General features: G+C 63.2%; 160 protein-coding genes, 1 tRNA gene and 3 pseudogenes (1 of these 164 running past the window's edge). 87 read left to right on the forward strand and 77 right to left on the reverse strand.

The window, feature by feature from the left end; genetic code table 11:
* The 4 genes in view from JKL45_RS00990 to JKL45_RS01005 are tightly spaced (each overlapping or abutting the next) and all read right to left on the reverse strand, a layout consistent with a single transcriptional unit that may run on beyond the window.
* On the reverse strand, nucleotides 1-300 hold the start of the coding sequence (locus tag JKL45_RS00990) for an ABC transporter ATP-binding protein (protein WP_201859244.1). 408 nt of this gene lie to the left of the window's left edge; 300 of the gene's 708 nt are visible here — the first part of the coding sequence; it begins with the start codon at nucleotides 298-300; its stop codon lies off the left edge, out of view.
* Nucleotides 287-1,051 (reverse strand): ABC transporter ATP-binding protein, encoded by a 765-nt coding sequence (locus JKL45_RS00995; protein WP_201859245.1) that lies wholly within the window; start codon nucleotides 1,049-1,051, stop codon nucleotides 287-289. Before JKL45_RS00995 ends, JKL45_RS00990 begins: the two co-directional genes overlap by 14 nt.
* Nucleotides 1,044-2,060: a branched-chain amino acid ABC transporter permease gene (locus JKL45_RS01000; protein WP_201859246.1), complete on the reverse strand. Its 1,017-nt coding sequence runs from the start codon at nucleotides 2,058-2,060 to the stop codon at nucleotides 1,044-1,046. The genes JKL45_RS00995 and JKL45_RS01000 overlap by 8 nt, the downstream gene beginning before the upstream one ends.
* On the reverse strand, nucleotides 2,057-2,923 hold the full coding sequence (locus JKL45_RS01005) for a branched-chain amino acid ABC transporter permease (protein WP_201859247.1): 867 nt from the start codon (nucleotides 2,921-2,923) through the stop codon (nucleotides 2,057-2,059). Before JKL45_RS01005 ends, JKL45_RS01000 begins: the two co-directional genes overlap by 4 nt.
* 431 nt (nucleotides 2,924-3,354) lie before the next feature.
* Between JKL45_RS01005 and JKL45_RS01010 the strand changes: the two genes are divergently transcribed.
* Entirely contained in the window at nucleotides 3,355-4,647 is a 1,293-nt protein-coding gene (locus tag JKL45_RS01010; protein ID WP_201859248.1) for a TetR/AcrR family transcriptional regulator, read from the forward strand.
* Here JKL45_RS01010 and JKL45_RS01015 read toward each other — a convergent pair.
* The 3 genes from JKL45_RS01015 to JKL45_RS01025 all read right to left on the reverse strand — a co-directional run bounded on the left by JKL45_RS01015 (nucleotide 4,545) and on the right by JKL45_RS01025 (nucleotide 8,913).
* Complete coding sequence (locus JKL45_RS01015) at nucleotides 4,545-5,543, reverse strand: alpha/beta fold hydrolase (RefSeq protein WP_201859249.1); 999 nt, start codon at nucleotides 5,541-5,543, stop codon at nucleotides 4,545-4,547. The genes JKL45_RS01010 and JKL45_RS01015 overlap by 103 nt on opposite strands.
* Nucleotides 5,544-5,561: 18 nt before the next feature.
* The gene (locus JKL45_RS01020; RefSeq protein WP_201859398.1) at nucleotides 5,562-7,631 is read right to left on the reverse strand and encodes a 3-hydroxyacyl-CoA dehydrogenase NAD-binding domain-containing protein; all 2,070 of its coding nucleotides are present in this window, start codon (nucleotides 7,629-7,631) and stop codon (nucleotides 5,562-5,564) included.
* A 79-nt stretch (nucleotides 7,632-7,710) separates the two neighbouring features.
* Nucleotides 7,711-8,913, reverse strand: a complete 1,203-nt coding sequence (locus JKL45_RS01025; protein ID WP_201859250.1) for an acetyl-CoA C-acyltransferase — start codon at nucleotides 8,911-8,913, stop codon at nucleotides 7,711-7,713.
* Between the two features lie 262 nt (nucleotides 8,914-9,175).
* Here JKL45_RS01025 and JKL45_RS01030 point away from each other — a divergent pair, with 262 nt between their 5' ends.
* From JKL45_RS01030 to JKL45_RS01065, 8 genes are all read left to right on the forward strand, one after another.
* On the forward strand, nucleotides 9,176-10,189 hold the full coding sequence (locus JKL45_RS01030; RefSeq protein WP_201859251.1) for an NADPH:quinone oxidoreductase family protein: 1,014 nt from the start codon (nucleotides 9,176-9,178) through the stop codon (nucleotides 10,187-10,189).
* Nucleotides 10,186-11,859 carry a dicarboxylate--CoA ligase PimA gene (gene pimA / locus JKL45_RS01035; RefSeq protein WP_201859252.1) on the forward strand — a complete coding sequence of 558 codons (1,674 nt, stop codon included), beginning with the start codon at nucleotides 10,186-10,188 and terminating at the stop codon, nucleotides 11,857-11,859. Before JKL45_RS01030 ends, pimA begins: the two co-directional genes overlap by 4 nt.
* A gap of 44 nt (nucleotides 11,860-11,903) precedes the next feature.
* Nucleotides 11,904-13,100: a pimeloyl-CoA dehydrogenase large subunit gene (gene pimC / locus JKL45_RS01040; RefSeq protein ID WP_201859253.1), complete on the forward strand. Its 1,197-nt coding sequence runs from the start codon at nucleotides 11,904-11,906 to the stop codon at nucleotides 13,098-13,100.
* A 117-nt stretch (nucleotides 13,101-13,217) separates the two neighbouring features.
* On the forward strand, nucleotides 13,218-14,366 hold the full coding sequence (locus JKL45_RS01045) for an acyl-CoA dehydrogenase family protein (protein WP_201859254.1): 1,149 nt from the start codon (nucleotides 13,218-13,220) through the stop codon (nucleotides 14,364-14,366).
* A 12-nt stretch (nucleotides 14,367-14,378) separates the two neighbouring features.
* Nucleotides 14,379-15,620 carry an acyl-CoA dehydrogenase family protein gene (locus JKL45_RS01050; protein ID WP_201859255.1) on the forward strand — a complete coding sequence of 414 codons (1,242 nt, stop codon included), beginning with the start codon at nucleotides 14,379-14,381 and terminating at the stop codon, nucleotides 15,618-15,620.
* Nucleotides 15,617-16,381 carry an SDR family NAD(P)-dependent oxidoreductase gene (locus tag JKL45_RS01055; RefSeq protein ID WP_201859256.1) on the forward strand — a complete coding sequence of 255 codons (765 nt, stop codon included), beginning with the start codon at nucleotides 15,617-15,619 and terminating at the stop codon, nucleotides 16,379-16,381. The genes JKL45_RS01050 and JKL45_RS01055 overlap by 4 nt, the downstream gene beginning before the upstream one ends.
* Before the next feature lie 63 nt (nucleotides 16,382-16,444).
* Nucleotides 16,445-16,624, forward strand: coding sequence for a YqaE/Pmp3 family membrane protein (locus JKL45_RS01060; protein WP_201859257.1), 180 nt, complete (start codon nucleotides 16,445-16,447; stop codon nucleotides 16,622-16,624).
* 452 nt (nucleotides 16,625-17,076) lie between these two features.
* The gene (locus JKL45_RS01065; protein WP_201859259.1) at nucleotides 17,077-17,406 is read left to right on the forward strand and encodes a hypothetical protein; all 330 of its coding nucleotides are present in this window, start codon (nucleotides 17,077-17,079) and stop codon (nucleotides 17,404-17,406) included.
* Nucleotides 17,407-17,809: 403 nt separating this feature from the next.
* Here the strand turns inward: JKL45_RS01065 and JKL45_RS01070 are convergent.
* The 4 genes from JKL45_RS01070 to JKL45_RS01085 form a co-directional block, all read right to left on the reverse strand.
* A tRNA-Arg gene (locus JKL45_RS01070) sits at nucleotides 17,810-17,886 on the reverse strand.
* 60 nt (nucleotides 17,887-17,946) lie between these two features.
* Nucleotides 17,947-18,690: a pseudouridine synthase gene (locus JKL45_RS01075; RefSeq protein ID WP_201859260.1), complete on the reverse strand. Its 744-nt coding sequence runs from the start codon at nucleotides 18,688-18,690 to the stop codon at nucleotides 17,947-17,949.
* Entirely contained in the window at nucleotides 18,687-19,601 is a 915-nt protein-coding gene (locus tag JKL45_RS01080; RefSeq protein ID WP_210345628.1) for a class I SAM-dependent methyltransferase, read from the reverse strand. The genes JKL45_RS01075 and JKL45_RS01080 overlap by 4 nt, the downstream gene beginning before the upstream one ends.
* Nucleotides 19,602-19,670: 69 nt before the next feature.
* A complete protein-coding gene (locus JKL45_RS01085; RefSeq protein WP_201859261.1) occupies nucleotides 19,671-20,009 on the reverse strand; it encodes a hypothetical protein in 339 nt (112 codons plus the stop codon).
* Between the two features lie 215 nt (nucleotides 20,010-20,224).
* Here JKL45_RS01085 and JKL45_RS01090 point away from each other — a divergent pair, with 215 nt between their 5' ends.
* Nucleotides 20,225-20,509, forward strand: coding sequence for a hypothetical protein (locus JKL45_RS01090; RefSeq protein ID WP_201859262.1), 285 nt, complete (start codon nucleotides 20,225-20,227; stop codon nucleotides 20,507-20,509).
* 9 nt (nucleotides 20,510-20,518) lie between these two features.
* Here JKL45_RS01090 and JKL45_RS01095 read toward each other — a convergent pair whose 3' ends face one another.
* Nucleotides 20,519-21,472 carry a DMT family transporter gene (locus JKL45_RS01095; protein ID WP_201859263.1) on the reverse strand — a complete coding sequence of 318 codons (954 nt, stop codon included), beginning with the start codon at nucleotides 21,470-21,472 and terminating at the stop codon, nucleotides 20,519-20,521.
* Between the two features lie 242 nt (nucleotides 21,473-21,714).
* Between JKL45_RS01095 and JKL45_RS01100 the strand changes: the two genes are divergently transcribed.
* The 4 genes from JKL45_RS01100 to JKL45_RS01115 all read left to right on the forward strand — a co-directional run bounded on the left by JKL45_RS01100 (nucleotide 21,715) and on the right by JKL45_RS01115 (nucleotide 25,674).
* Nucleotides 21,715-22,950, forward strand: coding sequence for an MFS transporter (locus JKL45_RS01100; protein ID WP_201859264.1), 1,236 nt, complete (start codon nucleotides 21,715-21,717; stop codon nucleotides 22,948-22,950).
* A gap of 208 nt (nucleotides 22,951-23,158) precedes the next feature.
* Complete coding sequence (locus JKL45_RS01105) at nucleotides 23,159-23,548, forward strand: septal ring lytic transglycosylase RlpA family protein (protein WP_201859265.1); 390 nt, start codon at nucleotides 23,159-23,161, stop codon at nucleotides 23,546-23,548.
* A 151-nt stretch (nucleotides 23,549-23,699) separates the two neighbouring features.
* On the forward strand, nucleotides 23,700-24,527 hold the full coding sequence (locus tag JKL45_RS01110; protein WP_201859266.1) for a hypothetical protein: 828 nt from the start codon (nucleotides 23,700-23,702) through the stop codon (nucleotides 24,525-24,527).
* On the forward strand, nucleotides 24,520-25,674 hold the full coding sequence (locus JKL45_RS01115) for a hypothetical protein (protein WP_201859267.1): 1,155 nt from the start codon (nucleotides 24,520-24,522) through the stop codon (nucleotides 25,672-25,674). Before JKL45_RS01110 ends, JKL45_RS01115 begins: the two co-directional genes overlap by 8 nt.
* A 50-nt stretch (nucleotides 25,675-25,724) precedes the next feature.
* Here JKL45_RS01115 and minE read toward each other — a convergent pair whose 3' ends face one another.
* Genes minE through minC form a run of 3 tightly spaced genes read right to left on the reverse strand, consistent with a single transcriptional unit; the run spans nucleotide 25,725 to nucleotide 27,486 of the window.
* Entirely contained in the window at nucleotides 25,725-25,988 is a 264-nt protein-coding gene (minE, locus tag JKL45_RS01120) for a cell division topological specificity factor MinE (protein ID WP_036354060.1), read from the reverse strand.
* Nucleotides 25,985-26,800, reverse strand: coding sequence for a septum site-determining protein MinD (gene minD, locus JKL45_RS01125; protein WP_201859268.1), 816 nt, complete (start codon nucleotides 26,798-26,800; stop codon nucleotides 25,985-25,987). Before minD ends, minE begins: the two co-directional genes overlap by 4 nt.
* A gap of 17 nt (nucleotides 26,801-26,817) precedes the next feature.
* The gene (gene minC, locus JKL45_RS01130) at nucleotides 26,818-27,486 is read right to left on the reverse strand and encodes a septum site-determining protein MinC (RefSeq protein WP_210345629.1); all 669 of its coding nucleotides are present in this window, start codon (nucleotides 27,484-27,486) and stop codon (nucleotides 26,818-26,820) included.
* Between the two features lie 435 nt (nucleotides 27,487-27,921).
* Between minC and JKL45_RS01135 the strand changes: the two genes are divergently transcribed.
* Nucleotides 27,922-29,085, forward strand: a complete 1,164-nt coding sequence (locus JKL45_RS01135; protein ID WP_201859270.1) for a TAXI family TRAP transporter solute-binding subunit — start codon at nucleotides 27,922-27,924, stop codon at nucleotides 29,083-29,085.
* Between the two features lie 69 nt (nucleotides 29,086-29,154).
* Entirely contained in the window at nucleotides 29,155-30,690 is a 1,536-nt protein-coding gene (locus tag JKL45_RS01140) for a coiled-coil domain-containing protein (protein WP_201859271.1), read from the forward strand.
* A 28-nt stretch (nucleotides 30,691-30,718) separates the two neighbouring features.
* On the opposite strand, the gene JKL45_RS01145 is transcribed toward JKL45_RS01140, so the two are convergent.
* Nucleotides 30,719-30,976, reverse strand: a complete 258-nt coding sequence (locus tag JKL45_RS01145) for a hypothetical protein (RefSeq protein ID WP_201859272.1) — start codon at nucleotides 30,974-30,976, stop codon at nucleotides 30,719-30,721.
* A 181-nt stretch (nucleotides 30,977-31,157) separates the two neighbouring features.
* Between JKL45_RS01145 and JKL45_RS01150 the strand changes: the two genes are divergently transcribed.
* The 4 genes from JKL45_RS01150 (at nucleotide 31,158) to JKL45_RS01165 (ending at nucleotide 33,760) form a co-directional block, all read left to right on the forward strand.
* Nucleotides 31,158-31,757 carry a helix-turn-helix domain-containing protein gene (locus tag JKL45_RS01150; protein WP_201859273.1) on the forward strand — a complete coding sequence of 200 codons (600 nt, stop codon included), beginning with the start codon at nucleotides 31,158-31,160 and terminating at the stop codon, nucleotides 31,755-31,757.
* A gap of 10 nt (nucleotides 31,758-31,767) precedes the next feature.
* The gene (locus JKL45_RS01155; RefSeq protein ID WP_201859274.1) at nucleotides 31,768-32,307 is read left to right on the forward strand and encodes a GNAT family N-acetyltransferase; all 540 of its coding nucleotides are present in this window, start codon (nucleotides 31,768-31,770) and stop codon (nucleotides 32,305-32,307) included.
* Nucleotides 32,308-32,412: 105 nt separating this feature from the next.
* Nucleotides 32,413-33,180 carry a sulfite exporter TauE/SafE family protein gene (locus JKL45_RS01160; RefSeq protein ID WP_201859275.1) on the forward strand — a complete coding sequence of 256 codons (768 nt, stop codon included), beginning with the start codon at nucleotides 32,413-32,415 and terminating at the stop codon, nucleotides 33,178-33,180.
* Nucleotides 33,181-33,223: 43 nt separating this feature from the next.
* Nucleotides 33,224-33,760, forward strand: a complete 537-nt coding sequence (locus JKL45_RS01165; RefSeq protein ID WP_201859276.1) for a hypothetical protein — start codon at nucleotides 33,224-33,226, stop codon at nucleotides 33,758-33,760.
* A 67-nt stretch (nucleotides 33,761-33,827) separates the two neighbouring features.
* Here the strand turns inward: JKL45_RS01165 and JKL45_RS01170 are convergent, their stop codons facing one another.
* Nucleotides 33,828-34,859: a cysteine synthase A gene (locus JKL45_RS01170; protein WP_201859277.1), complete on the reverse strand. Its 1,032-nt coding sequence runs from the start codon at nucleotides 34,857-34,859 to the stop codon at nucleotides 33,828-33,830.
* A 201-nt stretch (nucleotides 34,860-35,060) separates the two neighbouring features.
* Here JKL45_RS01170 and JKL45_RS01175 point away from each other — a divergent pair, with 201 nt between their 5' ends.
* A complete protein-coding gene (locus JKL45_RS01175) occupies nucleotides 35,061-36,296 on the forward strand; it encodes a YeeE/YedE family protein (protein ID WP_201859278.1) in 1,236 nt (411 codons plus the stop codon).
* A 132-nt stretch (nucleotides 36,297-36,428) separates the two neighbouring features.
* Here JKL45_RS01175 and JKL45_RS01180 read toward each other — a convergent pair whose 3' ends face one another.
* Together JKL45_RS01180 and JKL45_RS01185 are read right to left on the reverse strand one after the other, a co-directional pair.
* On the reverse strand, nucleotides 36,429-37,313 hold the full coding sequence (locus tag JKL45_RS01180; protein ID WP_201859279.1) for a hydrogen peroxide-inducible genes activator: 885 nt from the start codon (nucleotides 37,311-37,313) through the stop codon (nucleotides 36,429-36,431).
* Nucleotides 37,314-37,503: 190 nt separating this feature from the next.
* A complete protein-coding gene (locus tag JKL45_RS01185) occupies nucleotides 37,504-38,154 on the reverse strand; it encodes an MBL fold metallo-hydrolase (protein ID WP_201859280.1) in 651 nt (216 codons plus the stop codon).
* Between the two features lie 141 nt (nucleotides 38,155-38,295).
* Here JKL45_RS01185 and JKL45_RS01190 point away from each other — a divergent pair, with 141 nt between their 5' ends.
* Both JKL45_RS01190 and fghA read left to right on the forward strand, forming a co-directional pair.
* Nucleotides 38,296-39,408: an S-(hydroxymethyl)glutathione dehydrogenase/class III alcohol dehydrogenase gene (locus JKL45_RS01190; RefSeq protein WP_201859281.1), complete on the forward strand. Its 1,113-nt coding sequence runs from the start codon at nucleotides 38,296-38,298 to the stop codon at nucleotides 39,406-39,408.
* A gap of 14 nt (nucleotides 39,409-39,422) precedes the next feature.
* Nucleotides 39,423-40,268 (forward strand): S-formylglutathione hydrolase, encoded by an 846-nt coding sequence (gene fghA / locus JKL45_RS01195; RefSeq protein WP_281401657.1) that lies wholly within the window; start codon nucleotides 39,423-39,425, stop codon nucleotides 40,266-40,268.
* A 26-nt stretch (nucleotides 40,269-40,294) separates the two neighbouring features.
* Here the strand turns inward: fghA and JKL45_RS01200 are convergent, their stop codons facing one another.
* Nucleotides 40,295-40,870, reverse strand: a complete 576-nt coding sequence (locus JKL45_RS01200) for an NUDIX domain-containing protein (protein WP_312896895.1) — start codon at nucleotides 40,868-40,870, stop codon at nucleotides 40,295-40,297.
* A 130-nt stretch (nucleotides 40,871-41,000) separates the two neighbouring features.
* On the opposite strand from JKL45_RS01200, the gene JKL45_RS01205 reads away from it, so the two are divergent.
* Together JKL45_RS01205 and JKL45_RS01210 are read left to right on the forward strand one after the other, a co-directional pair.
* A complete protein-coding gene (locus JKL45_RS01205) occupies nucleotides 41,001-41,825 on the forward strand; it encodes an SIR2 family NAD-dependent protein deacylase (RefSeq protein WP_201859283.1) in 825 nt (274 codons plus the stop codon).
* Between the two features lie 59 nt (nucleotides 41,826-41,884).
* The gene (locus tag JKL45_RS01210) at nucleotides 41,885-43,210 is read left to right on the forward strand and encodes an AmpG family muropeptide MFS transporter (protein ID WP_246498206.1); all 1,326 of its coding nucleotides are present in this window, start codon (nucleotides 41,885-41,887) and stop codon (nucleotides 43,208-43,210) included.
* Nucleotides 43,211-43,333: 123 nt separating this feature from the next.
* Here the strand turns inward: JKL45_RS01210 and JKL45_RS01215 are convergent, their stop codons facing one another.
* The 4 genes from JKL45_RS01215 to xylF all read right to left on the reverse strand — a co-directional run bounded on the left by JKL45_RS01215 (nucleotide 43,334) and on the right by xylF (nucleotide 47,536).
* Entirely contained in the window at nucleotides 43,334-44,086 is a 753-nt protein-coding gene (locus JKL45_RS01215) for an SDR family NAD(P)-dependent oxidoreductase (protein ID WP_201859284.1), read from the reverse strand.
* A 140-nt stretch (nucleotides 44,087-44,226) separates the two neighbouring features.
* Entirely contained in the window at nucleotides 44,227-45,006 is a 780-nt protein-coding gene (locus tag JKL45_RS01220) for an ATP-binding cassette domain-containing protein (protein ID WP_201859285.1), read from the reverse strand.
* Nucleotides 45,007-45,017: 11 nt separating this feature from the next.
* Nucleotides 45,018-46,316 (reverse strand): sugar ABC transporter permease, encoded by a 1,299-nt coding sequence (locus JKL45_RS01225; protein WP_201859286.1) that lies wholly within the window; start codon nucleotides 46,314-46,316, stop codon nucleotides 45,018-45,020.
* Between the two features lie 173 nt (nucleotides 46,317-46,489).
* Nucleotides 46,490-47,536 (reverse strand): D-xylose ABC transporter substrate-binding protein, encoded by a 1,047-nt coding sequence (gene xylF / locus JKL45_RS01230; protein ID WP_201859287.1) that lies wholly within the window; start codon nucleotides 47,534-47,536, stop codon nucleotides 46,490-46,492.
* 224 nt (nucleotides 47,537-47,760) lie between these two features.
* Here xylF and JKL45_RS01235 point away from each other — a divergent pair, with 224 nt between their 5' ends.
* Nucleotides 47,761-48,969, forward strand: coding sequence for an ROK family protein (locus tag JKL45_RS01235; RefSeq protein ID WP_201859288.1), 1,209 nt, complete (start codon nucleotides 47,761-47,763; stop codon nucleotides 48,967-48,969).
* Nucleotides 48,970-49,057: 88 nt separating this feature from the next.
* Here JKL45_RS01235 and JKL45_RS01240 read toward each other — a convergent pair whose 3' ends face one another.
* Complete coding sequence (locus JKL45_RS01240; RefSeq protein ID WP_201859289.1) at nucleotides 49,058-52,552, reverse strand: calcium-binding protein; 3,495 nt, start codon at nucleotides 52,550-52,552, stop codon at nucleotides 49,058-49,060.
* A 423-nt stretch (nucleotides 52,553-52,975) separates the two neighbouring features.
* On the opposite strand from JKL45_RS01240, the gene polA reads away from it, so the two are divergent.
* The 7 genes and pseudogenes from polA (at nucleotide 52,976) to JKL45_RS01275 (ending at nucleotide 60,257) form a co-directional block, all read left to right on the forward strand.
* Nucleotides 52,976-56,032 (forward strand): DNA polymerase I, encoded by a 3,057-nt coding sequence (gene polA / locus JKL45_RS01245; RefSeq protein ID WP_201859290.1) that lies wholly within the window; start codon nucleotides 52,976-52,978, stop codon nucleotides 56,030-56,032.
* A gap of 3 nt (nucleotides 56,033-56,035) precedes the next feature.
* Nucleotides 56,036-56,545, forward strand: coding sequence for a GNAT family N-acetyltransferase (locus tag JKL45_RS01250; protein WP_201859291.1), 510 nt, complete (start codon nucleotides 56,036-56,038; stop codon nucleotides 56,543-56,545).
* 71 nt (nucleotides 56,546-56,616) lie between these two features.
* Nucleotides 56,617-57,609, forward strand: a complete 993-nt coding sequence (locus tag JKL45_RS01255) for a 2-hydroxyacid dehydrogenase (protein ID WP_201859292.1) — start codon at nucleotides 56,617-56,619, stop codon at nucleotides 57,607-57,609.
* Between the two features lie 65 nt (nucleotides 57,610-57,674).
* Nucleotides 57,675-58,385 (forward strand): annotated as a pseudogene (locus JKL45_RS01260) (glutathione S-transferase).
* A 170-nt stretch (nucleotides 58,386-58,555) separates the two neighbouring features.
* Entirely contained in the window at nucleotides 58,556-59,152 is a 597-nt protein-coding gene (locus JKL45_RS01265; protein ID WP_201859293.1) for an adenylate/guanylate cyclase domain-containing protein, read from the forward strand.
* A 53-nt stretch (nucleotides 59,153-59,205) separates the two neighbouring features.
* On the forward strand, nucleotides 59,206-59,886 hold the full coding sequence (locus JKL45_RS01270; RefSeq protein WP_201859294.1) for a hypothetical protein: 681 nt from the start codon (nucleotides 59,206-59,208) through the stop codon (nucleotides 59,884-59,886).
* An 86-nt stretch (nucleotides 59,887-59,972) separates the two neighbouring features.
* Nucleotides 59,973-60,257: a hypothetical protein gene (locus JKL45_RS01275; protein ID WP_201859295.1), complete on the forward strand. Its 285-nt coding sequence runs from the start codon at nucleotides 59,973-59,975 to the stop codon at nucleotides 60,255-60,257.
* 5 nt (nucleotides 60,258-60,262) lie between these two features.
* Here JKL45_RS01275 and JKL45_RS01280 read toward each other — a convergent pair whose 3' ends face one another.
* Nucleotides 60,263-61,051 (reverse strand): class II glutamine amidotransferase, encoded by a 789-nt coding sequence (locus tag JKL45_RS01280; protein WP_201859296.1) that lies wholly within the window; start codon nucleotides 61,049-61,051, stop codon nucleotides 60,263-60,265.
* A gap of 176 nt (nucleotides 61,052-61,227) precedes the next feature.
* Between JKL45_RS01280 and JKL45_RS01285 the strand changes: the two genes are divergently transcribed.
* Nucleotides 61,228-62,634 (forward strand): sodium:proton antiporter, encoded by a 1,407-nt coding sequence (locus JKL45_RS01285; protein WP_201859297.1) that lies wholly within the window; start codon nucleotides 61,228-61,230, stop codon nucleotides 62,632-62,634.
* A gap of 254 nt (nucleotides 62,635-62,888) precedes the next feature.
* Here JKL45_RS01285 and JKL45_RS01290 read toward each other — a convergent pair whose 3' ends face one another.
* The 4 genes from JKL45_RS01290 to JKL45_RS01305 form a co-directional block, all read right to left on the reverse strand.
* Complete coding sequence (locus JKL45_RS01290; RefSeq protein ID WP_201859402.1) at nucleotides 62,889-63,983, reverse strand: NAD(P)/FAD-dependent oxidoreductase; 1,095 nt, start codon at nucleotides 63,981-63,983, stop codon at nucleotides 62,889-62,891.
* A gap of 19 nt (nucleotides 63,984-64,002) precedes the next feature.
* Nucleotides 64,003-65,058: an ABC transporter ATP-binding protein gene (locus tag JKL45_RS01295; RefSeq protein WP_201859298.1), complete on the reverse strand. Its 1,056-nt coding sequence runs from the start codon at nucleotides 65,056-65,058 to the stop codon at nucleotides 64,003-64,005.
* Between the two features lie 110 nt (nucleotides 65,059-65,168).
* The gene (locus JKL45_RS01300) at nucleotides 65,169-66,626 is read right to left on the reverse strand and encodes an FAD-binding oxidoreductase (RefSeq protein ID WP_201859299.1); all 1,458 of its coding nucleotides are present in this window, start codon (nucleotides 66,624-66,626) and stop codon (nucleotides 65,169-65,171) included.
* Nucleotides 66,627-66,696: 70 nt separating this feature from the next.
* Nucleotides 66,697-68,307 carry a phosphoenolpyruvate carboxykinase gene (locus tag JKL45_RS01305; protein WP_201859403.1) on the reverse strand — a complete coding sequence of 537 codons (1,611 nt, stop codon included), beginning with the start codon at nucleotides 68,305-68,307 and terminating at the stop codon, nucleotides 66,697-66,699.
* A 527-nt stretch (nucleotides 68,308-68,834) separates the two neighbouring features.
* Here JKL45_RS01305 and JKL45_RS01310 point away from each other — a divergent pair.
* The 12 genes from JKL45_RS01310 (at nucleotide 68,835) to trxA (ending at nucleotide 86,592) form a co-directional block, all read left to right on the forward strand.
* Nucleotides 68,835-69,533: a response regulator transcription factor gene (locus JKL45_RS01310; protein WP_190845168.1), complete on the forward strand. Its 699-nt coding sequence runs from the start codon at nucleotides 68,835-68,837 to the stop codon at nucleotides 69,531-69,533.
* 72 nt (nucleotides 69,534-69,605) lie between these two features.
* Nucleotides 69,606-71,459 carry a sensor histidine kinase gene (locus JKL45_RS01315; protein WP_201859300.1) on the forward strand — a complete coding sequence of 618 codons (1,854 nt, stop codon included), beginning with the start codon at nucleotides 69,606-69,608 and terminating at the stop codon, nucleotides 71,457-71,459.
* Nucleotides 71,456-71,911, forward strand: coding sequence for an HPr kinase/phosphorylase (locus tag JKL45_RS01320; protein WP_201859301.1), 456 nt, complete (start codon nucleotides 71,456-71,458; stop codon nucleotides 71,909-71,911). Before JKL45_RS01315 ends, JKL45_RS01320 begins: the two co-directional genes overlap by 4 nt.
* A gap of 88 nt (nucleotides 71,912-71,999) precedes the next feature.
* Nucleotides 72,000-72,401 carry a PTS sugar transporter subunit IIA gene (locus JKL45_RS01325; protein ID WP_183451906.1) on the forward strand — a complete coding sequence of 134 codons (402 nt, stop codon included), beginning with the start codon at nucleotides 72,000-72,002 and terminating at the stop codon, nucleotides 72,399-72,401.
* A gap of 5 nt (nucleotides 72,402-72,406) precedes the next feature.
* Nucleotides 72,407-72,727: an HPr family phosphocarrier protein gene (locus JKL45_RS01330; RefSeq protein ID WP_201859302.1), complete on the forward strand. Its 321-nt coding sequence runs from the start codon at nucleotides 72,407-72,409 to the stop codon at nucleotides 72,725-72,727.
* A 107-nt stretch (nucleotides 72,728-72,834) separates the two neighbouring features.
* On the forward strand, nucleotides 72,835-74,235 hold the full coding sequence (ahcY, locus tag JKL45_RS01335; RefSeq protein ID WP_201859303.1) for an adenosylhomocysteinase: 1,401 nt from the start codon (nucleotides 72,835-72,837) through the stop codon (nucleotides 74,233-74,235).
* A gap of 418 nt (nucleotides 74,236-74,653) precedes the next feature.
* Nucleotides 74,654-77,221 (forward strand): sensor histidine kinase, encoded by a 2,568-nt coding sequence (locus tag JKL45_RS01340; RefSeq protein WP_246498209.1) that lies wholly within the window; start codon nucleotides 74,654-74,656, stop codon nucleotides 77,219-77,221.
* A 29-nt stretch (nucleotides 77,222-77,250) separates the two neighbouring features.
* Nucleotides 77,251-78,816, forward strand: a complete 1,566-nt coding sequence (gene tsaE / locus JKL45_RS01345; protein ID WP_246498210.1) for a tRNA (adenosine(37)-N6)-threonylcarbamoyltransferase complex ATPase subunit type 1 TsaE — start codon at nucleotides 77,251-77,253, stop codon at nucleotides 78,814-78,816.
* A gap of 8 nt (nucleotides 78,817-78,824) precedes the next feature.
* Nucleotides 78,825-79,559, forward strand: coding sequence for a nucleotidyltransferase family protein (locus tag JKL45_RS01350; RefSeq protein WP_201859305.1), 735 nt, complete (start codon nucleotides 78,825-78,827; stop codon nucleotides 79,557-79,559).
* 9 nt (nucleotides 79,560-79,568) lie between these two features.
* A complete protein-coding gene (gene addB / locus JKL45_RS01355) occupies nucleotides 79,569-82,736 on the forward strand; it encodes a double-strand break repair protein AddB (protein ID WP_201859306.1) in 3,168 nt (1,055 codons plus the stop codon).
* Nucleotides 82,733-86,170 (forward strand): double-strand break repair helicase AddA, encoded by a 3,438-nt coding sequence (gene addA / locus JKL45_RS01360; RefSeq protein WP_201859307.1) that lies wholly within the window; start codon nucleotides 82,733-82,735, stop codon nucleotides 86,168-86,170. The genes addB and addA overlap by 4 nt, the downstream gene beginning before the upstream one ends.
* A 101-nt stretch (nucleotides 86,171-86,271) precedes the next feature.
* Entirely contained in the window at nucleotides 86,272-86,592 is a 321-nt protein-coding gene (gene trxA, locus JKL45_RS01365; RefSeq protein WP_173946795.1) for a thioredoxin, read from the forward strand.
* Nucleotides 86,593-86,910: 318 nt separating this feature from the next.
* Here trxA and JKL45_RS01370 read toward each other — a convergent pair whose 3' ends face one another.
* The 12 genes from JKL45_RS01370 to JKL45_RS01425 all read right to left on the reverse strand — a co-directional run bounded on the left by JKL45_RS01370 (nucleotide 86,911) and on the right by JKL45_RS01425 (nucleotide 98,074).
* Nucleotides 86,911-88,236 (reverse strand): bifunctional folylpolyglutamate synthase/dihydrofolate synthase, encoded by a 1,326-nt coding sequence (locus tag JKL45_RS01370; protein ID WP_201859308.1) that lies wholly within the window; start codon nucleotides 88,234-88,236, stop codon nucleotides 86,911-86,913.
* Between the two features lie 14 nt (nucleotides 88,237-88,250).
* The gene (gene accD / locus JKL45_RS01375) at nucleotides 88,251-89,141 is read right to left on the reverse strand and encodes an acetyl-CoA carboxylase, carboxyltransferase subunit beta (protein WP_201859309.1); all 891 of its coding nucleotides are present in this window, start codon (nucleotides 89,139-89,141) and stop codon (nucleotides 88,251-88,253) included.
* Between the two features lie 55 nt (nucleotides 89,142-89,196).
* Entirely contained in the window at nucleotides 89,197-90,036 is an 840-nt protein-coding gene (gene trpA / locus JKL45_RS01380; RefSeq protein WP_201859310.1) for a tryptophan synthase subunit alpha, read from the reverse strand.
* A gap of 148 nt (nucleotides 90,037-90,184) precedes the next feature.
* Nucleotides 90,185-91,405, reverse strand: a complete 1,221-nt coding sequence (trpB, locus tag JKL45_RS01385; RefSeq protein ID WP_201859311.1) for a tryptophan synthase subunit beta — start codon at nucleotides 91,403-91,405, stop codon at nucleotides 90,185-90,187.
* A 50-nt stretch (nucleotides 91,406-91,455) separates the two neighbouring features.
* On the reverse strand, nucleotides 91,456-92,115 hold the full coding sequence (locus tag JKL45_RS01390) for a phosphoribosylanthranilate isomerase (protein WP_201859312.1): 660 nt from the start codon (nucleotides 92,113-92,115) through the stop codon (nucleotides 91,456-91,458).
* Between the two features lie 9 nt (nucleotides 92,116-92,124).
* Nucleotides 92,125-93,072: a bifunctional Delta(1)-pyrroline-2-carboxylate/Delta(1)-piperideine-2-carboxylate reductase gene (gene lhpI / locus JKL45_RS01395; RefSeq protein ID WP_201859313.1), complete on the reverse strand. Its 948-nt coding sequence runs from the start codon at nucleotides 93,070-93,072 to the stop codon at nucleotides 92,125-92,127.
* A 9-nt stretch (nucleotides 93,073-93,081) separates the two neighbouring features.
* Entirely contained in the window at nucleotides 93,082-93,432 is a 351-nt protein-coding gene (locus JKL45_RS01400) for a LapA family protein (RefSeq protein ID WP_201859314.1), read from the reverse strand.
* Nucleotides 93,433-93,460: 28 nt separating this feature from the next.
* A complete protein-coding gene (gene ihfB, locus JKL45_RS01405; protein WP_036354203.1) occupies nucleotides 93,461-93,775 on the reverse strand; it encodes an integration host factor subunit beta in 315 nt (104 codons plus the stop codon).
* Nucleotides 93,776-93,801: 26 nt separating this feature from the next.
* The gene (gene sppA / locus JKL45_RS01410) at nucleotides 93,802-94,767 is read right to left on the reverse strand and encodes a signal peptide peptidase SppA (protein ID WP_201859315.1); all 966 of its coding nucleotides are present in this window, start codon (nucleotides 94,765-94,767) and stop codon (nucleotides 93,802-93,804) included.
* Nucleotides 94,768-94,909: 142 nt separating this feature from the next.
* On the reverse strand, nucleotides 94,910-95,314 hold the full coding sequence (locus JKL45_RS01415; RefSeq protein ID WP_246498211.1) for a YkvA family protein: 405 nt from the start codon (nucleotides 95,312-95,314) through the stop codon (nucleotides 94,910-94,912).
* Between the two features lie 167 nt (nucleotides 95,315-95,481).
* The gene (gene rpsA, locus JKL45_RS01420; RefSeq protein ID WP_201859316.1) at nucleotides 95,482-97,179 is read right to left on the reverse strand and encodes a 30S ribosomal protein S1; all 1,698 of its coding nucleotides are present in this window, start codon (nucleotides 97,177-97,179) and stop codon (nucleotides 95,482-95,484) included.
* Between the two features lie 283 nt (nucleotides 97,180-97,462).
* Entirely contained in the window at nucleotides 97,463-98,074 is a 612-nt protein-coding gene (locus JKL45_RS01425) for a 2-hydroxychromene-2-carboxylate isomerase (protein WP_201859317.1), read from the reverse strand.
* Between the two features lie 160 nt (nucleotides 98,075-98,234).
* On the opposite strand from JKL45_RS01425, the gene JKL45_RS01430 reads away from it, so the two are divergent.
* A complete protein-coding gene (locus tag JKL45_RS01430; protein WP_201859318.1) occupies nucleotides 98,235-99,467 on the forward strand; it encodes an argininosuccinate synthase in 1,233 nt (410 codons plus the stop codon).
* A gap of 351 nt (nucleotides 99,468-99,818) precedes the next feature.
* A complete protein-coding gene (locus JKL45_RS01435; RefSeq protein WP_201859319.1) occupies nucleotides 99,819-100,151 on the forward strand; it encodes a hypothetical protein in 333 nt (110 codons plus the stop codon).
* A 55-nt stretch (nucleotides 100,152-100,206) separates the two neighbouring features.
* On the opposite strand, the gene JKL45_RS01440 is transcribed toward JKL45_RS01435, so the two are convergent.
* Entirely contained in the window at nucleotides 100,207-102,096 is a 1,890-nt protein-coding gene (locus JKL45_RS01440) for a PAS domain-containing HWE histidine kinase family protein (RefSeq protein ID WP_201859320.1), read from the reverse strand.
* 825 nt (nucleotides 102,097-102,921) lie between these two features.
* On the opposite strand from JKL45_RS01440, the gene typA reads away from it, so the two are divergent.
* Nucleotides 102,922-104,748, forward strand: a complete 1,827-nt coding sequence (gene typA, locus JKL45_RS01445; RefSeq protein WP_190845212.1) for a translational GTPase TypA — start codon at nucleotides 102,922-102,924, stop codon at nucleotides 104,746-104,748.
* Nucleotides 104,749-104,824: 76 nt separating this feature from the next.
* Entirely contained in the window at nucleotides 104,825-105,448 is a 624-nt protein-coding gene (locus tag JKL45_RS01450) for a glutathione S-transferase family protein (protein WP_201859321.1), read from the forward strand.
* A gap of 47 nt (nucleotides 105,449-105,495) precedes the next feature.
* On the opposite strand, the gene JKL45_RS01455 is transcribed toward JKL45_RS01450, so the two are convergent.
* The 9 genes from JKL45_RS01455 to ubiE all read right to left on the reverse strand — a co-directional run bounded on the left by JKL45_RS01455 (nucleotide 105,496) and on the right by ubiE (nucleotide 111,926).
* Entirely contained in the window at nucleotides 105,496-105,660 is a 165-nt protein-coding gene (locus JKL45_RS01455) for a hypothetical protein (RefSeq protein ID WP_190845214.1), read from the reverse strand.
* A gap of 12 nt (nucleotides 105,661-105,672) precedes the next feature.
* Nucleotides 105,673-105,906: a hypothetical protein gene (locus JKL45_RS01460; protein ID WP_201859408.1), complete on the reverse strand. Its 234-nt coding sequence runs from the start codon at nucleotides 105,904-105,906 to the stop codon at nucleotides 105,673-105,675.
* An 18-nt stretch (nucleotides 105,907-105,924) separates the two neighbouring features.
* Nucleotides 105,925-106,275 carry a hypothetical protein gene (locus JKL45_RS01465; RefSeq protein WP_201859322.1) on the reverse strand — a complete coding sequence of 117 codons (351 nt, stop codon included), beginning with the start codon at nucleotides 106,273-106,275 and terminating at the stop codon, nucleotides 105,925-105,927.
* A 144-nt stretch (nucleotides 106,276-106,419) separates the two neighbouring features.
* Complete coding sequence (gene cysK / locus JKL45_RS01470; RefSeq protein WP_201859323.1) at nucleotides 106,420-107,400, reverse strand: cysteine synthase A; 981 nt, start codon at nucleotides 107,398-107,400, stop codon at nucleotides 106,420-106,422.
* A 73-nt stretch (nucleotides 107,401-107,473) separates the two neighbouring features.
* A complete protein-coding gene (locus JKL45_RS01475) occupies nucleotides 107,474-107,923 on the reverse strand; it encodes an RrF2 family transcriptional regulator (RefSeq protein ID WP_201859324.1) in 450 nt (149 codons plus the stop codon).
* 12 nt (nucleotides 107,924-107,935) lie between these two features.
* Nucleotides 107,936-108,391, reverse strand: coding sequence for a dUTP diphosphatase (gene dut, locus JKL45_RS01480; protein WP_201859325.1), 456 nt, complete (start codon nucleotides 108,389-108,391; stop codon nucleotides 107,936-107,938).
* Nucleotides 108,388-109,602: a bifunctional phosphopantothenoylcysteine decarboxylase/phosphopantothenate--cysteine ligase CoaBC gene (gene coaBC / locus JKL45_RS01485; protein WP_201859326.1), complete on the reverse strand. Its 1,215-nt coding sequence runs from the start codon at nucleotides 109,600-109,602 to the stop codon at nucleotides 108,388-108,390. Before coaBC ends, dut begins: the two co-directional genes overlap by 4 nt.
* Nucleotides 109,599-111,173 carry a 2-polyprenylphenol 6-hydroxylase gene (gene ubiB / locus JKL45_RS01490; RefSeq protein ID WP_201859327.1) on the reverse strand — a complete coding sequence of 525 codons (1,575 nt, stop codon included), beginning with the start codon at nucleotides 111,171-111,173 and terminating at the stop codon, nucleotides 109,599-109,601. Before ubiB ends, coaBC begins: the two co-directional genes overlap by 4 nt.
* A 3-nt stretch (nucleotides 111,174-111,176) precedes the next feature.
* Nucleotides 111,177-111,926 carry a bifunctional demethylmenaquinone methyltransferase/2-methoxy-6-polyprenyl-1,4-benzoquinol methylase UbiE gene (gene ubiE / locus JKL45_RS01495; RefSeq protein WP_201859328.1) on the reverse strand — a complete coding sequence of 250 codons (750 nt, stop codon included), beginning with the start codon at nucleotides 111,924-111,926 and terminating at the stop codon, nucleotides 111,177-111,179.
* A 94-nt stretch (nucleotides 111,927-112,020) separates the two neighbouring features.
* Between ubiE and mutM the strand changes: the two genes are divergently transcribed.
* From mutM to gyrB, 12 genes are all read left to right on the forward strand, one after another.
* Nucleotides 112,021-112,908 (forward strand): bifunctional DNA-formamidopyrimidine glycosylase/DNA-(apurinic or apyrimidinic site) lyase, encoded by an 888-nt coding sequence (mutM, locus tag JKL45_RS01500; protein WP_201859329.1) that lies wholly within the window; start codon nucleotides 112,021-112,023, stop codon nucleotides 112,906-112,908.
* A 104-nt stretch (nucleotides 112,909-113,012) separates the two neighbouring features.
* Entirely contained in the window at nucleotides 113,013-113,786 is a 774-nt protein-coding gene (locus JKL45_RS01505) for an enoyl-CoA hydratase (protein ID WP_201859330.1), read from the forward strand.
* A 3-nt stretch (nucleotides 113,787-113,789) separates the two neighbouring features.
* A complete protein-coding gene (locus tag JKL45_RS01510; RefSeq protein WP_201859331.1) occupies nucleotides 113,790-114,581 on the forward strand; it encodes a TSUP family transporter in 792 nt (263 codons plus the stop codon).
* A 175-nt stretch (nucleotides 114,582-114,756) separates the two neighbouring features.
* Complete coding sequence (gene rpsT, locus JKL45_RS01515; RefSeq protein ID WP_036354247.1) at nucleotides 114,757-115,023, forward strand: 30S ribosomal protein S20; 267 nt, start codon at nucleotides 114,757-114,759, stop codon at nucleotides 115,021-115,023.
* 829 nt (nucleotides 115,024-115,852) lie between these two features.
* Nucleotides 115,853-117,304: a chromosomal replication initiator protein DnaA gene (dnaA, locus tag JKL45_RS01520; RefSeq protein WP_246498230.1), complete on the forward strand. Its 1,452-nt coding sequence runs from the start codon at nucleotides 115,853-115,855 to the stop codon at nucleotides 117,302-117,304.
* 156 nt (nucleotides 117,305-117,460) lie between these two features.
* Nucleotides 117,461-118,579 (forward strand): DNA polymerase III subunit beta, encoded by a 1,119-nt coding sequence (gene dnaN, locus JKL45_RS01525; RefSeq protein ID WP_201859333.1) that lies wholly within the window; start codon nucleotides 117,461-117,463, stop codon nucleotides 118,577-118,579.
* A 204-nt stretch (nucleotides 118,580-118,783) separates the two neighbouring features.
* A complete protein-coding gene (locus tag JKL45_RS01530; RefSeq protein ID WP_246498212.1) occupies nucleotides 118,784-119,875 on the forward strand; it encodes a glycosyltransferase family 2 protein in 1,092 nt (363 codons plus the stop codon).
* Entirely contained in the window at nucleotides 119,872-120,240 is a 369-nt protein-coding gene (locus JKL45_RS01535) for a DMT family transporter (RefSeq protein ID WP_201859334.1), read from the forward strand. Before JKL45_RS01530 ends, JKL45_RS01535 begins: the two co-directional genes overlap by 4 nt.
* Nucleotides 120,241-120,284: 44 nt before the next feature.
* Nucleotides 120,285-121,697 carry a DUF2142 domain-containing protein gene (locus JKL45_RS01540; protein ID WP_246498213.1) on the forward strand — a complete coding sequence of 471 codons (1,413 nt, stop codon included), beginning with the start codon at nucleotides 120,285-120,287 and terminating at the stop codon, nucleotides 121,695-121,697.
* Nucleotides 121,698-121,772: 75 nt separating this feature from the next.
* On the forward strand, nucleotides 121,773-122,936 hold the full coding sequence (recF, locus tag JKL45_RS01545; RefSeq protein ID WP_201859336.1) for a DNA replication/repair protein RecF: 1,164 nt from the start codon (nucleotides 121,773-121,775) through the stop codon (nucleotides 122,934-122,936).
* 62 nt (nucleotides 122,937-122,998) lie between these two features.
* Nucleotides 122,999-123,613: a LysE family translocator gene (locus JKL45_RS01550; protein ID WP_201859337.1), complete on the forward strand. Its 615-nt coding sequence runs from the start codon at nucleotides 122,999-123,001 to the stop codon at nucleotides 123,611-123,613.
* A gap of 202 nt (nucleotides 123,614-123,815) precedes the next feature.
* Entirely contained in the window at nucleotides 123,816-126,242 is a 2,427-nt protein-coding gene (gene gyrB, locus JKL45_RS01555) for a DNA topoisomerase (ATP-hydrolyzing) subunit B (protein ID WP_201859338.1), read from the forward strand.
* 372 nt (nucleotides 126,243-126,614) lie between these two features.
* On the opposite strand, the gene JKL45_RS01560 is transcribed toward gyrB, so the two are convergent.
* From JKL45_RS01560 to JKL45_RS01575, 4 genes are read right to left on the reverse strand one after another with little or no spacing between them, the layout of a single operon-like run.
* Nucleotides 126,615-129,287, reverse strand: coding sequence for an AIPR family protein (locus JKL45_RS01560; RefSeq protein WP_201859339.1), 2,673 nt, complete (start codon nucleotides 129,285-129,287; stop codon nucleotides 126,615-126,617).
* 13 nt (nucleotides 129,288-129,300) lie between these two features.
* Nucleotides 129,301-130,293 carry a PD-(D/E)XK motif protein gene (locus JKL45_RS01565; RefSeq protein ID WP_201859340.1) on the reverse strand — a complete coding sequence of 331 codons (993 nt, stop codon included), beginning with the start codon at nucleotides 130,291-130,293 and terminating at the stop codon, nucleotides 129,301-129,303.
* A complete protein-coding gene (locus JKL45_RS01570) occupies nucleotides 130,290-133,040 on the reverse strand; it encodes a Z1 domain-containing protein (RefSeq protein ID WP_201859341.1) in 2,751 nt (916 codons plus the stop codon). The genes JKL45_RS01565 and JKL45_RS01570 overlap by 4 nt, the downstream gene beginning before the upstream one ends.
* The gene (locus JKL45_RS01575; protein WP_281401654.1) at nucleotides 133,037-134,500 is read right to left on the reverse strand and encodes an ATP-binding protein; all 1,464 of its coding nucleotides are present in this window, start codon (nucleotides 134,498-134,500) and stop codon (nucleotides 133,037-133,039) included. The genes JKL45_RS01570 and JKL45_RS01575 overlap by 4 nt, the downstream gene beginning before the upstream one ends.
* A 2-nt stretch (nucleotides 134,501-134,502) precedes the next feature.
* Between JKL45_RS01575 and JKL45_RS01580 the strand changes: the two genes are divergently transcribed.
* The 3 genes from JKL45_RS01580 to JKL45_RS01590 all read left to right on the forward strand — a co-directional run bounded on the left by JKL45_RS01580 (nucleotide 134,503) and on the right by JKL45_RS01590 (nucleotide 136,670).
* A complete protein-coding gene (locus tag JKL45_RS01580) occupies nucleotides 134,503-135,036 on the forward strand; it encodes a very short patch repair endonuclease (protein WP_201859343.1) in 534 nt (177 codons plus the stop codon).
* A gap of 71 nt (nucleotides 135,037-135,107) precedes the next feature.
* Nucleotides 135,108-136,088: a DNA cytosine methyltransferase gene (locus JKL45_RS01585; RefSeq protein WP_201859344.1), complete on the forward strand. Its 981-nt coding sequence runs from the start codon at nucleotides 135,108-135,110 to the stop codon at nucleotides 136,086-136,088.
* Nucleotides 136,089-136,265: 177 nt separating this feature from the next.
* A complete protein-coding gene (locus JKL45_RS01590) occupies nucleotides 136,266-136,670 on the forward strand; it encodes a hypothetical protein (protein WP_201859345.1) in 405 nt (134 codons plus the stop codon).
* Nucleotides 136,671-136,766: 96 nt separating this feature from the next.
* On the opposite strand, the gene JKL45_RS01595 is transcribed toward JKL45_RS01590, so the two are convergent.
* The 6 genes from JKL45_RS01595 to JKL45_RS01620 all read right to left on the reverse strand — a co-directional run bounded on the left by JKL45_RS01595 (nucleotide 136,767) and on the right by JKL45_RS01620 (nucleotide 143,618).
* Nucleotides 136,767-137,555 (reverse strand): hypothetical protein, encoded by a 789-nt coding sequence (locus tag JKL45_RS01595; RefSeq protein WP_201859346.1) that lies wholly within the window; start codon nucleotides 137,553-137,555, stop codon nucleotides 136,767-136,769.
* A 1,230-nt stretch (nucleotides 137,556-138,785) separates the two neighbouring features.
* A complete protein-coding gene (locus tag JKL45_RS01600; protein WP_201859347.1) occupies nucleotides 138,786-139,805 on the reverse strand; it encodes a hypothetical protein in 1,020 nt (339 codons plus the stop codon).
* Nucleotides 139,802-140,890, reverse strand: coding sequence for a hypothetical protein (locus JKL45_RS01605; protein ID WP_201859348.1), 1,089 nt, complete (start codon nucleotides 140,888-140,890; stop codon nucleotides 139,802-139,804). The genes JKL45_RS01600 and JKL45_RS01605 overlap by 4 nt, the downstream gene beginning before the upstream one ends.
* A 268-nt stretch (nucleotides 140,891-141,158) precedes the next feature.
* Entirely contained in the window at nucleotides 141,159-142,634 is a 1,476-nt protein-coding gene (locus JKL45_RS01610; protein ID WP_201859349.1) for an AAA family ATPase, read from the reverse strand.
* Between the two features lie 144 nt (nucleotides 142,635-142,778).
* Nucleotides 142,779-143,126, reverse strand: a complete 348-nt coding sequence (locus JKL45_RS01615) for a DUF6634 family protein (protein ID WP_201859350.1) — start codon at nucleotides 143,124-143,126, stop codon at nucleotides 142,779-142,781.
* A 162-nt stretch (nucleotides 143,127-143,288) separates the two neighbouring features.
* Nucleotides 143,289-143,618 (reverse strand): DUF6634 family protein, encoded by a 330-nt coding sequence (locus JKL45_RS01620; RefSeq protein ID WP_201859351.1) that lies wholly within the window; start codon nucleotides 143,616-143,618, stop codon nucleotides 143,289-143,291.
* 643 nt (nucleotides 143,619-144,261) lie between these two features.
* On the opposite strand from JKL45_RS01620, the gene JKL45_RS01625 reads away from it, so the two are divergent.
* The 3 genes from JKL45_RS01625 (at nucleotide 144,262) to JKL45_RS01635 (ending at nucleotide 145,867) form a co-directional block, all read left to right on the forward strand.
* On the forward strand, nucleotides 144,262-144,540 hold the full coding sequence (locus JKL45_RS01625; protein ID WP_201859352.1) for a helix-turn-helix domain-containing protein: 279 nt from the start codon (nucleotides 144,262-144,264) through the stop codon (nucleotides 144,538-144,540).
* 337 nt (nucleotides 144,541-144,877) lie between these two features.
* Entirely contained in the window at nucleotides 144,878-145,366 is a 489-nt protein-coding gene (locus JKL45_RS01630; protein ID WP_201859353.1) for a GNAT family N-acetyltransferase, read from the forward strand.
* A 30-nt stretch (nucleotides 145,367-145,396) separates the two neighbouring features.
* Complete coding sequence (locus JKL45_RS01635) at nucleotides 145,397-145,867, forward strand: GNAT family N-acetyltransferase (protein ID WP_201859354.1); 471 nt, start codon at nucleotides 145,397-145,399, stop codon at nucleotides 145,865-145,867.
* Here the strand turns inward: JKL45_RS01635 and JKL45_RS01640 are convergent.
* The 4 genes from JKL45_RS01640 to JKL45_RS01655 form a co-directional block, all read right to left on the reverse strand.
* A complete protein-coding gene (locus JKL45_RS01640) occupies nucleotides 145,864-147,657 on the reverse strand; it encodes an adenylate/guanylate cyclase domain-containing protein (protein ID WP_201859355.1) in 1,794 nt (597 codons plus the stop codon). The two genes, JKL45_RS01635 and JKL45_RS01640, sit on opposite strands and share 4 nt — an antisense overlap.
* A 524-nt stretch (nucleotides 147,658-148,181) precedes the next feature.
* Complete coding sequence (locus tag JKL45_RS01645) at nucleotides 148,182-148,856, reverse strand: nitroreductase family protein (RefSeq protein ID WP_201859356.1); 675 nt, start codon at nucleotides 148,854-148,856, stop codon at nucleotides 148,182-148,184.
* Nucleotides 148,857-148,875: 19 nt separating this feature from the next.
* A complete protein-coding gene (locus JKL45_RS01650) occupies nucleotides 148,876-150,120 on the reverse strand; it encodes a cation:proton antiporter (protein WP_201859357.1) in 1,245 nt (414 codons plus the stop codon).
* A 12-nt stretch (nucleotides 150,121-150,132) separates the two neighbouring features.
* Nucleotides 150,133-150,948: an ion transporter gene (locus tag JKL45_RS01655; RefSeq protein WP_201859358.1), complete on the reverse strand. Its 816-nt coding sequence runs from the start codon at nucleotides 150,946-150,948 to the stop codon at nucleotides 150,133-150,135.
* A gap of 189 nt (nucleotides 150,949-151,137) precedes the next feature.
* On the opposite strand from JKL45_RS01655, the gene JKL45_RS01660 reads away from it, so the two are divergent.
* The 5 genes from JKL45_RS01660 (at nucleotide 151,138) to JKL45_RS01680 (ending at nucleotide 156,327) form a co-directional block, all read left to right on the forward strand.
* Nucleotides 151,138-152,469, forward strand: coding sequence for a DUF2254 domain-containing protein (locus JKL45_RS01660; protein WP_201859359.1), 1,332 nt, complete (start codon nucleotides 151,138-151,140; stop codon nucleotides 152,467-152,469).
* Nucleotides 152,459-152,971 (forward strand): DUF421 domain-containing protein, encoded by a 513-nt coding sequence (locus JKL45_RS01665; protein WP_201859360.1) that lies wholly within the window; start codon nucleotides 152,459-152,461, stop codon nucleotides 152,969-152,971. The genes JKL45_RS01660 and JKL45_RS01665 overlap by 11 nt, the downstream gene beginning before the upstream one ends.
* Nucleotides 152,972-153,145: 174 nt before the next feature.
* Nucleotides 153,146-154,141, forward strand: coding sequence for a mechanosensitive ion channel family protein (locus JKL45_RS01670; RefSeq protein WP_201859361.1), 996 nt, complete (start codon nucleotides 153,146-153,148; stop codon nucleotides 154,139-154,141).
* 299 nt (nucleotides 154,142-154,440) lie between these two features.
* Nucleotides 154,441-155,247, forward strand: a complete 807-nt coding sequence (locus JKL45_RS01675) for an alpha/beta fold hydrolase (protein WP_246498214.1) — start codon at nucleotides 154,441-154,443, stop codon at nucleotides 155,245-155,247.
* Nucleotides 155,248-155,619: 372 nt separating this feature from the next.
* Nucleotides 155,620-156,327 carry a LysM peptidoglycan-binding domain-containing protein gene (locus JKL45_RS01680; RefSeq protein ID WP_201859362.1) on the forward strand — a complete coding sequence of 236 codons (708 nt, stop codon included), beginning with the start codon at nucleotides 155,620-155,622 and terminating at the stop codon, nucleotides 156,325-156,327.
* Nucleotides 156,328-156,453: 126 nt separating this feature from the next.
* Here the strand turns inward: JKL45_RS01680 and JKL45_RS01685 are convergent, their stop codons facing one another.
* Nucleotides 156,454-156,900, reverse strand: a complete 447-nt coding sequence (locus tag JKL45_RS01685; RefSeq protein ID WP_201859363.1) for a hypothetical protein — start codon at nucleotides 156,898-156,900, stop codon at nucleotides 156,454-156,456.
* Nucleotides 156,901-157,155: 255 nt separating this feature from the next.
* Here JKL45_RS01685 and JKL45_RS01690 point away from each other — a divergent pair, with 255 nt between their 5' ends.
* Nucleotides 157,156-157,329 carry a hypothetical protein gene (locus tag JKL45_RS01690; RefSeq protein WP_201859364.1) on the forward strand — a complete coding sequence of 58 codons (174 nt, stop codon included), beginning with the start codon at nucleotides 157,156-157,158 and terminating at the stop codon, nucleotides 157,327-157,329.
* 40 nt (nucleotides 157,330-157,369) lie between these two features.
* Here the strand turns inward: JKL45_RS01690 and nhaA are convergent, their stop codons facing one another.
* Complete coding sequence (gene nhaA, locus JKL45_RS01695) at nucleotides 157,370-158,560, reverse strand: Na+/H+ antiporter NhaA (RefSeq protein ID WP_201859365.1); 1,191 nt, start codon at nucleotides 158,558-158,560, stop codon at nucleotides 157,370-157,372.
* A gap of 716 nt (nucleotides 158,561-159,276) precedes the next feature.
* A complete protein-coding gene (locus JKL45_RS01700; protein ID WP_201859366.1) occupies nucleotides 159,277-160,848 on the reverse strand; it encodes an ATP-binding protein in 1,572 nt (523 codons plus the stop codon).
* Between the two features lie 173 nt (nucleotides 160,849-161,021).
* Between JKL45_RS01700 and JKL45_RS01705 the strand changes: the two genes are divergently transcribed.
* From JKL45_RS01705 to JKL45_RS31090, 10 genes and pseudogenes are all read left to right on the forward strand, one after another.
* The gene (locus tag JKL45_RS01705; RefSeq protein ID WP_201859367.1) at nucleotides 161,022-163,220 is read left to right on the forward strand and encodes an AAA family ATPase; all 2,199 of its coding nucleotides are present in this window, start codon (nucleotides 161,022-161,024) and stop codon (nucleotides 163,218-163,220) included.
* A 94-nt stretch (nucleotides 163,221-163,314) separates the two neighbouring features.
* Entirely contained in the window at nucleotides 163,315-164,229 is a 915-nt protein-coding gene (locus JKL45_RS01710) for an HNH endonuclease family protein (protein WP_201859368.1), read from the forward strand.
* 504 nt (nucleotides 164,230-164,733) lie between these two features.
* Nucleotides 164,734-165,150, forward strand: coding sequence for a transposase (locus tag JKL45_RS01715; RefSeq protein WP_246498233.1), 417 nt, complete (start codon nucleotides 164,734-164,736; stop codon nucleotides 165,148-165,150).
* Nucleotides 165,093-165,503: pseudogene (locus JKL45_RS01720) on the forward strand (transposase); the annotation flags it as partial. The gene JKL45_RS01715 and the pseudogene JKL45_RS01720, both read left to right, overlap by 58 nt.
* Nucleotides 165,500-166,485: pseudogene (locus tag JKL45_RS01725) on the forward strand (IS110 family RNA-guided transposase); the annotation flags it as partial. The pseudogenes JKL45_RS01720 and JKL45_RS01725, both read left to right, overlap by 4 nt.
* Nucleotides 166,486-167,880: 1,395 nt before the next feature.
* Nucleotides 167,881-168,540, forward strand: coding sequence for a hypothetical protein (locus tag JKL45_RS01730; RefSeq protein ID WP_201859370.1), 660 nt, complete (start codon nucleotides 167,881-167,883; stop codon nucleotides 168,538-168,540).
* 6 nt (nucleotides 168,541-168,546) lie between these two features.
* Entirely contained in the window at nucleotides 168,547-170,751 is a 2,205-nt protein-coding gene (locus tag JKL45_RS01735; RefSeq protein ID WP_201859371.1) for a TnsB C-terminal domain-containing protein, read from the forward strand.
* A gap of 19 nt (nucleotides 170,752-170,770) precedes the next feature.
* Nucleotides 170,771-171,859: a TniB family NTP-binding protein gene (locus JKL45_RS01740; RefSeq protein WP_201859372.1), complete on the forward strand. Its 1,089-nt coding sequence runs from the start codon at nucleotides 170,771-170,773 to the stop codon at nucleotides 171,857-171,859.
* 13 nt (nucleotides 171,860-171,872) lie between these two features.
* Nucleotides 171,873-173,720, forward strand: coding sequence for a TniQ family protein (locus JKL45_RS01745; RefSeq protein ID WP_201859373.1), 1,848 nt, complete (start codon nucleotides 171,873-171,875; stop codon nucleotides 173,718-173,720).
* A 203-nt stretch (nucleotides 173,721-173,923) separates the two neighbouring features.
* Nucleotides 173,924-175,807 (forward strand): TniQ family protein, encoded by a 1,884-nt coding sequence (locus tag JKL45_RS31090; RefSeq protein WP_512699568.1) that lies wholly within the window; start codon nucleotides 173,924-173,926, stop codon nucleotides 175,805-175,807.
* Between the two features lie 622 nt (nucleotides 175,808-176,429).
* On the opposite strand, the gene JKL45_RS01755 is transcribed toward JKL45_RS31090, so the two are convergent.
* The 4 genes from JKL45_RS01755 to JKL45_RS01770 form a co-directional block, all read right to left on the reverse strand.
* Nucleotides 176,430-176,804: a hypothetical protein gene (locus JKL45_RS01755; protein ID WP_201859375.1), complete on the reverse strand. Its 375-nt coding sequence runs from the start codon at nucleotides 176,802-176,804 to the stop codon at nucleotides 176,430-176,432.
* A gap of 98 nt (nucleotides 176,805-176,902) precedes the next feature.
* On the reverse strand, nucleotides 176,903-177,244 hold the full coding sequence (locus tag JKL45_RS01760) for a ubiquitination-like system serine protease family protein (RefSeq protein WP_201859376.1): 342 nt from the start codon (nucleotides 177,242-177,244) through the stop codon (nucleotides 176,903-176,905).
* Nucleotides 177,241-178,638: a ThiF family adenylyltransferase gene (locus JKL45_RS01765; protein ID WP_201859377.1), complete on the reverse strand. Its 1,398-nt coding sequence runs from the start codon at nucleotides 178,636-178,638 to the stop codon at nucleotides 177,241-177,243. Before JKL45_RS01765 ends, JKL45_RS01760 begins: the two co-directional genes overlap by 4 nt.
* Nucleotides 178,639-178,641: 3 nt before the next feature.
* Nucleotides 178,642-179,334, reverse strand: coding sequence for a multiubiquitin domain-containing protein (locus JKL45_RS01770; RefSeq protein WP_201859378.1), 693 nt, complete (start codon nucleotides 179,332-179,334; stop codon nucleotides 178,642-178,644).
* 192 nt (nucleotides 179,335-179,526) lie between these two features.
* Here JKL45_RS01770 and JKL45_RS01775 point away from each other — a divergent pair, with 192 nt between their 5' ends.
* The gene (locus JKL45_RS01775) at nucleotides 179,527-179,817 is read left to right on the forward strand and encodes a type II toxin-antitoxin system Phd/YefM family antitoxin (protein ID WP_201859379.1); all 291 of its coding nucleotides are present in this window, start codon (nucleotides 179,527-179,529) and stop codon (nucleotides 179,815-179,817) included.
* Nucleotides 179,818-179,826: 9 nt separating this feature from the next.
* The gene (locus JKL45_RS01780; protein WP_201859380.1) at nucleotides 179,827-180,279 is read left to right on the forward strand and encodes a magnesium and cobalt transport protein CorA; all 453 of its coding nucleotides are present in this window, start codon (nucleotides 179,827-179,829) and stop codon (nucleotides 180,277-180,279) included.
* 48 nt (nucleotides 180,280-180,327) lie between these two features.
* Here the strand turns inward: JKL45_RS01780 and JKL45_RS01785 are convergent, their stop codons facing one another.
* From JKL45_RS01785 to JKL45_RS01800, 4 genes are all read right to left on the reverse strand, one after another.
* On the reverse strand, nucleotides 180,328-183,735 hold the full coding sequence (locus tag JKL45_RS01785) for an ATP-dependent helicase (protein ID WP_201859381.1): 3,408 nt from the start codon (nucleotides 183,733-183,735) through the stop codon (nucleotides 180,328-180,330).
* Nucleotides 183,736-183,748: 13 nt separating this feature from the next.
* Nucleotides 183,749-184,357, reverse strand: a complete 609-nt coding sequence (locus tag JKL45_RS01790; protein WP_201859382.1) for a hypothetical protein — start codon at nucleotides 184,355-184,357, stop codon at nucleotides 183,749-183,751.
* On the reverse strand, nucleotides 184,354-185,145 hold the full coding sequence (locus JKL45_RS01795; protein ID WP_201859383.1) for an RNA polymerase sigma factor: 792 nt from the start codon (nucleotides 185,143-185,145) through the stop codon (nucleotides 184,354-184,356). The genes JKL45_RS01790 and JKL45_RS01795 overlap by 4 nt, the downstream gene beginning before the upstream one ends.
* Before the next feature lie 215 nt (nucleotides 185,146-185,360).
* Entirely contained in the window at nucleotides 185,361-186,572 is a 1,212-nt protein-coding gene (locus JKL45_RS01800) for an SIR2 family protein (protein WP_201859384.1), read from the reverse strand.
* A 348-nt stretch (nucleotides 186,573-186,920) separates the two neighbouring features.
* Here JKL45_RS01800 and JKL45_RS01805 point away from each other — a divergent pair.
* On the forward strand, nucleotides 186,921-187,900 hold a 980-nt coding region (locus JKL45_RS01805), incomplete at its 3' end, for a hypothetical protein (RefSeq protein WP_201859385.1).

Consider the following 187,900-nt stretch of genomic DNA (forward strand, 5'->3'; position numbering starts at 1 on the left):
GCCGAGAAGCAGGTTCTTGCGCACCGACATTTCGGGGAAAAGCTTGCGCCCCTCGGGGCAGTGCACCACCCCTGATTGGACGATCTGGGAGGGTTTCCGCCCGGCGATGTTCTGGTCCTTGAACCAGATATTGCCGCGGCTGAGCTTGCGCAGTCCGCTGATGGCAAGGAAGAGGGAGCTCTTACCAGCACCATTGGCACCGAGCATCACCACAAGTTCGCCGGGCTCTGCATGGATCGAGATTTCGTCGAGCGCCCGGAAGCTGCCGTAGTTGAGCTGTGCTCCCTCAAGCCGCAGCATAATCAGCTCCCAGGTAGGCCTCAATGACGCGCTGGTCGGAGCGGATCTGCGCCGGCGTCCCTTCGGCGATCATCTCGCCGTGGTCGAGCACCACGATCTTGTCGGCAAGGCTCATGATCATGTCCATCTTGTGCTCGATCAGGCACACGGTCAGGCCTTTGCGGATCATCTTCCGGATAAGTTCGGCCAAGCCTAGCGTTTCCTCCGGGTTGACGCCGCCGGCGGGCTCGTCGAGCAGAACGATCTTCGGATCGGTGGCGAGCGCCAGAGCAAACGCAACGCGCTTGCGCTCCTCCTGCGAGATATCCGCCGCCAGATGGTGGGCTACCGAGGAGAGGCCGACAAAGTCGAGCACTTCCTCGGCCTTGGCGCGGCAGCGGTGCTCGTCCTCTTTCAGGCGGCCCGTGTTGAACACCACGTCCCAGAAGGTGGATGTGGTGCGCAACCGATGCCCGACGATCAGATTGTCGAGCACCGTCGCCTTGTCGAACAGGGTGGTCGACTGGAAGGTGCGCGCGACGCCGAGCCTCGCCACCTGATCGGGCCTGAGGTTCGTCACGTCCTGCCCGTCGAAGATGATGCGCCCGGAGGTCGGCTTGTGGTAGCCGCTCACCAGATTGAAGAAGGTGGTCTTGCCAGCGCCGTTGGGGCCGATGATCGCGTTGATACGGTTCCTCTCGAAGGTGGTGGTCACGTCACGCACGGCGGTCAGGCCGCCGAAGCGCTTGGTCAGGCCCTGGATCTCAAGCATTGGTGCCGACCTCCTGCTGCTGGCCGATCACGGATCGCTGAAGGCGTCGGTCCTGCATCGAGGCTGCGGCCCGCCGCGCCTGCCGTTCGCGCCAATACCCGATAAGGCCCTGCGGGAAGAACATGACCAGCAGGATCAGGAGCGGGCCGAACACGATCATCCGGAAATCCTGCAGGAACTGCAGCGACTGCGTGAGCCAGGTGAGCAGGATCGCCCCGAGCAGCGGCCCGAACAGGGTGCCGATGCCGCCCACGAGGATGAAGGCGATCATGTCGAAGGTGTGGCTCTCCAGCGCCATGGCCGGGCCGATGAAGCGCACGAAGCCGGCATAAAGCGCACCGGCCATTCCGGCGTAGAAGGTGGAAAGCACGAAGGCGAGAACCTTGGTACGCATCAGGTTGATGCCCAGTGTCTCGGCAAGGTCCTCACCGTTGCGGATGGCGATGAAGGCGCGGCCGAGCAGCGAATGCACGATCCGGCTCATCAGCCACAGGCTCACCACGAGGAAGAACAGCACGAGGTAGTACTGCGACCACGTGTTGTCGAACCGGATCGGGCCGATGCCGGTGGGCGCCGGAATGTCGATGATGCCCACCGTTCCATGAGTCAGCACATCCCATTTTTCGATGATCAGATAGATCATGAAGCCGACGCAGAGGGTGAAGATCGAGAAGAAGTGCCCTTTCAGGCGCAGCGAAAGAAGACCGGCGAAGAAGCCGACGATCGCGCTCAAGATTCCAGCGATCACGAAGGCGATCCAATAGGGCACGCCGTAATCGACGGTGAGGATGCCGACCGTGTAGGCGCCGATGGCCATGAAGCCCGCATGCGCGAGGTTGAGCTGGCCCGTATAGCCCAGGATGAGGTTCAGGCCCACTGCGGCGATCGCCATGATGTAAGCGAGCGACATCACGTAGATGTAATAGTCGTTGGCCGCGATCATCGGGAAGGCGATGGCCAGAAGCAGCAGGACGGCGAGAAGAGGCTTTTGCCAAGTCTTCGACATCATGCCCGGGCTCCGCTGGGAAACAGGCCCTGGGGCCGGAACGACAGGATCAGGACGAGGAGCGCAAAGGCGATGATGTCCTTGTAGTTCGTGGAGACGTAAAAAGCCCCGAAGCTCTCGGCGAACCCGATCACGAGACCGCCGACGATGGCCCCCGGGATGCTGCCCATGCCGCCCAGGATGATGATCACGAAGGCCTTCATGATCACGAGATGCCCCATGGAGGGATAGATCAGGTTGATGGGAGCAAAGAGCGTCGCGGCCACCGCGGCTAGAGCGCCGGAAATCGCGAAGGTGAGAACGGAAACCTTCGTGGCGTCGATGCCGACCAGGGAAGCGCCTTCCCGGTTCTGCGCCATGGCAATGATCGTGGAGCCGGTGAGCGTGCGGGTGAGGAAAAGGTGGAGCACGAACATCAGGCCGAACGCCGCCGCGATGATGATCAGGCGCTGCGCGGGCGCGACGAGATCGAAGAGGCGCACGATCTGCGGATAGGGAGGAGCGAGACGGTGGAACTCCGCACCCCAGATTGCCTGAATGCCCGCTTCCAGAAACAGGAGAAGGCCGATGGCGGCGATCATGTCATGCAGGGGCGGCGCATTTCTGAGGCGATGGAAGATGAGCCGGTCCGACAGAACCGCGAGAAGGGCCACGATGAGCGCCGCTCCGGCCATGGCAACCCAATAATTCGCGCCGAGCGAGCCCACGAGATAGAAGGCCATGTAGGCGCCAACCATATACAAGGCGCCATGGGCGAAGTTGGGGATGTGGAGAATCCCGTAGACGAGCGTGAGACCAAGGGCCACGAGCGCATAGACGCTTCCGAGCGTCAGCCCGTTCAGAACCTGCTGAAAAAAGATATTCAAGGAGCCGCGTCCTCCTCCTGGGCTCCGGGCTCCCGTGCTCGACCGCGATTTCCCGCCTGGCTAGGGCAGGAACTGAGGACCTGTGACTTGCGGCACCGGACCCTCAAACCGGACAAACCAGGCTCCTCGGATCGTTTCCTCTCGAATGAACGGTACGGTCCTTTTCAGACTCACACCGCCGGCAGGGCTTCATTGGCCCTGTCCTGTGTCTGAAGGGAGACTGACACGAGACCATGGCCTCGTCAACGGATCATGGAAGCCGAATTGCACCGATTTCCGGCAGCCTCGGATTCACCCTCGACACTCTCTTAGAATAACGGGTACAGTCGAAGAGTTGCATGCGCGGCATCGCTCCCGGGACCAATTCGTGCTAGGAGCTCAACCATGGGCGGCCCTGAGCCTGCCCTCGGGCCAGGAGCCACGAAACTACCATGACGCCGACCTCCAACGCTCTTCCGCGCCAGACCAAGCGGTTCGAGCAGAAGCGACAGGCCATCCTCGATGGGGCCGTCCAGCTCTTCAATCAAAAGGGATTGAAGGGGACGACCCTGGCCGATGTGGCCCGGAGCGTCGGGCTGATCACCAACAGCGTCACCTATTATTACCGCAAGAAGGAGGAGCTGGCGACGGCCTGCCTCCTGCGCTCCATCGAAGCGCTCGATGCGCTCATCGCCGCTGCCCTGCAACGGGAGACGCCGGAGGAGCGCCTGCGGACCATCCTGCGGCTGTATTGCGAGCGGCTCGCGGAGAGCGCCTCGGGAGACCGGCCGCCGCTCATGAGCTTCAGCGACATGCGGTCACTGACCTCTCCCCACGTGGAGCTGGTGTTCGATACCTACAACCAGATGTTCCGGCACCTGCGCAGCCTGTACGATCTCGATGGTGCGCCGCCCCTGAGCCGGGCCCAGAAGAATGCGCGGGCCCATCTGCTGATCTCGGTCATGCACGGCGTCCGGCACTGGATCGACCATTACGAGCCCCAGGATTACCGGCGCGTTGCCGACAGGATCGGCGATATCCTGATCCACGGGCTCGCAACCCCGCAATCGGCATGGCGCCCCGCAGTGCTGCCGCAGATGATGTGGCCCTCGGTTGAGGAGGTTTCGCCCGAGGCGTTCCTGCGCTCGGCCACCATCCTGATCAACGAGCAAGGCTACCGGGGCGCCTCCGTGGAGAAGATCTCAGCCCGGCTGAACGTCACCAAGGGGTCATTCTATCATCACAACGACAACAAGGACGATCTCGTAACCGCCTGCTTCGAGCGCACCTTCGCGGTGGTGCGGCAGGTCCAGCAGGCCGCAGAAGCGGATGGGGCGACGGGCTGGGATCGTCTTTGCGCCGCAACGAACGAGCTGATCCGCTACCAGCTGTCCGATCAGGGTCCGCTGCTGCGCATCTCCGCCTTCAGCGCCCTCCCGGAAGCCCTGAGAGGCCCAACGAAGCGCACCATGGACCGCTTGGCCCAGCGCTTCAGCAGCTTCGTGGTCGACGGCATGGTGGATGGCTCGATCCGCCCGCTCGATCCGTTCGTAGCCGCTCATGTGGTAGACAGCGCCATCAACGCGGCAGTGGAGCTCGAACGCTGGATTTCAGGCGTCACACGCGAGACGGCGGCGGATATCTACGCCAGGCCGCTGTTCATTGGCGTATTCTCGCCGGAGGCGGAAGTCGAAGCCCAGCCGGCGAGCACGGCGCGCAGCGCCGCGACCAGCGCGAGAGGCTGATCGATCGGCACATGGTGGTAGGCCTCGGGGATGTCGATCACCGGGGTACCCGGCGGCAGAATGTTCCGCATGCGCGCGATGTCGCCCGCCTGCATCAGGGTGGAACGGGCGCCCAGCAGGACCGCGAGAGGACATTTCGGAGCTGACAGGGCTGGAGCCGGGTCTTCCCATTCATAGTCTCGCCACAGAAACGGATCGAAGCGCCAGGTCCAGCCGGATTCCTCTGCGGTCTCGACCTGCGTCAGCGAGGTTCGGGCGATGAAGTCCGCGATGAAGAGGTTCTCGCACGGCTGCGCAGGCACGAGCCGGAAGCGCTGCAGGGCCTCCTCCAGCGTCGGATAGATCTTGTGGGGGCGCATCTCCCAGGCGGCTCCCTTCTCCTTGCGCTCCTTGCGACGCTCGGGGGAGAAGATCGGCGTGTCGATGATGATCCCGCCGCCCAGGCGCTCCCCGTGCTTTGCGGCGGCTTGGATGATGGGAAAGCCCCCGAAGGAATGGCCGATGAAGACGGGCTTGGTGTCGCTGTCGAACAACCCTGTCGCCTCGGCAACCGTCATCGCCTCCTCGACGAAGATGTCGAAGGAATAGCGCTCGCGCCGGTCCGACCCGCCCATGCCCGACCAGGAGAGGGCCGTGCAGCGATACGCGTTTGAGAAGAACGGCGCGATGAAGCTCCACCAATCCGCATGGGCCCCGTTGCCGTGCAGGAACAGGAGACCCGGCCTGCCGCGCTCACCCCAGGTGAGCGTCTCGATCCGGACGCCCGCCGCCTCGGTGAAGCCCCGCTCCGGCGCATCCGCGAGTGCCTGATCGAACCAAGCCGGCGCGCCTGGTCGCGCACCGGCCAGGGGTGCAAGCAGCGTTTGACGCCGCGGGCCAGGAGCCGTGTCGTTCATGACGGGCGCGCTCCTTGTTCAGATATCGCGAAAGCCCTTGCCATCGGCAACGAGGCGTTCCAGCAGGGCAGCAGGTTTGAAGTCTGCCCCGTACTGTGCCTCGTAGGCGCGCAGCCTCTCGAGCACTTTGCCCAAGCCCACCTGCTCGCCATAGAACATCGGCCCGCCGCGATAGACCGGCCAGCCATAGCCGTTGATCCACACGATATCGATGTCGGAGGAGCGGATGGCGATGCCCTCCTCCAGGATCTTCGCGCCCTCGTTGATCATCGTGTAGACGCAGCGCTCCAGGATTTCCTGATCGGAGATCGTGCGCCGCTCGATGCCCTTCTTGGCCGAGAGATCGAGAATAATCTGCTCCACGAGCTTGGACGGCTTGGCGTTACGGTTCTCGTCGTAATCGTAGAAGCCGGCACCCGTCTTTTGGCCGCGTCGGTCCTGCTCGCAGAGGATCTCGCGCGCAGTCTCGCCCTTCGAGGTCTCACGCGACCAGCCGATGTCGAGGCCGGCGAGATCGGCCATGGCGAAGGGGCCCATGGGGAAACCGAACTCGTAGAGGACGCGGTCCACATCCCACGGCATGGCGCCCTCAAGAATCAGGCGGTTGGCCTCGCGCTGGCGCGGCTCGAGCATGCGGTTGCCGACGAAGCCGTGGCAGACGCCCACCAGCACGGCGATCTTGCCGATCTGGCGGCCGAGCTGCATGGCGGTGGCGATGACCCGCTTGTCGGTCTTCTCGCCGCGTACGACCTCCAAAAGCCGCATGATGTTGGCTGGCGAGAAGAAGTGCATGCCGAGCACGTGTTCCGGCCGCTTCGTCATCGCGGCAATCTCGTTCACGTTGAGATAAGACGTGTTGCTGGCGAGAATCGCGCCGGGCTTGGCGATGACATCGAGCTTGGAGAAGATCTCCTTCTTGATCGCCATGTTCTCGAATACGGCCTCGATGATGAGGTCGCAATCGGCCAGATCCTCCATGTTGAGGCTGCCGGCGAGAAGCCCCATGCGGCGCTCCACGTCCTCCATGCTCATGCGGCCCTTCTTGGCCGTGCTCTCGTAGTTGCGGCGGATCACACCCAGGCCCCGCTCTAGGGCCTCGGGCTTCGCCTCGACAATGGTGACGGGCAGCCCCGCATTGGCGAAGTTCATCGAGATGCCGCCGCCCATGGTGCCGGCGCCGATGACGCCAACCTTCTTGACGGCCAAGGTCGGTGTGTCGTCGGAGATGTCCGGGATCTTCCAGACCCGGCGCTCGGCAAAGAACACGTGGCGTTGGGCCGCCGATTGCTCGCCGTTCACGAGCTCCTGGAACAGCTGGCGTTCCAGCTTGATGCCCTCATCGAACGGCAGGTTCACGGCCGCCTCGACGCAGCGGATGTTGTATTCCGGCGCCTGGAAGCCACGGAACTTGCGGGCATTCGCCTTGCGGAATGCGTCAAAGACCTCCGGCTTGCCCCGGGCTGCCGCAATCTTGTCGTCGAGATCGCGCACTTTCTTCAGCGGCCGGTTCTCGGCAACCACCTTGCGCGCGAAGGCGATGGCGCTCGCCAGAAGATTACCCTCGTCCACGAGTTCGTCAACGATGCCCATCTCCTTCGCGGCTTTTGCCGAGACCGGGCTGCCGGAAGTGATCATGTCCATGGCGCGTTCCGGCCCGACTAGGCGCGGCAGGCGCTGCGTTCCGCCGGCGCCCGGCAGCAGCCCGAGCTTCACTTCCGGAAAGCCGCATTTCGCGGAAGGCACCGCCACGCGATAATGGCAGGCGAGCGCCGTCTCCAGCCCGCCGCCGAGCGCCGTGCCGTGGAGGGCGGCGACCACCGGCTTTGATGAGGCCTCGATGAAGTCCACCACTTCCGGCAGCATCGGCTGCTTCGGCGGCTTGCCGAACTCGCTGATGTCGGCGCCGGCAAAGAAGGTGCGGCCTTCGCAATGCAGCACCACGGCCTTGACGCTCGCGTCAGTGCCGGCCTGTCGAATGCCTTCCACAATGCCCTCACGCACCTGTGCGGAAAGCGCGTTCACGGGAGGCGAGTTGACAGTGAGCACGGCGATCTCGCCGTCGCGTCTCAGGTCGACGACGGGATTGATGCGGGTTGCGGAACTCGTCTCGGCCGCGATGCTCATGATGCTCTCCCCTGATTCGGTGCGCTTGTCTTGAAGACGTGTCTTAGTAGATCTCGAAAAGACCGGCAGCCCCCATGCCGCCGCCCACGCACATGGTGACGACGCCGTATTTCGCGCCGCGGCGCTTGCCCTCGATCAGGATATGCCCGGTCATTCGCGCACCCGACATGCCATAGGGGTGGCCGATGGAGATGGCGCCGCCGCTCACATTGAGCTTCTCGTTGGGAATGCCGAGTCGGTCGCGGCAATAGAGCACCTGGCAGGCGAAGGCCTCGTTCAGTTCCCAGATGTCGATGTTGCCCACCGTCAGGCCATGCTGCTTGAGCAGCTTCGGCACGGCGAAGACCGGTCCGATGCCCATCTCGTCCGGATCGCACCCGGCCACCGCCATGCCGCGATAGGCGCCGAGCGGCTGCAGGCCGCGACGCTCCGCCTCCTTCGCTTCCATCAGAACGGCCGCCGAGGCGCCGTCCGACAACTGCGAGGCGTTGCCGGCCGTGATGAAGCGTCCTTCCTTCACGCGCAGCCCATCCTTGAACACGGGGTTCAACGCCTGCAGATCCTCGAGCCGCGTCTGCGGGCGGTTGCCCTCGTCCTGCGAAAGCGTGATCTCCCGCTGGGAAGTGGCGCCGCTCGCCTTGTCGACCACGACCATACGCGTCGTCATGGGCACGATCTCGGCGGCAAAGCGCCCTTCGGCCTGGGCCTGGGCGGTGCGCTGCTGCGACTGCAGGGCGTATTCGTCCTGGGCCTCGCGGGAGATCCCGTAGCGGTCGGCCACGGTCTCGGCAGTCTCCAACATGCTCATGTAGAGCGCCGGAACCGTCTCCACGAGCACGGGATCCTTGGCGCGGTAGCGATTCGCATGCTCGTTCTGGACGAGCGAAATCGATTCGAGGCCGCCGCCCACCGCGATGCCGATTCCGTCGACGACAATCTCCTTGGCGGCCGTCGCAATGGCCATGAGGCCGGAGGCGCATTGCCGGTCCATGCTCATGCCGGCGACGCCGGTCGGCAGGCCCGCGCGCAGGGCGGCCTGACGGGCGATGTTCGATCCGGTTGAGCCCTGCTGCAGCGCCGCGCCCATGACGACATCGCCGATCTCGCCCGGATCGATCCCGGCACGCTTGACCGCCTCGGCAATGGCATGGCCGCCCAGCGCCTGGGCCTGGGTGTCGTTGAAGGCGCCGCGATAGGCCTTTCCGATGGGGGTGCGGGCCGTGGAAACGATGACAGCTTCACGCATCTTGGGATCCTCCCTGGATCGCTGGGGCGGTTGCCACCCCTTCATTCCAAGCCACCCGGCGCCGGCGGCGGCGAGCGCTCCTGACCTTGTCTGGTGCTATTAATGACAAAAGCGGTATGTTTTTGTCTAGCCCAAATCCTTTTGAAAATATGATGAAATTTCACGTCGCTATAGTTTTTCGAAAAATCGGCTTGCATCTGGAACCGACGCGGATACCCTACCTTCAACAAATAGGACACGCTTTCTGGGGAGGAAGCGAAGGATGCTGGCCCTACTCAGCAAACAGCCGGGCGGACCTGAGTCGCTCGTGCTGGAATCCGTAGCCGAGCCCAGCCCGAAGCCGGGCGAAGTCCTGCTGGCCGTCAAGGCCTGCGGGGTGAACTACCCCGACGCGCTGATCATCGAGGATCGCTATCAGTTCAAGCCCGAACGCCCCTTCGCGCCGGGCAGCGAGGTCTCCGGCATCGTCGAGGCGGTGGGAGAAGGCGTATCGTTCCTGAAAGCCGGCGACCGGGTGATCGGCTCCTGCGGCTGGGGCGGCATGGCCGAAAAGCTCGCCCTCTCGGCCGACCGCTGCATTCCAATGCCGGATGCCATGCCCTTCGACGAGGCAGCCGCCTTCGTCATGACCTATGGCACCTCCTATCATGCCCTCAAGGACCGGGCGCAGTTGAAGGCGGACGAGACCCTGCTGGTGCTGGGCGCGGCCGGAGGCGTCGGGCTTGCAGCCGTAGAACTCGGCAAGGCCCTGGGCGCGAAGGTGATCGCCGCTGTCTCCTCGGACGAGAAGGCGGCACTTGCGAGAAAGCACGGCGCCGACGAGAGCATCGTCTACGCGTCTGGCCCCTTCGATAAGAACGGCCTCAAGGCTCTGTCTGAACAGTTCAAGACCGTATGCGGCCCAAACGGCGCCGATGTGATCTATGACCCTGTGGGCGGCGACTACTCGGAAGCCTCCTTACGCGCCATCGCCTGGGAAGGGCGCTTCCTCGTGGTCGGATTCCCGGCCGGGATTCCGAAGCTTCCTCTCAACCTGCCGCTCCTGAAATCCTGCCAGATCGTCGGCGTGTTCTGGGGCGCCTTCGCCAAGCGCGACCCGAGGGCCAATGCGGCTAATTTGAGAGAGCTTCTCGATCTCTATGCAGGTGGAAAAATCAAACCAGTGATTTCCGAGCGGGTGCCCCTGGCCCGGGCCGGTGAGGCCATCGCGGCCTTGAGCGCACGCAAGGCTCTTGGCAAGATCGTCGTCACCATGAATCGGGCGGACGCACCATGAGCCGGACGGCCTTTCCCTGGGAGCGCTCCTATCCGCCGGGCGTCCGGTGGGATGCTCCCATCGTGCCGTCGACGCTGCCCAAGCTGCTGGATGAAGCGGTGACGGCCTATGGCGACAGGCCTGCCATCGAATACCGGGACAGGCACATCAGCTACACCGAGATCGGCCGCCAAGCCGATGCCTTCGCTGCCGCCCTCCTCAGCTTACCCACCAATGCTACTGGAGCGGTTGCGCTCTATCTGCCGAACACGCCCTATCATCCGTATGCCTTCTTCGGCGCAACGAAGGCCGGGATCCGTCTCGCTCACTTGAGCCCGCTCGATGCCGAACGGGAGCTGGCGCACAAGCTGCACGACAGCGGCGCGCGTATTCTCGTGACGACCAATCTCGCCAGCATGCTGTCCATGGCGCTCAAGCTCCTGGACGGCGGCCATGTGGATCGGTTGATCGTCGGCGAGGACGCCATCTGGGGACCGTGCCCGGCGCCCACGATGCCGATTCCCGAGCGGTCCGATGTCATCACCTTCGAAGCCTTCACGCGCGATGCGGCGGTGCCGCCGCAATGGCCTGGGATCACGCCGGACGACATCGCTCTGCTGCAATATACCGGCGGCACCACGGGGACGCCGAAGGGCGCCATTCTCACCCATGGCAATCTGACAGCAGCAGTCGCCATGTATGAGGCATGGTTCGGCCCGCAGCTGAACACGCGCCCTGGCGAGCAGAAGGTGATCTGCGCCCTGCCGCTGTTTCACATCTATGCGCTGACCACGATCCTGCTGCGGCAGATCAGGAACGGCAATGAGATCCTGCTGCGCCTGCGCTTCGATGCAGAGACGACGTTGCGCGACATCGAGGTGAAGCGGGCAACCGCCTTTCCGGGCGTTCCCACCATGTGGATTGCGCTGGCGCACTATCCAGGGATCGAGAACCGCGATTTCTCCTCCATGATCCATTGCAGCTCCGGAGGAGCGCCCCTGCCGGTCGAGATCGGGGAGCGTTTCCATCGCCTGACCGGTCAGCGTCTCCTTGGCGGCTGGGGCATGACGGAGACGTCTCCCGCCGGCACGAACCTGCCGCTGAAAGGACCGCCGAAGCCGGGCTCCATCGGCATTCCGATGCCGGGGGTCGAGCTCGACATTGTGTCGCTCGAAGAACCCCGCCGGGTGCTCGGGGTGCGCGAGACCGGCGAGCTTCGCATCCGGGGCCTCAACGTCAGCCGCGGCTACTGGAACAAGCCGAAGGAGACGGCCGAGGCCTTCACTCCGGACGGCTTTCTCACCGGCGATATCGGCTACAGAGACGAGGACGGCTACTTCTTCATCGTCGATCGTCGCAAGGACATGATCATATCCGGCGGCTTCAATGTTTACCCGCAGATGATCGAGCAGGCGGTCTACGAGCATCCACAGGTCGAGGAAGCTCTCGTGATCGGCATCCCGGACCCCTATCGGGGCGAGGCCGCCAAGGTGTTCGTGAAGCTGAAGAACGGCGCGCCCGGTTTCTCCCTGGAAGACCTGCAGGCGTTTCTCGCCGACAAGATCGGCAAGCACGAAATGCCCGCGGCTCTGGAAATCCGCGACGCGCTTCCACGCACCTCCGTCGGCAAGCTGTCGAAGGTGGAGCTGCGCGATGCTGAGCGACGCAAGGCGGAGAACGCCGCGCCATGACCCGTCCCCACTTCCTTCGTTTCTCTGCTTAGAGGATATCACCCATGGATCTGCGCTTCACCGATGAGGAGCTCGCCTTCCGCGACGAGGTTCGCGAATTCTTCCGCACCGCCCTGCCGGGCTCGATCCGCCGCAAGATGATCGAGGGTCATCACCCGAGCAAGGACGACCTCGTCACCTGGAGCCGCATCCTCAACGCCAAGGGCTGGGCTGTGCCACATTGGCCGGTGAAATGGGGCGGCACCGGATGGAGCCCGGTGAAGCAATACATCTTCCGCGACGAGCTGCAGCAGGCACCGGCCCCTGAGCCGCTGGCCTTCGGAGTCAGCATGGTCGGGCCCGTGATCTACACCTTCGGCAACGAGGATCAGAAGCGCCGCTTCCTGCCGCGCATCGCCAATCTGGACGATTGGTGGTGCCAGGGCTTCTCGGAACCGGGCGCCGGCTCCGACCTCGCGTCGCTCAAGACCACGGCTAAGCGCGAGGGCGACCACTACATCGTCAACGGCCAGAAGACCTGGACCACGCTGGCCCAGCATGCGGATTGGATCTTCTGCCTCGTGCGCACCGATTCTGCCGTGAAGAAGCAGGAGGGTATCTCGTTCCTGCTCATCGATATGAAGGCGCCGGGCATCACCGTGCGGCCAATCCAGACCATCGACGGCGGGCACGAAGTCAATGAGGTGTTCCTCGATGACGTGCGCGTGCCGGTCGAAAACCTCGTCGGCCAGGAGAACAAGGGCTGGGACTATGCCAAGTTTCTGCTCGGCAACGAGCGCGTGGGAATCGCCCGTATCGGCATCTCGAAGGCGCGCCTGAAGCGCGTGCGGGAGCTCGCAAGCCTGGAGCGCATCGGGGACATTCCGCTGATCGAGATCCCGCGCTTCCGCGAGAAGCTCGCCGCCGTCGAGGTGGAGCTGAAGGCGCTGGAGATGACGCAGCTGCGCGTGGTGGCAGCCGAGAGCCGGCGCGAGAAGGGCAAGCCCGATCCGGCTTCCTCGATTCTCAAGATCAAAGGCTCGGAAATCCAGCAGGCCACGACCGAACTGCTGATGGAGGTCGTCGGCCCCTTCGCCATGCCGTACCATCCGGAGGAGGAAGGCCGCAACGAGCCCACGGACGGACCGGATTGGGCGAGCACCGCGGCGCCAACCTATTTCAACTGGCGCAAGATCTCGATCTACGGCGGCTCGAACGAAATCCAGAAGAACATCATCGCCAAGGCGATCCTGGGGTTCTGAAGACGAATGTCATCCCCGGCGCACGCAGTGCGGGAAGGGGATCCACCCGCACACTCGAATTGATGGATTCCCTTCCCCTCCGCTGCGCTCCGGCCGGGAATGACAAGGAGACAAGACATGGACTTTGATCTCAGCGAAGAACAGCGCCTTCTGAAGGACAGTGTTGATCGCCTCATGGCGGATCGCTACGACTTCGAGAGCCGCCAACGTTATGCCAAAGAGCCGGAGGGCTGGAGCCGGGCATTGTGGAGCGCCTATGCGGAACTCGGCCTCCTCGCGCTCCCCTTCGACGAGGCCCATGGCGGCTTCGGCGGCGGGCCGGTGGAAACCATGACGATCATGGAAGCCTTCGGACGCTCGCTGGCGCTCGAGCCCTATCTCGCCACGGTTATCCTCGGCGGCGGTCTGCTGCAGCACGGCGGCAGCGAGGAGCAGAAATCCACCTATCTGCCCCAGATCGCATTGGGTGATCTTCGCCTCGCCTTCGCCCATACGGAGCGGCAATCGCGCTACGACCTCTTCGACGTCGGCACGACGGCACAACGTGACGGAGGCAGCTTCGTTCTCAACGGGCAGAAGAGTGTCGTGCTGCACGGCGACAGCGCCGACAAGATCCTCGTGACGGCGCGCGTCGCCGGCTCGCGCCGCGATCGCGATGGCATCGGGCTCTTCCTCGTCGATGCGAATGCGCCTGGCGTTTCTCGTCGAGGCTATCCGACGCAGGATAGACAGCGTGCCGCCGAGGTGACGCTGGAATCCGTGCGTGTCGATGCCGAGAGCGTCATCGGAAACCCTGAAGGCGCCCTGCCCGTCGTGGAGAAGGTGACCGACATTGCCATTGCGGCCCTTGCGGCCGAAGCCATTGGCGCCATGGACGAGATGCTCAAGCTCACGGTCGATTACCTCAAGACCCGCAAGCAGTTCAACGCCACCATCGGGTCGTTCCAGGTGCTGCAGCACCGCTCCTCCGAGATGTTCATTGCGCTTGAGCAGGGGCGCAGCATGGCGATGTTTGCCGCCATGATGGCGCAGGAGCAGAATCCCGAAGAGCGCCGCAAGGCGATCTCGGCCGCGAAGGTGCAGATCGGCCGCTCAGGCCGCTTCGTCGGGCAGCAGGCGGTCCAGCTGCATGGCGGCGTCGGCATGACCATGGAATACAAGGTCGGCCATCTCTTCAAACGCGTGACGATGATCGACACCCTGTTCGGCGATGCCGATCATCATCTCTCCAAGCTGGCAGAAACCGGCGGCCTCATCGCAGCCTGACAGGAGATCTCGATGCTGTTTCCCATAAGCCCAAGGGCCGAGGACCTGCGCCACCGCGTCACGGAATTCATGGAAGCCCATGTCTATCCGGCGGAAGAGATCTTCGAGCAGCAGCTCAACGCCATGGCCAACCGCTGGGGCGTGGCGCCGGTCATGGAGGATCTTAAAGCGCGCGCCAAAGCTCAAGGGCTGTGGAACCTGTTCCTGCCCAAGCGCCACTATCCTGATTCCCTGACGAATCTCGAATACGCCATGGTGTGCGAGATCATGGGGCGCTCACCCATCGGGGCCGAGCCGTTCAACTGCTCCGCGCCCGATACGGGCAACATGGAAACGCTCATCCTCTACGGCACGCAGGAGCACAAGGAGCGCTGGCTCAAGCCCCTGATGGACGGCGAGATCCGCTCGTGCTTTGCCATGACCGAGCCGGAGGTGGCCTCGTCGGATGCCACCAACATCCGCACCGAGATCCGCCGCGAGGGCGACGAATACGTGATCAACGGGCGCAAATGGTGGACCTCCGGCGCCATGGATCCGCGCTGCAAGATTGCCATCGTCATGGGCAAGACGAACCCGGATGCGCCCAAGCACCAGCAGCAATCGATGATCCTAGTGCCGATGGACACGCCCGGCGTGACGGTGGTTCGTCCGCTCACGGTGTTCGGCTACGACGATGCACCGCACGGCCATGCGGAGGTTCTGTTCGAGAACGTGCGCGTGCCCGCCTCCAACATCCTGCTCGGTGAGGGACGCGGCTTCGAGATCGCGCAGGGACGCTTGGGTCCTGGGCGCATCCATCACTGCATGCGCTCCATCGGCTTGGCCGAGCGAGCCTTGGAGACGATGTGCAAGCGGGCCCTGTCGCGCAGCACCTTCGGCAGACAGGTGGCCGACCATGGCGTGTCGCGCCACTGGATTGCCGAGTCGCGCATGGAGATCGATCAGGCGCGCCTGTTGACGCTTCAGGCCGCGCGCATGATGGACGAGGTCGGCAACAAGGCGGCGCGTGCCGAGATCGCCATGATCAAGGTGGTGGCGCCGAACGTGGCGCAGAAGGTCGTGGATCGAGCCATACAAGTCTGCGGCGGCGGTGGCGTATCCCAAGACTTCCACCTCGCCTATGCCTATGCCCGCGCCCGCGTGCTGAGACTCGCGGATGGTCCCGACGAGGTGCATCGCGAGACTGTGGCCAAGATCGAGCTCGCGAAATACAAGTTGGCCGACCGGCCGCACAATGCAGGGCCTGCCGCATGACGAATCCCTTCGATCTCACCGGAAAGGTCGCCATCGTCACCGGCTCGAGCCGAGGCATCGGCCGCTCCATCGCAGAGACCATGGCGTCGCTCGGCGCGAGGGTCGTGGTGTCGAGCCGCAAGATCGAGGCTTGCGAGCCTGTGGTCGAGGACATCCGTGCAAAAGGCGGCGAGGCGATTGCCATCCCTTGCAACATTTCGCGCAAGTCCGAGGTCGAAGCGCTCGTGGCCGGTACGCGGGAACGCCTGGGGCCAGTCGACATCCTAGTCTGCAACGCCGCCGTCAATCCAGTCTACGGCCCCATGAGCAGTCTCAGCGACGAGGCCTTCGACAAGATCATGGGCGCGAACGTGAAGAGCAATCTCTGGCTCTGCAATCTCGTCATCCCGGAGATGGCAGAGCGTGGTGGCGGGGCTGTCGTGATCGTCTCGTCGATCGCGGGCCTGCGCGGCACGGGCGTGATCGGCGGCTACGGCATCTCGAAGGCGGCGGACTTCGCGCTTGCCCGCAATCTCGCGGTGGAATGGGGCCCGCAGAACGTGCGCATCAACTGCATTGCGCCAGGCCTGGTCAAGACGGATTTCGCCCGCGCCTTGTGGGAGGACCCGCAGGCCCTGGAGCAGCGCAACAGCCAGACGCCCTTGCGCCGGATCGGCACGCCCGACGAAATCGGCCCCGTGGCGGCCTTCCTGGCCTCGTCGGCATCGAGCTTCATGACGGGACAGATTGTGGTCGTGGACGGCGGCGTCACGATTGCATGACAAAGGTGGAACAGGAGGGGCGCGATCCCGTTCCACTCCTGATTTCATCAGCGACGTGAGCCCATGGGAAACCTGCTTCGCATCATCCTCGCCATCCTCCTGCCCCCGGTCGGCGTGTTCTTCACCGTGGGCCTCGGTGGCCAGTTCTGGCTCAACATCCTGCTGACCATCCTGGGCTACATCCCCGGCATCGTCCACGCGGTCTGGATCATCGCGCGGCGAAGCCCACCGCAATATCGCTGAGGCCCTTAGCCTTCCCTGGTGCTGGAGCGCACACCGTAGCATGGGTCATCCGAACAGAGTTCATGTTCGGCCGTTTCTCTCATGCAGGCAGCGAGACGCTCGCGCCTCGGTGAGAGCAGAGCTTGATGACGATTTTCGATCCCATCTCCGGCCGTCAGGTCACGGTTGATCTTTCAGAAAAACCATGCCGGCCCATAGTTCGACAGGAATGCTTCACCGCAGAAGAGCAGCAGGTTCGTGCAGGCCAGAGATTGCGCCCAGGAGGAGAATCAAAATCTCCTGACCTGCCTCCTCGTAAGCACTCCAAAGCATGAGACGGTGAAACTGATCACTCAAGATCAGACCGTAAGAACTCTGCTTGATGTGTGAGGCAAGGTGCCGCGACGCGGCTGTGGGTTGGAACCGCCTTAGGTATCGGACGTTACGTCGCGATCACCTAAGGAATTGAACCCATGAGAAAATTTGCCCTTTTGGCTGCCGCCATCGGTTCTGGTCTGTTCGTTGGTACGCCTTTGATGGCGCAACCGGCCATTCAGTTCGGCATCGGTCCCGATGGCCGCCCGCAGATCGGCGTTCGTGATCCTCAGCAGGAGGAGCGCGAGCGGCGCGAACGGTGGCGCGAGCGTCGAGAGGCCGAGCGTGCCTACGAGCAGGGTCGGCGTGATGCGCGCCGCGATGAGCGGCGCTATGGCGCTTACGAGGAAACGTGCCGCAATGTCACGATCGTGGAAGAGGATCGTTGGGGACGCTCCGTCAGCCGGCGCGTTCGCCGCTGCGACTGATAGCTTCCGAGCCCTTGCATAAAAAGCAGGCCTTCCGGCACGTGCAAGGGTTCTTTCCCGGCCACGAATTTGTCTGCCAGGGTTAGCCTGAGGTTAACACCTCAACTCGTAGGGTCGAGGCTTCAAGGTAAAGGAGCCTCACGATGCGTACCCTCAAGAACTCGTTTGTCCTGCTTGTGTCGGCTTCCGTGCTTGGCCCGTTCTTCGTGATCTCGGCCTATGCCACGACGATCCTGGCATCCGCCTTCATCGGAAAGTAGTCCCTTCGGGAGACACGAACTGCTCGGATGATGACGGGCTTGAAACTCTCTCGGTTGCCGATCACGGCGCCCGAAGGGGCCACTTGAGGGTTTGAGAAGATTGCCCCTTGCGCCTGATCTCTTGCTCCAAACGAGCTGAGAAGTGGCGCACCCGACACGATTCGAACGTGTGACCTTTGCCTTCGGAGGGCAACGCTCTATCCAGCTGAGCTACGGGTGCTTGCGGCGATGGGCCTGAGGTTTTCCTACCTGATTACGGGCCTGAGGGCAACCTCTCCGCTCACGAGGTTGGCGGCAGGACCAGGGCGAGGGCTGCCTCGCTCATGATCCGGAACTGGCCCGGGGCCAGGTCCTCCGGCAGGTCGAGGGCGCCGATCCGATTGCGGTGCAGGACGGCGACGTGGTTGCCCACGGCCGCGAACATGCGTCGGACCTGATGGTAGCGCCCTTCCGTCACCGTCACATGGGCACTTGTCGGGGAGAGCACCTCCAGCTGCGCCGGCAGGAGCGGCTTGTCCTCGCCTTCCAGCATCAGGGTCCCAGCGGCGAAAATCTCGGCTTCATCTCCCTTCAGCGGCCGGTCGAGGGTCACGTGATAGCGCTTGGAGACATTGGCGCGGGGCGAGATGATCCGATGGAGGAGATTGCCGTCGTCGGTCATCAGCAGCAGCCCCGACGTTTCCTTGTCGAGGCGCCCCACCGTCGAGAGCGCCGGGTCGCGCCGGCGCCAGCGGTCGGGCAGCAGGCTGTAGACCAGAGGTCCTGCCTCCTTATGCGAGCAGGTGACACCCAAGGGCTTGTGCAGCATCAGAATGATGCCGGGCGGCGGATCGAGGGGCTTGCTCTGGACCTGCATCCGCTCCGAGAGATCGCGGGTGACAGTGATGCGCTGATCGGAATCCTCAATCTCTTCCCCGTCCAGGGTCACAAGCCCAGCCCGGACGAGCTGCTGCACCTCCCGGCGGGAGCCATAGCCGAGATTGGCGAGCAGCCGGTCGAGGCGCAGGGTCGGTGTCTTGCTCATTTCATCGCCTCATAGATCTTATACCCGCCGGCCTCCACCTTCAGGGTCACGCGCCGGAACATCGGTTTCAGCACTCCCTCGTAGGGCAGATGCCGGTTGGCCACGAGCCAGAGCACCCCGCCGGGCCGCAGCGACTCGGCCGCGCGGCGAATGAAGCTCTGGCCCAAGCTCTGGTCCTCGGCGCCGCCATCGTGGAATGGCGGGTTCATGACGACGAAGTTGAGACCGGTGAGGCCGGAGCCGCTCCGAATGTCGGCCCAGCGCGTCTCGGCGCGCGGATCGACGATATTGCGGGCGGCCATTTCGAGGGCGCGGCGGTCGATGTCTAGCATCGCAAGATGCTCCACCGTCGACGAGGCCAGGATCGTGCGGGCGAGAACCCCGATGCCGCAGCCGAAATCCGCGCCCCGGCCCTTGAGTGGGGGCAGATTCTGCTCCAGCAGCACGCTGCCGGGATCGAGACGGTTCCAACTGAACACGCCGGGCCAAGTCCAGAGACCCAGCCCGTCGTCAAAGCGTGGACCGCCTTCAGCGAGCGCCTCATCGACACCGGTCAGAAGCGATGGTCGTTCGCAGGTGCAGATGCGGTAGTGCCGCCGGGAGGTCTCGGAAACCGTACAGCCGAAGGTCTTGAGCTCTTTGGCGATCCGGGAGCCGCCCTTGTCCTTGGGCGCGAGAATGGTCAGGGCCCCACCGGGAGCGAGCGCCCGCAGCGCCAGCGCGATGGTGTAGCGCCGTTCGACGGTGCCGGGCGGCGCCAGCACCAGCAGATCACTGAACGAGCCTTCCGGTTGCTCTTCCAGCTTCGCGGCGCCTGGGATCAGAGGCGAGAACTGGGTTGCGCCGCCAGGCGCCTCGGCCAGTTCGGCCGGTGGCGTGCCGTAGACGCCGCTTCGTGTCGTGGTGTGCAAACTAATGGCCTAATGGTGAACGAGGGCGTTCTAGTCCACCACAGCCCGCACGGCAAACCTCAAGGCCGTTCAGTATTTCAGGCGCAGCGCCCGAACCTCCTGCACGCCGCCCGCGCAGGTGATGCGGGCCCTGGGGCAGGCGGAGACATAGACCGGCGTCGGGCAATAGGTCTGCATGAAGCTCTCGTCGATGGCGCAGGTGACATGCACGCGGTAGGCCTGCTGCGGAACGCCCGGCACGTCATGCAGCACCGAATAGCCGAGCCCCTGATCGGCGAGTCTCGCGATGGGGCGCGTCATCTGGACCTGGCTGGACCGGACGCCGACAACCGTCCCGACATCCGCCGCCAGAGCCGCCGACCCCATTAGACCTGTGGCGAATGCCATTCCGACCAAAAGCTGCTTCATGCTGCGCCTCATTGCATTGTCTCGCCACCCCCTGCTCATCCTCGCAGAGGAAGGATCATGCAGGACTAATGCAAAGCTCAGCTTCGGGATCCACGCTGCACGAAGGATTAACCAAGCCTTGAACGCCCTGGAGCCATCCGGCCTGTTTTAAGCAACCGGTAGGATCTTTGGCCCGATAAACACCGCCCGACAGAACGTGAACTGACCAGGATCCCATGCACCACATCCATCTCGCTGAGGGTATGCGGCTTCGTTTTCCGGCACGCAGCGCCGATTTCGACCAGGGGGTCGAGATCGGGATCGTGGCGGCGTTGATGAGCCAGGATCTGACGGAATTTTCCCGCAGGATCTCCCGTGAGAATCTGGGCCAGGTGCGCGCCCTGGTGGAGCAGTTCGGCTACCGGCTCGTCGAAGGCTCGGAGGATGGAGACTTCATCGAGATCAACTTCCTCAGCCGAACGGCGCGCCCGCGCCTTCGCGTCGTCCATTCGGGAGCGTGAGGCCAGCCTTCAGCCCTCAGGGCGAAACTTCCGCTCCATGGCGCGCACGCGCTCACGATAGGCCGTGTAGAGGCCGCTGAGCGCGATGATCCCGGCCCCAGTAATCGTCCAGGCATCGGGAACCGAGCCGAACACCATGTAACCGAGGCTGCCGGCCCAGATGAGCTGAACGTAGGAGAAGGGCGCAATCGTCGACGCATTGCCGTGCCGGTAGGCGAGGACGATGAACCAGTGTCCGATGGCGAACAGCACTCCCATGCTCAAGCCCAGGCCGATCTCCATCGCATTCGGCGTCTCCCAGTTGAACGGCATGAGCGCGCTCAGCACCACGGTGCCAACCAGGGCGGAATAAGCGAGCGTCGTAAACGCATGATCGCCCACGATCTTGCGGGTGACGACGGCGCCCACGGCCCAGCTTGAAGCAGCGATCATCGGCAGAAGGGCGGCGAGCTGGAACGCTCCCGTTCCAGGTCGAACGACGATCATGACTCCAAGAAAGCCAACCGCTGCCGCACTCCAGCGACGCCAGCCGACCGTCTCGCCGAGGACGAGCACCGACAGGGCCATGATCAGGATCGGCGAGACGAAGAAGATCGCCGTGGCATCGGCCACCGGCAGATAGGGCAGGCTCGCGATGAACAGGAGCGAGGAGCCCACCATGCCGAGTCCCCTGAGCACCTGAAGCTTCGGATTCCGGGAGCGCAGGAGCGCCGGCCCGCCCTTCAGCAGCACGACCGGGATGATCACGAGCGCGAAGGTGACGTAGCGCATCCACGCCACCTCGGGCGGCGGCAGCGTGGTGGCCAGTTGCTTGGTGATCACGTCCGCCACCGAGAACACGATGGTGGAGGCGATCAGGAACAGGACACCCCGCAGCGGCGATGAAACCGGCGGGCTTGAGGGCTCCAAGGGAGGAGCGCTCACCCGAGAGGCGCTCACCCGAGCGGCGGGAGAGGAGGTCATGACGCGCTCAAAAAAGAGGCTCGCGCGGTGGCCGCGACGAGCCTGAGGGTCTCAAGTCTGGAGGATATAGCGGCTTATTCAATACTGTTTTCGCCAGCAGAGAAGTGCAAACTCAGCACACATCACATGCTTTGAGCGAATGGACGATGCGGTAAGCAGGCCTACACTTGCGCCAAGGGCATAGGATAGCGGAAGCTCAGGACGCTTATGCTGAGCCGGTCGGGCAGGCGCGGGAAGACCAGATGACGGATGATTCGCTGGAGAAGCCGAGCCGCTTGTTGAGCGGAACACCGGCCTTTCGCCGCCTGAACCTGGCGCTGTTCGCCGCCGGTTTTTCCACATTCGCCATCCTCTACTGCGTTCAGCCCCTGCTGCCGGAATTCTCCCGCGAGTTCCATGTGAGCGCCGCCGTGAGCAGCCTGTCTCTCTCGCTCTCCACCGGCCTTCTCGCCGTGGCCATGCTGGTGGCCGGCTCCCTGTCGGAGGTCATCGGCCGCAAACCCATCATGGTGGCCTCGCTCCTGCTCTCGGCTCTGCTCACCCTTCTGTCCGCCCTGGCGCCCAACTGGACCAGCCTGCTCATGGCCCGGATGCTGATCGGGATCACCTTGAGCGGGCTCCCGGCCGTTGCCATGGCTTATGTGAGCGAGGAGGTCGATCCGAAGTCCATCGGACTTGCCATGGGATTGTTCATCGGCGGCAATGCGGTTGGTGGCATGTCCGGGCGGATCATCGGCGGCGTGCTGACGGATCTGGGCTCCTGGCGGCTTGCCATCGGCCTCATCGGCTGCATCGGTCTGGGTTCGGCTTTCGCCGCCTGGCGAAGCCTGCCGGCCTCCGCCCATTTTCAGCCGCGTCGGGCCCGTCCGGTGGATCTGGTGCGTTCCATGGGCGAGCACCTGCGGGATCCGGGCCTGCGCGCGCTCTTCGCCGAGGCGTTCCTCCTCATGGGCGGCTTCGTGACGCTCTACAACTATCTCGGCTACCGCCTGACGGAACCACCCTATTCCTTGAGCCAGAGCGCCATCGGGGCCGTCTTCGCGGCCTATCTGATCGGCACCTGGAGTTCAGCCTGGATCGGGGGCTTGGCCGATCGGCTCGGCCGCAAGCGGGTGCTCTGGGTCGTGATCGTCATCATGCTGGCTGGCGTGGCCCTGACCCTCTTCGACCATCTCCTGCTCATCATCGCGGGAATCGTCGCCGTGACGTTCGGTTTCTTCGGCGGTCATTCCATCGCCAGCAGTTGGGTTGGCAGCCGAGCCGCGAGCGCAAAGGCGCAGGCCTCGGCACTGTACCTGTTTTGCTACTATCTCGGGTCCAGCGCGATCGGCACCCTGGGCGGCGTGTTCTGGGCCCGTGCAGCTTGGCCTGGGGTCGCCGGCCTCGTGACCGCTCTGCTCGTCGCGGCCTTGGCTCTTGCCCTATGGCTGGCAACTCTCCCATCCAGCCATGGCAAAGCGAACGCCACCGACTCTTAGTCCATCAGCGGTCGCTATGGTTTCTTTGGAATTTGGCAGATCTTTCAGGCTATTTCTACAAACTGTTACAATATAATTATAACGTATAAATAGGCTATATGCTCAAGCCTAGGCTACAATAATCGGTGTTCAACCATGTTGAACGTCTTATTGTTGCCCCATTAGCCTCCATTTTGCACACCCAACACAACGAACAAGGGAATGCATCGTGGATCAACGCAAGGTAACGCTCACACTCGCAAGTTTGTTCATCGCCGGATCGGCTCTCTTCTCTGCCTCTGTCGCGCAGGCTGAGCCGGCCAAGACCTCCGGCAAGGTCCTTCAGAGCGGTCCTGCCTCCTGGTACGGACCAGGATTTCACGGACGCAAGACGGCGAGTGGCGAAACCTTCAACACCAACGATATGACCGCCGCCCACCGCACTCTGCCCTTCGGCACGAAGGTGAAGGTGGTGAACAAGAAGACCGGCAAGTCCGTGGTGGTTCGTATCAATGATCGTGGTCCTTACGCCCATGGCCGCGTCATCGATCTCTCGAAAGCCTCCGCGCAGGCGCTCGGGATCTCGGGCGTCGGTTCCGTCACCCTCGCCCAGCTTTAAGCCAGGCAATTTTCAGACAAGTTCATTTCATCACCTAGTTATTGCGACCCATCCTGGCCGGAGCTTCCGGCCAGGATATTCATGGAACCGGGATGCCTTTCACCCGCTTTTCCCCAGTCACCTTTTCTCGAGAAGAGGCCTTAGGAAACGCATGAAGATCGGCTCGCCGCTCGCAACGAAATCCGCTCTCCTGACCCTGCTGATGGCTATCGGTCCCATGGCTGCGGCGCAGACGGGGCGTCCGTGGGTCGACCCTCCCGGAGCGGGCTCAACGGTGCCATCCCAGGCCCCGGAACCTCAAGCTCCTGAACCGGGCAGGTCGGCTCCTGCCGCCCCACCCCAAGCCACCTCAGCGCCGCCCCCGGCACCCGCAGCACCGCCGGCACAGACAGCTCAGCCACAAACACCGATCATGCGGCCTGATGCGCCTGCGACCCGCCAAGCGCAGCAGCCCGAAGTGGCTCCCGCTCCAGCGGCTCCAGCCGCCCCGGCGCCCGTAACGACCGCGCGGCCCAAGCAGGATCCCATCGACGACAAGCGCGAGGCACGGGCTGCCACGGCAAAGCGATTCGCCATCGATTACCTCGACTCATGGTCGGCCCCCAACGACACCGCTCTCGAATCGACGGCAGCCTTCTATGCGCCCCGCGTGCTCTTTCACGGGCGTGAGGTGACCATGAAGCGCCTGTTCGATGAAAAGCGCCGCTTCGTTAAGCGCTGGCCGGAGCGGGACTATCGTCCGCGCGAGGATGGAATTGGCACGACATGCAATCCGGCAGGCGAGATCTGCACGGTGCATGCGGTGTTCGACTACACGGCGACCCATCCCCGGCGCCGCCGAGTGTCGCATGGCACGGGCGCCCTGCAGCTCGTCGTGCATTTCATCGGCGACAGACCCGTCATTGTTGCAGAACACAGCACGCTGCTCGGTCAGGAGCGCAAGCGAAACCTTGCCCTGGAGGGTGCCTCGAATGATTGACGAAACCAACACTCACGATTCCTCCACGGATCCGCGCCGCAATTGGACCCAAATGCGGGAAAGAATGCGCGAGACGATCCATGCGGAGCTCGACAAGATCAACCCGACCGATGACTCCCGCCGCGCTCTGGAACTCATCATTGAGTCTTCGCTGCGCCCGTCGGAGGTGGATGGCGCGCTGAAACTCACCGTCATCGACCAGGACGGCAAGCCCCGGACGATCGAGAAGGACGGGCAGCAGAGAGAGTTCACCCTTCAGGATCTGCTGGAGGAGCTGCGCGGCCGATATGGCGTGCTGTTCAGGTCGGCAAAGCCCGAGTCGACCGCCCCTATGCAAGCCGAGCAACGTCCGGAAAAGCGTGAGAAGCCGCAGCGGGACTGGCTCAAGCTGGACGATGGAGGGCAGAAGCCCGAGGTCGAAGCGTCGCCATTACGAGCAGAACCTGCTCCACTTCAGAACCCTCCCCTTGGAAAGCCACGCATTCACGACTGGTCTCGCAACGCACTCAGCAGCTTCAAAATCTCTCTGGCACCAAAGCGAGGCTCGAAAGACGAGCCCGGAGACAAGGTCGCTCCGGCAGCAGCCGAGCATGAGCAGGTCGTCTTCGGTGGAATGCGCACGCGCTCCTGGGCACGTCCCGGCATCGCGTTGGGGGCGGTTGCGCTCGTTGCCCTTCTGGGCGTCGGCGCCTTCCTGTTCCAGGATGAGGAGACACCCGCTCCTCAGGCCAGCGCGGCAGAGTCCACGGTGGCCAGCAATGAAACGGCAAGCCCCCTCCAGGATCCCGAGCCCTCGACCACCGGCTCGACAACATCCTCCGCCTCATTGCGCGGGGTGCCGGACGTGATCGACACGGCCACCCTGTCCCTGAAAGGCGAAGTGGTGCGCCTGTTCGGCGTCGAGTGGGCACCGGGCGGCGGCAAGCCGGAGGAGCTGACCCGCTATCTCAACGGCCGCGAGGTGGCCTGCGAGCCGGCCGGCTCAAACGATGTCTATCGCTGCCAGGTCGGCAATCAGGATCTGTCGCGGGTCGTGCTGTTCAATGGCGGCGGACGGCCGACGAACGATGCGACGCCGGATCTGCAGGCCGCAGCCGACAAGGCCCGCGAGGCCAAGATCGGCGTATGGGGCAAGCAGCAGCCATGAAAAAGCGGCCCCGCGTGAACGGGGCCGCTTATCTCTCGCTGCACTGCATCTCAGGCGCGCGCTGCGACCGGGGCAGGGATTTCGATCTCGATCTCAAGGGTCGAGATGTCCGAATCGCGGTTCATCTTCACCTGGACGTTGTCCTGCTCCACCATCACGTGGCGGCGGACGACGGCCAGGATCTCCTCCCGCAATTGAGCGACAAGATCGGGCTTGCCCCCGACGATGCCGCGTTCGTGCGCCAGCAGGATCTGCAGGCGCTCGCGCGCTACGGGCGCGGAGGTGCGCCGGTTGAAGAAACTCAGGAGATTCATGCAGCCCTCCGTCCGAACAATTTGCCGAACAGGCCCTTCTTGTCGGTCGGGATGGTGAGTTCGACGGTTTCGCCCTTGAGACGGCGCACGGCATCGAAATAGGCCCGGCCCGGCGCGCTGGCAGGATTGTTGAGCGTCACCGGCGAACCGACGTTCGATGCCCGCAGAACCTCTTCGCTCTCGGGGATGATGCCGATGAGCGGGATGGAGAGGATCTCCAGCACGTCGTCGACTTTCAGCATCTCGCCGCGCTCGGCACGAACGGGATCGTAGCGGGTGAGCAGCAGGTGCTTCTCGATGCGCCCGCCCTTCTCGGCCAGTTCCGTCTTGGAATCGAGGAGTCCGATGATGCGGTCGGAGTCACGGACCGAGGAGACTTCCGGGTTGGTCACCACGACGGCCACGTCCGCATGGCGCATGGCCATGGTCGCGCCGCGCTCGATGCCGGCCGGGCTGTCGCAGATGATCCAGTCGAACTTCTCGCGCAGTTCGTCGAGCACGCGGGCCACGCCCTCTTCGGTCAGCGCGTCCTTGTCGCGGGTCTGTGAGGCGGGGAGCAGCGACAGGTTCTCCAGCCGCTTGTCGCGGATGAGCGCCTGGTTGAGCTTCGCGTCGCCCTGCACCACGTTGATGAGATCGAACACCACGCGGCGCTCGGCTCCCATCACGAGATCCAGGTTGCGCAGGCCGACGTCGAAGTCGATGACCACGACCTTCTCGCCGCCATGCGCCAGCGCCGCGCCCAGAGCTGCCGAAGACGTTGTCTTGCCAACGCCGCCCTTGCCTGAAGTTACGACCAAGACTTTGGCCATTGTCGTCTCTCTTTCTCTCAATCCATTGTTTTCAGGATGATGGAATCGCCATCCAGGTTCACTTGCACGGGCTGACCGAGGAACTTGCCACCCAGATCGTCAGCGGTCTTGTAGAGACCATCGATCGCAATCAATTCGGCCTCGAACTTGCGGCAGAAGATGCGAGCCTTGCCGTTGCCCGTGCATCCGGCAATCGCCCGGCCGCGCAGGGAGCCGTAGACATGAATCGAGCCGCCCGCGACGATCTCCGAGCCCGAGGCGACGGAGCCCAGGACCGTCACATCGCCTTCCGGGTGCAGGATCGACTGGCCTGAGCGCACGGAGCCCTCGATGAGCAGCGACTTCTCCGGCACCGGCGCATCGCCGAAGGGCGAGCCCGCGGCCGCCATCGCGGCATTGGCTGCATCCGGCACGTCGATATCGCCCGTGGGCTTTCCGCCGCTGATCTGCGGCGGCATGTCGGCATCGACGTTCTCGGGCGCGGCGCCCTCGAGTCCGATGACGCGGATGTTGCGCATCTTGAAGGCCGCGAGCAGGAACTTCAGCTCGGATTTCGACGGCTTCAGGGAGGATACATCGGCAATGATGGGACGCCCGGTGAAAAATCCGGGAGAGCGCTCGGAGACGGCATCGAGATCCTCGAGCCAGTCCCTCAGCGGCACTTCGGGCGCGAGAACCAGGGCCATGAAGGACCTGCCGCGGAAGCGAAGAGACGGACGATTTCGAACGGCAATGGTCACGGGAGTTCAGATTCCTTTAATGCCGTATGATTTCGACCGCTTATGGTTAACGGACGGTTAAAGGAGGCACCGAGGGCTCATAAATTTCTTAATGCCGCAGCCGAGCCGCAGGACAGCCCGTTCAGGATCCGAAAAGGAAGATAAGAAATTCAGCTCCTGCAAGGAATATAAAGATAAAACCTATCTCTTTTTGATTATTCTCTATCCCTTCATGAGTACTAATCCGGACGCAAAGTACAATTGACCATAGGTTTCACAAGAATACGATGACCGTTCTTTCGTTTCGTTTTTCATTCCCTCACTTTTACTCAATTCATAATCCGTGAAAACGAAGCGATCGAATCGACGAACAGCCATAAGGCTCCTCCGGGGAGGACAAGAATGTCGGGTCGGTTTTCGGTTTTCTCTTTCATGCGCAGTCGTTTCGGTCACCCCTTTGCTCGGGCTGCCACTGTTGCAGCCTTCCTGATTTCCGGCGCGATCGCCGCATCGGCTCAGACGGCGCCGTCCTTCAACCCGTCCCGCGCCAATTCGGGCACGCTCGGGGTGATCTCGGGGGGTGCGGACGGCACCTACATCCGCATCGCGGCAGATCTCGCCAATGTGCTCGACGGCGAGGATCTGCGCGTGCTGCCGATGATCGGCCGCGGCTCCCTGCAGAACCTTCGCGACATCATGTTCCTGCGCGGCGTCGATATCGGCATCGTGCAGATGGATGCTCGCGAGCAGTTGAAGGCTGAAAAGCTGCAGGATAGCGCGGTCCGGCGCCTGCGCTTCATCACCCGCCTCTACAACGAGGAGGTGCACATCATCGCCAACCGGCAGATCACCGATATCCGGCAGCTCGACGGCCAGAAGGTCAACATCGACAAGGCCGGCAGCGGCACCAATCTCACCTCGCGCCTCATCTTCGAAAAGCTCGGCATCAAGCCAGAGGTCACAACCTTCGATCAGGCCTCGTCCTATGCGAAGCTCAAGTCCGGTGAGATCCAGGCCGCCGTCTATGTGGCCGGGCGTCCAGTGCGCGCCATCGCGGAATTCCAAACCGACGGGCGCTTCCATCTTCTGCCGATTCCATTCGAGGGCGAGATTGCCGAGAGCTACTTCCCGGCGCGCTTTGCCAATGCCGACTACCCGCAGCTCGTCGACGCTGCCAAACCCGTCGAGACCCTGGCCGTCGGGAGCCTGCTGGCCGTGTTCAACTGGCCGGAAAACTCCGACCGCTATAACCGCGTGAAGCGCTTCGTGGATGCGTTCTTCTCCCGGTTCGACGAGTTCCTGCAGCCCGGTCGGCACCCGAAATGGAAGGAGGTCAATCTCGCGGCCGACGTCCCTGGCTGGGAGCGCGTGAAACCCGCGCAGGATTGGCTGGATCGCGCCGTCGCGACCCGCAATTCCTCCCCGCAGGTTCAGAGCTTTGAGTTCTTCATGAACAACCGGGGGATCAACGTCTCCGCGCAGGAGCGCGAAGTTCTGTTCCGTGAGTTCCTGGCTTGGCAGGGCGACCGGGAGAAGGCGCTCCGGAAAGTGAACCGGCAGGACTGACGCATCACGCAGGACCCAAAGCCGAAGGCTGCCCCTCAAGCCTTCGGCGATAACAACAGGAGGTCCGACATGATTGGGTACACATCATCTGGATCACGCCGTTTCATCACTGAATTGCTGACCACCACATTCCTCAGCCTCGCGCTTCTCGGCTCTGCGGCTGCACAGGATCCTCCCCGCATCGCTTCTGGCGCAGAGGCAGAGAGCAGCCCTCTCGACAGCGTCCCTGCGGCGAGGGACCTGCAGAATCTGCTCCCGCTTCTGCTGACCTCCTCGGATCGGCGTCAGCTTGCAGCCGACCTCGAGGGCTCGATCCGCAAGGGTGACCTGAAGGCGGCAGAAACCAGTCTCAACACAGCCATCGAGGTCGGCACGCTTGCGATCGTACTCTCCGACCATCTGAGCAATCCGAACCTGCTCAAGGCGCTGCAGGACCTCAACGTTCAAGCATCTGCTCATGCGCCACCGATGCAGGCTTCTGCAGCGGCTTCTGCAGAGACTTCACCGGGGGCTTGCACGACAACTGCCGATATCAGCAATGCCAACTTGGCCGAACTCCAAGACGCTCTCGAGCAGGAACGATCTTATAGCGGCATGGTCTCTCAGACCCTGACGGCCCTGATGCAGGAGCACAACGCTCTTGCTGCTCGGCTCGAGGCGGACACAACTTCTCAAGATGTTAAATCGGCAGAGATGCAGCAGGCCTTGCAGCGGGAGCAGGATCGCAGCGGAACCCTTGAGCAGGAAGTGGAGAGGCTGAAGGAGGAGTACCGAACCCTGCAGGCTGCCAAGGAGCAGGCCTCCGTTCCGGCGGCTGTTACCACGTCGGACGATCAACTGCGGCAGGAGCGCGAACAAAAAGACCTGGCGGAGCGTCAGCTCGCCGGTGCTCTCAAGGATCTGAAGGAGCTGCAGGGTCTCAAGGACGAGATCGTGGCTTCGACAACAACCCGGATGGCCGAGTTGGAGAAGGCCCTGGCACGCGCCCAGATGCGGGACGATATGCTGACGCAGGAGCTGACCGCGACCGGTGACGAGCTGCGTACCCTCAAGGAGCCTCGTCAGCCGGGTCCCGCTCCTGTGGTGTTCCGGCTTGCATCAACGGGCGCGGAGCCGCCCTTGAGCGCACCGCAGCCGGAGGCCGTTCCTGCGCCGGCAGCTCAAGCGAACCTGCTGCCACCTGAGAGCCTGCCGGCTGCTCAGGACGCCACATCGTCATTGCCCGTCAAGGTTCCTGCCCCCGTGGTCGTCGCGGCCTTGCCGAACAGCATGTCACCTTTGCCCATGACGAGCGTGCCGCCGATCAGCGGCGAAACTTCGGTTAAGGCCGAGCCCGCCAAGACGGACGACCGGCTCGTCTCCCGTGCCGAGGAGCTCTTGCATAAAGGCGACGTGAGCGGCGCACGCCTCGTTCTCGAACGCGCGCTTGCGAACGGCCATGCTCGTGCGGCATTCCTGCTGGCCGAAACCTTCGATCCCAATGTGCTCTCGAAGCTCGGCACGATGGGGCTCAAGGGCGATGCGGCGAAGGCGCGGGAGTTCTACACGCAGGCGCAGGCCTTAGGGATGGTTCAGGCCCGGGAGCGGCTGGAGGCTTTGCGATAGAGGCGTAAAGGTGAGAGGTGCCCGGATCTTAGAACGGCACCCACTCGCCGCCCTCGGTGAGCGAGTCTACGGCGCGCTCCAGGGCTGTGCCGGCATCGAGCAGCTGCTGGGCGGTCTGCTGGATCTGCAAGGGAGGGCCCGGTAGGCCGGCCACGTGCTCCGTCAGCTCCCGCACCCGCTCGATCAGCTCGATGAGATCGGCCGCGAGCGTCGCCCGCTCCTCTGCCTCAGTGGCAATGGACCGGCCCGGCTTCAGGCGGGGGGCGAGAGGGATCACGTTCGACATGGGTTGAAAGTCTTCTTTTGTTCTGCCGAGGGCAATGGAGTGCCCCTGCGTGATCCACAGCAAACCGCAGCCATAAGGCCAGCCAAGCTGTCTGGCGACTCCTTTTTACAGAGGCGCCGCTCCCTGGACAGCTTCAGCTCAATGGCTTGACTCCATTATCTTGGAATTACATTCTAGTTTAATGGATGAAATCCCGGACATCAGCACCCATCTGGCCCTTCGCCTCCGCGACCTCCGCACGGGAGCGGGCATGACGCTCGATGGCTTGGCCGAACGCACAGGCGTCAGCCGCTCCATGATCTCCCTCATTGAGCGTGGCGAGAGCAGCCCGACGGCGGCCGTTCTCGACAAACTGGCCGCAGGGCTTGGCGTGACGCTTGCGTCCCTGTTCGCCGAGCAGGAGAGCACAGCCGCCTCTCCCCTGTCGCGGCATGACGATCAGCGGATCTGGCGCGACCCGGAGAGCGGCTACATGCGGCGCAACCTGTCCGCGGCGGGCTTCCCCTCCCCCATCGAACTGGTGGAGGTGGTCCTTCCGGCCGGTGCGCGGGTGGCCTATGATACCGGGCAGCGGGCTACGACTGTTCATCAGCAGATCTGGATCATCGAGGGCGCCATCACGCTCACTCTCGGGGATGAGACCTATCGTCTTGGCACCGGCGACTGCCTTTCCATGCGCCTCGACCAACCGATCGTTTTTCGCAACCTGACCGATGACCCTGCCCGCTATGTGGTGGCGCTTGCCACCGACCCACGCGCCAGCACCAGTCTTCACCGATGAGACACAGCCTATGAGAGAGCCCGTCACCATCCGTCCGCTCACCCCGCAGGACGCTCACGAGCACATCGCCGCCCTATCGGCCGTGTTGATCGACTGCGTCGAAGGCGGCGCCTCGGTCAGCTTCATGCTGCCCCTCACCCAAGAGCGAGCCGATGCCTTCTGGCAGGGGGTTGCCGAGGGTGTCGCCGCCGGAGAGCGGATCCTGCTCGTCGCTCAAGACCCCTCCAGCGGCATGATTGTCGGCACGGTCCAAGTCATCCTCAAGCAGCCGGAGAACCAGCCCCACCGGGCCGATATCGCCAAGATGCTCGTTCACAGCCAGGCCCGAAGGCAGGGGGTCGGGGCCGCCCTGATGCGGGCGGCCGAAGAGGCGGCGGCAGAAGCCGGCAAGACCGTGCTCGTGCTCGATACGGTGACCGGCAGTGACGGGGAGCGTCTGTATGAGCGGGCCGGCTGGGTGAAGTCGGGCATCATCCCGAACTATGCCCTTTGGCCCAAGGGCGGGTTCTGCGACACGACCGTGTTCTACAAGCAGATTTCCGCCGCCTGACCGCCACCTTCGGTGGGGCCCATGATTGCACTCGGCGGGCGTCCGTCCTATGCCTGACATCCTGAACCATCCTGCCCTGCCGTCATCACCACCAGACTGATCATCATGGAATTGTCCACTGCGGCGCTGCTGGCCGCCTCGGGCCTTGCGGCCGGCCTCGTCAACGCCATTGCGGGCGGCGGCACCTTCTTCACCTTCTCGGCCCTCGTCGCCGCCGGTCTTCCGCCGGTTGTGGCCAATGCCACCAGCGCGGTGGCCGTCACGCCGGCGAATCTCTCCAGCGCCTGGGCCTACCGACGGGAACTCGCGGCGAATGCCCGGCGCTTTGCGGCGCTGGGCATCGTCAGCCTCATCGGCGGCCTGGGCGGCGCCTACATCCTCACCGTCACCAACAACGATGCCTTCCGGCAGCTCGTGCCGTGGCTGCTGCTCTTTGCCACCGTGCTCTTTGCCGCAAGCCCGAAGATCGTCGCGCTGGCGCGGGCCATCGGCAAACAAGAAGGCGATCATCCGTCCACGAAAGCGTGGGCTGCCGGTCTCGCATTCCAGACGGGTGTTGCCGTCTATGGCGGCTTCTTCGGCGCCGGCATGGGCATCGTCATGCTGGCGGCGCTCGCCATCACCGAGGGCGACGACTTCCATCTGATCAACTCCGCCAAGCATCTCTGCTCGACGCTGATCCAGTTGGTTGCTGTTGTATTGTTCGTGGTAGCAGGTCTCGTGAGCTGGCCTGAGACGATCATCGTCGGCGCAGCCTCGGTGATCGGTGGTTATCTCGGCGTGGTGTTCGGTCGCCGTCTGCCGGCGAGCATGATCCGCTGGCTCGTGATTGCAGTCGGCGCCGCACTGACACTGTATTTCTTTATTCGCTGAATTCGATAACCATATTCGAAATAGCGCGACCCCGAGCGGCTTTTTGCCGGCCGCTGCCCGATTCACGCCACAACCATGCTCCTTCCTGCACGTCTCGATTCTGAGTTGTCGCAAAAAGGAAATGACCGTGGCTGAATCCCAAAACATGTCAGGACTCGATGGAACGCAATCGGTGAGCGCCCTCGGCCTGCGGTGGGCTGCCTTGCGCGGCATGCTGAACTCGCCGCTGATCATGGTCGAGGAACAGCGGCCGCTGCGGGATGAATTGTTGCGCGAATTGTCCACGATCGAGCAGGATTTCAGCGATCTGCCGTCGCGCAACACGATGGAAGTCTCGGCGAAACTCGACATCGCGAAATCGGCTTTGCGCGAGCGCGTTCAGAACGGAGAAACCTGGCTCATCGATCTGATCGACAGCATCCAGGCCGATCTGCATTCGCTTCACGCAAAGGCACCGACTGCGGCAACCCATTCGACTGGTCGCTCGCCCGCCAATCTCAGCCGCCCGCAGCAGCAGCGCGCTGAGGAAACGGCCAATACACCTTCAACTGCGGAGACGAGCACGTCGTCCGCCGCCTGATGAAAATAGGCCGCGTCTGATCCTTTTCAGGCGCGGCCCATGACTGCAGGCGCGCAACGTTGCTGCGCTACACGAGCCCGGGATCGATTGTGCTCTTCCTCTCGAGCCATGCGGGAACGGGCAGGTTCTTGCCGCGCAGGAACTCCGGATTGAACAGCTTCGACTGGTAGCGCGTGCCGTAGTCGCACAGCACGGTAACGATGGTATGCCCGGGCCCAAGCTGCCTCGCGAGCCGGATCGCACCCGCAACATTGATGCCGGACGATCCTCCGAGGCAGAGCCCCTCATGCTCGAGCAGATCGAAGATGATCGGCAGCGCCTCCTCGTCCGGAATCTGGAACGCCACATCGATGGGCGCGCCTTCCAGGTTCTGCGTCACCCGTCCCTGACCGATCCCTTCGGTGATCGACGTGCCGGTCGCCTTGAGCTCGCCCGTCTGAACCCAGTTTGCGATAGCGGAGCCCATGGGATCGGAAAGCGCAATCGTGATCTTCGCGTTGCGCTCCTTCAACGCCATGCCGACGCCGGCGAGCGTCCCGCCCGTGCCGACCGCACTGACGAAGCCGTCGACCTTGCCGCCCGTCTGCTCCCAGATTTCCGGTCCCGTGGTTTCGATATGCGCCTGCCGGTTGGCCACATTGTCGAACTGGTTGGCCCAGATGGCGCCGTTCGGCTCTTCTTTTGCCAAGCGCTCCGCCAGGCGCCCTGAGACCTTCACATAGTTGTTGGGATTGGCATAAGGCACCGCCGGCACTTCGATCAGCTCGGCGCCGGCCAGGCGCAGCATGTCCTTCTTCTCCTGGCTTTGGGTTTCCGGGATCACGATCACGGTCCTGAAGCCCATGGCATTGGCGACGAGAGCCAGGCCGATCCCGGTATTGCCCGCCGTGCCCTCAACGATGACTCCGCCCGGGCGCAAAGCTCCACGCCTGACCGCGTCCTGGATGATGAAGAGAGCCGCGCGGTCCTTCACCGACTGTCCGGGGTTCATGAACTCGGCCTTGCCGAGAATCGTGCAGCCGGTGAGTTCCGATGCCTGGCGGAGCTTGATGAGCGGCGTGTTGCCGATGGCGTGGGGAACGTCAGGCTGGATCGTCATCAGGTCATACCTCGTTGCGGGAAAGCGCTTCGTCCTCGGTGTAGGAACGCATAGCGAAGGCTATTTCCATAATCACATCGATTATATGTAATTACCAAGCTAATTACACATCTTGACGTTCTTTATAACGAACGTCATGTTGGTTGTGCAAGGTGCACGAGGCACTTGGCATCTCCTTTCCACGCAGCTTTAGGAATCACCATGTCCAGCTCTGCAGTGGCATCGCCTCTTTCTCTAGGAAACCGCGCGAGCCTGACCATCAACGCTCCGGCCACCTTTGCGGCTGCAGCCGGGATCATCGGTGGCGCAGCCCTGCTGGGCGCCATCATCAATCCGCGACAGGCGGCGCTGTACGTGCTCGGGGCGGCGCTCGGCCTCGTGCTCTATCATGCAGCCTTCGGCTTCACCTCGGCCTGGCGCGTCTTCATCGCGGACCGCCGCGGCGAGGGTCTGCGCGCCCAGATGGTGATGCTCGCCATCGCGTCCGTGCTGTTCTTCCCCGTTCTCGCTGCAGGCACCCTGTTCGGCCAGCCTGTCGCCGGCAACGTGTCGCCGGCAGGCATCGGCGTGGTGTTCGGCGCCTTCATCTTCGGCATCGGCATGCAGCTCGGCGGCGGCTGCGCCTCCGGCACGCTCTATACAGTGGGCGGCGGCTCCACCCGCATGCTGATCACGTTGGCTGCCTTCATCGCCGGCTCTGCCATCGGCGCCGCGCACCTGCACTGGTGGGTGGCGTTGCCGAGCCTGCCGGCCATCTCGATCATCAAGGCCTGGGGTCCCTGGACGGCACTCGCCTTCCAGCTCGCCCTCTTCGGTCTCATTGCGGCCGTCACGGTGGTGTTCGAGAAGCGCCGGCACGGTCGTCTGATCACGGCCGACCCGTCGCCGCGCCAGGGACTTGCCCGCTTCCTGCGCGGCCCCTGGCCCATCGTGGCAGGCGCGGTGGCGCTGGCGCTCCTGAACTTCGTGACGCTCTATCTCGCCGGTCGTCCCTGGGGTGTAACCTCGGCCTTCGCCCTGTGGGGCTCGAAGATCGCGGCCACCATCGGCTTCGACGTGGCGAGCTGGCCCTACTGGTCGTCGCCGGCCCGTCAGGCGGAGCTCACCGGCAGCATCTTCAACGACATCACGACGTTGATGGATTTCGGCATCATCCTGGGTGCGCTGCTCGCCGCCTCTCTCGCCGGGCGCTTCGCGCCGACGTGGAAGGTTCCTCTGCGCTCGGCCGTCGCTGCCATCGCGGGTGGCCTGCTCCTCGGCTACGGCGCCCGCCTTGCCTATGGCTGCAACATCGGGGCCTATTTCTCCGGCATTGCGTCTGGCAGCCTGCACGGCTGGGTCTGGCTCGTCGCGGCCTTTGCCGGCAACGTCCTCGGCACCCGCGTGCGTCCGCTCTTCGGCCTCAAAGTGGAGCGCGTGAAGCTCACCGGCTGCTGAACCCTGCACCGGGTTTAAAAAAAGGCCTTCCGGTATGCGCCGGAAGGCCTTTTTTGTTTCTGCAAGAAATCCGAATCGCGGCCTGTAGGATGAAGGGTCGAAGCGTCGCGGCTTATGCCGCAGCCATCCCTCTCACCTGACGGATTTGATCAACTCGCCCAAGGCCATGAAGTCACTCGTCCGGGACGAGCTGCGTCGCCAGGCTAGACCGACGACACGCATGGGAGCTTCCTCGGGAAACGCGATGAGTGCCACCCGCTGCCGATCGACCTCCGTTTTGGCGCAGAGCTCGGGCAGCAGCGTGATCCCGTGCCCTGCCGCCACCATCTGCATGATCGTCGTGAGCGAGGCGGCACCGAGCGCCTTGCGTGCCTGCATGTTGGCGATCTGGCAGAACTGAAGCGCCTGATCGCGCAGGCAATGCCCTTCCTCCAGCAGCAGCAGGCGCTCCTGCCCGATGCGGCTGCGCAGGTCGCTCTTGCTCCAGTCCGGAGCCGCTTGGCGCTGAACGGCGATGAGGAAGCGGTCTTCGAAGAGCGGCATGGTTGCAAGCTGCGGTGAATCGACCGGCAGGGCGACCAACACCGCATCCAGTTCCCCTCGGATCAGTTCCTCCACCAGGGCATTCGTCTGCGTCTCGCGGATCTGAAGGTCGAGGGTCGGATAATGCGTCGTGACCTGAGTCAGAATGTCCGGCAGCAGGTAAGGGGCGATCGAGGGAATGATCCCAAGCCGAAGAGGCCCTGTGAGAACGCCCTGATGCTGGCGTGCATAATCGGACAGCTCCCGCACCTGGCTGAGGATGGCCTCGGACCGTGCCGCGATCTCCTGCCCGGCTGCGGTCATGGCAATGGTGCCGCCACGGCGTTCGACCAGTTCCACACCGAGTTCCCGCTCCAGTTCCTTGATCTGCATGGAGAGGGCCGGCTGCGTGACAGCGCATTGTTCGGCCGCCATGCCGAAATGCTTTGTGCGGGACAATGTTTCGAAGTAGCGCAGCTGTCGGAGGGTGACCATACGATCAGAATATCTGATCGCTCTGCTCAATCAACACAGCCGGCTCTAATGGCTCAAAACAAACAGGCATCCCCTTATGGCCCGCTATCGCAGCGGCTTCCGGAGTGCGTATCAGCTGAATGTCATGTGATCGATTCCCGCCTCGTTTCCTGCGGGCCGACCTCGAATGACAGAAGGTCAGTGCTTCACCTCACAACATCCCCTCGCCCTGCAGAAACGGATTGCTCTGACGCTCCTGTCCGATGGTGCTCATGGGGCCGTGGCCGCAGATGAAGGTGATGTCGTCGCCCAGCGGCAGGAGCTTGTCCTTGATCGAGCGGATCAGCGCCTTGCCGTCGCCGCCGGGAAGATCCACGCGTCCGACGGAGCCCTGGAACAGCACGTCGCCCACGAGCGCGAAGCGCTGATCTTTCGACACCAGCACGACGCTTCCGGGCGAATGGCCGGGACAGTGCAGCACGTCCAAGGTGAGATCGCCGACAGTGACCGTGTCGCCCTCATTGAGCCAGCGGTCCGGTGTGACGGCGCGCGCCGGAAAGCCATAAGCCTGCCCCTGTTCCGCGAGCCGGTCGAGCAGAAAGCGGTCTGCCTCGTGCGGGCCTTCGATGGGGACGCCGAGATCCTCCCGCAATTCGGCCGCGCCCCCCGCGTGATCGATATGGCCGTGGGTGAGGATGATCTTCTCGACGGTGACGCCGCTCTGCGCGATCGCCTCACGAATGTTGTCGAGATCGCCGCCGGGATCGACCACGGCCGCCTTCTTGGTCTTCTCGCACCACAACAGGGTGCAGTTCTGCTGGAACGGCGTTACGGGGATGATGGCGGCGCGAACGTCTGGCAAGGTCTGATCCTTTGCTTGTCGAAGAGACACATATGACCAGCAGGCGCATCTGGGAAGTCTCTGACATCGACGCCGCGTCGCTTGACCTTGTGCTGCCACGGTTCACATAGTCCCTCACCGAATCAAAACGAGGACACGAGCATGGAAACCAGGGCCGCCGTGGCGTGGGAGGCTGGCAAGCCGCTCACCATCGAGACCATCCGCATCGAAGGACCCAAGGCCGGCGAGGTGCTCGTGGAGGTGATGGCAACCGGCGTGTGCCACACGGACGCCTATACGCTCTCGGGCCTCGATTCCGAGGGCAAGTTCCCGGCGATTCTCGGCCATGAGGGCGCCGGTATAGTGCGCGAGGTCGGCGCTGGCGTGACGACGCTGAAAGTCGGCGATCACGTGATCCCGCTCTACACGCCCGAGTGCCGCAACTGCAAATCCTGCCTGTCGCGCCGCACCAATCTCTGCACGGCGATCCGCTCGACTCAAGGCCAGGGCCTCATGCCCGACGGCACGAGCCGCTTCCGCTGCGATGGCGAGACGGTGTTCCACTACATGGGCTGCTCGACCTTTGCGAACTTCACCGTGCTGCCGGAGATCGCGCTCGCCAAGGTGCGCGAGGACGCCCCCTTCGACAAGATCTGCTACATCGGCTGCGGCGTCACCACGGGCATCGGCGCGGTGCTCTATACGGCGAAGGTCTGGCCCGGTGCGAACGTGGTGGTGTTCGGCCTCGGCGGCATCGGTCTCAACGTGATCCAGGGCGCCCGCATGGTGGGCGCCGACAAGATCATCGGCGTCGACATCAACCCGGCCAAGGTCGAGATGGCCAGGAAGTTCGGCATGACCGACTTCATCAACCCGAAGGAGATCGGCAACGACAAGGTCGTGCAGGCCATCGTCGATCTCACAGGCGGCGGCGCGGATTTCTCGTTCGACGCCACCGGCAACACGGACGTGATGCGCCAGGCGCTCGAATGCTGCCACCGCGGCTGGGGCGAGAGCATCATCATCGGCGTGGCGGAAGCCGGCAAGGAGATCGCCACCCGGCCGTTCCAGCTCGTCACCGGCCGCGTCTGGAAGGGCACGGCCTTCGGCGGCGCGCGCGGGCGCACGGACGTGCCGAAGATCGTGGATTGGTACATGGAGGGCAAGATCAACATAGACGATCTGATCACCCACACCATGCCGCTCGACGAGATCAACACCGCCTTCGACCTCATGCACGAGGGCAAGTCGATCCGCTCCGTCGTCGTCTACTGATCGGGAGAGGCATGTTGAGTTTCGAGACCGTATCGCAATCGCGCTGCTTCAACGGCACGCAGTTTGTCTATCGCCATACGTCGCGGGAGACCGGCACGCCCATGCGGCTGGCGGTCTTCGTGCCGCCGCAGGCGAAAGACCGCAAGGTGCCGGTGGTGTGGTTCCTCTCGGGGCTGACCTGCACGGAGGAGAATTTCACCGTGAAGTCGGGTGCGCAGCGGGTCGCCTCGGAACTCGGCCTGATGCTGATCGCGCCCGACACCAGCCCACGTGGCGAGGGTGTGCCGGACGATCCGGAGGGCGCTTACGATTTCGGCCTGGGTGCCGGCTTCTACGTGGATGCGCTTCAAGAGCCATGGGCGAAGCACTACCGCATGCGCTCCTATATCGAGCGCGAGCTGCCGGATCTCATCGCCGAGAGCCTGCCGGCAGATATGAGCCGCCAGGGCATCACCGGCCACTCCATGGGCGGACACGGAGCGCTCACCATCGCGCTCCGCAACCCGGATCGCTTCAAGGCCGTCTCGGCCTTCGCGCCCATCGCGTCGCCGATGAACTGCCCCTGGGGCGAGAAGGCCCTGTCGGGCTACATCGGCGCCGACCGCTCGGCCTGGCGCGAGTACGATGCCTGTGTGCTGATCGAAGGCGGTGCGCGCCTGCCCGACCTCCTGGTCGACCAGGGCAGCGGCGACAGCTTTCTCGAAAGCCAGCTCAAGCCGCAGCTGCTGGAGGAGGCCTGCGCCAGGGCAGGTCAGCCCCTGACCCTGCGTCGCCAGGAAGGCTACGACCATTCCTACTTCTTCATCGCCACCTTCATCGAGGATCACCTGCGCTGGCATGCACAACGGCTTGGCATGTAACGCTCGTCAAAGCCTGGGGCAGACCCTCAACCTATGCCGAACAGCTCAGGGTGTCTGAGCTGCAAGGCCTGGATCAGCACCAGTGTCTTCATGTCCGTGACTGTGCCCTGCTGCAGCATTCCCATAAGCTTATCGAGGCCGATCTCCAGCACCTCGATGTCCTCATGCTCCTCGGCCAGGCCTCCACCCTCCTCCACCCGGTCGGCGCCCGTGTAGGGGGCTAGGAACAGGTGCAGGCGTTCCGTGGTGATGCCGGGGGTGGACCATGCGGTGACCACCCGTTCCAGGGTCTGAAGGCGAAGGCCTGCCTCTTCCATGGCTTCGCGCTTGGCGCAGGCCTCCGGCTCGTCCTCGTCGAGCAGCCCGGCCACGGCTTCCAGGAGACTGGGCTGCCCCTCCACATGCATGACAGGCGCACGGAACTGCCGAACCAGGATGACTTTGCGGGCCTGCGGATCGTAGGGCAGCACGGCCGCCGCATCGGCACTGTTGAGGACCTCCCGGGCCATGGTGCGGCCGTCCGGCATCCGGACCATCAGCTTGAGAAGCTTGCGCCAGCCCTCATGGAGGGTTTCGACCTGCTCGATCTTATAGCCTGACACGTCCTGCTCTCTCCTGTTCACTGTGTTCAACCTATGACAACACCCGAAACGCTCAAGTTGTCCCTGATCTCATAATGAAGCTTAAGAGCAGCTTCGTGCGTTAAGGCAGGATACCGCTAAGGAGAGTGGCGTGCTCGAGGATCTGGTTTCCGCCGTCAGGACAAAGCAGGCGATCCTGTTCGCCGGCGCCGGCGTCTCCATGACGGTCGGCCTGCCCTCCTGGAGCACCCTGATCGAGCACATCGCGGACGAACTCAAGATCGACCTCTCCGACTTCAAGGGCACGGACCTCAACTACCTGACGCTCGCGGAATATTACCGGCTCAAGCAGGGCAGCATCGGCCCCCTGCGCAGCTGGATGGACCGGAACTGGACCATTCCGGACGACACGCTCAGGAAGTCCCGCGTCCACGAGCTGATCTGCAAGCTCGACTTTCCGATCGTCTACACCACGAACTTCGACCGAAACCTCGAGACCGCCTACGACCTGCACGGCAAGGAATACGTGAAGATCGTCAACGCGAAGGACATCGCCCGTGTCCGCGAGGGCGTGCCGCAGATCGTGAAGTACCACGGCGATTTCGATGACGATGGCTCCATCGTCATCGCGGAGACCGATTATCTGGAGCGCCTCTCCTTCGAATCGCCTCTCGACATCAAGTTCCGCTCCGATTCTCTGGGCAAGACCATCCTGTTCATCGGCTACAGCATGACGGATCTCAACATCCGCTTCCTGATGCACCGGCTCTGGAAAACGTGGGCCGGGTCGGGCTACGAGCGCGACCGGCCGCAATCCTACGTGTTCATGCTGCGCGCCAACCCGGTGGAGCAGGCTGTTCTCGAGCAATGGGGCCTGCAGGTGCTGATGGAGAAGGAGTGCCCGCCGGAGAAGGCGCTCGAGAAGTTCCTGACCAACCTCAGCAAGGCCGTCGAGAGGGACGAGGATAGCGTCTGATTGGCACCGGCACCGCCTTGTGCCAATCTGCCCGCCCTTCAAGTTCACAAGCTGATTTCATGGCCGCCGCAGAAAAACGCCGTCTTTCCTTCCGTGATGTTCTGACCGACGGGCGCATTGCCCTCATGCTGCCCTTGGGCTTCTCGTCGGGCCTGCCCTTCCTGCTGGTCTTCAGCACTCTGTCGGCCTGGCTGCGGGAGGCAGGAATTTCGCGGACCGAAATCGGGATGCTGAGCTGGGTGGCGCTGGCCTATTCCTTCAAGTTCCTCTGGGCTCCCATCGTCGATCGCTATGATGTGCCGGGTCTGGCAAATCTCCTCGGGCGGCGACGTGGCTGGATGGCGTTTGCCCAGATCGTCACGGCCCTCGGCATCGTCGGCATCGCCATCAGCGATCCGCAGACGAGGCTTCCCCTCACCATCGCATCGGCGCTCCTCGTCGCCTTCGCATCGGCGACGCAGGATGTGGTGGTCGACGGCTGGCGCATCGACGTGGCCTCCACTGAGCGGCAGGGCATGATGGCTGCTTCCTATCAGCTCGGCTATCGGCTCGCCCTGATCTGCGCGGGCGCGGGTGCACTTTACATTGCGGAGTTCGTGAACTGGCGCAGCGCCTATCTGGCCATGGCGGTGCTCATGGGTGTCGGGCTCATCGGCACGCTCCTGGCTCCGCGCGGCAACGAGAGCGCCGTGCGCGAACGTCTTCCGTTCACTGCAGCCATCACCGAGCCGCTTACCGATCTCTTCCGGCGCAAGGGGCTGATCCTCATCCCAATCCTCGCGCTCATCGCCTGCTTCCGCCTGCCCGACTTCGTCGCCGGCGTCATGGCGAACCCGCTCTATATCGATCTCGGTTTCTCCAAGACCGATATCGCCGACGTGTCGAAGCTCTACGGCATCTGGGTCGGGATCGCCGGCGCCTTTGCGGGTGGCCTGGCGCTGACACGACTCGGTCTGTGGTGGACGCTGCTGATCGGCGCCGTCATCGCCGCCTCGTCGAACCTGATGTTCGCCTGGCTTGCTTTCGAGGGAGCCGACAAGCTCCTGTTCATCCTCTCGATCAGCATCGACAATTTCGCCTCCGGCTTCGCCGGCTCAGCTCTCATCGCCTACATGTCGGGCCTGACGTCGCCAGGCTTTGCCGCCACGCAATACGCCCTTCTCAGCTCGCTCTACGCCCTGCCGGGCAAGCTCATCGGCGGTGCGTCCGGCGCGGTGGTGGACGCCTACGGCTATCCCCTCCTCTTCACCGCTACCGCCAGCATCGGTATCCCGCTGGTGATCCTGTGTTTTGTCGTGCGGCGGGACACGATGAGTACAGTGGCCGAGAGGGACAAGAAATTGGATGAAACCGCGCCTGTCGTCGGGGCCGGGTCGAGGGCATAAGTTCAAGGGTCATCCCGGGGCTGCGCAGCAGAACCCGGGATCGTACGACGAGAAGTACGCCTTATCCTGATTGCGATCCCGGATCGGCTTACGCCGTCCGGGATGACGCGTTAAGGCTTGAGACTAAACCCAGCCGCCATCCACGAGATAAGTCTGCGCCGACATGGCGCTGGAATCGTCGGACCCTAGGAAGAGCGTGAAGTTGGCGATGTCCTGCGGTACGAGCTTGCGCTTCACGCATTGACGCTTAAGCAGCTCCGTCTCGCCTTCCGGCGTCAGCCAGAGATCGATTTGTCGCTGCGTCATGATCCAGCCCGGGACGAGGCAGTTGACGCGAATGTTCTTCGGCCCGAGTTCGCGCGCCAGTGCGCGGGTCAGTCCGACTGCAGCGGATTTCGCGGTCTTATAGGCTGCAAAGGAATCGTCGCTCACCATGTAGCTCGTCGAGCCCATGTTGATGATCGAGCCTCCGCCGGCCTTTTCCATGTCAGGCAGCACGGCTTGCGCGGCAAAGAACTGGTGGTCGAGGTTGGTGGCGAAGCGCTCCCGCCAGTATTCCGGTGTCACCTGATCGATGGTGTGGCGGTCGTCGCGCGCTGCGTTGTTGACGAGGATCGTGATCGGGCCGACCGCCTCGCTCGCACGCCGGATCGCTGCCTGAAAGGCCGGAATGTCGCGCACGTCGCTGTGCTCGAAATGCACGCCCTCGCCGAGTTCCTTGGCCAGCGCCTGACCGGCCTCGGCATTGTAATCAAGGACGGCAACCTTGCTTCCTTGCGCGTGGAATGAACGCGCGATGCTCTCGCCGATGCCACTGGCGCCGCCGGTGATGAGCACGGTCTTGCCCTTCAGGGAGCCGTAAATGGTTTGGGTCATGAATCCTCACATCTTTCAAAAGGGTAAGTTGTCATCCCGGGGCTGCGGAGCAGAACCCGGGATCGCATGACGAGAAGTGCGCCTCATTCTGCTCGCGATCCCGGATCTTTGCTGCGCTCCGTCCGGGATGACGCCGACTATCAGCTCGCGCCCGGCCCCGGTGTCGCGCCTGCCGGGCACTTGCCGAGGATGATCATGCCGAGCACCTCGTCCTGCGTCACATCCTGCACATTGGCGGAGCCCACGAGCTTTCCGTTCTTCATCACGCTGACCCGGTCGGCAAGGCCGAACACATCGTGGATGTCATGGCTGATGAGGAAGATGCCGATACCCTCCTTCTTCAGCTGCAGCACGAGATCGGCCACCTGCTGGGTCTCGGCCGGTCCGAGCGCCGCCGTCGGCTCGTCCATGATGAGCACGCGGGCGTTGAAATAGATCGCGCGTGCGATCGCCACCGATTGCCGCTGACCGCCGGAAAGCGCCTTCACGGGTTCCTTGAAGCGGCGGAAATGCGGGTTGAGCCGCGCCATCACCTTGCGGGTCTCAGCCTCCATGGTGGCATCGTCGAGGGTGCCGTAGGGGGTGAGAACCTCGCGGCCGAGGAAGATGTTGCCCGCCGCATCGATGTTATCGGCGAGCGCCAGGGTCTGGTAGATCGTTTCGATGCCGTAGCGCTTGGCATCGCGCGGCGTCGAGATATCGGCATGTTCGCCATTCACGTAGATCTCGCCCGCATCCGGCTTGTAGGCGCCGGACAGGATCTTGATCAGCGTCGACTTGCCGGCCCCGTTGTGGCCGAGCAGGCCCACCACCTCGCCGGGACGGAGGTCCACCGATACGCCATCCACGGCCTTGATGCCGCCGAAGGCGATGGAGATGTTGCGCATTTCGACGAGAGGCGTCGTTCCATTCGTTGGCATGTTGCCTCTCCTTACTTGATGCGTCGGCGATAGAGGCTGTCGACCCACACGGCCAGGACGAGCACCGCGCCGACGACGATGTTCTGCAGCGGGGTGTCGACGCCGAGCAGCACCATGCCCGATTGCAGCGACTGCATGACGAGGGCGCCCAGCATCGCGCCCGCGATGGTGCCGACGCCGCCCGCCAGCGATGTGCCGCCGATCACCGCAGAGGCAATCACGTAGAGTTCGTCGAGGGTGCCGGCCGCGTTCGTTGCGGCGTTCAGGCGCGCGGTCGAGATGCAGGCGGAGATGCCGCAGAGCAGGCCCATGAGGCCGAACACCTTCATGAGCGTCCAGCGGGTGTTTATGCCCGACAGTTCCGCGGCCTCCGGATTGCCGCCGATGGCAAAGACGTAGCGGCCGAAGCGCCGACGCGTGGCGATGAAGGTCATCACCAGTCCGACCACGATGGCGATCAGCACCGGCAGCGCGACGCCATGCGGGATGAACAACCCGCCCTCCGGCCATGCGATGCCATTCGCCTCGGCCCAGCGGCGCGCCGTGCCGGCGGGCAGCGGGTAGGCATTGGCAAGGGCAGCCGCCGTGAGAACGATGCCGCAGGCAAGCGCCGCAATCACCGCATCCGCCCAACCCGGCCGAACGGGAAAACCGAAGCGCAGGCGCCGGCGACGCGAGAAGCCGAGCGCGATGATGATCAACCCGCAGGCGACAGCCGCGATGACCCAGGTGGTGGTGGCGCCGAGCGCACCCTCAACGCCGCCGCCGAAGGCCTTGAAGCGCGTGTCCATGGGCGCGACGGTCTGACCCGTCGTGACCCACCAGGCCGCGCCGCGCCAGACCAGCAGGCCACCGAGCGTCACGATGAAGGACGGGATGCTCAAGTAAGCGATGAGCCAACCCTGGAAGAGCCCGATGGATCCGCCGACCGCCATGGCCAGCACCACAACGAGCGGCGCCGTCAGCGGGTGTTCGAGCCCGAGATAGGCCGGCAGCCACTGCACCTGCGCTACGCCGATGATCATGCCGACCACGCCGAGAATCGCCCCCACCGACAGGTCGATGTTGCGCGTGACGATCACGAGCACCATGCCGGTGGCCATGATCGCCACGGAGGCGGTCTGCACAGACAGGTTCCAGAGGTTGCGCGGGGTCAGAAAAACGCCGCCGGAGAGAAGATCGAAGCCGATCCAGATGACGGCGAGCGCCGCCAGCATCCCGAGCATGCGGGCATCGATCTCAAGCTTCGACAGGAATGAGCCGGACGCGGCACTCGGCGGCGGGGCGGTACTGGCAACAGGTGCGGTCATTGGAATGGCTCGTCATGTAAAAATGTCATTCCGGGGCCGCGCAGCGGAGCCCGGAATCCATAGCCGCCAACAATGCAGGATGAAGCACAGAGGCCTGTGCAAAGTCCTGAAACGCTAGTGTTTATGGATTCCGGGCTCGCGCCAGAGGCGCGCCCCGGAATGACAGCGTTAGATCAGTTGCAGGCCTTCACCGTGCCGGCCTTCACGCCCTGGCACACCACGTCCTTCGAGGCCCAGCCGGCGTCGATGACCACGTTGAGGTTGTCTTTCGTGACCGCGACCGGCGTGAGGAAGAGAGCCGTCATGTTCTGCTTCTTCGGCCCGAGGTTCCAGGACTTCGCACCCTGGATTTCGGTGAGCTTCTTGCCGCCTGCCAGCTGCAGGGCGATCTCCGCTGCATTGCGGCCGAGTTCACGGGCATCCTTGAACACCGTCACGGTCTGGGTGCCGAGCGCCACGCGGTTGAGCGCCGCCTTGTCGGCGTCCTGGCCTGAGACCGGCACGGAGCCGGCAAGGCCCTGCGCGGCGAGGGCCGCGATGGCACCGCCGGCGGTGCCGTCGTTGGCGGCGATCACCGCGTCGATCTTGTTGTTGTTCTTGGTGAGGAACTGCTCCATGTTTCGCTGCGCATTGGCCGGGAGCCAGCCGTCGGTGTAGGCCTCGCCCACATTCTTGATCTTGCCGGAATCGATGCCGGCCTTCAGCACTTCCATCGAGCCCTGGAACAGGAAGTTGGCGTTCGGATCCGATCCCGAGCCCTTGATGAAGGCATAGTTGCCCTCGGGCTTCACCTTCAGCACTTCGCGGGCCTGCAGGCGGCCGACTTCCACGTTGTCGAAGGTGAGATAGAAGGCCTGCGGGATCTCGATGAGGCGGTCATAGCCCACGACCGCAATGCCCTCGGCCACGGCCTTCTCGACGGCGGGGCGGACCGCGTCCGCATCCTGCGCCAGCACGATCAGCGCCTTGGCTCCGCGCGAGATGAGGCTCTCGATGTCGGTGAGCTGCTTGGCAGGCGACGACTGGGCATCGGCCGACACATAGGTGCCGCCGGCCTTCTCGACAGCGGCCTTGATGGCGGCTTCGTCGGTCTTCCAGCGCTCTTCCTGGAAGTTCGACCAGCTGACGCCGACAACGGGGCCCTTGCCCTGAGCGAAGGCGGCGCCGGCGGAGAGGGCCAGAGCGGCAAGCGAGATGAGAGCGTGTTTCTTCGAAAGCATCGGTGTTCCTCCTGGGCGGCGCTTCCCTGGAAAGCACCGCGCTCATGACAGCTGTCGGGCCTTCTGGACCGACGGACGTGGCTCAACCTGCCATGCATTATTGTTCGAGCGGGAAAATAATTATACGAGGCCCTGCGGCCTTCAAGCGTCAAGTCACTAATATTTTGGTCGGATGCCCGCAACTCGCAGTTTTGATTTATTCAAGCTGTGAATAAAGTAGGCCTATGACCCCTCTGTCCCTCTCTCCCCGCGAAACCGCCCGCCGGCGCCTGCTCGATGCTCTGCGCCGCGAAGGCCCCATGGCCAGGGTGGAGATCGGCCACCATCTCGGCATGAGCCCGGCCAGCGTCTCCGAACTCGCCGCAGGACTTCTCGATGAAGGCGTCCTAGTGGCGGAGGATTCGGCCGACCAAGGTTCGGGTCTGCTCCGCGGCCGGCCCAAGACCCGTCTCTACTTCGCCGAAACCCTGGGCTCCGTCGTCGGCGTCTGGACCGGCTTCAACCGCATCGAGCTGCGGCTCCTGGACAGCGCCGGCCGCACTCGGGCAAGCCGCCATGTGGAGCGCCCCTTACGCAATCTCGGGGGCGAGGAGCTGATGGACGTGCTCGCCCACACCATCGCGGCCTTTGCCGAGGAGAGCGGCGCACGTGACGTGAAAGCAGTGGGCTTGGCCTGCCAGGGCTATGTGGATACCCGCGACGGGATCGTGGCCTGGAGCCCGGTGCTCGGCACCCGCGACCTGCCCCTGGCCTCGGGCTTAAGCCAGCGCCTGGGCAAGCCGGTGCTGATGGAGAACGACGCCAGCGCCATGGCCTTCGCTATTGCGCAGCGCAACGCCGACCTGCGCTCCGGTCGCACCGCCTGCCTGATGGTGGGCGATGGCGTGGGCCTCGGCTTTCTCATCCAGGGCGAGCTTTATCGCGGCGCCCGCTTCGGCGGCTCTGAATTCGGCCATGTGCGCCTGCGCCGGAGCGGACCGCAATGCCGCTGCGGCGGGCGCGGCTGCATCGAGGCCTATCTCGCCGACTACGCTCTGCACCGGGACGCGCAGCTCATCGACCACCGCCCTGCCCCGACCCTGCTGCTGCCGGGCGAGGAGGCCATGGAGGCCATCGTGGAACAGGCCCGCTCCGGCGACACCGCCCTCCTCAACCTGTTCCATGCAGCCGGCGAGGTGCTGGGCGATGCGGTCGGCATCCTGATCCAGACGCTCGAGCCCGACCATATCGTGATCTGCGGCCCCGGCACCCGGGCCATGGACCTGCTGCGCCCCGCCTTCGAGGCGGCGCTCAAATCGCAGACCATTCCCGAACTGCGCGCGCTCGCCACGATCCACGTGGTAGAATCCTCCATGGACCTTCTGACCGAAGGCGTGGTGATGCAGGCCTTGCGCGAACTCGACCTGGACTTGGCGCGGCTGAGGGCTGCGTGAGAAGCGCTGCAACCACATCTTAGGCCTTACATGAAAATGCCGCCCGGCTTTCACCGGGCGGCTTATATTTGGATTCTTCGTCGTCCGCTTAGATGACGAAGAAATCGTGGTAGTAGAGCTTGGTCTTGTTGGTGATCGTGGCGATCTTCACCTGGGCCTTCGACCCGGTGCCGTCCTGGTCGTAATAAAGCGCGCCTGTCTTCTTGTCGTAAACGATCCGGTCTTCCCGGTCCTTGGCGCGCGTACTCTCCACGAACATGTCCGACTTGAACTTCTTCGGACGTGCGGCCGTACCGGACCCCAGCTTGGTGAAGATCGCGTTGTCGAGATGGAAGGTGTCGTCCTTGGACTTGAAGTCGTAGATCTTGTCCACGTTCTTGGTCTTGTTCAACCGCGTGTCGAACACGAACGTGTCCTTACCCGTGCCGCCGTAGAGCTTATCGTTGCCGAGCATACCGTAGATCGTGTCGTTGCCGCCATTGCCCTTCAGGGTGTTCGCGACAGCGTTACCCTTGAGGACGTTGTTGCCGGAGGTTCCTTCAACGTTGAAGTTGAAGCCTTCGGCCGCAGTGATGCTGGCAAAGTTTCCGCGCACGTTGCTAAGGTTCAACTGCACCGTCGTCACGATCGAGTTGTTGCCGAGATAGTCTTCGACCACATCCCCGACGTTATCGACGACGTAGATGTCGTCTCCGGCTCCACCCATCATCGTGTCGGCACCGACGCCGCCATCGATCCAGTTGCCGGCGCCATTGCCGATGATCGTGTTGTTCAGCGCATTGCCGGTCAGTACAAGAGCGCCGCCGCCGGTGCCCTCGAGGGCTTCCACATTGGCCCCGAGGGTGTAGTTCGCATCGGAAACGACCTTGTCGTTGCCCGCACCGGCGCCCTCAACGACGGCGTCGCCCACGCTGACGTGATAGATGTCGTCGCCGTTACCACCCTGGAGAACGTTGGTGGCTCCGTTGCCGTAGAGAACGTCTGCGAATTGCGAGCCGATGACGTTCTCGATGCTGGCATAGGTGTCGCCCTCGGCAACGTTTCCGGCACCTCGACCGGCCGCGAGATTGACCGTCACGCTGTTTCCGGCGCTGGAGTAGTCGACTGTGTCGATTCCATCATCGCCGCTTAGGACATCGGCCCCGGCGCCACCGATGAGAACATCGCTTCCGGCCCCGCCGCGAAGGTGGTCGTTGTCTGCATCGCCAATAAGCATGTCGTTAAAGGCAGAGCCGATCAGGCCCTCGATACCGGAATAAACATCACCTGCTGCGTCACCTGTTCCCGCAAGGTTGGCAAAAGCCTTCGGCACAAATTCTAACTCCGGATCTTTATTATTAAGATCTGCTGTTACGCCCGCGCCGGCATTGGCGTAGCTTGCATAATCATCGAAGCCAGTGCCTCCAAAAAGCCTATCTCCACTTGCGCCACCTTCCAAAGTATCGGAACCGCTCAAGCCATAGAGCATATCGCCGCCTCCACCACCGCGAAGCTCATTAGCAGAATTGTCTCCCTCTAGGATGTCGTTGTGCACTGATCCGATTAGCCCCTGGATCGAGTTGTAGGTATCCCCAGCTGCGTCCCCCGTGTTTCGGTCAGGGAAAAGAAGTGACGCAATAACACCGACCCCATCTAATCCGATGGGCGCCCCAGCATAGGACGCAAAATTCCTACCGCCGTCGCCCGTGAGAGCATCGGCACCGGCGCCGCCTTCCAAAGTATCGTCGCCGTCCTGCCCGAAGAGCAGATCTGCGCCCTCGTTGCCTTGCAGAAGATCGACCCCGGCACCCCCGTAGAACACGTCTCCACCCGTCCCGCCACGCATGGTGTCGTTGAAGCGGCTGCCTTCGAAGGCTTGGATATCGGTAAATTGGTCGCCTTTGGCCTCGCCGCCATTTGCGAGTCCGTTCGCATTTCCAGCAGAGCGGTCAAGGATGATCGCGCCTGCCGCAAATGCGTAGCTGGCCATATCCCAATTGTTTTCGTCGACACCATCCTCGCCGCCGTTCAGGCTGTCGGCACCCGCGCCGCCATAGAGATGGTCACGGCCTCCGCCACCGAGCAGCGTGTCGTTGCCTTCGCCTCCGTGAAGCTTATCATTTCCGGCCAAGCCCCAGATCTTGTTGACTTGGTCGTTTCCGGTCAGAGTGTCGCCACTGCCGTCAACGGTGTCGTTAGAGCCGATCAGGCCCTCGATGCTGATGTAGATATCGCCTTTCGCATCATTCGTGTTCGCGCCCGGAGTCGCGAGACTGGCAACCACGGATTGAGTGGCATTGCGATAGGAGGCGAAATCGAAGTCAGCGCCGCCTTCCAAGGTATCGTTGCCGGCACCGCCCTCCAGTTCGTCGTCGCTAGCACCGCCCTGAAGCCTGTCGTCGCCCGCCCGTCCGAGCAGGGTGTCGGTATATTCCGACCCGACATAGACGTCCTTGCCCTGTGTGCCATTGACCCTCACCCCGGTCTCGCGTGGGTCAAAGATGACCTTAGTGATCGAGTTGTCGCTACCATCCTGCCATGCCACCACGATACGACCGTCAGTCATTTCGCTGACAGTCGGCGTATATTGCTGGGTGAAGACGTCCTTGGCTGCACGGGAATTCAGAGGAGCTGCATACGTATTCTTTTTACCATCCGGGCTCACGATTGTGAGGAAGATGTCGCCATTATCAGTAACCGTTCCATCTTGAGTTTGAGTATATTGAGAGTACACGACGGCAACACGCCCACCCCTGAGAGCCGTCGTGTGAACGTAATCGAATTCATCCAGCCCCTGTGTTGTGACAAGAGCAGCCTGACCGATTTCTCCTTGCGACGAATAAAAGACTGTCTGAACGTTACGCCCGTTTTGGGAGGTCACAGCGAAAGCGCCAGTCAAGTTTCCGTTAGGATCTTTCAGCGCGACAACGTCTGCATCAGTTCCACCATGTACTTCAATGGCTTCTGGAATAGTAGAGCCCAAGGTGACAATCTTAAACTTGATCGTTGTACCATCCGCATAGCTGACAACGAATTTACCAGCACCGACTTCAGTTACATCGACTTGATCGACATTCGTTGCAGAAGCAATCTCGAGAGTGCTTTGCACAACTCCGTTGTCATTCTGGATAGCAAGAAAAACTTTGTTTCCCGTTTCATAAGCCGTGACAAAACCTGAATTTCCATTGCGGGCCATCGACGGGGTATCGCGATTGTCCAGACCGAGCCCGCTCGCGAGAATGATAGGATCGGTGCCACTGGTTATGTTGCCGTTGACATCATAAACACGACTTCTGATACTGAAGGACCCGGCTTGATTAGGAGCGGATTCATTCCAGCTGATGGCAAAGCTGCCTTCCGTCCCAATAGCCTGGATATCGACGATGTTCTGACTTTGACCTACGTTGGGAAGGGAGTGAACACCACCGACTTGCACACCGAGGCCATTGTAGATCTTGAAGAAAAGCGTACCGCCGCCGTTGCTCTCGCCCTGCCGCCAAGCGACCACATAGCCGCCGTTTGGGAGCGCTGTGACCATTTCACGGCTCATATCTGAATTGACGGCGACTTGGGTTTCGCTGTTGTTCCAAATTGCAAATGTCACGGTAATCTCTCCCAGAAAGTGTCAAAGCCCCGGCTCGCCGTGCAACGGAATCACATGGCCGCTCTTGTGACGTTGTAGTATGCGGGGCCAAAAGATAATGCAAGGTTATAGCTTTTGAACTGCTACAAAGTGCGCTGCCACACATGGCAAAGCTTGGAGGTGTCTTGCAGGAAGGGATATCCCCTACGTCACTCCGAAAGGTGATTGAAATCAATCACTTCTCTATGCCAGGCAAATTCGCCGACTAATCTACAAAGCTTGGCAGATGCAGCCCCAGCAGGCGAAAAGGTCGCTCATCTGAGTACCTGAAGATCGAACGGCTTCGCCCTGCTCCAGAACCCGCCCTGACAGCCAACGCCATAGCCATCCGCTCGCAGACCCGCTATTTCTTGGCCCAGACCAATCCCAAGCCCCCGAGACCCGATGCCTTCGTCCTTCCGTCCCGTCCAAGCCGGCGATCATGTGTTTCTTGTCGACGGCTCGTCCTTCATCTTCCGGGCCTATTTCCAGTCCATGAACCAGGAACAGAAGTACAATTCCCGGTCCTCGGACGGGATGCCCACGGGGGCCGTGCGGCTCTTCGTGTCCAAGCTCCTGCAGTTCATGCGCGACGGGGCGGCGGGGTTGAAACCCACGCATCTGGCCATCGTGCTCGACAAGTCCGAGGGCTCGTTCCGCAAGGAACTCTATGAGGATTACAAGGGCCACCGGCCGGACGCGCCGGACGACCTGAAGGTCCAGATGCCGATCATGCGCGAGGCGATCCGCGCCTTCGGGCTCGAGCCCGTGGAGTTGCAGCGCTACGAGGCGGACGACCTGATCGCCACCTATACCCAGCAGGCGAAGGCGCGCGGGGCCGACGTGCTCATCATCTCGTCCGACAAGGACCTGATGCAGCTCGTGGGGCCCAAAGTCTGCTTCTACGATTTCGAATCGGGCTCGAAGGGCAAGCCCGGCTATCGGCCCGAGCGCAATCTCGATGAAAGCGCCGTCACCGAGAAGTGGGAGGGCATCCCGCCGGAAAAGATCGGCGACGTGCTGGCCCTCATGGGCGACAGCTCGGACAACGTGCCGGGCGTGCCGGGCATCGGGCTCAAGACCGCAGCGCAGCTCATCAAGGAATACGGCGATCTCGAAACGCTTTTGGAGCGCGCGCCCGAGATCAAGCAGCCCAAGCGCCGCGAGAGCCTGATCGCCAACGCAGAGATCGCGCGCCTGTCCAAGAAGCTCGTGACGCTCGATTGCGAAGCGCCTGTTCCGGTGCCGCTCGACGAGCTGCGCGTGCCGGACCCCGATCCGAAGATTCTGGTGGGTTTCCTCAAGGCCATGGAGTTCAACACGATCACGCGGCGGGTGGCGGAACTCTACGAGGCCGATCCGTCAGTGATCCCGCCCGACCCGCGCCTCATGCCGGGCGGCGAGGCGATCCGCTGGACCGGCAACGGCACCGGCGTGACGGCCCCCACCGACGATGCGGTGCCGTTCTTCGGGAAGACCGATGCAGGCTCCGGCGAGGTCGATCCTTTCGCGGGCCTCGACCTGCCGGAGACCGCGACCCTCCGCAAGCCTATCGAGGGCTTGGGTACACCGTCACAGCTCGCTGGCAAGCGCGCGACGGAAGCCTCTTCCGTGCCCATCGACGTCACCGCTTACGAGACCATCACCAACCTGGAGCGCCTGAAGGAATGGGTGGCGCTCGCCCGCGAGCAGGGCCATGTGGCCGTCGATACGGAGACCAGCGATCTCGATGCGAACCGCGCTGACCTCGTTGGCTTCTCGCTGGCGCTGGAGCCGGGCAAGGCCTGTTACGTGCCGCTGCAGCACCGGGATGAATCCGACCTCTTCGGCGGCGGGCTCGTGAAGGGGCAGATCCCCGTCACCGATGCGCTCGACGTGATCCGTCCGATGCTGGAGGACGCGGCTGTTCTCAAGATCGGCCAGAACATGAAATACGATTGGATCGTGTTCAAGCGCCACGGCGTCGAGGTGCACCCCTACGACGACACGATGCTGATCTCCTACGTGCTCGATGCCGGCAAGGGCCCGCACGGCATGGACGAGCTTTCGCGTCGCCATCTCGGCCACTCGCCGATCACCTTCTCGGAGGTCGCCGGCACGGGCCGGAACAAGGTGACCTTCGACAAGGTGGAGATCGGCAAGGCCACCGCTTACGCGGCGGAGGATGCGGACGTCACCCTGCGGCTCTGGCATGTGCTGAAACCCCGCCTCGTGGCCGAGCGCCGCGCCACCGTCTACGAGACGCTGGAGCGCCCGATGGTGGACACGCTGGCGCGCATGGAAATGCGCGGCATCATGGTCGACCGGCAGATCCTCAGCCGCCTCTCGGGCGACTTCTCGCAATCCCTCGCGCGCCTCGAGGACGAGATCCACGAGATGGCGGGCGAGAAGTTCTCGCTCGGCTCCCCGAAGCAGATCGGCGACATCCTGTTCGGCCGCATGGGCCTGCCTGGCGCGAAGAAGACGCCGTCCGGCCAATGGGCAACGCCCGCGACGCTCCTCGATGAACTGGCGCAGGCCGGCCACGAACTGCCGGCAAAAATCCTCGAGTGGCGCCAGCTCTCCAAGCTGAAATCCACCTACACGGATACCCTGCAGGAGCACATGAATCCTGAGACCAAGCGGGTGCACACCTCGTTCTCGCTGGCCTCCACCACGACGGGGCGTTTGTCCTCGTCCGACCCCAACCTGCAGAACATCCCGATCCGCACGGAAGCGGGCAGAAAAATCCGCAAGGCCTTCGTGGCACAGGAAGGCCACAAGATCATCTCGGCGGATTACAGCCAGATCGAGCTGCGCCTGCTCGCGCACATCGCCGACATTCCGCAATTGCAGGAAGCCTTCGCCAACGGCGTCGACATTCACGCGGCGACAGCGTCCGCCATGTTCGGCGTGCCGCTGGATCAGATGACGGGCGATCTGCGCCGCCAGGCCAAGACCATCAATTTCGGCATCATCTACGGCATCTCGGCCTTCGGCCTCGCCGTGCGTCTCGGCATCGGCAACCAGGAGGCCTCCGCGTTCATCAAGCAGTATTTCGAGCGCTTCCCGGGCATCCGTACCTATATCGACGAAACGAAGAAATTCGTTCGCGAGAAAACTTACGTGACCACCCTCTTCGGGCGGATCTGCCACTATCCGCAGATCCGATCCGGCAACCCGTCCGAGCGCGCGGGCGTGGAGCGTCAGGCGATCAACGCACCGATCCAGGGCACCGCCGCCGACATCATCCGCCGCGCCATGGTGCGCATGGAGGACGTTCTCAAGGCCGAGCGCCTCTCCGCCCGCATGCTGCTGCAGGTGCATGACGAACTGGTGTTCGAAGTGCCGGACGATGAGGTCGAGGCGAGCCTGCCGGTGATCTCGCGCGTGATGACGGAAGCTCCCTTCCCGGCCGTGTCGCTGAAGGTGCCGCTCGCGGTGGACGCGCGCGCCGCGCAGAACTGGGACGAGGCGCACTAAAGCATGCGCCAGGAGGTCTCACACGGACTGACGGTGCGACCTGCCAATGTTCAAGACTCCGAGACGATCTTCAGCCTCATAGCTGGGTTAATCGACGATCATCTGCCCGGCCAGATACCTTGGACATCCGTCGAGCGGATCGCAGCCGACGGCTTCGGTGCCGATCCTCTGTTCGAAGCTTTGATCGCGGAACGCGACGCCAAGCCTGTCGGCTTCGTGTCGTTTTTCCGCGGCTATGCCGGCTGGCGCGGCAAGCCCATGGGCATCGTGCATGCACTCTACATAATGCCGGAAGAGCGGCGCACGGGAGCCGCGCGAGCCCTGATGGCCGCCGTTGCGAAGGTTGCCCTAGAGCGGAGCTGGGTGCGTGTCGAGCTCTTCGTCGAGGAAGGGCGGCCTGCCATCCGCTTCTATGAATCTATCGGCATGCGTGACCTTTCCCACCGGCACCTGCGTCTTGAAGGTGAAGCACTGCAAATTCTCGCGATGGAAGACGGAACCGCACGAACCTAGATATCTTCCGAACAAGTAGGCGCTAGAATGAGAATCTCTTGCCGAGAGAGAAGACATATCGGGAGGCCCCCATGCGCGTTGCCGTGTTCAGCACCACCGCCTACGACCGCCGCTTTCTCGACGCGGCGAACGATCATCGCCATGAGCTCGACTATTACGAGCCAAGCCTCTCGGCAGCCACGGCACCGCTGGCCGGAAACGCGCAGGCAGTGTGCGCCTTCGTCAACGATACTCTGGACGCACCCTGTCTTGAACGCCTTGCCAGGGACGGGGTGCGTTTGATCGCCCTGCGCTGCGCTGGCTTCAACAATGTGGATCTCAAGGCGGCACGCGCGAACGGGATCATGGTCGCTCGCGTCCCGGCCTACTCGCCGCACGCAGTTGCCGAGCATACCCTTGCTCTCATCCTCACGCTCAACCGCAAGACTCACCGCGCCTACAACCGCGTGCGTGAGGGCAACTTCTCCCTTGAGGGACTGCTCGGATTCGATCTTCACGGCAAGACCGTCGGTGTGGTCGGCACGGGCAAGATCGGCCAAGTGATGCTGCGGATTCTCCAGGGCTTCGGCTGCAATTGTCTCGCCGTCGATCCTTATCCCAATCCCGATGTGGAGGCTCTGGGAGTCCGCTACGTGTCGAAGGCGGAGCTTCTGGCACAATCCCACATCATCACGCTCCACTGCCCGCTGACCCCGGAGACGCATCACTTCATCGACGAGGCAGCAATACGGGCCTGCCGCCCTGGCGTGATGCTGGTCAATACCAGCCGCGGCGAGGTCATTGACACCCGCGCGGTGATCACCGGGTTGAAGAGTGGCGCGATCGGCAGCCTGGCTCTCGACGTTTACGAAGAGGAAAGCGAACTGTTCTTCCGCGATCGTTCCGCAGAGATCATCCGGGATGACCTGTTCGCACGCCTTCTCACCTTCCCGAACGTGCTGATGACCGGCCATCAGGCCTTCTTCACCCAGGAAGCTCTCACCAACATCGCCGAGGTCACCCTGGAGAACATCGACGCCTTCGCACACACGGGGCGTCCGGTGCACGCGGTCGAGATGGATTGAGGAAGGAACCACTCGCACCGGCTGGCTTTAATCGCTCACCCGCATGATCGATCCAGGAGCACCGCATGGCTTACGAACTCTACTACTGGCCCACCATCCAGGGACGCGGCGAGTTCGTGCGGTTGGCGCTGGAGGAAGCGGGCGCCGACTACATCGACGTCGCCCGCGAGTCGGAAGGCATCGCGGTCATGATGCGCATGATGGAGCGTGCGGATCATCCGCCCTTCGCACCGCCTTTCCTGAAGGATGGTGAAACCGTCATCGGTCAGACAGCCGCGATCCTGCTCTATCTCGGCGCCCGGCACGGGCTTGCCCCGAAGGAGCCGGCTGGAGGCCTCTGGACGCACCAGATCCAGCTCACGATCAGCGATTTCGTGGCGGAGGCTCACGACACCCATCACCCATTGGGCGTGGGCCTGTATTATGAGGACCAGAAGCAGGAGGCGCTCCGGCGCTCACAGGAGTTCCGGGACAGCCGCATCCCGAAATTCCTGCACTGGTTCTAAACCATCCTCGACCGCAATTCTTCGGGCGGCATATATCTCGTCGGCCGATCCCTCACCTATGTCGACCTGTCGCTCTTTCAGGTCATCGAGGGCTTGTCATACGCCTTCCCCAAAGCCACGAAGCGCGCCTTGAAGAAAGCCCCCCGGGTGGCGGCCCTGCACGATGCCGTAGCGGAAAGACCGCGGATCAAGTCTTATCTTGCGAGCCCCCGGCGTATTCCCTTCAATGGAGAGGGCATCTTTCGGCGCTATCCCGAACTGGACGGCTGATCCACGAGGCGGTGAAACGCCAAGGAAACAAGAATCCCGGAGAAGCCTCTTTCCTTCCTTTTCGGCAAGCGCTATATTGTAACATGAAAACAACGGGGCCTCATCTTGCCGGGATGCAGGGTACCATCGCGGCTTCATTCTGAAGCCTTCAAGCGCCGCGGAATCCGCACATGAAGCGGAAGGTGGCCGCCATTCTCGCCGCGGACATCGTGGGCTTCTCCCGGCTCATCGCGGAGGATGAGGACGGAACGCTGCAGCAGCTCGCGGCCTACCGCAACGTTCTGGACGATTTCGTATCCCACCATCGCGGGCGCGTCTTCAACACGGCCGGCGACTCGATCATGTGCGAGTTCGACAGCGCCGTGGAGGCCACCCGCGCGGCCATCGACATCCAGGACTACATGCGGGCGCAGAACCTCACCTGTTCGCAGAACCGACGGCTGCAGTTCCGCATCGGCATCTCGGTGGGCGAAGTGGTCGAGCGCCAGGACGATCTTCTCGGGATGGCCGTCAACATCGCAGCCCGACTGGAGACCCTGGCCTCGCCGGGAGGCATCTGCCTCTCGCGTGCCGTTCACGAGGCCGTCGCTGGCCACATCGCCGTCCCTTTCGTCGACATGGGCGAGCGGCAGGTGAAGAACATTCCGTTCCCGGTTCATGCTTTCACGATCGCCGGCCCGGACCCCGGTATCCCGGTGGCGCCTCAGCGCTCCCCCTTTCGCCTTCTGGCCATGTCGTCCCTGACGATCAGGCAGGCGCCTGCCTGATCGTCCTCATCGGCTCAGGAGGGCTGGTCTCGCACGACCAGCCTTCACAACCCTTGGAGCAGCCCGCATCGGAGGCTGGCGTTCTGACCCCGGTCCGGTCGAGTGCCCGGACGCCCCTGCTGCCCGCCAACCCCATCGAGGCCTTCTCAGGACTCGTGCAGAGGGGAGGACAGATCGACGATCCGCACTCCGCACCCGGCCTGTATCACAACGCCCTGCTCCTCGAGGCGAAAGGCGAGTCCATCGGGGCGCACCGGGCCTATTACACCCTGGCCCGGATGGGCCTGGAATTCGTCGATCCGCACCTCCGTTATGCGGCTCTGGTGCGGGCCCATGAGGGGCGGTTCATCGCGCGGCAGGTCTATGCCGAGCTGAACGAGGATGTTCCGACCCTCGCCACGGCCCTCGTCCATGCCCTGCAGTTCGACGGCCCGGAGCGCAAGGCGAGACTCGACGCTTTGGTCGAGAAGCATCCCGATTACGCGCCGGCCTATTTCTTTCTGGCCGAGGAGCATTCCGAGGATCGTGTCGGCAGCCTGCAAACCGTGCAGGACAGGCGCATCGAGCTTGCGGCTTTGGCCGAGCTTCTGAAGGCGCATGAGGAGGGCCGGCTGATGGCGTTCTTTCTCGACCAATCCGTCGCGGCCGAGTGGCTCGAGCGGGCCTACACGCGCCACGCGAGACTGTCATTAGCGAACGGAACTGTCTCGGCTCTGCCGGTTTTCGATCCATAACCTCATTAAGGGCCAACGATCGGTTAAGACGTGGCCTCTAGGATCGCCCTCCCGCAGCGACCTATCGATCCCGTGAGGAGCCGGCCATGAGTGATGAAGCAGGCAGCGTTGCCGTCCGTCTCTGGCGCGACCGCGCGCAGCTGCGCGAGGAGGAGCGCAACGACGCCCAGGCCCGCCTTCGCATCGCCCAGGAGAAGGTGGCGATCCTCATGGCGGAGAACGAGCGGCTCGAGGCCGAGAATGAGCGCCTGCGCGCTCTTCACGCGCCAGACGAGAGTGTTGCCCAGGCCGAGACCGACCTGCAGATGGAAGCGCTGAGAGGCGCGCTGCAGTCGCTGATCGCCCAACCGGTCAACCGGCTGAACGCCTGAGACTGTCAGGCCGCCAGGCGGCTCATGGCCTCGTTCAGGCATTCCACCGCGACGCTGCCGCCTTTGGTCACGAGGCTGCAGCCCTTCGGCACCTCGCGCCAGCTTTTGGCCTTGTCGTCGATGGGCTCGGACACGATCAGCAGGTTGCCGTTATCTTCGCGGAAATAGAGGGTCGGCGGCTTGGCATCGCAGGCCCAGCGATAGGCCCACAGGTTCTCGCCGTCCGTGAAGGCGGCGGTGAAGCGCAGGGCCTCCTGGATGCCGGCTTCGTCCATCAGGCCGCGCACGATTTTCAGCGTTCTGGCCATGGCTGTCACAGGTTCGTCCGCCAGTCCGTTGGCCAGGGCCGTAAGGAAGATCGCTTCCGAATCCGTGGTGCCGAGGCGCCGGTCGTAGAGCTCGTCCGGGATCAGGGCTTCCAGGCGCCGCTTGATGCGCCCGTAGCCGCCGATCTGGCCATTGTGCATGAATAGGTAACGGCCATGGGTGAAGGGGTGGCAGTTGGCCCGCGTCGTCGAGGTGCCGGTGGAGGCGCGCACATGGGCGAAGAAGAGCCCTGAGCGCACCTGCTCGCACAGGCTGCGCAGGTTTTCGTCGGACCAGGCCGGGCGGACCTCCCGGTAGACGCCGGGCTCCGGGCGCTCGCCATACCAGCCGATGCCGAACCCGTCCCCGTTCGTGCCGGTCTTGGCCTCGACCGCATGCAGCGACTGGTGCACCAGCGAGTGAGCCGGGGCACAGACGAGTTCATCGAGGAAGATCGGCTCCCCCCGGTAGGCGAGAAAGCGGCACATCGGCTCTGGCACCCCTGGCACGGCAAGGCTTTGTAACGATGTTGTACTATCTTTGACTTATGGTGAATAGCCGGTTAACGGCCACGCCGTTGCAGCCTCAAACCCGTTCCCCTACAAGCTGTTCTTAAATCTTGAAGAACAAGCCGGCCGGGCCGGCCTGCTGGGGGATTCCTACGATGCTTCGCCTCTCAAGCCTGGCGCTGGCCGCCGCCCTGACCCTCCTGCCGCAGGTTGCCCTTGCGGCGGAATTCGACGGGGCAAGCCTCGGGGTCGTCTGGGCCCTGCCCTTCGTGGGCATCCTGTTGTCCATCGCCCTGTTCCCGCTGCTGGCGCCCCATTTCTGGGAGCATCACCAGGGCAAGATCGCCGCCCTCTGGGGCCTGCTGGTGCTGGTCCCCATGGCGCTTGCCTTCGGGCCGACGGCGGCGATCCATGCGCTCGCCCACACGGCATTTCTCGAATACATCCCGTTCATCCTGCTGCTGCTTGCCCTGTTCACGGTGGCGGGCGGCATCCTGGTGCGCGGCAACATCCATGGCGCACCGGGCACCAACACGGTGCTTCTCGGCATCGGCACGGTGCTGGCGAGCTTCATCGGCACCACGGGCGCCTCCATGGTGATGATCCGCCCGGTGATGCGCGCCAACGACGACCGGCGGCACAACGTGCACGTGATCGTGTTCTTCATCTTCCTGGTATCGAACATCGGCGGCTCGCTCACGCCGCTCGGCGATCCGCCGCTCTTCCTCGGCTTCCTGCGCGGCGTCGACTTCTTCTGGACGACCACGCACCTCCTGCCGGAAACGCTGTTTGCCAGCATTCTGCTGCTTGCCCTGTTCTTCGTGATCGATCTGGTGATCTACCGCCGCGAAGGCCATGTGAAGCCCGACCCGACCCCGGACAATCCCGTACGCGTCATCGGCGGATTCAACTTCCTGCTGATCTTCATCATCATCACGGCCATCCTGATGAGCGCCACCGTCGACCTGGGGCGCATCACCTTGCTCGGCACGGAAGTCGAGCTGGCGAATGCGCTGCGCGATCTGATCATGATCGCCGTCACCATCATCTCGCTCAAAGTGACCCCGAAGGCGAACCGCGCCGAGAACGGCTTCGCCTGGGGGCCGATCAAGGAAGTGGCGAAGCTCTTCGCCGGCATCTTCATCGCTATCATTCCGGTGCTCGCCATGCTCAAAGCTGGTGCCAACGGGGCCTTCGCGCCGCTCGTGGCCCTCGTGTCGAACCCCGGCGGCAGCGCCAACAACGCCGCCTATTTCTGGCTCACCGGCGGCCTCTCGTCGTTCCTCGACAACGCGCCCACCTATCTCGTGTTCTTCGAACTCGCCGGCGGCAATCCGCAACAGCTGATGACAACCGGCGCCATGACCCTCGCGGCGATCTCGGCCGGCGCCGTGTTCATGGGCGCCAACTCCTATATCGGCAACGCGCCCAACTTCATGGTCTATGCCATTGCCCGCGAAGGCGGCGTGAAGATGCCGAGCTTCTTCGGCTATCTGCTCTGGTCAGGCGCGATCCTGATCCCAACCTTCCTGCTGCTGACCCTGCTGTTCTTCAGGGCTTGAATGAATCCGTCATCCCGGACGGCAAAAGCCGATCCGGGATCGCGTGACGAGTGTGGCTCAACCAGCCCTCCTCCCCCTTGTGGGGAGGAGTTGGAGGTGGGGGTGTCGGCGCTTCGCTGGTCCAGCGCAGCGCTCACACCCCCACCCCGGTCGCTACGCGACCACCCCTCCCCACAAGGGGGAGGGAAATCCGCGCTCTATTCTGCATCCGATCCCGGATCTTCGCTGCGCTCCGTCCGGGATGACGCTTGTGGCTAAGCGCCCAATCGATCTGCCACATCCTCGGCCAGCGACAGGCATGATGTCAGCCCTGGGCTCTCGATGCCGAACAGATGTACGAGGCCGTCCAGCCCATGCTCCTCCGGGCCGTCGATCATAAAGTCGGCGGCCTTTTCGCCCGGCCCGGTCAGCTTGGGCCGGATGCCGGAATAGTCCGGCACCAGCGCCCCGTCGGGCAGGCCCGGCCAGTAGCGGCGGATGGAGGCGTAGAAGCTCTCGGCTCGGCGCGGATCGACCTCGTAAACCTCCCTGTCGACCCATTCCACATCCGGCCCGAAGCGCATGCGTCCGGCAAGATCGAGGGTCACGTGGGTGCCCAAGCCCCCATCGACGGGCGCTGGATAGATCAGGCGCGAGAAGGCGGGCTTGCCGAGGCAGCCGAAATAATTGCCCTTGGCGAGCACGAGCGGCGGCACGCGTTCCGTCGGATAGCCCTGCGTCACACGGGCGAGCGCCTGCGCCCCGAGGCCGGCTGCGTTGATGACCGCATCAACTGTTATCTCGGTCGCGTCCGCGCCACCGACCCGCACGCTCCAGCCTGCGCCACTACGTGCAATACGCTCGACTGGCGTGTGGAAGCCGATGACGCCGCCTGCATCCTCCAGATCGCCCTGGAGCGCGAGCATCAGCGCATGGCTGTCGATGATCCCGGTCTCACGCGACAGCACCGCTCCGGTGCAGGAGAGGTTCGGCTCAAGCGCCCGCGCCTCCTTGCCCGTGAGGAACGACAGACCTTCCACGCCGTTCGCCAGTCCCTGCTCGTAGATGCCCTCGATCTTGGCCTGTTCGAGATCGTCGATGGCAACAATAAGCTTGCCGCATTGGGCATGCGGCACGCCGTGGCTTTTGCAGAAGGCGTAGAGCATACGCCGCCCCTCGACGCAGTGGCGGGCGCGCAGCGAACCGGACGGGTAATACATCCCCGCATGGATCACCTCGCTGTTGCGCGAGGACACGCCATTGCCGATGCCGGCGGTGGCCTCCGCGACGATCACGCCGTGGCCGCGGCGACCAAGCGCCCGCGCGACGGCAAGCCCGACGACCCCCGCTCCGATGACCAGAACGTCTATGGCAGCCTCCCGTCGCGGATCAGAGGCGCCGGCCCGTCTGTTCGTCGAAGAGGTGCACGAGCTTAGGATCCGGTGTGATGCGGATCTGCTGGCCGGGTTTGGCGTCGACGCGCTCGCGGAACACGCCGACCACATCGGTGCCGCCGAATTTGGCGAAGACCTGGGTTTCCGACCCTGTCGGCTCGACCACGGCGACTTCGGCCGGCAGGCCGTTGGTGTCGTCGAGGATGAAATGCTCCGGGCGGATGCCGTAGACCACGGGCTGCCCGTCGGACGCCGCAGGTGGAACGGTGACCGGCAGGGCGGTGCCATCCTGCGCGACGAAGCGGCCGCCCTGCAGGTGGCCTTTGAGGAAGTTCATGGAGGGCGAGCCGATGAAGCCTGCGACGAACAGGTTCGCCGGGCGGTCGTAGAGCTCGAGAGGCGCGCCGATCTGCTCGACGACGCCGTCATGCATCACGACGATCTTGTCGGCCATGGTCATGGCCTCGATCTGGTCGTGGGTGACGTAGATCGTGGTGGTTTTCAGCCGCTGATGCAGGGCCTTGATCTCGGTTCGCATGGCCACCCGCAGCTTGGCGTCGAGATTGGACAGCGGCTCGTCGAACAGGAAGACCTGCGGATCGCGCACGATGGCGCGGCCCATGGCGACGCGCTGGCGCTGGCCGCCGGAGAGTTGGCGCGGAAAGCGGTCGAGGAGCTTGGTCAGCCCGAGGATCTCGGCGGCGCGGTCGACCCGCGCCTTGATTTCGGCCTTTGAGGCGCGCTTGAGCTTGAGGGAAAAGCCCATGTTGTCCGCAACCGTCATGTGCGGATAGAGCGCGTAGCTCTGGAACACCATGGCGATGTCGCGCTCCTTCGGGGGCACATCGTTGACCACCCGCGGACCGATGCGCAGCTCGCCGCCGGAGATGTTCTCAAGTCCCGCGATCATGCGCAGCAAGGTGGACTTGCCGCAGCCGGACGGCCCGACCAGGGTGACGAACTCCCCGTCCTTGATGTCGAAGGACACGCCCTGGATCACCGAGACCGGCCCGAAGCTCTTTTGAATGTTGCGAATCTCGACCGAGGCCACCGGGCTTCCTTCCAAAAACTCATACCCGGCGCCCTCAGGCCCGGCCGCGCCATCCTAGGCATGGGCATCGGCCGGTCAAGGCGCGCCCGCCCGTTGTTCCCATGGATGCCTCAGGCTTGGCCTGAAACCGGCAGCGATGGCGGCAATTCGGCTTCCAGGGCCAGGACCTTGCCGGGGTTCAGGATGTTGTGGGGATCGAGCGCGTTTTTGAGCGTCCGCATCAGGTCGAGGGCCACAGGATCCTTGTAGAGCGCGAGCTCGTCGCGCTTGATGAGGCCCACCCCGTGCTCGGCCGAGATCGAGCCGTTCATCGCATGCACGATGTCGTGGACGATGCGGTTGAACCGCTCCCACTCGCCTAAAAACGCCGCCTTCTCCATGGCGACGGGCTGGCTCAGGTTGAAGTGGATGTTGCCGTCGCCGAAATGCCCGAAGGCGCAGACGCGCACGCCGGGCAGCGCCTGCTCGCAGGCCTCCGTCGCCGTGACGATGAATTCCGCCACTTTTGAGACGGGCACGGCGACATCGTGCTTGATCGACCCACCCTCGAGCCTCTGCACGTGGGACAGGCTTTCGCGCAAGAACCAGAGCGCATCGTCCTGGGCTTCGCTCGCGGCAATGACCGCATCCTCGACGATGCCGGTCTCCAGGGCCTCGCCCAGAACGGCCTCGATACGCTCGCGCAGGTCGATTGCGGGGTCGGGCGACGACAGCTCGATCAGGGCATAGGCTTCGTGCCAACCGCCAAGCGGAGGCACCGCGCCGGCCGCGTGTTTCAGAACGATCTCCAGTGCAAAGCGCGGCATGAACTCGAAGGCCGTCAGCTGGTCGCCCGTACGCCTGCGAAAAGCGTCGAAGAGGTCGAGGGCCGCTTGGGGCGAGGCGCAGCCGATGAACGCCACGGTCCGGCTCTTCGGACGCGGAAACAGCTTGAGCACCGCCGCCGTGACGACGCCGAGCGTTCCCTCCGAGCCGATGAAGAGGTTCCTCAGGTCATAGCCCATGTTGTCCTTGCGCAGACCTTTGAGCCCGTTCCAGATCCGCCCGTCGGCCAGCACGACCTCGAGCCCGAGAACGAGGTCGCGGGTATTGCCGTAGCGCAGCACGTTCACGCCGCCTGCATTGGTGGCGATATTGCCGCCGATCCGACAGGACCCCTCGGAGGCGAGCGACAGGGGAAACAGGCAATCGGCCTTCTCGGCCTCGTCCTGCACCGCCTTGAGGATGCAGCCGGCCTCCACCGTGATGGTGGCGTTGAAGGCATCGACTTCGCGAATGCGGTCGAGACGCGCCAGCGACAGGACGATGCCCTTGTGCGGCACGCCGCCGCCGACGAGCCCCGTGTTGCCGCCCTGCGGCACGATGGCGACACCGGCCTTCGCGCATTCGCGAACCACGAGGGCAACCTCCTCCGTGCGGCCGGGACGGATGACGGCCAGGGCGGTGCCGCGATAAAGCTTCCGCTCCTCGACGAGGTAGCTTTCCATGGACGCGGCATCGCGGATGACGTGCTGGCTGCCCAAGTGCGCGGACAGGACGTCCAGAAGATCGGATCGGGTGTCGGTCATGGTGAGCACCAAACGAAGAAGGCGGCCATGGGCCGCCTTCTACACGATTTCAGGGAAGAGATAACTTTTCTCAGGCCGCGATCGAGGTCTGCGGCCCTGCGGAGCGCACGTCGGAATCCACGTGCCCCTCGAAGCGCTTGAAGTTTTCGTTGAACATGTCGATCAGGCGCTTGGCGGTCTCGGCGAACTCCGCCTTGTTCTGCCAGGTCTTCACCGGATACAGGATGTGCGGCTCGACGCCCGGCACCGAGGTCGGCACCGCGAAGCCGAAATAAGGATCGCGGCGGAAATCGGCGCGGGAGAGCGAACCGTCGAGCGCTGCGGTGAGCAGGCGGCGGGTGACGCGGATCGGCATGCGCCGGCCGACACCGTACTTGCCGCCTGTCCAGCCCGTGTTGACGAGCCAGCAATCCACATGGTGCTTGGCAATCAGATCGCGCAGCAGGTTGCCGTAAACCGAAGGATGGCGCGGCATGAACGGCGCGCCGAAGCAGGTGGAGAAGGTGGCCTCCGGATCCTTCACGCCCTTCTCCGTGCCAGCCACCTTGGCGGTGTATCCGGACAGGAAGTGATACATGGCCTCGGCCGGCGTCAGCTTCGCGATGGGAGGCAGCACGCCGAAGGCGTCGCAGGTGAGCATCACGATGTTCTTCGGGATGCCCGCGCGGCCTGTTGCGCTCGCATTGGGGATGAAGTCGAGCGGATAGGCACAGCGCGTGTTCTCCGTCCGCGACGCATCGTCGAAATCGGGGATGCGGGTCGTCGGATCGACGATCACGTTCTCCAGCACCGTGCCGAAACGCTCGGTGGTCGAAAAGATCTCGGGCTCCGCCTCGCGGGAGAGGCGGATGGTCTTGGCGTAGCAGCCGCCCTCGAAGTTGAAGACGCCGTTCGGGGCCCAGCCATGCTCGTCGTCGCCGAGCAGGATGCGGTTCGGATCGTTGGAGAGCGTGGTCTTGCCGGTGCCGGAGAGGCCGAAGAACACCGCCACATCGCCCTCTTTGCCCACATTGGCCGAGCAGTGCATGGGCATGACGTTCTGCGAGGGCAGCACGTAGTTGAGATAGGTGAAGACCGACTTCTTCATCTCGCCCGCATAGGACGTGCCGCCGATGAGCACGATCTTGCGCTTGAAGTCGCAGGCGATCACCGTCTCCGAGCGGCAGCCGTGGCGGGCCGGATCGGCCTTGAACGACGGCAGGTCGATGATGGTCATCCCCGGCACGTAATCGGCGAGCTCGCCCTGCTCGGGACGGATCAGGAGATTGCGGATGAAGAGCGAGTGCCAGGCGAATTCCGTGAACACCCGCGCCTTGACCCGGTAGGATGGGTCGGCGCCGCCGTAGAGGTCCTGGGCGAACAGCTCCTTGCCCTCGGCATGGGCGAGGAAGTCGGCCAGCAGGGTGTCGAAATGGCCCGGGGTGATGGAGCCGTTATTGTCCCACCAGACGGTGCTTTCCGTGGACTCGTCGCGCACCACGAACTTGTCCTTGGGCGAGCGGCCCGTATGGATGCCGGTTTCGGCCAGGAGCGCGCCGCCCTTCACGAGCTTGGTCTCGGCCCTTGCCAGGGACTGCTCGTAGAGTGCGGGCGCTTCGAGATTCCAGTAGACCCGTTTGAGATTGCGGAGGCCGAAGACCTCAGCGCCCTGCGCGCTGTTGAAGACGCCGATATTTTCCACGGAAGATGTCTCCTGATTGCCAGTCACCGCGCAGCCGGATGTGCCGCCGTCCGATGCCGTCACATGGGGTGGATCAAACAACGCGGCCGAAACTTTGCCGTCTCGCTTGAACATAGAACCTTCTTTAGGTCAGCTGACGAGGCCGTCAACTCAAGCCGTTTCATTGCATTCTATTTTCGTCAAAAACAGACCTGCAACAGCCCTGATCGCAAGGATTTTCCGGCTTTGGGGGAGTTCTTTCGTATGATTGACATGGTTCCCTTACGAAAAATCTGGTGATCTCAGGTTTCAGACACCGGCCTGAAACGTGGGGCCGAGGAATTCTGTCCGATCCGTAATGCGCCGTTCATCCCCGGTTGAAGCACCTGCCCTTAGACCCCACTATCAGTGACCACCCTGGTCATCGCACCGGGGAAAACCATATTTATGCCACGAGAATGGCGCAGTTGGGGACGTTTTAAGGCCTTCTGCGTTGTCACACGGGGCAAAAAGCCGACTTTCGTCCGTGCCAAGCTAAGGAAGAGTTCATGCCAACGATCGCCCTTGTTGATGACGATCGCAACATCCTGACCTCTGTTTCCATCGCCCTCGAGGCGGAGGGCTACCGCATCCAGACCTATACGGACGGGGCGTCTGCCCTGGACGGGCTCAAGCACGCCCCGCCGGATCTGGCCATCTTCGACATCAAGATGCCGCGCATGGACGGCATGGAACTGCTGCGCCGCCTGCGACAGAAATCGGACCTTCCCGTGATCTTCCTCACCTCGAAGGACGAGGAGATCGACGAGCTGTTCGGCCTCAAAATGGGCGCCGACGATTTCATCCGCAAACCCTTCTCGCAGCGCCTTCTGGTCGAGCGCGTGAAGGCGGTGCTGCGCCGCTTCGCCCCCAAGGACCAGAGCGCCCCCAAGGAGGCCGATCCGAAGGCCCTGGAGCGCGGGCAGCTCAAGATGGATCCGGAGCGCCACGCCTGCACCTGGAAGAATGAGCCTGTAACGCTCACCGTGACGGAGTTCCTGATCCTGCAGGCGCTCGCCACGCGCCCCGGGGTGGTGAAAAGCCGCAATGCGCTCATGGATGCGGCCTATGACGATCAGGTCTATGTGGACGACCGGACGATCGACAGCCACATCAAGCGCCTGCGCAAGAAGTTCAAGTCGGTTGACCAGAGTTTCGAAATGATCGAGACCCTCTACGGCGTGGGCTACCGCTTCAAGGAAGCCTGACGCTGAAAGCGCGAGCAACCTGGAAGGACCTTGGCCCGATGCGTCCATCGGGTCACGGGCCAAGCGAGTGGCATGAAGGCTGATCCCATCCACGCCGAAGCGGGTTTCGACGATCCGCCTGCTCCACAGAGCGCCTTGGAGCGGCTGAAGCAGTTCGGCCGCATGCTCGTGCAACGCGCCTCATCCAGCCTGACGCGCCGGATCGTGGTGCTCAACCTGGCCGGGCTCGTGGCCCTGCTCGTGGGCTTTCTCTACCTCAACCAGTTCCGCGAAGGCCTCATTGAGGCCCGGGTGCAGAGCCTGCTCACCCAGGGTGAGATCATCGCCGGGGCGATCGCCGGCTCCGCCACGGTGGAAACCAACACCATCACGATCGATCCGGATCAGCTGCTGCAGATGCAGGCGGGAGAAACGGAGCGGTTCAACGACGAAGCCTTCTCCTCCCTCGAGTTCTCCATCAATCCCGAGCGCGTCGCGCCCCTCCTGCGGCGGCTGGTGACGCCGACCAAGACCCGCGCGCGCATCTTCGACCGCGAGGGCATGCTGCTCCTCGATTCCCGGTCGTTCTATTCCCGCGGCGACATCCTGCGCATGGATCTCCCTCCGGTGGCCAATGTGGAGGACACCCTGACGGCCATGGAACGCACCTGGAACAGCATCCGCAAGATGTTCCGGCGCACCATACGGCCGGTGCAGGAGGAAGCAGGCCCCATCAACGGCAAGTCCCTGGCCGAGGTGCAGCAGGCCTATGCGGGCCAGCAGGCGAGCGAGGTGCGCGTCAACGCCCGGGGCGAGACCATCGTGTCGGTGGCCGTGCCGATCCAGCGCTTCCGCACGGTGCAGGGCGCGCTCCTGCTCTCGACCCAGGAAGGCGACATCGACGCGATCATCGCGTCCGAGCGCTTCGCCCTGCTCCAAGTCTTCCTGGTGGCCGCCATCGTGATGATCGTGCTGTCGCTTTTCCTCGCCGGCGCCATCGCCGGTCCGGTCCGGCGCCTGGCGGAGGCCGCCGAGCGGGTGCGATGGGGCACGAAATCGCGTCAGGAGATCCCCGACTTCACCGGCCGCGCCGACGAGATCGGCCACCTGTCGGGGGCGCTTCGCGACATGACCAAGGCGCTCTACAACCGCATGGACGCCATCGAGAGCTTCGCGGCCGATGTGGCGCACGAGCTGAAGAACCCGCTCACCTCCCTGCGCAGCGCAGTGGAGACCCTGCCGCTCGCCCGCAGCGACGAGTCCCGCGGGCGGCTTCTCTCGATCATCCAGCATGACGTGAAGCGCCTCGACCGGCTGATCAGCGACATCTCGGATGCCTCGCGTCTCGATGCGGAGCTCGCCCGCGCCGATGCGGAGCCCGTGGACATGATGCGCCTGCTCGAGGCGGTGGTGTCGGTGGCCAACGAGCGCCGCCAGGAGCACGATGCGCTCATCACGCTGAACATCGAGAACGCGGCCAAGAACCGCGACGCCTTCCTGGTGCTCGGCCACGACAGCCGCCTGGGCCAGGTGTTCAACAACCTACTGGACAATGCCCGCTCCTTCTCGCCGCCCGACGAGACCGTGAGGGTCTCCATGCGCCGGCGCCGGAACGATGTGGAGATCCTGGTCGAGGACAGTGGTCCCGGCATCGAGCCCGATGCCCTCGACCGCATCTTCGAGCGCTTCTACACCGACCGGCCCGAGCAGGGCTTCGGACAGAACTCGGGCCTTGGCCTGTCCATCTCCCGCCAGATCATCGAGGCGCACCGGGGCACGATCCGGGCCGAGAACCGGCTTGGAGCTCCCGATGAGAGCGGCGAGCCGCGGCGTCTCGGCGCCCGCTTCGTGATCCGGCTTCCCATCGAAGGCGGTAGGGCCAGGAGGGACCACGGGAAGAAGGACAAGGATCGCGGGAAGCGCGAGGCGGGGAAGAACGGGCCGTGAGCGACGCCCAGATCATCCATGCCGGTTGCGTGCTCGTCGGGGAAGCCGGCCTCCTGATCCGGGGCGCATCGGGCTCCGGCAAGTCGATGCTCGCCCGCGAGGTGGTGTCCCGCGCCGTCCAGACGGGCCGTTTCGGGCGCCTCGTCAGCGACGACCGGACTAGGCTAGAGGTCCGGAACGGCCGCCTCGTCGCCCAGCCGGTCAAGCCGCTCGACGGGTGCATCGAGGTGTTCGGCCTCGGAATCGTCCGGCAGGCTCATGAGCCGGCCGCCGTCATCCGCCTCGTGATCGACCTCTGCGAGAGCCTGGCCCGCTATCCGGAGGAGCAGGACGGGCGGGTCGCCCTCTGCGGCGTCATGGTCCCTCGCATTCACATGCAGGCCGGAGCAGTGTCTGTGGACATTGCCATGGCCTGCCTGAGTGGTGTTTGCGACACGGTCGTGACACTGTGATGAACTTTTGCTCTCATTGCTCTTGCGCTTGGCTTCGCGGTGCACAAAATAGCGGCTCCGCTCTCGGAGCGTTCGGACCTGTAACATTATGATTGGAATGGTGCTCGTCACCCACGGGCAGCTCGCGACCGAATTCAAGGCGGCGCTTGAGCATGTGGTGGGACCTCAAGAGCAGCTTGAGACGATCACGATCGGCCCCGACGACGATATGGAGACACGGCGCAAGGACATCATGGATGCCGTGTGCCGGGTCAATTCGGGCCAGGGGGTTGTGGTTCTGACGGACATGTTCGGGGGCACTCCCTCCAACCTGGCCCTGTCCTGCATGAATGGCGGCTCCGTCGAGGTGGTGGCCGGCATCAACCTGCCCATGCTCATCAAGCTCGCCAGCGTGCGCGACGAGGAACCCTTGACCGACGCCGTGTCCCACGCCCAGGAGGCCGGGCGCAAATACATCAACATCGCCTCGCGCGTGCTCTCGGGAAAGTAACCGGCATGGACAGGTCCCTCGATCAGGATTGCCCGCCTGTTGTCGTGCCCGAGGGTGCCATGGCCAGGGAACTGCCCATCATCAACCGTCGCGGCCTGCATGCCCGCGCCTCGGCCAAGTTCGTCCAGACCGTCGAGCGCTTCGACGCCGACGTGACCGTCACCCGTTGCGGCGAGACCGTGGGTGGGCGCTCCATCATGGGCCTGCTTACCCTTGCGGCCGCCCAGGGCACCACGATCACCGTCACTGCCAAGGGGCCGGATGCCTCGGCCTGCCTGCAGGCCATCGACGACCTCCTCGCCAACAGGTTCGGCGAGGACGAGTGATCCTAGAAAACATATAAAGACATCTTTATATCTTGATTGCCTCTGCCGCGGCTCTCTGGTAGAGACGGCGCCAATTCACCCAGAACTGGCGCAGAAGAGAGGCCATCATGGCACAGGATTATATCGTCAAAGACATCGGCTTGGCTGACTTCGGCCGCAAGGAAATCTCGATCGCCGAGACCGAGATGCCGGGCCTCATGGCCATCCGCGAGGAATACGGCCCGAAGCAGCCCCTGAAGGGCGCCCGCATCGCCGGCTCGCTCCACATGACCATCCAGACCGCGGTGCTGATCGAGACCCTGAAGGCTCTCGGCGCCGATATCCGCTGGGTGTCCTGCAACATCTACTCCACCCAGGACCACGCCGCCGCCGCGATTGCTGCCGCCGGCATCCCGGTCTTCGCCTATAAGGGCGAGACCCTGCAGGAGTACTGGGAGTACACCGCCAAGCTGTTCGACTGGCACGGCGGCGGCATGCCCAACATGATCCTCGACGATGGCGGCGACGCCACCATGCTGGTTCATCTTGGCCTACGCGCCGAGCAGGGCGACACCGCCTTCCTCGACAAGCCGGGCTCTGAGGAAGAGGAAGTGTTCTTCGCGCTGGTCAAGCGCCTGCTTAACGAGAAGCCGAAGGGCTGGTTCGCGGGTCTCGCCGAGTCCATCAAGGGCGTGTCGGAAGAGACCACCACGGGCGTGCACCGCCTCTACATCATGGAGAAGGAGGGCAAGCTCCTCTTCCCGGCGATCAACGTCAACGACTCGGTCACCAAGTCCAAGTTCGACAACCTCTACGGCTGCCGCGAGTCGCTCGTCGACGGCATCCGCCGCGGCACGGACGTGATGATGGCCGGCAAGGTCGCCATGGTGGCGGGCTTCGGCGACGTGGGCAAGGGCTCGGCCGCCTCATTGCGCCAGGCCGGCTGCCGCGTGCTGGTGTCGGAGGTCGATCCGATCTGCGCGCTCCAGGCCGCCATGGAAGGCTACGAGGTCACCACGATGGAAGACGCGGCTCCCCGCGCCGACATCTTCGTCACCGCCACCGGCAACAAGGACGTGATCACTCTCGACCACATGCGCGCCATGAAGGACCGGGCGATCGTCTGCAACATCGGCCACTTCGACAACGAGATCCAGGTCGCTGGCCTCAAGAACCTCAAGTGGGACAACGTGAAGCCGCAGGTGGACGAGATCACGTTCCCCGACGGCCATCGCATCATCCTGCTGTCGGAAGGCCGCCTTGTGAACCTCGGCAACGCCATGGGCCACCCGTCCTTCGTGATGTCGGCCTCGTTCGCCAACCAGACGCTCGCCCAAATCGAGCTCTTCGCCAACCAGGGCAAGTACGAGCGCAAGGTCTACACTCTCCCCAAGCACCTGGACGAGAAGGTCGCCGCCCTGCATCTCGAGAAGATCGGCGTGAAGCTCACCAAGCTGAGCCCCGATCAGGCCTCCTATATCGGCGTCTCGGAGAAGGGCCCGTTCAAGCCGGATCACTACCGCTACTGATCGGCCACGCATTTCAAGAACCACCGAAAGCCCGGCTCTCCGCCGGGCTTTTTCTTTGCCTGCCGGTTATGGCGCATCGAACAGGTCCCAGAAGTGCCCTCCACTTTTGGGTCCGATGCTCTGACGAATCGACAAAGTGCCGCACCGGCATGTGTGTGACCGGATTGCAATATGGTTCGACGAATTGCGCACAGGTTCTCCAAAGGAAGTTTAAGCCGGTATTAACCCTCTTCCTGGCGGAGTCAGGGGTGGTCTAAGGTGAACACGAATCGACCGGCTGTGCTTCGGCATCGAACCTGCGCCGGCAGTTCCGTTCATGCGTAGACGGTTGACCTCGGTAGCGTCGGAAGGCGCGGCCGGGGATTGATCCAACTTGGCCTGCTAATCGGGCCGCCAACACGGAAAGGGCAGCAACGGCATGGCCGGGCTTGGGGAGCGTCACGATTGCAGCGGAGATGGGAAAAGCCTTCTCGTCGGGTCCGCCCGTGTGTCCCTGCCCCTGATCCTGCTCGCTGGCACCTCCCACGCGGCCCTGGCCGAAGACCTGCTTGCGCCCTTGACCGAGAAAGCCACCGATCTTCTCGGCTTCCTGCACAGCTTCGACCTGCACAACGCGGTCTATTTCGGCCTCTTCATGGGCCTCGTGGCTTTCTCGACCACCACCTCCCTGCTGCTCATGCGCGAGCAGAAGCGTGTGGTGCGAATCGAGCGCTCCTTGAGAAACGAGCTTGCGGCCCTTCGCGGCGCCGACGATCTCGCGGCCCTCCTCATGGGCTCGGAGCGCCAGTTGCTCGTCAGCTGGCATGGGCGCGACGGCGAACCGCGCTTCCAGGGTGATCCGTCCATCATCGGCGAGAATGCGCCGGCCCAGCGGGCGCTCGCCTTCGGCACCTGGCTGAGCCCCGCCGATGCGGCCGCCGTGGAGGGCGCTCTTGAGCAGCTCAAGCTCCGGGGCCAGGCCTTCCGGCTCACGGCGCGCTGCACCGGCACCCGGTTCATCGACGTGGAAGGCCGCACCATCGGCGGCCGGGCGCTCCTGCGCCTGCGCGATGTGACCGGCGACCGGGCCGAGCTCCTGAAGGTCCAAGGCCAGCTCGCAACCGCGCGCAGCGATCTGCGCTCCATGACGATGCTGCTCGACGACGTCGCCTATCCGCTCTGGATCCGCGACGCGGACGACCGGCTGCTCTGGGCGAACCAAGCCTATCTGCGCTCGGTCGAAGCCCGCGATCTCGACGATGCCATCGGCCGATCGCTTGAACTCCTCGGCGCTCCGACCCGGGACGAGGCGCGCCGCCAGCGCCTCTCCGGCGCCACTTATTCCAGCCGCGTGACGGCGGTGGTCGCCGGCCATCGCGCCGTGCTCGACGTGATCGAGCGCCCCACCGCCGGCGGCAGCGCAGGCATCGCGGTCGACGTGTCGGAGCTGGAGGCGGTGCGCACCGATCTGCAGCGCCAGATGGATGCCCATGTGCGCACCCTCGACCAGCTGCCGACAGCCGTTGCGATCTTCGACGGCGCGCAGAACCTCATCTTCAGCAATTCCGCCTATCAGCGCCTCTGGGGCCTCGACGCGGCGTTTCTCGCGTCACGCCCATCGGACAGCGAAGTTCTCGACCGCCTGCGTGCAGCCAGGAAGCTTCCCGAGCAGGCGGATTTCCGCGCCTGGAAAACCGATTTCCTGCAGGGCTACCGCTCCGTCGAGCAGCAGGAGACCTGGTGGCACCTGCCCGACCGGCGGACGCTTCGCGTGGTCGTCAATCCCAATCCGCAGGGCGGCGTCACCTATCTCTTCGACGACGTGAGCGAGCGCTTCGAGCTTGCCTCGCAGGTGCATTCGCTCACCCGCGTGCAGAGCGAGACCCTCGACACCTTGAAGGAAGGCGTTGCGGTGTTCGGCTCGGACGGGCGCCTCAAGCTGCACAACCGCGCCTTCGCCGACATGTGGAGTCTGGCGGCCGAGATGACGGCCGCGAACCCGCATATCGACACGGTGATCAAGGCCTGCCGTCCGCTGGCGCCCCGCGACGAGCCGTGGATCGACATTCGCGGCGCCGTGGCGGGCCTGGCCGACATGCGCATGGGCCTGTCCTGCCGCATCGAGCGGCATGACGGCTCGGCGCTCGACTGCACGGCGCAGCCCCTGCCCGACGGCGCGACTCTTTTGAGCTTCACCGACGTGACGGCAAGCGTGAACGTGGAGCGCGCGCTCACCGAGCGCAACGATGCGCTGCAGCGCGCATCGCGGCTGCGCGACGAGTTCGTGCATCACGTGTCTTACGAGCTGCGCTCGCCGCTCACCAACATCATCGGCTTCACGCAGTTGCTCGGCGACGAGACGGTGGGCGCACTCAATCCGCGCCAGCGCGATTACGCCGATCACATCATGCGCTCCTCGGCGGCTTTGCTCGCGATTCTCAACGACATTCTCGATCTCGCCTCCATCGATACGGGCTCGCTCGAGCTCAGCCCTGAGATCGTCGACATCCGCTCCACCATCGAGGCCGCCATGCGCGGGCTGGAGGATCGCCTCGCTGAATCCTCGCTGCATCTGGTCATCGATGCGCCGGACGACATCGGCACGTTTGTCGCCGACGGCAAGCGTGTGCGCCAGATCCTGTTCAACCTGCTGTCCAACGCGGTCGGCTTCTCCTCCCCCGGCCAGACCATCCGCGTCTCGGCGCGCAAGCGTGGCGGCGAGGTGATCTTCGAGGTGAAGGATCAGGGCCGCGGCATTTCGCCGGAGGTCAAGGCTCGGGTCTTCGAACGATTCGAGAGCCACACATTGGGCACCCGCCACCGGGGCGTGGGCCTGGGGCTCTCGATCGTGCGCTCCTTCGTGGAGCTTCATGGCGGGCGCATCGAGATCTCGTCGGCACCGGGCGAGGGCACCACGGTCACCTGCATCTTCCCGAACGACCGGCATGAGACCCCGTCCGATGGCCGATCCGCGCAATCTGCGCTAACTCCCATCGCAGCCGAGTAGGAACAGCGATGGTGAACGGATTGGCCCTCATGCCCGAGCAAGACATTCTGCAGGCCGCATGGATCGTGACGCTTCCCGACCACGAGGCGACGGAGCGCTTCGCTGAAGTCCTGGCCGAGGAACTGAAACCCGGCGATCTCGTGACCCTCTCGGGCGGCCTCGGGGCTGGCAAGACGACGCTTGCCCGCGCCCTCGTGCGCATCCTCGCGGGCGATCCTGAACTCGAGGTTCCGAGCCCCACCTTCACCCTGATGCAGGTCTATGACGGCCCGCGCAGCCCCATCGTCCACGCGGATTTCTATCGCCTGTCCGGCGGCTACGAGCTGGTAGAGCTGGGCTGGGACGAGATGACGGAGAACGCGATCTCTCTCGTCGAATGGCCGGAGCGCGCCGAGGATGCGCTAAAGCCCGAGCATCTCGACATCCGCCTCGATTTTGCTCCAGGCGGCCAGGGCAAGGGCCGGCTCGTCATGCTCACCGGCACCGGCGCCTTCGCGTCCCGGCTTCAGCGCATGAAGGCCTATCGCAACCTCGTGGAGCGCTGCGGCTGGGGCGATGCCAGGCGCCACCCCATGACGGCCGATGCTTCCGTGATCCGCTCCTACGAGCGCCTCGTGAAGCCCGACGGCTCGACCGCGCTCCTGATGATTTCGCCGCCGCGCCCGATCGGGCCCGCCGTGCGGCGCGGCAAGCCCTACACGACCATCGCCAAGCTCGCCGAGACGGTGAATGCGTTTGTCGCCATGGACAAGGGCCTGCGGGCCTTAGGGTTCAGCGCACCCTACATCTACGGCGAGGATCTGGAGGCGGGCCTCCTCCTCATCGAGGATCTCGGCGCCGAGCCGGTGACCGACGGGAACGGGCCAATCCCCGAGCGCTACGGTGAGGCCACGCGCCTTCTCGCCCAGCTCCATGGCCAGACCCTGCCGCAGGTGCTGCCCGTAGCGGAGGGTGTCGACCACGCGATCCCGGCCTACGATCTCGAAGCGCTCCTCATCGAGGTGGAGTTGCTGCTCGACTGGTACGTGCCGCACATCATCGGCACGCAGCTCTCGGGCTCGGTGCGGGCGGAGTTCGTCAATCTCTGGACCGAGACCCTGGGCGAGGTTCTCTCCGCACCTGCTACCTGGACCCTGCGCGACTATCATTCGCCGAACCTGATCTGGCTGCCGGGGCGCGAAGGCCTGCAGCGCGTCGGCATGATCGACTTCCAGGACGCGGTGCTGGGCTCTCCCGCCTACGACGTCGCCTCGCTGCTGCAGGATGCGCGCGTGACCGTGCCGCCGGAGCTCGAGCTCAAGCTCATCGGCCTCTATGCCCGCGACCGGAAGGTTGCCGACCCGAGCTTCGACGTGTCGGCCTTCGCCCGCGCCTACGCCATCATGGCAGGCCAGCGCGCCACCAAGATTCTCGGCATCTTCGCCCGCCTCGACCGGCGGGACGGCAAGCCGCATTACCTGAAGCACCTGCCGCGGATCGAATCCTACCTCGTCCGCAACCTCGCCCATCCGGCCCTGGGAAAGCTCAAAGGCTGGTATGAGACCCACCTGCCGCGGCTCATCCCACCCGCGGATGAAGCTCCTCCCGCATCCTGAGCCCGCCCTTGTCCCAGACCTCGCCGCACGCACCCCGCAAAGCCATCGTCCTCGCCGCAGGTCTCGGCAAGCGCATGCTGCCGATCACGGCCACGATGCCGAAACCGCTGGTGAAGGTGGCGGGCCGGAGCCTGATCGACTTCGCCCTCGACAAGCTGCACGAGGCAGGCGTGGAGACGGTGGTGGTGAACGTCCATCACTTCGCCGACATGCTCGAAGCGCATCTGCGTGGCCGCGAAACACCGCGCATCGTGGTCTCCGACGAGCGGGCTGAGCTTCTGGAGACCGGCGGCGGCGTGAGGAAGGCCCTGCCGCTTCTGGGCCATGAGCCCTTCATCACCTTCAACTCGGACTCGCTCTGGATCGAAGGCCAGGAGCCGAATCTGCTACGCTTGGTGCAGGCCTGGGACCCGGACAGGATGGACATCCTGATGCTCGTCGCGCCGTTATCCACAAGCATCGGATTCGAAGGCCGCGGCGATTTTCACCAGGATCCGGACGGCCGCCTGCGCCGTCGCGGAACGGACGACAGCGCGCCTTTCGCCTATGCGGGCGTGGCCATCGTGAAGCCGGAACTCGTTCACGGCACACCGGATGGAGCCTTTTCCGCCAACGCCTTTTATGACCGTGCCATCGCCAAGGAGCGCCTCTACGGCTTGTGCCTGGAGGGGCAGTGGCTGCATGTTGGAGAGCCGCAGGCGATTGCCGAGGCCGAACGATGCCTCGCCGCCAGCAGGCGATGAGGTTTCGTAGTGTCGAGCGTACCGCGCGTCTTTTCCATTCCTCCGGGTTGCGCCTTCCTGCCGACCCTGGTGGACGCGCTGTTCGACGGCCGCCTTGTCGGTCCGCTCCCTAACGACCCCGCGGCCCTTGCCGACATCACGATCTATGTTCCCAACCGCCGCGCCACGCGCGCGCTGATCGCGCTTCTGGCTGAACGGGGCGACGGCCGGGCGCAGCTCCTGCCGCGCATCGTGCCGCTGGGCGAAACGGACGAAGCCGAGTTCGAGCTGACGGGCCTGGAGGGCACGCCGCTGCAGGAGGCCGCGAGCCTCAAGCCTCCGATTCCGCCCCTGGAGCGCCGCCTCATCCTCACGCGGCTCGTGCAGCGCTGGTCGGCGGAAGTGGACCGCGCGCTGCTGCAGATCGGCCCCGAGGTGCCCTTCATGGTGCCGGCTTCGCCGGCCGATGCGGTGAACCTTGCAGGCGATCTCGAGACCCTGATGGATGCCTTCACGACGGAAGGCATCGACTGGCATGCTCTCGAACTGGCGGTGGATGCCGACTACTCGAAATATTTCGAGATCACCCGCCACTTCGTGCAGATCGCGAGCGAATACTGGCCCGGGATCCTGGCCGAGCGGCAGGCAAGCGACCCGGCCCAGCGGCGCAACGCCTTGCTGGAGGCGGAAGCGAAGCGTCTCATCCGCGAGCGCCCCGAGCATCCCATCATCGTGGCGGGCTCGACCGGTTCGGTGCCGGCCACCGCGAACCTCATGGGCGTGATCGCGCGCCTGCCCAAGGGCGCCATCGTGCTGCCCGGTCTCGATACCGATCTCGACGAGGAAAGCTGGTCGACCATCGGCGGGCATGGCGATGACGAGAGCGATCCCGTGCACAGCCATCCGCAGGCTTCGCTCCGCCGTCTCCTCGACAAGCACCTGCGCATTCAACGCTCCGCCGTCACCGTTCTCGGCGACACGCCGGAGGCCGCGAGCGCGCGCAATCATCTTCTCTCCGAAGCCCTGCGTCCGGCCGACACCACGGACCGCTGGTCGCTGATCTCAACCGAGGATCGTGTCGCCTTGAGCCGCAGCGGCTGCCAGGGTCTCGCCATCATCGAGGCGGCGGACGAGCGCGAAGAGGCTTTGTCCATCGCCATCGCGCTGCGCGAAACCATCGCTCATCCAGGACAAACCGCCGCCCTCGTCACGCCCGATCGCGCGCTTGCCGCGCGCGTGACGGCGGAGCTCGCCCGCTGGGGCCTGAGCGTGGAGGACTCCGCCGGCATCCCCCTCTCCGACACGCCGGCCGGACGTCTCGCACGCTTGGCTGCGGAAGCGGCGGCCGACGATCTGCGCCCCGTGCGGCTGCTCGCATTGTTGGCCCATCCCCTGGTGCGTCTGGGCTTGTCGCGTGAAACCGTTGAACATGCGGCCAGCGTGCTTGAGATCGGCGTGCTGCGAGGGCCCGCGCCTGCGCTCGGCATCGCGGGCATGCGTGCGGCGCTCGCCAGCCGACGCGCTGAGAGCGATCGTCGCGCACCACGTCCGGTGAAGCGCCTGACGGACACCGATTGGGACCTCGCCGACGGGTTGCTGCAGCGCCTCGGCGTCGCCTTCGAGACCTTCACGCCTGCCGTTCACGGCGAAGGCAAGCTCGATCTGATGGCGCTGGTGGAGCACCATCGCCGGGCGGTCGAATGGCTTTGGGCCGGCCCTGAAGATGCTCCGGAGGAGCCCGACCAGGATGCTTCGAGGGAAGCCCTCGCGGCGCTCTTCGACGATCTCGAACACTCGGACATTCGTGCCGAGGAAGGCCATCCGCTCGCGGGCCGCTTCGTTGATTACCCGACCTTCTTCAACGCGCTCGCCAAGCAGCGCAGTTTAAGCCCATCGCCGCGCTCGACCCATCGCCGCCTGAAGATCCTCGGCCTTCTCGAGGCGCGTCTTCTCTCCGTCGACCGGGTGGTGCTCGGCGGATTGGACGAGGGCACCTGGCCGCCCCGCACGGTGACGGACGCGTTTCTCAACCGCCCCATGCGCTCACGCGTCGGCCTGATGCCGCCGGAGCGGCGCATCGGCCAGACCGCGCACGATTTCGTGCAGGCGCTCGGCACCCACGACGTGGTGATCACCCGTGCCCACAAGCGCGACGGCTCGCCCATGGTGCCCTCGCGCTTCCTGCAGCGGCTCAAGGCCTTCACCGGCAAGGGCACATGGGAGCAGATAACGAAGGCCGGCGAAACCTACCGCCGCCTCGCCCGCACCCTCGACACGCCGGAGCCCGCGCCGCCCCTGCCCCGCCCGCGGCCGAAGCCCGATCCGGCGCTGTTCCCGCGCAGTTTAAGCGTCACGGAAATCGAGACGCTGGTGCGCGACCCTTATTCGATCTTCGCACGCCACATCCTCAAGCTCGATGCGCTCGACGCGATTGCCGTGACACCGAGCGCTGCGGATCGCGGCACGATCATTCACGAGGTGCTCGGGACCTTCGCTCGGCAATATCCCAAGGCAATTCCCGCCCATGCGCTGGAAATTCTCCTTGGCCTTGGCGAAGTCGAATTTGCCGACATTGCGGAGGCCTATCCCGAACTCTACGCCGAGTGGTGGCCGCGTTTCACGCGGCTCGCCACGGAGTTCGTCGTGTGGGAGCAGGCACGCCGCCCTACGCTCGTCGATGTCTATGCGGAGCGCTCGGGCTCCCTGTCGATCCCGCTGCCGGACGGCTCGATCTTCAATCTGCGCGCCCGCGCCGACCGCATCGAGCATCGCCGCGACGGCGGCTTTGCCATCATCGACTTCAAGACCGGCCAGCCGCCCGGCATCCGGGAAGTCTATGCCGGCTTCTCGCCGCAACTGACGCTCGAAGCCATGATGCTGATGAAGGGCGCCTTCAAGGGCTTGCCGAAGGCGAAGGAGACGCCGGATCTCATCTACATCCACACCACCGGCGGCCGCGAGCCGATCAAGCCGCGCGAGATCGGGCCGTCGGGCAAGGAAACACGTCCCGTCGCGGAGATCGTGGAAGAGCATCGCCGCCGCTTCGAGGGGATGATCGTGCGCTACGCCAAGGGCGAAGCCGCCTATCTCTCGCGGCCCTTCCCGAAATATGCGCGGCGCTTCTCGGAATACGATCATCTGGCGCGGGTGAAGGAATGGTCGCTTGCCAGCGCCGGCGGCGGTGAGGGCTTCGAATGAGCACTGATCTCGTCATCCCGCAATACACCAAGGACGCGCAGCGCCGCGCCGCGAATCCGCGCGCCTCCGCCTGGGTGTCGGCCAATGCGGGCGCAGGGAAAACCAAGGTGCTCACGGATCGTGTGGTGCGCCTGCTGCTCGCAGGCTCGCTGCCGGGCCGAATCCTGTGCCTCACCTTTACCAAGGCGGCAGCCGCCAACATGGCGATCCGCGTTTTCGAGCGCCTCGGTCGCTGGGTGACGCTCGACGAGGAAAGCCTTGTCTCGGAGTTGACGGAGCTTGAGGGCGAAAGGCCGACGCGCAAACAGGTGAAGCTCGCGCGCACGCTCTTTGCCCGTGCAGTGGAAACGCCGGGCGGCCTGAAGATCGACACCATCCACGCCTTCTGCGAACGGCTCCTGCATCTGGTGCCCTTCGAGGCCAATGTGCCGGCGCGCTTTGCCGTGCTCGACGAGAGCCAGACCGACGAGATGTTGGCGCAGGCGACATCCAACGTGATGGCCGATGCGGCAAGCGGCAGCTTTCCGGCATTGGCGGATGCCCTCGACATCATCAGCGTCGATGCGGTGGGCGATGCACTCGCCTCCGCGATCAATGCGGCGTTGAAATGCAAGACGTTCCTGCACGATCCGACGGGCCCCATGCGGCTGCGCAAGGAACTTGGGCTGGCGCCAGACGAGACTCTCGAATCCATCGAGACTGCGATGGTCGAAGGCGGCATTGCATCAGGTGAATGGCCTGCCATCGCGCAGGAGCTTCTTGCTGGCAAAGCCACCGACCAGGAACGTGCCGCTTCCTTCATTGCAGCGGCGGAAGCCCAGGATCTGGACGAGAAGCTCAAGCACTACTTATCGGTCTTCCTGAAGGAATCTGATTGGACGCCACGTGCAGAATCGCGTCTTGTCACGAAATCCGTCGATCCTGCCTTGAAGCAAAGCCTGCTGGATGAGCAAGCTCGGATCTGGAGCCTCATCGACAAGCGCAAGGCCGCGCGTGCCGCCGAGCGCACAGGCGCATTGTTCACGCTTGCGGCCGAAATCCACGCCCGCGTCGAGCAGGCGAAGATGCGGCTTGGCGCCCTGGACTTCCAGGACCTCATCGACAAGACGCTGGCGCTATTGTCACGCGGCGACACCGCCTGGGTGCTCTACAAGCTCGATCGCGGCATCGACCACGTGCTGATCGACGAAGCGCAGGACACGAATCCGGAGCAATGGGAGATCCTGCGCAAGATCACCGAGGATTTCACCTCCGGCGCCGGCGCGGCAGGCGGACGCGTGCGCACGCTGTTTGCGGTGGGCGATCCCAAGCAGTCGATCTACGGCTTCCAGGGAGCGGCCCCGCAGGAGTTTGAGACCACCCGCCGCAGCTGGTCGCAGAAGGTGCGCGAAGCGGAGCTCGCCTTCGAGGACGTATCGCTCACCATGTCGTTCCGCTCAGGCAAGGCGGTGCTGTCGGCCGTGGACGCGACGTTTGCGGTCGACCGGCACTTCAAGGGCCTGTCCTTCGAGGACAAGGCAATCGGCACCGTGCACGAGAGCGCGCGTCCCCATGCGCCCGGCCTCGTGGAGCTGTGGCCCGTCGAGACTCCGGTCGAGGAGGAGGAACCCGAAGCCTGGGTGCTGCCGGTCGACGAGCCCGAGCAGCAATCGCCTCCCGTGGTGGTGGCGCGGCGCATCGCGCAGGCCGTGAAATGCTGGACCACCAAGGGCGACGAGATGGGCCGCCTGTGGAAGGCCGGCGACATTCTCGTGCTGGTGCGCAAGCGCGGCGCGGCCTTCGAGGCGGTGATCCGCGCGCTGAAAGAGGCGGGCGTGCCGGTGGCCGGCGCCGACCGGCTCAACATCGGCGAGCACATTGCCGTTCTCGATCTCGTGGCGGCCGGCCGCGCGGCGCTGCTGCCGGACGATGATCTCACGCTCGCAACCGCGTTGAAATCGCCGCTCGTGGGGCTGAACGACGACGATCTCATCCGCATCGCGGCCGATCGCGCGGAAGAGGAATCGCTCCACGCGGCATTGACGCGTCATGCAGAAGCCGGCGACGCGAAAGCAACGCGCGGATGCGAGGCGCTCGCCGCGTGGCGCGAACTCGCCAAAGTCCATGGCCCCTTCGGCTTCTTCGCCACCCTGCTCGGTCCGCGCGGCGGGCGCTCGCTGCTCGTGGCGCGGCTGGGCAGCGAGGCGGGCGATGCCATCGACGCTTTTCTGTGCTTCGCGCATCAATTCGAGATGACGGAAACGCCGTCGCTCACTTACTTCATCACCCGGTTCGAATCCGCCGATCACACCATCAAGCGCGACCTCGATTCCGTGAACGACGAAGTGCGTGTGATGACCGTGCACGGTGCAAAGGGCCTGGAAGCGTCCGTCGTGGTGCTCATCGACGGCTGCGAGGTGCTGGGCCGCGATTCGCCGCTGCTGCAGCTGCAGGCGAAATCGGGTCACAAGATCCCCGTCTGGGCCCCGGGCAAGACCTCCGATTCCAGCGCGATGACGCAGGCCCGCGAGATCCTGCACGCGAAGGGCCACGAGGAGCACAACCGGCTGCTTTACGTGGCCATGACCCGCGCCAAGGACCGGCTGGTGATCGCCCCCTATCTCACCGGCAAGAAGGAATCGCCGCAGGAAGCCTGGTGCGAGATGATCCGCCACGGTCTCGTGGCCAAGGCCGGCGGCCTGGAACTCGACAAGGCCCCCTATGGCCCGATCTCCGTGTGGCGCGACGGCTCGCCCTTGGCCCGCACCCTCGCGGCCGAATCGGATGTTGCGCCGCTCGATCCCATCGCCGTGCCGGATTGGCTCACCACGGCCGTGGCGCCGGAGCCCGAGCCTCTGCCGCCGATCCGCCCCTCCAGCGCGCTGGGCGCCGCCGACCGCATGACGCGGCCGGGCGATGGACCCTATGCGCCTGAGGCTCGCTTACGCGGCACCCTGGTCCATGCCCTGCTGGAGCGCCTGCCGGCTCTGTCCCCGGAGCACCGGGCGAGCATGGCGCGATCCTACGTGAAGGCCCGCGCCCCGCGTCTCGCGGCGGAGTTGCGCGAATCGATCCTGGCCCATGCGCTGGATGTTCTCGATCACCCCGACCTGAGGCCCCTGTTCGGCAACGGCTCGCGGGCGGAAGCACCCATCGCCGGGCGTGTCCTGACGGGTGCGGGCGAACTCATGGTCTCGGGCCAGATCGACCGCCTCGCCGTGCTCGACAGCGAGGTCCTTGTGGCCGACTTCAAGACCACGGCCCGCCCGCCCCGCCCCGGCCAGCCGCCACCGCAATCTTACGTGGCGCAGCTCGCGCTCTACCGGAGGCTCCTGGCCGAAATCTATCCGGGGAGGCCAATCCGCACCTTCCTGATCTGGACCTCAGGGCCGGTGATCCACGAGCTCCGGGAACCGGAGCTGGAATCGGCACTTACCCTCATCAAAGCCGCGTGAGAGCCGGTGCGCTTGCTTGATTCCCGGCAGGCCGGTTCTTACCTTGGCCCTATAGCCGAGCGGCTCGGATCTGAGTCGCGTTCAACGTCAAAGGTGATGGCATGGCGACCGTTAAGGTGACCGACTCAAGCTTCGCGCAGGATGTCCTGCAATCCTCCGAGCCCGTCGTGGTCGATTTCTGGGCCGAGTGGTGCGGCCCCTGCCGCATGATCGGCCCGGCTCTGGAAGAGATTTCCGACGAGATGGCCGGCAAGGTGAAGATCGCCAAGCTCAACGTGGACGAGAACCCGCAGATCTCCTCCCAGCTCGGCATCCGGTCGATCCCGGCCCTGATGGTGTTCAAGGACGGCAAGGTCGTCGCCCAGAAGGTCGGCGCCGCCCCCAAGGGCGAACTCAGCCGCTGGATCCAGGCTTCGGCTTAAGTTCATTGAGATTTCGAAGAAGCGACGAGGGGCCGAAAGGCCCCTTTTCTTTTGAGCTTGGCCATCTCGGACGGCGAACTGATCCGGGATCGTTTTCAGGCTGGAGCACCGGAACCTCCACACTGTCATCCCCGCGCAGGCGGGGATCCAGAACCACGACGTTTCAGAAGAGAGCGACCAGCGTCGCGCCTCGTTCTGCCTCGTCGGCGGTTATGGATCCCGGGCTCTGCTGCGCAGCTCCGGGATGACAGTGCTGGACTGGTTTGTACGATCCCGGATCTCCGCTGACGCTCCGTCCGGGATGACGAGGTTTGAAGGCTACTCCGGCAACGTCCCGTTCGCCGCCAGCACCTCGCCGGCGAGATAGAGCGAGCCGCAGATCAGCACGCGGGGCGGGCGGTCCCAGACGTAGTTGTGGAGCGAGGCGAGTGCAGATTCGACGCTGGATGCGATGGAAGTCGTGAGCCCGACGCTTGCCGCGATGGCTGCGACCTCCTCGGCCGGGCGCGCGGCGATCTGGCCTGAAATCGGCACCGCGATCACCTCCCGAGCGAGCCCCGAGAAATTCTTGAAGAAGGCCTGGGAATCCTTGGTGCCGAGCATACCGGCGATCAGCACGAGGGGCGCGTCCGAGCGCTCGCTCTGGTCGGCCATGGCGGCGGCAAGCACCCGGCCGCCATCCTGGTTATGTCCGCCGTCGAGCCAGATCTCGCAGTCGGGCGGCGCGATTTCCGGCAGGCGACCCCGGTTGAGGCGCTGCAGGCGGCCCGGCCATTCGGCGCGGGTGAGGCCCGCCTCGAAGGCTTCAGCCTCGAAGCCCTCGAAGCCGGCGGCGCGCAGAGCCGCAATGGCCGTGCCAGCGTTGATGAACTGATGGCGGCCGATGAGTTTCGGGCGCGGCAGGTCCAAAAGGCCCTTCTCGTCCTGGTAGACGAGACGCCCGCCCTCCTCATGGACGGAGAAATCCTGCTGGCCTACGAGAATCGGTGCGGCGCCGATGCGCTCGGCCTCGTCGCGCAGGGTCTGGTCGGCTTCCAGGTAGTCCTGCGGGGCGATCACCGCCGGGCAGCCGCGCTTGAAGATGCCGGCCTTCTCGCCGGCAATGGCCTTGAGGGTCGTGCCGAGATATTCCGCATGGTCGTGGCCGATGGACGTGACCACCGCCGCGGCCGGCTTGTCGATCACGTTGGTGGCGTCGAAACGGCCGCCGAGACCCACTTCCAGCAGCAGCACGTCGGCGGGCTCCTCGGAGAAGATCAGCAGGGCGGCGGCCGTGGTGATCTCGAACACCGTGATGGGCGCGCCGGCATTGACCGCCTCGCAGCGGCGGAAGGCCTCGACGAGCCGGTCCTCGGTGACGTACCGCCCTCCTCCGATCCGCCCGATCCGGATGCGCTCATGGAAGCGCACGAGATGGGGCGAGGTATGGACATGGACGGCAAGCCCCGCGCTTTCCAGGATCGCCCGCATGAACGCGATGGTCGAGCCCTTGCCGTTGGTGCCCGCCACATGGATCACCGGAGGCAGGCGGCGCTCAGGATGTCCGAGATTGGCGAGCAGCCGCTGGATTCGCCCGAGCGACAGGTCGATGGCCTTGGGGTGCAGGGCGAGAAAGCGCGCAATCAACGCATCGGAGGAATCCATCGCCCTGGTCTCGCTTACTCGGCAGCGACCGCAACGGCCGTCGTGTCCGGCGAAACCACCGGCGCTTTCATGAACAGGCGCGACAGGCGGGCCACGGTCGGCTTCAGGTCGTGGCGGTGCACCACCGCATCCACCATGCCGTGCTCCTTCAGGTACTCGGCGCGCTGGAAGCCGTCGGGCAGCTTCTCGCGGATGGTCTGCTCGATCACGCGCGGGCCGGCAAAGCCGATGAGCGCGCCGGGTTCGGCCAGATGCACGTCCCCGAGCATGGCATAGGAGGCCGTCACGCCGCCGGTGGTCGGGTTCGTGAGCACGACGATGTAGGGCAGGCGCGCATCGCGCAGGCGGCGGATCGCCACCGTGGTGCGGGGCATCTGCATGAGCGAGAGAATGCCCTCCTGCATGCGCGCGCCGCCGGAGCCGGCGAAGAGCACGTAAGGGGTCTTCTTCTCCAGCGCCGTCTCGGCGCCTTTGACGAAGGCTTCGCCGGCCGCCATGCCGAGCGAACCACCCATGAAGCCGAAATCCTGCACCGCGACGGTCATCGGCAGGTCCTCGACCCGGCCGAAGCCCACCTTGAACGCGTCCTGCTGGCCGGTCTTGGCGCGGGCGTCCTTCAGGCGGTCGATGTACTTCTTCTCATCGCGGAACTTCAGGGGATCGACCGGGACCTCCGGCACGGCCACGTCGAGCCAGGTGGCGCCGTCGAACATGAGCTGCAGGCGCTGGGTGGCCGAGATGCGCATGTGGTGGTTGGAGACGGGGATCACCCACTGGTTCGCCTCCACGTCCTTGTGGAACACCACCTGGCCCGTCTCCGGGCACTTGATCCAGAGATTGTCCGGCGTCTCGCGCTTGAAGAGCGTCTTGATCTTCGGACGGACGACTTCGGAAATCCAGTTCATCGCTTCAATCCTCTCGTCATGGCCCGTCTCAGCCGGCCTGACGTGTCTTTATGTATTAGGCCGCCGCGCGTTTTGCCACCGAACGCACGCCTTCGCTCAATTCCTTCACCAGCTTCGTCACGGCTTCGACCGAGCCTGCCGTTGCGCGACCCTCGGCATCGAGGGTGCCTTTGAGCGCGTCGATGAGGGCCGAGCCCACCACGACGCCGTCGGCCCCTTGGGCCACCGCCGCCGCGTGCGCGCCGCTCTTTACGCCGAAGCCCACCACGACCGGCAGGGGCGTGTGGCGCTTGATCCGCTCAACGGCCGAGGCGACCTTGCCGAAATCCGGGGTCGCCGCACCGGTGATGCCGGTGATCGACACGTAATAGACGAAGCCCGCCGTGTTCGTGAGCACCGCCGGCAGACGCTTGTCGTCGGTGGTCGGGGTGGCAAGCCGAATGAAGGCCAAGCCTGCCTTGAGGGCCGGCAGGCACAGCTCATCGTCCTCTTCCGGCGGCAGGTCGACGACGATGAGGCCATCGACCCCGGCTTCTTTCGCATCGGTGAGGAAGCGGTCGACGCCGTAGACATAGATCGGGTTGAAATAGCCCATGAGGATCACAGGAGTGTCCGCATCTTCCGCCCGGAAGCGGCGGATGAGGTCGAGGGTCTTGACCGTGTCCTGGCCCACCTTCAGCGCCCGCAGGCCCGCCGCCTGGATCGCCGGGCCGTCGGCCATGGGATCGGTAAACGGCAGCCCGAACTCGACGATATCGGCCCCCGCCTTCGGCAGGCTCCTGAGGATCGCGAGCGAGGTCTCGGGATCCGGATCGCCGGCCATTACGTAGGTGACGAGAGCCGCGCGGCCTTCCTGGCGGCACTTCTGGAAACGGGCTTCGATGCGTTGGGTCATGGGCTGCGTCTTTAGCATGAGACTATGGGAATGACACGCGTGTCATTCCCGGCCGGAGCGCAGCGGAGGGGAAGGGAATCCATGGCGCTGCGTGTGTGAATGGATCCCCTTCCCGCACTTCGTGCGCCGGGGATGACACGGGGTGTTTTCAGACGATCTTTTCCTGCAGATGCTCGGCGATCTGGAACAGGTCCTTGTCGCCGCGACCCGAGATGTTGACCACCATCAGGTGATCCTTGGGCTTGCCCGGCGCGAGCTCAATCACCTTGGCGAGCGCATGGGCGGGCTCGAGCGCCGGCAGGATGCCCTCGAGGCGCGAGCAGAGCTGGAAGGCGTCCAGGGCCTCCTGGTCGGTGGCGGAGATGTACTTGACCCGGCCCATCTCGTGCAGCCAGGCATGTTCCGGGCCGATGCCCGGATAGTCGAGGCCGGCCGAGATGGAATGGGCGTCGGCGATCTGGCCGTCACGATCCATGAGCAGGTAGGTGCGGTTGCCGTGCAGCACGCCCGGGCGTCCACCGGAGAGCGACGCGGCGTGCAGCTGGTCGAGGCCGTGGCCGGCCGCTTCCACGCCGTAGATCTCCACGTCCTTGTCGTCGAGGAACGGGTGGAACAGCCCGATGGCATTGGAGCCGCCGCCGATGCAGGCGACGAGCGAATCCGGCAGGCGGCCCTCCGCCTGCATCATCTGCTCGCGGGTCTCGGTGCCGATCACGCACTGGAAATCGCGCACCATGGCCGGATACGGGTGCGGGCCCGCCACCGTGCCGATGCAGTAGAAGGTGTCGGCCACGTTGGTGACCCAGTCACGCAGGGCCTCGTTCATGGCGTCTTTCAGCGTGCGGGTGCCGGACTGCACGGGCACCACCTTGGCGCCGAGCATGTTCATGCGGAACACGTTGGGCTTCTGCCGCTCCACGTCGACCGCGCCCATATAGACGATGCATTCGAGCCCGAAGCGCGCGCAGAGCGTCGCGGTGGCGACACCATGCTGGCCGGCGCCGGTTTCGGCGATGATGCGCTTCTTGCCCATGCGGCGGGCGAGGAGGATCTGACCCAGCACGTTGTTCACCTTGTGGGCGCCGGTATGGTTCAGCTCTTCGCGCTTGAAGTAGATTTTCGCCCCACCCAGATGCTCGGTCATGCGCTCGGCGAAATAGAGCGGGCTCGGGCGGCCGATATAATGGGTGGAGAAATACGCCATGTCGGCGTGGAAGGACGGGTCGTTCCGCGCCTCCTCATAGGCCTTTTCCAGCTCGAGGATGTTCGGCATCAGGGTCTCGGCCACGAAGCGTCCGCCGAACTGGCCGAAATGCCCGCGCTCGTCGGGGCCGGTGCGATAGGAATTGGGTTGGGCTTGAGCTGACACGGCTGTCCTGCCTTCAGGATTATGGAGCACGCCCGAGAACGGGCTGAAAACTAGTGATGGGCAGCAGCGAATGCTGTCCGGGCGGCCCTGATGAAGGCCTCGATCCTGGCCGGATCCTTGAGACCCGGTCCCGTCTCCACCCCGGACGAGACATCGACGGCCCTGGGCTTGGTGAGCCTGATCGCCTCCGCCACGTTGTCGGGGTTGAGGCCTCCTGACAGCATGAAGGAAACCTTGCGGTCAAGCCCGTTCAGGAGCCGCCAGTCGAAGGAGACGCCGTTGCCGCCGGGGAGCGCTTCCGCCGTGCGGGGCGGCTTGGCATCGAGCAGGATGTGGTCTGCATCCGCATAAGGCGTGAGAGCCTGGAGGTCGGACGGCTCCGCGACGCCAAGCGCCTTCATCACCGGTCGTTTGACCATGGAGCGGATCTCGGCCACGCGCGCCGGGCTCTCGCTCCCGTGCAGCTGAATCAGGTCGGGGTTGATGGCCTCGACAGCCTGGGCAATGTCCTCGTCGCCGGGATTGACCAGAAGCACAACACGCTGCGCCCGCCCCTTCGCCTGCAGGGAGAGCTTGTGGCCGAGGTTGAGGCTGACATGGCGGGGGCTCTTGGGGAAGCGCACGAAGCCCACCATGTCCGCGCCTGCGCTCAGGGCGGCATCGAGGGTCTCGGGCGTGGAGAGCCCGCAGATTTTCACCAGGTTGTCCATGAGAAGCTTTTACACCGGTTTTGCCAGCGAGCGCCACACCACCATCGCCGCAGCCAGATCTTCCAGCGCAGCACCCACGGATTTGAAGGCGGTGATCACGGCCGGCCCGCGATGCGGGGCGCTGCGGCACAGATCCGTCAGGGTGCCGCGGATGTGATCCTCGGTGATGGCGCCCCGGTGCAGGGCCACGGCCACGTCGCCGCCCTCGGACTTGGCCGCCGGGGTGTCGATGTAGACCTGAGCCCGGCGCAGGGCCTCGTCGTCGGCCTCGCGCATCTTGAGATTGAACGCGCCCACGAGGTCGAGATGCGCCCCTTCCTTGAGCCAGGCGCCCTTGACCACGGGCGCGGTCGAGAGCGTCGCGCAGGAGACGAGATCGGCGCCGCGCACAGCCGCCTCCAGATCGGTCACGGCCGTGACAGGCAGGCCCTCGGCGCGAAGCTCGGCAGCAACAGCCTCGGCCCTCTCGGGCCGGTGATTCCAGAGCGCCACCTCGCGGATCGGCCGCTGGCTCATATGGGCCCGGATCAGGAAAGGCGCGAGGGCGCCTGCGCCAACCATCACCATGCGGCTTGCATCCTCGCGGGCGAGGTACCGGGCTGCCAGCGCCGACGCGGCGGCGGTGCGCCAGACGGTAAGGCGCGCACCGTCGAGCACCGAGACCGGCTCACCCGTGGCGCCGTCCATGAGCAGGTAGGAACCCATCACGCTGGGGAGGCTCCTGGTGCCGTTCTCGGGAAACACGGTGACGACCTTCACGCCGAGGAAGCTGTCCTGCATCGCGGGTCCGGTCCAGGACGGCATGAGCAGGAGCGTGCCGTGGGCGCCCGGGCGCTCGATCTCGTGGTGATGCCGGACCGGCGCCACCATGTCGCCGCGAAAGGCTTCGGCCAGAGCCTCGATCAGGGCCGGAAAGGTGAGAACCCGATCGATCTCGGCAGCGGTAATGACGCGCATGGGATGGTCTTAGATGCTTCGGGCCTGAGCGGGAATGGTGGCCGGCAGGTTCGTGTTCGACGGGGTCTGCGCCTTCAGGCGCTCGGTCTCGTAGCGCAGCTGGCGCGCCTCGCGCCGGAGCTGCCGGCGGGACTTGCGGTTTTTGCCTTGCGCGAACCAGGTTGCCGTGCCGCCGATCACCACGCCGAGCATCACGGCCGCGAAGATCACCGCGAACAGGGGCAGCTGGAACGCGAATTCCGGCGCTTCCTGCGAGAACGGGTCGAGGGACAGGGTCACCGGAGCCCGGTTCGCCACCGCGAGCAGGACGATCAGGATGGCGACCGGCAGGAGAATGAGCGCCTTCAGAAAGCGAATCACGAACACCTCTCGGGGTTATTGGCGAGAATTATTGGGCCGCAGCCGCCTTCATGACCTTCGGAGCCGGAGCATTGAGACGCTGACGCATTTCCTTGCCCGTCTTGAAGACCGGGACGACCTTCTCGGAGATGGAAACGGATTCGCCCGTGCGTGGGTTGCGGCCCGTGCGGGCATCGCGCTTCTTGACCGAAAAGGCGCCGAAACCGCGCAGCTCGACCCGGTCGCCCCGGGACAGTGCATCAGCGATCGTGTCGAGGATCGCGTTCACGATCTTCTCCACGTCACGCTGGTAAAGGTGCGGGTTCTGCTCAGCGATCTTGAGCACGAGTTCGGATTTTATCATGGATGAGCTATATCTTTGACGTTGCTTTATTTTTCCAAAGGTTGCCAGACAGCCAGGAGGCCGTCAAGCCGCGCGATCTCGGCTTGAGCCGATGTGCGGCGCATGGCTTCGGCCACCTGCTCGAAGCCGAAGAGATCCGCCATCGTGGCGCTCATGGCGAAGATCGAGATGTCGCGGTCGGACCGCGGTTCCCAGTCGCGAATCGGCAGGTCCTTGGACACGCCTTTTTCCTGCTCGAGCCAGGCGACCGCATCCCGCTCGCTGCCGATCTTGTCAATGAGCTTGAGCGGCACGGCCTGGCGGCCGCTGAAGACCTGGCCGGTGGACGCGGTGGAGAGCTCGCCCTCGTTCAGGCGGCGGCGCTCGCGCACCAGATTCTTGAACCAGTCATAGGTGTCGTTGACCACCGCCTGCATGGCCGCGCGGGCCTCCGGCGAGGTTGGCGTGAAGGGGTTCGGCTCGGCCTTCAGCGGCGCGGACTTCACCGCCTCCATCTTCACGCCGATCTGACCCATGAGACCTGTAAGGTCCGGGTACTGGAAGAGCACGCCGATGGAGCCCACGATCGAGGTCTCGCGGGCCACGATGTAGTCGGTGGCCATGGCCGTGATGTAGCCGCCGGAGGCCGCCGTGCCGTCCACGAAAGTGACGACCGGCTTCTTTTCGCTGAGCCGGCGGATGTTGCGGTAGAGCTCTTCCGACCCCGTCGTGGTGCCGCCCGGGCTGTTGATCGAGATCACCACCCCGGAGACCGTGCTCGATTCGCCCACCCGCCGCATCAGATCGGCGAGGCGCTGGTTGCCGGTGATCACGCCGTCGATGGAGATGCGGGCGATCTGGTTCTGGATCCCCCCGTAGCCGGCCCGGTCGGCTGCCGCATAGCCGATGGCCGCAACGGCGGCGATCAGCCCTGAGAATCCTGCCACGCGCCAGAAGGAGAGCTTGCGGCGCAGGCGGCGGCGGTCGGCAATGGCTTCGGCATCGATGGACATGGGATCGTCTCTGCTTCGTGCTTGTCTTGGTTCGTGTTTGCCTTGGGCGGCGTGGGCTGCACCCTATGGCGAAGACAGATAGGGCGGCAAGGGATCACAGGCCAACAAAATCCGGAGCCTCAAGCGGCAGGATCGCCGTCCGTCACCGGCCCGGACCGGGCCAGAAGGCCCAGAGCAGCAGCCCGGCTGCAGCAATCCAGAGCACCACGATGAACAGGGCGCCCCCGCGGCTGACGGGACGCTCGACGATGGCCTGCGCCCTGACCCGCAGCTCTCCCATCAGGGGACCTGGGATAAGCCGGATTGCCAGCAGAATGCCCAAAGGAACGAGCACGATGTCGTCGAGATAGCCGAGAACCGGGATGAAGTCCGGGATGAGGTCAATGGGGCTGAGGGCGTAGGCCGCCACCAGGGCGGCAACCAGCTTGGCATACCAGGGAACCTGCGGATGCCGGACGGCAAGGGACAGGGCCACGACATCGGCCTTGATGCGCCGGGCCCAGCCTCGCATGCGGGCCGGCATGCCCCTGAAATGATCTGCACCCATGCTCAGGCTCCGGCGGCTCCAGTCACATCGGCAACCCGAACGGCACGCCCATGGCGCCCTGTTCGCCAACAAAAAACCCGCACGATCTCTCGCACGGGTTTTTGACAAAAGAAAATCCCCGGGCTTTCGGCCCGGGGATCCATCAGCCTCGAAAGATCGAGGTCCGATTACTTCTTGCCGGCCTTGTTCAGGGCAGCGCCGAGGATGTCGCCGAGCGACGCACCCGAATCGGCCGAGCCGTACTGAGCCATGGCTTCCTTCTCCTCAGCGACCTCGAGGGCCTTGATGGAGACGGTCACGCGGCGGGCCTTGCGGTCGAACTGCGTGACGCGGGCATCGAGCTTCTCGCCGGCGGCGAAGCGCTCGGGGCGCTGGTCGGCGCGGTCACGAGCAAGCTCGTTGCGCTTGATGAAGGTGGAGAGGTCGGTGTCGACGATCTTCACTTCCAGGCCGCCGTCCTTCACCTCGAGAACCTCGCAGGTGACGATCTGGCCCTTCCTCAGCTCGCCGGCTTCGGCGAAGGGGTCGCCAGCCAGCTGCTTGATGCCGAGCGAGATACGCTCCTTCTCGACGTCCACGTCGAGAACCTGAGCGCGAACCATGTCGCCCTTCTTGAAGTCGTCGATGACCTGCTCGCCCGGACGGTTCCAGTCGAGGTCCGAGAGGTGGACCATGCCGTCGACGTCGTTCTCGAGACCGATGAACAGACCGAACTCGGTCTTGTTCTTGACCTCGCCCTCGACCTCGGTGCCGACAGGGTGCTTCTCGGCGAAGGCCTCCCACGGGTTCTGAAGCGTCTGCTTCAGGCCGAGCGAGATGCGGCGCTTCACCTGGTCGACCTCGAGGATCACGACCTCAACCTCTTGCGAGGTGGAGATGATCTTGCCGGGGTGGACGTTCTTCTTCGTCCAGGACATCTCGGAGACGTGGATCAGGCCTTCGATGCCGGGCTCGAGCTCAACGAACGCACCGTAATCGGTGATGTTCGTGACGCGGCCCTTCAGCTTCGCCTGGACCGGGTAGCGGGCGGCGATGCCCTCCCACGGATCAGCCAGCAGCTGCTTGATGCCCAGCGAGATGCGGTGCGTCTCGTGGTTGATCTTGATGATCTTCACCTTCACCGTCTGGCCGATGGTTACGACCTCGGACGGATGATTGACGCGGCGCCATGCCATGTCGGTGACGTGCAGCAGGCCGTCGATGCCGCCGAGATCAACGAACGCACCGTACTCGGTGATGTTCTTGACCACGCCGTCGATGACCTGACCCTCTTCGAGGTTCGCCACGAGCTCGGAACGCTGCTCGGCGCGGCTCTCTTCGAGGACCGTGCGGCGCGACACGACGATGTTGCCGCGGCGGCGATCCATCTTGAGGATCTGGAACGGCTGCGACACGCCCATGAGCGGGGTGACGTCGCGCACCGGGCGAATGTCGACCTGGGAGCGCGGCAGGAACGCCACGGCGCCGTCGAGGTCGACGGTGTAGCCGCCCTTCACCTGGTTGAAGATGGTGCCGTTGACGCGCTCCTGGGCCTCGAAGGCCTTCTCGAGCTTCACCCACGACTCTTCGCGGCGGGCCTTGTCACGGGAGATGACGGCCTCGCCCAGGGCATTCTCGATGCGCTCGACATAGACCTCGACCTCGTCGCCGACGACCACGGTCTGGTCGCGGTTCGGGCCGGCAAATTCTTTCAGGGCGACGCGACCTTCGGTCTTGGCGCCGATATCGATGACCGCGACGTCTTTCTCGATCGCGACCACCTTGCCCTTCACGACCGAGCCTTCGCTGATCTCGTTCGTGCGGAAGGATTCTTCGAGCAGGGCCGCGAAATCTTCACGGCTCGGCTGTTGCAAAGCTGCAGACATAGGTTCTCCTGAATGGCCCTCGTTCAAGGGGCAACGCCGGCGGCTCGTGTTAACGGGCCGTTTCCAGCCGCCGCTGCCTGAGACGCCCCTTCAGGGCCATGTCCCGGGCATGCTGCTTGATCCAAGCAGGCCGGCGTATCATCAGCGGATGGAAACGCTTGGTCCGACAGGATAATTTGCGGAACACCGGGAGGGCGCGGAACACGCACCCTGACCATCGAAACCGTTACTGTCCTGTCGGATGGGGTTCTCTTAACCCAATCGGCCCCGGATCACAAGGGTTTCAAGCCCTTGGCCCGGTCCTGGCCCAGTCCAGGGCCTGTTCCAGCCGGTCATTGCCCCAGAACATCTCCCCGCCCTCCGCGATGAAGGTGGGCGCGCCGAAGATCCCGAGGCTTTTGGCCTCCTCGGTCTGGCTTTTCAGCGCGGCCTTGTTGGCCTCCGTCCCGGCGAGCGCCAGGATGCCGTCGGCGTCGAGGCCGAGCCGCACGAGCACGTCACGGATGACGGCAGGATTCGAGATCGCCCGCCCCTCCCCGAACTCGGCCCGGTAGACCGCCTTGGTGAAGGCCGGCCCCCAGGGCTGGTCCGCCCCGACGAGGGCGATGCGGGCGGGCAGCAGCCCGTTCTGCGGAAAGGGATCCGGCTGAACGCAGGGCAGTCCCAGCCGCGCGGCCTCGCGCTCCATGTCGCGCCACATATACCGGCCCTTGGCGGGAAAGAGGTTGAAGGGCGAGGTGGTCCAGCCCTGCGCGGCGAAGATGGGCCCGAGCAGAAAGGGCCGCCAGCGGATGGCAACGCCTGCCGCCTCGGCCAGGGGCTCGATCCGCATGGCCGCGAGGTAGGAATAGGTGGAGGCGAACTCGTACCAGAACGAGACGACGGGGCGGGCCATGGGCGGTCTCCGAAGGGAAAGCCTGGCCATTCTCCTCGAAGCCAACCCGACTGTCACCCGGCAGCCTGCCGCCCCTCGCCTCTTCCGTGAAAAGTGGCTTCCCCTTTCAGGACCGATGTTCTAAGTCGCCAGCACCCTTTTCTCTTCCGGAACCTTTGCCATGGCCGACAAGCGCGTGAACAAGGTCGTGCTCGCCTATTCGGGCGGCCTCGACACCTCCATCATCCTCAAGTGGCTGCAGACCACCTATGGCTGCGAGGTGGTGACGTTCACCGCCGATCTCGGCCAGGGCGAGGAGCTGGAGCCCGCCCGCAAGAAGGCCGAACTTCTCGGCATCAAGCCGGAAAACATCTTCATCGAGGACCTGCGCGACGAGTTCGTGCGCGACTACGTGTTCCCGATGTTCCGGGCCAACGCCCAGTACGAGGGCCTGTATCTGCTCGGCACCTCCATCGCCCGGCCGCTGATTGCCAAGAAGCAGATCGAGATCGCCGAGAAGGTCGGCGCCGATGCGGTCTCCCACGGGGCCACCGGCAAGGGCAACGACCAGGTGCGCTTCGAGCTCGGCTATTATGCCCTGAAGCCCGACGTCACCGTGATCGCCCCCTGGCGCGAATGGGACCTGCGCTCCCGCGAGCAGCTCATTGCGTTTGCCGAGCAGCACCAGATCCCGATCGCCAAGGACAAGCGCGGCGAAGCGCCGTTCTCTGTCGACGCCAACCTCCTGCACGCCTCCTCCGAGGGCAAGGTGCTGGAGGATCCGGCCATGGAAGTGCCGGATTACGTCTATTCGCGCACCGACGGTCCCGAATCCGCGCCCGACAAGGCGACCGTGATCAAGATCGAGTTCCTCAAGGGCGACCCGGTCGCCATCGACGGCAAGAAGATGGGCCCGGCCGATCTCCTGGCCAAGCTCAACGAGCTGGGCCGGATCAACGGCATCGGCCGCCTCGACCTCGTGGAGAACCGCTTCGTGGGCATGAAGAGCCGCGGCATGTACGAGACGCCGGGCGGCACGATCCTGCATCTCGCCCATCGCGGCATCGAGTCGATCACCCTCGACCGGGGTGCCGCGCACCTCAAGGACGAGCTCATGCCGAAATATGCCGAGCTCATCTATAACGGCTTCTGGTTCGCGCCGGAGCGCGAGATGCTCCAGGCGATGATCGACAAGTCTCAGGAATTCGTCACTGGCGAAGTGACGCTGAAGCTCTACAAGGGCGGCGTTCACCTCATCGGCCGCCAGAGCCCCTACACCCTCTACGACCAGGACCTCGTCACCTTCGAGGAAGGCGCCGTCGCCTACGACCACCGCGACGCCGCAGGCTTCATCAAGCTCAACGCGCTGAGGCTCCGCACGCTGGCGCAGCGCAAGAAGAAGCTGGGGCTGTAAGAGGCTACTGACTATCGGGCCTGGGATGCCTTGGGTCACACCGCCGCATCCCAGGCCTCTTTCTTATCTATCAATAGTAATGTTATCTCGGTTATGTTTCGCGTTGTTTGCAAGGCCTCTTAGATGCGCTTCCTCTTCCCTGTTGCTCTTCTTCTTATCCTCTCCGCATGCCAGGGCACCGGCACAGGTTCCGGAGCGTTGAATGATCCAGTCGATCTGCCACCCGACTATCGCTTGAAAGCTGCGCCTCACCTTGTGGCGGATTATGTTCGGAACTCCATCGGCCCGGCCGAAATTACGTCCGAAGTGCAATCAGGCAGAGGCCTTCTCGGCGCCTCAAGCAGCGTTCTCGTGCGTTATCCGGTTCGCACCCACAGTCTCGGACAAAAATTGATCGCCAAGGGCTGGCTGCTCGACAGCATGGAAAAGACAGAAACGGGGATGCGCTGCGTCACGGTTTCAATCGGGCGGAGCATCAACACCGGCGGAGAAACCAAATTCATGGCTTCGCGTCCGAAAGTCGACGAAAGTAGCTGCGGTGAGGGGCGAAGCTACGTTCCTTATACGGAACTCGAAGGGGTCGCGCAGCGGCTGAAGGCATGTCGCGCAAAGGGCGAGGAGCGCTGCCTGCTGTCCTCCAACATGCCCGAGGGTGAAGCCAGGAAGCTCATGAATCGACGCTGATAGGTTCCGGTCACGATTAGACCCGCACGGTTACAAATCTGGAGTTGGACTTTCTCTACTGCCGTAAAGAGTGATCCGCTCCATCGCCCTCATCCTTCAGCGGCACACTCATCACACACACCACCCCGGCAGGCTCGTAGGTCAGGCGGACGTCTCCGCCCACGTCGGTGGCCAGGCTGCGCTCGATCAGGCGTGTGCCGAAACCTCTTCGTGTCGGCAGCGAAACCGGTGGGCCGTCGCGCTCCTGCCAGCGCAGCTCCAGGTGCGGATTCTCGTCCGACGTGACCGTCCAGGTGATGAACACGCATCCCGACGAGACGGAGAGCGCGCCGTATTTCGCCGCGTTCGTCGCCAGCTCGTGGATCGCCATGGCGATGGCAAGCGCCGTTCTCGGGATCAGGCGAAGATGCGGGCCCTCGATCTCGAAATGCTTCGTCTTCTGCCGCAGATAGGGCTCGACCACCTCGTTGATGATCTCGCGCAGCTCCGCGCCCTCCCAGTTCTCGCGGGTGAGCACGTCATGGGCGCGGGCCAGGGCGAACAGGCGGTCCTCGAAGGCCTGAACCTTGGGACGGTTCTCCTCGCTCATCTGCTTCAGGCTCTGCGACGCCATGGACTGAACGATGGTGAGCGTGTTCTTCACCCGATGGTTCAGCTCGTTGATGAGAAGCTCGCGATGCTCCTCCACCTGCTTGCGGTCGGTGATGTCGAGCACGGAGCCCACATAACCTAGAAAGGTGCCGTCTACGCCAAAGCGCGGCGCCGCGGCATCGATGGCCCAGCGATAGGTGCCGTCGGCCCGGCGCAGCCGGTACTCCACGCGAAACGGCCCCTTCTCGGCATTGGCCGTACGAAACACATCGCCCGACCAGCCGCTGTCCTCCGGATGGACCGCATCGAGCCAGCCGAAGCCTAAGCCGGTTTCCGGCGTCTGGCCGGTGAACTCGTACCAGCTCCGGGACAGGTAGGTGCAGGTGCCATCCGCCTCCGTCACCCACACCATGACGGGAGCGTTGTCGGCGAGATTGCGGAACCGCGCCTCGCTCTCGCGCAGGCTGTCTTCGGCCTGCACGCGCTCGGTGACGTCGTAGCCTTCGGCGAAGATGCCGCTGACCTGCCCCTCATGGTCGGTGACCGGCTGGTACACGAGGTCGACGAAGCGCTCCTCGACGGGGCTGCCCGGTTGCCGTTGAAGCCCGACGCGAAGGTTGCGCCCGACGAACGGCTTTCCACTCGTGTAGACCTTGTCGAGCAGCTCGAGAAACCCCTGGCCCTCGATTTCGGGCAGGGCTTCACGCACGGTCTTGCCGGTGATGTCGCGCCGATGGCCCACCAGCTGAAGGTAAGCATCGTTCACCAGCTCGAACACGTGCTCCCGCCCGCGCAGCATCGCCATGAAGCCCGGGGCCTGCTTGAAGAGCTCGCGAAGGCGGTCCTGCTCTTCCCTCAGGACCGCGCGCAGCTTGACCTCCTGCGTGGTCTCCGTGCAGGCGCAGAACATGCCGGCGATCCCGCCCGTCTCATCGCGAACGGGCGAGTAGGAGAACGTGTACCAGGTGTCCTCGGGGTAGCCGTTGCGCTCCATCACGAGGTGCATGTCCTCATGATAAGTCGCCTCTCCGGCGAGCGCCTTGGTGACCAGCGGCTCGATGTCGGTCCAGATTTCCGACCAGACCTCGCGGAACGGCAATCCGAGGGCATGCGGGTGCTTGGCACCGAAGATCGGCACATAGCCGTCGTTGTACAGAAACGCGAGTTTCGGCCCCCAGGCGACGAACATGGGGAATTTCGACGTGAGCATCAGGCTCACCACGGCCCGCAGGCTCTGCGGCCAGTATTCCGGCGAGCCGAGAGGCGAGGAGGACCAGTCATGGGCCCGCATGAGCGCGCCCATTTCACCGCCCCCTGTGAGGAAGTCCGGGCTGGGTACGAGCCTATCGTGCATGAAGCCTGCGCCTCCCGACGGGAGGCTGGTGCGTATGATGTCCGATGTCATCCTGGCTGCGACAGGAGGCGGCCTGCCTTGCGGCCGCCGAGCGACCGTCAAGCCCGAGCATGCGAGGAGCGTTCGATAATGTTCGTGCAGACATGCTGAGCTTTGGAATTGGCGGGGGCTTTCAGCCATTTAGGACTGCGCCGAATGACTTCAATCATTGTGTAGAGCATATCGCGGCCGCAAGCGATGGCGTTCTGTCGCGGGGAAAGCGCAAAGAGGGATGGGGCCCACTGTCATCCCGGACGGCGGAGCCGCTCCGGGATCGCGTGCAGGATGAGGCGCGTGAACCCTCCCCCTCTGCGGGAGAGGGGCAGCAGTTTACGTGTTCTCATTTTGTTCTTGACAATTCTCCTAAGCTCAGCTATATCGTTGTGCATCCTTTCCCGACGAGGGGCGCGCTCGCGAGGCGTCGCAGATGTGGGGTAAGGAGCGGTCCCGCCGCAGGTCTCGCAAGCCTGTGATCGCGGGTGGCCGATCTGGCATGCCTCCAGGTCCGCTGAAACAAACCGCGCGTGACGAGCAGTTCGGCTCTCACTTTCACCATCACACATCGAGCCGGGCTGCCCACCACGCCACCCTCGATTGACCTGACGGCTTGAGGCCACCCGGCCTCAGGCCCGAAGGCGCTGGCACTTTGACGGACAGGAGACAAGCTGCCCTATTGCCGCCGCTCTCTTATCATTATATTGCAGCGCATCAGATTTCGCCCGGTATGAGCCAGGGGCGCGGCCACGCTTGCCGCGAGCCGGGCTGCTTTGCTTTGAAAGACCCCTTATGAAACTACGCAATATCGCCATCATCGCCCACGTCGACCACGGCAAGACCACCCTCGTCGACAAGCTCCTCCAGCAATCGGGCAGCTTCCGCGAAAACCAGCGCGTGGAAGAGCGCGCCATGGACTCGAACGACCTCGAGAAGGAGCGCGGCATCACCATCCTGGCCAAGGCGACCTCGGTCGTCTGGAAGGACACCCGCATCAACATCGTCGACACCCCCGGCCACGCCGATTTCGGCGGCGAGGTGGAGCGCATCCTGAGCATGGTGGACGGCGCCATCGTTCTCGTGGACGCGGCCGAAGGCCCGATGCCCCAGACCAAGTTCGTGGTGTCCAAGGCCCTCAAGATCGGCCTGCGCCCCATCGTGGCCATCAACAAGATCGACCGTCCTGACGCCCGCCACGTCGAAGTGGTCAATGAGGTGTTCGATCTCTTCGCGGCGCTCGACGCCACGGACGAGCAGCTCGACTTCCCGATCCTCTACGGGTCGGGCCGCAACGGCTGGATGGCGAAAGCCCCCGAGGGCCCGAGCGATGAGGGCCTGGCGCCGCTCTTCGACCTCGTGCTCGAGCACGTGCCCCCGGCCAAGACCGAGGAAGGCCCGTTCCGCATGCTCGGCACCCTGCTCGAGGCCAATCCCTTCCTCGGCCGCATCGTCACGGGCCGCATCTCCTCCGGCACCGTGAAGCCGAACCAGTCGATCAAGGTGCTCGACCGCGAGGGCAAGGTCGTCGAGACCGGCCGCGTGTCCAAGATCCTGGCCTTCCGCGGCCTTGAGCGCCAGCCCATCGAGATCGGCGAGGCCGGCGACATCGTGTCCATCGCGGGTCTGGTCAAGGGCTCGGTGGCCGACACCTTCTCGGCTCTTGAGAACGACATCCCGATCCAGGCCCAGCCCATCGATCCGCCGACCGTGACCATGTCGTTCATCGTGAACGACTCGCCGCTCGCCGGCACCGAGGGCGACAAGGTCACCAGCCGCATGATCCGCGACCGCCTGTTCAAGGAAGCGGAAGGCAACGTGACCCTCAAGATCGAGGAGGCCACCGACAAGGATTCGTTCTTCGTCTCCGGCCGCGGCGAATTGCAGCTCGCGATCCTCATCGAAACCATGCGCCGCGAGGGCTTCGAGCTCGCCGTGTCGCGTCCCCGCGTCGTCTTCGAGAAGGACGAGGCCGGCAACCTTCTCGAGCCCATCGAGGAAGTGGTCATCGACGTGGACGAGGAGCATTCCGGCGTCGTGGTGCAGAAGATGTCAGAGCGCCGCGCCGACATGGTCGAGATGCGTCCCTCCGGCGGCAACCGCCAGCGCCTCGTGTTCTACGCTCCCACCCGCGGCCTCATCGGCTACCAGGGCGAGCTGATGACCGACACCCGCGGCACGGCGATCATGAACCGCCTGTTCCACGCCTACGAGCCCTATCGCGGCGAGATCGCCGGCCGCCGCAACGGCGTGCTGATCTCGAACGACAACGGCGAGGCCGTGGCCTACGCCCTGTGGAACCTCGAGGATCGCGGCCCGATGATGATCGAGCCCGGCTGGAAGGTCTATCAGGGCATGATCATCGGCGAGCACAACCGCGAGAACGACCTTGAGGTGAACGTGCTCAAGGGCAAGAAGCTCACCAACATCCGCACGACCTCCAAGGATGAAGCGGTGCGCCTGACCCCGCCGATCCGCATGACGCTGGAGAAGTCGCTGGCCTGGATCCAGGACGACGAGCTCGTCGAGGTGACGCCGAAGTCGATCCGCATCCGCAAGGCGATCCTCGACCCGAACGACCGCAAGCGCGCCGAGCGCTCGAAGGAAGCCCTGAGCGCTTAAATGAGCGCCTCAAGGAAACAATCGAAAGGCCGCTCCTTGGAGCGGCCTTTTTCATGAACGGAGACTGGGAGGGAGCATGCTGACAATTCACGGATATGCAGGATCCATCAATGTCCGGAAGGTGCTCTGGACCTGCCTGGAGCTCGGCCTCCCGTTCGAGCGCATCGGCTGGGGCGGCGGCACACGACCTGTCACGGACCCCGAATTTCTGAAGCTCAATCCCGTCGGCATGATCCCGGTGCTTGAGGATGCGGGCCAGCTCTTCTGGGAATCGAACAGCATCGTCCGCTATCTCGCGGCGCGGGAAGGCCGCGATGACCTGCTGCCCGCCGATCCCGCCAAGCGGGCGCAGGTCGAGAAGTGGATGGACTGGCAGGTCTCCGACTTCAACAACACCTGGCGCTATGTCTTCCAGGCGACGGTGCGCAGGAACCCGAACTTCCAGGATGAAAAGCAGATCGCTGAGTCCTGGGGCAAGTTCTGCTCCGCCGTTCAGGTGCTGGACCGGGAGCTCGCCCGCACCGGCGCCTATATCGCCGGACCGAGCTTCACCTGCGCCGACATCGTCATCGGCCTGTCGATCCATCGCTGGAAGAGCATTCCGCTTGAGCGGCCGGACCTGCGGGAGGTCGAGCGCTACTACGATCGCCTCTGCGAGCGGGAAGGCTTTCGGATCTATGGACGGGACGGAGGATTGTAGAGAGGAGCCGCGCGGCTCCTCCTTCGATTGATACGGCGGGCCTGCGCTCAGCCTTCGGCCTTGTCGCTCTGCCCCTTCTTGGCGCCCTCGCCCATCGGGTTCGTCGAATCCTCACCCGAGGCCTCGGGGTTCTCGCGGCCCTGCGGGGTCAGGCGCGGAGCGCTGATATCCTCTTCCGTCGCTTGATTGGATTTGTTGTCGGGCTTTGCCATCGCTGCTTGTCCTTATGAGCTGGTCGAGTCGGTTGCGTCCTGGTCGCCTGCATCAGGCAGGGCACCTGTGCCCGGGGTCGAGTCCGGATTGGTCAGCGACGGCTTGCTGTGCGGGCCTGCCGCCGGCTGCTTGCCGCCGGGTTGCTTGTCGATTGAGGCCTGCTGCTTGTCCTTCGGGTCGAGCCGCTTGGACTCGACGTCCTGCTTCGTGTCTTCGGTGTGATTGCCGTAGCCTGCATTGCCCATGACGCTCTCCTGTCAGCCCTATTCTTTGCCGTTGACGGCGGTTGCCCGCTCGATGGCCTCGGCGGTGGCATCCTTGTCGTCCGGCGACAGGGTGGCGTCGCTCAGGTGCTTGGTGGCCTCGGGCGTCTCGGCAGCCGTGAGTTCGTCGTGCCCGTCATGTCCGGCCTTGCTCGTCTGACCGGTCTGGCCCTGGCGATAGGCCTCGGCCTCGCCGCCGGGCTGGCTCCACACACGGCGTAGGGTAGCGTTGCCTTCGATGCCACCGTCCCGGTTCGGGTCGACCGGGTTGTCGATGCCGCCGCGCTGCTCGTTGCGGATCTGGTCCGCGTCTTGGTCCTTTAACGAATGGGGAGCTTTGCGGTCCGCCATGATGAACTCCTTGAAAACCTTTGAATTCGTATGTCGCAAGGAGAACCCGAGGGATCAGGGGAAGTTCTGGCCAAGCTTGAAGCCCGCGCCAACAAAAAGGGCGGCCTCTTGGCCGCCCTTGGTTCGTCTCGCTGGATGAAGAGCTTAGAGCCCTTCGAAGAGCGCGCTCGAGATGTAGCGCTCGGCAAAAGAGCACGCGACCGTGACGATGCGCTTGCCCTTGAACTCGGGCCGCGAGGCCACTTCGAGAGCGGCCGCCACATTGGCGCCCGTCGAGATGCCGCCGGGTATGCCCTCGAGCTTGGAGAGTTTGCGCGCCATGTCGAAGGCGGTCTGGTTGCCCACCGTGACCACCTCGTCGATCACGGAGCGGTCGAGCACATCCGGCACGAAGCCCGCGCCGATGCCCTGGATCTTATGCGGGCCGGGCTGGCCGCCGGACAGCACCGGTGAATCCTCCGGCTCTACGGCAATCACACTCAAGTTAGGCAGGCGCGGCTTGATCACCTGGCCGACGCCCGTGATCGTGCCGCCGGTGCCGACCGCCGACACGAAGGCATCGAGCTGGCCATTGGTGTCGTTCCAGATTTCCTCGGCCGTCGTCTTGCGGTGGATCTCCGGATTGGCCGGGTTCTTGAACTGCTGCGGGATGACCGAACCGGGAATTTCGCGCAGCAGTTCCTCGGCACGGGCGATGGCGCCCTTCATGCCCTGGGGGCCGGGGGTGAGCTCGAGTTCGGCTCCAAGGAAGGCCAGCATCTTGCGGCGCTCGAGCGACATGGTCTCGGGCATCACCAGGATGAGGCGATAGCCTCGCGCCGCTGCCACGAAGGCGAGAGCAATGCCGGTATTGCCGGAGGTTGGCTCGATCAGGGTCGCACCGGGCTTGATGTGACCGGCCGCCTCCATGGATTCGATCATGTTGACGCCGATGCGGTCCTTCACGCTCGAAAGCGGGTTGAAGAACTCGAGCTTGAGGAGAATTTCGGCGTCTACGCCATGCTCCTGCGGCAGACGGTTCAAGCGCACGAGCGGGGTGTTGCCGATGGTTTCCGTTATCGAGCCATAGATGCGGCCGCGTCCAGGCTTCGTGCCGGCGCCGGATGCATTGAGGGTGTCAGCCATGAGATCCTCCTTCAGACAGGAGGAACCTTATCTTTTTCCGCAGCAGGTGTCGATATTTGGAATAATCTACATACTAGATCGTGAAATCAACCGCTGAGGCTGACTCAACAGCCGATTCCGCCTGGGCTTTCTGACACAGGTCCTCGACGGTCACCTGGTCGAGCTCACTCAGAAAAGCCTCGGTGCCACGTTGAACCAGCGGGCTGACCACCGCCTCGGCTAGGCGCGATTCGGGGATCGGCGACGAGCCGTCCTCCTCCAGGGCCGCCATGGCGATGCGCACGATGTCGCCCGCCGTGATCCGCCGCCGTTCACGGGCGAGTTCATAGCCGCCCCGCGGCCCGCGCACGCCTTTGAGAATGCCTTGGCGCACGAGCGCCTGCAGGACCGGCTCCAGATAACGCGGCGGCAGGTTGTGCCGGGCGGCCAGTGCCTTGGCGGAGACCGGCATCGGCCGGGCATGGAGCGCGATGTCGGTCACGGCAGCAATGGCGAGAAGCGAGCGGCGTGAGAGAAAGTTCATGGCGATGCTCCCCTAGCCCAATCCCGTGGAGCCGAAGCCGCCTGCGGCGCGAGGCGTCTCGTCGACCTGCTCCACCTCCAAAGGCTCCACCTGGATGACAGGCGCAACGATCATTTGAGCAACGCGCATGCCGCGTGTGACGGTGAAGGGCTCCGCGCCCAGATTGACGAGCAGAACCTGCACCTCACCGCGGTAATCCGCATCGACGGTGCCCGGTGCATTCAGCACCGTGACACCATGCTTGAACGCCAGTCCCGAGCGCGGCCGCACCTGCGCCTCGAAACCCGGCTCGAGTTGCAGCACAAGGCCTGTGGGCACGAGCACACGCTGCATCGGCTGCAGGACAATCGGCGTATCGGCCGAATGGGCCGCGATGAGATCCATGCCCGCCGCGCCGGCGGTTTCATAACGGGGGAGCGGCAGATCGGCAGCATGGGCAAGACGCTGGATACGCAAGGGATGGCTCATGGCTTACCGCCTCCCATCATCGCGCCCACATGCTCGACGAGTTTCTTAGCCACATCGGCTTTCGACAAGGTCGGCCATGTCTCCACATCGGATGATGTCACGAGATGCACGGTGTTGCTGTCGCCGCCCATCACGCCCGTCGCCGTCGAGACATCGTTGGCGACGATGAGGTCGCAGCCCTTCTTGGCGAGCTTCTGCCGGGCATGCTCGATCACGTTCTCGGTCTCGGCCGCAAAGCCCACCATGAGCGGCGGGCGCTTATCCGTGCGACGCGAAATGGTGGCGAGGATGTCCGGGTTTTCGGTGAGCGACAGATTCGGCAGGGCGCCGTCCTTCTTCTTGATCTTCTGCTCGCCCGCATTGTCCACGCGCCAGTCGGCCACGGCGGCGGCAAAGATGCCGATATCGGCGGGCAACGCCTGCTCCACGGCCTGCAACATCTCGCGGGCGCTCTCCACATGCACGACCGTCACGCCTGCGGGATCGGGCACGGTCACCGGGCCAGCGATCAGGGTGACGCGCGCGCCGGCCTCAGCGGCAGCCTTCGCGATAGCGTGCCCCTGCTTGCCGGAGGAACGATTGGCGATGTAGCGCACCGGATCGATGGGCTCGTGCGTCGGGCCGGAGGTGACGATCACGTGCTTGCCGGCGAGCACGCCTGAAGGCGCCAGCAGACGCTCGACGGCAGCCGCGATTTCGAGAGGTTCGGCCATGCGGCCGGGGCCGAATTCGGCCTCCGCCATGGCGCCCTCGTTGGGCCCGATCACGTGAACGCCGTCGGCCTGCAGGGTTTTCAGATTGCGCTGCGTCGCCGGGTGCAGCCACATGCGCACGTTCATGGCCGGCGCAATCAAGATCGGCAGCGTAGTGGCGAGCAGCACCGTGGAGGCGAGATCGTCCGCGTGTCCTCCCGCCATCTTCGCCATGAGATTGGCTGTAGCAGGCGCCACGACGATGAGGTCCGCATCGCGGGCGAGCTTGATATGCCCGACATCCGCCTCGTCCTCACGGTCGAAGAGATCCGTATGCGAGCGCTGGCCTGTCAACGCCGAGGCGGCAAGCGGCGTGATGAATTGCTGCGCGCCGCTCGTGAGAATGCAGCGCACGGAGGCGCCGCGTTCACGCAGGCGGCGGATGAGGTCGAGGGACTTGTAGGCCGCGATGCCGCCGCCGATGACGAGGAGGATGCGTTTGCCTGTAAGCGCCGTCATGCGAAGCCTCTGAACAGCATGATCATCAGCGAGCCCGCGATAATCCACAAGGCCGCCACGCCCCAGCGGTTGCCGCGCGCCTCGGCACGGCCGATGGCCGCGACGCTGTCCTGGTTCAGCGACACGCCTCGGGCTGTCACGTCCTCGAGCTGGTTGAGCACCCGCTCGGCGCGCAACGCCAGCTCCGGCAGGTCGCCGATGACGCCGGCCAGCGTCCACAGGCCCCGACCCGCCTGCTCGGCGCGGCCCAGCGGCCCGAGATTGCGCTCGATCCAGTCGCGCACCACGGGCTCGGAGGTGGTCCACATGTCGAGCTTCGGGTCGAGATTGCGAGCGACGCCCTCGACCACCACCATGGTCTTCTGCAGCATGACGAGCTCGATGCGGGTCGCCATGTCGAACAGCGCCGTGATCTCGAAGAGAAGCGTCAGCAGCTTCGCCATGGAGATCTCGTCGGCCCGCCGGTCGTGGATCGGTTCGCCGATGGCCCGGATGGCTTGTGCGAAATCCTCCACCGAATGGTGCGGCGGCACGTAGCCGGCCTCGAAATGCACCTGCGCCACGCGAAGGTAATCGCGGCGGATGAAGCCGAGAAGGATTTCGGCGAGGAAACGCCGCTCCTTCATGCCGAGCCGGCCCATGATGCCGAAATCGACGGCGACGAGCCGCCCTTCCGCATCGATGAACAGGTTGCCCGGATGCATGTCGGCGTGGAAATAGCCGTCGCGGATGGCGTGGCGCAGGAAGGACTGGATCACTGTGCGCCCGAGTGCCACCCGGTCGAAGCCCGCCGCCTCGATGGCCGCGAGATCGTTGAGGCGGATGCCGTCGATCCACGTAGTGGTGAGCACGTCGCGGGCGGTGAGGTCCCATTCGGGCTTCGGCACCCGAAAATCCGGATCGTCCTTGGTGTTCTCCGCCAGTTCAGAGACAGCCGCTGCTTCCAGTCGCAGATCCATCTCGACGGCGACGGAGCGAGCGAGCGCCTCCACGATCTCCAGCGGCTTGAGACGCTTGGCATCGGGCACCATACGCTCGAACAGGCGGGCGGCGGCGCGCATGGCCTGCAGGTCGCGGGCGAAGCCCTCACGCACACCAGGCCGCACCACCTTCACGGCCACCGTCTCCTCGCCCTCCGCGGTGCGGATGCGGGCCTTGTGGACCTGCGCGATGGACGCGGCGGCGATCGGCTCGCTGAATTCCAGGAAAAGCACGTTGATGGGGCGCCCGAGGGCGACCTCGACCATGCGCACGGCTTCCGCCCGTGGGAAGGGCGGCATGCGGTCCTGCAGGCGCTCCAGGTCACGGGCGGCCGCAACGCCCACGATGTCGGGACGGGTTGCCAGGAACTGACCGAATTTTACGTAAGAAGGCCCAAGCCGCGTCAGCGCCTTGGACAGCCGCGCCGCGCCGTCGCCCGCCTGGGGACGCTCGACGAGACGGGCCATCTTCAAGCCGAAGCGGGCGGCAGGCGGCAGCGCGCTCGGATCGACGAGCGCCAATGCGCCTTCGCGCGCTAGGACGAAGCCGGCGCGCAGGTTACGGGCGAGGTGGAAGAGGCTGCCGATCACGCTTTAAATCTTCCAGCCCGAGTGGATGGCCACGACACCGGCCGTGAGCGTGCGGTGGGTGACGCGCTTGAAGCCCGCCTCCTCGATCATCCGCGCAAACGCTGCCGGCGGCGGGAAGCGGCGGATCGATTCGACGAGGTACTGGTAGGATTCCGCATCCCCTGTCACCATCCCTCCCAGCCGTGGAATGACATTGAAGGAATAGGCGTCGTAAACCTTATCGAGCAGCGGCACGTCCACCTTGGAGAATTCCAGGCACAGGAAGCGCCCGCCGGGTTTCAAGACCCGGTGCGCCTCGCGCAGAGCCGCATCGATGCGCGGCACGTTCCGGATCCCGAACGCGATGGTGTAGGCGTCATAGGTCTTGGATTCGAGCGGCAGCTCTTCCGCATTGGCCTCGACGAAGTCGATGCGGCCCTCATAGCGGTGGCCGGCCCGCTCGGCGCCGACTTTGAGCATCTCGCCGTTGATGTCGAGCACGGTCACGCGGGTCTGCGGCCCGCTCTGGTCGAGGATGCGGAAGGCGACATCGCCGGTGCCGCCGGCAACATCCAGATGGCGGAACGGCCGGTCGCGGGGCGGGCGCAGGGTGGAGATGAGGGCATCCTTCCAGAGGCGGTGGAGACCTGCGGACATGAGGTCGTTCATGAGGTCGTAGCGGCCAGCCACCGAGCGGAAGACCTCGTTGACCTTGCCCTGCTTCTCACCCAGGGGCACAGACTGGAACCCGAAATGGGTGTTCTCGTCGGTCATGATGGGCGCACCTCTTGTACCTGTTGTCGCGATCCATAGCGGAAGCGGGGCCTAAAGGCTATGTAAGAGCCCTCAAGAAGCCGAGAGATGGTTGATGCCTGAACTGCCCGAAGTCGAAACCGTGCGCCGCGGCCTGGAGCCCGCCATGGTGGGAGCCCGCTTCACCAAGGTGATCCAGCGCCGCCCCGACCTGCGCTTCCCTTTCCCCGAGCGGTTTTCCGAACGCCTGGAGGGGCAGGAGGTCAAGGCGCTCGGTCGGAGGGCCAAGTATCTCCTGGCCGATCTCTCCTCCGGCGAGGTGCTGGTCATGCATCTGGGCATGTCCGGCCGCTTTCTCGTGACGAAGGACGGCGCCACCCGGATGCCCGGCGAGTTCCATCATGAGCATGGAGGCCTGGGGGCTCACGACCATGTGGTGTTTGGGCTCTCCAACGGCGTCACCGTCACTTATAATGACGCCCGCCGCTTCGGCTTCATGGATCTGGTGCCGCGCCAGGAGATCGAGACCTCGAAGCATTTTGCCGGCATGGGCATCGAGCCCCTCGGCAATGAGCTTTCGGGCGAGACCATCGCCCGGTTGTTCATGGCTAAGCGCACGCCCCTGAAGGCGGCCCTTCTCGACCAGCGGCTGATCGCGGGCCTCGGCAATATCTATGTGTGCGAAGCCCTGTTCCGCACCGGCCTCCACCCGGAGGCCCCGGCCGGATCACTCGTGACCAAGACAGGCGAGCCGACCGACAAGGCGCACCAGTTGGCCGACGTCATCCGGGACGTGCTCGCCGAGGCGGTGGAGGCCGGAGGCTCCACCTTGCGTGACCATGCCCAGGTGGATGGGTCTCTGGGCTACTTTCAGCATTCCTTCCGCGTTTACGACCGGGAGAGCAAGCCCTGCGTCACGCCCGCCTGCACCGGGACGGTCACCCGCCTCGTGCAATCCGGCCGCTCCACCTTCTACTGCCCGGAATGCCAGAAGCGCGCCTGACCTGAAGACGGGGCTTTTCGGATTTTCAGGAGTCTCCCGGTTTTCACTTGCCGGGCCATGCGCCCTCGCCTACCGGTGTCCCATCATCGAGCAGGAGATGTCACATGGCTTTTGAGACGATTCTCACGGAGACGCGCGGCAAGGTGGGGCTGATCACCCTCAACCGGCCACAAGCCCTGAACGCCCTCAACTCCACGCTCCTGGGCGAGGTCAACCAAGCCCTCGACGCCTTCGAGGCGGACCAGAATATCGGCTGCATCGTCATCACCGGGTCGGAAAAGGCTTTCGCGGCCGGGGCCGACATCAAGGAGATGGTGGAGCTCAACTATCCGCACACCTACATGGCCGACTTCTTCTCCGGCTGGGAGAAGGTGTCTGGGCGGCGCAAGCCCATGATCGCCGCGGTGGCGGGCTTTGCCCTCGGCGGCGGCTGTGAGTTCGCCATGATGTGCGACTTCATCATCGCGGCGGACAACGCCAAGTTCGGCCAGCCGGAGATCAAGCTCGGCGTGATGCCCGGCATGGGCGGCACCCAGCGCCTCACGCGCCTCATCGGCCGGGCCAAGGCCATGGAGATGTGCCTGACGGGCCGCATGATGGGCGCAGAGGAAGCCGAGCGCTCCGGGCTTGTGGCCCGCGTGGTGCCGCTCGCCGATCTTCTCAATGACGCCCTGAAGACGGCAGACACCATCGCGTCCATGTCGCTGCCCATCGCCATGATGACGAAGGAAACCATCAATCGCGCCGACGAGGTCTCGCTCTCGGAGGGCATCCGCTTCGAGCGGCGCCTGTTCCACGCCATGTTCGCCACCGCCGACCAGAAGGAAGGCATGGCGGCCTTCGTGGGCAAGCGCCCCCCTGAGTTCAAGAACGGGTAAATCGTGCCTGACATCGGCTTCGACATGATCGCGGCACTCGCCGCGATCTCTTTTTTGGCAGGCTTCGTGGATTCCATCGCCGGCGGTGGCGGGCTTCTCACCGTGCCGGCCCTCATGCTGGCAGGCCTCGATCCGGCTCAGGCGATCGCCACCAACAAGGTGCAGGGCTCAGTCGCGGCGGCCTCCGCCACCTACACCTTCGGCCGCAAAGGCCTGATCGAATGGAGGAAGGCCTGGGGTTTCACCCTGGTGGCCTTCTTCAGCAGCATCGCGGGAGCCTTGTGCGTCCAGTTCCTGCCGCGCTCCGTGCTTGAGGTGCTGATCCCGGTCATGCTCATCGCCATGGCGGTCTACTTCGCCCTCTCGCGCAAGATGAAGGACCAGGATGCCCATGCCCGCATGACGGCTCTCGCCTTCGGCCTCACCGCGCCCGTCGCCATCGGCTTTTACGACGGCATCTTCGGGCCGGGCGCCGGCTCCTTCTATATGCTCGCCTTCGTGACGCTGCTGGGCTACGGGGTGGTCAAGGCGACCGCCCATACGAAGCTCGTCAACTTCGCCAGCAATTTCGGCAGCCTCCTTCTCTATGCGGCGACAGGCGCGGTGGTCTGGCCCTTGGGACTTGCCATGTCCGTGGCCTCCCTGCTCGGGGCTCAGGTGGGGTCGCGGCTTGCCATGCGGCTGGGCTCCCGGCTCATCCGCCCGCTCCTGGTTCTGGTGTCGGGCCTGATGGCGCTCAGGCTCCTGCTCGACCCGGCCAATCCCTGGCGTCAGGCCCTTCGGGCGCTTTTTTGACGCGCAAAGGCCTATGGTCGTTGACGTTCGCGACCATCACGGCTATAAGCCGCCTCACATGAGCCCGCGCGTCCCGCGGGCTCTTCGGTTTCCATGCAATCAACCGATCGCTGCCGGAGCTCTCCCATGGGCTTGAGCTTGGCCATCGGAATTTTAAAAAGAACGAGGATGGGCCATGGCCAACACCGTGTCCGCCAAGAAGATGACCCGCAAGATCGCGAAGCGCACCGCGATCAACAAGTCGCGTCGCAGCCGCATGCGGACCTTCGTCCGCAAGGTTGAAGAGGCCATCGCTTCCGGCAACCAGACTGAGGCCGCAGCCGCTCTGCGCGCCGCTGAGCCGGAGATGATGCGCGCGGCCCAGAAGGGCATCGTGCACAAGAACACCGCGTCGCGGAAGGTCTCGCGTCTCGCAAGCCGCATCAAGACGCTCAGCGCCTAAAAAGCAGCCCTCAAAGCTGCCTTTTCATCACCGATCAGACCCGGCCGAGAGGCCGGGTTTTTTCATGTCCGGCGTCGGATTCTACGCCTAAATTTTATCCACATGCGAGCTTGACTTTATCCCCGCGTGACAGGGTGAACACTCAACAGCCCAGTTTCAAAATGCACATAAAACATGAAGTGCATTCAACAGCTTAGCAGGCAAAGCATCGCGAAGCATCAGAATCACCCTCGATTCGGAGCGAATCGGTTCTGAATCAAGGTTGCGCAAAAACTCTTTTTTCGGGCCCGCGTACAGGCTGTGATGACACAGTGAATCAGTTGAAGAGTCAGCGATTTACCGCTCAGATTCAAAACCTGTGGACGAGCCTGTGAACCCAATCGGGTGCCCCCAGGGGCTTGAGACTCGACTCAGCCGTATTGCACGCCCTCCTGCACCCTGTGTAAGGTCAATTTGCTTCAACGGCTCGCCGTTAAGTCATTCACTCAAAGCCTGAACTAAAGACACCATGCGCGGGGATAAGCTGTTGTTTCACTCTCTCAAGAAGCAAGCGCAGACTCATCCTTTATTGCGAGGTGGACTTACCAGACCTTGAGTGAAGACCAAGGAGATGACAGACGACGATCGTCTCCACTTAAAATCGAACAAATAATCTTTAGTACAATTGGGGGCGCCACGTTCTGAATAACCTGTGAGGCATCTGTGCCTTGGTGTTCAGAACGGGACATGCGTAGGGATTTCCGACCTTAGCAGGAGGAAGCCTCGTGGAGGGACATTGATGTATCGCAGCGAAGATCACCGCACCTTTGCCGCTCCGAGCGAGAACGGCATGGATGTTCCGGGCGAGCAATCGGCGTCTGAAGTCTGGACGCGGGTCAAGCGCCGTCTCAGGGCCGAGCTGGGCGAGGACATCTTCGCCAGCTGGTTCGGGCGCCTGGAACTGGATTCGGTGGTCGAGGGCTGCGCTTATCTGACCGTCCCCACCCGCTTCCTGAAAAGCTGGATCGAATCCCACTACGCCGACCGGGTGCTCGCGGTTTACCGCTCTGAGGCCGGTGACGTGGAGCGTGTGTCCATCGGCGTGCGCAGCACCCTCGGGCGTGATCCTGCAGCCCAGCGCCGGGCGAGCGAAGCGCCGCGTCCGGCCCCCGCTCCCTCCATGGCCATGCCGAGCATGGCTCATGAGATCAAGGCGTCTTCCGCATCCTCCTCTCAGGAGGAGCGCGGCGAGGGCGGCGAATTGGGCGGCGCCCCGCTCGATCCGCGCCTGACCTTCGAGAGCTTCATCGTCGGCCGCTCCAATGCGCTGGCCCACGCGGCGGCGGACCGGGTCGCTCATGCGCAGAACGGACAGGCCATCTACAACCCGCTCTATCTCCATGCGGGCGTGGGTCTCGGCAAGACGCATCTTCTCCATGGCATCGGCCATGCGGTGCGCTCGCAAGGCCGCCGGGTGATCTATCTCACGGCCGACCGCTTCATGTACGGCTTCGTCGCCTCCTTGAAGGCGCAGACGTCGCTCGCCTTCAAGGAGCGTCTGCGCGGCATCGACCTGCTCATCATCGACGACGTGCAGTTCATCCAGGGCAAGCAGATCCAGCAGGAATTCGGCCACACCCTGAACGCCCTCATCGATGCGGGCCGTCAGATCGTCATCGCCGCCGACCGTCCGCCGGCGGATCTCGAAAACCTCGACGAGCGGGTGCGCTCACGCCTCGCCGGCGGCCTCGTGGTCGAGGTTAGCGCCCTCGACGAGGCGCTTCGCACCTCGATCCTCACCACCCGCATCGAGGCCCTGAAGACCATCCATCCCACCTTCGAGGTGGGGCCGAACGTGATCGCTTTCGTGGCCCGCTCCATCACGGCCAACGGCCGCGACCTCGAAGGCGCCGTAAACCGCCTGCTGGCGCACGCGACGCTCACGAACTCCGCCATCACCCTGGAGACGGCCGAGACCGCCATCCGCGATCTCGTGCGCAACCGGGAGCCGAAGCGGGTCAAGATCGAGGACATCCAGAAGCTGGTGGCCTCGCGCTACAACGTGTCCCGCTCCGATATCCTCTCGGAGCGCCGCACCGCCGCCGTGGTGAAGCCGCGCCAGATCGCCATGTACCTGTCCAAGGTGCTGACGCTGCGCTCCCTGCCGGAGATCGGCCGCCGCTTCGGCGGGCGCGACCACACCACGGTGCTCCACGCCGTGCGCAAGATCGAGAAGGCCTTGGGCGAGGACCACGCGCTCTCCGACGAGGTCGAACTCCTCAAGCGCATGCTGCAGGAGTAAGGCGAAGGCCAGGAAAGCACGAGGTCGGGCCGAAAAAGGCCCGGCCTTGCTTTCTGTGCCGACAAAAGCCAATCTTGCTGCCCTGCTTGCCCCGCTCGAGGCTGACCTTGCGCGGGCATGAGCCAAGAATTTCACCGAAACCAGGTGTCTAAGGTTATGAGAGTTACCGTTGAGCGCGCCGCTCTGCTGAAGGCGCTGGGGCATGTGCACCGCGTCGTCGAGCGCCGCAACACCATTCCGATCCTGTCCAACGTCCTGCTGCGGGGCGGAGAAGGCTCCTTGCGCCTGAAGGCCACGGACCTCGACATCGAGGTGACCGAGACCATTCCGGCCGACATCACGGAGGCCGGCTCCACCACCGTCCCGGCCTACATGATCTACGACATCGTGCGCAAACTGCCGGACGGGGCCCAGGTCTCCCTCGAAATGACCCCGGACATGGGCCAGATGCAGATCCGCTCGGGCCGCTCGCGCTTCATGCTGCAGGCCCTGCCAGAGAGCGACTTCCCGGATCTCGCCGCCGGCGACCTGCCCCATCGCTTCACCTTGCCGGCTTCCGACCTCAAGCGCCTGATCGAGAAGACGCAGTTCGCGATCTCGACCGAGGAGACGCGCTACTACCTCAACGGCATCTATCTCCACACGCTGGATGCGGGCGGCTCCCTCGTGATGCGCGCCGTCGCCACCGACGGCCACCGCCTCGCCCGTGTCGAGATCGCAGCGCCGGCCGGCTCCGAGGGCATGCCGGGCGTCATCATTCCGCGCAAGGCCGTGGCCGAGATCGTCAAGCTCGTCGAGGACGGTTCGGAAACCATCACCATCGAGCTGTCCTCCGCCAAGGTGCGGCTGACATTCGACGGCGTGGTGCTGACCTCCAAGCTCATCGACGGCACCTTCCCGGACTACCAGCGGGTGATCCCGGCCGGGAACGACAAGGTCCTCGTGGTCGAGCGCGCCGATTTTTCCAAAGCCGTGGACCGTGTCTCCACCATCTCGTCGGAGCGCGGCCGGGCCGTGAAGCTGGCGCTCGGTGATGGACGCCTGACGCTCACCGTCAACAACCCGGATTCGGGCAGCGCGACGGAAGAGATCGAGGTCGATTACGACGCGACGCCGATCGATATCGGCTTCAACGCCCGCTACCTCCTCGACATCGCCTCCCAGCTCGACGGCGACACCGCCGTGTTCAAGCTCGCCGATCCCGGCTCCCCCACGATCATCCAGGACCGCGACGGCGCTGCCGCGCTCTACGTTCTGATGCCGATGCGGGTGTGACGATCCAAGCCTGGTTCCGGACGAAGCTTAGCGGATCGCCCGGAACCATTGGACTATCATCCGAGACTCCTCCGAACCCGGGCAATAAACTCTGTCCTCCACCTCTCGGCGCTGTGGGAAGCGGAAGACCGAGGCTTCGGAGCGTGACGCCTTCTGAAGAAGGCGCATCGGCATAAATGCCCGTCGCTTCAGCACAATGCGGGAATGATCTTCTCTGATCATATTGTAGCGCGTGTGATTTTTGGTTACACGGCTGATAATTCTCATAGAGTATCATTTATGTATTCAGGCAAGCTTCACGGTGCCAGGAAGGTTGCGGTTGTCATTCCCTGCTTCCGTGTTCGGAAACACATCGCCTCGGTTATCGGCGAGATCGGTCCGGAGGTGCATTCCATCTATGTCGTCGACGATTACTGCCCTGAAAAGACGGGTGAATTCGTAAGCCAGACGATTGATGACCCTCGGGTCAAGGTGATCTTCAACGAAATCAACCTCGGTGTAGGAGGAGCGACGCTCGCCGGCATGGTTCGAGCCGCTGAGGACGATGCGGATGTCATCGTGAAGATCGACGGTGACGGACAGATGGATCCACACCTCATCCCAGCCTTCGCTGCCGTTATCCTATCCTCCGAGGCGGACTTCGCGAAAGGCAACAGGTTCTTCGAGCCCGAAGGCGTGATGACCATGCCCCGCACTCGCCTGATCGGCAATGCAGGCCTGTCCTTCATGGCAAAACTCTCGACTGGCTACTGGCACAGCTTCGATCCGACGAACGGCTTTTTCGCCATTCATGCAAGCCTCATGAGCCTCTTGCCCGTTGAGAAGATCAGCAAGCGCTATTTTTTCGAATCCGACCTTCTCTTTCGACTTGGTGTGATCGAAGCGCGGGTCATGGATATTCCCATGCACGCTCATTATGCCGATGAACAGAGCAGCATGCAGCCACACAAGGAAATCTGGCGCTTCACGAAGGGGCATGTGAAAAACTTCATCAAGCGCGTCTTCTACAGATATTTTCTTCGCGACTTCAGTATCGCATCCATCGAGCTTCTTCTCGGCTTGGCATTGCTTGCTTTCGGAACGATCTTCGGGCTCGCGAACTGGCGAAGCGAGTCTTTTGCCAGTGCCGGAACCGTCATGCTGGCTGCCATGCCTATCATCATCGGGACCCAGCTACTGCTGGCCTTCCTCAACTATGACATCCAGTCGGCGCCGAGCACGGCTCTTCATCCTCGGCTCGAACGATCCAAGCGGCCCAACAAAGCGCTGCGCCACCGCGAGGGCACTGCAGCATGAACTTCACGGCGTACGCCCTTGCCTTGTTCTCCGTCACAGTGATTGCTATCGGGCAATCGATCTTCAAGTATTCGGCCCTGCGCTTCACTTTCACAGCCGGTCAAACGATCATCGAATGGGTCCGGGACAATGTCGCACCGCTGACCGCTGTGATCGGCGCGCTTTCGCTCTACATGATCTCGACAGTGGCATGGATCACGGCACTGAGAACCATCCCGCTCTCCGTCGCCTTCATGTTCAACGCGCTTGCCTTCGCCTTTATTCCCGTGGTCAGCATGCTCTTCTTCAATGAGCAACTGCCGCGCCTTCTCATTCCAGGGCTGATCCTCATCGCGGCCGGAATCTATCTCATTACGATCAAGTAAATCCGACCATGAACTCCCAAGCCCATCCAGAAAACAAGGCTTTCATGCCGATCTTCGGCAAAGCCGGTTTCCTTCATCGCCTGAGGCGCAGGCCATCCGAGAGCGTGAAATCGCACGGCCTTTCGGCAGCCCGTCTATTGGCGCTCATCTATTTAGCCATTTGCCTCCCGACCATTGTGTTTCTTGTCCTGTTTAGACAGCCCTTGGGCAACCCGGACGAGCTCTCGCATGTATGGCGCGCTTATCAGATCTCGAAAGGAGTGCTGCTGACCGAGGAAGCCCTTCCTGGAATGTATCCCAAGGGAATGGTCGAGGAGAGGTGGGGCACACTCAACTCGGGGGTTCACCGGAGACGCTTCGAGTCCTTGAAGACTGCTCTGCCCGTATTCGAGGCATATGATTGGAGCGGCAAAGAGAGTCTCAAACGCTTTAATTCCTCCGTTTACTTTCCAGCCGCCTTCATCCCGCAGTCGGTAGGCCTCACAATATCTCGAGGGCTGGGCTTGAACTTGGTCGGCTCGCTTCAGGTCGCAAGCGCCTTGAACGCCATCGTCTGCCTGCTGATTATCGCATGGGCAATTTATCTGGCAGACAAAGGCAGGTACCTGGTAGCGCTCGTCGGCGCTCTGCCGATGACGCTCCACCAAATGGCATCGGCCTCACCGGACGGTCTTCTCATCGCGGCTTCCCTACTGATGTTCTCGCTGACGACGAGATCGATTGCCCGGTCGACAGTGAGCTTGCCTGTCCTGCTCGGCCTTGCCGGGCTTGGAGCCGTGACGGCCGCTACGAAGCTGCCCTACCTGATGGTAGGGCTCGCTGCAATGATCGCGCTGTGGCGAACGGATCGCGACGCCAGGAGAAGAACCCTGCTCTATGCTCTTGGCTGCATCGTCATGGTCGGTGTTCCCCTTCTTTGGACCAAGCTCAGCAATGCAGGCGTGGTGAAGTATAGCATGGTCATCGACACCGACCCCGGCGATCAGCTTGCGTTTCTCCTGGCCAATCCACTCCAAATACCAGGCATCGCATTCTCGACGCTCTCTGTCCTCTGGCATCACTATCTCTTGCAAATGATCGGCGTCTTGGGCTGGATGGATGCCCCGCTCCCGCGAGCGGCCTATGTGGTTCTGGGAGCAGGCTTGATCGCAACATTCGCCCTGGAGGGCTTCCAGGTGCAGCCGTTCCTACGCTGGCTCTTCCTTGCCGGATCTGCCCTGGCATGTGCGCTGATCTTCCTGAGCCTCTACATGATCTGGACGCCTCTTGGCTCGCCCGGTCCCATCTTGGGCGTTCAAGGGCGCTATTTTCTGCCCATCCTGCCGTTCCTGCTGTTCCTGGTTCCCGCTTCAAAGTTCCTCTCAACGGATAAGGTGAAGCTCTCGATTTTCGCAGCCTGTGGAGTCGTCGGAGGCATTGCGACGGTCACGACGATGATCGGGCGTTATTACGGCTAGGGACTTTGCCTATCGGGCGAGAGGCAGAGCACCGACGCTTGATCTTTCGCGCTCACTCCTGAATGAAGGGCGCGCATGTCCTCCGCTCCCGTTGCTGCTTCCCGAATCGCTCGTCTGATCCTCCAGGATTTTCGCACCTATGCGAGCCTGGACGTCACCGTGTCGCGTCCGCTCGTGGCGTTGGTGGGCGAGAATGGCGCTGGCAAGACCAATGTGCTGGAGGCGATCTCCCTCTTCATGCCGGGGCGGGGCTTAAGGCGCGCGGAACTTGCCGAGATGGCGCGCAACGGAGGACCGGGCTCCTTCGCCGTGTCCGTCACCCTCGATGCGCCTTACGGCGAGCACCGGCTCGGCACGGGTCTGGAGCCGCAGAGTGAGACGTCACGCGCCTCGCGAGTGTGCCGCATCGACGGCATGGCGGCGTCCTCACCCACGGCCTTTGCCGAGTACCTGCGCATCGTCTGGTTGACCCCCGATCTCGACGCCCTGTTCCGCGGCCCGGCCGGCGACCGGCGGCGCTTCCTCGACCGTCTCGTGCTGGCCGTCGATGCGGAGCATGGCACGCGGGTGAATGCGCTCGAGCGGGCCCTGCGCTCGCGCAACCGCGTGCTGGAGGAAAACCCCGACGACCGGCTCTGGCTCGATGCACTGGAGCGCGAGGTGGCGGAGCTCGCCATCGCGGTGGCGGCCGCCCGCCGCGAGACGGTGGAGCGCCTGGCAAGCCTGATCTTGGAGACCCGTGCGGAAGATTCCCCCTTCCCCTTCGCCACGATGAGCCTGGAGGGCGATCTCGACACCCTGGTGGCCACCCTTCCGGCCGTCGATGCCGAGGATCGCTACCGGGCCATCCTGCGGGACTACCGGCCGCGCGACCGGGCCGCCGGACGCACCCTCGTGGGGCCTCAGGCCTCGGACCTGCTCGTTCGCCATGGTCCCAAGGACATTCCGGCCAACACGGCCTCTACGGGCGAGCAGAAGGCGCTGCTCATCGGCCTCGTGCTCGCCCATGCGCAGCTCGTGGCCAGCATGAGCGGCATCGCGCCCTTCGTGCTGCTCGACGAGGTCGCAGCTCATCTCGACCCGCGCCGGCGGGCCGGCCTCTTCGCGGCGCTCGAAACCCTCGGCGGGCAGGTGTGGATGACAGGGGCGGATCCGAGCCTCTTTGCCGAACTCCAGGGCCGCGCCGACGTGCTGCAGGTCTCGCCGGGCGTGATCGAACCCATCACAAGAGCTGAATAGCCCCGCCGGCCCGATCGTTCTATGCTGGGCGGCAACGACGCTTCTGTCTTCGGGTGAACCCCATGGATCTCGCAGGCCTCCTGCTCTTCTCCTCCGCACTTTTCATTGCGGCAGCTTCGCCGGGGCCAGGCATCGCCGCCATCGTGGCGCGGGTGCTGGGGCGCGGACCGAAAGAGGCCGTGGCCTTCAGCATCGGCGTGGCCTTGGGCGACGTGGTCTGGCTCACCTTTGCGGTCCTGGGCCTCGCCGCCCTGGCCCAGGCCTTCCACGGGGTGTTCCTGGTGGTGAAATACCTGGGCGCCGCCTATCTCCTCTACATCGCCTACAAGATCTGGACGGCTCCTGCCGTGCCCCAGGAGATCGAGGCCGAGGCCCGTGCGGAGCATCCGGCCAAGCTGTTTCTGGCCGGCCTTGCCGTGACCATGGGCAACCCGAAGGTCATGGTGTTCTACCTGGCGCTCCTGCCCACTTTTCTCGACCTCACCCGGATCACGCTGCTGGGCTTTGCCGAACTCGCGCTCGCGACCTTGACGGTGCTCGGCGTGGTCTTTGCCGGCTACATCGCGCTGGCCGCCCGTGCCCGCCGGCTCTTCACCAGCCCGCGGGCCATCCGCATTCTCAACCGGACCACGGGCACGGTCATGGCGGGCGCGGCAGCGGCGGTCGCGGCGCGCTGAGGGTTCATTCTGGCCCTGAGGCAGCAAACTGCCCCCAGGACATCGTGATTCGGCAGTTTTTCGTGGATTTTTGACCCCTTTTCCACGCGCGCGTATGCGCGTGGGGGTGAAATTTCAACCATTCGCACCTAAATAACTGATCTGACGAATCAAAGCCTGAGCGCATGCCTTCCCCCCTTTGCTGCGCTCCGAAGGATCCCAAATGGCCGAACCTGCTATCAACGTGAATGCTGACGCCTATGGCGCGGAATCGATCAAGGTGCTCAAGGGCCTTGATGCGGTGCGCAAGCGGCCGGGCATGTATATCGGCGATACCGATGACGGCTCGGGCCTGCACCACATGGTCTACGAGGTGGTGGACAACGCCATCGACGAGGCGCTTGCCGGTCACGCAACGGAAGTCACGGTCACGCTGAACGCCGACGGCTCGGTGACCGTCACGGACAATGGTCGCGGCATTCCCACCGATATCCACCAGGGCGAAGGCATCTCGGCCGCCGAGGTCATCATGACCCAGCTGCACGCGGGCGGTAAGTTCGACCAGAACTCCTACAAGGTCTCCGGCGGTCTGCACGGCGTGGGTGTCTCGGTGGTGAACGCGCTCTCAAGCTGGCTCAAGCTGCGCATCTACCGCAACGGCAAGGCTCACGAGATCGAGTTCAAGCACGGCAATGCGGTGGCGCCTCTCGCGGTCGTGGGCGATGCCGAGGGCAAGCGCGGCACGGAAGTGACCTTCCTGGCCTCGACCGAGACCTTCACCATGGTGGAGTACGACTACAACACCCTGGAGCACCGCCTGCGCGAACTCGCGTTCCTGAACTCCGGCGTGCGCATCATCATCACCGACAAGCGCCACGCGGAGCACAAGCGCGAGGAGCTGATGTATGAGGGCGGCGTCGAAGCTTTCGTGCGCTATCTCGACCGAGCCAAGACCCCGCTGATTCAGCAGCCGGTGATGATCCGCGCCGAGAAGGACAACATCGGCGTCGAGGTGGCCCTGTGGTGGAACGACTCGTACCACGAGAACGTGCTCTGCTTCACCAACAACATCCCGCAGCGGGATGGCGGCACGCACCTTGCGGGCTTCCGCGCAGCGCTCACCCGCCAGGTGAACGGCTATGCGGAATCCTCAGGGCTGACCAAGAAGGAAAAGGTTTCGCTCACCGGCGACGATTGCCGCGAGGGCCTAACTGCCGTTGTCTCCGTGAAGGTGCCCGATCCGAAATTCTCCTCGCAGACGAAGGACAAGCTCGTCTCGTCCGAGGTGCGCCCGGCCGTCGAGAACGTGGTCAATGAGGCCCTCAACAACTGGCTCGAGGAGCATCCGCAGGAGGCCCGCACCCTCGTCGGCAAAGTGGTGGAAGCCGCCGCCGCCCGTGAGGCCGCCCGCAAGGCGCGCGAGCTCACCCGCCGGAAAGGCGCGCTCGATATCGCGTCGCTCCCCGGCAAGCTCGCCGATTGCCAGGAGCGCGACCCGTCCAAGTGCGAATTGCTGCTCGTCGAGGGCGACTCGGCCGGCGGCTCCGCCAAGCAGGGCCGCAACCGCGCCTTCCAGGCGGTTCTTCCGCTGCGCGGAAAGATCCTCAACGTGGAGCGCGCGCGCTTCGACAAGATGCTGGGCAGCCAGGAGATCGGCACGCTGATCACCGCGCTCGGCACCGGCATTGGCCGCGAGGAGTTCAACCTCGACAAGCTGCGCTACCACCGCATCATCATCATGACGGACGCGGACGTGGACGGCTCGCACATCCGCACCCTTCTGCTCACCTTCTTCTTCCGGCAGATGCCGGAGCTGATCGATCGCGGTTATCTCTATATCGCGCAGCCGCCGCTCTATAAGGCCACCCGCGGCAAGTCCTCGATCTACCTCAAGGACGAGCGCGCACTGGAAGATTACCTCATCGGCGAGGGCATTGAGAACGCCGCATTGCGTCTCGAAACCGGCGTCGAGTTCCAGGGCGACCAGCTGAAAGGCCTGATCGACGAGGCCCGCCTCGTGCGCCAGGTCCTGAACAGCCTGCACACGCGTTACAACCGCAAGGCTGTCGAGCAGGCGGCGATTGCCGGCGCGCTGCGTCCCGACGTGGTCGAAGACCCGGATCGCGGTCCTGCGGCTGCGGTTTATATCGCCCAGCGTCTCGATGCCATTTCGGAAGAACTCGAGCGCGGGTGGACCGGCGAGGTTCGCGATGGCGGCTATGCTTTCTCCCGCACCGTACGCGGCGTGACGCAGACCGCCATTCTCGATCAGGCGCTGATCGCCAGCCAGGAAGCCAAGAAGCTCGACGAGCGCGCCACGTCCCTGCAGGACGTCTACGCCAAGCCGGCGAAGCTCGTGCGCAAGAACGACGAGATGCAGATCGACGGTCCGCTCTCGCTGTTCAATGCCGTGCTGGCCGCCGGCCGCAAGGGCCTGCAACTCCAGCGCTACAAAGGCCTCGGCGAGATGACCGCCCAGCAGCTCTGGGAGACCACGCTCGACGCCGACGTACGCTCGCTCCTGCAGGTGAAGGTGAAGGACACCACGGACGCTGACGATCTCTTCGTCAAGCTCATGGGCGACGTGGTGGAGCCCCGCCGCGAGTTCATCCAGGAGAACGCGCTCTCGGTGGCGAACCTGGACGTGTGATCCGACACCATTGCACAGTCCATGAAATAATGAGAAACGTGCATGAATAAATGAGAATTTTCCATCGATGAAAGAATGAACGCACACGCTTCGATGGGAATGGTGTCCGTCGCAAATATTCGGAAACTCACCACAAAGCGCAACCGATGCATGAGACTCGAGTTCAACGGCAACAGGAGCCTCATCCGGCTGAAGTTCGCCGACGACAACATCAAGGCGTGCGGGGCCGTCCTGGTCTGCGCCGATGTTGATTGCTCGTGACGTGCACGGGTCCGGCATTCGGTAGCAAAGACCACCAGACCTGATCCTGCCCGTCATGTAGTCTCCGTCTGGAGTCGGAGACTACATGACGCGGAAGAAGAACGCGTCCCCTTACGACGTGCCGTTCCCGTCAACATAAGTCCGAAATGCCTCCATCGCCCACTTCGCCTGCTTTGCAGATGGGCTCCGCTCCCAATCGCCAAGTCCATACTCTCCCATGGTCTTGGCGATTCCAGCCAACTTCCAATGGATCTGTTTACTCTTCTTGCCCCACTCGGCAACCTTGAACCAGGTTGTGGCTTCGATCTTCCGAACCTCCGCGATCAAGGCGAGATCCTCGCTGGTGAGACCATCTCGGCGGTCGATCACCACTCCACCCCGCGTTTCCACAGCAACCGTGTGAGTCGACAACTCAGGGGGGAGTTCCCTGGGTATGTCGAGGGCAATGTCGCGCATATGCTCCCAGCACTTGTCTTTCTTTGCCCACTCGCTCGGCATCTTCGGCTCGGCGCTTTTCCTCAACTCTCGGTCAATCACAACAACCCATTCCAAGAGCATTGCTGACAATGCCTTCGAAATATCCTGCTGTGCCCAGATTGCCTCAAAATCGATTCGTCCTCCCGTTTTCCAAGCCAAGATACTAACAGTGTAGGCGGCGATATTCGCTTGGTACGCCGGGAACTTGGCCTTCTTGACGATGGCTAATACAGAGCGGAACAAAATTGCCTTTGCAACATAAGCACGGAACCAAGCTTGGTCAGGCTCGAACCCTGCCGGATAGCGGTCCTTTAGCGCCTGCATGAAAAAAGCGAAGTTCTTCTGATTTCCGAAGCTAACCAAATGCGGGTATCCGTCCCATGCATTCAGGTACTTAGCCAAGTCCGTTTTGGCAAAGCGCCGGTCCTTCGGCGTCTCTGCTGCGAATCTCCGCTGCTGGTCCTTTGAGAATGAGACCTTCAATTCAGCCGCGGAATAGCTTCCACGTGCTCGCTCGTAGAACCAGCGGCCCCGGCCATCTGGAAGCCACGTATTGTTCGCAAGTCCCTCAACCTTGATGTGGAACGGATCATTTGCCGAGAAATCAGCAGGTTGAACAGTGTTCTGCGAGTTCGCTGACCGCGATACCGCAGCTACCATTGTATTCAAATCGCCATGGGCTACACGGATGATCTTTGCAGGGACCATGATCTCGTCCAGCCGTGCACTGTCCTTCTTGCGCGCCCGATGTAGGCTGGCGGTCGTCTGGCCTCCATTAACAATCTGGAGCCCGCGAAGAGACCGGATTCTTATGGCACCTAGTGCTGCCTCTTCTATGTCAACGTCATCAACAGTTGCGACGATGCCATTGTTGTAAGCCAGGAACTGTTGCGGTTCCTCTAGGATTGTCTTCCGGAGCCCGGCATTTACACTCTTGCGGCCTCGTAGTCCCAGGAATGCCCGGACGTTCAGCTCAAGAAGGCGGGTTCCATACTTCTCATAGACGCTCGCAAGTACAGAGCCTGGTATGGCAGCGAGATAAGCATCGTAGCCCGCGGTATCACCGGAAGTTTTCAGGCAAGGAAGGCTCGCTCCCGACTCTGCTTCGAAATCGATCCAGATGTCATCTCTGGTCAGACCCTCCCCAAGGATCTTGTGGATCCGTTCGATGCCATACAAATCTACGACAACCCTGGTGCCGTCACGCGTCTCCTTGATGTCTATGGATCTAAGTCCGGCTTGGGCATCAGAGAGGATAATCACGCGGAGGACACTGATCTTTTCGTGCGACTCGGATATCCGCCGCGCCAGATCGGATGCATCCGTGTTGGAAGGTTCGATTCGGTCGTGCAGTCCCCTACAGCTACAATCGAAGAAGTTTACCGCCTCCCGAAAGGCCGTCGTCAATTCATCTTTGGTGAGATGTCGGGGCGGCAAGTCGCCAGTATAGATAGTGGTCACGAGGAGCAATCGCTCCTCATCCTCAGGCAGCGCGAAGCCCGTAATGCGGCACTTCTTGTTGCCAAATTTAACGTTCCCCTCCGGAATGTAGGTTGCGTTCTCGATGACGCCCTCTTCACCGAGCTTGTCGAGCATCTGTTTGGTGAACTCACGCTCGGAGTACAGCTCTCCGGTTTCCGATGTCCTGCCAGCCTCGACGTCATCGGCGAGTTGTCGAGCAAAGGCCTCTATAGCGTCCTCTACCTTCACCTGCCGGAGCGAGCGCGCGTCGGGGTTATGGGCCGTCTTCTCGAACTGCTGGGCAGTCGTCCCGCCGAGGTCCTCGTGACCAGCGGAGTGCACGGCGCTGAGGAGGGTCAGCGGCCCGTCGATCTGCGTCTCCTCACCGTTGCGGACCAGAACAGCCGGCTTGGCATAGACGTCCTGGAGCGAGATTGCGCGCTCGTCGAGCTTCTTGGCCTTCTGGCTGGCAATAAGTGCCTTGTCGAGAACAGCGCTCTGCGTCACTCCGCGCACGGTGCGCGAGAAGACATAGTCGCCCTCACGGACCTCGCCAGTCCAGCCGTGATCGAATTCGTTCGAGATCGCGTCGAGACGCTGGGCGATATAGGCCGCAGCCGCTGGACCCTTCTGCGGGTCCTCCAAGACGTCGGGGCACAGCGCGCCGGCAATCGCCGCCTGCTCCACCACCTTGCGGTCGTAGCGCGCGTGAAGGCTGTTCAGCACTTGGCGCACGAAGCAGGCCTCGTCGATCAGGCCCGCGAGCTGGTCGCCCTGGAGCGACACGCCGGATTCGAGGCGAAGCACCGCGCTCTCGAGGCCCGCATCAATGATTGAGGTGTCCATAGCGATTACACATTCATACTGTAAGGAGGGTCCGGAGGGAGGCATCGTCCCGCCGGAATTGCATCAGTGAGCGTTCGTTCAACAGGTAGCTGGCATCCACCACCGCCGAAGGGATCGTCGCGCGGGTAAGGCACGGGAAGCCTTCCAAGACCTCATAGCCGTAGAACTCGGCCACGTCGAAGCGTTCGCCGTACAGATGTGCGTCGACGTCCAGATACCCGGCGCGGAGAAGTGCCATCTCGAGATCAGCGGATACCGTTGGCGCATGCTTGGCGACGGATGACCGAACCGTGGCGACGAGCTCAGGTAATGTCCGCCCATTCGTTGTGGGCAGCAGACGGGGCCGCAGGATCACAAGTCGGCTGGCGTCTGGGATATCCAACTGGTCAACAGAGGATACATGTATCCGTCCATCGGCTCCGGCTGCGGCCTTGACCTCAAAGTCGGTCGACGAGAAGACGAAATCATGAAGTCCTCGCGCCGGTCCTTGCCAAGCAAGCACGGTAGGTCCGTATCCAGAAACGTCTGCGATCTGGGTTAGGCACACCAATTCGCCCATCAGCCCGATCTGCGCTTCGCGGCCGAGCCCTCTGCTACGCAACCGGAGACAGGCCTGCCAAGCATCCAAACGAGTCGTGAGTAGGTGCCAAGCACCCTCTATCCGTCCGCCGCCATCGACAACATCAACGAGGTCCGCAGCGAGTACCTCGAACACCTCCCGCAGTTCGCCGCGCTCAAGCGATACGACCGCGCGATAGCTGCGGCGCTCGAAATCTCGCTGTTCGATGACCGAAAGCCCATCGGCTTCGAAGCGTATCCTTGCCGAGGGGCCATCGTGTCCTGAGGACTCGAAGATGACAGTGAGGGCGTTATCCTCATGCCGAAGCGCCGCATAGCGCTGGAGGGGGGACGTCCCCTCAATGCGACGGGCACGCCACTGGCGTCCACCAGCCGGAACGTTCGCTAGGTTGGCCCAGAGCGCCCGCATCTCGTCCAATCTGGTCATTCGTCGTCAACCCGGAGCTCAACAGTGTTGAATCTGTAGCGGACGGAACGCGCTTTGTCCGAGTCAGGGAAGCTGATAACGACGCCGAAGATCGGGAAATCGAACCCGACGCCAGCCTTCTTTGGGGATAGAGGATAGATCAGTAGTAATCCTCGCCGCGGGTCCCGCCCGCGTGCCTCGCGTATCTCTGGGCCGTCGGGATTTGACTTGTGCTCCTTCTTTATCTTGTCACGTTTCCGATTTGTCGCATCGAGAGCCCAAGTAAACTCCTCCGGGGTCAGGTCCAATGCTTCGTCGCGAGGGCTGAGGAGCGTCCCGATGATGTAGCGATCGGAGCGCGGGCTGCTCCGAGGCTTGCGTTCGATCGTCGTGAAGGACCAGCCTTCAAAGGGCAGGACTTCGCCATCGCCGGCCAGGACGGCAACGGTCCATGTCGTAAGCTCCCCGATCGCGATTTGCTCCCGGATATACGTTGCGAGGCGATCGGCCACCAAGTCCCGCGCTTCCTCAGGGAAGGTCAAGCGACTCACAAATGACGCGACGGAAAGTCCGTCTACCCCGCTCCAGATGCGAGCCGATCCTGATGAACGTGCATTGGCTTTCGACGCAGAATTGGAGTCGCCCAATGAATTCAGGAACTGGATCACCTGGGTGGCGTTCGCAAGGTTTTCATCCCTGCCCGAAAAGAAGATCGTCTGGATCTTGCCCTCTCCGGCAAAGCTTACTTGGAATTCGCGCGAGTGCCGCATCTTGTTTGATGCGGTTACGGCCATGATCTCGTGCGACTTGATTCTCAGGCCATACTGCTCGGGTGTGGCCCCAAGGCGCGACATGGTATCGATGCGACTCCGCAGCTCCTCAGCAGCTCCGGCAACATGCCGGAACCAGAGCTGGAGGTCAGGGGTCACAAAAAGGCGGCAGAGATCGATGTATCCGGGTCTGTACCCAAACCAACGCCCCATCTGCATAAGGCTGTCGTACATTTTCGAGGGCCGCAGGAAGTAGCTGACGGTCAGCCCTTCCAGGGTAAGCCCACGCGAAAGCTTGTCCCCGCCTATTGCGATGACACTGAGCCCATTATCTTCATTGCCCTCGTAATCGATCGCCGTCGGCGATGCGCTGTTCACGACGAGAGGCTTGATCTTTTCGACAGCCTCCAGAAGACAAGCGTCCACGGCCTCCCACGTGGTATTGGGGAGAGACGCCCCGATCGCGTGCTGACGGATGGCGTCGCTTGTGGGTTCGAAATCGGCAGTCCAGAGGTCCCTCAACTCGGCGGTCAGACGATCTCTGCCGACGCCATAGCGAAGTACCCGCTTTGCCTCGGTCAACCATTCGTCCACTTGGTCATAAACGCGCTGGTGGACATCCTTGAAGCGCGACACGTGGATCAGCATCGAGCTGTGCTTCCGTGATTGCCCACGGGCGGCACGTGCCGCGCAGGCCACGACGAAGGTCTTCAGTGCCGTTTCGAGGGACGGCGGAAGGCGATCTTCGCCCTGATATCGTGGTTTGAACTCCTTCTTATGACTTGCCGGGATCCAGCCCTCTCCATCCTGGTCAAGGGATCGGATCAACGGAAGAGGATCGTCGACTTCACCATCCTCATCCGCGTCTATCCCGAAGACGACCCCGGGGCCAATATAATCGGATGGCGTAGGCAGATTCACGATGAAGCTACGCGGGAACAGATCCTCACCGTACTTTCGTGCGATCGCCTCATCATGGATCAGGATGTTCGCGAATGGCGTTGCCGTGTATCCGACATAGGCCGACCGATCGAACGCTTTCAGAAGACGGCGTATCTCACCATTGATCCTGCTCGGATCGTAATCCTCCGCCGGCACTCCATCCCCATCGAGCTCTGGATCTCCAGTATCAACCGAAGCCTGATCGGCTTCGTCGTCGATAACGAGCAGGGGGGCGCTAGAGGTATCCCCTCGAGGCGCCAGGATTTCGGTCACCCAGCTATTCAGGTTCCGCAGGATGCTGGCGTTCTTCTTGACCACCAAAAGGAGCGGTCGCTGCTGAACTCCGGTTCCTGTCTGATCCGCAATCGAGCGTCGGAAATCGGACGTTTTGGTGGTAAGGTACTCCGCATGACAGGATCCGTCGATCGCACCGACACCGATAGGCAAAGGCACTTGCCCGCGCTTAACCCGGGACGTGTCATAGCCTAGGAAGTCGCGATCAAGACGAGCTTGTGTCTGTCCCCGAAGGGCATTGTGCATTCCAGCAAGGACGATGATGAGCTTGTACCCTGCGTCCGCTGCCTTTGCGATCAGCCCGGCGTAGTTTGCGGTTTTCCCCGACTGGACATGGCCAACGACGAGCCCACGTCGATCCCATGGCCCCGGGCGTAGTGGATCCTCAAGAAGCTCCATTACGATATCAGTGGTCTCATCAATCGCCGTGACGGCAGCGCTTGGCCATCTCAGTTCCTGGTCGAGGAAATCACGATACCGCCTGAAGAAGCGGCGCCCCTGCTTCCGATCGCCAAAGTACCAATCCTGGTGTCCCGTCGGGTCTATGAGTGTTGTTGCTCTTCCGATCGTGACGGCCATCCGGGTTTCGATCTCTGAGACGATACGCTCCCTTGCCTCAGGGACTAGGCCGAGGGTCTGGAACGCTCTCAGCATCTCATCGACCACAGTTTCGATCTCCGACCGCTCATAGGGGCCGTTCGGCTGTCGGAGCCTCAGCATCTGCTGAGCGGCTGAAGTGACTATGTCTTCTCCGGAGGTCATGTTCGATTTCTCACTCGGAAATGGCGATCCAGTTTGGTCTTCAAGTCGGCGATGCGATCGAATGGGTCCATCCTCGATATCATCGGGACGGCTTCTTCGAATGGTATTCCTGCCTTGTGGAATGTCCTGACTATAGCCACGGCTTGGCCGATGAGTTCCGCCTCGTCAGCGGAAGCATCTTCAGCACCTGAGGGCGGTCCATGTTCAGTTACATCGAGCCATACCCGCTCGATCGGGACTGTCCGCTCGATAAGGCCGAGCAATGTATCAAGCATTTGGCCGTTCGCGCCTAAGCGCTTGCGAACGACATCGACGAGCTCATGATCACGCCTGATGAAGTATCTGCTGCCCATGTCGATTGATTTTACATCCCAGATCTTGGAAACCACCTGGGACTTCATACGTGGCCCATAGGCACCACGATGCACGAATACCTCCCGTGCGCGCTTACGCACGTCCTCAGCGATCCGCTGAAGTTCAGGGCGGACAGCATCAGGTGGGCGAGCCGTAGACTTGCGGACATCAATGCGCCAATCCTTGTCAGCAGCATTTGTGATGTCGACCCGTATCCTAGCGAGGCGGCTTGGCTCGTCTCGCGTCCAAGCCCTTCCACGTCCAAGACCAAGCCACCCCCCAGCGATCAGCAATCGCTTTGCACGATAGACGTAGAATCCTTGCTGCGCATTCCACCCCTCGGGTCCACCGCCTTTCTCAAAATCGCTATCGGTCTTGAAGCGATCCCTGTGCGGCAGGATGAATCCTTGGACCTTGATGAGCCCCCCGGGAGCCCGCAGTGGCTGTTCGGGTGAGGGAATGGTGGATTCATACGATCTCAGAAACGGATCCCAGCCCTTCAGAGGGGTGCCATTAAGGGAGATCACGATCCGTCGGGCGTCACCGTCAAGAAAACGCTGGAATACCATCTCAAGATGAAAATGAAGCAGTTCCAGGTCGCGAAGGAACGCCCCCCGACTGGGCTTATCCTCCTCGCGACCGAAATCAACCTTCTCCCAGAGAACAAGCGTGCCCGAAGCTCTGCTCTTCAACTTTTCTAGTGCGGGTGCAGGACCGGAATATTCGTTCTCCAGTATCTCCCATCGTCCGCCTGCACCATTAACATGGTCGACATCCCATGCCATGATATTACGTTGGTCTCCGGCCTTTGAGGCGACGGTCAGACGTCGACACTGGGACAGGGACGCAGTCTTAAGGCCAAGACCAAACCTTCCCAAGTCGCTACTGGCGCGGGCTGCCTGCGGTCCAGCCCCGCCGAAGCGGAGGGCCTCGATCATCTGATCCGATCCAATCCCTGCCCCATCATCGAGGATCGTCATGACCGGCTCACCCCGGTTCCAGTCGAAGTCTATTTCGATATGAACTGCGCCCGCCGATATGCTGTTATCCACCAAGTCAGCCACGGCTGTGTCCAAGGAGTATCCGACACCCCTCAGGGAGTTCATGAGTGCAGAAGCGGAAGGAGGTACGTCCCGGGCTGGCAAAGAAAAGGACTCGTAAACGGAAGGAGCGTGAAGCAGTCGCCACGACGATAGAAGCTAATCTTCTGGAAGACGAGATCCCCCCGCCTCGCAAGGACGTCATGTCCGTGGAAAAGCGGTCCGCCTTGATGTCGCGTATCCGCGGGAAGGATACCAAGCCGGAACTTGCGGTTGGCGCCATGCTGTCAGTGATGGGGCTCAGACCCGAGTCCCATCCTCGGGATCTGCCAGGCAGGCCAGACTTCGTTCTGCGCGATTTACGGCTGGCCATCTTTGTCGATGGTGATTTCTGGCACGGATGGCGCTTCCCGTCCTGGGAGCACAAACTTAGTCCGTTCTGGGCTGAGAAAATCGGAAAGAACCGAGCGCGCGATCGCCGGAACTTCGCGAAGCTGCGGAGGAGAGGATGGACCGTAGTCAGGGTCTGGGAGCATCAACTGAAGAAAAATCCGGAGCAGGTTGCTGACAGGATCAGAACCTTGGTCTCTGCCAACCAATGACGCGGCGAAAAAGAATTGGATATTTGGGCATCCCACCTGGCATTCCCCAGCAGGGATGATAGGGGTGGCCCATGGCTATCAGGATCTTGGATCTCTTCTGTGGAGCAGGCGGTTCGAGTGCCGGGGCTAAGATGGCCGGCGCCAGAATCGTTGGCGGCATCGACATGGACCCGATCGCGACCGCTACTTTTGCGGACAACTTTCGCCGCGCGGTCACCGAGACGAGGAGGCTCGACGAGAAAAGCCTTCCAGGGCGTCACTTGCTTGAGGGGTCAATTGATCTGCTACTTGCTTCCCCGGAATGTACGAATCATTCCCCTGCGAAGGGAGCCCGGGAGCGGGATGAGGCAAGCAAGAAGACGTCACACTATGTGATCTCCTTCGCGGAGCGTCTGAGACCTCGCTGGATCGTCCTGGAAAACGTTGTCCAGCTTCGGAATTGGCATGGGTATTCTCCCCTTATCGAAGGGCTAGAGGATCTTGGATACAAAATCCGCCCCCAGATCCTTGACGCGGCCGAATTCGGCGTCCCTCAGACGCGCCGGCGCCTCTTCGTTATGGCAGATCTCGATGGTATGCCCCCAGAGATACGGTCGAGGACCAAAAAGCGCCCTTTCGCAAGGGACATCGTTCGCCTGGATGGCACATGGGAGGCGAGACCACTGCGGAGCGCCAACAGAGCTAGCGCGACGTTAGAACGTGCCGAACGGGGAATCGCCGCACTTGGCCCAGGCGTCCCATTCCTCATTGTCTATTATGGATCTGACGGATCCGGTGGCTGGCAACCTCTCGACCGCCCACTCAGAACTCTTACGACCTTGGACAGGTTCGGCCTTGTGACTTGGGAAGGCCGAGAGCCAATGCTCCGCATGCTCCAGGTTCCAGAGTTGAAGGCGGCAATGGGCCTGCCTGAGGCATTTCGCCTTGAGTACGGCAGCCGGAGGGACAAGATCAGGTTGATCGGCAATGGGGTGGCGCCGCCAGTGATGCGCGCGGTCATCGAAGGGATGGCGGGCCAGCGCAAACAAGGGCGCAATTCTGTGAAGCTGTAGGAGGACGTGTACTTGGCATGGCCTGATGGGCCCAGCAACCTTCAGGGACGGAAGAATAAGCTTTCAGAGTGCGATCCAGCCTGTTGACCAATGAGCCATAAGACGTTGGTTGGACTAGGCTGAGCATGGTTTTTTCGCTTTGATGCTTGCATAGGAAACGTTCGAGGCACAGCCAGCTTGGCGAAGAAGCTCTCCCATACCGAATGCTTTGCTTACTTCGGAACAAAACCACACAATGTGCAGTGGAGTTGGTCCGCGAAAAGCCCAGACGGAAAGACGGTAGTCGTTACCCTTTGGCAGGACATGTTCGAAAGGCGGGATGGACGGTTCATATATGAGCGTCCAGGTTTTAATCCGAGTGAACCTGATACTCGCCCAGGCTTTCGAGAACTCATGAAGAACTTGGAATGGGCGCGTGACCACTGTGATGGTCGTTTCAGGGTCATCGTCGGCATCGCAAAGGATCGGAATGCACGTCCACGTGCGATCAAGGAGTGCTTTCCGTCGGACAAGCTCGTGATGAAGTTGACGCATCTCGATACATTGATCGGTGCCTTCACGGCCGAAGCAGCAACGGATTGATATACCCCGTCCCCAAAAGCCTTGCCTCTAGCTGTTAGTGATTACCAAAAACCTTTATCAAGCAGAGTCGCCAGTAGCCTTCCCTATAGACCGTGTCTATTGGCGATCCTCTTCTGCATCCGTCGACCCGGAGGAAGTGGACAGTACCGTCGTCTCGACATACTTCAGCAATTGGTGCAGGGGGCGCCTAAGCTGTTCGATCTTCTCCCATGAAACGTCGCCACCTTCGAAAATGGCCATCAAATTCTGATGGGGGATGAAGTATTGGCTCGGCGTCAATGATATAATTCCGCCATCGAAGAGATCTTTTTGCACGGTCCTTAGGTCGGAGCGCTTGAGCTCACCCCGGCGGGCGGGAAACCTGTTTGCCATAATGCGTAGCCATCGAGCCCACGCCCAAGCAAGGTTCAGCCCTCGGGTGACATTATCGAGACCCTCGGCGGCATCGAGTTTGGCTCGTACGGACACCAACTCCCTCTCCAACTGAACTCGGTCCCGCACGTTAATTTCCCGAAGAGCTCGTGCATGTGCTTGATCAGCCGAAACGTCCAGGAACCGGATCAGGAACAGGATAGAAGAATCTTCTCTCGAACCTATGGCTCTCGAAATCTCTTTGAAGCGCGTGACGCTACGCGCCTCATATGACGTATCGAACTGGTCGGTGCGCGGCGGCCGAACTCGATTGGCAATCTCTATGATGATCAATTTCGGCTTGGAAACCTCTTGTCCTGTCGGCCGGCCTTCAGACAGTTTCGCAACCAAGTCGAGCCTCATTCCCGGACGGATATCCAGATTGAGGGTAGAGGGCCTAACGTCTCGAGTTACCTCATAGCCGGCAGCGACATACTCTGAGATGATTGCATCTATCTGATCATTTTGGGTCACGATTATATCGCCTTCGAGTGATCCGGTGGATCCTGCACGCGCACGTAGATTGATGCCTGGGTATATTGCGCCTGCAAAAGGGCGCTGAACTCTCTGGAGGAGAGAGCGTTCCCGTGGAGAACGTTATGGAAGACGAGGTCGGTACGTTGACTTGTGATCCTCTCAACCTCCCGGTCATCCCAGAGAATTCTCGTCCCTGCCTTTCGTCGGGATACCCCATTTCGACCATCAAGTGCGTCGAGGATAGCCTTGAGAATGTTGTCGACGTCCTTCCGACGATCAAGCCGCCTGAAATATCGTACGGTGATCGAGGTGGGACCTGGGATCATTACCCCTCCTGAATGACCAAGGACGCTGGCGTCATAGACGCGTCGACGCCAAGCTCTATAGGGATGAGTCCCGTACCTGTTTACGGAGATTGGCGACCCGGCAACGATGAAATGGTGGAGCGTTTTCACTGGAGAACAGCATGTACTTATTGACGCCCCGTCCATCGTACTTTTCCGCAATCGCCGCAAGGGCCCATGTAGCGTGTTGGTCGCGCACAAGTACCCAGCAACGCGCACTGCGTTCCAAGTCAGTGCTGCAATCGCCTCGCTGACAGAGCAACATCGATCATTCTTCGCGACATGTGCAAGGATCCTCCCGGCCACACCCCGGCAATTACTTTCATCTCCGCCTCGTCCAGGGGACGACCCAACGCGGGTCTAATCCCTGCTCGGCGATGATGCGATGACTAAGGGTCGGAAAATGCTGATATTTCGGCTCGGGAAAGTGAATTATCCGGCAATGGCCCCGCAGTGGTCCCGAGAGGCCGTCAAGCTAATTAGCGGTATTAACCAACTGAGATGAGAAACATTACAGGGAGCCTGCACATGGGGATCGTGGAAGCGGCATGCTGTCTCCCGCTCCAGAAACGCAAGTAGTGCATCGTGCGCTCGTCGGTTATAGCGGGAGGTGTCGACCTTCTCGATCTCATCCAGAATCACGCCCGGCCCTGCGATCCGGTACCCGGTGATGAGGGCGACCGGAAGATACGGCTCGCCCGTGGTCCACCGACGGGGTGTCCCCGCGAAGGCCCTGCCAGACACCCCGCAGCACGGAATGACATCGTGCAGCACCTTGAGCACATTGACGAGGCGGCGTGCGAAGCGTGATTTTCTGGATACTGGCGAGCCAACAAGGATGCTCGGAGGGAAGTAGCCTGGGTCGCACTGTCCGAAGGCTCCATCACTCCGCGCTGTGGCTCCTTGCACAATCAAGAACTGCCTCCCGCCGCCCCGCCTGGAGGGCTTCCCATGGGCTGTCGCCGTCCAATGCACTGTCCGGTGTCAGGAACCATTCCAGTCGCATCCAGGAAGACCTGATCGGCATGACGGAGAGGATATTGCGCACGTGCAGGATTGTCGTCGGGTTTTTCAATTGAAACGCCGGGTAGACTGTACGGCCGTCCATGTCGACGGCGATCAGGTCGCCCCCTTCCGTGTACCGCCGCAACTCCGGAAGGCTCATGCCGAGCCAGTCGGCCACCAAGTCCTCTTCCAACACGCCGCCGGCCTTGCGGGTCAGCAACTGCTTGTACTCGGCAACGTCGCGATGCTGGATTGCATCGTCGCGGTAGTTCTGCCGCAGCAGCACCTTCGGTGGTGCCTCTCCGCTCAGGAATCGTACGATCGCCCGGCCGTGCCACAGGGCAGTGTCGACGGATGCTTCAAGGCGTTCCGGTCGAGGATGCCCCGACAGCGGCACGAACGCGTCGTCGGCGGCAAGCGCGGCGAGCCAGCCCAGTGCCGTCCAGGCGAGCGTGAGATCCGCCAGTGTCGGCTCCGGTGACGTCTCGGCGGATACCGCGAGGGCGGTTGCCGCATTGCAGGCAAGCGTGATCATGCTCGCGCGCTGCCCGAGGGCTGCCCGGTAGACGCTGCACCGCAGCTTCCCCTCATGGTCATCCTCGGGCAGCGCGAGCATCAGCAAGTAGATGCTCTGGGCTAGCTTCGCGCCAAAAACACTGGAAGCTTCCAAGTCGTTGAGCAGTTCCTGAAATGGGAGGAGCGCTTGGCGCTCTGGTGGCTCGAGCCGCTCAAGGCGGGCGATCTCGCCCTTGACCCAGGTAAGGACGTCCTCACGGATGCTGTCCTCGAAGAACGGCATGAGGCGCAGCAGCTCGTCGGCGGATGGGAGTGCCCGCCCAGCCAGGATGTGGCCCTGGCGGGTGTTGTAGGCACGGACTTCAGTCGTTCGGACCGTCATGGGCCATCCCTCCGCGGACGCATACGCAAGAAATCGACGAGCGCCTGCCCGTGGTGTCGTGCGGTGTGTGCCGGCGCGTCGCAGCGGATGGGTCTCGGTTGCCCCACCAGTGCAGGGTCACATGCCGCCACCTCGGCCAGCCAGCCCAGCGCCGTGGCGATCAGTTGATAGTCGGCTTCGGCCAGCGATCCGGCCTCGGCTGAAACCAAGGCAAGTGAGACTGCCGTGCTCGCAACGTCGACTTTGGCCTCCCTCACCCCGAGCGCCGCCCGGTAATAGCTGCACCGAAGCCACCCCTCGTGATAGGCCGTGGGGAACGCGAGCATCAGACGATCAACGATTGGACGCAAATCCCACTGGGTTGAGGCTCGACTGCTTGCCACCTGTCGCAAGTGCCGGGCGTGATGGATGATCGACGCTTCGCAGTCATTCCAGTCGTCGGATTTGTATCCGTCACGTTCGATGCCACCCAGCAAGCGCCCGGCGTAGTGGCGCATGTCCTCGTGGAGGCTACCATTGAAGAACGGCATTCCGCGCATGAGCTCGACAGCCTCGGGCCATGCCCTTCCTACGAGAATGTCCCTCATGCGTTGCGGAGGATCGTTCGCTTGCGGCGGAATGGAAGCCGGATGTCGTACGAGGCTATCGGCTTCCACGCGTGCCGCTTGGCGATCGGCACCCATGCCGGCATCCAGATCAGCCGACCCGCTGGGCGTCCGTCGGCTTTCCTCATCGGTCGGGAGTAGATGTGACCGGAGCCGGCTAAGATACACCCGGCAGCGGCGGTGATCGGTGAGCTCCCAAGGCGGTAGGGCATCCACCACTTGGAGAACGAGCCCGACCAAGCGCTCGTCAGTCGTGCGGGGATCCCTCGCGCCATCCCGCAACGAACGGAGGGCAACGAGGTATCGTGGACGGTTCCAGGTTGGGTCCGGCTCCTCCGCCTTTCGCCGCAACATGCGCTCCACCCAGATGCACATATCGGCGCGGATGCTGTCCCAGTAGAAAGGAAATCCGGCTTCGAGTTCCGAGGCTTTTGGGAGCCTTCGCCCCGCCCGAATGTCCCTAATGATTCTGCCGTTCATGGAGCCTCCCTTACGACACCCAAGGCCTGTTCCCCGTAAACTGCCCCCTCAGGCCCACTGGGACGCTGCGAGCATGACAGTGTCCGAGCGCATGGATAGGCCTCGGACATGATCCAGATGCCGGACGTGCGGCTCACGCATTCGGTCCCGGGGATCAGCAAATGCTCCGAAGCCGCGCCGACCAAGCAGGCTATCGGGAACCGCGCCTTGCTCCAGAAGTCCATGACCGGGCCATGCATTTTGTCCCCCATACGCGCTGTGACCGAGGTCAGTGCCTCACGTCCCTGCTCGCCAGAATGACCTCGATCACCCTTCGCAGCTTGCGCAATGAACCGCCCGGCCATGCCTTCATCACGGCTTCGATTTCGATCCCGTCCAGCGAGCTGCCCCAGCGGCAATCCAGTCCTTGCTCGGCCAGGATGTCGGACATGACTTGGCGGGCGAGGATCGGGAGGTGCTCGCGGCCGGGCTCGGGAAACGGGACCACTCGGCAGCGGTCCCGGAGCGGGGCCGAAAGCCCCTCGAGGGAGTTAGCTGTCATCAGCCATGTGACATAGGAAAGGTCACATGGCGCCTGGACATAGGGATCGTGAAAGCGGGACGCTGTCTCCCGCTCCAGGAACGCCAGAAGTGCGTCATGGACCTGACCGTTGTGGCGGGAGGTCCCGACCTTCTCGATCTCGTCCAGGATCGCACCTGGTCCTGCCGCCTTGTAGCGGGTGATGAGGGCCATCGGGAGGGAGGGTTCGCCGGTCGACCATCGACGGGGAGTGCCGGCGAAGGAGCCATCGGAAACCCCACCGCATGGAATTAGGTCGTGAGGCAGATTGAGAACCTTCAGGAGGCGTGTCGCGAAGCGGGACTTGCCGCATCCAGGAGAGCCGACAAGGATAGTTGGGCGGATCTGGACATGTGAGCGGACCGCGACGTCCCGAAGGACATCGTCGATCACGTCTGCCGCATACGGGAACTCCGCCCTCAACGCTGCGCGAGCAGCTTGGAGATCAGGCATCGGGACCAGCGGCAAGGCCCTTCCGGTGAGCCCCTCGAGTTCCTTCGCGACCTTCTTCCCTTCCCCCGTATTCGCATTGCCGACGTGGCTGAAAATGACCACTGATGTCGACATAGCGACTCCCGGGGACCCCATCGGGATCGAGTCGCTCGGGGTGTTTGCGGTTTCGCTCGCCGCCAGCTTTCCGCGTGCCGTCTCCTCGTCAGCGATGGCGGTGAGCAGTGCCTCGTGAGCTTGTTGTTCCACAAACTCGACGAGCAATCCCCCGTAGTGGTCAACCATTATCGCTGCCTCGGCCCGGGATGTTACTCGGACCTCACGCCCGAGATAGGCGTATTCAGGATCGGACGTTGCGAAGAAGAGCCAACCCAGTGCGGCCTTGACCATTTTCAGGGCCGTCGCCGGCTCCCTCGAGTATGACTGCATCGCAAGAGCCATGAGGACGGCATCGCGAGCAAGTGCGAGCGCAGCGCGATGATCGCTAAGGTGCGCGAGATAGATCCGGCACCGCAGTCGCCAGGACTGGACACCATCCGGAAGACGGGGCGCAGCCTCCTCAAGGCTATCCGTGAGTGCCCTGACCTCATCTGCGCTTGGACTGACGGTGAGTTGCTCCAGGCAGTTGAGGACTGCGGCGAAGTGGACGTGATTTGCCCTCTTCCGCAACCGAGGCATCAGCCGCTCGGCAAAAGCCTGCATGTCCTGCCGGATGTCGCCAGCAAGGAACGGCATCCCCTCGAGGAGTTCTTGCTCCGTCGGCAGGTGAAGGCCTGCTAAGGCGGCTTTCCGTCTCCGCTCGAAATGCTTTCGATCACGATCTGGACTGCGGCCAGGATCTTGGGGTGGCATGTCTGCTGGCATAAGAAATCCTGCTGATCACGACGGCCTGATAGGGCCCAGCGGACTTCCGAGGCGGTACCAGCCCGCGAGGCCCCTTACCCAACCTTGCTGTTCAGCGAAGATCCAAAGATCCGGCATCTCCCTGAGGGTTTCGCCCTTTGGAAGGAACAGATCGTCAGTCGAGTCGGCCATGATCCTTAGGGATGGCGTGTCTTTGATCTCGATGCTCCAATTGTTGAGGATAGGAGCCTCAATCAGTTCCTGGGCAGTGGGTCCATGCCCATCCTGAATTGCTCGGAGAACTGCGCTGAGGTGTTCGAGCCCGTCGATCAGCCGGGCGACGGCGTCCCGGCCCAGGATCCGATCCTTGAGGATTACGAACATCAAGTCCCTCCTATGGTCTGAAGCGGCATCTGCCGACAAAGATGTGCGGGACGGCTGGGGACAGCCGTGCCGTGTGCTCACTCGTCGGGACGATGAACCAGGGCTTCGTGCGCTGAGACGAGTGGCTCCCAGCGGAGCGGGCGCACCCGTCCACCCAATGTTTTACTCTTGGAGCTTCTCCGGCTGCCCGAGACGGTACCAACGCTCAAGCGTCAGCACCCAGCTACGCGGCTCGGCAAGGACCCAGAGGTCCGTCGAACAGAAGCCGAGATACTTCTCCGGCAGGTTGCTCGCCACACGCCCAAACAGGGCTTTTGCGGGTACGAATTCCGTGGCCCAGTTTTCAATGACCGGGGCGTTGGTGAGGTCGTCCTCGGTCGGACCGGCGCCTGCGTGGATTGCCCTCAGGTTCGCGGCGAGACGCTCGAGGCGATCGGCTGTCAGAAGCATTTGATCAGCGTCGGTGAATTCATTGCCCTCGAGTTCGAACATTCGAAGTCTCCTATTCGACAGGATTGCTCTGAACGCGGAGCGATCTCCGTCCGTCACACGTTGGATGTGCGCTCGTCAGACCTGCTCAAGGACGATCTGCAAACTTGCCGGCTCCATTCCGCATCGGCAGCAGGATTCGGGCCTTGATGGCGGCCAGCATGTGCATGGTCGTACGAATCCTTTTGCAGAGCATGCTAACGATGACGGGCAAGCACTCAGGCCCTCTCTGGACAAGGAGCCGGATCTGAATGGCTACAAGCCCCGGGTCGTCGGCTGGGATCAAATCGATGTCAAACGGCACTTGCCGGACGTTGTCCAGGGATGGAGCACGCCCGGGAGGGAGAACCTGGAAATGGAGAGGGTGAAGTCCCAACTCGCCTGCCCCAGCCGCGAGCAGGACGCTTGAGGCGGTTCGCGATCCACCTCCTTTTGAACCTCCAAGTGCCAGCACGTCCATCTTGTCCTCCCGCTCCGAAGTGGAGAGACCTTCTGATTCGCTGAAGGTTAACCCGACCCAAGGATTGGATCTATCGAAATGAACGGTAAAGTGACAAAAAAGTTCACATCGAATGACATTATTGTCATATGGCTACGCAATTGTTGACAAGCTGGTATTCCTAGCGCGTGCGTGCAAATTCGCGCCATGGAACTCTTTCCCGACCTTCTGAGAGCCGCTCGCCTGACGCTTGGGCTGACGCAGGGCGAGTTGGCCGAAGCCGCAGGAATCAGCACTCGCTCTCTGATGAGGTTTGAACTCGGTCGGGAGGACATGACGATACGTACCCACAAGGCCATTAGGCAGGCGCTTGAAGCGCGGGGCGTCGTCTTCCTGAAGGAGGAAGGCGGGCTCGGTCCTGGATTCCGAATTCCGCCCAATCATCCGCGCGTGCCTCGGCGCTCGCGGAGCAGGGGGAGGCCATAGAGGAGATCGATAGGCTTGCTGAGATTCTGATCGGTGATGATACCCACTACCATCAGAAGGTCCATTCCATACCGATGCCCGACACGGGACATGACGGCGAATAGATACGGAAAGATACGAGCCCAAACTGCACGGAGCGAATGGTCTCAGGCAATCGGCAGTTGCCCCAAAGTCCGGTTATCGCTGCATCACCGACATTCGGCGTACTTCCGGAATGTGCCAGAACGAGACGTTCCGGGTTATCGCTCACGACCGCGGCAACTTCGAGAAATGCTCTCGCAGCCCTCACCCCGTCCAGATTGTACGATAGAAAGAGGATTGGTCGGAGGGTGGACGCATGTTGAAGCCGTTCACGACAGAACGCCTGGCAATCCGTCAGTTGCAGGTCCAGGACGCCCCCGAACTGGCGAGGATCAGCGATGTCCCGGCTGTGAGCCAATGGATGGCTTTCATGGAGGGCGGCTTCCCGCTGGAGAAAGCGCAGGCCCTCATCGCCAGTCAGAACGACACCAAGGAATACTTCTTTGCGGTGCGGCTCCCCGATGGGGCGCTGATTGGGGCCATGGGGGGCATCGATCACCCGGATGGATCCATCGAGGTCGGCTACTGGTTCGGGGTCGACCACCAGGGCAAGAGTTATGCGTCGGAGGCCCTCCGGGGAACGCTCGATCAGATTGCCGCTGATCCTGCGCTGGGACCTCGTCCCATCTTTGCCGAATGTCGACCTGACAATGCCGCCTCCATCCGGCTGCTGACCAAGACCGGCTTCTACGCAACAGGTCGTCCAGGTCCTCGGCCCAATCAGATCGAGTTCAGGCTTGCATGATGATGCCCACGCTCACGGGTCGATTAACCAATGGATATTCCTGACCTGCCGCCTGACATCAGCTTTGAACGCCTTCCCCATACCCCTGAGGCGAGGGACTTCGCGTTCGAGGTCAAACGGGCGGCCATGGGCCCTCACATCATGGTGCGATGGGGATGGGATGAGGCCTTCCAGCGGAGCTTCCATGAGCAGCGGTTCAGAGACACGCCACTCTCCCAGATCGTGCATAATGGGCAGGCCGTCGGCACCATCGCCCTCAGGGCTCTTGTCGACCATCTGCGTCTCGATGAGTTCTACCTGCTCCCAGCCAATCAGGGGCAGGGTTTGGGGACGAGGATCCTGAGGCACTGTGCTGCTATCGCAGACGCTCGCGGAATGCCGCTCCGGCTTCGATACCTCAAGTGGAACCCGGTGGGATCGCTGTACCGGCGCCATGGGTTCAGGGAGATCGACGAGACCGAAATCCACTTCATCATGGAGCGGGTGAACCCATCCGTCTAAGCTGGCAGCCCGGCCAATCGCAGTCCTTCCCGCAGGAGCCCCTCGTCCTCGGGGCGCCGGAGGTATGAGGTGTCGACGAACCAGTCGACATATTCGGGCGGTCCCGCATTCGGATCGCCGCGCCACGCGTCCCTGACACTTTCCAGGAACCACCCGGCGCATCTCTGAGCCAGCTCCGCTTGCCCCAGCAGGCCAAACGCTGCACTCAGCAGCAGCATGTCCCGGCGGTGCCAAGTGGGCTCGCCCGTCATCCGGTATCGAAGCCGAGAAACGACGTCCTCGTAGCGCCGCAGCAAGAACAGCGTCCTGGCCTCGTAGAAGTTGTACCACTGCGGATACCGCGGGTTCAGGCGCCGGGCGAGCTCGGCGGCCGCCAAGCCCTTCGCGGGGTTCCCCAAGCACGCTTGGGCCCAAGCCCAGAAGATCTGGATCGTCGCGTCGTTCGGGTTCATGGACTGCGCAAGATCGAGGTGACGCTCGGCCCGGTCGAACTCACGCCAGGTCAGGAACACGTAGCCGGCCGTCGATTGCACCCGCGGTTCAGTTGGATCGACGGTCAGGGCCTGCTCGGCGAGCCGACGCGCCTCGATCCGGTTCGGATCCCGCTCCCGCGGCAGTCCGACGCCATCAAAGGCGGCCTGGGTGAGGTAGAGGAACGCAAGGCCCGTGTACGCCCTGGCGAAGGTGGGGTCGAGGTCGCGGGCACGCTCGAAGAACGCCCGCGCCCGGGCCTGGCCATCGTCTGTGAACACGTCGCTGAGGCGATGCCCTTGCAGGAAGAGATCGTAGGCGCGCATGTCCTGCGGCGGACGGCGGCGCGCCACCGCCTCGGTCTCGTCCTCGATGCGGCGCGCAACAGTCGCGACCACCCCCCGTGCGATCTCGTCCTGGATGGCGAACACGTCCTCGAACGAGCGGTCATACCGTTCGGCCCAGAGATGGGCGCCTGAGGCGGCATTGATCAACTGCGCAGTAATCCGGACCCGGTCGCCGGCCCGGCGCACGCTGCCCTCGACGACGTAGTCGGCATTGAGCACCCCCCCGACCTCCCGCACATCAACATCCTTGCCTCGAAACGAGAACGACGAGTTGCGGGCGATGACGAGAAGGTCCCGGAAGCGCGCCAGCTCGGTGATGATGTCCTCGGTGATGCCATCGCTGAAGTAGACCTGGTCCGGATCGCCGCCCATGTTGGTGAAGGGCAACACCGCCACGGCGGGCCGGTCGGCGCGGAGGATTTCCTTGCCGGAGGGAGTACGGGCCGGAGCTCCCTGCCCTTGGGTGGCTTTGACGGCGAAAGCCCGGACGGGTTCGTCGATGTTCTTGACGCGCTGCGGTCCGAGATCCTCGAAGATAACGGGCAGGGCCTTGCGCACGTACTCCTGGGCGGTTGCCGACAGGCAGATGCCGCCGGGCCGGGACAGCGTCTGAAGCCGGGCGGCGATGTTGACCCCATCGCCAAGCAGATCGCCGCCCTTCACCATCACGTCGCCCACATGCACCCCGATCCGGAAGTGCAGGCGCCGGGTGTCCGGCAGCTTGTCATTGGCGGACGCGAGCGCCTCCTGTGCTCTCAGCGCGCAGGTCACGGCATCGACGGCACTGGGAAACTCGGCCAGCACGCTGTCTCCCGCCGTGTTGGCGATCCGCCCCCGGTGTTCGGCAATGAAGCCATCGAGGATGGCGCGATGGGATGTCAGCGTCTCAAAGGTCGCAGCCTCATCCTCTCCCATGAGGCGGGAGTAGGCTTCCACGTCTGCCGCGAAGAGGGCGGCTAGCCGACGCTCCATAACCGAGACCTCCAGTCCGTTGAGTCGCTTTGCGGCTATCGGCCCACGAGACCGGTGGCTTCCATTCCGGCTGTGTGGCCGGGCCACATGAGCACACCCATTGTGCATCCAGAACCGAAAGCACGCCATCCCCGCTGCGGCCCCGGGACGCTTACCCGGATGGACCAGGGCACGGATGTGCGTGCCATGCCAAGATCGGCAGCATGCGCCCCACAGATGGAACCAACTCGGCTGCAATGTCGCCTCAGGGTCAGGCAGTGAAGTCAATTCACTTTTTGGAACGTCCGGTTAGGTGAGGATTGCTGCCCTTGGGCTAGCGTCCCAGGTGTGCCAGATCCGGACCTTCATAGGATCAGCCAGAGCGAAGGTGCGGGCTTAACAGTCTGAGTGCTTCTGCTGGAGCCCAACAATCCAGAGGCACCGTGTGAGGCCAACTTCCTGACCAGCCCGGCAACGAGGTATTGCGCTTCAAGGCCTGTGCCTGACCTTTACCCTCGTTGGGGGCACCGTTCCTTGGACCGCCGTTACAGCCAGGAGGCGATCCTCCCGAGCGGCTTCTTGACTCCCCCATGAACGGGTACCGTGCAGTCCTCCGCCGGGTAGCCGACGACCAGAAGAATGTAAGGCTTTTCGGTCTCCGGGCGGTGGCAGATCTCGTTGAGGAAGCCCATCGGACTGGGAGTGTGGGTCAGTGTGACCAAGCCTGCCTGATGGAGTGCTGCGATCAGGAAGCCTGTGGCGATCCCCACCGACTCCGGCACGTAGTAGTTCTTGACCTTGCGTCCGTCAGGTCCCTCGCTTGACCGTTGCCCGAAGATGGCGATCAGCACGGGAGCCGTCTCGACGAAGGGCTTGTTCGCATCCGTGCCTAGCGGCGCCAGGGCATCGAGCCACTCCTGAGGCGCACGGCCGTTGTAGAACTCGCGCTCCTCGGCCTCGGCCTCCTCCCGGATGCGCCTTTTCATGCTCGGATCGGTGAGCACGGCAAAGTGCCAGGGCTGGAGGTTGGCGCCTGACGGCGCTGTGCCGGCAGCCAGCAGAGCATACTCGATCACCTCCCGCGGCACGGGCCTGTCGGAGAAGTCCCGCACCGTCCTCCTGCGCTTGATGTCCTCGTAGAAGACCCGTGCCCGCTCGATCATCTCCTCCGGAGGGTAGGCGCGATACGCGCCCAGAGGCTCAAGGACCAGTCGTGTCATGCAACTCTCCAGGCGACCTTCATGTGACCCGCTCAACTACGGAGCGCAGGCTAAGGCCCTGCACAACGATTGTGAAGACGACCACGGCATAGGTTGCAGCCAGCAAAGCAGGCTTTTCGGCAACGTCCGGCAGGGAGAGGGCTAGCGCGATGGAGATCCCGCCGCGCAAGCCGCCCCAGGTCAAAACCGGGATCGTCCCGGGCGCAAACTTTTGCCGCGTTCGCAGCACCATGACCGGAAGCGCCACGGCCAGGAAGCGAGCGAGGAGCGCAAGGGGAATGCTGGCGAGGCTGAGCCAGGCAAATGCAGGGTCGAAGCCAAGGACCAGAACCTCAAGCCCGATCAGCAGAAACAGCACGGAGTTCAGGATCTCGTCCACGAGTTGCCAGAAGCCAAAGACATAGCGCTGGGTCAGATCGCTCATCGCATCCTGCGGGCCGCGGTTGCCGATGAGAATCCCGGCTACGACGACCGCGATCGGACCGCTCATGTGAAACTTGGCTGCCGCCGCATAGGTGCCGGCGGCGACCGCCAGGGATATCAGGGTTTCCAGAGGATAGTTGTCGATCACGCGCATCGACCGATAGGCGACATATCCCGTTGCAAACCCGAGGGCCGCGCCACCAAGCGCTTCAACGAAGAAGAGCTCGGCGATATGCCCGGGGCTGGCACCGCCCCCACCAGCCCCAGACGCAATGGCAAGCAGAACTGTGAAGACCACCACGCCGACCCCGTCGTTGAACAGGGATTCGCCCGACATGTCGGCCTCGAGTGTCTCCGGCACCTTCACGGACTTGAGCGTACTGAGAACAGCGACAGGGTCGGTGGGACTGATCAGGGCGCCGAATACGAGCGCCCAGGGAAGGGGCAGCGGAACCCCGAGGACATCGGAGATCCACCACAAGCCAACACCGATGACCGCGATTGAGATCGCCACGCCGGCTGTTGCCATGACCCCGATGGGCCAGGCGCGCCGCCTCAGCAGCGAGAGATCGACATGAAGAGCGCCTGCAAACAACAGAAAGGCCAGGAGGCCGTTGAGTACGGTGGCCCTGAAGTCGACCTGGCGCAAAAGGACCGCCAGGTCCTCGTAGAGGTGCACCTCCGGCCGGGCGATCTCGATCCCGATCAGGAACAGGGAGGCGGCAAGCCCCATGACTAGCAGGCCGATGGTATGAGGCAGCCGTATGACGACATGGTTGAACCAGCCGAAGGTGGCGGTCAGCACGAGCAGGACGGCAATGAGGTCAAAGACGGAAAGCACTTTCCGCTTCTCCTAGTTCGAGGAGAGGTCGGGAGTCTGAACCCGCGTCTGGAGGTCCCGGCGCAGAGCGGCGATCTCGGCCCGCAGAGCGGCAATCTCCTTTGTCCCTGCTACCTCTCCCTCCTCGGAGGCCGCGTCACGTCCGACAAAGAAGGATGCGAAGCTCGCGGTGATGTAGCCGAACACGGCAAAGCCGTAGACCGCGAGCAGAAAGCACAGGATGCGCCCTTCCGGGGTCTTTGGCCAGAACTCGGAACCCATGGTGGCGAGCAGCATCCCGGTCCACCAGAGGGCATCGGCATAGCTGTCGAAACCGCCATCCACTTGGGAGACCGGCTCGAACGCGAGCATGCCACCGGCTCCGAGCAGGGCAACCAGCACGGTCAAGCCTGTGACATAGCCGAGACCGCGGCGGCTCAAGCTGGCACGAAGGGCATTCATGCCCCGGTTTGCCGTTCCCACGATGCGGACGAGCCGGAGGCCCCGAGCGGCACGGGCGACCCGCACAATGCGGAACGCCCGGAGAAGCCGAAACGCCGGAACGATCAAGGCAATGACCGTAATCCAGTTCCGGCTGAGAAAGGCTAGTTTCCTGGGAGCGAGTGCCAACCTGACCGCAAATTCGACCAAGAAGGCGATCCAGATCGCGGTGCCGAAGGTCTCCAGAGCGTCGAAGGATCCCCAGACCAACTCCACCACCACGAGCACGAGCCACAGGAAGCTGAGCACCAGCATGGGAGTCTGCAACCATGCATCAAGCTCCTCCAGGGCGTTCCAGCGCTCATCAGGGCTTCCGTCAGGCACATGGCCTTGAGGCTCGTCTCTCATCGGCAGTCTCCCGGAGGTTTGCCGGGGACAACCACTCTCATCGCTGTACAGGTCCAAGGACTGAACCGCCACCTCAACCAAAAACGCTCAGGTCGTGCGGTTGTGGGACGAAGGGCATCGGGAGCGCCCGCGAGCGTGGGCTGACGTTGCCATGATGGATCCCGTGCAGCCGTTTGAGGTTGACCGTTCATGGATCGTCTCCGGAATGTCATCGTCCTCCTGCGCGGTCAGCTCTGGATCATCCCCCTGGTCCTCAGCGCCCTGGCGCTGAGCTTGGCCTACTGGGTCCTCACGTCAGGAGCCTCGTTTCTCGAGGTCCGGGATGTCGGGGGACTCTGGTGGCTGTACGGCGGCGACGCCAGCAGCGCGCGGGATCTCATGTCGAGCCTGCTCTCAGGGCTGATGACGATGACCTCGCTTGTCGTCTCGGTCACCTTCGTGATCCTGACCCTCGCGGCCAACCAGCTTGGCCCCCGCCTGATCTCGACCTTCATGGGCGACCGGCAGATCCAGACGGTGCTGGGGCTCTTCCTCGGCACCATCCTCTACGTCCTGGTCGTGCTGCGCAGCCTCGACGAGACCCTTGGGGTCGAAGGGGTACCGCACGTTGCGGTGACGATTGGCAGTGCCCTGACGGTCATCTGCCTGTTTGCCCTGCTGTTCTACGTGCACAAGATAGCCCGTGCGATCATCGCCGACAGCATCGTCGCGCGGGTGGCCGGTGACCTGCACAACGACATCCGCAGCATGCTGTCATCCGAGCCTAACGAGACGGAGCGTGCGATCCCGGACCTGACGAGGCCCAGGGCTGGGGCCGTCTCATTGGACCGAAGCGGCTACATCCAGGTGATTGACTACGACAGGCTTGTCACGCTGGCCTGCCGCGCGGACGCGGTTTTTGCGGTGAAGGTGCGCGCCGGCCACTTCGTCCTGAAGAACGGCGAGCATGTGGTCGTCCATGCAGGGCGCCCACTTGATGAAGAAGCCGTGCAGGGCATCAGGGCCGCCTTCGTGATCGGCGGGGAGCGCAGCTCGGCCCAGGATCTCGAGTTCGGCCTGCGCCAGCTCGTGGAGATTGCCCTGAGGGCCCTGTCCCCCGGCATCAACGACCCCTACACCGCCATTGCCGTGATTGACCGGCTCGGCGCCGCGCTGGAGGAGATCTTCACGCGCTCGCTCCAGCAGGCTGTCTGGCGCGACAAGGAGGGCAAGCTGCGGGTGATTGCTCAGCGGTCCGACGTGCAGGGTCTTGCCGACGCTGCCTTCGATGCCATCCGGCAGGCCGGACCGGAAATCCCTGCCGTGCTGATCCGCATGGCGGACGTCCTGGGCCAGCTCGCGCCCGTTCTCCACGCCGAGGAAGCGCGGGAGGCGGTGTCCCGACAGCTCAGCAAGCTGGCAGAGACGACCACGGAGGCGCATCTCGCCCCCAGCGATCGCACGGCAGTTCTGCGCCGGATCGAGCAGGCCCGGGTTGCCACCGTGCCCCGTCCCAAGGAAGGAAGCATCCATGTTCTTTGACTCCTGGACCGGATTGGGACGTGTGCTCCTGGTCGGGACATTGGCCTATGTGGCCCTGGTTGCCATCCTGCGCATTTCGGGCAAGCGCACGCTCACGAAGCTCAATGCGTTTGACCTGGTGGTCACGGTTGCGCTCGGCTCCACCCTTGCCACGGTCCTGCTGAGCAAGGACGTGGCACTGGCCGAGGGTGTTCTGGCGATGGTGCTGCTGGTGTTTCTCCAGTTCATGATCACTTGGCTTTCGGTCCGGTCAGCCGGGTTCCGGGATCTGGTGAAGAGCGAGCCCACGCTGATCATGCACCAGGGCGAGTTTCTCGATGGGGCCATGCGGGCGCAGCGAATGACGCGCGACGAGGTGATGGCGGCGCTACGTTCCAATGGGGTGATGGACGCCAGTCAGGCAGCCGCCGTTGTGCTGGAGACGGACGGCACCATCGCTGTTATCAAGGGCACGGATCATGAAGCGGCCAAGCCTACCCTGGCGAGCGTGCGGCAGCCATAACCTGCTCGGAGCGGGTTGGCGCCTGCCGATAAGGGGTGCCTCAATAGCCCGCGATAGCAACACCCCTTCGTCCCTACCCCTCTGATGCCACTTCCTTGGGAGGATCTCCGCCGGAACACCGGTCGCCTGGCACACGTTCCGCCAGTCAGCGAATGTGCTGAGCCAGGAGCCTACATGATAGAGACCGATGCAAGCATCACGCTGGAGCGGATCGAGGGCTTCATCACGGGCTTCTGGTGGATCCTGCCCAACCTCGGCATTGCCCTGGTGGTCTTCCTGATCTTTCTGGCGATTGCCTGGGCAGTCCGCAGTGCCGTGTTCCAGGTCTTCAGCCGCCGGCGGCGCCCGGATCTCGCCGTCCTTCTCGCCGGCTTCGCGCGGTGGTCGATCATCGTGCTCGGCCTTCTGGTCGTTGCGACCATCGTGTTCCCGTCGGTCAAGCCCGCCGACGTCCTGGCCACCCTGGGTGTCGGCTCCATCGCCATCGGCTTTGCGTTCAAGGACATCCTGCAAAACTGGCTTGCCGGCCTTCTGCTGCTCCTGCGGCAGCCCTTTCGCCAGGGTGATCAGGTTGTGGTGGGACCGCATGAGGGGACGGTCGAGCGCATCGAGGCTCGGGCGACCCTGATCAGGACCTATGACGGACGTCGGGTGATCATCCCCAACAGCAGCGTCTACACCGAGTCCGTCACCGTCAACACGGCCTTCGAGCAGCGCCGGAGCGAGTACGACGTCGGGATCGGGTACGGTGACGATGTGGGGAAAGCCTGTGAGGTGATCCGCGGCGCACTGAACGGAGTGCCGGGCGTCGCCGATGAACCCGCGCCGGAAGCCATCCCGTGGGAGCTGGCCGGGTCCAGCGTCAACATCAAGGTTCGCTGGTGGACCCGGCCGCAACGTGCCGAGGTGGTGCATGTGCGCGGACGCGTGATCCAGGCCGTCCAGCAGGCGCTGGGTGATGCGGGCATCGACCTGCCGTTCCCGACCAACGTGGTGCTCCTGCACGATCAGACCGAGGAGGCCGATGGGGACCGCACGCGCCAGCGCGAGGGATGGCCCGCGGGCGACAGACCGCCTGCTCCACGTCACCTGAACGAGGTCACCGTTGATGGTGCGGGAGAGCCCGAGCGGCAGGACGACGCGACGCGGACGGACCGCCGGCGCCACTGACCGAGACGGAATCCAGCCCATGTCGGGCAGCCACTGCCTTCAGGCGAGAACCTGACGGACAAATCGTAACGCTTGGGGCACCAGTCTCGGGCCGCTGATTGGGGTAGGTTCCGCTAACTGGCCCGTTCGATCGCTAAACCGCGGCAGGACTCACCAACAACGCTGCACCGAAAGTCAGGCTAGGGCGTTGGTGTCCACGAGTGCCTTTCTACTCATGAGAGACCCGATCCGGTGGCCACAGCCAAGGCAATCGTCTCCGTTCATCCTCCACTCCGCGCCGAAATGCACGGAGGCGGTGAATGATGCATGTTGTTCGTCGGGGACAGGGGCGGCCCCTGCTCCTCGTTCATGGCCTGGGAGGTAGCTGGCGGTCCTGGAGCACCATCCTTCTCGCCCTTGCTCAAGAGCGTGAGGTGATCGCCATCGATCTGCCCGGTCACGGCGACACGCCCGCCGGAGCCGGTAGCGGCAACTTCACGAGCCTTGCCGATAGTGTTGATGCCTTCATCGCCGAACAGGGGCTTTCGGGAGTCGATGCCGCCGGGAGTTCGATGGGAGCGCGGCTTGTGCTAGAGTTAGCTCGTCGGGGGAGTGTTGGCGCGGTCGTTGCCCTCGATCCGGGAGGGTTTTGGCGCGGATGGGAGCGAACGTTCTTTCGCACAACCATCGGAGCATCCATTCGGTTGGTCCGTGGTCTTGAGCCTACCCTGCCCGCGCTATCGCGCAATGTCGCGGCGCGGACGGCTCTCCTGGCGCAACTCTCTGCACGACCGTGGGCCCTTGCTCCGGAGCTTGTCGCGACCGAGTTGAAGAGCTATGCCGCGACGCCCACCTTCGACGCTCTGGTTCAAGACTTGGCCCAGGGGCCGGAGCAGCAAGGACCAGCCGCACCCGGTTCCGGTCCGGTGATGATCGGCTGGGGCCGGCAGGATCGCCTGTGTCTGCCGCGCCAAGCAGCCCGTGCGCAGGAGGCGTTCCCGACGGCCAAACTTCATTGGTTCGACAAGTGTGGCCATTTCCCCATGTGGGATCAGCCAGAAGAGACAATACGGCTCATTCTCGAAAGCGCAGGCGGCACTCACGAGAGACCCACTGGAAGTACTTGAACAGTCGCATTGGACCTGAGGCAAGCAGCATTTCTCGGGTGCCGGGTGTCAGATTTCAATGACTGACATTCGTGTGGCAGCAACCCCTCCATTAATCGCCGGGCCCCGCAGGCAGAGCCGCTGCCCGGTTCCAACCAAACCTGAGAGCTGGGCCACCAAGGTAGATCAACAACCGCCGCAAATCCCGAATGAGTGTCGCAGGTCTATTTATTCAGTGGTCCGATCCGGATCACCAAGTTGTCCCAGCGGTCCGGCAACGAATTCAACCGGGGCCAGTTATCTGTCCAAGTGTTCTGACACGTTGCAGGCCTTTCGAGCACAACCTCGTCGAGGTCATCCAGGCAGCCGGAAACCGAACACAAGGATATTCTCATGAGCGCTCGGCACTGCATTTACGGCTCCGTTGCCCTGGCACTTCTCGGCTCCAGCCCCGTTTGGGCACAACCTTCCGCCCCTTGTGGCGATGCGACCCGGGTGAGTAGATCAGACACCATCAGCAGCATCGCCGCTCGCTGCGATACGACGGAAGCCGCCATCCTGCGGGCCAACCCGGCGGTTGAGGGATCCGACGACCTTCGGGTCGGCCGGGAGCTGAAGCTCACTGGCTCGACAAATCAACCGACAACCGAGCGTCTGGGATCGCTCGCCCGCGAGGCCGGCAGCGCGCTGAGTGGAATGGCGCAGGATCTCACCTCGTCCGTGGACAACCTCCTCGACAAGAACCCGGACCTGCGTCAACGGCTGGGCGGCATCGGTGACCGGATCAGCTCCACGAACGTCGACGTGAGCAAGGCCGAGGTCGCGCTCGCGCCCGGGAATGGCATGGTCGGCACGACGGTGACCGTATCCGCCAAGGGTCTCCCCGCCGATACTGCGGTGGTCATTGGCGGTGGCGCACCTCGGACCGCCTACGAGGTTCTCCAGCAAGCCAGGACCAGCGCGGACGGGACCCTCCAGGCCACTGTGAGAGTGCCTGACTGGAGCGCCGGTCAGGAGCGTTTCGTAGTGACCGTGGCTGCCGAAGAGGCGGAGTGGAAGGTGCGTTCCGCTCCCTTCCAGATCACCGGCACAAAGCTCTGATGGACGCCGCATACCAGCACCTGACAGGCTCGCGCGTCCTGAGTGCGGGAGCCTTTGCCCTGGGATGGTAGATGATCGCGCCCGCCCCTTGCGCTGCGGTCCACTGGGTGACCAGCAGGCGACGCATCATTGCACTTGTGGCTCCATCATCTCGAGCAGGAAGGCAAGCAGGCTGCCGGCCTTGGCAAAGCTGAGCGGATCATTGGAAGCCAGGCATCGGCCGTCACGGACACCACGACAGCACATGCTGGAAAGCTCCCGCCGGAACGTGGGGTGATATGCCGGCGGTCCATCCCATTGTGGAAGCTGATAGCGGACCCATCGCACCCACTCCGGACCGAACACTCGCGAGCACACCTCGGTGGCTGCACCCTGGAGGAGTTCACGGGTCTTCCCCAGTTCAGCCGCATTCTGGATCTCAGGAATGGTGCGGGCGTAGCCCTCGAGGGCGCCCACGATGTAGGCTCCGATCAGCAGATCGGTCATGCTGCTGTGCGACGGGAGGAGCGCCCCGCGCCGTCCTGTGATGGCGAACACCTGATCCTCCACGTGTCGGCCCACGCGATCGATCATCTCCGGGACCCACGCGGATTGTGCGGTCTTGCTGTTCCCAGGACCTCGGAGCCAGTTCAGCATCATCCTTATCCTGACCTGCCCTCAAAGAGATGCCATGGCACTCATGGACCTCACAAGCGTAACGCGCAATCCCGGCGAGCAGCAGAGTTGCTCCTGGATTGTTGAATGGAGCAGGGCTTGAGCGTTCCCGTGATTTCCCCGACGGTCGTCAGAGCCCCGTCGGGGAGGCTGAAGGGGACAACAGTGGGTGTGATGCTTGGACTTGCAATGCTGGGTATCGCGGCAGCGCTGCTCCTTCTGGGGCGTCCCCGCAAGGGCGAGGACATGCGCCCGTTCATGACCTCGTCACTGGTTTACGCCGTCTATCCCGCGACGATCCTTGTGTTCATGGCCATGGGGATGCTGACTATTGTGATGAACTTGTAACGGCAAAATGGAACGAGGCCGGCGGCCACCCCCATTCCCGTCACCGCGACTTGGTGGGCTTCGCCTCCGGCTTCGCTATGCCCAGAAGAGCTGCGCCGACCAGAGCCGACAGCCCGGACCCGAGCAACACTCCAAGCTTCGTGGCATCCTGCAACTCCGGTGAGGTCGGGAAGGCCAGCAGCCCGATGAACAGGCTCATGGTGAAGCCGATCCCACACAGCAGCGCCACGCCGTAGAACTGCGTCCAGGTGGCGTTCGCCGGCAGGTCTGCCCAGTCCATGCGGATCGCCACCCACGAGAAGGCGAACACCCCTACCTGCTTGCCCATGAACAATCCCAGCGCGACCCCGAGCGGCACCGGGCTGAGGAGGGATGCCAGCGACATCCCGCTGAATGAGACCCCGGCATTGGCGAAGCCGAAGACCGGGACGATCAGGAACGCCACCCAGTGCTGAAGACCGTGTTCAAGCTGGTGCAGCGGCGAGGTCGCGTCCTCCGGCTTGCCGGGAGAGGCCCGCAGCGGGATCGTGAGCGCCAGGGCTACACCCGCCAAAGTCGCGTGGATGCCGGACAGGAACACCAGGATCCAGAGCACGACGCCGAGCAGGAGATAGGGTTTCAGGTCGGTGAACCCCGCCCGGTTCAGTCCCATGAGGAGAACCAGCACGAAGGCTGCGCCTCCCAAGGCGTAGAGGTTGAGGTCGCCGGTATAGAACACCGCGATGATGAGCACCGCCCCGAGGTCGTCGAGAATGGCGAGCGCGGTCAGGAACACCTTGAGCGAGACCGGCACCCGCGGTCCGAGCAGGGACAGGACACCGAGCGCGAAGGCGATGTCGGTGGCGGCCGGAATGGCCCAGCCGCGCGGGTGGCCATCGGGTCCGCCGTTGAAGGCGAGGTAAATTGCGGCCGGCACGATCATGCCGCCAAGGGCGGCGATGCCGGGCAAAACCCTGCGCGACCAGGTGGAAAGCTGACCGTCCAGCATCTCGCGCTTGATCTCCAAGCCGACCATCAGAAAGAACACTGCCATCAGGGCATCGTTGACCCAATGCAGCACCGACAGGCCGAGCAAGTAGCTGTGAAGCACCTCGAAGTACGCACCGCTCACGGGCGAGTTGGCGACGACCAGAGCCAGGGCCGCCGCCCCCATGAGGACGATGCCGCCCGAGGCTTCGCTGTTGAAGAAGGAGCGCAGGGCTGAGCGGGGACGAGCGGCGGCTGGGGGCATATCGGCTCCTGATCGAACTGCGGTTGGAAGCTTGGTTTCACGGATCGTGAGTACGCTCAAGCGGAACGGATCGCGCAGAGAGCCTTCCAGAGAAGATAAAGCCACGCTCTTGCCGTGCAGGACTATCTTAGGCACAAGCAGTGCCGGATTCCGCGCGAGGCCCTGCATTGACCCCACACCCGATTTCCACCGCTCCACAGGAGGATGATCGCCCCCTGCTGCTTTTCTGCCCGGAGCAAGGTGGTTGGCACACAGGCGTATGGTTTTTGGGGAAGTGGCTGGCCTACATCGATACAAGTGTCGTGCTGTTCCCGACCCATTGGCTCCCCGTCCCTCCCGATCCTCCTGCCGCCGCAGCCTAGAACATCAAAGGGCGAAGCAAGGCAATCGCCCCCCAGTGGACCCAATGCATGTCCTGTCAGGGCGAGGCCCCTACCTGCTTTGCAGATTTGGAAGGTCTCTTATGGGTCAATCCAGGGTATTCCCTGCTTTTCAGGAGCGTCCGGTGTTCCTTACTAGAGCAGACTCTCGGCCTCCTTCCGAGAAGTGCCACGAGTTGACGTTGGCTGTGCGCCCGGAAGTAGGCCCTCGGGATCAAAGGGAGCTGTCGTTCCACTCTCAACCGGCAATCCTGCGGCCCACCTTGCCCGACCAGACTGACGCCAGCACATATTAGTCGGTGTCGATCCGCTCACCAGGCTCGCCTTCAATTCCGATCAGGCATCCGTTTGAATCTTGTGAAGCGTGGAAAGAATCTGACGGATCAGTCGATCCGCTTCCTTCAATTCATTGTCGGGAATGGTCGGATCAGTTCGAGCGTAAGTAAGGTCGTCCCTGCGCCTCGCCAGGTTTTCGATCTCAATCCAGATGTCCTCGGACAGTGGAACCGCTTTCTTCAACTCAGACGAGACCTGTGGCGCGCGCGTCAGCAGCTTTTTCAGCCCCTTCTCGCTTACGGCCGATTTCGCAGTGTTGACGAGATAAGAGCGCAGGGCGGACGTAAGGGTAAGGTCCAGCAAGTTCAAAGCGAACCAGTTCGCGTGTGCGAGCGGCTGTTTCGCAATCGTCTCGGCAGCCACGACACCCTCGAACAGGCCCGTCACCCAAGGCGATTTTTTTGCCAGGCGAGCGTTACGAGCGGCCATTCGCTCAGACAGTCTCGGACGGGATTTGGGCGGATCCGGCAGATGGGACTTCCTAGCGGTCAGAAAATCCTCAATAGGAATGTGCTCGATTTCGCCTTTGGCATGCGCGAAAATCTTCTCGGGCCAACTGCCCTCCCAGATTCTCGATATCCGGGCGTAATCCGACACGACCGTCACAAGCCAGTTGTGCAGCGCCATGAACACATTGTGCTTTGTACTGATGTCGGACTTGGCGCTGTTCCATGGCATCGACGCCGCATCGCCGCGCAGATGCACGATAACCTTGGTCAGGGAGACCTTGGGGTGTGGCTTGCCGGCCTGGCCAGTCGTGAAGCCGACCTCGAAGGATTTCACCGCCGGCGCGACCAAGCGATCGTTGCAATAGAAATAGACCCCATACTCGCCGGCAATCGGACTCGACGCGCTGCTCAATCCCGCCACGACCTCGACCTCGACGTCGCGGTTCTCTGCCGTCCGTATCAGGCCGGTGTATCTCCTTGGCCCGTAATCCGGCGGATACGACCAGTCGTCGAAGACGCGAGGCTGCACGGACACGCCATCGAGTTCGAGCCTGACTTCCGGACGCTCCAGAAACTTGGCGTACGTCGCACCGAGATGTTCCCGCAGATGATCTTTCGCCTCTTGAGTGATCTGTACACGGAGTTTTTGCAGTTCAACCCGCGTCGTCCGGGGCGGGAGGTGATCCGACTGGAAGAGGGGAAGTGTCCATTCCTCGTCTTCCAGCCAATCCTCGTCGAATTCGACCTGGTAGGTTTCGCCGGAGCCATGCCTTGTCTTGATGCGCACGTCTCGCGCCAAGGCGACCACAGCTCTCTTTGCCCCCACGCCGAAGATGCCAATCGTTTGGTCGGTCGGAGATGATCCGGTCTGGCCGGGACCGACGATGAACCGCAGTTCCTCGCGAGTCAGGCCGCCAGCATTGTCTTCGACCTCGATCGTGCCGAGTTCAGCATCGAGATGCACCTTTATAATGATGCTTCCATCCCGGCCGGATCGTGTCCAGACGTCGAAGCCGTTGTCCACCAGTTCGCAGATTGCCTTGTTCAGATCGTAGTCGGCGATGATCGACAGGAACAGTCGTTTGGACGGTACGGCGTCCAACGTCCCGACTTGTTGCTTCATCCTTTTGGTTCCCCCCGGAGCCAGATCTTTACTAAGATAACAAACTTGGCAATAGAGGGCTCGTATAAGTTTCCGGGGGGAGCGTGCAGTACGTCGATAGAAGTCGGGTTCCGCCACCCGCGCCCTTTCGCGACGAGGCGGCAAGAGTGGAGAGGCTTGAACTACTCTCCTACATGAGCGAGCCGTCCGAACGGCTCTCCCAGACGACACCGAGCCGAGGCCGTTTCGAATTGGCCCACGAAGAAACGCTCGCAGCACTGGAAGAGCTCTTCCGGGGCCGGTGCGCCTTTTGCGAGACACGTGGACGACTGAATGCACGCCTTTTTCGGCCTGACAGAGAAGCAGAACCGCTAGCGCGCTCAGAGTTCGCACACCTCTTTTATGCATGGCTGCGAACGGATTGGGGCAATACGTATGCCGTATGCGGCGAATGCGCGATTGCGGCTGGGAACCGATTTCCGACCACCAAACCGGACCGTGGTCAACTGCCGAGCCTTGATCAATTGGAAGCGTTTGCGAACGAAAACTATGGTCTATGGCGATTCGGCCATCGAGATGGACGAGCACTTCTGGACCCTTGCGAGGACCGCAACTTCGCTGCCCATCTCAGCTTCAGTCGTTCTGGAGTGATAGAGGCGTTTTCGAAGAAGGGCGCGCAGACGATCGCCACTTTCAACCTCGATCGCGCCGATTTGGTGAGGTCGCGTGCTGCCGCTTTCGAAACCTACATCCATACGCTGCTCGATGAGTTGGAGCGTGGCATAAGGCCGAACGTTTTCGACTTCCCCTCGCTTGAATACGGCGGAGGTTGGAGCCTGTTACTTCGCAGGATGTTGAAGGCGACGGAAAGCCGGATCGGCCGTGATCTTCCTTTGCAATCCAACCGCGTTGGCTCGACGGTTGCTAGCGTCTGGAGTGCGCCGATCGAACGCCAAGCATTCCTGTTGGCATTGGAGGACGTTTGGGGCCCGACGGAACGCGCAACGGTCAACCGCCCAACCGGAGAGGGCGAGACGCGTCGGCTCGTCAGAGTCGAGCTTCGCAATTTCAAGGCGCTGCAAGATCTCCGAGCGCCGCTCCCGCCGGCGGTGACCGCCGACCTGAAGACGGGCCGCGAGGCCGAAGCTTGCGCGTTGTTGATCTTGGGCGAGAATGCCGCGGGCAAGAGCTCGATCCTGGAGGCGATCGCACTTGCCTTGATGGATGCGAAGGTTCGATCCAACATTGTCCGCTCGCCTCGGGATTTCATCCTCGACCCGTCACTGATGGGGTCTGAGGGCCAAGGCCCGCCACCTTCCGCGACCGTGACATTGGGCTTCGCTGATGGTGCCAACCTGACCTTGGAGATCGCGGACGGCATAGCTGAAAGAGGTGTCACGGACAGCTTGCCACCGGTCTTCGCCTACGGGGCCTTCCGGCAATACGCGAACGGCTCGCCGAGGAGGCCCCCGAAGGATCACGTCGCCACGCTGTTCAAGTCGGACACCCTGCTCGCCAATCCAGAGCAATGGCTTCTGAGTCTGCCGACCCAGGAGTTCGCCATGGTCGCCAGGGCGCTCCAGCAAATCCTGATCATTGAGGGAGAATACGACATCGTGGAGCGAGACGAAGCCAACCGGCGATGCCTTATCGTGACGAAGGTTGGTGACGGGTCGGAGGCTCGCTTCGTCAAAACGCCGCTTAGGGTCGTCTCGTCGGGCTTCCGATCCGTTCTCGCCATGGTGTGCGACGTATTCGCCGGACTGCTCTCGATGCAAAAGGCGTCCGGACGGAAGAGTTTCAGCGAACTGGAGCCGGTCATCTTGATCGACGAGGTCGAAGCCCACCTTCATCCTCGCTGGAAGATGCAAATTATGACCGCGCTCCGAAGGGTGTTTCCCAAAGCTGTGGTTGTCGCGACCACGCACGATCCGCTTTGCCTGCGAGGGATGCACGATCAGGAGGTAATCGTCCTCAATCGGGCCCTCAAGGCGGATGACGAGGAACTAGGTGCACTCCCGGTTTTCGTCGAGACGATCACTGAACTGCCCAACGTCGAGGACCTGACGATCGAGCAGCTCCTGACATCCGATTTCTTCTCCATGTTCAGCACGGATGCGCCCGCTACGGAGTTTCGGCTTGCCAAGCTCGGGGATCTTATAGCGAAGGAAGCGACTCCAGGCGGTCTGACGGACGCGGAGCGCGACGTGCTGAATGGACTTCGTGCCGAGATAGCCCATTCGCTACCGCTCGGCTCCTCCGAGGTCCAGCGCCTGGTCGAGGAGGCAGTGTTCGACCACGTGCAGAAGCGTCGAGGGACCAGAGGCGTCCAACTAGAAAGTCTAAAGGCAGAGACGCGCGAGCGCATCGCGAAGGCATTGGAGGCATACTGACGTGCGAGGCGTTTCAAGGGGCAGCAAGCCGCCGCCGGCGGGATTGACAGCACGCAATCACGACGGAACTGAGTTGGAACGCGTTCGCGCGCATATGGCGCAGGTTCTCCCTGCGGGTGCGAAGAGGAAGGCCTTTCGTTTCGCCGCCTACAAGGCGGAGAGCGTAAAGAAGCGGCTTGAAGAACTCTTCCACGGCAAATGCGCCTATTGCGAATCCCTTTACGCCTCTCAAGCTCCAGTCGACGTCGAACATTATCGACCGAAGGGCCGAGTAGAGGGAGAAACCACACATCCGGGATATTGGTGGCTGGCCGCCGAGTGGACGAACTTGCTACCGAGCTGTCTGGACTGCAATCGCAGGCGTAAGCAGGTCGTGCCTGTCGTCTCGGCGGATCTCACCGTGCTCCAGCAAAGGATGAAGACGGGCAAGCAGGACGCGTTTCCGATCGCCGGTAGCCGCGCCGGGCGCGAGGTCGACGACATCCTCGCCGAGCGGGCAGTGCTTCTGGATCCGACGCGTGACGATCCCGATCAGCACATCGCGTTTTGGCTGGACGACGATCGAGCCTCCGGCGTCGCGTATCCCGTCTCCGGGACGACGCCGAAGGTGCCCACTGTGCCCTTGGCCGTCGAGAACACCGCCGACGTCGCGGGCGACGCTGGAAGGACCGGGGTTAGCGTCCGCGGAGCCGTGTCCATCCAAGTATATGGATTGAACCGGCTGCGTCTTGTCCAGGAACGGGCCCGCCTGTTGCAGCAACTGCGTTTTCTCGAAGGCGTGTTCCTTGACATCGGTGATGTGTCCCAAAGCCTCGCAATACTGAACATTGAGGCACCGCAGACGCAACTGACGGACGCGACGGATCGCCTCGATCGGCTTCAGGTCCGCATACTCGACCAGATGAAGTTGCTCGCAGAGCCCGAGGCTCCGCACTCAGCCGTAGCCCAGGCTTATCTTCGCGATTTTCGAAAACGCGTGCTGTCCCTGCCCCCGGGGGGACACCCCTGAGCACACCGAATTCCGGCGACCGATGTTACCATTCCCTTGGCGGCCAGTAGTGCCCCGATCCGGTCTCGGAACGGTAGACGAAGGAGCAAGCCATTCAACAAAATTGTCAGCGTGATCCCAGCCTTTAATACACGATAGTAATTCCGCGAAGGTCTTGCGGCTCGCCTTGCGTAGTGGGCCATCGTTCTTGTGAACCTCCGCGCGGATCCCCTCGGAGCCTGCTCTTGGTTTTGTGGTTAGGGCAACTCTAATGACCGCTAATGGGATGGACCGGCCGTGCTTACCGGCGCACCCTTCATCAGGGGCGCCCAGCACGAGGACTTGAGCCATGCCTAAAGCTCCGCTTCAGCACGTTTCGACCCTTGGCATCGACATCGGCAAGAACAGCTTTCACCTAGGCCGTGTGGACGGATTGGGTTGAGCATTGGCTGAGTGGATTCCCAAATCAGTCGGGCAATGATTCATGGCAGGTCGGCTTTAGGAGGCTCGACCATGCTGACGGGAATGACGGAGGACGATTGGGCAACAGTGCTGCGGGTGTTTGCCGCCTCGTGTTCCCGGCGCGGCGCCAAGGGCCGCAATGACCGCCGCTTCCTGGAGGCGCTGCATTACTTCACCGTCCACAACATCACCTGGCGAGCCCTGCCCAAGGATTTCGGCAACTGGAACTCGGTCTGGAAGCGGTTCTGGCGCCTGAGCCGGGCGGGCGTGTTTGAGGCCTTCTTTGAGGCTCTGGCGGCGCTGAGCGAGACCGCTCACCTGGTGCAGATGTTCGACTCCACCATTGTACGGGCCCATGTCTCGGCCGCAGGCGCAAAAGGGGGCAGAGCCACCAGGCGCTCGGCCGCTCCCGGGGCGGCTTCTCCACCAAGATCCACCTCAAGACCGATTGGAATGGCGACCCGCTGGGCTTTTGCCTGACCGGAGGCGAGGTCAGCGACAGCCCGCATTTCGAGACACTGCTCGATCTTGGCCCTGAGATCACGCCCCGTGCTGCGGTAGGCGACAAGGGCTATGACTCTAAGGCCAACCGACAGGCTGCCCGCTCCCGCGGCATCTGCCCGGCCATTCCATACCGCACGACCACCAAAGAAAAGCCGAAGTTCTTTCCCAAGGCGCTCTACCGCGGACGGGCTCGCATCGAGCAGACTATGGGCAAGCTCAAGCGGTTCAAGCGCGTTGCTTTACGTTGTGAGAAGACGGACGAGAACTACGGCTCGTTCGTCGCGCTTGCTCTCAGCTTCATCCTCATCAAATCCGTCCACACGACCTAGTTGGCCTGGATGCTCGCGGCGCCATTGTTCTGCGCCAGAAGCTCTCCCGCGGACAGGTGGAGCAGCGCCTCGCCAACATGCCTTCCTGTCTGGTCGGGATGGAGGCCTGCGTTGGTGCCCACCATCTCAGCCGTCAGTTGCTGGCCCTGGGCCATGACGTGAGGCTGATCCCGGCGCAGTTCGTGATCCCCTTCCGCAAAAGCCACAAGAACGACTTCCGCGACGCTGAGGCCATTGCTGAGGCCGTGCTCCGCCCCACCATGCGGTTTGTGCCCACCAAAACGGTCGAGCAACTCGACCTGCAAGCGCTTCATCGCGCTCGGTCGCGGTTGGTGAGTGAGCGGACGGCGGTGGCCAACCAGATCCGCGCCTTCCTGCTCGAGCGTGGCATCGCGGTGCGCCAGAGGCTGCGCTCGCTGCGTCAGGCTCTGCCGGACATTCTCGCCCAGCGCACCGATGTCCTCACGCCACGCATGACGCACATGATCGAGGGGCTGATGCGGGACTGGCATCATCTCGACGCGAGGATCGAGGCAGTCACAGGCGAGATCGAAGCTCTCGTGGCGGCGGACGAGGCCTGCCAGCGCCTTATGAGTGTGCCGGGGGTGGGGCCGATCATCGCCAGCGCCATGGTGGCCAGTATCGGCACTGGGGCTGCCTTCCGGCGTGGGCGCGACTTTGGGGCTTGGCTCGGCCTGGTGCCGCGCCAGATCTCCACCGGGGATAGAACCGTGCTGGGCCGCCTGTCGAAGCGCGCAACAGCTATCTGCGATCCCTGCTGATCCAGGCGGCGAAGGTTCTGCTGCTCGGGCCGGCGAAGTGGCGCCAACACGGTTTTGGAGAGTGGCTGGCCGCCGCCTCGATGCGCCTGCACTACAATGTCCTGGCCGCGGCTCTGGCCAACAAGCTGGCGCGCATCGCGTGGAGCGTGCTGAGCCAGAACCGCACCTATGAACCACGAGCAGCGGCTGTGGCAGGCTGAGGCTGAAAGCCTCTCTCCGCATCATTCGTCGCTCTGAACTCGCCGAGGTCTGCGAGAGGATGAGGAGATGGAGAACGGTCGCGCCGTCACATTGGGGCTCTGGCGACCCAACTGGCCGTAAGGGGCCGATCCGCTAATGAGAACCAATGTGCGCGGATATCCATGATGGCCAGGAGCTGTGCTCCCCAAGGGCCGGATACATTAGCGCAAGACCAACCTCGCCATCTCCAAAGCCTCTTGCGACGCACGGCTGGTCCATACACAGGGTCAACCCGAGACGTTGAGCCAGGCAAAGGAAGGTCTGCTCTGCGTGCGGAAGCAGAAATCAGAGTCGGCTCATGCCAGTGCCGATCCTGTTGATCCCTCTGGCCGAAGGAGTGCTGATGGTCCTCGTAGCCCAAAACGTTGTCACGACGTTCGGCTGGCCAGCCAGCCGCACCGCTGCGACACCTCAATAGTTCCCAACCTCACAGGCTGTCGCCATCCGCAGGACGACGAACGGATTGCCATTCACGACTCGCGGAAACACGCCTCTGCTGTACTGCTCCCGCGCCAAGCCTGAATAATCGAGCTTGACTCCCACGATGCGCTCGCACTGGCTGCGGCTGCGCTCCAGGCTGCACGTAATGACGCATCCACAGAGCAGGCGAACACGTTACGATGGCCCCCTCAGACAAACCGCTTGTGACTTGGCCGAGCCGGTATACGGGTCAGGGGCAGCCCACAGCTTCCAAGCTTGCTCTCGACCCCAACCCGCCACTGATATTCAACCGAGACCGGAACGGATCCTTCGCTGTCACGGGCGAGGACTTCGGATGCAACGAATCCCTGAACCATAAGCCGCCATAGATGGATTCCATACCATTTCCAAGGATTCAGTATTAATACAGTATTATTCAATCCTTGTGAGGTTTATATTGTCAAAGGATTCGACAACTGCTCGCCGTAACATAGTTATTGTCAACTATTTACTTGGTATCCACTTTGAACTTTAGTATTATTCTTCATCTATAACATTGACTTTCTTGATCGACGGCTAAAATCTCCCATTAGGAGCGGCGCCTTCCGGCGCACCCCTCAAATGATTTTTTGAAGATGCTGACGGCCGCACATGGTCTCCAGCACCGACACAGCTATCAAGACAGACTACTGGAACCCTGATCTCTCGGGGCCACTTGGAGGACAACGTTCATGAGTCCATCCGATGATGACATCTTCGATCCAAGTGATTTGGACAGTTGGATGCGAGACTTGATCCAGCAGCGCCCCCCAGCCCCGGCGCCGGCAATCTCCAAGAAGCCCAGTCGAGAGCGCTTCTGGCCAGCACCCGAAACCCCAGTCCCAAAACCGGGCGTCCAAATCATATCACGCCACCCTTCCCTACAGGGGACCTTCTTGGATTATCCCGAAATGAAGATCGGTCGCTCGCCACGGGGATACCGGCGCGGACGTCAGAGCCGGTTTCCAAGCATAAAAAGCAAGAGAGTCATGAGGGCAGCGTCAAGTCTGGAATTTGACAACATGTTGGACTGCGACCTCGACCCAGCTAGGCACGGATTTGTCGAACAACCGATCCGGCTCAGATACATCTTGGACGGCAATCCTCAACTGGCTCTGCCGGATGCTTTTGTCATCTGGGAAGGACATCCTGAGTTCCAAGAGGTGAAGTTTGAACATGAGGCAAGCAAGCCAGAGAACGAACTCCGTTGGGAGGCCATCGCCTCCGCGGTGAATGGGTTGGGCTTTGGCTACCGGATTCGGACGGAAAATCAAATTAGGTGCAAGCCTCGTTATGACACTGTCTGGCGGGTATACGAGGATCGAATGGCACCTCTCCCCGACCGTGCGGCCTTGATCTCCCTCACGGAAAAGCTATCCGGGAACAAGCCAGTTACTCTGGGGGCGATCGTCGCCGACCTAGGCGTATCAACTGATCAGGTTCACGCGCTGATCCGCCGAGGCTATCTCGTGATTGATCTCGATTCGCCGCTCGGGGCCAATATCCCCGTTTCCCTCGGCTGGACGAATCTGGACAGCCTGACGCAACTTGGATGATCGAGCATGGAATCGTTCGCCTTTCAGGAGGGTGTGCGCATCCTTCTCGATAAGAAGCGCTACCGTCTCCTTAACGAGATCGCCATCGAAGGCATCTCGCATTGGCAGATGGTTCCGGTCGAGGCGGTCTCGCTGCATGGGCCGACCCGCGGGGCGATCATTGAGCGCCAACGCACCTCTGATCTCGAGATGTGGTTCGCAGATGGAAGTTTCGAATTTGACCGAGAGCGCGATGATGACACTCCTGAAGAGACAGCAAAGCGAGCCAGAAGGCGTTCGACATTAATTTCCGACAAACCTGAACATGTACGAAAGCGAATTGAGTTTCGCAGAGACGTTATCCGTGAAGTCGAAAAGAGACTTCCTCCCGGCCTCAAAACCGCGAAAATACGTGTCGACGGGAAACAGACCAAGGAGACTGTCCTAGCACGAACGCTAACGGAACTCGGGCAGGAGCTCGGCCAAAAACACTACGGTCGAGATAAGGAGGTCAGCACAGCGACCTATTATCGCTGGAAAGGCGAACTTGATGTAGCGAACGACGTGCGCGATCTCGAGGGAGACTTCGACAAGCGCGGCTATCGCCGGATAGTGTTCAAGAAAATCAAGGCCATCATTCGAAAGGTGATGATGGAAAAGCTGGAGGCGGCTCGCGAGAAATCAAAAGGCGACAAGCCAACCGTGACAATGACTGACATCATGATCGAGAGTCTAACTCGACTTGATGCTCTCAAGGTCAGTGAGCCAGAACTAGCAGAGTATATAAAGCTGCCTTGCAAATCCTCCTTCTACAACATTCTCGACACCATTCCAGCCTACCTTGCCAGCCTCGCTTTGAGGGGACGAACCAAAACGCAGAAGGATTTTCGTCGCCCGCACGGGCATGAAGAGCCCGAGGCATGCTTGAGCGATGTTCAGTACGACGAAACGCTGTTGGACGTTTACAGCTTCGATGACCTGCTGGGAATACCTCTAGGACGTCCTTGGTTGGCTTGGTTGGTTGACGTGTATTCAAAGGCAATCATTGGCTTCTATTGCGGCTTCGAACCACCCGGTGATCTGGTTTTCACAAGCGTTTTCCGTCATGCATCTCTCCCGAAATCTTATGTTCGAAAAGCGTACCCCGACATATCAGGCGGCTATATTATGGGTGGTCGTCCACGCTTCGTAACATTCGATAACGAGTTGGCAGCTCACGGAAGAACAATCGAGCGCCTGATGGGTGATCTCGACATTGCCTATGATTTCACTCCACCCCGGATGCCTTGGGTAAAGGGCGTTGTCGAAAATACGTTTCGGGTATTGAACCAGACCCTTCTGCGCGAAATGCCAGGCTTCGTATTGTCAAAGGAGATCGATCGTTGCGACTATGATCCCGCCAAGAACGGCTGCATCGGATTTTCGCATCTTCTTTGGATCATACACAAGTGGATCGTAGAGGTTTACAATACCGGCGCATTGCCCCGACTTAACATGAGCCCAAACCAACGCTGGATCGAAGGCACTCGGGTGATTAAGCCGAGGTTCCCTAGGTCCGGCACCGATTTGGATTTCCTCTGCGGCATCGATCGGGAAGGAACTCTTCTGGACTCGCGCGGCGTACTTTACGCGAACATGCGCTACTATAGTGATGGCGTGGACATCCTACGCCACAACCAAGGAGCTAGCCTCAAGGTCCGCGTGCGAGTCAATCCTCTCAATCTCGGTAAAGTGCACGTCTACGATTCAAGGAATGAGACTTGGATACCCTGCTACGCACTTGACCAGAAATATGCTACGGGCCTCGATTTGCACCGCCACACGCTCTATACCCGCCATGCCGAAAGGATTTCCGGCAGCACTAATCTTGAAGCCCGCCTCCGGGCAAAGATGGCGCTTCATGGCTTGATCAAGCAAGCTATGCCCCAAGCCATGGGCATGCGCAACAACACATTGATCGCACGTGCTGCTGGGATAGGTACACATACCATCTTCAATCTCCTCAATACAGACGGACATTTCGGAGCTCTCAATCAGCACTTTGCTGTCGGGACCCCTCCGTTGATCGAAGCGCTGAATGTTCACGACGCTCCGCTAATCGAAGAATCGGGTAATCACGAAGCTCCGGTGACTCGATACGATGTTCCCAACAGTCCTGCCGTGGCGCCGATTCAGAGACGTCTGACACTCCCCCGTTTCACGGCAACGCGCTCACTTCGACCCAGGGACTGAATTACGTTCGGGAGCAAACATGATGACGACGAAAATTCCACCTTCTGACGATATTCTAGGTGAACTCGACAGCATCTTCATTGAACATCCGGCCTTTGAGGATGTTGTAGAGGAGGTTATCGCGACCATTGGTCTCCACGGTAAGGTACGGGAGGCTCCGAACCTTTTCATAACCGGACCTTCCGGGATCGGAAAAACAACGCTCGTCACAAAAATTGAAGAGAACTTCCCGCGAGTGGTGGATGGCCGCAGAGTAAACCTTCCCGGTGGTCTCGAGGCAGTATGTGACTCCGTTCCTCTGCTGTGCATCGACATGCCCTCTCAGCCGACTCCAATTTCCGTAGCCCGCGTGCTGCTGAAGCATCTCGGTGATGAGTTCTGGCGCAAGGGAGGCCGTGATGACCTCAATACACGGCTGGTACTGTATACGCAGGCCTGTGGTGTCAGAGGTATTGTGGTTGATGAGGCACAACGCGCCGTCGACCGTGACGGCGTGGTCCGGCGGGAAGACTTGGCCGAATGGTTGAAGGAGATCCATAGCCAGATCAATGTCTCATTCATCCTGCTTGGAATGGGACGCGTCCGCCACCTGTTTGATCATGACGACCAGATCGACAGGCGCTGGGACGAAGAGATTCAGATGCCGCCCTACATATGGGGCAAGGATCCTGTCAAGGATACCGACCCAGTTCCGGAGAGTCGCCTATTCTTCCTTGCTCTCCTGGTCGCATTCAAGGAGGAGTCACCTCTTCCATATGCGCCTGAGATTGACGTCTTGGACGAAGACGAAGCCAAAAAATTCTACTACGCCTCCAGGGGTGTTGTCGGCCTACTCAAGAAACTGCTTTCAAGGGCGATGTGGATAGCGACAAGGGATGGAGACCTAATCGTTAGTGCCGATCTCCTCAGACGAGGTTTCGATAAGGCATTCCGCAAGGAGAAGCTGCACGAGAAACTGATCAATCCGTGGGGTCCCGAATGGGATGGCCGCATGCCACCTCCGATACGCGACCATACGCTTCTCATTCAGCCGAAGCGGACCCGTCGGGGAAAAAAGAGAAAGTCCGAACGTCGCGCCGAGCTAACGACTGCATTGACTAAAGCATGATGGCGGATGATTCATGCGACTGCTTGTTCGATTGAAACCGGATGCCGAGAGCAGTCTGCTCGGCTATGCCCTTGCCTTGACCGAGGCAAACGGGTTGAATGACCTGCGATGGCTCCTGACTGCGGCACGGCTGCCGAGAAGCTTTGCTACCAAGGAATGTGACTTGGGTCCGCTCGCGGCTGCCGTAGACCATTTGGTGAATGTAGAAGAGCTCAAGTCGATTTCAATTTGGCCTCTGGCGACCCGCTCGAACATCGTTCGTTTTGGCAGACAAGAGATCGCTGCGTCAGGCCTCGACATGATCCACGCCAAGGTTTGTGTGTCCTGCTTGCGGGAGGGAAAATCCTGCAAGCGCATTTGGGATCTACGTTGCTACCTCGCTTGCCCGGAACATAATGAAATCCTGACCGACACCTGCAACCACTGCGGCAGCCGACTGTCATGGTACCGGCGATCCCCTAGAGTCTGCCGATGCGGAAAGGAGATCGCAAGCTCGAACCTACCCGTCCCTCGTGAGGTATTGGATATAGCACGCGCCATAGCGAATTTTGCTGGTTCTACACTCAACCGGTTCCATGGAATCGCTCCAGTAGTGGGTCTCGATGCCGCTGTTCGTCTTCTTTGGTTCGCTGGCACTCACACTCCAGGCTTGGCGGCTTGGCGTTCCATGTTCATAGCCAAGCCACGCCTCATGACGGCGTTGGATGTGGTCCAGAGAGGCGCTCCGGTTTTGCTTGACTGGCCACACGGACTTCGAAATTGGTTGAAGGAACATCGTCGACCCGGATTCGGTGGGTTGGTGGCGACGTTCGGACCCCTGATGGAACGGATGAGAGTTGCATTCGATCACCCGGGTCTTGAACAGATACTGGATGAAATCCGGTGCACCTTAGCCAGTGATGTTAATGGGCTGCCCGTCAAGCACTGGTCGTTCTTCTATGCCAATCCGCCCTTCCAAAAGACTCATGTTACTGCCGCAGTGGCAGCCCGCCAACTGGGCGTTACGAATGCATCGATTGGTAAAATGATCTTGGATGGACGCCTTTCGGGCGCAAGCCAAACCATGGGCACGCGGCACATTCGGCTCATCGATTGTCAGCACCTAGGTAGGATACTAGATGAGCGTGCAAGCAGCCTCGGATCGAGAGAGGCCGGCCGATGGCTCGGTGTTTCAGCTTTTCAGATCGAGACCTTCCGGAGGATCGGACTACTGACAGCGGCGCGTTACGTTGGGAAGAGGAGCCACGAGTATCGATTCCATATCGATGATCTCGACGCATTTAGGATACGGCTCGAAGATGCGGCTGTATCTAAGCACTCAAGCGTTGATCACATACGACTGGCAAACGTTCCGGAGCTGCGTCGGGTCCGTCTCGTAGATCTTGTATCTGCGGTCTTTCAGGGCATTCTCAAACTGGTGGCGGATGACTCATCAGGTAAATCATCGCCAGTTTTTCAGCGTCTACTGGTCTCTAAGGATGCCATATTCGGGACTCGGTTCACGTTAAACGGCGCTTCAATGAGCGTAGCGGCTGCGGCCAAGCGGTTGTCGGTCTCGGTACGTATGATACCTCTTCTCGTTGAACATGGATGCCTGGAGAGAATTGAGGCGCACAATCAATCCATCCATTCCAAATGCAGCATCTCCGCTGTGTCTGTAAATGGATTCCATGGCCGATTCGCTCTTTCAAGTCGGTTGGCACGCGAGTTCCGAACGAGCACGCGGGTGATCTGTGAAAGATTGAAGGCTGCTGGCGTTGAACCGCTGATACATTCTCACTCCGCAAAAGGGATTTCAGCCGTGTGGAAGTTGTCAGAACTCAATGCGATTGATCTCAGTAAGAGGCAGGCGACCTCATAGTGAAGTCGTGAACACAGAGTCCCCGCGAGTTGCTCATCTTTGGTCGAAGTCGGTCGAGATCGAATAGGTTGAAGTTGGACCTTCTTTCGACCGAAGTGCTGAACGCTAGTCGAGGGTTAAAGATGTCTGGTCAAGAAACGACGTCGAGTGTGAAGACACAGGACCACTTTCTGGATCATCCCGATTTTAGTCATTCGTACCGAATGCCTGTCCGAACATCACCCATCAGAGGTGAGGGAATACGGGGCTGGGCACTTCGCATGGCCGAGTTAAATGGCCATCCAGATCCAAGCTGGATTCTCGCGCTGGCCGGCTTTCCGGGGCGGGGAGACGTCGCACGCCAAGATGTGATGCGTAGGCTCGCCGAAATGATTGGACGAAGTCCTGAGGAATTCGCGGACTTGATTCCCCTCAAGCGTGGTAAGGGGCATTCGAAGATCGTTATACCAGGCTTGGATTTGCCTTCTTGGATGCTAGCGTCCGAACATCCTAAGGTATGCCCCCTTTGCCTAGCCGAGCGACGAGTGTTACCTGCAATCTGGGACCTAGGTTTCTGGACGTGTTGTCCTCGGCACGGCTGCTGTCTGTCAAGGATCTGTCCGGTCTGCACGAATCCAATCACGTGGCGACGACCGGGAATTGATCGCTGTCCGACCCCTCATTGCGAAGGTCGACTCTCAAGTGCCGATCCGGAACCGGCACCTCAAGCCGAACTCGACGTTATTCTACTGTTGGCGAAGAAGTTGGCCGTCCCTGACCTACCACAAGGTTCGACGCTTTGGAACGCATTTGGACATTTGGATGCTGCGGACATCATTCGCATGATCGCCGGAGTGGGCCTTCCGGTGATGTCGTTACGAGGACATAGCAGGCGTAGAGGATCCAAACCCGAAGACGTCATGAAAGCCACTGCGGAGGTCCTCACGGACTGGCCACGTCAATTCCATGGGCTGTTGAGAGAGGCCGCGGATGATACGAAAGGAAGACGGAGCCTCCAGCAGCGGTTTGCAGGACTCTACCAGAGATTGATGGGACAGGGTGCTTATAGCTCGCTCATGCCTCCAGCGGCCCGATCTGTTCTCATCGAGGAGCTCTTGGTTCACTTGGACGAAACATGGATTGGTGAGGCGGCATTGCCTAGACAACTGGTCGGGAAGGTTGGATCAGGCCAATGGATCAGCCGCAGTCGCGCGGCACTCCGGATGGGTGTTCACGAGAATACAATACTGAAGATGGTCAACAGCGGGCAGATAAAAGGGCAGTTCGTGACTGCGGGGAAGATTACCTACCTTTTTGTCTCAAAGGCGGAAGTCGAATTGGCTGAAACAGAGCGGCTTCCACACCTCGATACACAAGAATTCAAGAGAGAGCTTGACGCGATTACCTTTGGAGATGCTGCTCAACTATCCGGCGTCAACATTGATCATGTGAGGGAGCTAGTGCGCGTGGGACTTGTCATGTCGATTAGCAGACCTCCGAAGCATTACGTGTCGCGCCGCTCCCTTGAGCACCTGATCGATAGGGTCGAATGCATGCCACAAGCGACAGTGAAGGAGAAGACGAACCTGATCGGTGTCGCTCGTGTAGTCCAAGTGTATAAGGGGTTGGGTATCGCGGAACTCCTGAACGATATCCTAGACGGAAAGGTCCATGTAGCATCGATTATATCAAGCGAATTCGGATTCAGAAGGTTTCTATTCAACTGTGATGCGGTTGCGTTGCTCGCCCAAGAGCGACGTGCCTCTCAGGGAACAATGACGGCAGCGGAAGTACGTCGCGCACTACAATGTGGTACGCTCGACATCGCGAGGCTCCTAGCGTCAGGCTTTCTTGTGGATCTTCAAGGGTCTGGGCCTCAGCGGGGTAGGCACAGAAAAATCACATTGGAGAGTGTCGAGATTTTCGACCGGGACTTTGTACCGCTTCCGGTGCTTGCACGGGCTCATAGAATCCACGCATATAAAATTGTTAATCTATTACATAAACATGGGGTAGAGCCTATTCTTCCGGCAGATGGAGAAAATACCCGCTCGTTCTGGCGAAGGAGCGAGGTTGGGAGTGTGCTAGGGACGCCAAAGCATACGTAGTGATTTCCGGCTGAGAAGGCGGTTCTCAAGTATTCATGGAGAACCAGCCATATTTCTCAATAATTCATGCACGACTTTCTCATTTGCCGTGGAAGAATTCGGCTAAGTCCTTGAATTTGGCTGTGTCGGTTTCGCGGTATTTCATGGTCTGCGCAACCATCCATGTGGACAGTCTCACAATAAATGCGAAACCGACCGACAAATATTGCGAAACTTTCCACCAAATGTCCTGACCTCCTTTCTTATTGTGGCACAGGCACTTAGATCCGCAAAGCCGCACAGGAGCCCAAGGTTAACGGCATTGCCATTCGCATTGGCAACGCCACGAGGGAAAAGGGGTTGGCACGAGGGTAACCTAGCGACGGCGCGCCTCCGGTTGGCGCGCCGTTCGCCATTCAGGGAGCAAGCGCGCTGGAACGGGAAGACGTCCTCAGGATGATCGGCCGCGAAGCTGTTGATCATCCCGAACTTCGCCTGCGTTGCCACCGAGTTGGCCACGTGGAAGTACCTGATGCCTTGGCTGTCCGGCTCCTCGCTGGCAGTTTGGGCTGAGCTTGGAAATGATAGCCAAGCCGGCCCGCCGGGCGCTCCGAGCCGCCTGCAGTGTCGGCCGGCGGGTGAATCAGGTGAAAAAGGGATCCCCGAGCTGATGCAGGCGGCAGGTCTCCAGGTCGGTCCTGCCGGCGTAGCGAGGCTCCGGAGCCTTCATCAGGTCGGACCGGGCGGACCAATCCCCCAGCCGCGTCACAATACGCTTCTCCAAGATGATCCTGCGCCCGAGCTGGGCCTCGGCGGCGGCCAGCGCACGGTCGAAGGCAGCATTCGCTGCGGCCACGTCCTCGAAGACACCCCAGAGCGTGGTGTTGGGCAGCCGGAAGATCTTCGTCGCACTCTTGCAGATGTAGAGCCATCCCTCGGGTTCGGCAGAGGCCAAGAACGTGGCGTGCGGCGACGGGTTGCCGCTCTTCAGGTCATAACTCACAAGATAGGCTGGCATGTCGGGTTCCTCCGGTAGGCTGTGCAAAGGCGATGGGGTGCCGGCCGCGTGTGGTCAGGCGGTCGGCAAGGGAGTGGAGGCGGCTGGCCAGTGCGGGGTCAGCACCAGTGGATCTTGCCGCGCCTGAGCCAGAAGTGGCTTTTGCACCCCCTCTGGCGCCAGATGCTGGGCCGCAGCGAGACCGTGCCGTCCCAGTGATCGGTCAGCTGCCACCGGGGGCTTCCAGCGGGCAGAAGCGACAGTTTGATGGTCTCGCCGCAGCCGCAGGGGCATCCGAACACCGCGAACCAAAGGTGGCCGTCCTCGCCGACGGCATGCAGGGTCCGGGGCATCGGCCGGTCCGGCTCCTCCTCGGCGTAGTCGGCGACGAAGCGTCCACGCCACATCGCAAGGCCGGTCACGAGGGAGCGCAAGGCGCGCCTGATGCGGGAGACCGTCATGAGCCCCTCCTCCGCAGCATGTCGAGATAAGGCCGCCCCAGCGGCGGCGACATGTCGCCACGGCCGACGTGGCGCAGGAGGGCTTCGTCCGGCCCGCGCTCCGCGGCCTGGAGGTAGAGCCCCGCCGTCAGGCTCATGGTCTGGGCGGCGAAGTCGCCGTTGGGGTCGATGCGGCCGGGATGGAGCCGCAGCAGGAAATCGATGACGGCGAGGCTCGAAAACAGCGCGTTCACCGCGTTCACCGCCGGCCGGTCCTCGTCCACGCCGCGCAGATAGCCGCGGCGGACCTTCTCGGCGTAGGCGGCGGGATCGCTCCGGCGGAGCGCGGCGGCCTCCAGATCCGCGTCGGTGTAGACCCCGCGCGTCCTCAGGCTCGACCGGCCGGGCTGGACGTAATGGGCGGAGCCGCAGATCTGGTCGATCCCTCCCTGCCCGTCGGCGTCGAGGCGCACCCCGACGTCGAAATACGCCAGGAGGTGGAAGGTCGCGAGCCGGTTGAGCAGGTCGCGGCCGTCGACGCTGTCCATGCAGCCGAACGCGACGTCGCACGCGGCGACGGCCCGCAGGGCCGCCGGGTCGGACAGGTCCAGGGGCAAGGCCTCGACGGCCGTTCCGAGCCCGAGGCGCTGGATGAAGTCCCCCAGCACCTCGACCTTCAACCGTCCGACATCGCCCCTGACCGCGTTCACGATGCGGTTCAGGTTCTTCTCCTCGACGCGGTCGGGGTCGACCAGGACGATCCGGCCGACGCCGAGCCGGGCCAGCTGGTCGACGACGACGCTGCCGGTCCCGGAGCAGCCGACCACGGCGACGCGCAGCCGGCGGAGCCGCTCGAAGGTTCCGCGGCCGAAAGCCTGGGCATGGCGCAGGGCGAATTCGGGGAGCGGCTCGGGCGACGGCGCCTTGCAGTGCCAGAAGTGGAGATCGTCCCCGATCACCGCGACCTGGTCGAGCGGCCCATGACCGCCGTCGCCGTCATGGGCCCGGGCGATCACCCGCCCGTCCGGCAGCATGATGGCGCTGAGGTGGGGGCGGCCGTCATCGACGGCGGCGGCCACCGAGCTGAAGAGTTCGGCGTCTGCCGCATCGTCGACGGGCGAGAACGCCGCAAGGCCGTCCGGGTGGCTGTGGATCTTCGCCACGGCGAGCCCGGAGCCCGCCGCCTGTTCGAGCAGATCCTTCAGGCGGCTGGTGGGCCAGGTCACCCGGTCCTTCGCGCGATGGCACTCCGAATGCGGCACCGGCACGACCTGATGGACGAGAAGGCGGTGAAGTCCGGGTGTCTCGCAGCGGCCGCACAGCATCAGGGCGACGGCCTCAAGGCCGTCGCCGGGGAAGAGGTGGGCACGCAGCAGCTCATGCTGCGTGCCCGTCATGGTCAGGGTTGTGCGCATCGGTCAGGCCGCCTTCTGGAGTTCGGCCGCGAACCAGAAGTCCACGAGGCGGAGATGTGTGCCGATGTCGTCGATGTCGGGCCGCCACGGATTGGCCGACGTCCGGTGCCGCGACCACCCCTGCCAGGTCTTGCCCTCGAAGAGGTCGGAGACCAGGGACCGGATCGGGTATCCGTCGGTCCGGGCGAGGTGCGGGAAGGCGTAGACCATGTCGATCTGGGTCGTCGGGTAGCTCGGATCCAGCCGGAGGAAGATGTCGGCCTTGCCCACGTTGTAGCCCGCCGGGACCGGGTAGTCGCGGATCACCACCCGGGTGACGCCGCTCTCGGAGACCGCCTCCCAGCGCAGGCCGAGGGCGTTGAGCGCCGCGAGGTCCGTCTCGGGCAGGGCAAAGTCCCGCCGGGGCGCCACCCCCTCCCCTTCGGTCTGGTCGAGGGGGAGGGTGATGAAGCGCTCGACCCCGGGCTCCCGCAGGTCGACGGTGCCGTCGAGCGGCACTTCCTCAAGCCGGCCGCCGTTGGCGCGCTGGTGGAGCTGGTAACGCTCCGGCGGCGTCTTGCCGGCGAGGGCCAGCAGCTCCCGGCCCGTCGGCGCTGGATTGCTGGTCTCAAGATCGAGCTTGTCGATCTTGATCTTGTAGGCCGCGGGCTTCGGGCCCTTGGAGCCTTCGGCGGGGTTCTCATTCGGTCTCGTCATTGCTTTGTCCTATTGGTTCGGGAAGCGGCGCCGGGTCGGTCCTGCACCTTCATCCGTTTGATCGAACCGCCCAGCTTGAACCGGAAAGGACCCGCAGAAATTTTTTGGCCCGCCGAATGGTGGGGTTTGAGGCCTCGCCCTTGAATCTTCCCCTTGTCTTACGTAACTTACGTAAAATACGAGGAGGATCCTATGCCCGCCGTTCCAGCATCCGAGATCCAGAAGAACTTTGGTGAATGGGCCGACAAGGCCTATGAGGGACCTATCGAGATCAGCCGGTACGGGCGCACGACGACCTATCTGGTATCGGCCCCCTTCTTCCGGGAGGTTATGTCCACCTACCGCAAGGCGATGCCGGTCCAAGCGCTCGATGAGAGCGACATGGATCTGATCCGCAGCGCCAAGGTCGACACGGACGAGCCTTACACCCTGGACGACATCCCCGAGGTCGAGGCGGCCAGCCACATGGCTCCCGGGCGGTGAGCCTGCGCAATGCGCATTCCCGCCAAGCCTCCGGTCGGCCATGTCATCGCCTATGAATACTTGTGGCTGTCGCAGAAGGATGACCGCGAGGATGGCGCCAAGGTCTATCCCACCGCCATCGTGGTGGCGCGCGAGGATCGCGGACCGATCCCGTTGGCCTATGCGCTTGGGATTTCGCACAAACCACCCGCGGAAGGCGAGCGGGCTCTGGAGGTCCCTCCCAAGCTGAAGCGCCACCTCGGTCTGGATGACGGGCCGTCGTGGATCTACACGGATCAGGTGAACGTTTTCGCCTGGCCGGGCCCGGACATCCGCCCCGCCGAATATCTGTCGTCGCTCCCGCGGGCCCAGGGGACCTGCGTGGTCGGGGCGCTGCCATCGGACTGGTTCGCCCTTGTGCTTCAGCACCTGGACGAAGGCTACCGGCTCCATTTGGTGAAGGCTGTCCCGCGAACCGCGTGAGAACCTGAACAGGTGCGAAGCTCCACGAGGGAGGTATCAAGGGGATGATCACCCGCCCGGCTTTGCCAGCCGTCCGGCCGGCGCGGGCCCGCAGATGAAGTAGTGGGGACAGCGCGGGCAGACGCGCTCATTGGGCCGGCGGGGATAGTCGCCGGCCGCGATGCCGGCCGCGAGTTCAAGCATCTTCTTTTCCCGGTTCTCCAGCTTGCGGGCCGTGAGATCGATGCGGGTGACCGTTTCGTCGCTGAGATGGATCGCCTCGACCTCCGCCCCGGCGCCGTGTTGCCGGCGGGCCGCCAGGTGGTACAGGCTGTAGATGATGTCGTCCTCCTCGTCCGAGGACTTGCGCCCCGTCCGCACCCGCCGGAACACGACCCGGTTGCCGGACTGGCGCACCTCGTCCGGCCTGACGAGCAGCCGCACGCCGGCCGCGGGCAGGTGGACCGTCGCCGACGGCGCCGGCGGCGAACCCTCCCGCGAGCGCATCAGCGCCCGCACGAGGTCCAGTCCGGCGCGGCGGAAGTCCTCGGCGTAGCCATGGTCGGTCGGGCCTTTCTCCGCCCAGACAAGATCGAACTGGCCCTCCACCTCCGCGGGGGGCAGGTGCCAGCGCCCGGGATCGTCCCGCAGCCACCGCACCACGTCGTAGACGACGTCGTGCATGCGCACGAACGCGGTCGAGCGCCGCCCGCCGGCCACGCCGAGCACATGCGTGTAGAAGTAGCGCCGGGGGCACTTGGCATAGAGGGAGAGTTGCTCCGCATGCACGACGGGGGCCTCCTGCCAGTCGACCGCCACCCGGTCCCCCGCGGGATCCGGGCGCGACGGGCGGAACAGGGCGGGGGCCTCGTCCCGGCGCAGCACCGGCGCGATGACATCGAGGAAGGGCGACGGCGACCGGGCCTTGCCGTCGGCCTGCCGCGAGCTGGCGTACAAGGTCAGGTGACGCCTGGCGCGCGACATGGCCACGAAGAAGAGGCACTCCTCCTCCTCGTCATGGCCGGCCTTCACGGCCTCGGCCCCGCCGAGCCCCTCCGCGCCGGCGATCATGCCGTCCGGCGGCGGGCAGCGCGGGGTCTGGTTCCGCCCCGGGAAGCTCGTCAGCGTCATGCCCGGCACGTGCACCGCCTCGAACTCCAGGCCTTTGCTCCCGTGCACCGTCATCAGACGAACGGCGTCCATCGTGCCGGCCGCCGCCGGCATCTGGCGCAGGTCGCGCTCCTCGGCGAGCAGGACGAGCCGCCGGGCGCGGTCGAGCAGGCGCTGGATCGGCAGGCCCGGCCCGTCCGGCAGGCTGCGGCAGAAGCCCAGGAGCTGCCAGACCGCCACGGCCTTTACCCGGTCGGCGGCCTTGGCTGACGTGACGAGGTTCCGCAGGACATCGCTGCGGTCGAGGAGGAGCCGGCAGAGCACGGGCCAGGGCTGGCTCGTTGCGCCAAAGCCATCAAGATCCCCGCCGAGGCGGGCGAGCGACGCGGCCGCCGCCGGAGCGAGCGACGCGGCCCCGGCCAGCCACGCCATCGGCGCCGCACAGCCCGCGGCGTGCTCCCCCAGCCGGGCGACCTCGTCGAGCCGCATGGCGTAGCGCGGAAGGCCGGCGACGCGGGGCAGGCCCGAGGCCCGCGGGTCGACGAGGAGCGACAGCACCGCCAGGAGGTCCCGCGCCTCGGGCCGCTCGAACAGGTTGCCGAGGAACAGGACTGGGATGTCGCGCGCCTCCAGCTGCGCGGCGAGGTCGGCAAGGCGGCCGTTGCCGCGGCAGAGGACGGCCTGGTCGCGGAAGGCGACCCCGGCCTCGGCCAGCTCGTTGATCCAGGCGGCGACCGCCGCCGCCTCGTCGTCCGGATGCGCGACGCGCCGGAGCTCCGGCTGCACCCCCGAGGGGCCCCGGTGGGCGGTCAGGTCAAGGGCCAGCACTCCCGCCGAGGCCTTCATCGTCGCGGCGAAGTGGACGAACGCCCCGACGATCTCCGCGCTCGACCGGTAGTTCACCTTGAGCTGGTCCCGCCGACCGGCCGGGAAATCCTCCAGGAACCGGGCCATGTTGCCGGACGAGGCGCCGCGGAAGCGGTAGATGGACTGGCGGGAGTCGCCGACGACCCAGAGCCGCTCGCCCGCCCCGGCCAGGGCTTTCAGCAGCCGGATGCTGGCGCGGTTCACGTCCTGATACTCGTCGACGAGGATGTGCCGGTGCCGGGCCTGGAGCCAGGCGCGGACCTCCGGGTCGCGCTCCAGCAGGAGCGCGGGGCGCATGACGAGATCGCCGAAGTCGAGCAGGCCCGCGCGGCGCAGTTCGCCGTCGTAGCGCCGGTAGACCTCCGCCACCTCCAGCGCCTTCTCGGCGCGGATGCGGGCGTCGTCGTCGCCGGCGGCCTCGGCCATGCGCCGGGCCAGGGCCCGGTACTCGTCCGGGCCGACGACCTCGTCCTTGGCGCGCGAGATCGCGCTGAGGATGTCGCCGAGGTCGAGCGTCGGGTCGTAGAGGTTGCGGAAGTGCCGGAGCGGCAGCGTGGGGACGAGATCCTCCAGGAGGCCGATGGCATCGGCGCGGTCGACCAGGCGCGGGTCGTCGGGCAGGCCTTCCCGGTCGTGGAAACGCCGCAGCACGTCGAGGCCAAAGCCGTGGAAGGTCCCGACCCAGGTGGCGCCGGCGGCGGCGGGCCGCCGCGCCGCGAGGCGGTCGACCAGCTCCGCTGCGGTCTTGTTCGAGAACGTGAGGACCAGGACGTCCGCTGGATCCGTGCCTGCGTCCCCAAGCCGCTCGATCCGGCCGATCAACGTCTTCGTCTTGCCCGTGCCCGGGCCTGCCTGGAGCTGGAACGGCGTGCCGTGATGCGCCGCGGCCGCCGCCTGGCTGGGGTCGAGCCCGGGATCGGGACCGTTGGCCCCGTCGCCGTCCGCCGGCGGCTCCGGGAGCAGCAGGGCATCGAGGAGCTGCTGTGCCACGAGCGCGTAAGGCAGTCCCGACCGTTCGGCGATGTCGGCCGCTCCCAGCCCCTCGTCGAGGAACAGGCGGCGCGCACGCCCGCGGGGCAGCACGATTTCGCGGGCGAACAGATCGGCCTGGATTTCCCGGCGCTCGCGGCGCCCGTAGTCCACCACCTTCTCGACGCCGCTCGCCGCGGCGTCGGCCAGCCGGCTCGGGTCGATCTGGCGGTCGACGATGAGTTCGGCCGGGCGGTGGACCACGGCATGCCCGAGCTCGTGCCCGGCCAGCAGTGCCCGCTCGCCGGGCGGGCCCTCGTCGGCGCAGGCGATCAGCCCCAGTTGCGGATCATACAACCCCTTGCCGCCCTGCAGCATCGGGTCGCCCCGCGCGATCCAGGCGAGGTCGAGCTCGTGCGCGGCGATGGCCGCCTCGACCACCGAGAGCGGCCGCCATGGATCCGCGCCCGCCCCGACCGCGGCGTCGTGGCGGCGTGCTGCCTCGCGCCGGATGACCTCGATCACGTCCATCGGTCAGCCCCCGTCAGAGCGAGGCAAGGTGGCGTTTCTGCTCGTCCGTGAGGTTCGAGCCGTCGAGGGCCTGCGCGAAGGTCCATTTGTCACGCGCTTCGGGCTTGCCGTCCGCCTTGTAGAGGGCTTGGGCCGGCAACCGCGGCGGACCGGCCAGAAAGGCCGCGAGCGCATCGGCCGTGGTGCCGAGCACCTCGGCGAGCCGTGCAATGAACCCGCGCGACAACTCCTCGCTGCGGATGAGGCGGTCCCGCAGGCGGCCCATGAAGACGACGTTGCCCCCGAGCTCCTGGGCCGCCTGCCGGAAGCCCTTCGGATCCAAGGCCGCGAACGGGTCGGCGGGCGCCTCGGGTGGCACCTGTTCGGCGGCGAGGCGCGCCTCGACCTGACGGAACTGCGCGAGCGCCGCCCCGGCCACGGCTTGGTCGACCGCCGCGCACTCGGGCGCCGAATCGACCTCAAGAAGCGCGAGCTCGTCGGCCAGCTCGACCAGTTCGTCCTCGTACTGCGGGTACCGGCGCACGAAGCTCTCCAGCACCTCCCGCGCATGCCGGTCCTGCCGGGTGGCGAAATCCATCAGGACGTCCTCGCGGGAGGGATTGCTGCGGTCGGTCGACCTCATGGCCGTGGTCCTTCCAATCGGGCGCGGATCATCTCCACGCCCCGCTTGATCCGGTTGCGGACGGTTCTCTCATTGACGGCGCAGAGTTTTGCGATGGTCATCTCATCGGGATCCTTCGAGTCGATCTTGTGGCCCTGGAGGAGCAATTGGATCGCCTCCCGCTCCTCCGCCGGCAGATGGTTGATCGAATGAAGCGCCTGCTTCCGGAAAACCTCGAACTCGGCCGTCGTCATGCCGAGCCCGTTCTCGGTTTCCGGCTGGCGATAAGGGTCCTCGCCAGGCGAGGGCCGGCCGTCCGCGTCTTCCCCGTCGTGGCGCAGGTCGGCCTTGCGCCGGTCGCGGCGGCGTTGGGCCCCGTACAGATCCTTGCGCAGGGCCTCCAGCGCGCCGTTGAACATGACCTCGAAGGGGTCGAGGCGTTCAGGCTCGTTCCGCAGCCCGCGTGCGAGGATCTCGAAGAAGCGGGAGATCACCTCCTCGCGCACCGTCTCGGCGTCGGCGACCGCGCCGGGGCGGATGGAATGCGCCAGGTTGTGCTTGAGGCGGCAGTGGAGAATGCCAAAGAGACGGTTGAACCATTCGCCCCGGTTCTCGCGCGCTGCCTCGCGGATCAGGTAAACGAGGCATTCGGAGGAAACATGACCAGGGCTCCGAAAATTGGTTATGGCGAGGCGCTGTACGATGCTCTCCCGGTCAAGCGCCATCAGCTCCTGCAGGAGCGCCGTCGTGGCCGGATGGCGCTCGTAGAGGCGTCCATCTCCTCTGCGCTTGGTGAGGGGGCGCAACACCGTGTGATCTCCTGGCTGGCGTCATGACATGGGCGGATCGTACCGCATGGCCACCTCTTACTGATTTTGGCCCCGGAGTCATCCACGATGTCCGGAGCCGGCTGGGGATGGCAGGCCATCCTGGTGCGCCACCCTGGGCTATCTCCCGTCGAGGGCTCTGCGAACAGATATCGAGGGCAGGGTGCGAGATCCCTGGCATCCGGAGATCGTCCTCATCAGGACCGGAGAAGTGCGCCGAGGTCAAACGTCTCGGAGAAATAGTCCTTGATTACCGTGAGCCGTTCCCCGGAGATGCCGAAATCCAGGCGGAACTTCTCCGCCACCCGCTCTGGTGCCGGGTCCAAGACAACAACCCGCGGCATCGAGGAACGGCGCATCAGCGCTTTCAGGAAAAGCCCATTGCTCTGTAGGTCCGTGCGCGGAAAGGAATACCCGATGACAACGATGGTGTCGGCCGCAGCGAGAAGGTCCTCCGCTTCCCGCCACAGGCCAGCGAAGAGGCTACCGAACATACCATAGGTCTTGTTCTTCACCGGTGGGATGATCAGCGGCATCGAGACGAGGCCGTCCTTGGCTGCCGTGCCTTCCGGCTTCCACGGCACCTGCATCCGGGTGCGGACGAACACACGCCCCTCCCCGGCGGCCCGTCCGGGCACGTCCTGGAGGTTCGGCGGGTAGTAGCCATACGAGAACGGCTTGTATCCTGGCATGTAACGGCCTGCGTAGCAGGCGTAGGGCTCAGTCGCATGCTCGAACACATGCAGCGTTCCCGGATCAAGCTCATGGGTGAGGACGATCTGGCCGCCCTTGTCCGGCGTCGTATAGGCCGTCAGCCAGTTCGTCGAGCCATGCAACTTGATCAGGCGCGGGGATCGGGGTTCGGAAGGTTTGTCGTTAGGGGATCGCCAGCCATCAGTGAAGACCCTGTGGGGCGTGACGCCATAGCCCCAATCCGCACACCACGGTGTCTCTGCAGACAGGGCACGGTCCATCAGGGTGTCCCAGTTAAACGTAACCACCGCATCATCCGGTCCCAGGAGGCGCGCGATGCTGCGGTGCGGTTCGGAGATGGGGCCGTTCTGGATCTCGTTGATCACCGAGGCGAAGAGGAAGACGAGCTCGTTGTAGGCCCGGTATGGATAGTAGAAGTCCATCGGATTTCCCGACCGCATGGCCTCATCCCGTGCCGCCTCGATCTCGGAATGCAACACTTCGATGTCGAGACCCGAGCGCAGGTAATCATGCGGATTGGGAACGCCCTTCTCCAGCAGGTAGCCAAGCAAGCCCTCTTGGAGAACCCAGGGATTGGCACTGATGGCGAGACGGTCGAAGGTTTGGAAGAAGTCCCGCGCAATCGGCATGCGTTGGCCGGTTGGGGAACTGCCATAGCTCTTGGAGGCTCCTGCTCCGAGCAGAAAGACGTTCATGGAATCCTCATGCCCCGCCCGGGATTGCCTGTGGGGTTCCTCCCAAGCCAAGCGGAATGGCGCTTCCTACCGGCACCAGCAACCGTATGTCCAGTTCTGAGCCCGTACACCCAATCGCCTCCCATGCAACGACCAAGGCAGACGGAAGCCTGATGAGGCATCGGTTCGGCTTATACACCCCTGGCGAACGTGATGCTGTCTCGGACGCCAAGCCCGAGATCCGGCCAGCGCATCAGGCGCTCGGCGGCCATGAACATTTGTTCGTGGCGTGTGATGGGATCCTTCATTGCACGGTCGTGATCGGCCTGAGAGGATGGAGCCACCACAACGACCGAGACCGCGCGTGCGATGTTGAATGATGAGGACCACCCATCCGACGAAACACCCTTCGAACCCACGCCCCCTCCTGGGGAGCTCTGGGTCTCCCTGACGCTTCCGGACGTGGCGCGGCTTTCCGATGAGCAGCTTGAGGAGTGGTTCCCTGACCACGACGGCCGGTGGACGGCGCAAACCAAGGCTTTGGTTAACCAGTTCGGGGCAACGGGCCTTGACCTGAACCGGAACTGGGCCGAGGTGCCGCCAAGCTGGCAATGCATCTGCTGCCAACGGACCAAGCCCGAGATTGTCCGTAAGGCCGACAATGGCGTCCTCGTGGCCCATCTGGAATGGCATCACGACCACATCGTTGATCTGTTCGCCCGTCGGCTCAACGAGCGCTTTGGAACGCCCTGGACGCAGGGCGTTCCCGAGGCCTGTCGGCTCGCCGACGGGCCCGTCAAAGCGTTGCTTTGGCGCTTCCGGGATGCCCTGATCTGCGACGCCTGCAACCGGGCCGACGGAAAGGCCAAGGAGGCCCTGAAGGGGGACGCTCATCCGGATTTCACTTTTACCCCTGGCGAGATTGCACAGTTCATCGTGCCCCAGCCCAACCGGCACCACGAGATCGACGTCGACCGGGCCCGCGCGATCTGGAGGGATGCGCGGGAGGACTTCATGGATCGGGTTGCGTTCATGGACCTGATGGTCGAGCGGCTCGCGGAAGGGCGGCACGGCGTCGAGCGCAACCGGGTCGCCGAGGGGGTGTCCCCGCAGGAGTCTGCAGACAGGGTCTTGTCCCGCATGGGGATCGTCGATCCGTCCGCACAGACCTTCACCCGCTGGCGTGGCCGGCTTTCCTTCGATCTGGCGGATCGCTCGACGATGCGGGACGGCGCCGGCCGGTCGACCCGCGCACGACCGGCCAAAGGCGCGCGGGCGCCAACCAACGCGGAGTTCGACGCCTTCGACCAGAGGGCGCAACTCGGGTGGAAGCGGACCCCGCCTGACTG

The sequence above is a fragment of the Microvirga soli genome, assembly GCF_016734765.1.
In the GTDB taxonomy this organism is placed as follows: domain Bacteria; phylum Pseudomonadota; class Alphaproteobacteria; order Rhizobiales; family Beijerinckiaceae; genus Microvirga; species Microvirga soli.

Bases quoted from the DNA above. Each gene is read 5' to 3' on its own strand.
- JKL45_RS01215 (WP_201859284.1), bottom strand. From the start codon at position 44,086: ATGACCCAAACCATTTACGGCTCCCTGAAGGGCAAGACCGTGCTCATC.
- JKL45_RS01620 (WP_201859351.1), bottom strand. From the start codon at position 143,618: ATGTTCGAACTCGAGGGCAATGAATTCACCGACGCTGATCAAATGCTT.
- JKL45_RS01425 (WP_201859317.1), bottom strand. From the start codon at position 98,074: ATGGCCCGCCCCGTCGTCTCGTTCTGGTACGAGTTCGCCTCCACCTAT.
- JKL45_RS01325 (WP_183451906.1), top strand. From the start codon at position 72,000: ATGATTGGAATGGTGCTCGTCACCCACGGGCAGCTCGCGACCGAATTC.
- xylF (WP_201859287.1), bottom strand. From the start codon at position 47,536: ATGCTTTCGAAGAAACACGCTCTCATCTCGCTTGCCGCTCTGGCCCTC.
- JKL45_RS01540 (WP_246498213.1), top strand. From the start codon at position 120,285: ATGCCGATCTTCGGCAAAGCCGGTTTCCTTCATCGCCTGAGGCGCAGG.
- JKL45_RS01100 (WP_201859264.1), top strand. From the start codon at position 21,715: ATGACGGATGATTCGCTGGAGAAGCCGAGCCGCTTGTTGAGCGGAACA.
- JKL45_RS01625 (WP_201859352.1), top strand. From the start codon at position 144,262: ATGGAACTCTTTCCCGACCTTCTGAGAGCCGCTCGCCTGACGCTTGGG.
- JKL45_RS01670 (WP_201859361.1), top strand. From the start codon at position 153,146: ATGATAGAGACCGATGCAAGCATCACGCTGGAGCGGATCGAGGGCTTC.
- dnaN (WP_201859333.1), top strand. From the start codon at position 117,461: ATGAGAGTTACCGTTGAGCGCGCCGCTCTGCTGAAGGCGCTGGGGCAT.
- JKL45_RS01530 (WP_246498212.1), top strand. From the start codon at position 118,784: ATGATCTTCTCTGATCATATTGTAGCGCGTGTGATTTTTGGTTACACG.
- JKL45_RS01465 (WP_201859322.1), bottom strand. From the start codon at position 106,275: ATGGCGGACCGCAAAGCTCCCCATTCGTTAAAGGACCAAGACGCGGAC.
- JKL45_RS01235 (WP_201859288.1), top strand. From the start codon at position 47,761: ATGACCCCTCTGTCCCTCTCTCCCCGCGAAACCGCCCGCCGGCGCCTG.
- JKL45_RS01225 (WP_201859286.1), bottom strand. From the start codon at position 46,316: ATGACCGCACCTGTTGCCAGTACCGCCCCGCCGCCGAGTGCCGCGTCC.
- JKL45_RS01210 (WP_246498206.1), top strand. From the start codon at position 41,885: ATGGCCGCCGCAGAAAAACGCCGTCTTTCCTTCCGTGATGTTCTGACC.
- JKL45_RS01095 (WP_201859263.1), bottom strand. From the start codon at position 21,472: ATGACCTCCTCTCCCGCCGCTCGGGTGAGCGCCTCTCGGGTGAGCGCT.
- JKL45_RS01150 (WP_201859273.1), top strand. From the start codon at position 31,158: ATGGATGAAATCCCGGACATCAGCACCCATCTGGCCCTTCGCCTCCGC.
- JKL45_RS01275 (WP_201859295.1), top strand. From the start codon at position 59,973: ATGAGTGATGAAGCAGGCAGCGTTGCCGTCCGTCTCTGGCGCGACCGC.
- JKL45_RS01160 (WP_201859275.1), top strand. From the start codon at position 32,413: ATGGAATTGTCCACTGCGGCGCTGCTGGCCGCCTCGGGCCTTGCGGCC.
- JKL45_RS01255 (WP_201859292.1), top strand. From the start codon at position 56,617: ATGCGCGTTGCCGTGTTCAGCACCACCGCCTACGACCGCCGCTTTCTC.
- mutM (WP_201859329.1), top strand. From the start codon at position 112,021: ATGCCTGAACTGCCCGAAGTCGAAACCGTGCGCCGCGGCCTGGAGCCC.
- JKL45_RS00995 (WP_201859245.1), bottom strand. From the start codon at position 1,051: ATGCTTGAGATCCAGGGCCTGACCAAGCGCTTCGGCGGCCTGACCGCC.
- JKL45_RS01715 (WP_246498233.1), top strand. From the start codon at position 164,734: ATGACGGAGGACGATTGGGCAACAGTGCTGCGGGTGTTTGCCGCCTCG.
- ubiE (WP_201859328.1), bottom strand. From the start codon at position 111,926: ATGACCGACGAGAACACCCATTTCGGGTTCCAGTCTGTGCCCCTGGGT.
- JKL45_RS01135 (WP_201859270.1), top strand. From the start codon at position 27,922: ATGTCGGGTCGGTTTTCGGTTTTCTCTTTCATGCGCAGTCGTTTCGGT.
- JKL45_RS01115 (WP_201859267.1), top strand. From the start codon at position 24,520: ATGATTGACGAAACCAACACTCACGATTCCTCCACGGATCCGCGCCGC.
- JKL45_RS01660 (WP_201859359.1), top strand. From the start codon at position 151,138: ATGGATCGTCTCCGGAATGTCATCGTCCTCCTGCGCGGTCAGCTCTGG.
- cysK (WP_201859323.1), bottom strand. From the start codon at position 107,400: ATGGCTGACACCCTCAATGCATCCGGCGCCGGCACGAAGCCTGGACGC.
- addA (WP_201859307.1), top strand. From the start codon at position 82,733: ATGAGCACTGATCTCGTCATCCCGCAATACACCAAGGACGCGCAGCGC.
- JKL45_RS01175 (WP_201859278.1), top strand. From the start codon at position 35,061: ATGTCCAGCTCTGCAGTGGCATCGCCTCTTTCTCTAGGAAACCGCGCG.
- JKL45_RS01415 (WP_246498211.1), bottom strand. From the start codon at position 95,314: ATGGGTGCAGATCATTTCAGGGGCATGCCGGCCCGCATGCGAGGCTGG.
- JKL45_RS01030 (WP_201859251.1), top strand. From the start codon at position 9,176: ATGCTGGCCCTACTCAGCAAACAGCCGGGCGGACCTGAGTCGCTCGTG.
- ihfB (WP_036354203.1), bottom strand. From the start codon at position 93,775: ATGATAAAATCCGAACTCGTGCTCAAGATCGCTGAGCAGAACCCGCAC.
- trpA (WP_201859310.1), bottom strand. From the start codon at position 90,036: ATGACCCAACGCATCGAAGCCCGTTTCCAGAAGTGCCGCCAGGAAGGC.
- typA (WP_190845212.1), top strand. From the start codon at position 102,922: ATGAAACTACGCAATATCGCCATCATCGCCCACGTCGACCACGGCAAG.
- JKL45_RS01220 (WP_201859285.1), bottom strand. From the start codon at position 45,006: ATGCCAACGAATGGAACGACGCCTCTCGTCGAAATGCGCAACATCTCC.
- JKL45_RS01280 (WP_201859296.1), bottom strand. From the start codon at position 61,051: ATGTGCCGCTTTCTCGCCTACCGGGGGGAGCCGATCTTCCTCGATGAA.
- JKL45_RS01765 (WP_201859377.1), bottom strand. From the start codon at position 178,638: ATGCGCACAACCCTGACCATGACGGGCACGCAGCATGAGCTGCTGCGT.
- JKL45_RS01475 (WP_201859324.1), bottom strand. From the start codon at position 107,923: ATGAACTTTCTCTCACGCCGCTCGCTTCTCGCCATTGCTGCCGTGACC.
- nhaA (WP_201859365.1), bottom strand. From the start codon at position 158,560: ATGCCCCCAGCCGCCGCTCGTCCCCGCTCAGCCCTGCGCTCCTTCTTC.
- JKL45_RS01000 (WP_201859246.1), bottom strand. From the start codon at position 2,060: ATGATGTCGAAGACTTGGCAAAAGCCTCTTCTCGCCGTCCTGCTGCTT.
- JKL45_RS01050 (WP_201859255.1), top strand. From the start codon at position 14,379: ATGCTGTTTCCCATAAGCCCAAGGGCCGAGGACCTGCGCCACCGCGTC.
- JKL45_RS01370 (WP_201859308.1), bottom strand. From the start codon at position 88,236: ATGGATTCCTCCGATGCGTTGATTGCGCGCTTTCTCGCCCTGCACCCC.
- JKL45_RS01690 (WP_201859364.1), top strand. From the start codon at position 157,156: ATGCTTGGACTTGCAATGCTGGGTATCGCGGCAGCGCTGCTCCTTCTG.
- JKL45_RS01645 (WP_201859356.1), bottom strand. From the start codon at position 148,856: ATGACACGACTGGTCCTTGAGCCTCTGGGCGCGTATCGCGCCTACCCT.
- lhpI (WP_201859313.1), bottom strand. From the start codon at position 93,072: ATGCGCGTCATTACCGCTGCCGAGATCGATCGGGTTCTCACCTTTCCG.
- JKL45_RS01455 (WP_190845214.1), bottom strand. From the start codon at position 105,660: ATGGCAAAGCCCGACAACAAATCCAATCAAGCGACGGAAGAGGATATC.
- trxA (WP_173946795.1), top strand. From the start codon at position 86,272: ATGGCGACCGTTAAGGTGACCGACTCAAGCTTCGCGCAGGATGTCCTG.
- JKL45_RS01440 (WP_201859320.1), bottom strand. From the start codon at position 102,096: ATGCACGATAGGCTCGTACCCAGCCCGGACTTCCTCACAGGGGGCGGT.
- JKL45_RS01180 (WP_201859279.1), bottom strand. From the start codon at position 37,313: ATGGTCACCCTCCGACAGCTGCGCTACTTCGAAACATTGTCCCGCACA.
- JKL45_RS01600 (WP_201859347.1), bottom strand. From the start codon at position 139,805: ATGACGGTCCGAACGACTGAAGTCCGTGCCTACAACACCCGCCAGGGC.
- JKL45_RS01190 (WP_201859281.1), top strand. From the start codon at position 38,296: ATGGAAACCAGGGCCGCCGTGGCGTGGGAGGCTGGCAAGCCGCTCACC.
- minC (WP_210345629.1), bottom strand. From the start codon at position 27,486: ATGGCCCTGGTTCTCGCGCCCGAAGTGCCGCTGAGGGACTGGCTCGAG.
- JKL45_RS01505 (WP_201859330.1), top strand. From the start codon at position 113,013: ATGGCTTTTGAGACGATTCTCACGGAGACGCGCGGCAAGGTGGGGCTG.
- JKL45_RS01300 (WP_201859299.1), bottom strand. From the start codon at position 66,626: ATGACCGACACCCGATCCGATCTTCTGGACGTCCTGTCCGCGCACTTG.
- pimC (WP_201859253.1), top strand. From the start codon at position 11,904: ATGGATCTGCGCTTCACCGATGAGGAGCTCGCCTTCCGCGACGAGGTT.
- JKL45_RS01700 (WP_201859366.1), bottom strand. From the start codon at position 160,848: ATGAAGCAACAAGTCGGGACGTTGGACGCCGTACCGTCCAAACGACTG.
- JKL45_RS01685 (WP_201859363.1), bottom strand. From the start codon at position 156,900: ATGATCGATCGCGTGGGCCGACACGTGGAGGATCAGGTGTTCGCCATC.
- JKL45_RS01785 (WP_201859381.1), bottom strand. From the start codon at position 183,735: ATGGACGTGATCGAGGTCATCCGGCGCGAGGCAGCACGCCGCCACGAC.
- JKL45_RS01285 (WP_201859297.1), top strand. From the start codon at position 61,228: ATGCTTCGCCTCTCAAGCCTGGCGCTGGCCGCCGCCCTGACCCTCCTG.
- JKL45_RS01740 (WP_201859372.1), top strand. From the start codon at position 170,771: ATGATGACGACGAAAATTCCACCTTCTGACGATATTCTAGGTGAACTC.
- gyrB (WP_201859338.1), top strand. From the start codon at position 123,816: ATGGCCGAACCTGCTATCAACGTGAATGCTGACGCCTATGGCGCGGAA.
- JKL45_RS01655 (WP_201859358.1), bottom strand. From the start codon at position 150,948: ATGAGAGACGAGCCTCAAGGCCATGTGCCTGACGGAAGCCCTGATGAG.
- JKL45_RS01250 (WP_201859291.1), top strand. From the start codon at position 56,036: ATGCGCCAGGAGGTCTCACACGGACTGACGGTGCGACCTGCCAATGTT.
- JKL45_RS01170 (WP_201859277.1), bottom strand. From the start codon at position 34,859: ATGACGATCCAGCCTGACGTTCCCCACGCCATCGGCAACACGCCGCTC.
- JKL45_RS01265 (WP_201859293.1), top strand. From the start codon at position 58,556: ATGAAGCGGAAGGTGGCCGCCATTCTCGCCGCGGACATCGTGGGCTTC.
- JKL45_RS01570 (WP_201859341.1), bottom strand. From the start codon at position 133,040: ATGACCTCCGGAGAAGACATAGTCACTTCAGCCGCTCAGCAGATGCTG.
- JKL45_RS01055 (WP_201859256.1), top strand. From the start codon at position 15,617: ATGACGAATCCCTTCGATCTCACCGGAAAGGTCGCCATCGTCACCGGC.
- JKL45_RS01140 (WP_201859271.1), top strand. From the start codon at position 29,155: ATGATTGGGTACACATCATCTGGATCACGCCGTTTCATCACTGAATTG.
- JKL45_RS01430 (WP_201859318.1), top strand. From the start codon at position 98,235: ATGGCCGACAAGCGCGTGAACAAGGTCGTGCTCGCCTATTCGGGCGGC.
- JKL45_RS01745 (WP_201859373.1), top strand. From the start codon at position 171,873: ATGCGACTGCTTGTTCGATTGAAACCGGATGCCGAGAGCAGTCTGCTC.
- minE (WP_036354060.1), bottom strand. From the start codon at position 25,988: ATGAATCTCCTGAGTTTCTTCAACCGGCGCACCTCCGCGCCCGTAGCG.
- JKL45_RS01550 (WP_201859337.1), top strand. From the start codon at position 122,999: ATGGATCTCGCAGGCCTCCTGCTCTTCTCCTCCGCACTTTTCATTGCG.
- JKL45_RS01760 (WP_201859376.1), bottom strand. From the start codon at position 177,244: ATGACGGTCTCCCGCATCAGGCGCGCCTTGCGCTCCCTCGTGACCGGC.
- JKL45_RS01705 (WP_201859367.1), top strand. From the start codon at position 161,022: ATGAGCGAGCCGTCCGAACGGCTCTCCCAGACGACACCGAGCCGAGGC.
- JKL45_RS01315 (WP_201859300.1), top strand. From the start codon at position 69,606: ATGAAGGCTGATCCCATCCACGCCGAAGCGGGTTTCGACGATCCGCCT.
- JKL45_RS01680 (WP_201859362.1), top strand. From the start codon at position 155,620: ATGAGCGCTCGGCACTGCATTTACGGCTCCGTTGCCCTGGCACTTCTC.
- JKL45_RS01075 (WP_201859260.1), bottom strand. From the start codon at position 18,690: ATGAGCAAGACACCGACCCTGCGCCTCGACCGGCTGCTCGCCAATCTC.
- accD (WP_201859309.1), bottom strand. From the start codon at position 89,141: ATGAACTGGATTTCCGAAGTCGTCCGTCCGAAGATCAAGACGCTCTTC.
- JKL45_RS01755 (WP_201859375.1), bottom strand. From the start codon at position 176,804: ATGCCAGCCTATCTTGTGAGTTATGACCTGAAGAGCGGCAACCCGTCG.
- JKL45_RS01710 (WP_201859368.1), top strand. From the start codon at position 163,315: ATGGCGCAGGTTCTCCCTGCGGGTGCGAAGAGGAAGGCCTTTCGTTTC.
- JKL45_RS01780 (WP_201859380.1), top strand. From the start codon at position 179,827: ATGCGCATTCCCGCCAAGCCTCCGGTCGGCCATGTCATCGCCTATGAA.
- JKL45_RS01605 (WP_201859348.1), bottom strand. From the start codon at position 140,890: ATGAACGGCAGAATCATTAGGGACATTCGGGCGGGGCGAAGGCTCCCA.
- sppA (WP_201859315.1), bottom strand. From the start codon at position 94,767: ATGTCCATCGATGCCGAAGCCATTGCCGACCGCCGCCGCCTGCGCCGC.
- minD (WP_201859268.1), bottom strand. From the start codon at position 26,800: ATGGCCAAAGTCTTGGTCGTAACTTCAGGCAAGGGCGGCGTTGGCAAG.
- JKL45_RS01770 (WP_201859378.1), bottom strand. From the start codon at position 179,334: ATGACGAGACCGAATGAGAACCCCGCCGAAGGCTCCAAGGGCCCGAAG.
- JKL45_RS01015 (WP_201859249.1), bottom strand. From the start codon at position 5,543: ATGAACGACACGGCTCCTGGCCCGCGGCGTCAAACGCTGCTTGCACCC.
- JKL45_RS01110 (WP_201859266.1), top strand. From the start codon at position 23,700: ATGAAGATCGGCTCGCCGCTCGCAACGAAATCCGCTCTCCTGACCCTG.
- JKL45_RS31090 (WP_512699568.1), top strand. From the start codon at position 173,924: ATGCCTGTCCGAACATCACCCATCAGAGGTGAGGGAATACGGGGCTGG.
- rpsA (WP_201859316.1), bottom strand. From the start codon at position 97,179: ATGTCTGCAGCTTTGCAACAGCCGAGCCGTGAAGATTTCGCGGCCCTG.
- JKL45_RS01575 (WP_281401654.1), bottom strand. From the start codon at position 134,500: ATGAACTCCCTGAGGGGTGTCGGATACTCCTTGGACACAGCCGTGGCT.
- JKL45_RS01735 (WP_201859371.1), top strand. From the start codon at position 168,547: ATGGAATCGTTCGCCTTTCAGGAGGGTGTGCGCATCCTTCTCGATAAG.
- JKL45_RS01460 (WP_201859408.1), bottom strand. From the start codon at position 105,906: ATGGGCAATGCAGGCTACGGCAATCACACCGAAGACACGAAGCAGGAC.
- JKL45_RS01560 (WP_201859339.1), bottom strand. From the start codon at position 129,287: ATGGACACCTCAATCATTGATGCGGGCCTCGAGAGCGCGGTGCTTCGC.
- JKL45_RS01535 (WP_201859334.1), top strand. From the start codon at position 119,872: ATGAACTTCACGGCGTACGCCCTTGCCTTGTTCTCCGTCACAGTGATT.
- JKL45_RS01610 (WP_201859349.1), bottom strand. From the start codon at position 142,634: ATGCCGTTCCTTGCTGGCGACATCCGGCAGGACATGCAGGCTTTTGCC.
- JKL45_RS01775 (WP_201859379.1), top strand. From the start codon at position 179,527: ATGCCCGCCGTTCCAGCATCCGAGATCCAGAAGAACTTTGGTGAATGG.
- JKL45_RS01045 (WP_201859254.1), top strand. From the start codon at position 13,218: ATGGACTTTGATCTCAGCGAAGAACAGCGCCTTCTGAAGGACAGTGTT.
- JKL45_RS01390 (WP_201859312.1), bottom strand. From the start codon at position 92,115: ATGGACAACCTGGTGAAAATCTGCGGGCTCTCCACGCCCGAGACCCTC.
- JKL45_RS01635 (WP_201859354.1), top strand. From the start codon at position 145,397: ATGGATATTCCTGACCTGCCGCCTGACATCAGCTTTGAACGCCTTCCC.
- JKL45_RS01060 (WP_201859257.1), top strand. From the start codon at position 16,445: ATGGGAAACCTGCTTCGCATCATCCTCGCCATCCTCCTGCCCCCGGTC.
- JKL45_RS01615 (WP_201859350.1), bottom strand. From the start codon at position 143,126: ATGTTCGTAATCCTCAAGGATCGGATCCTGGGCCGGGACGCCGTCGCC.
- JKL45_RS01310 (WP_190845168.1), top strand. From the start codon at position 68,835: ATGCCAACGATCGCCCTTGTTGATGACGATCGCAACATCCTGACCTCT.
- coaBC (WP_201859326.1), bottom strand. From the start codon at position 109,602: ATGACGGCGCTTACAGGCAAACGCATCCTCCTCGTCATCGGCGGCGGC.
- JKL45_RS01800 (WP_201859384.1), bottom strand. From the start codon at position 186,572: ATGAACGTCTTTCTGCTCGGAGCAGGAGCCTCCAAGAGCTATGGCAGT.
- recF (WP_201859336.1), top strand. From the start codon at position 121,773: ATGTCCTCCGCTCCCGTTGCTGCTTCCCGAATCGCTCGTCTGATCCTC.
- JKL45_RS01665 (WP_201859360.1), top strand. From the start codon at position 152,459: ATGTTCTTTGACTCCTGGACCGGATTGGGACGTGTGCTCCTGGTCGGG.
- dnaA (WP_246498230.1), top strand. From the start codon at position 115,853: ATGGATGTTCCGGGCGAGCAATCGGCGTCTGAAGTCTGGACGCGGGTC.
- JKL45_RS01145 (WP_201859272.1), bottom strand. From the start codon at position 30,976: ATGTCGAACGTGATCCCTCTCGCCCCCCGCCTGAAGCCGGGCCGGTCC.
- JKL45_RS01675 (WP_246498214.1), top strand. From the start codon at position 154,441: ATGATGCATGTTGTTCGTCGGGGACAGGGGCGGCCCCTGCTCCTCGTT.
- JKL45_RS01025 (WP_201859250.1), bottom strand. From the start codon at position 8,913: ATGCGTGAAGCTGTCATCGTTTCCACGGCCCGCACCCCCATCGGAAAG.
- JKL45_RS01630 (WP_201859353.1), top strand. From the start codon at position 144,878: ATGTTGAAGCCGTTCACGACAGAACGCCTGGCAATCCGTCAGTTGCAG.
- JKL45_RS01085 (WP_201859261.1), bottom strand. From the start codon at position 20,009: ATGAAGCAGCTTTTGGTCGGAATGGCATTCGCCACAGGTCTAATGGGG.
- JKL45_RS01090 (WP_201859262.1), top strand. From the start codon at position 20,225: ATGCACCACATCCATCTCGCTGAGGGTATGCGGCTTCGTTTTCCGGCA.
- JKL45_RS01330 (WP_201859302.1), top strand. From the start codon at position 72,407: ATGGACAGGTCCCTCGATCAGGATTGCCCGCCTGTTGTCGTGCCCGAG.
- ahcY (WP_201859303.1), top strand. From the start codon at position 72,835: ATGGCACAGGATTATATCGTCAAAGACATCGGCTTGGCTGACTTCGGC.
- JKL45_RS01450 (WP_201859321.1), top strand. From the start codon at position 104,825: ATGCTGACAATTCACGGATATGCAGGATCCATCAATGTCCGGAAGGTG.
- JKL45_RS01155 (WP_201859274.1), top strand. From the start codon at position 31,768: ATGAGAGAGCCCGTCACCATCCGTCCGCTCACCCCGCAGGACGCTCAC.
- tsaE (WP_246498210.1), top strand. From the start codon at position 77,251: ATGCCCGAGCAAGACATTCTGCAGGCCGCATGGATCGTGACGCTTCCC.
- JKL45_RS01565 (WP_201859340.1), bottom strand. From the start codon at position 130,293: ATGACCAGATTGGACGAGATGCGGGCGCTCTGGGCCAACCTAGCGAAC.
- JKL45_RS01790 (WP_201859382.1), bottom strand. From the start codon at position 184,357: ATGAGGTCGACCGACCGCAGCAATCCCTCCCGCGAGGACGTCCTGATG.
- JKL45_RS01340 (WP_246498209.1), top strand. From the start codon at position 74,654: ATGGCCGGGCTTGGGGAGCGTCACGATTGCAGCGGAGATGGGAAAAGC.
- polA (WP_201859290.1), top strand. From the start codon at position 52,976: ATGCCTTCGTCCTTCCGTCCCGTCCAAGCCGGCGATCATGTGTTTCTT.
- JKL45_RS01010 (WP_201859248.1), top strand. From the start codon at position 3,355: ATGACGCCGACCTCCAACGCTCTTCCGCGCCAGACCAAGCGGTTCGAG.
- dut (WP_201859325.1), bottom strand. From the start codon at position 108,391: ATGAGCCATCCCTTGCGTATCCAGCGTCTTGCCCATGCTGCCGATCTG.
- JKL45_RS01585 (WP_201859344.1), top strand. From the start codon at position 135,108: ATGGCTATCAGGATCTTGGATCTCTTCTGTGGAGCAGGCGGTTCGAGT.
- pimA (WP_201859252.1), top strand. From the start codon at position 10,186: ATGAGCCGGACGGCCTTTCCCTGGGAGCGCTCCTATCCGCCGGGCGTC.
- JKL45_RS01640 (WP_201859355.1), bottom strand. From the start codon at position 147,657: ATGGAGCGTCGGCTAGCCGCCCTCTTCGCGGCAGACGTGGAAGCCTAC.
- JKL45_RS01065 (WP_201859259.1), top strand. From the start codon at position 17,077: ATGAGAAAATTTGCCCTTTTGGCTGCCGCCATCGGTTCTGGTCTGTTC.
- rpsT (WP_036354247.1), top strand. From the start codon at position 114,757: ATGGCCAACACCGTGTCCGCCAAGAAGATGACCCGCAAGATCGCGAAG.